Source organism: Pseudomonas arsenicoxydans (assembly GCF_900103875.1).
Classification (GTDB): domain Bacteria; phylum Pseudomonadota; class Gammaproteobacteria; order Pseudomonadales; family Pseudomonadaceae; genus Aquipseudomonas; species Aquipseudomonas arsenicoxydans.
Genome location: NZ_LT629705.1, coordinates 1 through 230,686, shown reverse-complemented (window position 1 = coordinate 230,686; position 230,686 = coordinate 1). Strand labels below are relative to the sequence as shown.

The 230,686-nt window shown below is 58.3% G+C and carries 202 protein-coding genes, 3 tRNA genes, 1 other RNA gene and 8 pseudogenes (1 of these 214 cut by a window edge); 117 read left to right on the top strand and 97 right to left on the bottom strand.

The features are described 5' to 3' along the window. From BLQ41_RS01065 to BLQ41_RS01055, 3 genes are all read left to right on the top strand, one after another. On the top strand, positions 1-464 hold the 3' portion of the coding sequence (locus tag BLQ41_RS01065; RefSeq protein WP_090175813.1) for a MurR/RpiR family transcriptional regulator. 397 nt of this gene lie to the left of the window's left edge; only the last 464 of its 861 coding nucleotides appear in the window; its start codon lies off the left edge, out of view; its stop codon occupies positions 462-464. 1 nt (position 465) lies between these two features. Continuing rightward, positions 466-1,923, top strand: coding sequence for an N-acyl-D-amino-acid deacylase family protein (locus tag BLQ41_RS01060; RefSeq protein WP_090175810.1), 1,458 nt, complete (start codon positions 466-468; stop codon positions 1,921-1,923). Between the two features lie 108 nt (positions 1,924-2,031). Then, positions 2,032-2,400 (top strand): glyoxalase superfamily protein, encoded by a 369-nt coding sequence (locus tag BLQ41_RS01055; protein ID WP_090175808.1) that lies wholly within the window; start codon positions 2,032-2,034, stop codon positions 2,398-2,400. Between the two features lie 153 nt (positions 2,401-2,553). On the opposite strand, the pseudogene BLQ41_RS31265 reads toward BLQ41_RS01055, so the two are convergent. Continuing rightward, a pseudogene (locus tag BLQ41_RS31265) lies at positions 2,554-3,150 on the bottom strand (methyl-accepting chemotaxis protein); the annotation flags it as partial. Between the two features lie 309 nt (positions 3,151-3,459). Next, positions 3,460-4,440: pseudogene (locus tag BLQ41_RS31260) on the bottom strand (methyl-accepting chemotaxis protein); the annotation flags it as partial. A gap of 289 nt (positions 4,441-4,729) precedes the next feature. Between BLQ41_RS31260 and pmrG the strand changes: the two are divergent. Together pmrG and BLQ41_RS01040 are read left to right on the top strand one after the other, a co-directional pair. Then, on the top strand, positions 4,730-5,401 hold the full coding sequence (gene pmrG / locus BLQ41_RS01045) for a lipopolysaccharide core heptose(II)-phosphate phosphatase PmrG (RefSeq protein WP_090175802.1): 672 nt from the start codon (positions 4,730-4,732) through the stop codon (positions 5,399-5,401). Positions 5,402-5,427: 26 nt separating this feature from the next. Further along, entirely contained in the window at positions 5,428-6,261 is an 834-nt protein-coding gene (locus tag BLQ41_RS01040) for a phosphatase PAP2 family protein (RefSeq protein WP_090175799.1), read from the top strand. A 110-nt stretch (positions 6,262-6,371) separates the two neighbouring features. Here BLQ41_RS01040 and BLQ41_RS01035 read toward each other — a convergent pair whose 3' ends face one another. From BLQ41_RS01035 to BLQ41_RS01020, 4 genes are all read right to left on the bottom strand, one after another. Next, a complete protein-coding gene (locus BLQ41_RS01035) occupies positions 6,372-7,394 on the bottom strand; it encodes a sensor histidine kinase (protein WP_090175796.1) in 1,023 nt (340 codons plus the stop codon). 29 nt (positions 7,395-7,423) lie between these two features. Then, entirely contained in the window at positions 7,424-8,866 is a 1,443-nt protein-coding gene (locus tag BLQ41_RS01030) for an ATPase domain-containing protein (protein ID WP_090175794.1), read from the bottom strand. Then, positions 8,863-9,297: a hypothetical protein gene (locus tag BLQ41_RS01025; protein WP_231997084.1), complete on the bottom strand. Its 435-nt coding sequence runs from the start codon at positions 9,295-9,297 to the stop codon at positions 8,863-8,865. The genes BLQ41_RS01030 and BLQ41_RS01025 overlap by 4 nt, the downstream gene beginning before the upstream one ends. 247 nt (positions 9,298-9,544) lie before the next feature. Next, complete coding sequence (locus tag BLQ41_RS01020) at positions 9,545-10,951, bottom strand: DUF2252 domain-containing protein (protein WP_090175790.1); 1,407 nt, start codon at positions 10,949-10,951, stop codon at positions 9,545-9,547. 169 nt (positions 10,952-11,120) lie between these two features. Here BLQ41_RS01020 and abiEi point away from each other — a divergent pair, with 169 nt between their 5' ends. Beyond that, positions 11,121-11,690, top strand: coding sequence for a type IV toxin-antitoxin system AbiEi family antitoxin (gene abiEi, locus BLQ41_RS01015; RefSeq protein ID WP_090175788.1), 570 nt, complete (start codon positions 11,121-11,123; stop codon positions 11,688-11,690). After that, positions 11,677-12,579: a nucleotidyl transferase AbiEii/AbiGii toxin family protein gene (locus BLQ41_RS01010; protein WP_090175786.1), complete on the top strand. Its 903-nt coding sequence runs from the start codon at positions 11,677-11,679 to the stop codon at positions 12,577-12,579. The genes abiEi and BLQ41_RS01010 overlap by 14 nt, the downstream gene beginning before the upstream one ends. 50 nt (positions 12,580-12,629) lie before the next feature. Here BLQ41_RS01010 and BLQ41_RS01005 read toward each other — a convergent pair whose 3' ends face one another. From BLQ41_RS01005 to BLQ41_RS00995, 4 genes are all read right to left on the bottom strand, one after another. Continuing rightward, positions 12,630-12,884, bottom strand: a complete 255-nt coding sequence (locus BLQ41_RS01005; RefSeq protein ID WP_090175784.1) for a hypothetical protein — start codon at positions 12,882-12,884, stop codon at positions 12,630-12,632. 35 nt (positions 12,885-12,919) lie between these two features. Continuing rightward, on the bottom strand, positions 12,920-13,303 hold the full coding sequence (locus tag BLQ41_RS01000; protein ID WP_090175782.1) for a DUF6124 family protein: 384 nt from the start codon (positions 13,301-13,303) through the stop codon (positions 12,920-12,922). 401 nt (positions 13,304-13,704) lie between these two features. Next, entirely contained in the window at positions 13,705-13,872 is a 168-nt protein-coding gene (locus BLQ41_RS30615) for a hypothetical protein (RefSeq protein ID WP_167360466.1), read from the bottom strand. Then, positions 13,869-14,489, bottom strand: a complete 621-nt coding sequence (locus tag BLQ41_RS00995; RefSeq protein ID WP_231997083.1) for a zeta toxin family protein — start codon at positions 14,487-14,489, stop codon at positions 13,869-13,871. The genes BLQ41_RS30615 and BLQ41_RS00995 overlap by 4 nt, the downstream gene beginning before the upstream one ends. Here BLQ41_RS00995 and BLQ41_RS00990 point away from each other — a divergent pair. Beyond that, positions 14,478-15,640 (top strand): IS3 family transposase gene (locus BLQ41_RS00990; RefSeq protein ID WP_090175779.1). Its coding sequence is split into 2 segments (ribosomal slippage): positions 14,478-14,733 and positions 14,733-15,640, totalling 1,164 coding nucleotides; the frame shifts between segments, so codons are not numbered across the junction. The two genes, BLQ41_RS00995 and BLQ41_RS00990, sit on opposite strands and share 12 nt — an antisense overlap. A gap of 7 nt (positions 15,641-15,647) precedes the next feature. Here the strand turns inward: BLQ41_RS00990 and BLQ41_RS00985 are convergent. The 3 genes and pseudogenes from BLQ41_RS00985 to BLQ41_RS00975 form a co-directional block, all read right to left on the bottom strand. Next, a pseudogene (locus BLQ41_RS00985) lies at positions 15,648-15,833 on the bottom strand (zeta toxin family protein); the annotation flags it as partial. Between the two features lie 176 nt (positions 15,834-16,009). Next, complete coding sequence (locus BLQ41_RS00980; RefSeq protein WP_090175776.1) at positions 16,010-16,933, bottom strand: hypothetical protein; 924 nt, start codon at positions 16,931-16,933, stop codon at positions 16,010-16,012. A 121-nt stretch (positions 16,934-17,054) separates the two neighbouring features. Then, positions 17,055-17,213, bottom strand: a complete 159-nt coding sequence (locus BLQ41_RS00975) for a hypothetical protein (RefSeq protein ID WP_157694992.1) — start codon at positions 17,211-17,213, stop codon at positions 17,055-17,057. Positions 17,214-17,460: 247 nt separating this feature from the next. Between BLQ41_RS00975 and BLQ41_RS00970 the strand changes: the two genes are divergently transcribed. The 10 genes from BLQ41_RS00970 (at position 17,461) to BLQ41_RS00925 (ending at position 32,200) form a co-directional block, all read left to right on the top strand. Then, a complete protein-coding gene (locus tag BLQ41_RS00970) occupies positions 17,461-18,393 on the top strand; it encodes an NAD-dependent epimerase/dehydratase family protein (protein ID WP_090175770.1) in 933 nt (310 codons plus the stop codon). A gap of 62 nt (positions 18,394-18,455) precedes the next feature. Next, on the top strand, positions 18,456-21,269 hold the full coding sequence (locus tag BLQ41_RS00965) for a bifunctional glycoside hydrolase 114/ polysaccharide deacetylase family protein (RefSeq protein ID WP_090175768.1): 2,814 nt from the start codon (positions 18,456-18,458) through the stop codon (positions 21,267-21,269). Further along, positions 21,247-24,840, top strand: a complete 3,594-nt coding sequence (locus BLQ41_RS00960; protein WP_090175765.1) for a tetratricopeptide repeat protein — start codon at positions 21,247-21,249, stop codon at positions 24,838-24,840. The genes BLQ41_RS00965 and BLQ41_RS00960 overlap by 23 nt, the downstream gene beginning before the upstream one ends. A 28-nt stretch (positions 24,841-24,868) precedes the next feature. Further along, complete coding sequence (locus BLQ41_RS00955; protein ID WP_090175763.1) at positions 24,869-25,387, top strand: penicillin-binding protein activator LpoB; 519 nt, start codon at positions 24,869-24,871, stop codon at positions 25,385-25,387. A gap of 5 nt (positions 25,388-25,392) precedes the next feature. After that, complete coding sequence (locus tag BLQ41_RS00950) at positions 25,393-26,760, top strand: PelD GGDEF domain-containing protein (RefSeq protein WP_090175760.1); 1,368 nt, start codon at positions 25,393-25,395, stop codon at positions 26,758-26,760. Next, a complete protein-coding gene (locus tag BLQ41_RS00945) occupies positions 26,738-27,727 on the top strand; it encodes a transporter (protein ID WP_090175758.1) in 990 nt (329 codons plus the stop codon). Before BLQ41_RS00950 ends, BLQ41_RS00945 begins: the two co-directional genes overlap by 23 nt. Further along, positions 27,724-29,238, top strand: coding sequence for a GT4 family glycosyltransferase PelF (gene pelF / locus BLQ41_RS00940; protein WP_090175755.1), 1,515 nt, complete (start codon positions 27,724-27,726; stop codon positions 29,236-29,238). The genes BLQ41_RS00945 and pelF overlap by 4 nt, the downstream gene beginning before the upstream one ends. Continuing rightward, positions 29,239-30,585: an exopolysaccharide Pel transporter PelG gene (pelG, locus tag BLQ41_RS00935; protein WP_090175752.1), complete on the top strand. Its 1,347-nt coding sequence runs from the start codon at positions 29,239-29,241 to the stop codon at positions 30,583-30,585. It begins immediately after the preceding gene. Positions 30,586-30,780: 195 nt separating this feature from the next. After that, positions 30,781-31,740: an enoyl-CoA hydratase/isomerase family protein gene (locus BLQ41_RS00930; protein ID WP_197678909.1), complete on the top strand. Its 960-nt coding sequence runs from the start codon at positions 30,781-30,783 to the stop codon at positions 31,738-31,740. A gap of 37 nt (positions 31,741-31,777) precedes the next feature. Further along, the gene (locus BLQ41_RS00925; RefSeq protein ID WP_090175750.1) at positions 31,778-32,200 is read left to right on the top strand and encodes an organic hydroperoxide resistance protein; all 423 of its coding nucleotides are present in this window, start codon (positions 31,778-31,780) and stop codon (positions 32,198-32,200) included. Between the two features lie 253 nt (positions 32,201-32,453). Here BLQ41_RS00925 and BLQ41_RS00920 read toward each other — a convergent pair whose 3' ends face one another. The 3 genes from BLQ41_RS00920 to BLQ41_RS00910 form a co-directional block, all read right to left on the bottom strand. Beyond that, the gene (locus BLQ41_RS00920) at positions 32,454-32,831 is read right to left on the bottom strand and encodes a DUF6124 family protein (RefSeq protein WP_090175748.1); all 378 of its coding nucleotides are present in this window, start codon (positions 32,829-32,831) and stop codon (positions 32,454-32,456) included. A gap of 236 nt (positions 32,832-33,067) precedes the next feature. Continuing rightward, the gene (locus BLQ41_RS00915) at positions 33,068-33,778 is read right to left on the bottom strand and encodes a PIG-L family deacetylase (protein WP_090175745.1); all 711 of its coding nucleotides are present in this window, start codon (positions 33,776-33,778) and stop codon (positions 33,068-33,070) included. 711 nt (positions 33,779-34,489) lie between these two features. Beyond that, positions 34,490-35,575 (bottom strand): hypothetical protein, encoded by a 1,086-nt coding sequence (locus tag BLQ41_RS00910; protein WP_090175743.1) that lies wholly within the window; start codon positions 35,573-35,575, stop codon positions 34,490-34,492. A gap of 174 nt (positions 35,576-35,749) precedes the next feature. On the opposite strand from BLQ41_RS00910, the gene BLQ41_RS00905 reads away from it, so the two are divergent. The 8 genes from BLQ41_RS00905 (at position 35,750) to BLQ41_RS00870 (ending at position 46,463) form a co-directional block, all read left to right on the top strand. Continuing rightward, positions 35,750-37,120, top strand: coding sequence for a hypothetical protein (locus BLQ41_RS00905; protein ID WP_090175740.1), 1,371 nt, complete (start codon positions 35,750-35,752; stop codon positions 37,118-37,120). Between the two features lie 54 nt (positions 37,121-37,174). Beyond that, positions 37,175-37,366 carry a helix-turn-helix transcriptional regulator gene (locus BLQ41_RS00900; RefSeq protein ID WP_090175737.1) on the top strand — a complete coding sequence of 64 codons (192 nt, stop codon included), beginning with the start codon at positions 37,175-37,177 and terminating at the stop codon, positions 37,364-37,366. Between the two features lie 364 nt (positions 37,367-37,730). After that, on the top strand, positions 37,731-38,696 hold the full coding sequence (locus tag BLQ41_RS00895) for a YagK/YfjJ domain-containing protein (RefSeq protein WP_090175734.1): 966 nt from the start codon (positions 37,731-37,733) through the stop codon (positions 38,694-38,696). 104 nt (positions 38,697-38,800) lie between these two features. After that, entirely contained in the window at positions 38,801-39,121 is a 321-nt protein-coding gene (locus BLQ41_RS00890) for a hypothetical protein (protein ID WP_090175731.1), read from the top strand. Between the two features lie 18 nt (positions 39,122-39,139). Further along, on the top strand, positions 39,140-39,625 hold the full coding sequence (locus BLQ41_RS00885) for a hypothetical protein (RefSeq protein ID WP_090175729.1): 486 nt from the start codon (positions 39,140-39,142) through the stop codon (positions 39,623-39,625). A gap of 469 nt (positions 39,626-40,094) precedes the next feature. Continuing rightward, a complete protein-coding gene (locus BLQ41_RS00880; RefSeq protein ID WP_090175727.1) occupies positions 40,095-42,014 on the top strand; it encodes a type I restriction-modification system subunit M in 1,920 nt (639 codons plus the stop codon). Next, positions 42,011-43,180 carry a restriction endonuclease subunit S gene (locus BLQ41_RS00875; RefSeq protein WP_090175725.1) on the top strand — a complete coding sequence of 390 codons (1,170 nt, stop codon included), beginning with the start codon at positions 42,011-42,013 and terminating at the stop codon, positions 43,178-43,180. Before BLQ41_RS00880 ends, BLQ41_RS00875 begins: the two co-directional genes overlap by 4 nt. Positions 43,181-43,280: 100 nt before the next feature. Beyond that, entirely contained in the window at positions 43,281-46,463 is a 3,183-nt protein-coding gene (locus tag BLQ41_RS00870; protein WP_090175722.1) for a type I restriction endonuclease subunit R, read from the top strand. Between the two features lie 83 nt (positions 46,464-46,546). Here the strand turns inward: BLQ41_RS00870 and BLQ41_RS30610 are convergent, their stop codons facing one another. The 6 genes from BLQ41_RS30610 to BLQ41_RS00845 form a co-directional block, all read right to left on the bottom strand. After that, complete coding sequence (locus tag BLQ41_RS30610; protein ID WP_167360465.1) at positions 46,547-46,723, bottom strand: hypothetical protein; 177 nt, start codon at positions 46,721-46,723, stop codon at positions 46,547-46,549. A 101-nt stretch (positions 46,724-46,824) separates the two neighbouring features. Further along, positions 46,825-47,331: a JAB domain-containing protein gene (locus BLQ41_RS00865; protein WP_090175720.1), complete on the bottom strand. Its 507-nt coding sequence runs from the start codon at positions 47,329-47,331 to the stop codon at positions 46,825-46,827. A gap of 50 nt (positions 47,332-47,381) precedes the next feature. Further along, a complete protein-coding gene (locus BLQ41_RS00860; RefSeq protein WP_090175717.1) occupies positions 47,382-48,302 on the bottom strand; it encodes a recombination directionality factor in 921 nt (306 codons plus the stop codon). 78 nt (positions 48,303-48,380) lie between these two features. Next, positions 48,381-49,385: a YqaJ viral recombinase family nuclease gene (locus tag BLQ41_RS00855; protein ID WP_090175715.1), complete on the bottom strand. Its 1,005-nt coding sequence runs from the start codon at positions 49,383-49,385 to the stop codon at positions 48,381-48,383. An 81-nt stretch (positions 49,386-49,466) separates the two neighbouring features. Then, positions 49,467-50,435, bottom strand: a complete 969-nt coding sequence (locus tag BLQ41_RS00850) for a DUF932 domain-containing protein (protein ID WP_090175712.1) — start codon at positions 50,433-50,435, stop codon at positions 49,467-49,469. Between the two features lie 77 nt (positions 50,436-50,512). Beyond that, positions 50,513-50,842, bottom strand: a complete 330-nt coding sequence (locus BLQ41_RS00845) for a hypothetical protein (protein ID WP_090175709.1) — start codon at positions 50,840-50,842, stop codon at positions 50,513-50,515. Positions 50,843-51,040: 198 nt separating this feature from the next. On the opposite strand from BLQ41_RS00845, the gene BLQ41_RS00840 reads away from it, so the two are divergent. Continuing rightward, positions 51,041-51,958: a hypothetical protein gene (locus BLQ41_RS00840; protein WP_090175706.1), complete on the top strand. Its 918-nt coding sequence runs from the start codon at positions 51,041-51,043 to the stop codon at positions 51,956-51,958. Further along, positions 51,958-55,521, top strand: coding sequence for a DEAD/DEAH box helicase (locus BLQ41_RS00835; protein ID WP_090175703.1), 3,564 nt, complete (start codon positions 51,958-51,960; stop codon positions 55,519-55,521). Before BLQ41_RS00840 ends, BLQ41_RS00835 begins: the two co-directional genes overlap by 1 nt. Positions 55,522-55,843: 322 nt before the next feature. On the opposite strand, the gene BLQ41_RS00830 is transcribed toward BLQ41_RS00835, so the two are convergent. From BLQ41_RS00830 to BLQ41_RS00790, 9 genes are all read right to left on the bottom strand, one after another. Beyond that, entirely contained in the window at positions 55,844-57,100 is a 1,257-nt protein-coding gene (locus tag BLQ41_RS00830; RefSeq protein WP_090175700.1) for an integrase domain-containing protein, read from the bottom strand. Between the two features lie 184 nt (positions 57,101-57,284). Beyond that, positions 57,285-57,682: a transfer-messenger RNA gene (gene ssrA, locus BLQ41_RS00825) on the bottom strand. Positions 57,683-57,777: 95 nt separating this feature from the next. Then, positions 57,778-58,044, bottom strand: a complete 267-nt coding sequence (locus BLQ41_RS00820; protein WP_090175698.1) for a hypothetical protein — start codon at positions 58,042-58,044, stop codon at positions 57,778-57,780. Positions 58,045-58,338: 294 nt separating this feature from the next. Continuing rightward, entirely contained in the window at positions 58,339-58,614 is a 276-nt protein-coding gene (locus tag BLQ41_RS00815; RefSeq protein WP_090175696.1) for a hypothetical protein, read from the bottom strand. Between the two features lie 119 nt (positions 58,615-58,733). After that, a complete protein-coding gene (locus BLQ41_RS00810; protein ID WP_090175694.1) occupies positions 58,734-61,553 on the bottom strand; it encodes an FAD-binding and (Fe-S)-binding domain-containing protein in 2,820 nt (939 codons plus the stop codon). Then, positions 61,550-62,221, bottom strand: a complete 672-nt coding sequence (locus BLQ41_RS00805) for a LutC/YkgG family protein (protein ID WP_090175692.1) — start codon at positions 62,219-62,221, stop codon at positions 61,550-61,552. Before BLQ41_RS00805 ends, BLQ41_RS00810 begins: the two co-directional genes overlap by 4 nt. Continuing rightward, a complete protein-coding gene (locus BLQ41_RS00800) occupies positions 62,221-63,675 on the bottom strand; it encodes a LutB/LldF family L-lactate oxidation iron-sulfur protein (RefSeq protein WP_090175690.1) in 1,455 nt (484 codons plus the stop codon). Before BLQ41_RS00800 ends, BLQ41_RS00805 begins: the two co-directional genes overlap by 1 nt. Continuing rightward, positions 63,672-64,496: a (Fe-S)-binding protein gene (locus BLQ41_RS00795; protein ID WP_090175688.1), complete on the bottom strand. Its 825-nt coding sequence runs from the start codon at positions 64,494-64,496 to the stop codon at positions 63,672-63,674. Before BLQ41_RS00795 ends, BLQ41_RS00800 begins: the two co-directional genes overlap by 4 nt. Before the next feature lie 151 nt (positions 64,497-64,647). After that, positions 64,648-66,342, bottom strand: coding sequence for a lactate permease LctP family transporter (locus BLQ41_RS00790; protein ID WP_090175686.1), 1,695 nt, complete (start codon positions 66,340-66,342; stop codon positions 64,648-64,650). Positions 66,343-66,604: 262 nt separating this feature from the next. Between BLQ41_RS00790 and BLQ41_RS00785 the strand changes: the two genes are divergently transcribed. Beyond that, on the top strand, positions 66,605-67,372 hold the full coding sequence (locus BLQ41_RS00785; RefSeq protein ID WP_010463546.1) for a GntR family transcriptional regulator: 768 nt from the start codon (positions 66,605-66,607) through the stop codon (positions 67,370-67,372). 151 nt (positions 67,373-67,523) lie between these two features. On the opposite strand, the gene smpB is transcribed toward BLQ41_RS00785, so the two are convergent. After that, complete coding sequence (smpB, locus tag BLQ41_RS00780) at positions 67,524-68,006, bottom strand: SsrA-binding protein SmpB (protein WP_007900551.1); 483 nt, start codon at positions 68,004-68,006, stop codon at positions 67,524-67,526. A 118-nt stretch (positions 68,007-68,124) separates the two neighbouring features. On the opposite strand from smpB, the gene BLQ41_RS00775 reads away from it, so the two are divergent. From BLQ41_RS00775 to BLQ41_RS00765, 3 genes are read left to right on the top strand one after another with little or no spacing between them, the layout of a single operon-like run. Next, a complete protein-coding gene (locus BLQ41_RS00775) occupies positions 68,125-69,528 on the top strand; it encodes a sodium-dependent transporter (protein ID WP_090175684.1) in 1,404 nt (467 codons plus the stop codon). Between the two features lie 7 nt (positions 69,529-69,535). Next, positions 69,536-69,970: a type II toxin-antitoxin system RatA family toxin gene (locus BLQ41_RS00770; protein ID WP_090175682.1), complete on the top strand. Its 435-nt coding sequence runs from the start codon at positions 69,536-69,538 to the stop codon at positions 69,968-69,970. After that, positions 69,963-70,277, top strand: a complete 315-nt coding sequence (locus BLQ41_RS00765) for an RnfH family protein (RefSeq protein ID WP_090175680.1) — start codon at positions 69,963-69,965, stop codon at positions 70,275-70,277. The genes BLQ41_RS00770 and BLQ41_RS00765 overlap by 8 nt, the downstream gene beginning before the upstream one ends. A gap of 60 nt (positions 70,278-70,337) precedes the next feature. Here the strand turns inward: BLQ41_RS00765 and BLQ41_RS00760 are convergent, their stop codons facing one another. Then, on the bottom strand, positions 70,338-70,865 hold the full coding sequence (locus BLQ41_RS00760) for an outer membrane protein assembly factor BamE (protein ID WP_090175677.1): 528 nt from the start codon (positions 70,863-70,865) through the stop codon (positions 70,338-70,340). Positions 70,866-70,962: 97 nt separating this feature from the next. Between BLQ41_RS00760 and fur the strand changes: the two genes are divergently transcribed. Then, positions 70,963-71,367 carry a ferric iron uptake transcriptional regulator gene (gene fur, locus BLQ41_RS00755; protein ID WP_003197684.1) on the top strand — a complete coding sequence of 135 codons (405 nt, stop codon included), beginning with the start codon at positions 70,963-70,965 and terminating at the stop codon, positions 71,365-71,367. A gap of 75 nt (positions 71,368-71,442) precedes the next feature. On the opposite strand, the gene recN is transcribed toward fur, so the two are convergent. Then, positions 71,443-73,116 carry a DNA repair protein RecN gene (gene recN, locus BLQ41_RS00750; protein ID WP_090175675.1) on the bottom strand — a complete coding sequence of 558 codons (1,674 nt, stop codon included), beginning with the start codon at positions 73,114-73,116 and terminating at the stop codon, positions 71,443-71,445. 240 nt (positions 73,117-73,356) lie between these two features. On the opposite strand from recN, the gene grpE reads away from it, so the two are divergent. The 8 genes from grpE (at position 73,357) to BLQ41_RS00705 (ending at position 83,830) form a co-directional block, all read left to right on the top strand. Beyond that, the gene (gene grpE, locus BLQ41_RS00740) at positions 73,357-73,923 is read left to right on the top strand and encodes a nucleotide exchange factor GrpE (RefSeq protein ID WP_090175671.1); all 567 of its coding nucleotides are present in this window, start codon (positions 73,357-73,359) and stop codon (positions 73,921-73,923) included. A 102-nt stretch (positions 73,924-74,025) separates the two neighbouring features. Continuing rightward, on the top strand, positions 74,026-75,942 hold the full coding sequence (gene dnaK, locus BLQ41_RS00735; RefSeq protein WP_090175669.1) for a molecular chaperone DnaK: 1,917 nt from the start codon (positions 74,026-74,028) through the stop codon (positions 75,940-75,942). Positions 75,943-76,239: 297 nt separating this feature from the next. Next, positions 76,240-77,364: a molecular chaperone DnaJ gene (gene dnaJ / locus BLQ41_RS00730; protein WP_090175666.1), complete on the top strand. Its 1,125-nt coding sequence runs from the start codon at positions 76,240-76,242 to the stop codon at positions 77,362-77,364. Positions 77,365-77,373: 9 nt separating this feature from the next. Continuing rightward, a complete protein-coding gene (dapB, locus tag BLQ41_RS00725; protein WP_090175663.1) occupies positions 77,374-78,180 on the top strand; it encodes a 4-hydroxy-tetrahydrodipicolinate reductase in 807 nt (268 codons plus the stop codon). Between the two features lie 259 nt (positions 78,181-78,439). Then, positions 78,440-79,576 carry a glutamine-hydrolyzing carbamoyl-phosphate synthase small subunit gene (gene carA, locus BLQ41_RS00720; protein WP_090175660.1) on the top strand — a complete coding sequence of 379 codons (1,137 nt, stop codon included), beginning with the start codon at positions 78,440-78,442 and terminating at the stop codon, positions 79,574-79,576. A 120-nt stretch (positions 79,577-79,696) separates the two neighbouring features. Beyond that, positions 79,697-82,918, top strand: coding sequence for a carbamoyl-phosphate synthase large subunit (gene carB, locus BLQ41_RS00715; protein WP_090175657.1), 3,222 nt, complete (start codon positions 79,697-79,699; stop codon positions 82,916-82,918). 2 nt (positions 82,919-82,920) lie between these two features. Next, positions 82,921-83,397 (top strand): transcription elongation factor GreA, encoded by a 477-nt coding sequence (greA, locus tag BLQ41_RS00710; RefSeq protein ID WP_033058235.1) that lies wholly within the window; start codon positions 82,921-82,923, stop codon positions 83,395-83,397. Positions 83,398-83,425: 28 nt separating this feature from the next. Then, the gene (locus BLQ41_RS00705; RefSeq protein ID WP_090175653.1) at positions 83,426-83,830 is read left to right on the top strand and encodes an MFS transporter; all 405 of its coding nucleotides are present in this window, start codon (positions 83,426-83,428) and stop codon (positions 83,828-83,830) included. 9 nt (positions 83,831-83,839) lie between these two features. Here BLQ41_RS00705 and BLQ41_RS00700 read toward each other — a convergent pair whose 3' ends face one another. Continuing rightward, positions 83,840-84,148 carry a YhbY family RNA-binding protein gene (locus BLQ41_RS00700; RefSeq protein ID WP_007942889.1) on the bottom strand — a complete coding sequence of 103 codons (309 nt, stop codon included), beginning with the start codon at positions 84,146-84,148 and terminating at the stop codon, positions 83,840-83,842. A gap of 105 nt (positions 84,149-84,253) precedes the next feature. On the opposite strand from BLQ41_RS00700, the gene rlmE reads away from it, so the two are divergent. The 16 genes from rlmE (at position 84,254) to BLQ41_RS00620 (ending at position 99,763) form a co-directional block, all read left to right on the top strand. After that, positions 84,254-84,883, top strand: coding sequence for a 23S rRNA (uridine(2552)-2'-O)-methyltransferase RlmE (rlmE, locus tag BLQ41_RS00695; protein WP_090175651.1), 630 nt, complete (start codon positions 84,254-84,256; stop codon positions 84,881-84,883). A 203-nt stretch (positions 84,884-85,086) separates the two neighbouring features. Next, positions 85,087-86,997 (top strand): ATP-dependent zinc metalloprotease FtsH, encoded by a 1,911-nt coding sequence (gene ftsH / locus BLQ41_RS00690; protein ID WP_017336469.1) that lies wholly within the window; start codon positions 85,087-85,089, stop codon positions 86,995-86,997. Between the two features lie 8 nt (positions 86,998-87,005). Next, on the top strand, positions 87,006-87,857 hold the full coding sequence (gene folP / locus BLQ41_RS00685; RefSeq protein ID WP_090175648.1) for a dihydropteroate synthase: 852 nt from the start codon (positions 87,006-87,008) through the stop codon (positions 87,855-87,857). A 16-nt stretch (positions 87,858-87,873) separates the two neighbouring features. Continuing rightward, on the top strand, positions 87,874-89,211 hold the full coding sequence (gene glmM, locus BLQ41_RS00680) for a phosphoglucosamine mutase (protein WP_090175645.1): 1,338 nt from the start codon (positions 87,874-87,876) through the stop codon (positions 89,209-89,211). 66 nt (positions 89,212-89,277) lie between these two features. Beyond that, a complete protein-coding gene (gene tpiA / locus BLQ41_RS00675) occupies positions 89,278-90,033 on the top strand; it encodes a triose-phosphate isomerase (RefSeq protein WP_090175642.1) in 756 nt (251 codons plus the stop codon). Positions 90,034-90,037: 4 nt separating this feature from the next. Continuing rightward, positions 90,038-90,424, top strand: a complete 387-nt coding sequence (secG, locus tag BLQ41_RS00670; RefSeq protein ID WP_090175639.1) for a preprotein translocase subunit SecG — start codon at positions 90,038-90,040, stop codon at positions 90,422-90,424. A 23-nt stretch (positions 90,425-90,447) separates the two neighbouring features. Next, positions 90,448-90,533 (top strand) — tRNA-Leu (locus tag BLQ41_RS00665). A 96-nt stretch (positions 90,534-90,629) separates the two neighbouring features. After that, positions 90,630-90,706: transfer RNA gene (locus tag BLQ41_RS00660), tRNA-Met, on the top strand. Positions 90,707-90,844: 138 nt separating this feature from the next. Further along, positions 90,845-91,303 carry a ribosome maturation factor RimP gene (gene rimP / locus BLQ41_RS00655; protein ID WP_010463487.1) on the top strand — a complete coding sequence of 153 codons (459 nt, stop codon included), beginning with the start codon at positions 90,845-90,847 and terminating at the stop codon, positions 91,301-91,303. A 47-nt stretch (positions 91,304-91,350) separates the two neighbouring features. Then, positions 91,351-92,832, top strand: a complete 1,482-nt coding sequence (gene nusA / locus BLQ41_RS00650; protein ID WP_007900474.1) for a transcription termination factor NusA — start codon at positions 91,351-91,353, stop codon at positions 92,830-92,832. A gap of 27 nt (positions 92,833-92,859) precedes the next feature. Beyond that, complete coding sequence (gene infB, locus BLQ41_RS00645; RefSeq protein ID WP_090175636.1) at positions 92,860-95,388, top strand: translation initiation factor IF-2; 2,529 nt, start codon at positions 92,860-92,862, stop codon at positions 95,386-95,388. 159 nt (positions 95,389-95,547) lie between these two features. Then, complete coding sequence (rbfA, locus tag BLQ41_RS00640; protein WP_008149016.1) at positions 95,548-95,949, top strand: 30S ribosome-binding factor RbfA; 402 nt, start codon at positions 95,548-95,550, stop codon at positions 95,947-95,949. 3 nt (positions 95,950-95,952) lie between these two features. Then, positions 95,953-96,870 (top strand): tRNA pseudouridine(55) synthase TruB, encoded by a 918-nt coding sequence (gene truB / locus BLQ41_RS00635; RefSeq protein WP_090175633.1) that lies wholly within the window; start codon positions 95,953-95,955, stop codon positions 96,868-96,870. A gap of 115 nt (positions 96,871-96,985) precedes the next feature. After that, entirely contained in the window at positions 96,986-97,255 is a 270-nt protein-coding gene (gene rpsO, locus BLQ41_RS00630; protein ID WP_003197723.1) for a 30S ribosomal protein S15, read from the top strand. Positions 97,256-97,450: 195 nt separating this feature from the next. After that, a complete protein-coding gene (gene pnp, locus BLQ41_RS00625) occupies positions 97,451-99,556 on the top strand; it encodes a polyribonucleotide nucleotidyltransferase (RefSeq protein ID WP_046045794.1) in 2,106 nt (701 codons plus the stop codon). Positions 99,557-99,687: 131 nt separating this feature from the next. Further along, a tRNA-Thr gene (locus BLQ41_RS00620) sits at positions 99,688-99,763 on the top strand. Between the two features lie 7 nt (positions 99,764-99,770). Here the strand turns inward: BLQ41_RS00620 and BLQ41_RS00615 are convergent. Then, a complete protein-coding gene (locus BLQ41_RS00615) occupies positions 99,771-100,322 on the bottom strand; it encodes a hypothetical protein (protein WP_090175631.1) in 552 nt (183 codons plus the stop codon). Positions 100,323-100,637: 315 nt separating this feature from the next. Between BLQ41_RS00615 and BLQ41_RS00610 the strand changes: the two genes are divergently transcribed. Next, entirely contained in the window at positions 100,638-100,943 is a 306-nt protein-coding gene (locus BLQ41_RS00610; protein WP_090188316.1) for a DUF6388 family protein, read from the top strand. An 80-nt stretch (positions 100,944-101,023) separates the two neighbouring features. Here BLQ41_RS00610 and nadC read toward each other — a convergent pair whose 3' ends face one another. Then, positions 101,024-101,872 (bottom strand): carboxylating nicotinate-nucleotide diphosphorylase, encoded by an 849-nt coding sequence (gene nadC / locus BLQ41_RS00605; protein WP_090175630.1) that lies wholly within the window; start codon positions 101,870-101,872, stop codon positions 101,024-101,026. Positions 101,873-102,156: 284 nt separating this feature from the next. On the opposite strand from nadC, the gene BLQ41_RS00600 reads away from it, so the two are divergent. The 6 genes and pseudogenes from BLQ41_RS00600 to BLQ41_RS00580 all read left to right on the top strand — a co-directional run bounded on the left by BLQ41_RS00600 (position 102,157) and on the right by BLQ41_RS00580 (position 108,603). Then, positions 102,157-104,364, top strand: coding sequence for a DUF1631 domain-containing protein (locus tag BLQ41_RS00600; protein ID WP_090175629.1), 2,208 nt, complete (start codon positions 102,157-102,159; stop codon positions 104,362-104,364). Between the two features lie 63 nt (positions 104,365-104,427). After that, entirely contained in the window at positions 104,428-104,988 is a 561-nt protein-coding gene (gene ampD, locus BLQ41_RS00595) for a 1,6-anhydro-N-acetylmuramyl-L-alanine amidase AmpD (protein ID WP_090175627.1), read from the top strand. Next, positions 104,985-105,821 (top strand): regulatory signaling modulator protein AmpE, encoded by an 837-nt coding sequence (gene ampE, locus BLQ41_RS00590; protein WP_090175624.1) that lies wholly within the window; start codon positions 104,985-104,987, stop codon positions 105,819-105,821. The genes ampD and ampE overlap by 4 nt, the downstream gene beginning before the upstream one ends. 218 nt (positions 105,822-106,039) lie before the next feature. Then, positions 106,040-107,131: pseudogene (locus tag BLQ41_RS31255) on the top strand (methyl-accepting chemotaxis protein); the annotation flags it as partial. Next, positions 107,108-108,037: a methyl-accepting chemotaxis protein gene (locus BLQ41_RS31250; RefSeq protein WP_408003528.1), complete on the top strand. Its 930-nt coding sequence runs from the start codon at positions 107,108-107,110 to the stop codon at positions 108,035-108,037. The pseudogene BLQ41_RS31255 and the gene BLQ41_RS31250, both read left to right, overlap by 24 nt. Positions 108,038-108,213: 176 nt before the next feature. Next, positions 108,214-108,603 carry a hypothetical protein gene (locus BLQ41_RS00580; protein ID WP_090175620.1) on the top strand — a complete coding sequence of 130 codons (390 nt, stop codon included), beginning with the start codon at positions 108,214-108,216 and terminating at the stop codon, positions 108,601-108,603. Here the strand turns inward: BLQ41_RS00580 and BLQ41_RS00575 are convergent, their stop codons facing one another. Both BLQ41_RS00575 and cra read right to left on the bottom strand, forming a co-directional pair. Next, a complete protein-coding gene (locus BLQ41_RS00575) occupies positions 108,604-109,380 on the bottom strand; it encodes a TatD family hydrolase (RefSeq protein WP_090175617.1) in 777 nt (258 codons plus the stop codon). 3 nt (positions 109,381-109,383) lie between these two features. Further along, positions 109,384-110,379 carry a catabolite repressor/activator gene (gene cra, locus BLQ41_RS00570; protein WP_090175615.1) on the bottom strand — a complete coding sequence of 332 codons (996 nt, stop codon included), beginning with the start codon at positions 110,377-110,379 and terminating at the stop codon, positions 109,384-109,386. 283 nt (positions 110,380-110,662) lie between these two features. Between cra and ptsP the strand changes: the two genes are divergently transcribed. The 4 genes from ptsP (at position 110,663) to BLQ41_RS00550 (ending at position 117,860) form a co-directional block, all read left to right on the top strand. Next, on the top strand, positions 110,663-113,524 hold the full coding sequence (gene ptsP / locus BLQ41_RS00565; RefSeq protein ID WP_090175612.1) for a phosphoenolpyruvate--protein phosphotransferase: 2,862 nt from the start codon (positions 110,663-110,665) through the stop codon (positions 113,522-113,524). After that, a complete protein-coding gene (pfkB, locus tag BLQ41_RS00560) occupies positions 113,524-114,465 on the top strand; it encodes a 1-phosphofructokinase (protein WP_090175609.1) in 942 nt (313 codons plus the stop codon). Before ptsP ends, pfkB begins: the two co-directional genes overlap by 1 nt. Before the next feature lie 11 nt (positions 114,466-114,476). Next, complete coding sequence (locus BLQ41_RS00555; protein WP_090175605.1) at positions 114,477-116,216, top strand: PTS fructose-like transporter subunit IIB; 1,740 nt, start codon at positions 114,477-114,479, stop codon at positions 116,214-116,216. A gap of 102 nt (positions 116,217-116,318) precedes the next feature. Then, complete coding sequence (locus BLQ41_RS00550) at positions 116,319-117,860, top strand: alkaline phosphatase D family protein (RefSeq protein ID WP_090175603.1); 1,542 nt, start codon at positions 116,319-116,321, stop codon at positions 117,858-117,860. A gap of 73 nt (positions 117,861-117,933) precedes the next feature. Here BLQ41_RS00550 and BLQ41_RS00545 read toward each other — a convergent pair whose 3' ends face one another. After that, positions 117,934-120,462: a PepSY domain-containing protein gene (locus tag BLQ41_RS00545; RefSeq protein WP_090188313.1), complete on the bottom strand. Its 2,529-nt coding sequence runs from the start codon at positions 120,460-120,462 to the stop codon at positions 117,934-117,936. A gap of 132 nt (positions 120,463-120,594) precedes the next feature. Then, positions 120,595-122,910: a TonB-dependent receptor gene (locus tag BLQ41_RS00540; protein WP_090175600.1), complete on the bottom strand. Its 2,316-nt coding sequence runs from the start codon at positions 122,908-122,910 to the stop codon at positions 120,595-120,597. 206 nt (positions 122,911-123,116) lie between these two features. Between BLQ41_RS00540 and BLQ41_RS00535 the strand changes: the two genes are divergently transcribed. Next, positions 123,117-123,797, top strand: a complete 681-nt coding sequence (locus BLQ41_RS00535; protein WP_090175597.1) for a Fe2+-dependent dioxygenase — start codon at positions 123,117-123,119, stop codon at positions 123,795-123,797. After that, the gene (locus tag BLQ41_RS00530) at positions 123,794-124,555 is read left to right on the top strand and encodes a tetratricopeptide repeat protein (RefSeq protein ID WP_090175595.1); all 762 of its coding nucleotides are present in this window, start codon (positions 123,794-123,796) and stop codon (positions 124,553-124,555) included. The genes BLQ41_RS00535 and BLQ41_RS00530 overlap by 4 nt, the downstream gene beginning before the upstream one ends. Here BLQ41_RS00530 and BLQ41_RS00525 read toward each other — a convergent pair. From BLQ41_RS00525 to BLQ41_RS00495, 7 genes are all read right to left on the bottom strand, one after another. Then, a complete protein-coding gene (locus BLQ41_RS00525; protein WP_157694991.1) occupies positions 124,552-125,553 on the bottom strand; it encodes an alpha-xenorhabdolysin family binary toxin subunit B in 1,002 nt (333 codons plus the stop codon). The two genes, BLQ41_RS00530 and BLQ41_RS00525, sit on opposite strands and share 4 nt — an antisense overlap. A gap of 37 nt (positions 125,554-125,590) precedes the next feature. Continuing rightward, on the bottom strand, positions 125,591-126,670 hold the full coding sequence (locus BLQ41_RS00520; RefSeq protein ID WP_090175591.1) for an alpha-xenorhabdolysin family binary toxin subunit A: 1,080 nt from the start codon (positions 126,668-126,670) through the stop codon (positions 125,591-125,593). 166 nt (positions 126,671-126,836) lie between these two features. Then, positions 126,837-128,000, bottom strand: coding sequence for a type III PLP-dependent enzyme (locus tag BLQ41_RS00515; protein ID WP_027924486.1), 1,164 nt, complete (start codon positions 127,998-128,000; stop codon positions 126,837-126,839). 467 nt (positions 128,001-128,467) lie between these two features. Beyond that, on the bottom strand, positions 128,468-129,625 hold the full coding sequence (locus BLQ41_RS00510; RefSeq protein ID WP_090175589.1) for an osmoprotectant ABC transporter ATP-binding protein OsmV: 1,158 nt from the start codon (positions 129,623-129,625) through the stop codon (positions 128,468-128,470). Further along, positions 129,622-130,275: an ABC transporter permease gene (locus BLQ41_RS00505; protein WP_090175586.1), complete on the bottom strand. Its 654-nt coding sequence runs from the start codon at positions 130,273-130,275 to the stop codon at positions 129,622-129,624. Before BLQ41_RS00505 ends, BLQ41_RS00510 begins: the two co-directional genes overlap by 4 nt. Positions 130,276-130,287: 12 nt before the next feature. After that, positions 130,288-131,181, bottom strand: a complete 894-nt coding sequence (locus BLQ41_RS00500) for a glycine betaine ABC transporter substrate-binding protein (RefSeq protein ID WP_090175584.1) — start codon at positions 131,179-131,181, stop codon at positions 130,288-130,290. A 20-nt stretch (positions 131,182-131,201) separates the two neighbouring features. Continuing rightward, positions 131,202-131,918 (bottom strand): ABC transporter permease, encoded by a 717-nt coding sequence (locus BLQ41_RS00495; RefSeq protein WP_090175580.1) that lies wholly within the window; start codon positions 131,916-131,918, stop codon positions 131,202-131,204. A 365-nt stretch (positions 131,919-132,283) separates the two neighbouring features. Between BLQ41_RS00495 and BLQ41_RS00490 the strand changes: the two genes are divergently transcribed. The 3 genes and pseudogenes from BLQ41_RS00490 to BLQ41_RS00480 all read left to right on the top strand — a co-directional run bounded on the left by BLQ41_RS00490 (position 132,284) and on the right by BLQ41_RS00480 (position 135,748). After that, positions 132,284-133,867 carry a peptide chain release factor 3 gene (locus BLQ41_RS00490; protein ID WP_090175577.1) on the top strand — a complete coding sequence of 528 codons (1,584 nt, stop codon included), beginning with the start codon at positions 132,284-132,286 and terminating at the stop codon, positions 133,865-133,867. Positions 133,868-133,982: 115 nt separating this feature from the next. Next, positions 133,983-135,236 (top strand): annotated as a pseudogene (locus BLQ41_RS00485) (IS3 family transposase). Positions 135,237-135,496: 260 nt separating this feature from the next. Further along, complete coding sequence (locus BLQ41_RS00480) at positions 135,497-135,748, top strand: hypothetical protein (RefSeq protein ID WP_090175575.1); 252 nt, start codon at positions 135,497-135,499, stop codon at positions 135,746-135,748. Positions 135,749-135,865: 117 nt separating this feature from the next. Here BLQ41_RS00480 and BLQ41_RS00475 read toward each other — a convergent pair whose 3' ends face one another. The 8 genes from BLQ41_RS00475 to BLQ41_RS00440 all read right to left on the bottom strand — a co-directional run bounded on the left by BLQ41_RS00475 (position 135,866) and on the right by BLQ41_RS00440 (position 146,621). After that, a complete protein-coding gene (locus tag BLQ41_RS00475) occupies positions 135,866-136,846 on the bottom strand; it encodes a peptide ABC transporter ATP-binding protein (RefSeq protein WP_046045819.1) in 981 nt (326 codons plus the stop codon). Continuing rightward, the gene (locus BLQ41_RS00470; RefSeq protein ID WP_090175571.1) at positions 136,846-137,814 is read right to left on the bottom strand and encodes an ABC transporter ATP-binding protein; all 969 of its coding nucleotides are present in this window, start codon (positions 137,812-137,814) and stop codon (positions 136,846-136,848) included. The genes BLQ41_RS00475 and BLQ41_RS00470 overlap by 1 nt, the downstream gene beginning before the upstream one ends. Before the next feature lie 10 nt (positions 137,815-137,824). Further along, a complete protein-coding gene (locus BLQ41_RS00465; protein WP_090188310.1) occupies positions 137,825-138,736 on the bottom strand; it encodes an ABC transporter permease subunit in 912 nt (303 codons plus the stop codon). Positions 138,737-138,749: 13 nt separating this feature from the next. Next, the gene (locus BLQ41_RS00460) at positions 138,750-139,760 is read right to left on the bottom strand and encodes an ABC transporter permease subunit (RefSeq protein ID WP_090175568.1); all 1,011 of its coding nucleotides are present in this window, start codon (positions 139,758-139,760) and stop codon (positions 138,750-138,752) included. A gap of 72 nt (positions 139,761-139,832) precedes the next feature. Further along, positions 139,833-141,428, bottom strand: a complete 1,596-nt coding sequence (locus BLQ41_RS00455; RefSeq protein ID WP_090175565.1) for an ABC transporter substrate-binding protein — start codon at positions 141,426-141,428, stop codon at positions 139,833-139,835. A 77-nt stretch (positions 141,429-141,505) separates the two neighbouring features. Next, positions 141,506-142,918 (bottom strand): OprD family porin, encoded by a 1,413-nt coding sequence (locus tag BLQ41_RS00450; RefSeq protein WP_090175562.1) that lies wholly within the window; start codon positions 142,916-142,918, stop codon positions 141,506-141,508. A 172-nt stretch (positions 142,919-143,090) separates the two neighbouring features. Continuing rightward, entirely contained in the window at positions 143,091-144,692 is a 1,602-nt protein-coding gene (locus BLQ41_RS00445; RefSeq protein WP_090175560.1) for an ABC transporter substrate-binding protein, read from the bottom strand. A gap of 303 nt (positions 144,693-144,995) precedes the next feature. After that, positions 144,996-146,621: an ABC transporter substrate-binding protein gene (locus BLQ41_RS00440; RefSeq protein ID WP_090175557.1), complete on the bottom strand. Its 1,626-nt coding sequence runs from the start codon at positions 146,619-146,621 to the stop codon at positions 144,996-144,998. A gap of 1,137 nt (positions 146,622-147,758) precedes the next feature. Here BLQ41_RS00440 and BLQ41_RS00430 point away from each other — a divergent pair. Then, entirely contained in the window at positions 147,759-148,130 is a 372-nt protein-coding gene (locus BLQ41_RS00430; protein ID WP_090175554.1) for a DUF6124 family protein, read from the top strand. 131 nt (positions 148,131-148,261) lie between these two features. Here the strand turns inward: BLQ41_RS00430 and BLQ41_RS00425 are convergent, their stop codons facing one another. Beyond that, positions 148,262-148,978: an SIMPL domain-containing protein gene (locus BLQ41_RS00425; RefSeq protein ID WP_090175552.1), complete on the bottom strand. Its 717-nt coding sequence runs from the start codon at positions 148,976-148,978 to the stop codon at positions 148,262-148,264. Between the two features lie 319 nt (positions 148,979-149,297). Between BLQ41_RS00425 and BLQ41_RS00420 the strand changes: the two genes are divergently transcribed. The 4 genes from BLQ41_RS00420 to BLQ41_RS00405 all read left to right on the top strand — a co-directional run bounded on the left by BLQ41_RS00420 (position 149,298) and on the right by BLQ41_RS00405 (position 153,900). Continuing rightward, the gene (locus BLQ41_RS00420) at positions 149,298-150,560 is read left to right on the top strand and encodes an ATP-binding protein (protein ID WP_090175549.1); all 1,263 of its coding nucleotides are present in this window, start codon (positions 149,298-149,300) and stop codon (positions 150,558-150,560) included. Then, positions 150,553-151,113: a response regulator transcription factor gene (locus BLQ41_RS00415; protein ID WP_007901386.1), complete on the top strand. Its 561-nt coding sequence runs from the start codon at positions 150,553-150,555 to the stop codon at positions 151,111-151,113. The genes BLQ41_RS00420 and BLQ41_RS00415 overlap by 8 nt, the downstream gene beginning before the upstream one ends. A 96-nt stretch (positions 151,114-151,209) precedes the next feature. Further along, on the top strand, positions 151,210-152,937 hold the full coding sequence (locus tag BLQ41_RS00410) for an ABC transporter ATP-binding protein/permease (protein WP_090175546.1): 1,728 nt from the start codon (positions 151,210-151,212) through the stop codon (positions 152,935-152,937). Positions 152,938-153,150: 213 nt separating this feature from the next. Further along, positions 153,151-153,900 (top strand): FadR/GntR family transcriptional regulator, encoded by a 750-nt coding sequence (locus BLQ41_RS00405; RefSeq protein WP_197678908.1) that lies wholly within the window; start codon positions 153,151-153,153, stop codon positions 153,898-153,900. A 138-nt stretch (positions 153,901-154,038) separates the two neighbouring features. On the opposite strand, the gene BLQ41_RS00400 is transcribed toward BLQ41_RS00405, so the two are convergent. Continuing rightward, a complete protein-coding gene (locus BLQ41_RS00400) occupies positions 154,039-154,230 on the bottom strand; it encodes a hypothetical protein (RefSeq protein ID WP_090175540.1) in 192 nt (63 codons plus the stop codon). 14 nt (positions 154,231-154,244) lie between these two features. Continuing rightward, positions 154,245-155,546, bottom strand: a complete 1,302-nt coding sequence (locus tag BLQ41_RS00395) for a phospholipase (protein WP_090175538.1) — start codon at positions 155,544-155,546, stop codon at positions 154,245-154,247. Positions 155,547-155,784: 238 nt separating this feature from the next. On the opposite strand from BLQ41_RS00395, the gene kdgD reads away from it, so the two are divergent. From kdgD to BLQ41_RS00370, 5 genes are all read left to right on the top strand, one after another. Continuing rightward, a complete protein-coding gene (gene kdgD, locus BLQ41_RS00390) occupies positions 155,785-156,696 on the top strand; it encodes a 5-dehydro-4-deoxyglucarate dehydratase (RefSeq protein WP_090175535.1) in 912 nt (303 codons plus the stop codon). Between the two features lie 61 nt (positions 156,697-156,757). After that, positions 156,758-158,203: an aldehyde dehydrogenase family protein gene (locus BLQ41_RS00385; RefSeq protein ID WP_090175532.1), complete on the top strand. Its 1,446-nt coding sequence runs from the start codon at positions 156,758-156,760 to the stop codon at positions 158,201-158,203. A gap of 171 nt (positions 158,204-158,374) precedes the next feature. Further along, positions 158,375-159,742 carry an MFS transporter gene (locus tag BLQ41_RS00380; protein ID WP_090175529.1) on the top strand — a complete coding sequence of 456 codons (1,368 nt, stop codon included), beginning with the start codon at positions 158,375-158,377 and terminating at the stop codon, positions 159,740-159,742. An 11-nt stretch (positions 159,743-159,753) separates the two neighbouring features. Continuing rightward, positions 159,754-161,307: a galactarate dehydratase gene (gene garD, locus BLQ41_RS00375; RefSeq protein ID WP_090175526.1), complete on the top strand. Its 1,554-nt coding sequence runs from the start codon at positions 159,754-159,756 to the stop codon at positions 161,305-161,307. Between the two features lie 168 nt (positions 161,308-161,475). Next, the gene (locus BLQ41_RS00370; protein WP_090175523.1) at positions 161,476-162,417 is read left to right on the top strand and encodes an AEC family transporter; all 942 of its coding nucleotides are present in this window, start codon (positions 161,476-161,478) and stop codon (positions 162,415-162,417) included. 156 nt (positions 162,418-162,573) lie between these two features. On the opposite strand, the gene BLQ41_RS00365 is transcribed toward BLQ41_RS00370, so the two are convergent. The 6 genes from BLQ41_RS00365 to gatC all read right to left on the bottom strand — a co-directional run bounded on the left by BLQ41_RS00365 (position 162,574) and on the right by gatC (position 167,797). Continuing rightward, complete coding sequence (locus tag BLQ41_RS00365) at positions 162,574-162,909, bottom strand: carboxymuconolactone decarboxylase family protein (RefSeq protein ID WP_408003527.1); 336 nt, start codon at positions 162,907-162,909, stop codon at positions 162,574-162,576. 41 nt (positions 162,910-162,950) lie between these two features. Then, positions 162,951-164,012 carry a calcium/sodium antiporter gene (locus BLQ41_RS00360; protein ID WP_090175519.1) on the bottom strand — a complete coding sequence of 354 codons (1,062 nt, stop codon included), beginning with the start codon at positions 164,010-164,012 and terminating at the stop codon, positions 162,951-162,953. Positions 164,013-164,062: 50 nt separating this feature from the next. Continuing rightward, positions 164,063-164,437, bottom strand: coding sequence for a septal ring lytic transglycosylase RlpA family protein (locus BLQ41_RS00355; RefSeq protein WP_090175517.1), 375 nt, complete (start codon positions 164,435-164,437; stop codon positions 164,063-164,065). 148 nt (positions 164,438-164,585) lie between these two features. Further along, positions 164,586-166,031 carry an Asp-tRNA(Asn)/Glu-tRNA(Gln) amidotransferase subunit GatB gene (gene gatB / locus BLQ41_RS00350; protein WP_090175515.1) on the bottom strand — a complete coding sequence of 482 codons (1,446 nt, stop codon included), beginning with the start codon at positions 166,029-166,031 and terminating at the stop codon, positions 164,586-164,588. A 10-nt stretch (positions 166,032-166,041) separates the two neighbouring features. Then, positions 166,042-167,493 (bottom strand): Asp-tRNA(Asn)/Glu-tRNA(Gln) amidotransferase subunit GatA, encoded by a 1,452-nt coding sequence (gene gatA / locus BLQ41_RS00345; protein ID WP_090175512.1) that lies wholly within the window; start codon positions 167,491-167,493, stop codon positions 166,042-166,044. Between the two features lie 16 nt (positions 167,494-167,509). Further along, positions 167,510-167,797, bottom strand: coding sequence for an Asp-tRNA(Asn)/Glu-tRNA(Gln) amidotransferase subunit GatC (gene gatC / locus BLQ41_RS00340; protein WP_007901429.1), 288 nt, complete (start codon positions 167,795-167,797; stop codon positions 167,510-167,512). A gap of 210 nt (positions 167,798-168,007) precedes the next feature. Between gatC and mreB the strand changes: the two genes are divergently transcribed. The 8 genes from mreB to tldD all read left to right on the top strand — a co-directional run bounded on the left by mreB (position 168,008) and on the right by tldD (position 179,351). Further along, positions 168,008-169,045 (top strand): rod shape-determining protein MreB, encoded by a 1,038-nt coding sequence (gene mreB / locus BLQ41_RS00335; RefSeq protein ID WP_002555108.1) that lies wholly within the window; start codon positions 168,008-168,010, stop codon positions 169,043-169,045. A 143-nt stretch (positions 169,046-169,188) separates the two neighbouring features. Continuing rightward, positions 169,189-170,334, top strand: a complete 1,146-nt coding sequence (gene mreC / locus BLQ41_RS00330; RefSeq protein WP_090175510.1) for a rod shape-determining protein MreC — start codon at positions 169,189-169,191, stop codon at positions 170,332-170,334. Further along, positions 170,334-170,825 carry a rod shape-determining protein MreD gene (gene mreD, locus BLQ41_RS00325; RefSeq protein WP_090175508.1) on the top strand — a complete coding sequence of 164 codons (492 nt, stop codon included), beginning with the start codon at positions 170,334-170,336 and terminating at the stop codon, positions 170,823-170,825. Before mreC ends, mreD begins: the two co-directional genes overlap by 1 nt. Before the next feature lie 46 nt (positions 170,826-170,871). Beyond that, a complete protein-coding gene (locus BLQ41_RS00320) occupies positions 170,872-171,468 on the top strand; it encodes a Maf family protein (RefSeq protein WP_090175505.1) in 597 nt (198 codons plus the stop codon). A 57-nt stretch (positions 171,469-171,525) separates the two neighbouring features. Then, positions 171,526-172,983, top strand: coding sequence for a ribonuclease G (rng, locus tag BLQ41_RS00315; protein ID WP_090175503.1), 1,458 nt, complete (start codon positions 171,526-171,528; stop codon positions 172,981-172,983). Between the two features lie 75 nt (positions 172,984-173,058). Next, complete coding sequence (locus tag BLQ41_RS00310; protein ID WP_090175500.1) at positions 173,059-176,862, top strand: YhdP family protein; 3,804 nt, start codon at positions 173,059-173,061, stop codon at positions 176,860-176,862. A 179-nt stretch (positions 176,863-177,041) separates the two neighbouring features. Next, positions 177,042-177,890: a carbon-nitrogen hydrolase family protein gene (locus tag BLQ41_RS00305; RefSeq protein ID WP_090175498.1), complete on the top strand. Its 849-nt coding sequence runs from the start codon at positions 177,042-177,044 to the stop codon at positions 177,888-177,890. Between the two features lie 18 nt (positions 177,891-177,908). Further along, a complete protein-coding gene (gene tldD, locus BLQ41_RS00300) occupies positions 177,909-179,351 on the top strand; it encodes a metalloprotease TldD (RefSeq protein ID WP_090175495.1) in 1,443 nt (480 codons plus the stop codon). A gap of 50 nt (positions 179,352-179,401) precedes the next feature. Here the strand turns inward: tldD and yjgA are convergent, their stop codons facing one another. After that, positions 179,402-179,926: a ribosome biogenesis factor YjgA gene (gene yjgA / locus BLQ41_RS00295; RefSeq protein WP_090175492.1), complete on the bottom strand. Its 525-nt coding sequence runs from the start codon at positions 179,924-179,926 to the stop codon at positions 179,402-179,404. A gap of 108 nt (positions 179,927-180,034) precedes the next feature. Between yjgA and pmbA the strand changes: the two genes are divergently transcribed. Then, the gene (gene pmbA / locus BLQ41_RS00290; protein WP_090175489.1) at positions 180,035-181,381 is read left to right on the top strand and encodes a metalloprotease PmbA; all 1,347 of its coding nucleotides are present in this window, start codon (positions 180,035-180,037) and stop codon (positions 181,379-181,381) included. Positions 181,382-181,490: 109 nt separating this feature from the next. Here pmbA and BLQ41_RS00285 read toward each other — a convergent pair whose 3' ends face one another. The 10 genes from BLQ41_RS00285 to BLQ41_RS00240 form a co-directional block, all read right to left on the bottom strand. Next, positions 181,491-181,766 (bottom strand): HPr family phosphocarrier protein, encoded by a 276-nt coding sequence (locus BLQ41_RS00285; RefSeq protein WP_090175486.1) that lies wholly within the window; start codon positions 181,764-181,766, stop codon positions 181,491-181,493. Positions 181,767-181,781: 15 nt separating this feature from the next. Next, positions 181,782-182,639: an RNase adapter RapZ gene (gene rapZ / locus BLQ41_RS00280; RefSeq protein ID WP_090175484.1), complete on the bottom strand. Its 858-nt coding sequence runs from the start codon at positions 182,637-182,639 to the stop codon at positions 181,782-181,784. A gap of 2 nt (positions 182,640-182,641) precedes the next feature. Further along, positions 182,642-183,106 (bottom strand): PTS IIA-like nitrogen regulatory protein PtsN, encoded by a 465-nt coding sequence (gene ptsN / locus BLQ41_RS00275; protein ID WP_090175482.1) that lies wholly within the window; start codon positions 183,104-183,106, stop codon positions 182,642-182,644. 12 nt (positions 183,107-183,118) lie between these two features. Beyond that, positions 183,119-183,427: a ribosome hibernation-promoting factor, HPF/YfiA family gene (gene hpf, locus BLQ41_RS00270; RefSeq protein WP_090175479.1), complete on the bottom strand. Its 309-nt coding sequence runs from the start codon at positions 183,425-183,427 to the stop codon at positions 183,119-183,121. Positions 183,428-183,501: 74 nt separating this feature from the next. Next, a complete protein-coding gene (locus tag BLQ41_RS00265) occupies positions 183,502-184,995 on the bottom strand; it encodes an RNA polymerase factor sigma-54 (RefSeq protein ID WP_090175476.1) in 1,494 nt (497 codons plus the stop codon). Positions 184,996-185,179: 184 nt separating this feature from the next. After that, positions 185,180-185,905, bottom strand: a complete 726-nt coding sequence (gene lptB, locus BLQ41_RS00260) for an LPS export ABC transporter ATP-binding protein (RefSeq protein WP_090175473.1) — start codon at positions 185,903-185,905, stop codon at positions 185,180-185,182. Then, positions 185,905-186,453, bottom strand: a complete 549-nt coding sequence (gene lptA, locus BLQ41_RS00255; RefSeq protein ID WP_090175471.1) for a lipopolysaccharide transport periplasmic protein LptA — start codon at positions 186,451-186,453, stop codon at positions 185,905-185,907. Before lptA ends, lptB begins: the two co-directional genes overlap by 1 nt. Next, the gene (gene lptC / locus BLQ41_RS00250) at positions 186,440-187,012 is read right to left on the bottom strand and encodes an LPS export ABC transporter periplasmic protein LptC (RefSeq protein ID WP_090175468.1); all 573 of its coding nucleotides are present in this window, start codon (positions 187,010-187,012) and stop codon (positions 186,440-186,442) included. The genes lptA and lptC overlap by 14 nt, the downstream gene beginning before the upstream one ends. A 7-nt stretch (positions 187,013-187,019) precedes the next feature. Then, complete coding sequence (locus BLQ41_RS00245; protein ID WP_090175466.1) at positions 187,020-187,544, bottom strand: KdsC family phosphatase; 525 nt, start codon at positions 187,542-187,544, stop codon at positions 187,020-187,022. Next, a complete protein-coding gene (locus BLQ41_RS00240; protein WP_090175464.1) occupies positions 187,544-188,518 on the bottom strand; it encodes a KpsF/GutQ family sugar-phosphate isomerase in 975 nt (324 codons plus the stop codon). The genes BLQ41_RS00245 and BLQ41_RS00240 overlap by 1 nt, the downstream gene beginning before the upstream one ends. A gap of 277 nt (positions 188,519-188,795) precedes the next feature. On the opposite strand from BLQ41_RS00240, the gene BLQ41_RS00235 reads away from it, so the two are divergent. From BLQ41_RS00235 to hisC, 10 genes are all read left to right on the top strand, one after another. After that, positions 188,796-189,605, top strand: a complete 810-nt coding sequence (locus BLQ41_RS00235) for an ATP-binding cassette domain-containing protein (protein ID WP_090175462.1) — start codon at positions 188,796-188,798, stop codon at positions 189,603-189,605. Further along, on the top strand, positions 189,605-190,402 hold the full coding sequence (gene mlaE / locus BLQ41_RS00230) for a lipid asymmetry maintenance ABC transporter permease subunit MlaE (protein ID WP_090175460.1): 798 nt from the start codon (positions 189,605-189,607) through the stop codon (positions 190,400-190,402). The genes BLQ41_RS00235 and mlaE overlap by 1 nt, the downstream gene beginning before the upstream one ends. After that, the gene (mlaD, locus tag BLQ41_RS00225) at positions 190,402-190,869 is read left to right on the top strand and encodes an outer membrane lipid asymmetry maintenance protein MlaD (RefSeq protein WP_090175458.1); all 468 of its coding nucleotides are present in this window, start codon (positions 190,402-190,404) and stop codon (positions 190,867-190,869) included. The genes mlaE and mlaD overlap by 1 nt, the downstream gene beginning before the upstream one ends. A gap of 11 nt (positions 190,870-190,880) precedes the next feature. After that, positions 190,881-191,534: an MlaC/ttg2D family ABC transporter substrate-binding protein gene (locus BLQ41_RS00220; RefSeq protein WP_090175454.1), complete on the top strand. Its 654-nt coding sequence runs from the start codon at positions 190,881-190,883 to the stop codon at positions 191,532-191,534. Beyond that, positions 191,531-191,836, top strand: a complete 306-nt coding sequence (locus BLQ41_RS00215) for an STAS domain-containing protein (protein WP_090175451.1) — start codon at positions 191,531-191,533, stop codon at positions 191,834-191,836. Before BLQ41_RS00220 ends, BLQ41_RS00215 begins: the two co-directional genes overlap by 4 nt. 114 nt (positions 191,837-191,950) lie before the next feature. Further along, positions 191,951-192,190: a BolA family protein gene (locus tag BLQ41_RS00210; RefSeq protein WP_090175448.1), complete on the top strand. Its 240-nt coding sequence runs from the start codon at positions 191,951-191,953 to the stop codon at positions 192,188-192,190. 22 nt (positions 192,191-192,212) lie between these two features. Next, positions 192,213-193,478: a UDP-N-acetylglucosamine 1-carboxyvinyltransferase gene (murA, locus tag BLQ41_RS00205; RefSeq protein WP_090175445.1), complete on the top strand. Its 1,266-nt coding sequence runs from the start codon at positions 192,213-192,215 to the stop codon at positions 193,476-193,478. Between the two features lie 143 nt (positions 193,479-193,621). Next, entirely contained in the window at positions 193,622-194,257 is a 636-nt protein-coding gene (hisG, locus tag BLQ41_RS00200; RefSeq protein ID WP_007901570.1) for an ATP phosphoribosyltransferase, read from the top strand. A 124-nt stretch (positions 194,258-194,381) separates the two neighbouring features. Further along, entirely contained in the window at positions 194,382-195,707 is a 1,326-nt protein-coding gene (gene hisD / locus BLQ41_RS00195) for a histidinol dehydrogenase (RefSeq protein WP_090175443.1), read from the top strand. Between the two features lies 1 nt (position 195,708). Next, complete coding sequence (hisC, locus tag BLQ41_RS00190; RefSeq protein WP_090175441.1) at positions 195,709-196,761, top strand: histidinol-phosphate transaminase; 1,053 nt, start codon at positions 195,709-195,711, stop codon at positions 196,759-196,761. Positions 196,762-196,901: 140 nt separating this feature from the next. Here the strand turns inward: hisC and algW are convergent, their stop codons facing one another. Next, positions 196,902-198,062 carry a Do family serine endopeptidase AlgW gene (gene algW, locus BLQ41_RS00185; RefSeq protein ID WP_090175439.1) on the bottom strand — a complete coding sequence of 387 codons (1,161 nt, stop codon included), beginning with the start codon at positions 198,060-198,062 and terminating at the stop codon, positions 196,902-196,904. A 102-nt stretch (positions 198,063-198,164) separates the two neighbouring features. Here algW and BLQ41_RS00180 point away from each other — a divergent pair, with 102 nt between their 5' ends. The 4 genes from BLQ41_RS00180 to cysN all read left to right on the top strand — a co-directional run bounded on the left by BLQ41_RS00180 (position 198,165) and on the right by cysN (position 202,417). Beyond that, entirely contained in the window at positions 198,165-198,923 is a 759-nt protein-coding gene (locus BLQ41_RS00180) for a Nif3-like dinuclear metal center hexameric protein (RefSeq protein ID WP_090175437.1), read from the top strand. Positions 198,924-199,101: 178 nt separating this feature from the next. Beyond that, positions 199,102-200,019 carry a sulfate adenylyltransferase subunit CysD gene (gene cysD, locus BLQ41_RS00175; protein ID WP_090175435.1) on the top strand — a complete coding sequence of 306 codons (918 nt, stop codon included), beginning with the start codon at positions 199,102-199,104 and terminating at the stop codon, positions 200,017-200,019. A gap of 104 nt (positions 200,020-200,123) precedes the next feature. Further along, entirely contained in the window at positions 200,124-200,465 is a 342-nt protein-coding gene (locus BLQ41_RS00170) for a four helix bundle protein (RefSeq protein WP_090175433.1), read from the top strand. A 53-nt stretch (positions 200,466-200,518) separates the two neighbouring features. Continuing rightward, on the top strand, positions 200,519-202,417 hold the full coding sequence (gene cysN / locus BLQ41_RS00165) for a sulfate adenylyltransferase subunit CysN (protein WP_090175431.1): 1,899 nt from the start codon (positions 200,519-200,521) through the stop codon (positions 202,415-202,417). Positions 202,418-202,597: 180 nt separating this feature from the next. On the opposite strand, the gene BLQ41_RS00160 is transcribed toward cysN, so the two are convergent. Genes BLQ41_RS00160 through BLQ41_RS00150 form a run of 3 tightly spaced genes read right to left on the bottom strand, consistent with a single transcriptional unit; the run spans position 202,598 to position 206,002 of the window. Beyond that, positions 202,598-203,503 (bottom strand): acyltransferase, encoded by a 906-nt coding sequence (locus tag BLQ41_RS00160; protein WP_090175430.1) that lies wholly within the window; start codon positions 203,501-203,503, stop codon positions 202,598-202,600. After that, complete coding sequence (pta, locus tag BLQ41_RS00155) at positions 203,504-205,603, bottom strand: phosphate acetyltransferase (RefSeq protein ID WP_090175429.1); 2,100 nt, start codon at positions 205,601-205,603, stop codon at positions 203,504-203,506. 60 nt (positions 205,604-205,663) lie between these two features. Continuing rightward, entirely contained in the window at positions 205,664-206,002 is a 339-nt protein-coding gene (locus BLQ41_RS00150; RefSeq protein ID WP_090188307.1) for a DUF3565 domain-containing protein, read from the bottom strand. Between BLQ41_RS00150 and BLQ41_RS00145 the strand changes: the two genes are divergently transcribed. The 3 genes from BLQ41_RS00145 to BLQ41_RS00135 all read left to right on the top strand — a co-directional run bounded on the left by BLQ41_RS00145 (position 205,971) and on the right by BLQ41_RS00135 (position 208,326). Further along, positions 205,971-206,456: an FKBP-type peptidyl-prolyl cis-trans isomerase gene (locus BLQ41_RS00145; RefSeq protein WP_090175428.1), complete on the top strand. Its 486-nt coding sequence runs from the start codon at positions 205,971-205,973 to the stop codon at positions 206,454-206,456. The two genes, BLQ41_RS00150 and BLQ41_RS00145, sit on opposite strands and share 32 nt — an antisense overlap. A gap of 122 nt (positions 206,457-206,578) precedes the next feature. Next, the gene (locus BLQ41_RS00140; RefSeq protein ID WP_090175427.1) at positions 206,579-207,061 is read left to right on the top strand and encodes a glutathione peroxidase; all 483 of its coding nucleotides are present in this window, start codon (positions 206,579-206,581) and stop codon (positions 207,059-207,061) included. 161 nt (positions 207,062-207,222) lie between these two features. Beyond that, entirely contained in the window at positions 207,223-208,326 is a 1,104-nt protein-coding gene (locus tag BLQ41_RS00135; RefSeq protein WP_090175425.1) for an NADH:flavin oxidoreductase, read from the top strand. A gap of 118 nt (positions 208,327-208,444) precedes the next feature. Here the strand turns inward: BLQ41_RS00135 and BLQ41_RS00130 are convergent, their stop codons facing one another. The 3 genes from BLQ41_RS00130 to cysZ form a co-directional block, all read right to left on the bottom strand. After that, entirely contained in the window at positions 208,445-209,644 is a 1,200-nt protein-coding gene (locus BLQ41_RS00130) for a glycosyltransferase family 4 protein (RefSeq protein ID WP_090175423.1), read from the bottom strand. A gap of 72 nt (positions 209,645-209,716) precedes the next feature. Continuing rightward, positions 209,717-211,357 (bottom strand): beta-N-acetylhexosaminidase, encoded by a 1,641-nt coding sequence (locus BLQ41_RS00125; protein WP_231997081.1) that lies wholly within the window; start codon positions 211,355-211,357, stop codon positions 209,717-209,719. A 105-nt stretch (positions 211,358-211,462) separates the two neighbouring features. After that, positions 211,463-212,218: a sulfate transporter CysZ gene (cysZ, locus tag BLQ41_RS00120; RefSeq protein WP_090175420.1), complete on the bottom strand. Its 756-nt coding sequence runs from the start codon at positions 212,216-212,218 to the stop codon at positions 211,463-211,465. Between the two features lie 315 nt (positions 212,219-212,533). Between cysZ and trxB the strand changes: the two genes are divergently transcribed. After that, complete coding sequence (gene trxB / locus BLQ41_RS00110; RefSeq protein WP_090175418.1) at positions 212,534-213,496, top strand: thioredoxin-disulfide reductase; 963 nt, start codon at positions 212,534-212,536, stop codon at positions 213,494-213,496. A gap of 129 nt (positions 213,497-213,625) precedes the next feature. Here the strand turns inward: trxB and BLQ41_RS00105 are convergent, their stop codons facing one another. From BLQ41_RS00105 to BLQ41_RS00055, 11 genes are all read right to left on the bottom strand, one after another. After that, a complete protein-coding gene (locus BLQ41_RS00105; protein WP_090175417.1) occupies positions 213,626-214,909 on the bottom strand; it encodes an NAD(P)/FAD-dependent oxidoreductase in 1,284 nt (427 codons plus the stop codon). Positions 214,910-214,997: 88 nt separating this feature from the next. Continuing rightward, positions 214,998-215,831: a transporter substrate-binding domain-containing protein gene (locus BLQ41_RS00100; protein ID WP_090188305.1), complete on the bottom strand. Its 834-nt coding sequence runs from the start codon at positions 215,829-215,831 to the stop codon at positions 214,998-215,000. A 45-nt stretch (positions 215,832-215,876) separates the two neighbouring features. After that, entirely contained in the window at positions 215,877-216,605 is a 729-nt protein-coding gene (locus tag BLQ41_RS00095; RefSeq protein ID WP_090188302.1) for an amino acid ABC transporter ATP-binding protein, read from the bottom strand. A 69-nt stretch (positions 216,606-216,674) separates the two neighbouring features. Continuing rightward, positions 216,675-217,649: an amino acid ABC transporter permease gene (locus BLQ41_RS00090; protein WP_090175416.1), complete on the bottom strand. Its 975-nt coding sequence runs from the start codon at positions 217,647-217,649 to the stop codon at positions 216,675-216,677. A 181-nt stretch (positions 217,650-217,830) separates the two neighbouring features. Further along, positions 217,831-219,081: a 2-aminoadipate transaminase gene (locus BLQ41_RS00085; RefSeq protein ID WP_090175415.1), complete on the bottom strand. Its 1,251-nt coding sequence runs from the start codon at positions 219,079-219,081 to the stop codon at positions 217,831-217,833. A gap of 221 nt (positions 219,082-219,302) precedes the next feature. Then, positions 219,303-219,641, bottom strand: coding sequence for a HopJ type III effector protein (locus BLQ41_RS00080; RefSeq protein ID WP_090175414.1), 339 nt, complete (start codon positions 219,639-219,641; stop codon positions 219,303-219,305). After that, positions 219,634-219,930: a DUF1244 domain-containing protein gene (locus BLQ41_RS00075; protein WP_090175413.1), complete on the bottom strand. Its 297-nt coding sequence runs from the start codon at positions 219,928-219,930 to the stop codon at positions 219,634-219,636. The genes BLQ41_RS00080 and BLQ41_RS00075 overlap by 8 nt, the downstream gene beginning before the upstream one ends. A 96-nt stretch (positions 219,931-220,026) precedes the next feature. Beyond that, positions 220,027-220,398 (bottom strand): dihydroneopterin triphosphate 2'-epimerase, encoded by a 372-nt coding sequence (gene folX / locus BLQ41_RS00070; RefSeq protein WP_090175411.1) that lies wholly within the window; start codon positions 220,396-220,398, stop codon positions 220,027-220,029. Positions 220,399-220,400: 2 nt separating this feature from the next. Continuing rightward, positions 220,401-220,976, bottom strand: a complete 576-nt coding sequence (folE, locus tag BLQ41_RS00065; RefSeq protein ID WP_090175408.1) for a GTP cyclohydrolase I FolE — start codon at positions 220,974-220,976, stop codon at positions 220,401-220,403. A 21-nt stretch (positions 220,977-220,997) separates the two neighbouring features. Further along, positions 220,998-221,708, bottom strand: coding sequence for a dihydromonapterin reductase (folM, locus tag BLQ41_RS00060; RefSeq protein ID WP_090175406.1), 711 nt, complete (start codon positions 221,706-221,708; stop codon positions 220,998-221,000). An 81-nt stretch (positions 221,709-221,789) separates the two neighbouring features. Further along, positions 221,790-222,362 (bottom strand): antibiotic biosynthesis monooxygenase, encoded by a 573-nt coding sequence (locus BLQ41_RS00055; RefSeq protein ID WP_090175404.1) that lies wholly within the window; start codon positions 222,360-222,362, stop codon positions 221,790-221,792. 210 nt (positions 222,363-222,572) lie between these two features. On the opposite strand from BLQ41_RS00055, the gene BLQ41_RS00050 reads away from it, so the two are divergent. Next, entirely contained in the window at positions 222,573-223,532 is a 960-nt protein-coding gene (locus tag BLQ41_RS00050) for a MerR family transcriptional regulator (RefSeq protein ID WP_090175402.1), read from the top strand. Between the two features lie 3 nt (positions 223,533-223,535). On the opposite strand, the gene BLQ41_RS00045 is transcribed toward BLQ41_RS00050, so the two are convergent. Beyond that, on the bottom strand, positions 223,536-224,141 hold the full coding sequence (locus tag BLQ41_RS00045) for a hypothetical protein (RefSeq protein ID WP_090175400.1): 606 nt from the start codon (positions 224,139-224,141) through the stop codon (positions 223,536-223,538). A gap of 54 nt (positions 224,142-224,195) precedes the next feature. Next, positions 224,196-224,673: pseudogene (locus BLQ41_RS00040) on the bottom strand (PAS domain-containing protein). 100 nt (positions 224,674-224,773) lie between these two features. Between BLQ41_RS00040 and BLQ41_RS00035 the strand changes: the two are divergent. Continuing rightward, positions 224,774-225,229 carry a flavodoxin gene (locus tag BLQ41_RS00035; protein WP_090175399.1) on the top strand — a complete coding sequence of 152 codons (456 nt, stop codon included), beginning with the start codon at positions 224,774-224,776 and terminating at the stop codon, positions 225,227-225,229. Here BLQ41_RS00035 and BLQ41_RS00030 read toward each other — a convergent pair. Next, positions 225,210-226,106: a LysR family transcriptional regulator gene (locus BLQ41_RS00030; RefSeq protein WP_090175398.1), complete on the bottom strand. Its 897-nt coding sequence runs from the start codon at positions 226,104-226,106 to the stop codon at positions 225,210-225,212. The genes BLQ41_RS00035 and BLQ41_RS00030 overlap by 20 nt on opposite strands. Before the next feature lie 103 nt (positions 226,107-226,209). Between BLQ41_RS00030 and BLQ41_RS00025 the strand changes: the two genes are divergently transcribed. The 5 genes and pseudogenes from BLQ41_RS00025 to BLQ41_RS00005 all read left to right on the top strand — a co-directional run bounded on the left by BLQ41_RS00025 (position 226,210) and on the right by BLQ41_RS00005 (position 230,102). Next, positions 226,210-226,596, top strand: a complete 387-nt coding sequence (locus tag BLQ41_RS00025) for a CidA/LrgA family protein (protein WP_090175393.1) — start codon at positions 226,210-226,212, stop codon at positions 226,594-226,596. Next, positions 226,586-227,272, top strand: coding sequence for an LrgB family protein (locus BLQ41_RS00020; RefSeq protein ID WP_090175391.1), 687 nt, complete (start codon positions 226,586-226,588; stop codon positions 227,270-227,272). Before BLQ41_RS00025 ends, BLQ41_RS00020 begins: the two co-directional genes overlap by 11 nt. Before the next feature lie 132 nt (positions 227,273-227,404). Then, positions 227,405-228,187, top strand: a complete 783-nt coding sequence (locus BLQ41_RS00015) for a class II aldolase/adducin family protein (RefSeq protein WP_090175389.1) — start codon at positions 227,405-227,407, stop codon at positions 228,185-228,187. After that, positions 228,187-229,086, top strand: a pseudogene (locus tag BLQ41_RS00010) (alpha/beta fold hydrolase). The gene BLQ41_RS00015 and the pseudogene BLQ41_RS00010 overlap by 1 nt, the downstream one beginning before the upstream one ends. Positions 229,087-229,196: 110 nt before the next feature. Next, positions 229,197-230,102: pseudogene (locus BLQ41_RS00005) on the top strand (SDR family oxidoreductase). The last annotated feature ends 584 nt before the right edge of the window (positions 230,103-230,686 follow it).

Here is a 230,686-nt window from a genome sequence, read left to right as displayed (position 1 = left end):
GCATGGGCGGTTGCTCGACCTTGTGCAGCGACGAACTGCAGGTGCGGCTGGTGCGATTCGGCTACCCGATTGCGGTGTGCCACGACCCGGTGATGATGCGCGTCACCGCCGCCAGCCTCGATGCCGAACGCGCGGTGATTGCCTGCTCGCTGACCGGCATCACCCCCGAACTGATCGAGGCCGTCGAACTGGCCCGCAACTATGGCGCCCGCATTGTCGCCATCACCCGCGCCGATTCGCCACTGGCGCAATTGGCCGATGTGCTGCTGCCACTGCAAGGCGTTGAAACCTCGTTTATCTACAAACCCACGGCGGCGCGCTACGGCATGCTGCTGGCTATCGACGTGCTCGCCACCGAGCTGGCGCTGGCCAATCCTGAAGACAATCAAGAACGTCTGCGGCGGATAAAACTCGCCCTGGACGATTACCGCGGCGGCGACGATCACTTGCCGTTGGGAGACTGACATGATGTACGACACGCTGATTCGCAACGCCCTGATCATCGACGGCAGCAACGCCCCCGGATATCCCGCCGACGTGGCGATTCTGAACGGTCGCATCGAGCGCATCGGCGACTTGCACAAGGCTACCGCCACCGAAGAGATCGATGCCGCCGGCCGGGTGCTGGCGCCGGGTTTCATTGATGTGCACACCCACGACGACACCGTGGTGATCCGCCAGCCACAGATGTTGCCCAAGCTCAGCCAGGGCGTGACGACGGTGATCGTCGGCAACTGCGGGATCAGCGCCTCGCCGGTGAGTTTACGCGGTGATCCGCCGGACCCGATGAACTTGCTGGGCACCTCGGCGGCCTTTGTTTATCCGAGGTTCAGCGACTACCGCGCGGCAGTCGAGGCGGCGAACACCACGCTGAACGTCGCCGCACTGGTGGGGCACACGGCGCTTCGCAGCAATCATCTTGACGATCTGATGCGCACCGCCACGCCGGATGAAATTGCTGCGATGCGCGAGCAACTGCGCGAAAGCCTCGAAGCCGGTGCGCTGGGCTTGTCCACCGGCCTGGCTTATGCCAATGCTTTTTCGGCGTCCACCGATGAAGTGATGCAACTGACCGAAGAGCTGAGCGCATTCGGTGCGGTCTACACCACCCATTTGCGCAGCGAATTCGAACCGGTGCTGGAAGCCATGGACGAGGCGTTCCAGATTGGCCGTCATGCCAAATCCCCGGTGATCATTTCCCACCTCAAATGCGCGGGCGCCGGCAACTGGGGGCGCAGCCCGCAACTGTTGGCGTCCCTTGAGCACGCCGCGAAAACCCACCCGGTGGGCTGCGATTGCTACCCCTACGCGGCAAGTTCTTCGACCCTGGACCTCAAGCAAGTCACCGACGCCCATCGCATCACCATCACCTGGTCCACGCCACACCCGGAACTGGGCGGCCGCGACTTGATGGACATCGCCGCCGAATGGGGCGTGCCGTTGCTCGAAGCCGCTCGCCGACTGCAACCGGCCGGTGCGGTGTATTACGGCATGGACGAGTCCGATGTACGAAAAATCCTCGCGCATCCGCTGTCGATGGTCGGGTCTGACGGATTGCCGGAGGACCCGTTTCCGCATCCACGCTTATGGGGCGCATTCCCACGCGTCCTCGGACATTTCAGTCGCGATGTCGGGCTGTTTCCGCTGCACACCGCCGTGCACAAAATGACCGGATTGTCGGCGGCACGATTTGGCCTGAAGGAGCGGGGCGAAATTCGTGAAGGGCATTGGGCCGACCTGGTGTTGTTTGACCCAGTGACCATTCGTGATGTGGCGGACTTCAATGATCCGCAACGGGCGGCCGAAGGGATTGATGGCGTGTGGATCAACGGCGTGTTGAGTTACAGCGAAGGGCAGGCAAACGGTAGAAGGGAAGGGCGGTTTCTGGCGCGGGAAGGGGATTTGCGCACAGGGTTTCTTTGAAATGCATCACAGTGATGGCACATTGCAATTAAAGAAAGCCATCGCCAAGCCGAAGCGCTGACACTAGCCCAGCTACACTCTGGGCCTTTCCAGTCTGGGAGCAACTTCATGAGCTTCGGCAAAACCACCCCGATCCTGCGAATTTTCGATGAATCCAAGGCATTGGAGTTCTACGTCGACTTCCTGGGGTTCAGGGTTGACTGGCAGCACCGTTTTGAGCCGAATTTGCCGCTGTACCTGCAAGTCTCCCGTGGCGAATGCGTGTTGCACTTGTCGGAGCATCACGGCGACGGCACGCCAGGCTCGGCGCTGCGTATTGAGACGGATGAACTGGAAGCGTTCCAGCAGCAACTGCTGGCCAAGGAATACACGTTTTCGCGCCCGCAGATTCAGGCCATGCCGTGGGGTAGCCAGGACATGACCATCGCCGACCCGTTCGGCAATCGGTTGGTGTTTACCACTGCGATCAGTGTTTAGGAGGGGTGGCGAATGCGCGACCATGGCTGACCCGAAGTTGCAGTTGTTCGTCCGATAGCCATCGCGGGCAAGCCCGCTCCCACAGGTTACTCATTGAACTTGTGGGAGCGGGCTTGCCCGCGAATGGATCTATCGTTCACCGCAGAGTGAACATCAAACCCGGAAGTGACTCACCATCTGCTGCAACTGGCTACCCAACCGCGCCAGTTCAACACTGGACGCAGCGGTTTCGTCGCTGGCGGCGGCAGTCTGTTCCGACACGTCGCGCACGTTGATGATGCTGCGGCTGATTTCTTCAGCCACGGCGCTTTGCTGCTCGGCAGCGGCGGCGATCTGCTGGTTCATCGACTGGATGTTGGACACCGTGCGGGTGATGTTTTCCAGTGACACACCGGCCTTGCGGGTCAGGGCGACGCTGCTGTCGGTGAGGGCGCGGCTGTTGTTCATCACCGCCGACACTTGTTGAGTGCCGTTCTGCAGACCGGCCACCAGACCTTCGATTTCTTCAGTGGATTTTTGGGTGCGCTGAGCCAGGCCCCGGACTTCGTCAGCCACCACCGCAAAACCACGACCGGCTTCACCGGCACGCGCCGCTTCGATCGCGGCGTTGAGTGCCAGCAGGTTGGTTTGTTCGGCCACGGCTTTGATCACGTCCATCACGCTGCCGATCTTGTCGCTTTCCTGTTGCAGCACGCTCATGGCTTCGGTCGAACGCGCCACTTCAGTGGCCAGACGTTCGATCTGGGCAATGGCTTCGTTGACCACTTTGTCGCCTTCGCGAGCTTCACCGTCAGCAGCGGCTGCGGCTTGGGACGCTTGCTCGGCGTTACGCGCGACTTCCTGCACGGTGGCGGTCATCTCGTGCATGGCCGTGGCCACCTGATCGGTCTCGATCTTCTGGCTGTTGACTCCGGCGCTGGTTTGCTCAGTCACGGCAGACAATTCTTCAGCGGCGCTGGCGATCTGGGTGACGCCGTCGCGGATACCGCTGATCAAGTCACGCAGGGTTACGCCCATGCGCGCGATACCTTGCTGCAACACGCCGAGTTCGTCGCGGCGAGTCACTTTGACGTCTTGGGAGAGATCGCCACTGGCGATGCGTTCGACCACGGCCAGGGTGTCGCGCAGGGGGCCGGTGATCTGACGCGTAATGATCACCGCCGCAATGATGCCCACCAACAGCGCCAGCAACGTGCTGATCAGTTGCAACGTGCGCGCCTGGGCGCTTTCGGCATCGCGGCGATCAAGTTGGATCTGATACAGCTGATCGCTCAGGGTCACGATAGCGGCGCCCTGATCGGTCATTTCCTTGCGTGCCTGCACGGCGTCGGAGTTGGCCGCTTTATAAGCCTGCAACGCGCTGCGGTAGTTGCTCAGCGCGGTTTCCAGCTGACGCAGGGCGTCTTGCTGGGTGTCGGCAAAATGCACGTTGAGCTGTTTGAGACTGGCAATGGCCGCGTCCAGCTGGCTGATGGCTTTTTGTTCGGTCTCGGCGTTGGAGCTCGCGGTGTAACCGCGTACTTCGTAGCGGGCCAGGATGAACGCTTCCTTGGCGGCGGTGATGGCCTGGAATTGTTCGAAGCGCTGATCACTCAGGGGCATCTGCTGCACAGCCGTGTTGATGGATTCGATCAGCGTGCCGGCGGTTGCAGCGTTGGCTCCCATCGCGTCGCGTGCGCTGTTGCCGGTGCGGTAGGCGCTGCGCATTTTGTTCAGCGACGTTTTGTAGGCGTCGATGTAAGTGCCTTGCTCTTTGAGCAGCTTGAGGTTTTCCGGGCTCTTGAAGGTCGACAGCAGCGATTGTTGCTGAGCGGAAAAGGCGTCAAGGGTGGTCTGAACGGTCTGAGCGGCGGTTTCATCGCCGTTGGTCAGCATGTATTGCAGGCGAACCACCCGAAGCTTGGTCAGGCCGGCGTTGAGCTGGGTGATGTCGCTCATCCAGTTGCTGCGGTCAATCAGCCCGCCCAGGCTCGTCCAGCCGGTCAGGGCCAGCACGCAGGTCAATGCCAGGACCAGGCCGAATCCCAGGCCCAGTTTCATGTTCACGCTGATGTTGCCGAACCAGCTATTCATCAAATTCCTCCAGGAACGTTGCGCTGTCGATCGTCGGTTGGCTGGAAGATTGTTGTTTTTAGGCGCCAGCAAGGGGTGTAGCAGGACTGTATCGGCAGCAATTGCGAGAGCTGAAAGGTTTTTGTGGGCGGATTCGGTAACAAGTTTTTTTGAGACTTAAGCTTTTTTTCACAAAGGTTTCACTGTTCACCGACGCGCCTCTATTTAGCTTTGTTGCTTTTAATGACAGTGATGCATGCCGTCGAGGCGGCCCGATGTGGAATTGAGACTGAGTCTGGCCGGGATAAAACGCTCAATTAAACTGGGCCGTTTTAGCCGTTATCGAAATGCCATCGTGGTGCTGGCCTCCGCGCTGCTGGTGATTCCATTGACGATCTGGCTGTTGCAGCCTGCCGCTGTGCCGGATCTGGCGCACGGTAATGTCGTGGGCGCGCGAGCGTTGGCCGCCGAATGGGCCAAAGGTGATGTGATCGTGCTGGTGCGCCACGTCGAGCGCTGCGATCATTCGACAGCCGCGTGCCTGAGCGGAGACGATGGCATCACCGAGCGCTCGCGCAGCGTCGCGGTGAGTGTCGGTGCACAGTTCCAAAAGATGGGGCTGAGCAAGGCTGATATTTACAACAGCCCCATGATTCGTACCGCACAGACGGCCACCTTCATGTTCAACAAGGTCGGTGTGGGCGAAGACTGGTTGATCAGTTGCAAGGGCACAATGTTGCGTGATGCCCTTTCCCACAAAGTGGCGGGCCGCAATCTGATTCTTGTGACTCATAGCGAATGCATGGATCAGCTCGAAAAAGACCTCAAGTTGCCGACATCTACGTTAGGCTATGGCGCTTCTTTGTTTATCTCCACCCAATCACAGCAAGCACCACGCATGTTGGGTTTCATTGAAGCCTCCGATTGGCACTCGGTGACGACCGAGTGAGTTTTTCCTCTGAACCAGGACACACAATGCTGACATCTTCCCGCTCTCGCTTTTACTGGGCGAACTTCGGTATCCCGTTGCTCTGCGCGGCCGTGGTTTTCCTGATGTTCGACATGACCACAATTGACATCGCTTTCAGCAACCTTCTGTTTGATCCGGTCACCCAGACCTTCCCGTTGGACCAGGTTCACTTTTTCGAAAAGCTGACCCATAAATGGGCGCGGATCATTCCGAACTGGACTGCCGAGATTGCCTTGATCGGCGCGATCCTGTCGTTTGTCTGGCCGCTGATCAACACGCAAAAACATCCCCGCCTCGGCAGCTTCCTGGAACGCTGCAAAGCGGCCCCTGTGCTGCGGTTTGCGTACGATCATCGTCGCGACTTCCTGTTTGTGGTCTTTGCGTTTGCCATCTGCACCGGCGTGATCCACTTCCTCAAGTCGCACACCAGCGTGTACTGCCCGATTGAAACGACTATCTACGGTGGGAAAATTGCCCACATGGAGTGGTACAACAACTTCCAGCTGTTCAGGGAAGCTGGTGATGGTCGTTGCTGGCCGGGCGGCCATGCTTCAGGTGGCTTCACCATGCTCGCGCTGTACTTCGTTGCGCGCCGCTACCGCTGGCGCTATTCCAAAGCGCTGATGTACGGCGCATTGCTGCTTGGATTCGTCTACGGCACAACGCGGGTCCTGCAAGGCTGGCACTACATGTCCCACACCTTCTGGGCCGGAATCTTCGTGTGGCTGGCGTGTTTGCTGACGGCGCTGGCGTTCTACGGGCGAGCGCGGCTGGAGATGCCGGTGCTGCAAAAGCATGAGCAGCTCGCGCAGCGTGCACAGCCGCAAGTCGTAACGTAAACAGCTCCACCCAGTGTGAAAAAACCGCCAATCCTGCGAAGGAATGGCGGTTTTTTTATGGCCCGACGAATGAGTAAACCTGATGCCGCACCTTCAGCGTGGGGGCACACTCAAACCGCGAGCGGCAACGTCACGATGAACGTACTGCCCTTGCCATCACCATCGCTCATGCCGATGACAGTGCCACCGTGGGCTTCGACCAGCTCACGCACCACCGTCAGGCCAATGCCCAGACCGGCACCGTTGAATCCGATCGCATGCACGTCCTGAACGAACGGCTCGAAAATAAACGGTAGTGCCTTGGCGGAAATACCGATGCCGGTATCGTGGATGCTGATTTCCAGCAGATCGGCCTCGGTGGTGACCGACAGCGTGACCGTGCCATCGGCCGGTGTGTACTTGGCCGCATTGCCCAGCAGATTGCCGAGAATCTGTGTGAGTCGAACCGGGTCGCCGTTTACCGCCAGAGCACGTTCCGGCAACTGCGCGGTGAAATGCAGCTTTTGAGCAATCATCACCGGACTGCACACAGCGATGGCGTCCTGAATGATCTGCACCATGTCGACGATGCGGCAATCCAGGCGCAGCTTGCCAGTGCTGGCGCGGGAGACATCGAGCAAGTCGTCCACCAGGCGCGACATATGTTGCACCTGACCTTCGATCAGGGCCTGCATGCGTGGCAGCTCTTCGCTCGGCACCCTGACCAGTCGGCTGGCGATCATACTGATCGGCGTCAACGGGTTACGCAGTTCGTGGGCCACCAGCGTGAGGATGTTCCGTTGCTGCGCAAGGCTGTGTTCGGCCGAGGCCTGCAAGTGTTGTGCACTGAGGACGGCCAGTACCAACTGTTCGTTGGCTTCGCGCATCTCGAGGTAACGTTGCTGCTCATCGGCTGAGCGCTGGGGCTTATCCGCATCTGACTGGGCCAACAGAATCGCCAGGACCAATTGTTGATTTGCCTCGATCAGTTGTTCGATCTGCTGACTTTCGGAGCGCTGGACGTTCGCCTCGCTCAGCTCCTTGTTCAGGGCTGTCAGCGCCGCGCGTGCCTCACCGTTTCTCTGGCCGAGCAGAAACAGTTCGCGAGCGGCCGTGGCCATCGCTTGCTCGTTTTTGCCATTGGCCTCAGTCATGGTTTTTTGCTTACTCCCTGTCTTTTGCTCTACCGCCGCCGGGTAGGCCTGCCGCCTAGCAAGCCTTCCTGTTCCGGCAGCATTTCGCCGATATGCAGGCCCTTATCGTCGATGTGGTACTGACGCAGCTCATCGGAGTGGGCACTGGCCCGAACCTTGACGACTGCCATGATACGCAACAAGCGGCTCTGCACTTCAATGTAGCGCTGGACGATGATTGCGTCAGTGAGAAACGCGGTGCCGTAAGGACTGAAACGCAGGTCAGTGTAGCGGTCCTCCAGCTCCGAGGTCAGCAATACACTGACGCCGATGCTGGTCAGGGCCGAGACCATGCGCGACAACGACTCGCGGAAGTCTTCGCGAAAGGTCGGGGCCAGCGCCAGTTCAAAGCCGGACAGCGAATCGATGACCACGCGGGTCGCTTTCAGGCGGTCGATCTCGCTCAGTAGCAACTGCACGATTTCGTCGATGGACAGATCTGGCCTGCGGCTGTCCACCAGACCGACCTGATCGCTTTGAATCAGGCCTGCAAGGGTGGCGTTCTGGGAGTGATTGGGCCGCTGTTCGAAAACCGCGATCACACCGGTTTCGCCATTGCGCGCGCCTTCGGCCAGGAACGTGGCTGCCAGAATGCTTTTGCCCGAGCCCGAGGGTCCGGCCACCAGCAAGGAGTAGCCGCGGGGCAAACCGCCGCCGAGCATCTCGTCGAGCTGCGGCACGCCCATTTTCAGGCGTTTGATCGGGAACTCCAGCGGCGCCTCAATCGGATTGATGGCGGCAGGTGCAAAGACCTTGATCCCCGACGTGGCGATGCGGAAGGTGTGCAGGCCTGGCAGCGTTGGCTGGCCGCGCATCTTCATGATTTCCATCTTGCGCACCATGGAGTTGCGCTGAACGCTTTGGCGCAGCCAGATCAGGCCATCGGCGACGGTGAAAATCGGGTTGGTGTCGGTTTCAGTGAAATATTCGCCGATCAGGAAGGTCGTCGCTTGCCAGGTAGTCATCAACATACCCAGCTGCTGAACGAACTGCGGCAGGTTGTTGTTGGGGTTGTCCTGGGTCTCGCTGGCCAGCACCACGGAACGGAAAGAGTCGACGAATACCAGCGCCGGTGAGTGAGTCTCCACCTCGCTGACAATGCGCCGCAGCACCTCGTCCAGATTTCCCGCCAGGGTGTCGGAGGCCAGATTGATATAGCGGATCGAATGGTTGATCGCTTCGCTGTCGAAAAAATCGAATTGCTGCTGGTAGCGCAGCATTTTCAACGGCGGCTCGCCCAGCACGGTAAAGAACAGCGCCGGACGCTCAGGCGTCGCCAGGGCAAACATCATTTGATGCGCCAAGGTAGTTTTGCCGCAGCCTGGGGGGCCGGCGATCAAGTTGAACGAAAACTCCGGCAATCCTCCGCCGAGCACCTCGTCCAGTCCTGGCACGCCGGTGGCCAGGCGGTTGATAGTCACTTTGGTGCTCATGGCGAATTTTCCTGCGAAGGGGTGTCGCTCAAAGAAGGCTCCCACACGCCACGAAGTAAACGTGCGGTGAGCGAAGGCCCGATCAGCGTGGTCAGCAACTCGTAGAAAGTGGTCAATAACACTTCACCGAAAAACAAGGCATTGGTTTCGCTTTGCTCGACGAGTACAGACGGGAGGGCGGTCAGATCCATGCCGGCCGGCATCTTGTCGCAAGAGCGAGCCAGAGACGGATGAGTAGACGCGCACAGGTGGAGGCTGCGGCGATAGAGCGCGACAACCCCTTGCTGGCCAATGATGGGCGTAAGGGCTGTGTCCATATCCTGAAAGGTTGAAACGATCGCCTGAGCGGTCTTTGCAGTGTCAGCGTTGGGACCAGCACGGTGCGCCAGAGAAGCTACGATCTGACGGCTCTCTTCGCTTAGCGTGGACATGGCTAACTGATATCTGATGGACAGGCATCGATGGTACACCCAATGGCATGCCAGCAAGTGATTTGCGACAGCTTAATGGGCGGCATTGGATGACAAACAACAGCTTAACAATCAAAAGGCAAAAAAAAGCCCGCGGGAGGGCGGGCAAACCGTAGTTTCTTGAATGAGCGAGGGCAATGTACCGGTTGAAGAGGCGCGCGGGGGTGAAGAAAAATTTATGCACATGAACGTCCCCGCGCCAGCACCTCTAAGGCAAATGGTCGGCTGCAAAATCGGCCTCCGAGCGGGCCTGCAACCGGCCCTTGCGGCAGGCCTGCTGGAATCGCTCAAAGTCTTTTTCGTTCTGCTTGGCGTAGCTTTTGGCGTACTTGAGCAGCGCGTCGGCCAACGCATCGCTCTTGCCGATGTATCCGCTGATCTGTGCGGCCTGCCCTGACGCTTTGGCATGCGCGCGGGCGAGGGCGCGGCCACAGACGCGACCGTAGGCGGCAAAGGTTTGTGCATCGAAGGTCTCCAGCTCGGCCGAAATTTTCATATCGCGCAACTGGCGCACATAGAAATGCCGGCCGCTGGGGCCGGTCGTCCAGCCCAGGAACAGATCGCTGGCCGATTGCATCAACCGTTGACCATCGACCACGCGCTGACCGTTATGCCGCACCTTTGAACGGGTTTTCACGTAATCGGCCAGCACCGAGCGCCGCGCTTCCTTGAATTGCAGAAATAGTGGGAACTCCTGTTCATCGGTCAGCAACGCCACCAGGCAACGAGTGCCGACGCTGCCTACACCGACCACTTTGAACGCCACGTCATGAACATGGAAACGTGACAGCAAGGCGCGACGGTCGGCCTGCAACGTGCCTGGATAGTCGCGCATAAAAGTGTCATAGAGCGGTCGCCAGTCCGAGAGGCGCAGCCAGTCATCGTCGGCGTCCAGCAGCGTGGTGTTGTTGTGCAGGTGGAAAATTTCCGGCAAGTCATCGCGAATGATCAGGCGACCATGGGCGTCACGCTCACTGATTTTCGGCAGCAGTTCGGCATGCGTCCGCCGTTCGGCTTTTTCGATGGCGCGCTCGACATGTTCCAGCGTGGCTTTATTCGCCTGTTTGAGCAGATCGTCATAACTGATGGACTCGTACCAGGTGTCCAGTGCGCTTTGTTCGGCGCATTCGAGCATGGTTCTCTGGTAGGAGACGACCACTTCGCGGCAGACACTTTCTTCGATTGATTCGCCATGACGCAGGTCGCGCGCGGCCACGACAAAACTCGCCACCAGACGTTTGAGGTCCCATTCCCAAGGGCCGGGATGCACCTCGTCGAAGTCGTTGAGGCTGAACAACAGATTGCGTTCGGGCGTGGCAAAGCCGCCGAAGTTCATCAGGTGGCTATCGCCGCAGATCGGCGATACGAGGCCCATGTTCAAAGTCCCGGCCAAATCGTGGGCTTGCAGCAACGCATTGCCGCGATAGAAAGTGAACGGCGAGACCAGCATGCGGCCGTAGCGCAATTCGACCAGGGAGTTGATCCGTCCGACGCTGGATGCCTTGATCAGCGGGAGTGGGTCGCGCTTGATTTTCCCGGTCTCGGCCTGAGCATTGCGTGGGCATTTCTTGCGAGCATCCTTGCCTTGCTTCAAGCGGTCATTGAGGGTGGTCATGGGGGCTCTTTGGTGGGTTTTGGGGCTTGTGGGGATTGAGTGTAGAAGGGCGAGGAGAATTCAACCGATGGTTTTCAGTGTGCTTGAATCATGCAGATAGAAATGGTTTGCCAATCCAATGACTCAACAGTAAGTTACATAAAGTGAAACCTTCTGTAGAGTCTTGGGTATGTATCCACACTCAAAATCCAACCAGCCAATGGGCCGGCTTCTCCAACAACTGACCCGTTTGGCCAGCGAAGAGCGCTACCTGTTCACTCCCGATGATCTCAGGGCGTTGGTGCCTGATATTTCCGAAGGTGCCTACAAAACCCTGTTGAGCCGCGCAGCTTCGGATGGCCATCTGACGCGTGTGTGTCGAGGACTTTATCTGTTCGAAGCGGCCAAGCCATCCAGCGGATTGGTACTGTTTCATGCGGCCGCCCGACTACGTGCCATGCAGTTCAACTACATCAGCCTTGAAACGGTATTGAGCGATTGCGGCGTGATCTCTCAGATCCCCATCAACTGGATCAGCCTGATGTCTTCCGGTCGCAGCAGCACAATTTCATGCGGACGCTGGGGCACCATAGAGTTCGTGCACACCCGCCAGAAACCCCAGGACCTGGTTGACCAGGTTCACTACGACGCACGTTGTCGCCTATGGCGGGCAACACCGCAACAGGCTTTGCGAGACATGAAGGCCGCTAAACGAAACATGGACTTGATCGACTGGAGCGTCGCCAATGAGTTTGTTTGATGAACTGGTAGATGAGGCACTTAAAAACAAACAGGATCTGGCGCCGTTGCGGGTCGTGGTGGAAAAGGAATTGCTGCACCACGACATCATGCTGGCGCTGAGTTCTGCTGGCATGCTTGCCAAACTGACCTTCATCGGCGGTACGTGCTTGCGTGCTTGCTACGGCTCAAATCGCTTGAGCGAAGATCTGGATTTCACGGGTGGCGCTGACTTCAATCGCGAGAGCCTGACTGAACTCGCTCTCGTTCTTGTCTCAACGCTGAAAGCCAAATATGGCCTTGAGGTTGAAGTCGCAGAGCCCGTCCGCGAGGAGGGAAATGTCGATACGTGGAAGCTGAAGGTTCAAACCCGACCAGGGCGCAAGGATCTGCCGGCACAGCGCATCAACATCGATGTGTGTTCCATCCCCAGTTATCAGCCACAACCCATGCTGTTGTTGAACCCGTATGGCGTCGACATGGGCACTAGTGGCCTGATTTTACAGGCAGAATCGCGCGAAGAAATTTACGCCGACAAAATTGTGGCTTTTGCGCTGCGTCCTAACCGAATCAAGAACCGGGATCTCTGGGATATGGTTTGGCTGCGTCAGCAAGGTGTAACGCCGCAACTGGATCTGATCGGGAAGAAACTGAGTGATCATCACTGTAAGCAGGATGAGTTCTTGACGCTGTTCAAGTCGCGCTCGGAACTGCTCGATACTGATCCGAAAATAGTGCTCGAGTTTCGCAAGGAAATGAGTCGGTTCCTGCCGGGTGAGTTAGTCGCACAAACCGTCAATGAACCAGCTTTTTGGACGTTTTTAGTCGGGCATATACGTGAGTTGTATGTGATAACAGAGAAAGCATTAACTGGAACTGAGAGCGTTCAGGGCGTTGGCTTCAAGATGTAAAGCCCTGTAGGCATGAAAAATGGGCGGCCTCTGAGGTCGCCCATTTTTTTCTATGCCGAAACCTGCGCCTGCAATCGTCGCCCGACAACATCCATCAAATCGCAACCATCGCGCAGTGAAGTCACTAACACCCGCGCCAGTTCACTGTGCACGCCCTCGCTGACGGCGAAGCTTTCCAGCAATTGCGTCGCGGTGCGGATGCGGTACGCCGCAGTTTCGTGCAATACGTCCAGCGGTGCTTCGGTGTCGATCAGCAACGACGCGATGGTGCAGTCGATGCCGGTGACGGGCATGTATCGATCCATGACAAAACCTCCATTGGGTAAAAGAGTGCGACCACTTAACTGTGGCTGGCGGACTGTGCCTCGGACGAACCGTCAGGCGGATCGAGGTTGTCCAGCGCTCGGTTTACCAATAACTCCGCCACCACGGCCAATTGCTGCATCGCCAATGCCACGTTGCGACGTGAACCTTCGAGATCACAGGCCAGGTCCGTGGTCATGACGTTGAGCGAGGCGAGGGTTTCGCAAGCGTGGGCGAGCAGGGTAGGTGTGTCGACGTCGGGGAGGATGGTGAAGACGTGGCTGATGGGGCTGGGGTGAGTCGGGTTGCGGAGGCGGGTGCTGATGGTGCGTTCGGTTGTTTCGGAGAGTCGGCTTAAATCGGGTGCGTCTGCTTCTGAATGTGCCGCAGATTCGGGGGGATTTGGGGTGACTTTCTTCATGGTGGAGCTCCTTGCGTTAGTTGGAAGCTGCCAATCCCCTGCTGTCAAACAGGATTGGGTGGCAGCTGTACGCGGGTTGACAGACCGGAAACGCAAGCATCCAGTGCATCCGAAGATGCCCCACGCACAGCCACCAGAACGAAACTGCACGCGTGAAAGCATGCCGTTTTATACGGAGGAGTGAAAGCTTGCGGTTCTTCAGCCTGTCAAAGCCGTTCGCTGATTTGCAGCGACACCTGAAGGCTATCGTCGATGAGCAGCGCCCGCCAGTTCATGAAAGGCGATACGAGTTGCGGGAAATGTCCTAGGACGGATTACACGCCTCTCAGACCTATGTTCAAGAGAATGAAAAAAAGCCCAGCACTTGGCCGGGCTTCTTTATCAGAACCGTCTGTTAACCTCTAACCTCGTTTGGCTTCTGCTTCCATCATCACGAGGTTTTGCTGCTTGGTAGCTTCCGTCAGCACTTCGCTGTAAATACGTTTTTTCTGCTCTGACTTGGCGTTACGAATAAAGTCAGCAAAGGGACTCTTGGTGCCCTTAGTAAAACCTAGCTTGATCGACATCATGAATGTGCTCCTGATCCTAACCCGAGCTGCGCCATTAAATCGGTTCGCGTGTGTCGCTCAGGGATATGGTAGTCAATTTTATCGACCCCAGCCTTGTACAGACGTCCAGAGTTGTCGATGTGCTTGAGTAGCAAATCCACGTGAACGTCGCTTCCGTACTCTAGCTTAAGAGCATTTACGACGTCACGTGCGGCAAAATATTGATCGACGAAATGCTCTGGCCGAATTCTTCTTCCTTCGGCTTCTTCACGGGCTTTGACGAACTCCCATGCCAAGAGCGGATTTTGGTAGACGTAAAGGATTTGCACGAATCTACCCTTTCCCAAGGATCGCTCCACGTTCCTTCTCGCCACATCAATGTTGGAAAGTGTTCCGTCCAGCACAAAAGACTGTCTTTGATCGAAAGCACAATCAAGAATTTTCTCGACCAAAATCGACACTCCGCTTTGGAAGATCCAGGCGTTTCCTCCCGCATACTCAGTAAATTCGAAGCGTAGCTCGTCAGGATCAATCCTTAGGATTGCTGTATCGGCAAAGAGATTGTAGTGGTCTAATGAAACCGGACACCCATTTAGGCGAGAATGCTCGCCAGATCGAGGTGTCAGATGACCAAACAACGCCGCTCCTTTACTCCTGAATTCAAGCGCGAGGCTGCCGACCTTGTGCTCAAACAAAACTACAGCTACATCGAAGCCAGCCGTTCACTCGGCATTGGTGAATCGGCATTGCGCCGCTGGGTTGACCAGATTCAGAAAGAACATAAAGGCGTCACCCCGCAGAGCAAGGCACTGACTCCGGAACAGCAAAAAATTCAGGAGCTGGAAGCCCGGATTGCTCGGCTTGAGCGAGAGAAATCAATACTAAAAAAGGCTACTGCGCTCTTGATGTCGGAAGATCACGAGCGTTCGCGCTGATTGACCAGTTGAGCGCCCATGAGCCGGTTGATTGGCTGTGCAAGGTGTTTGACGTCACTCGCTCGTGTTACTACGCCCAGCGCCTGCGGCGCCGCACGCCGGATGTTGAACGGCTTCGATTGCGTAGTCGCGTCAGTGAGCTGTTCTCGCAAAGTCGCAGCTCTGCGGGCAGTCGCAGCATCCTGTCACTGATGCGTGAAGACGGTGAGCAACTCGGTCGATTCAAAGTGCGTAGCTTGATGCGCGAGCTTGATTTAGTCAGCAAACAACCCGGCTCCCATGCCTACAAACGAGCAACAGTAGAAAGACTGGATATCCCGAACACATTGAACCGCGAGTTCGACGTGCCAGCGCCCAATCAAGTCTGGTGCGGCGATATCACCTACATTTGGGCACAAGGAAAGTGGCATTACCTGGCTGTCGTCCTGGATCTTTGTACGCGTCGGATCGTGGGCTGGGCGCTGTCGGAAAAGCCAGACGCTGAGCTGGTGATCAAAGCGCTGGATATGGCTTACGAGCAGCGTGGCAGGCCTTCGGATCTGCTATTCCACTCAGACCAGGGATCGCAATATGCAAGCCGACTCTTTCGCCAGCGGTTGTGGCGATACCGCATGCGCCAAAGCATGAGTCGACGAGGAAACTGCTGGGATAACGCACCGATGGAGCGCGTATTTCGCAGCTTGAAAACAGAATGGATACCGACCGTGGGCTATCGAACTGCGCAGGAAGCACAGCGCGATATCAGCCATTTTTTGATGCATCGCTACAACTGGATTCGGCCTCACCAATTCAACGATGGGTTGGCGCCAGCGCGGGCCGAGGAAAAACTTAACGTCGTGTCCGGGATTAGTTGACCACTACAAGATTCACTAATGCAATGGATGCTTCTGTCTTCCCTGCTCCCGGCGAGCCAGCCATAAATACTGACACGGGATCTTGCTCTGGGGGGTACAACGCTCTGTCGGTCCGGCGCTTGGCAATGGCCTTCTTATTCGATCGCGCAAAGTAGATAGCTTCGTCTCGCATGAGCTGTTCGGCAGGAGTCATTTGTTAATTCCTGTGCTAAGAAAAATGTCAGAGGGACAGAAAACGACAAAAAATCTGTTTGGACGCGAGAATAACGAATTGCTGACAACGCTCCAGTTCATGGCAATCGCCACACCTTGAGGGAAATTTCCTAGGACCGTATGCCGACGTCGTATGAGCTTCTGGTTGCCGAATGCTCAATACTCCATAACCCCATCCTCCCGCAAAATCCACCCTGCCTCCCCAGCCACCAACCGATACCGAACCTCCCGCATCTTCCCCGTCCTTCCCGCCCCAACATCCGCACTCTCGTAAACCGGAAACCGCCGCACCAACGCATTTTCCACCACCGCAAACTCATCCTCGCCCTGATAGCCCTCCGCTGCTTTCGCATTCTCACCAACAGGGGGAAGATAAATCTCGCTAAGCGATTTTTTGTGATTTGCCGAATAGGCGACGAGCTCACCCGGCAGCCTGCGTCCCGGTGATCTGGCAAAGACGTAAATCTCTGGTGAGCCATCCCGATCAAGGTCTGCAATCTCTGCCCGGACGATGTTTCCCTTCAATGGCCGTGCAATGTCTGAATTATCGATCTCCAGCCCTTGAGGTGAAATGCGCAGCACGCGATTGTCGTCTCTCCCCTGCGTCGTCATATGAAACCGAATCCCCTGCAACTCCAGGGTCTGGTCGAATGGCCGAGTCCTGTCTGAGGCATCAGCGAGGCTGAGGTTTAATGAAAGGCTGTAGTTCGCTACCTCATTGCGCCGTGCGGCGTTGCGCATGAGGTACACCTGAACCGTGTATTCACCGTCATCGGGCAATGGCCCCATGAAGTGATTGCCCATGATCGAGCCGTTAAACAACGCGTAGTCCGCGCCCTTGGCGGTGATGTTGAAGTAGGCGGACGTGTTGGAAGGCTTGAGGTCGACGGTCAATATCTGGCCTGCCTTCGCGCTCACGCGGTATTGCGCAGTGAGCCGGCCCCGGATGGACTGTTTGAATTCGGCAGCCTCGATGCCCTGGCCAAAGGGGACTTGCACGACTCGAGGTGCGACCTCGTTGGCAGCCAGTGCAGGCAGTGAAACCAAAGCGGCCAGGGCGGCGGTGATCCAGATGTTCATGTTTGATTGTCCTTCGAGCAAAACTCCAGGTTGATTGCAGCACATCCGACGTCAGCCCGTATCCGTGTTTAATGAAGACGCGATCTGCCGGGATCAGGCCGTGATCGTCCGAAAAGGGGTGTCATCCCAGTAGTTTTTCAAAAAGCGTCATGTATTTGTCGTGACGCTCGCGGGCGACGACGCTCATCAGGCAACCGATAATTCTCTCAATGCCATCGACGAGCCATTGCGACGGGTCGAAGCTGTGCTGGCCATCGATAATAAAAAGGGCCAGATGCACGGCGTATGCTCCGCGCCAGACGAGTCTGTGGTACTCGCGTGGCAATTGCATGACACCGTGTAGCTAATAAATGCCGCCAAATAAATGACTGAAAATTGACAGTGATTACCGTTCGGCGACAAGTCAGACAAAGTATTGACACTCTGTTTCTGATCTCCCATTATCGGCGGCGTTTTGATGGCCTTGCGCCATAAAGTCGGCGGAATTCAAGCACTCGTATCCGCTCTAATGTTCAGGGAGAGATTTCATGTTTGTTGAGCGAATACTGGTGACTGGCGGTGCTGGGTTTATTGGATCGCACCTCGTAGAAGCGTTGCTGGGCAAGGGCTACAAGGTTCGCGTGCTGGATAATTTGTCGACCGGCAAGGTCAGCAATCTGCCGATGGATAATGCCAATCTGAACCTGGTTATCGGTGATGTCGCGGACGGTGCTGTAGTGGCACAAGCCATGCGCGATTGCGGCGCTGTGGTTCACTTGGCGGCGGTCGCCTCGGTGCAAGCGTCGGTGGATGATCCAGTCAGCACCCATCAAAGCAACTTCGTCGGCACCCTCAACGTGTGCGAAAGCATGGTGAAGGCCGGGATCAAGCGCGTGGTATTCGCTTCCAGCGCTGCCATCTACGGCAACAATGGCGAAGGCACGGCGATTCACGAAGACACGCCAAAATCCCCACTCACGCCGTATGCCAGCGACAAACTGGCGAGTGAGTATTACCTGGATTTCTATCGCCGCGAGCATGGCCTGGAACCGATGATTTTTCGGTTCTTCAACATCTTCGGCCCACGCCAGGATCCGTCATCGCCGTACTCCGGGGTCATCAGCATTTTTACCAAGCTGGCCTTGGCAGAGCAGTCGGTGGCTATTTTTGGCGACGGTGGGCAAACCCGCGATTTCGTCTATGTCCAGGACCTGGTGAGCATTCTCGTGCAATCGCTGGAAGTCAGCGAACCAAGCCCGGGCCCGGTCAATGTCGGCCTCAGCCGTTCCACTAGCCTCAACGACCTGATCACTGAATTGGGCGCCGCCACCGGCAACCCGTTGAAGGTGATTCATCACGCACCACGTCAAGGCGATATTCGCCATTCGCGCGCCAACAACAGCCGCCTGCTCGAGCGTTTCAAGCTCCCGGAACCGACCACCATCGGCAAAGGGCTGGTGCAGCTTATCCGCAGCCTGTAAGCCGGTCGGTTTCGCTGTCCGACATCCAAGCAGTATCGGTTCAGTCCATTCAAGAGTGAGTTATGGAAATCGTTTTTCGCAGGACGCGTGTCCGCGCGGCCGCTAAACGGCTGCTAGCCGCATTAGCATTGTTCGTGAGCGGGCCCGCCGTGCAGGCCGCCGCATTACCGCAACCCGCCAGCGTCGCTTTTTGGTACGCCGATCAACCGCCGATTTCCGAGCTGGCTCAGTTCGACTGGTCTGTGGTTGAGCCGGGGCATATGACCGTGGGCGACGTCAAAACCCTGCGCAAACTGGGCAGCCAGCCATTCGCCTATCTGTCGGTGGGCGAGTTCAGCGGCAGCAAGGCCGACATCGAAAAAGCACACCTCGGCGGCGCAGTCGGTCCTGTGCGCAACGGCGCGTGGGACAGTCAGGTCATGGACTTGTCAGCGGCGGCCTGGCGGGAGCATTTGTTCGCTCGCGCCAAGTCTTTGCAGACTGAAGGCTACGCCGGGTTGTTCCTCGACACCCTCGACAGCTTCCAGTTGATGCCCGAGTCGTCGCGAGAAAAACAGCGTTTGGCACTCGCCAGTTTCCTGCGCGAACTGCACCAGCGTCAGCCGAGCCTGAAGCTGTTTTTCAATCGTGGATTTGAAGTATTGCCGGACCTGGACGGTGTGGCGTCTGCGGTGGCAATCGAGTCCATTCATGCCGGTTGGGACGCTGGCGCCAAGCGCTATCGCCCGGTGCCTGAAGCCGATCGCCAGTGGCTGGAAACCCAGATTCAACCGTTGCGCGCCAAAGGCATCCCGCTGGTCGCCATCGACTACCTGCCGCCAGAGCGCCGCGACGAAGCGCGCAAACTGGCCAAGCGTCTGCGCGACGAGGGTTTCATTCCCTACATCGGCACGCCTGAGCTGGACTCGATGGGCATCAGCAGCATCGAAGTCCAGCCGCGCCGGATCGCGCTGCTTTACGATCCGCGCGAAGGCGACCTGATCCGCAACGCCGGGCACACGTTGCTCGGCGGTCTACTCGAATACCTCGGCTACCGGGTCGATTACCTGCCGGTGGACAACACGCTGCCAGCGTATCGCTTCAGTGGTTTGTACGCCGGTGTCATCACCTGGATGACCAGCGGCCCGCCGCAGGACGCATCGGCTTTTAACAGCTGGATCGGCAAGCGTCTGGACGAACAGGTTCCGGTGGTGTTCTTTTCCGGCCTGCCGATTCAAGACACGCTGCTGCTCAAGCGCCTGGGCCTGAATCGCGCGGCGCCGATTGGCACTCAAACGTTGAGCATTACTTATCAGGACAAGGCGCTGATCGGCGCCTTCGAAGCACCGGTGCAGCCCAGATCCCGTGACTTGACCGCGATCTCCTTGCTGCCCAAAGGCCCGAAAGCCGCGTTGTCGCTGACCGCGGCAGACGGCCAGACATTCGTCCCGGTGGCGGTCGCTGAGTGGGGCGGTATCGCCCTCGCGCCGTACATTCTGGAAACCAACAACGAACGCAGCCGCTGGATTCTCGACCCTTTCGCTTTCCTCCAGGCCAGCTTGCGTTTGCCAGTACAGCCGCGTCCGGACACCACTACTGAAAACGGTCGCCGCATCGCCACCGTGCACATCGATGGCGATGGCTTCCCGTCGCGCGCCGAAGTGCGCGGCACGCCCTATGCCGGCAAACAGGTGCTGGACGATTTCATCCGGCCTAACCCGTTTCTGACGTCGGTGTCGGTAATCGAAGGCGAGATTTCGCCGCGCGGAATGTTCCCGTTCCTCGCCCGCGAGCTGGAACCGATTGCCCGCGAATTGTTCGCCGACCCGAAAGTCGAGGTCGCCACCCACACCTTCAGCCATCCGTTTTTCATGCAGCCGGAACAGGCCAAGAAACGCGAAAACTTCAATCCGGAATACGGTTTGAAAATGGCAATTCCGGGTTACGACAAAATCGATTTTCGCCGCGAGATTTTTGGCTCGCGCGACTACATCAACCAGCAGCTCACCACCCCGGAAAAACCGGTGAAGATGGTGTTCTGGCCGGGCGATGCGTTGCCGTCGGCGGCCACCATCAAGCTGGCCTACGACGCGGGACTGAAAAACGTCAACGGCGCCGAAACCATGCTGACCAAGGCCAACCCGTCGCTGACCGGTTTGAACCCGCTGCTGCGCCCCACTGAAGGTGGCTTGCAGTATTACGCGCCGATCATCAACGAGAACCTCTACACCAACTTGTGGAAAGGCCCGTACTACGGCTTTCGCGATGTAATCGACACCTTCGAACTCACCGACAGCCCACGACGCTTGCGCGGCTTGCACCTGTATTACCACTTCTATTCGAGCACCAAGCAGGCCTCGATCAAGGCCATGGGCGATATCTACGGCTACATGAAAACCCAGCAACCGATGTCGCTGTGGATGAGCGATTACCTCGATCGTCTGCACGGTTTGTATCAATCCAGTCTGGCCCGTACCGCCGATGGCGACTGGCAGGTTCGCGGCATGGACGCACTGCGTACCCTGCGCCTCGACCCGCAAATGGGCTGGCCGGACCTGTTGCGTTCGCAAGGCGTTGCCGGTGTTCGTGACTTGCCGCAAGGCCGCTATGTGGCGTTGAGCAGCGACCACGCATTGCTGGTATTGCGTCCCGACCGGGATGACAGACCGGCGCTGGAGGAGGCCAATCTGCCGTTGCTGGACTGGACGTATGTGGATGCAAAGCAAGTGAACTTCTCGTTTGCCGGGCAGGTCGATCTGGCCTTCTCAGTGCGTGCGTCGAGCACCTGCCGGGTTGAAGTAGATGGGCAACATTTTGCAGGCAAGGCATCCGCCGGCCTGTGGACTTTTCAATTACCAATGAAGCAGGTGAGTCATGGTCAGCTCTTCTGCATCTAACTCCTCAGTAACCAAAAGCAGGCGCCTGCTCAATCCTTGGGCATTGGCGGTGGTGGCGGTGGCCGTGGGCGGCTTGCTGTGGCTGACGTTCCAGCGCGAAGAAGTGTTCCAGCCGGACGGCCGCGAGCCGGATGCGGTCTCGGCCAACTACGCCGAACTGCTGCTGGCGGCGCACCCGGACGACGACCGCCTGCGCTTGCAACTGGTCGATCTGTTGATTCGTCTTGGCGACTACGCCAAGGCGCGCCAGCACCTTGAGAGCTGGCCGAAACCGGCACCTGAGTTGCAGGCTTATTACCGGCTGGAGCTGGATGCGCTGGAGGCGGCGAAAGCCAATGATCCGGTCGCGCAGAAAGCCTTGGTCGAACGCCTGCAAAGCTTTGATCACCGGATGTTGGCACTCCCGCAATTGCAGAGTCTGGCCAAGTTGGCCCTGACGCTACAGGCCCCGGCGTTCGCTGCCAGCGTCTACGAAGAAATTGCCGATCGCGATCCGGCCCAGCGTACTGATTCGCTCAAGTCTGCTGCGCAGTGGTATCTGGCCGGTGAGCAACCGGGTCGCGCCGCCGACATTTACCTGCTGCTCAAGCAAGACAGCCAGGCGCCGTCCGAACGTCGTGAATACGCCCAACTGGCGTTCAACAGCTTGTTGGCGGCCGGTCGTGGTGACCAAGCCTCGCGCGTACTGGCTGAGGAGCTGGACCAGCTCAAGGATCCGCAAACTGATTCGGCATGGCTGGAGCAGGGCGTCGACGTTGCCGTCGGCAGCAAACGCTTCGATCTGGCCCAGCGTTTTCTAGATCAGTGGCGCGTTCTGCAACCGGATAACCCGCAAATCCTGCGCAAGGAATTCAGCATGCGCCTGGCCCTCGGCGATTTGCCCGGTGCCTGGGAAAGTGGTCAGCAGCTGGTAGCTGAGCATCCGGATGACCAGGCGTTGCTTGAGCAAATGGCGCACCTGGGCGAATGGCGCGGCGACACCCCAGCCGCCCTGGACTACTGGACTCGTTTGCTGAAGCTGCACGAAGATCCGCAAACCCGCGAGCACGCCTGGCGATTGGCGAGCCAGCAGTACGACTTCGATCATGCGATCCCCTTACTCGCCGAGATCATGGAGCAGCGTGCGCTGACCGACGTCGAGCTCGATGCGCTGATCTACGGCCACGAATCGCGCGGCACACCGGCCCAGGCCGAAGCCTGGTTGCACGCTTACCTGCGCAAATACCCAGCCCATCGCCTGGCCTGGACGCGGTTGCTGCAAAACCTCGAAAGCACCGGGCAATTCGCCGCAAAGGTCGAGGTCTACAAGAACTACTCGAAACGTTTTGCACTGACCACGACCGAGCGCGTCGATTGGGCCAACACCGACCTGAAGCTGTTTGATAATCAGGCGGCGTGGGACGTGTTGCAGGTCGATAACCGCAAGATCACCGATGACAGTTACTGGCGCTTGCGCGCAGCCCTGGCCTGGGACCTGGAACTCGACAATGAGCTGCAGGACTCCCTGGAAAGATTGCTCGCGATCAAGGGTTCGCTCAACAGTGGCGACGAGAGTCAGCTGATCACGCGGTATCGCACCAGCGATCCGAAACGCGCCCTGACCATGATGGTCGGCAGCTGGAACCGTGCGCATGATCCGCTGCGTCTGGTCGAAGCCTTGCAGCAAGCGCAAGAAATGCAGGACTGGCCGCAAGTGGTCGCCTTGCTCAAAGACGCCGAGCAATACCCCGAAGCCAACGATCAAGCGCAAGTGCTGGCGGTACGCGGTGCGTTGGCGGTGCAGCAGGGCAACGTCGATGAGGCGCAGCGTTTGTACCTCTCGGGCTTGTCACGTTTCCCGGAGGAAAACCTGTTCCGCGAACGCCTGATGTGGCTGTACATCGATCAGGGCAACACCACCGCGCTCAAGCCGTTGCTGACTGAATGGAAGCCGCAGGCACGTCAGGATCGAATCCTCTGGCTGCCGTTCGCCAGTGCCAGTCAAATGCTCGGTCGCGATACCGAAGCCTTGGCCTGGTATCGCATGTACCTCAAGACCGCCCCGCAGGATTGGCTGGTCCGCGCGGCCTATGCCGATGCGCTGGAAAACGCCGGCTATCAGGATGCCGCACAACGGTTGCGCCTCAAGCTGCTGCGCAGTCCCGAGGGCGAAAACATTCAACCTTCGTCCCAACGCTATGCGATCTGGTTGCGCTTGATGGCCAGCAGTTATTCGCCGGGCAAGGCGCAGCAGGAAGTGGCGAAGTGGAAAGACGGCTCGCCGGCGATGCTGCAATTGTGGTTCGAGCGGTTGCTGGCGCGTCTCGATGCGACCAACCAGGAATCGCAGAAAGACCAATGGCTGGAGTGGGCGCGTAGCCAGGGCTTGAAAGTCCAGCGTTACGAAGAGATTCAGCAAGCCCTGCGCAGCCGCAACAAGGCACAGGTCGAAACGCTGCTGGCCAGCAGCGACCTGAACCCGGCGCAACGCGCTCAGGCACTGAGTCGCCTCGGTCGGTTCGACGAAGCCCTCGACCTCAGTCAGTCCGCGCTGGGTGACGATCAGCCGGCGGCTGTGCGTGACCAACTGCGCCGTCAGGCTGTTGAGCTTCAGGAACTGACACCACAAGGCGCGCAACTGTCCTGGCATCAACAGGATTTCGGTGGCCTGGAATACAGCGCGCCGCGTCTGCAGATTGCGCACAACCTGGGTGCTCAGTGGTACGCCAATCTTGAGCTGGAGAACGGCACTTACAACAGCAACCAGTTGATCGAAACGCGCATGGGCGATGAGCACAACGCTGCGCTGACCCTGCAACGTTCGGTCGAGGATGGCAGCTACAAACTGTTCGCCGACACCAGTCAGCGCAAGGACGACGACCGCAATGGCCTGGGCCTGTCCCGGACCTGGCAGTTGAGCGTCAGTGACCAGGTCGAGACCGGTCTGGACTGGCATCGAAAAAGCGAAGACAGCGGCCTGATGCGCGCTTTCGGCCAGCACGACAGCGTGTGGGTCGGCGGCCGTCACGGGCTCTCGGCGCGGGATCAGATCAGTTGGGAAGTGGCACAGAAATCGTTCTCCACCCGTGCGGGCGATTCCCTGGGCAACGGCCAGGAACTGAAGATGGAATACAACCACACGCTGGAATTCGCCGGGCCCAGCTGGACCGTGCGCAGCGGTATCGATTATCAGCACAACAACGTCAAGGACCGCACCCTGGATTACCTGTCCAGTGACAACGGCGGCCCGGTGAAAAACGTTGATAACTCGGACGATCCCTCCGTCGTGACGGCTGACGATCTGCTGCAAAGCCGTTACGGCCAGCTGTACGTCGGCAGCTCATGGCGTCGCGGTTTGCCGGGCGCCCTGGTGCGCACTCGCCCGCAATACACCTGGCTGGTGGACGTGACGGCAGGCTGGCAATGGCTGGATCAAACCTTCAACTACGGCATCAACACCGGGCTCGGCGTCGAAGTACTGGGCGGTGACGAATTGGCCCTTACCGTCGGCTACCAATCCGCGCCACAAGGCGGGAACGGTCAGGCGGGCGGAACACTGGGTGTGAGCTACGGCGTGCGATTCGGACGCTGATCATGAAATGTTTACAGGAGAAAAACTGATGCAAGCGATTCGTAATCTGAGCCTGGCTCTGGCAGTTCTGTTTGTCGCCGGTTGCGCCAGCTTCACCGGCGACACCAGCCCTAACCTTGCGCGTAATGCGAAGTGGGGCACCGTGCCGATGATCAACTATTCGCAAACCCCGCAAGCTGGCGAGCGCGCCGAGCAAATCCTGCTCAGCGTACTCAGCAGCCACGGTCTGCAACCACGGGTTTACCCGGTCAGCACTCAAGGCGAACAAGCGCTGATGGACGACAACGAACGTCTGGCCGGCGCGCTCGATTGGGCACGCGACCAGAAGCTTGATTATGTCGTCGCCGGCAGCGTCGAAGAGTGGCAATACAAGAACGGCCTGGACGGCGAACCGGCAGTGGGCATCAGCCTGCGCGTGCTCGAAGCCAGCAGCGGTCGTGTGCTCTGGAGCAAAAGTGGCGCACGTGCGGGCTGGTCCCGTGAAAGCCTCGCCGGCACCGCGCAAACGGTGCTCGACAAACTTGTTGGCGCCCTTCGGTTCGAGTGAATGCAATGAATTCTCCCCACATGGATTACAGCCTCGCGCCGCGTGCCAGCGGCCCGGTGTCTTGGCTGGAAACGCTTTTGGTGACGGGCGCGGCCATCGGCCTGGGCTTGTGGCTGACCCCGCAAGACCCGCTGCAGATGCACAGCGGTTTCCCTTGGCCGGTGCTGGCGCCGCTGCTGTTGGGCGTGCGTTATGGATTTGTTCGCGGCCTGCTCAGCGCCAGCCTGCTGGTGATGGCGTTGTTCGCACTGCGCTACATCGGGCATGAAGCCTACGCACAACTTGATCCGTCCTTCATTGTCGGCGTACTGGTCAGCGGCATGCTGGTGGGCGAGGTTCGCGATCTGTGGGAACGGCGCTTGCAGCGCCTGCAGATGGCCAACGATTACCGCCAATATCGTCTCGACGAGTTCACTCGCGCGCACCAGATTTTGCGGGTCTCCCACGATCTGCTGGAACAGCGTGTGGCGGGCAGCGATCAAAGCTTGCGCAGCTCCTTGCTGGGTTTGCGCGACAAGCTGCGAGTGATGCCGGACGAAGGTGATGCACTGGCCGCGCTGGCCGATCCGATCGTCGCCATGCTGGGCCAATACGGCGCGCTGCGCGTGGCCGGGTTGTATCGCGTGGACGAGCGCGAAGAAAACGTATTGCCCGAGGCGCTGGCGACGATTGGCATCATGGGCCCGTTGGGCACCGAAGACGGTCTGGTCAAGCTGTGCCTGGAACGTGGCGAACTGGTCAGCGTGCGTCAGGAACTGATTGATGCCGGCAGCTCGGCACAGTTCTCGTCGTTGCAGGCCTGCATTCCGCTGATCGATGCCGAAGGTCGTTTGCTGGCGATCCTGGCGGTTCGGCAGATGCCGTTCTTCGCCTTCCAGGATCGCACGCTGAGCCTGTTGGCGTTGCTCGCCGGACACATCGCCGACCTGCTGCGCCGCGACCCGCAAGTGCTGCAACTGGCCGACGCCGATGCACAGCAGTTCACGTTGCAGCTCAAGCGTTCGCTGGTCGATGTCGAGCAGCACAAATTGGCGGCAGGTTTGTTTGCCTTCGAAATGACCCGTCCCAATGACGAGCTGTCGCGTCTGTTCGAACGCAGCCAGCGTGGCCTCGATCTGCAATTGCCGCTGCGTAACAACCGCGATCATCAGCTGTTGCTGGTGCTGCTGCCGTTGACCAGTCCGCAAGGCACCGAAGGCTATCTGGCGCGGATGAACCTGATGCTGCACGAACACTTTGGCATTGAAAGCAGCCTGGAAAGCCTTGGCGTACGCGTGCTGCCGTTCAACCTGGAGCCTGGCTGTGAACGCAACGGGCTGCGTAATTTCCTGTTCAACGAGTGTGGCTTGAATGATCAGCAAGTGGCTGTTTAGCGGAGCCTTGTTGTTAGAGGCGGGCAGTTGGGCCAGTTTGTGGGTCGCGGCGCCCGAGTTACAACAATTGCTGGTGTTCACCCTCAGTCATGGCCTGGCGTGCGTAATGTTGTGCGCGGCCGTGTGGCTGTTGCTGCCGGCGCGCTACCGTTCGCCGCTGCCGTGGAGCCCGCTGTTTATCTTCAGCCTGGCGTTCTTCGTGCCGGTGCTCGGTGCGGTCGGCGTGGTAGCGGCGATCTTCCCGGCGCTGTACCTGCCGCGCAAACGCGACAAGCAAGCGTGGCAAGCGGTGGGCATCCCGAAACTGCCGTACCGGGCTAAGTTGCAACTGCACTCGCCGATTTTTGCCGACGGCGGTTTGCAGGACGTTCTGCGTCATGCGCCCGATCCGGATCAGCGTCTTGCCGCCCTGTTGGCGACTCGTCGCATGCCTGGCAAAGAAGCCGTGCCGATTCTCAAACTGGCTCTGGCTGACCCGAGCGACGATGTGCGGCTGCTGGCTTATTCGATGCTCGACAAACAGGAAAGCGACATCAACCTGCACATCCAGATCGCCCTCGGCGAACTGGTCGACGCCACTGCCAAAGCGGCGGGTGCGCTGCACGGCAGGCTGGCGCGCTGGTATTGGGAGCTGGCGTATCTGGGCCTGGCGCAAGGCAGCGTGCTTGACCACGTACTCGCCCAGGCCAGCGAACATGCCGAGCTTGGCCTGGCAGCGGGCGAGGGCGGCGAGCTGTTCTTGCTGGCCGGTCGCATCGCGCTTGAGCGCGGCGATGTCGAGCGCGCCGAAGTGCTGTTGAGTCTGGCCCAGGAAAACGGTCTGGGCGCGGCACAAGTACTGCCGTTTCGTGCCGAGCTGGCGTTCGAGTCCGGTCGTTACCACGAAATTCCCGGCTTGCTCGCACGCCTTCCCGAGGAAACCCGTCAGCGGCCACCGTTCGCCGCATTGGTCAGGAGCTGGACATGATGCACAAGGAACAGGCACCGGTTGCCGACATCTGTCTGCTGCTCGAAGGCACCTGGCCTTACGTGCGCGGCGGCGTTTCCAGCTGGATTCACCAGATGATTCTCGGCCTGCCGGAACTGACCTTTTCGGTGATGTTCATCGGCGGCCAGCGTCACGCGTATCCGTCCCGGCGCTACGAAGTGCCGGCCAACGTGCTGCACATCGAAGAAGTGTTCCTCGAAGACGCGACGCATCCGACCAACACGCTGGGCGATCCGCGTGAGGCTGACTCGCAGCAATTGCAGGATTTGTATCGCTTCCTGCATCACCCGGACGCGCCAGACCCGGCGCTGGGCGAACGCTTGCTCGATTGCATCGCCCAGGGCCGCATGACCCTCGACGACGTGCTGCGCAGCCGTGCCAGTTGGGAGTCGCTGAGCGAAGGCTATCGCCAGCATTGCGCCGACCCTTCGTTCGTCAATTATTTCTGGACCCTGCGCGCGATGCAGTCGCCGTTGCTGATGCTCGCCGAAGCCGCGCAACGGATGCCGAAAGCGCGGGTGCTGCACTCGATTTCCACCGGGTATGCGGGCTTCCTCGGCTGCATTCTCAAGCAGCGCTGGAACTGCACCTATTTGCTCAGCGAGCACGGGATCTACACCAAGGAACGCAAGATCGACCTGGCCCAGGCCAGCTGGATCGCCGAGAGTTCCGGCCAGGCGCTGAACCGCAGCCTCGATGCCGGCTCGGGTTACATCCGAACCTTGTGGGTGCGTTTCTTCGAACGCATTGGCCAGCTGACGTACAACAGCGCCGACAACATCATCGCGCTCTACGACGGCAACCGTCAGCGGCAAATCAAGGACGGCGCCATCCCCGCCCGCACCCAAGTCATTCCGAACGGCATCGACCTGCCGGTATGGACTGCAGCGCTGGAATCACGCGCCCACGGCATTGCGCCTGTGGTCGGCCTGATTGGCCGTGTGGTGCCGATCAAGGACGTCAAAACCTTTCTGCGGGCGATGCGCGGCGTGATCAGCGCCATGCCGCACGCCGAAGGCTGGATCGTCGGCCCGGAAGAAGAAGACCCGGAATACGTCAGCGAATGCCGCAGCCTGATGGCCAGTCTGGGCCTGGAGGGCAAGGTGCATTTCCTTGGCTTCCAGCGCATCCAGGACATCCTGCCCAAACTCGGGCTGATGGTGCTGACTTCGATCAGTGAAGCGCAGCCGCTGGTGATCCTCGAAGCCTGGGCCGCCGGTACGCCGGTGGTCAGCAGCGACGTCGGTTCGTGCCGCGAGCTGATCGAAGGCGGCAGCGCCGAAGACCGTGACCTGGGGCACGCCGGCAAAGTAGTGGCGATTGCCGATCCACAAGCCACCAGCACCGCGATCCTTGAACTGTTGCGCAGCCCGCGACGCTGGCAGGCCGCCCAGGCCAGCGGCTTGTTGCGGGTTACCCGTTATTACACCGAAGCCTTGATGCTGCAGCGTTACCGCGATCTGTATCAAGCCGCCATGGAGAACAGCTAAATGGCCGGTATTGGCTTTGAACTGCGAAAAATCCTTTCGCGCGATTCCTACACCGCAACGTTGCACGCCTACGTCTACGCCGGGCTGATCAGTTCCGGCCCTTGGGTGTTGTCGATCATCAGCATCGGCTTGCTGCTGCCGAATGCGCTGGTCGGGCAATTCCTGGTGACGGTGACGTACTTGATGGCCACCTCGTTGATCCTGACGGGTGGCTTGCAGTTGTTCTTCACCCGCTTCGTGTCCGACCGCTTGTTCGAGCACAAGTACGACCAGATCCTGCCCAACCTGTTGGGCGTGTTGTTGCTGGTCACCTTGGGCGCCGGGGTTCTGGGAATTATCGTGCTGGGCCTGTTGTTCGATCAGCCGCTGATCTACCGCGTGCTGGTGCTGGCCAACTTCGTGGTGCTGTGCAACTTGTGGCTGGTGATCATCTTCCTCTCGGGGATGAAGGCCTATAACCGCATCCTGCTGGTGATGCTGGTGGGTTACACGCTGATGGTCGCAAGCGCCTACCTGCTGAGCTTCCTGCAGATGCCGGGTTTGCTGCTGGCGTTGTTGATCGGGCACAGCACGCTGCTGTTCCTGTTCCTCTACGACATCCTGCGCGAGTACCGCGCCGAAAAACTGATCGCCTTTGATTTCCTCGACCGGCGCAACGTTTTCCTCAGCCTGTTGGCCACTGGTTTCTTCTACAACCTGGGCATCTGGATCGACAAATTCCTGTTCTGGTTCAACCCCGGCACCTCCAACGAAATCGTCGGCCCGCTGCGCGCCTCGATCCTTTACGACCTGCCGATCTTCCTCGCGTACCTGGCGATCATCCCCGGCATGGCGGTGTTCCTGGTGCGCATCGAGACCGATTTTGCCGAATGGTATGACCGTCTGTTCCGGGCGATCCGCGAAGGCGAAACCCTGCAACACATCGGCCAGCTGAAAACCGAAATGACCTTGTCGATCCGTCAGGGCTTGCTGGAAATCTGCAAGGTGCAAGGGCTGACAGCGGTGCTGTTGTTCCTGTTCGCTCCACGCCTTCTGGAATGGCTGGGCATCTCCAGTTATTACCTGCCGCTGTTTTATATCGACCTGATCGGTGTGAGCATCCAGGTGGTGTTCATGGCCTTGCTCAACGTGTTCTTCTACCTCGACAAACGCACCGTGGTGCTCGAACTGTGCGTGCTGTTTGCGGTGTTGAACGCAATGTTGACGCTGTTCAGCATGTACCTGGGGCCAAGCTTCTTCGGGTACGGGTTTACGCTGTCGTTGCTGATTTGTGTATTGCTGGGTTTACACAGGCTTTCAACGGCGCTGGAGGATCTGGAGTACGACACGTTTATGCTGTCTCGCTGACGTTACAGTTAGACAAAAAAGGCACTGGCGATCATCGCCAGTGCCTTTTTTTTCGTCCGACTGACGTCACTTGTGAGTCGGAGTTACGCTGCTAGGCTTGTTCAGTCGGGCCTTTCCAGCCTGCCCAATACCTGTTTCAAACTGTAGAGCGTTGTACGCGGGAACCCACATGTTTTTCTACCTGGAGGTTTTCCCATGAGACTGCAGCTATTCAATGCTGCGATCATCGTCGCCAGCATGGCGGCCACCGGCTCCTCTCTCGCCGGTGAGGCATCCGCAGCATCCGCATCGCAATCCGACAAGACTCAATCAACCCACGCGGCAAAACAGGAGATCAAGCTCACCCGCGTCACCCCCGAGTATTGGCGCGTCACCTTCCACAACCCGCCGTATAACATCTACGGCCCCGAAACCATGCCGCAGCTGAACGAGGTCGTCACGGCCATCGAGACCGATCCGAAAGTGGTGGTCGTGGTTTTCGACAGTGACGTGCCGGACTTCTTCCTCACTCACTACGACTTCGTCCCACCGCTGACTGACACCACCAGCCTGCCAAACGGCCCCACCGGCCTACCGCCGCTGCCCGACATGCTGGTTCGGTTGAGCAAGGCGCCGGTGGTTTCGATTGTGTCGATTCGCGGTCGCGCCACCGGCGTTGGCAGCGAACTGGCACTGGCCAGCGACATGCGCTTCGCCAGCCGGGAAAAAGCCATCCTCTCGCAATGGGAAATCGGCGCCGCGCTGGTGCCCGGCGGCGGTCCGATGGCGCGTCTGCCACGACTGATGGGCCGTGGTCGTGCACTCGAAGTGCTGCTCACCGGCAATGACATCAACGGCGAACTCGCCGAGCGTTACGGCTACGTCAATCGTGCGTTGCCCGACGCCGAGCTCGACAGCTTCGTCGACACCATGGCTCGACGCATCGCCCGGTTCGACAAACAGTCGATCACCGACATCAAACACCTGGTCGACGCCGCCAGCCTGCCACCGAACGACGCCATCGCCGCCGAATGGGACGGTTTCATCGGCTCGGTAAAACGCCCGGCGGCTCAGCAACGCATCACCCAGCTGATGGAGCTTGGCCTGCAGAAAAAAGCCGACGTCGAAAAACGCCTGGCGCACTACACCGGCACCTTGGGCGAGGCCTCGAAATGACCTCGCGTTTGTTCAACCCTTATCAGGAGTCACTGTTATGAGTGCTGCATTGGAAACGGTTTTATACACCGCGAAAACCCATGCCGTCGGCGGCCGCACGGGCACTGGCAGGTCCAGCGACGGCGAGTTGGACGTTAAATTCAGCTCACCCGGTTCGGGCAAACCCGGCACCAATCCGGAGCAACTGTTTGCGCTGGGTTATTCGGCCTGCTTCATCGGCGCGATACAGGTCGCAGCAGGCAAAATGAAAATCAAATTGCCGGAAGACACGTCGGTGGATGCCGAGGTGGATCTGGGTAAAACCGGCAGCGGGGACTTTCAGCTGGCGGTCCGGTTGAACGTCAACTTTCCCGGGTTGGAAGTGGGGGTGAAGCGGGAATTGGCTGACGCGGCGCATCAGCTCTGCCCCTATTCGCGGATGATACGCGGGCATGTGTCGGTGGATTTGAAAGTGCTGTAAATCCCGGCCGTGTACTGGACTAATGCGGGAGCGAGCCTGCTCGCGATAGCGGTGGGTCAGTCGATGTAAATGTTCTCTGACCCACCGCCATCGCGGGCAAGCCCGCTCCCACAGGGGATCTCCAGTGAATGCAAAATCTGTGTACGACAAAGATCGAGTGTGGGAGCGGGCTTGCCCGCGATAGCGGTGGGTCAGTCAATACATAAGGTGACTGTCAGGCCGCCATCGCGAGCAGGCTCGCTCCCACAGGGGATTAGCGGTGTGGCGCGGGTTTTGGCAATTCGACGTTATCGAGCATTCGGTTCACCGCCAGCTCGGCCAGCATCACTATTTGCTGAATCGCCATTGCCGTGTGTCGGTGCGGGCCTTCCAGATATCCGGCGAAGTCACTGGCCATGACACTGGCCTGAGCCAATGACTCGCAGGTGTGGGCCAGCAGGTCTTCGTCTTTGATATCCGGCGCAATGAGAAACATCGTGCTGGCTTTGCGGTTAACCGGTGATTTGAGGGCGGCGGGGTTGAGGTAGTGATCCAGCGCTCGTTCAGCGGCGTCGTTGAATTTTTTGGAGTCGGCGGATTCGTAGGGGGAGACGTCGTCGGCAGGCGGCGAAGGTGGTTTTTCTTTCGACATTGGGAAGCTCCGTATCTCGTATGAACTACTGAATAGCTCCTACCTCGGGTTTCCAGGCCCGGTCGCTGATGCGCAGCGACCGACAAAGCCTATCGACTCCGCTTCCTACCCAACAACCGCCGCGACTTGTCGGAAACATCTCCGAAAACCGGAGCGTCTGTAGGATCAATGCGAGAATTCTTGTTTAAAAGACGCTTCAAACAGCATCAGATGCGGCCATGGCCACCCTGCAACGGCTACTCAGTATCAAGCTGCCAATAGCGTTCAGGAGAGCCCATATCGGCGCGTTTAGCGGCTCCGAATAGCGGAAGTTGACTCTTATATGCGCCTACAGCGTAGGCTTTCTTTTTTGCGCTTGAGGTGGGAAAACGAACGGCACACATTTTTAGTCCAGCCTCCTTCCAGGCTGTGAGTCGAGTCAGGACCAGCCCCGGAAGTTGCCGATAGATAGCCTCTTCATAGACGAACCAGTTCATTGGGCGGTCAGTGGCTCCATCCTCTTTGTTCTGTTGCGCAAGAAGAAAAGCTTCGCGCACCGCCAGGCAAGCGTTGCTCGTCAGCAGATGGTCCGGGTGGAAAAGTCCCATAGGCATGAGAACGGTTCCGCCCCTTTGCTCAAGGATTGTTTTTAGCGCCGGTACGAGGTCAGTCGTTTGATAACCGCGACCGTACTGACGATCCCAGAAGCTGAGCCATGTGCCTTTAGCACCCAGTCTGCGCATCGACTCCGTATCTTCATCACGTCGCGCAAGCACGGCCTGATACCCACTACTAAAACCTGTTGCTCTGTCCCATGCAGGCGTCGCGACTTCAGGATCAGGCACGCCAGCGAATACTGTAATGACAAGAGCGTCCCGACTCTCAGCCAACAGGCAGCCGCAACTGAAGACAGCATCATCCAAATGTGGAGAAATTACTGTGATGTGTTGCGGGATTGGCAAAAGCATGGGATTCCATTTCCTGAGAGTAAAGGTGTCAGCGCTTGCCACGTCATTAATTCAGGGAAATCGGGGCGTCTCCTCAGTTATAGCCAAGTTTAAAAATCAGGCGCGCAAGGGGAGACGAAAGAGCTTCGGCTTCAGAAAAAAAATTATGTTTTTAAGAGTGCGTATTATTAGCGGCCGACGGTTTTGGGTTTACCTAAGAACCTTGAGGATGCTGATAACGCTTCGAAGGCGATCATAGGCCTTCATGATGACGACCCTGGGAGCGCATCCCATTCCAGATGCAAGACGGTCTTGAAAAATAGTGATTTGGGTTTTGGCAGAAAGCCGGAGAGGTGTATCGCTGAAAAATTGCTGAAGCGGACATGAACGCCACAACGATCCTCAGCAGCATCGGGTAGCCCAGATGCAACAAAACCCGCACTTGGCGGGTTTTGTTTTGCTTCGTATTTGGTGGGCCGGGGTAATCTGAACTGATTATGCAAGATATTGATTTATAATAAAAAATACTGGTTAAATTATTCCTTGGAATACCATTTGGAATACCGTCAGCTGAGATTCGTCAGTAAGGGCTTTATATGGATGGCGCTGGCAGCGACCACGGCAATTTTTGAGCTGAGGTATCAAGGGAGAATAGGCGCTTGCGGATGCCCCTGCCGTTTTCGTGTCTATACCGCACTAAGGTCGCCCTATGCCTGTCTCAAGGTGAAAAGCTTAGTCCTTTTCGAGAATTCCCTGGGGGCCTCGGATAACGGAGTGCTTCTTTCTTTGAAGAGTGATTTTGCTAGATCTACTGGCTACATCAGTGGTGGCACTGTCTGGCAGGCGTTGTGGTGCTGATCGAGACTCAAGGCCGGTCGCATTTTTTTCAAGGGAGACAGAGTTCTTCTCTTCCGGAAGCTCCTTTGTGCGTAGACCAGTGTGATTATTCGTTCCCGGACCATGAGGCTCAGCTACGGGCACAAGGCTGGGTTCCGAATGATCTTCTGGCAGCGGCAGGCGCTCCGAGTCAATCCTAAACGTATCTTCAGTTGAGCTTGATTGATTGCCTACCGGAGAATTATTCGAGCAAGACGGGCTCTCCGTTGCTGCCTCTTTTAGTGCCTGAGTGGAATCGCTTCCTGATCTGACGTGATGAAAGAGTTCTCCGGGGAGCAGGGCGCTCTGACCTTTTACGACTGCTTCGGCATCGACCATTATCTGCTTGCACCGTTTGTCGATCCTGCGCTGCTGATCCTCTGTGATGCTCTCTGTCGAGAGCGCGGCATCTTCCAGCAGGATCTCCGATCGACACAGTCGTGCAATGCTGACGTCCAGCAGCTCCCTCAGGATTCTGTTGGTCTCTCTGTGTTGGGCAGTGTTATTTCTTGAGTTTCTCAGCAGCTCTTTATGCGTCTTTTTTTCCTCATTGAGTTCCGTCTCAAATCTGACATGAGCATCCAGCTCTCCAGAGATCAGCCTGCTGAGCAGGGCGGCTGCAGTGACATTTTTTTTCTTGGCTAGCCACGTCAGATCTTTTTTTACCTCGATGTTGAGCTTGAACGCATAGGTCTTCCGGCCCTTGTCTTTGTCTGATGCGTTGCATTTAGCCTGCCTCCATGTCTCCCTCATCCGGCCGAGGATTAATATGCCCTCTCTCGTGCTCTCTAGCACCTCGCCGATCCGAAGGAGCTCATCGAGGCTTGAGGAATCATATTTCTGATCTATCTCGCCTTTCTTTTGCAGATATTTGTGAGCCCATTTCTGCTGCTTGTGATCATTGCGATCTAGCCATGTAAGTCCAGGCGACCTCTGATTCATACCCCTTCCTCCCCCCAAATTGTTGATGCCAGTTTGCAGAATTATACCTTGTGATTGGTCACGTTTTACATCACGTGAACACATCACGTGACTGCATCACGATTAAGTATAAAAACAGACTGTAAATATTGCGATATAATAGTCGCCTATTGCCAGGGCTATGGTGGTATCAGCGTGTTTTTATCCGCATTATTTTGTGAAGTGAAAGGGCTCAAACCAGAGGGGAAATATTTCCTGGTGCGCTTCATTCAGCGCTTCGGAATAGCTGAGCCGGTCGACCTTGGTGTGAAGGCTTTGGCAAAGCAGTTTGGGCTCTCAGATCGCCAGGTGTCAGAAGCACTGACCACTTTGGTGGCGCTCGATGTAATGACCTTTTCGTCCACTCCCGAGGGCAAAGGGCGACCAAAAAGGTGCTACCAACTCAAAGAGGATTTTTACAAGACGCTCGAAAGCATTACCGCGTTTACAGAAACGCAGCATGAGGTAGCTGTCGGCAGTTTGCTGAGGCACGAAAGCAAGAAGGTCTGCCGAGCAAGCGAAAAACATGAAGAGCAGAGCGAGGAGATGGGTCTGCTGACCGACCTACGGAGTAAAAAGCAGCCTGGTCGGCTCACTGTCGTGAATCGACTGTTGCTGAGTTTGTTGTTGTGCCGCGCTGACCGTTTCGGGGTGATCAACGATCTGGGCTTCGCGACGCTCTGTAAGCTCACGGGGCTCAATAAGGAACAATTGAAGCACAGAGTTGGGCGGTTGATCGATCAGGGGTTGATAAGAGCCTACGTGCCAGGCGCAACCAGTGCGGTTTTTTTTTCAAAAATTAAAGGTATCTATTTCCTCAATCTGAACCACGCTGAGCTATCACAAGAAGTAATTCCCACGTCAGTTCTGGCCTGCCCGAAGGGCATCACGTCTTGCTCCAAGGTTTTGCATGCTTTTGCCGTCTATGAGGATGTTTGGAAGGGAGCGGTCGATGATCCACGATATATGCAGGTCATCAGGTTTTTGAAGGGGCAGCGTCGTGCTTTCTTTCAGCTGTTACAGTCCATGTTAGAGACCTGCGCCGCCTACCTGCTTTCCACGTTTTGGTCTGAACTAGTTCGTCTCCCTAAAAATGAGCCCGTTGGCGTCCAGCTTCAAGATCAAGATCCACGATTACATGAGCTGATCAGTGAGAATTTACGTCCTTTATCTCTGCCAATAGGCTCGGAAGGTAGTCCTGCCGACATTCTGCTCGGTGGGCTATTTCGCGGCGCGTATGACTTGGCCGCAGCGATCAAAGAACAGCTTGTCCATGCCCCCGGCGTTCCATTTGAGTCAATGGATTACGTAATTATTCCAAGGCCGTTGAGCTCTTGCTATGCCCCTATCGCGCTCCTTTCCATGCCCAAATTTCCAGAGGGCGGGCGTAGCAACATAATCATTGAGCCGGGTGCTGACGAAAAGATGACACCCCTGTACTTCTCATACGAGGCTGAGATTCTTCTTGAGGAGCGATACCGCTGCGGTTTGCTGACCCGGCCAAGCAGTGAGGTCACCATCTCATAGGTACTTTTTTACATTCCATCCCAATCCTCTGAACGATACGAGAGGAGCCCGTTCATGAGGATCATCCGCTTGAAAGAAGTCATCAACTCGACCGGTCTGGCACGGTCGACCATCTACAAGTATATCGGGGAAGGCAGCTTTCCCAAGCCGGTCTCACTGGGGGATCGGTGCGTTGCATGGGTGGAAAGTGAAGTTCACGACTGGATTCTGGCTAGGATTGAGGCACGCGACTTGGCCGAGGAATAGCCGTGACTCGTAGGCATCAGGTGAGCTATAGATGCCTGTTCCAAACACTCTCAATACGCCATGGCAGGGGCTTCCCCAGCCATGGCGCTTTATGCCGCGTCAGCCGGTTGTCGTGGCGACACCTCAGACAACTCCCGCAGTAGGCTCATAGCAAAAAGTATCGATAGGCGGGGCAATGTCGCCTTTTATTGCCCCGCTTCGCTGGGCAGTGTCTTCCTTGATGAAGCTGGTTTTATTGATATAGCCATATAGCTATATCCAATCAACTACTACTTTCCAATAGTCTCAAGCAGAGAGCGTCTCAGCTGTAAAAAATTACTCAGTGAGTACTTGGTGTGTTCATCACCCAACCAGGTACTCAACCATGCACTCACTCAACCCTACCTCCTACACTCGCGTATCCCAGTCTCAAGCCTCGATCCTGATCGAGCGACTCGTTCAGTCCATTGAGCGTACTGACAGACCTGCCTTCGAGATCATCCAGTCTCCATCGGGATACGAGCGGGTGCAGGAGACCTGGCTCTCCAAATATTTCGACTCCATGCAGCAGATGCTTGATCTCTTCTATGATGATGAAGCCTACGTCTACAGCGAGCACCTGCGAGCCTTCTGGCAAGCCTGTCAGGACATTGGCCTAGAGCGTAGTTCTGCAAGCCTGATCTGCCTGAATGAGCAAGGGACGGGATACTTGGATTACCATCACGCCATGAACGTGCTGGTCGCTCGGATTCGTCAGATAGTCCGAAGCAAGAAGTTCAAGCGTAAGGAGAATGACCGTCTCTATGAGGCCAGCCAGAAGCGGGCCAAGCTTACTGAGTACGTGGGGCGGGTGCTGGATCGCTATTCCCGCACGGTTGTGGTGCGGGTGGATCTGCACTACCGAGCAATAGCACGGGCACGTCTGCTTATCGAGCATGTGTTTGAGGACCTGGATATGCTGGTCCGAGCGAGGGAGCGTAATTCAATCTTCAAGCACGAGACGGGCTATATCTGTTCAGTCGAGCAAGGAGAGGACAAGGGGTTCCACATCCATGCAGCCTTCTTCTTCAATGGTGCTGAGGTACGTAGCGACTTTAATAAAGCGAGGGACATTGGTGAGCTGTGGGAGCGGATCAGCCGTGGGCATGGGTACTGCTACAGCTGCAACGATGACAAGGACCGTTACGGTGAAGAGGTCGGTATCGGGACTATCAGGCGTGCTGACACTCAGGCGTGCGGCAAGGTAATCAAGGCCATGCACTACCTCACCAAAGACACTCAACATCTACGTATCAAGCCGGCAGGGGCACGTACCTTACGTACAGGTCGCGTTCGACGGACAACTGCTTGATTGTTATCGATCAGTCGATAGCTATTCCCCACTTCTGAGCGAATGTCCTATTTCCTGACCGGCTGATTGCCACTACAGTGGTGCCCTTTTACTAGGAGGGCACCATGGCATCAGTGATTGAAGTGACTCGGGATGTGATTTACGAGCTTTCAGGCGAGAAGGTAACCATCTCTGGAGATTCGATTGTTCAGTCCTCACTTAACCTGGCGGAGGCTCCCGGATTCAATGGGGATGGTGAAACCTATGCGACCTTGTTTACAGGGACTACCCCGGCTGGACCTCTCGTATGGCGTGTCACGGCGGATTACGGCTTCACAACTCCAGTCGACGCGGTCGAGTTGGTAGAGTGCCCTGAAGGTATCGATATTATCCAGAGCTTGGCGGTTGCGATCGTTGAAGTTGATTACGAAGACGATGTGTGTTGAGCCGGACTGGTGGCTTCAATGAGCAACATCAAAATCCACATACCCGCCGATGACTCCTGGATCATTCAGTGGCTCGCGAAAATGCTAACCCGCAGATTGGCGCGTGGCCAAGATGACGCTCAAGTCCGCCAAAGCCTGATAAGACTATTGTTCGGCTTACAGCGGATCCCGGTTGTGCTCCCGAATTTCAGTCTTTCAGTGGGAAACGGTCATGTGCACATAAAGCTCGACAGTGAATCTTTTGACTTGGCGAGTTTTACCGATGATGGCCATACCGAGTTCCTATTGCAGTACTTCTCGGAAAGCAGCCACTGCTTGCAGGGGTATGAGCATCTGACAGGCGAAGCGAGACGCCTCGCAATTGAAGATCGTCTGGAAAAGCTGGACAGCTCAATGGCAGAGGACGACGGCCTGTACATTGAAGATTGCTCGGGCGGTGAGTACGTCGACATTGCCCCCATGGAGGTTTTCATGGGCCATTCAATGATCCCAACAAAGACCTGATCAGGCGCTGAATCACACGGGGTTTTGTAGACACCTCCAAGCAATCAAGCGAACAGACAGGCTTGCCTTCGATATCACCCAGTTCTGGTCTGGATACGAACTGGTATAGCTAACTACTACAGTTGCAACGATGACAAGGCGAAATACGGTGACGAAGCCGGGTTTAGGGTGATCCTTCGTAAGGATATCCAAGCTCCGAAAGAGTTCATCAAGGCCATGAGCTACCTAGCCTGGGACAGCCAGCATCTGCGCATGAGGCCTACTGGGGCGAGAACCTTTCACGCTGGCTGATTTCACAGAGCAACTGTTTGAAAAGTCTGCAGGTCAGAACCATCTTGCTGGCTCTGATTTGCCCAAGCGGTTAAGGTTCGGCTATTCGTAATCAACGCATCGCAGAGAAGCCATTGGCAGTCATTCGTTTATTTGCTGAGCCTTCTCTGCGATACACCCTAGACAAGGATTCCCTCGAGTGGACCAGCAAAACCTAGCCGAATTCATCTGGAGCGTGGCCGACGTGCTGCGCGGCGATTTCAAGCAGTCGGAGTTCGGTCGCATCATCTTGCCGTTCACCGTCCTGCGTCGTTTGGAGTGTGTGCTAGAACCGACCCGCGACAAGGTACGCAGCCAATATCAGTCCATGCAGGCCAGTGGTGTGGACATGGACCTGATTCTGCCGGCCACCGCTAGTGCCACCTTTTATAACGTCTCGCAGTTCGCTCTAGGCAGTGTTGGCTCCACCAGCACCCGCGCCAACCTAGAGGACTACATCGCTAAGTTTTCCGCCAACGCCCGTCAAGTGTTCGAGCGCTTTGCCTTCGATGGCTGGCTGGAAAAACTGGAGAAAGCAAACCTGCTGTACCTGGTGACGCAGAAGTTCGCTAGCATCGACCTGCACCCGAATGTCATTAGCAACCATGAAATGGGGCTGGTGTTTGAGCACCTGATCCGCAAGTTCGCTGAGTCGGCAAACGACACCGCAGGTGAGTTTTTTACTCCACGTGACGTGGTTCGCCTTGCCACCACGCTGATTTTTGCGCCGGATCATCAAGCCCTGAATGGCGATGGCGTTGTGCGTACTGTGTATGACTGCGCCGCCGGCACCGGCGGCTTCCTGTCGTCAGCCATCGAGCAGGTGGCAGAATGGAACCCCAATGCCCGCTTGGTTCCCTACGCTCAGGAATTGAATCCGGAAACCTACGCCATCTCGGTGGCGGACAAGTTGATTCAGGGTTATGACACCAAAAATATCAAGCTTGGCAACACCCTATCCAACGACTTGCTGCTCCATGAGCAGTTCGACTACTGCCTGGCCAACCCTCCGTTCGGGGTGAAGTGGGAGAAGGTGCAGAAGCAGGTACAGGACGAGCAAACCAGCCTCGGTTTCGCCGGGCGCTTCGGTGCTGGCTTGCCACGGGTGGGCGATGGTTCGCTGCTGTTCTTGATGCACCTGCTGTCCAAGCGAAAGCCGGTGGAGCTGGGTGGCAGTCGCATCGGAATCGTGTTGTCCGGTTCACCACTTTTCAACGGTGGCGCGGGCTCGGGCGAGTCGGAAATCCGCCGCTGGATTTTGGAGAACGATTGGCTGGAGGCGATCATTGCTCTGCCCAACGACTTGTTCTACAACACCGGCATCGGCACCTACATCTGGGTGCTGTCCAACCACAAGGACGCCTTGCGCAAAGGTCAAGTGCAACTGATCGACGCCACAGCCATGCACGCGCCCATGCGTAAAAGCCTGGGTAGCAAACGTAAGTTTCTCTCTGAACAGCAGATTGCCGAAATCGCCAAGCTGCACGAAACCGGTGAAAACTCGCCGAATAGCAAGGTGTTTGCCACTACCGACTTCGGCTACCGTCGTATTACCGTTGAGCGTCCGTTGCGCCTGCGTTTCTCGGTTACATCGGACAAGCTCGCGACTTATCAAAATACTAGGGGGGCTGATCAAGCCGAAGCTTTCGCCACGGTCGAAGGTAGCTTCGACAACCTGCCAGCCTTTCTTAAGGCAGCGGGAATCAAGAAACTCGGCAAGGCCGCACTGAAAGCCGCGCTGAGTTGCTTCGGCGAGCGTGATGGCGGCGCCCAGCCGGTTCTGGACGACAAAGGCAACGTCCAGGCCGACAGCGACCTGCGTGAGAACGAGAACGTGCCGCTGAACCAGTCCATCGACGATTACTTCGCTCGCGAAGTGCTGCCCCATGTGCCGGATGCCTGGATCGATACCAGCAAGACCGACGCGAAGGATGGGCTGGTCGGCATCGTCGGTTACGAGATCAACTTCAACCGTTACTTTTACGTTTACCAGCCGCCGCGTGCGTTGGCTGAGATTGATGCTGAGCTCAAGGCCGTTGAAGCCGAGATTGCAGCGCTATTGGGTGAGGTGACGGCGTGAGTAATTACAATCCGTACCCGGCTTACAAGGATTCCGGGGTGGAGTGGTTAGGGCGGGTACCGGAGCATTGGACTATTGGTCCGTACAAGGCAACCATTCAGATTGAAAATGGCTCGGATTACAAAGAAGTCGAGGCAGATGACGGCTATCCAGTGATCGGCTCGGGCGGCCCTTTCGCGTTTTCTTCGAGCCGAATGTACGAAGGGGAGTCGGTTCTTCTTGGCCGAAAGGGGACAATTGATAAACCGCTATATGTTAATGGCGCTTTCTGGGCTGTAGACACCATGTACTGGTCGATAATAAAACCGGGAGCACATGGGCGGTTTTCGTACTACATCGCAACAACTATTCCCTTTGACATGTACTCAACAAACACCGCTTTGCCGAGCATGACTAAAAGTGTGCTGGGCTCTCACATTGTTGCTTTCCCACGATTTGAGGAGCAGCAAGCCATTGCCACTCATCTCGACCGCGAAACCGCCCGGATCGACGCGTTGGTGGAAAAGAAAGTCCGCTTTATCGAACTGCTGCGTGAAAAAATACTGTCGTCTGTTGGCAAGGCTTTTGAGTGTGAAGAGAGCCGGTGGATTAGGTTGCAGCATATCTGCGATGTGATGTCTCGCCCGACAGAGCAAGAGGAAGAGAAAAGCTATGTTCGCCTTGGTCTTTATAACCGTGGACGCGGCATATTTAAGAAAGAAGAAGCCGATGCTGAAGATATGGGGGACTCAGATTTTTTCTGGGTTGAGTGCGGGGATCTAATTCTAAGCGGGCAATTTGCATGGGAAGGTTCAGTTGCACTGGCTGGTGCTGAACATGATGCTTGTGTAGTTTCTCATCGCTACCCAATTATTCGAGGGCGTAGTGGCGAAGTCTTGACAGAGTATCTCTTGGCATTTTTTCTGAGTCATTATGGGGATTTTTTGCTGAATGATTGCTCAAGAGGGTCGGCTGGACGAAATCGACCTCTGAATTTAGGCAGTTTGTTGAAGTGGAAGATTCCTGTGCCTCCAATGGAGCAGCAAGAAAAAGTGGCATCGCTTGTGCGCTACAGGCGTGAGCTTTTGCGGAAAGTTGAGATCAGCATAACCCTTCTCAAAGAACGCCGCTCCGCTCTGATCACCGCAGCCGTCACCGGCCAGATCGACCTGCGGGAGACGGTATGAGCCAAGGTCGTAGCATCCGCCTTTATCTGGATTTTCCAAAACACGACGCATCGCGTCGCGAATTGAGCTGGACGCATTTTTTGATCAAGAGGGACTTTAGATGAGCCACATCCACCACGAATGCGAACTCGAACGCCACATCGTCGAACAACTGACTGCCAGCGGCTGGTTGGTCGGCAAGTCCGCCGATTATGACGCGGGGCGAGCGCTGTTCGCGGAGGATGTACTCGGCTGGTTAGAAGACAGCCAGCCCGATGCGATGGCCAAGCTGCGTGCCATGAATGGAGCTGGTACACGCGATGTGGTTCTGGATCGGTTGGTCAAGCAACTGGAAAACAAAGTCGAGGGCGGCACAGTCAACGTGCTGCGTTATGGCTTTGCTGTTGCCGGTGGAGGCACGCTGGCGATGAGCCAAGGCCTGCCCGAGGACGATCGCAACAAGACGGTGATCCAGCGCTATGAAGCCAACCGCCTGCGCGTGTTGCCGCAGCTGCGTTACTCGCTGGACAAGGCTGATGAGATTGACCTGGCCTTCTTTATTAACGGTATTCCCGTGGCCACAGTGGAGCTGAAGACTGACTTCACTCAATCGGTCGAGGCTGCCATGCAGCAGTACCGCATGGATCGCAAGCCCGAGCGCAAGAGCGGTGGTCTTGAGCCGCTACTGACCTTCAGGCGTGGTGCAGTAGTGCATTTCGCCATGAGCGATAGCGACATCCGCATGACCACTAAACTGGCGGGTGATTCTACTTTCTTCCTGCCGTTCAACAGGAGCAACGATGGCGCTGCAGGCAACCCGCCCGGCGACAACAACAGCTATCCAGTGAGCTATTTCTGGGAGCGGGTGCTACAGAAAGACAACTGGCTGCACATCTTCCATCGCTTTGTGCTGCAGGATCGTAAGGAGGCCCAGGATGTAAACGGCAAGACATACTTCAAGGAAGGTCTGATTTTCCCGCGTTTCCATCAGTGGGAAAGCGTAACCAAAATGATCGACGCCGTTCGCATCGAGGGTGCTGGGCAGCCTTATCTGATCCAGCACAGCGCCGGCTCTGGCAAGACCAACACCATTGCCTGGACAGCGCATTCACTGATTCGCGTACGCCGGCCAGATGGCGAACCCTACTTTCACAGCGTCATCGTGGTCACCGATCGCCAGGTGCTGGATCAGCAGCTGCAGGAGGCCATTCAACAAATCGAGCACCAGGCAGGAGTGGTGTGCGCCATCGATCGTCAGCAATCCAGTTTGCCGAAGAGCCAGCAGTTGGCCAAAGCGATGCTCGATGGCGTGCCGATCATCGTCTGCACACTGCAGACCTTTCCCTACGCACAGAAAGTGATCCTTGGCGAGACCAGCCTGCGCAACCGTCGATTTGCCATCATTATTGACGAAGCGCACAGCTCCATGGGTGGTAGCACCGCCGATGACCTGCGCTATGTGTTGACCGGCCAAAGTGAGGAAGAGTGGGACAAGCTGAGCAAGGAGCAGCGTCTGTCGGTCTGGCAGTCTTCACGCAGCAGACCAGGGAATGCCAGCTACTTTGCCTTCACCGCCACGCCCAAGCATTCAACCCTGAGTCTTTTTGGCCGCCCACGTAATAGGGCGCTGCCGGTGAGCCAGGAAAATCCACCGGCACCGTTTCACCTCTACACCATGCAGCAGGCCATCGAGGAGGGTTTTATCCTAGATGTGTTGAAGAACTACACCAGTTACAACGTGGCGTTCAAAATCGGTAGCGAGTTCGTTGATGACAAGCGTGTAGATGAGAAGAACGCCAAGCGTTCGCTGGCCAGGTGGCTGTCACTCAACCCGGTGAACGTGGGTCAGAAGGTCGAGTTGATCGTCGAGCACTTTCGCAAAAACGTGGCACACCTGCTGGGTGGCCAGGCCAAGGCTATGCTGGTGACCAGTTCCCGTGCGGCAGCGGTGAAGTACCACCTAGCGCTGCAGGACTATTGCCAGCGCAAGGGCTACGACAATGTGCTGGCGATGGTGGCTTTCTCCGGCGAGGTGCCAAATACAGATGTTCAGGAAGGTAGCCTGCCCAGTGATCACCATTTCAGCGAAACCAGCTTGAACCCTGGTCTGCATGGTCGCGACATGCGCAAAGTGTTCGATACCCCGGACTACCGGGTGATGATCGTTGCCAACAAATACCAGACTGGGTTCGACCAGCCCAAGCTGCTGGCGATGTACCTGGACAAAAAAATCTCTGGCGTGGAAGCGGTGCAGACCCTATCGCGGTTGAATCGCACCTTCCCAGGCAAAGACAAAACCTACGTCATTGACTTCGCTAACGAGGCAGAAGAGATACTGGCGGCCTTCAAGACCTTCTACCGCGATGCTCAAGTGGCCGATATTCAGGACCCAAATATCGTCTATGACATCAAGCAGCGCTTGGATGGCATGTTCATCTATGAGGCTGCAGAGGTGGATGCTTTTGGCGAGGCCATCGTGGACCGTAACGTCACTCATCAGAAGCTTTACTCGCTGACTCAATCCGCCACTGACCGTTTCAACGGCAAGTTGAAAACGCTCAACGATGCTATCGATCAGTGGGAAAAGGCCTGGGAGGCCGCCCATGACAACGGTGATGAAAAGGGGATGGAGTACGCCGACGTGCAACGGGCGGAGTACTGCATGGCTCGTGATGAGTTGATGATATTCAGCGAGAGCCTGACTAAGTTCGTCCGCACTTATGAGTACATTGCTCAGTTGGTGGAATTTGGTGACCCCGCACTGGAGTCGTTCGCCAGCTACGCGCGGCTGCTGCGTAAACGTTTGAAGGGTATCAGTGCCGAACAGGTGGACCTGGGTGATCTCAAACTCAGTCACTACAAAATCAAGAACGGTGAAGGTCTGACCGGACTTTCAGCCGTGGGCGAAACCCCCGAGCTGTATGGCATCACCGATAACGGCCTGCGCGACGCGCGTGACCGCGAGAAAAAATACCTCGCCGACCTGATCGAAAAGCTCAACAACGCCTTCGGCAAGGACATCACCGACACGGATCAGGTGGCTTTCGCTGTGCATGTCTCCGAAAAGCTTCGTGACGATGTAGTGGTCATGGCTCAGGTGCAGAACAACACCATGGATCAGGCCATGAGGGCCGACCTGCCGACGAAAGCCATCCAAGCGATTGCCGGTGCCATGAGCAGCCATGCCAGCATGGCAACCAAGCTACTGAGCGACGAGGCGACGCGGGATGTGTTCCTGACGGTGGTGTATGAGTTGCTGAAGAAGGATGCAGGGGCAGACCTGCTGAGTTCGACCAGGGCTTAAGCTTTCAACAGTCCGGACCAAAAAAAGAAAATAGCATTCAGGCAGACAGGAGGCACTTCAGCTTCCTGTTTGCCTTATGTTGTTTATCCGATTGTTGGGACGCGTTTGAGCACCCAGTGAAAGAGCAGGCAGGCAAGGCCTACTGCGATCAAAATCGGCGGAAATCGCAGCATCAGGATCACCGCCAGCACTACTGCGGAAGCGCTTACCAGTACGCCGATGAAGATGAGAAGTACGATCAGGAGGCTTATCGATACCATGGGAGTCTCCTGGAGTTGAGGTGATGTTGGTCCGGCCCCGGACGTATCGGTTGCCATCTGCAGGAGCGGCTTGCCTAGCAAATGCTAAGGGCAAAGCGCCCCTACAGAATCCCCCGTTCTGCCAGCGATACGCCGCCTTCATAACCTACGACGACATGATCCAATAATTGGGTGCCAATCATGCTGAGGGCATTTTTGAGGGTCGCGGTCAGTGCGCGATTGGTTTGACTGAGCTCCGGGTCACCGGAGGGATTGTTATGTACCTTATGAACAAGGATCGCCGCGGCAGCGTTGTGTTCCAGGGCGATTTTGACCACTTCCCTTGCGTGCACGCTGGCTCCGTCAAGGGTGCCTCTGAATAGCTCTCGGAAACCGATCACCTGGTGCTTGGTATCGAGCAGCAATAACGCAAAGACTTCATGCTCGTGGTACTGCAGCAGTGTTTGTAGGTGGCTGAAGACGTGCTTAGGCTCAGTCAATGCCCGACCTTTCGACAAGCGACTCATTGCGAGTTGTTGAGCCATCTGCAGGATGTCAGCTTCGGTGATTGGTGATTCCAAGATATAAGTGCCGGTCGTTTCACCGGCGATGAGCTTGTGATATTTCATGCTGGTATTCCTGTACGAATGGGAGAGTTCTGAGGAGGTCGAGGAGGGCGTTACTGGGCCGAAGGCCTGCCGTTATATCGGGTCGCCTGGTACTCCAGCTTTTGGGCCAGTGAAGGCTTTGCAGACGCAGTCGGTTGAGGTGGGGCATCTTCGTTGCGGGGGAAGTCTTCAATGGCAGGGAAAAGTTCCTCGACGATGGCTCCGGTGTCCTCTTCACTGTCTTCAAAGGCGCCGTTGTTAAAGCCTTGTCGTGCCGCGCGATCCAAGGCGGTCTGGTCAAAGCCAGAGACTTGTCGGGTTTCATCAAGCTGCTTGGCTTCCAGCAAAACGTCTTCCATGCTCAAGCCACTGCGTACCGTGATGTCCACGTAGAAAATCGGCGTGCCATGGCTCTGCCGGGTGGACTTACCGCGCAGGCGTAGCTCCAGTGGCAGGCAGGCCAGGCGGTTGCCGGAGATGGCTTGGAAATACTGCAGGCGTGCCGCCAGAGTGCGAATGCTGTTAAAACCGGTGGTACGAAAGACAAAGCTACCCAGCGGATCGTCATCGCCAATCACCACATTCAGCCGGCCGTAAGGCTTGCAGGCATTGCCTTGGGCCAGTGAGCAGCCATCTGGTGAAGGGCAGGGCAACGACTGGATGCCGTCCTTGGTCAAACGCTTGCAGGTCTCACCATTGCCGACGCACACCGGCCGGCCGGTGTTACGGTCGAACAGGTTGTAGTCAGCCCGAAAGTTGAGCTCCGGCTCGTTGAACAATAAACGGATCGGAATGCTGCGCAGTTTTCCATCCTGGCCATTACGCAGTTCCTCATTGAGTGGGTGCAGCAGCCAGCCGTCGCGGCTTTGTACCTGTGAGGTGATGGTGAATTGATCGTCTTTCTCCGGCAGACGTTTGCCATTTTTCTCGACGACCTTGCCGATGGAAATACGCCCGAGTACTGGAGGGGTGATCGCTAAACCTTTGAGCATGATGGATCTCCTGCATCTGGAAATAAAAAAGCCACCGGGACCTGCTCGGTCCGGGTGGCTTGAGTGAGGAGGAATGATTCAGCCGATCAAGAAGCGGCGGCTGCCTTCCTTAAGCTTGGGGTAGCGGGCTTGCAGGTAGGGTTTGTCCTTGAGCATCTGCTCGACATCCAGCCCGGTGCTGTCCTTGGACTTCTTCCAACTGATATAGCCCTCGGCAAACTCCGCACGAGTGGCAGCGCCCATGGCCTGTTGCAGGACTTGCTTGAGCTGCGCCTCACGTGTTTCCTGTTGAGCAATACTCTGGCGAACAGCCTTGAACTCCAGGTAAGTGCTGGTCAGCTCCATGTGCTGGCTGAAATCCAGGGTCTGACCGTTGTCCTCGGGGTAGAGGCAGCGCAACGCCGCTTCGGCTGAAGCCGACCCATCGGCCGGTGGTGGGGTGTCACTGACCACGTAATCCCAGAACAGCCGCTCCAGGTCGATCAGCCGAGCAATCATCGATTCGTCCCGCTCGATGCGATGGATCTCAAGATGTTGGCCACCCAGCAGTACCGCGACATCCGCTGCTTGTTTGCCAGTCACGACCAATTGGTGCATGACCTGCAACTGAACATACTCCGGCACGCCCTCTTTCCAGAGGCGGGCCCCGTTTATGCCGGCGGTTTTGCATTCAAGGATTTGTACATCGTCGGTACCGATGACCTCACGGTCGATGTTGGCCAGCATCCACGGTAGTTTAGGATCCGGATGCTGCAGCACTGCATTGATACGTCGTACTCGGTTACCGCTACGCTTGCTGTAATGCCAGGCGACGATGGGCTCCAGCACATTGCCCCAGTAGGCTGGACTCTCTTCATCCTGCGGATCGAGCTTGGGCAGTGATTCGTCACGGCCAGTTTTCTCCAGCCACAGCTCCAACTGGGATTTGTAAGGGTTAAGACCTACAGCAGCGGCGGCATCCGAGCTGCCGATGCCTTGTTTACGCACAGCCAGCCAGTCTTCTCGGGGAAGTTGTTTGGTCCCCACCAGGCGCAAGGCGGGGCGGGGTTTACTGCAGGATTGTTGCAGCGATTGCGTTTCCATGATGTTTTCCTATCCGGCATAAAAAACGCCCGGCCAGCAGAAACTGGCCAGGCGCTGTAATCGTTGAGTTGGTGAGTGGGGCTAAGCGGCGAGTTGCAGCGCTGCATTCAGTGCGCGCTCTTTGAGGCTTGCACCGGCTCCGAACCACGCAGAGTCCATTCGGTATTCGGTACTCCTGGCGCGCCGCTCATGATCGACATACTCCGTCACGGCGTTGAGTAAGCCCCACGCAGTTCCTTGAGCAGATTCAAGAGTCGCTCCACGACCTTGGCCTTCGTACAGTCCTTGGACTTTGCGTAGTGCTCGCTCATTCGGAAGCACTTCCGGCAGCTTGCTATTGGGGGCCACATCACACAGCACATTCATGAAAAAGCCCATCGCCTCATGCCACTGCACCTTGCGCTCCGCCAGTGCGCGCATGCGATACATAAATTCATCCCAGTGCGAAACGGCGATGCCGAGTTGTTTCTTCATGGCCTGCGGATCAAAGCGCGTGTTGTGCGGCACCTTGATTGCGCGGGTAGCGCCGTTCAGGGAGATGGTCAGGGTGTTGTTGCAAACTACACGCACGGTGGTCGGGGTCGCGGTGGTGGCCAGCGTGCCGTCACAGGAGGTGGCTAACAGAAGATAGCCATTCACCTGATCGCTCCCCTTCAGCACGGTTGTCTGCCCCGTCCTGGCCAGAGCCCAGAACTTGCGGCCACCTTTGAGTATCCCAGCTGTTTCCAGCTCGTAGCCGGAGACCTCAGTCAGATCCCGGTAGAACTCCAGCACCTCACGAGGCTGCACAACCTGGTAGCGGTTGGAAACCACGGACAAGGGGACCTTGGTGTCGGAGCGATAGAGAACCTTCTGTTCCGGAAAGGAATGAATCGTGCCTAGGTTGCCGACAGTGTCGGCCTTGAAGTGAACAGGACTTTCCTGAATCTGCCAGTTCATGCCAGCTTCGCGCTGCCAGACTTCCAGCGGTTGCTTTTGCGTCAGGCGGTTACCCAGACCATGCCAAGGGGTAGCGCCAACGTATGCCATTTGTTCGACGAGATGAGCCATGGGAGTTATTCCTTTGGGTGCGTGCCGGCATAAATGCTGCGCTCGCGCAGCACTGGCCGAAGAATGTTGTAAGAGGATTAGGCTGGTAGGTTGAAGCGATGATTGCAGGCGAGACAGAGGTTGTTGGCGAACACATGGCGATCAAGTTTTTCGCCGAGCTGAGCACCGAGGGTGCAGCCGCCTGCACCTCCAGCGAGCCCGCCGAGGATGGCACCAGAGACTGTGCCGAAGGTGATGCCAAGCGGGCCGGCAATAGCGCCGACAGCAGCGCCCACCTGGCCTGCTGCCAGTGCGGCGCTTGCGCCACGAGCGGCTCCGCCGACGGTCCCAACAGCTGCGCCAATCTTCATAGCCGTTTGTAAAGATGCGACCTTGGGGGAGTTACACAGAGGACATTGCAATGACATGATTCTTAGTTCCATGGGGTAGATGTCATGGCAGTGATGTAGGACTGAAATTTTTTTAGTCATTCACTACATCGGAATATTGATACGTAATACGTCCCCCCCCCACCGACTACGGGCTGCCGAGTCTTATTCAGCTATCAATATTTGTGAGAATCATTCGATAATCTCACTCTCAAATTGCATCCGGAATTCAGGGACTTGATACGTAAGAAGCGATTTCAGCTGACCCCGTTAAACAATTGGCTCGTAAGCGTTCCGTTGCCTGTTGGCGATCCTCAATACAGCCTCAGACTTTGGCGAGAAGATCGCAGCGCCTTGGCGGCGCCATTCAAAGATGAGGTCTTAGCCTACTTTGACGAAGCCTTTGAAGATGCGAGGAAGTGTCTCAGGGAAGGGTTTGAGGACGATCTCTGCTCATTTGCCGATCCAGCCGTGGATCCTGCTGCCAACTTTCCTGGTCTCCTTCACCGTGTCACTCAGCAGGGATATCTTGGTGAGGCTTTGGGAGCCCTTGCCGTTGAGCATTGGGGAGCTGGCGGCCACAACGACTGGCAGGTTCCCGCAATGCTCTTCCGGTTTCACTCAGCTGAGCTCCAGCATCTTGCATCTATCAATGATCGCATCGCGAGAGGCGTACCGTTCAATCAGGATGCTACCCCAGAGATGCGGCCAGGCCGTACAGGCGACGATGCCCTCGCGTTCCGCATGGATGATGAAGGTGTGATAAGCGACGTGCTTGTTATCGAGGCAAAGTGCCTAGGAGCCAACAACAACGGGACAATTGCCGAGGCTCATGAAAAGCTTTCGACGCCGCTGCTTAAAAACAGTGGATTTCGTGAGCTCATCAATATTTTAGACAAGTACGATACAGGCGAAGCTCAAAAGTGGCGGGCCGCACTCCTTGAACTCTGGCGCAGCGGGCACATGACCGTGTCTCGATACGATTGCGTTTCGTACGGCGTAGGTGCGCAACCCAAAAGGCCGAAGACACGAGAGTCATGGATGGATCCGCTTAAAAGCCATTCCAGCTATACGCTTAAGTATCCGCTGGTTGGGTTGGAATACCAGTTTCTCGATCTCGCTGGCGTGGTTGACAGCATCTTTAGGGGCAAGTGATGACCGACGAGGTAATTCTTAGCATTGTCCAACGTGTCCGGTCGGAAAAGGCAGGTGCGGCACTTTTGGGGATACATGCCAAGCTCTACAGTCAACAGTTGCGGCTTGATATGTCTCGACCGGGCTTGACGAGCTTCTCGCAGGCTGACGTGTACTCACTTCTTGATCAAGCGATGCTGCTAGTTGAGTGTGGCCTCATTGAGCGTGAAGAGGCTCCTAACTCAAGCTGGCGTGCTTCACTGCAGCGAGCGGCTCAGATTGTCGAGTGGCTTTCACAAGAGGGCATTAGACCGCCAGGATCACCCCTTCACTTGATCGCCGCGGCAATATATCAAGTGGCCGATCTACCAGCGATGGCACTTGGGCATCTGCGCAGAATGCCCCCCGGCGAGCAAGGTTCCGAAATTCTGCGAGATTTCCTCCGTGGTGACTTCCCAGGTGCTCTGAATTCGGTTGGTCGTTATTGGCAAAACGAGCATGTAGCTAATCCGCCATCGCCTGATAGTTTGAATGAGGATGCCGATCTTGAGCTAAGCAGGCTTTCCGAGCAGCATTTCGTGAAATGCATTGGCACAGTCTGCGCGTACCTGCGAACAGGTGATTCCCTATCCATTGAGCGCGCTCTAGTGAAGTTAGAGCGCCTCGCTCACGTATTTCTGCATAGTCGTGACCCTTACTCTTTTTTATTGGCGCGCCTAGTCGCGGCCACTGCTCGGAAATTCGTGCAGAACTGCCTCTGGCCTCACGTCAGAAATCTATGCACTGGAACTTCAGAGAGAGCCGGTGAAGCGCTAGTACAGTTCGCTCGTGCAGCCTTTATGAACAGGCGCGCCTTGGTGTGGCCCGCTCAGGCGAAGGGTATTAAACGACTTAATGAGCAAGGGTCTTTCGTTCTCTGTACGCCTACAGGCTCGGGCAAGACTACGATTGCCACGCTTGGCATTGTCCAAAGCCTTTTTACAGAACGGGACGATCTGCCCTCGGTCACGGGTATCGGTCCAGGCAATCTGATGCTGTATATAGTCCCATCTCGCGCTTTAGCAGCCGAAGTCGAGCAACGGTTATCGGAAGATCTCAAAGGCGTAGATGCGAAACCGGTGGTTGTCACTGGTTTGTACGGTGGTGTGGACTGGGGGCCGACTGATGCGTGGACACAGTCCGATGACCCGGCTGTAGTAATTTGTACCTTCGAGAAGGCTGACGCCCTAATTCGCTACCTAGGCATTCTCTTCTTGGATCGTGTTCGGCTAGTTGTGATCGACGAGGCGCACATGGTAGAACTCGACCCGACAAGAGCCGCTGAGCTCGCTGGCGGCAATTCTCGAGCCCTTCGCCTAGAACAGTTGGGAATGCGTTTACTCCGGGCACAAGACACTCACGGCTTCAGGATTATTGCGCTATCGGCGGTTGCGGCGCATGCCGGTCCTGCGATAGCGAAGTGGCTTGGTGGTGGCCCGGACGCTCTTCCTGTCAAGTCTAGCCATCGAAGCACAAGGCAGATGGTTGGCAAGCTCGAAGTCTCGACGCGAGCTGCATTCTCCATACACTACGATCTAATCGACGGACAAAGCCTGCTTTTTGATGATGGGGCCAATGAGGAGACTCCGTACGTTCCAGCACCATTCAGCCCCGTTCCCGGGAGTAAGCTAGCAGGCGGTCCTGATTTACGTATGAGGGGGCCGACACTTTGGGCAGCGCTCAACCTAGCTAGAGAGCGTCCCGACGGACTACGCCCTGCGGTGCTTATTTCCATCACTCAGCAAATTAGTGGGTTCGCCAAGACCTGCGCTGATCTCATGGACGAGTGGAGAGACGTGGAACTGCCCGTGTACTGCGCAATTGATGAGGCGGATGAGGCTTGGACTAGGTGCCTTGCCAGCGCGGCTGACTACTTTACCGAGCAGTCGGTCGAGTATCGGCTACTTCAATACGGAATCGCGGTCCATCACGGACAGCTTCCACCGCTGTTGGCGCGTAGGCTCAAGACGGTAATTGACCGAGGTCTCGTCCGGGTCATCATCGCCACGTCGACGCTGTCCGAAGGCGTCAATATTCCAGTGAACACTGTTTTGATCCCGAGCCTTTATCGAGGTACTCAACGCATGTCACTTCAGGAGTTCATGAACCTGATTGGACGTGCCGGTCGACCAGGCGTCTCCACCGAGGGGGCTGCATTAATGATACTTCCGGACGCAGAGTCGTGGAGCCGCCAGAAACGTGCCTATGACGAGCTGATTGGCGAAATGCTCGACTCGAGCAAGGCCGTCACTGGCGCCAATGCTGAAGAGGTGAGTGCCAACAGTCCGCTTCAAAACCTTTTAGATGTCCTGCACGATATATGGTCCCGGCTTGACGGAGACGGAACCTTCGATGGGTGGCTTGCCCGTACGGCGCTGATCGAAAATGAAGATGAGGACACCCCTGAGGAGCTTCTTGAACTTCTCGATCCTCTAGATGCCATCTTGATCTCTGCACTAGAAGAAGCCGCACAGTTGAAAGCGGCGGAGCTAGAACCTGCGGAGATTGAAGGCGAGCTAGCCCGTATTTGGGGGTACTCGTACGCAGCAGCGGCTTCAGCCAATGAGTATATTCTCAAGCAGCGCTGGCTGACACGAGGGCTCGCCATCGGCAATCTTTATCCAGACGCTGTGCAACGTCGAAGGATATATAAGACCAGTCTCCCCCCGCGTTCGGCGACAGTGCTGCTGAAGATTTCGGATAGGCTCCGGGAGTTTCTGCAGTCAGGCGCCGATTACGCTCAACGCAGCCAAAAGGACCAGTTCGACTTTATCGCGGAAGTTCTTGAGTCGTTATCTGCAGTGCCGGCATTCGAGATTGAACCTCAATTGAAAAAGGGGGTAGGTTGGCGAGTTGTCCTTCAATGGTGGCTCACACCTGGAACGCTTCTACGCAAGCAACTACCACCTCCGGACAGCATCACGAAGTGGTTCAAATTTACAAACAACAACTTCATCTATCGCAGTAACTGGGGGTTGGGAGGGTTAATCAGCGTCCTGATGGAGGATACAGTTGACGGAAAACCCGTACGCGCACTCGAGATCGATGACTGGCCAAACAGTGGCCTCCCATGGATCGCTTTTTGGTTAAAAGAGTTGTTGAGTTGGGGCACTCTGGACCCGGTCGCAGCCTTTTTATTGGCGCGGGGGAACGCCTTGAACCGCCAAGAAGCGGAAACTGACGCTAAGCTTTACTATAAAGAGGCGTCATTAATTGCGGATGGTAACGACCTTCTAGACCCACGGAAGATTCGGGATTGGTTGAAACGTCGTAGCGGTACAAAGGAAACTGCTCCTACAAGGGTTGACGTCAAAATTCCCGTTGAGCTTGAATGTTTAGCTAACAAGTTCGTAGTTAAGCACGTAGCAGTCTCACCGTTACTTTCCGACGGCGCAGTCATCTGGATCGATCCGGCTGGATATGTAGTCGCTAGATCTCCCAAATTAGAAGGTTGGTTTGACGGTTCTGAGCATTACTACTTCGAGCTTCAAGTGGAGTCCGCCACTATCTTGGGATCGGCCTACCAGCGCCACCGTCTTTCATAAGTTAGCTTCAAATTAACCCACCTCCGTTTTTTAGGAGGTGGGAGCAGTTTTTACTGCTAGTTCATGTTGCTTTTGGCTTTTTGAGTGTTTTTTTTGAGTTTGGCAATGGCCACTATTGACCGATTATCTCCGGTCATGAAAAGCCGGCTCCTACCGATTCTCTTGAAATGTCGATTTCAAAATTGCACTGCCGCAGCAGTGAACAGTCGACCTATTAGGGGGGCGTATACGCGGCGATCTCGCGTTGGGTAAGGGATTAAGTACCCCGCTAAAAGCCCTCTTTGTCTGTAAAAGTTGCGGCCAGTGACTAAATATTGATTGGCTAGCGTATCGATACGACTTTCAAGGCTCGGCTTGCTTGAACCGCCGAGATGGAAAGGCTGCCAGTGGCGGCTTCTTGAATGTGTTCGCTCCACCAATTCATCATTGGGCGTCTGCGCTCGATGTAGTCTGCTCGGTTGTAGGCGCTGCGTACCTCATCTTTATCGACGTGGGCTAGCGCAACCTCGATTAACTCAGGATCCCAACCGTGCTCATTAAGGATGGTACTCGCCATTGAGCGCATGCCGTGACTTACTAGACGCCCCTCGAACCCCATACGCTTCAGTGCCATGTTGGCGGTTTGGCTATTGCAGTGTGTGCGAGGTTCCCGGTCGGCGGGGAAAACGTACTCTCGAGGTCCACTGTAGGGCTTGACTGCTTCCAAGAGCGCCAAAGCTTGTTGCGTAAGCGGAATGATGTGTATCCGACGTTTCTTCATGCGCTCCGCCGGTATAGTCCAGATTTTCTTTTCGAAGTCGATATCAGCCCAGCGGGAAGTGGCAGCCTCGGCTGGCCGAGTCATGGTGTGAAGTTGCCACTCAATTAGGCAGCGCGTGGTTCTTTTTATGCTGGCATTGGCAATTGCCACCATGAGCTCTTTCAGCTCATCGGGCGCAAGGGCCGCCATGTTTTTCTTTTTGGGCTTTTTGAAGACGGAGCGGATTCCACTGAGTGGATTCGCGTGAAGCAATCCCGAATTGACCCCATAGGTCATGATCTCATTGAGGCGTTGGGTTAGGCGTTTAACGGTTTCGAGGCTGCCCTTCGTCTCGAGGGGGCGAAGCAAACTTATGACTTTAGGGGCAGTGATAGCAGAGATTGGGGTGGTCGCCAGATCAGGGAAGACATGCAGCGTGAGAGAGCGCCAAATATCCTCGGCGTACGCTGGGGTGACTGAATCCTTTTTGAGTTCGAACCACGCTGCCGAGATATTTCCGAAAGTGTGTTCCGTGGCTGCTTTTTTCGCGTGCCGCTCGGCGTCGCGTTTCTCTTTAGGGTCCAGCCCCTGGGCGACGAGCTCTCTCGCTTCCACAGTTCTCTTGCGTGCTTGAGCCAGGCTTACTTCAGGAAAGGTGCCCAATCCCATGTTTATCCGCTTTTTCGTCACGGGTTGGATGTAGTTGAAATTCCATAGCTTTGACCCATTGATTCTCACTCGCATCTGAAGGCCGTTGCCATCGGTGAGTATGTAGTCCTTTTCTTTTGGCTTCGCGGCTTTGACTTTTACGTCTGAAAGGCGCGTGGCTTGGGCCCCCATGGTGTATTCCAGTGCTGTTTATGTATTCCAAAAAATAGCAGGTGATGGCTTGGAATACCACTTGGAATACACGAAATCGTAGATGGTCACGGATGCTGGTGGACGCTCATGGACTCTAAACCCCTGTATTCACTGGGTTTAAGGCACAAAAAAAGACGTCCGTGGACGTCTTTAGATGTGTATTTGGTGGAGCCGGGGGGATTTGAACCCCCGTCCGCCAGTACTCCGCTGTCGGTACTACATGCGTAGCCGTTTCTATTAAGTTAACCCTCAGCGACCCGAAGGGCAGGGTGCTTTGGGCGAGTTGTGTAAGTTTTAGCCGCTTCGTCCACAACGTACTGCACGGCGATTCTGTTCTATATGACAATCACTTTGGGTTTACAGACATCCCCTGGTGATTGCTGGACCCGAAGGTACCAGAAGCTCAGGATCTAAAGCTGCTTACGCAGCGAGAGAGAATTCCTGGCCGTAGGTTTCGTCATTGGCAACTATAAGTAGTTGCAACAGTGGATTTACGAGTTCTGTTACCAACTCGGCATGCACCTAAAGTTTCGCAACCGGCGTCGAATCCTAAACGGCCCCGAGCCTGTTGCTCTGTGAATCAAAGTGAGCAACAAGCACGCACAGTGTACGCCAACGCGGCTCAGAAGGCCAACCCGAAGGTTGTCCATCGCACGTTACGGGGTGACCTGGTTGGCGAGTGACAATCCTTGAGTGGCCTCGGTGACGCATTTTTTGTCGTCCTTGGAGGCTTGTGAAGCTTTGGCACTGGCCAGCAGCCTTTTGACCTCCACTATGGTGTTTGTGGCGGTCGGCGGCAGTGTGCCGACTTTATTTTCGAGCTCCTGCACCTTGCTCGTACACTGGCTGTTGTCCGCAGCAAATACGGGAGAGGCCAACATTGCAGCAGAAATCAACAGGCCAGCGAGTGCGGTACGTTTCATGGATATCTCCTTTACCTGATGGTCTCGGTGCTGCCGGGTGAACAAGCGGCTCGGCCGAGGTCGGAAAAAATTAGTCACGATTGATGGGGCCTACATAAAAGACTACGGCGGGGCGCAGTAATTCGGTTTTAGCAGAATGGCTATGAAAAAATTGTTTGATAGAAGCAAAGGGGGGCTCCGCGGATTCCAAACCCCAGATGCAACAAAACCCGCAAATGGCGGGTTTTGTTTTGCTTCGTACTGGATGGTGCCGGGGCCCCAGCCAGCCAACCCGAAGGTTGGCGTCGTGCCGGGTTACTTCCCGCCTTTGTTCGCGTTCTTAAGGTCCTGGATGGTCTGGTTGGTCTCGGCGACGCAATCATCAATCCCTTTCTTGGTGCCTTTTGCATGATCGGCTTTGGCTTGCTTGACGCTATCCGCTACCTGATCAGCCATCTCTTGAGGAATCTGCGCCTGGGCATCTTCGATGGTTTGCAAGTTGACCGCACATTGGTCTTTTTCAGCGGCAAACGAGGTGGACGCCATCAGTGAGACAGTAACGAACAGACCTAACAGTACAGAACGTTTCATGTGTATCTCCTTGAACTGAGGGTCCAGGCATCGCTGGCCATCAGGTCGGGCTGCCGAGTTTAAGTAAGGCCCGGTAACGTCCGGGCTTATTGGGTGGACTACGGCAGCGCATCAGGGTTCTATCTTTCTTGCATGACCCTGGCCTGCGTTACCCGATCCACCAGATAGACTAGCCCGTGGTAATCAATTCCGCCGTGTTGCGTCAGACCAATCTCACAGGTACGACTGGTCGAGATCCCCTCGCTGCACTCCTGCACCGCATCCTTGAGCGTGCGCAACGAGTGTGCGTTCAGTTCCGGCGTCGTAAAGCCTTTATCCCCCGCAAAACCGCAGCAGTGAATGCCCTCCGGAATGACCACGTTCTTGCTGCATTTACGCGCCAGATCGATCAGCGCCTGGCTCTCGCCAAGGTGCTGAGTGCTGCATGTGACGTGCACCGCAATCGGCGCTTCCTGAGGCGTGAAATCGAGTCGATCCATCAAGTGCGTACGGATGAAGCGCACCGGGTCGTACAGGTCCAGGCGCACATCGCCCAGGTCCTGAACCAGCCGTAACGTACACGGACTGGTGTCGCAATAGATCGGATCGAGCCCGCCGCGACTGGCATGCAGCAACGCGCCGATCAGTTCCTGGCGTTTGTGTTCGGCCTGTTCGGCATAACCCTTGGAGGCAAACGGCTGACCGCAGCAGAGGCTGTCCTGATTGTCCGGGAAGACCACTTGATAGCCGGCCTTTTCCAGCAACCCACGGGTTTTGTCGTACAGCGACATCTGTTCTTTATCACCCGCCGCCGGGCCCATGATCCGCGAGACACAGGCTGCGAGATAGACCACACGAGGACGCTCATCCGACACGATCGGGCTGAAGCGAATGGCTTTTTCCGGTTGCGGCATCGCGTTGGTCCATTGCGGGACCTGGCCCTTGGACAACTTCGTCAACGTCGCCGACAGCTTAGCCAGACGTGGTGCGCCCAGCAGCATCCGCGCGCCGTTGGCCACGTGCAGGGTGAAGCGCGCACCTTGCAGTGCGGTGGCGAAATTTCCCTCAAGCCAGTTGGCGGTTTTCGTATGTGTTGCGTTACGGGCGCGAAGCTTTTTCACCAGCTCGCCGGTATTGATGCCTACAGGGCAGCGTTGCGCACACAGGCCGGTGGCGGCGCAGGTGTCGATGCCTTGGTATTCGTAGGCGGCTTCAAGCTCGGAGGTGTCGACGCCTGCACGTTTCTTCGCCTGGATATCCCGCCAGATCACGATGCGCTGGCGCGGGCTCAGTGTCAGGCCTTTCGACGGGCACACCGGTTCGCAGAAGCCACACTCGATGCACTTATCCACAATCTCATCGGCGGCCGGCAGCGGTTTCAGGTGTTTGAGGTGGATCTGCGGATCTTCGCTGAGCACCACATCCGGGTTGAGGATGCCGTTGGGGTCGAGCAGGCGTTTGAGCTGCCACATCAGTTGATAGGCATCGCTGCCCCATTCCAGCTCAACGAACGGCGCCATGTTGCGACCGGTGCCGTGTTCGGCCTTCAGCGAGCCGCCGAATTCCACCGCCACCAACTGCGCCACGTCGTCCATGAACGCCTGGTAGCGTGCGACTTCTTCCGGGTTGTTGAAGCCTTGGGTGAAGACGAAGTGCAGATTGCCTTCCAGCGCGTGTCCGAAAAGGATCGCTTCGTCGTAGTGATGTTTATCGAACAACTCGATCAGGCGGTTCACGCCGATCGCCAGTTGTTCCACCGGAAAGGTCACGTCTTCGATGATCACCGTGGTGCCGGTTTTGCGCACCGCGCCGACGGCGGGGAAGGTGTCCTTGCGAATCGCCCAGAGCCGGGCGTTCTCGACCGGGTCTTCGGTGAAGTCGACCTGTTTTTCCACGGGGAAAGAAGCCAGCGACGCCATGATCTGCGCCAATTGTTCCTGCAGCAAAGTGGACGATGCCGCGCGGGATTCAATCAGCAACGCGCAGGCATTGTTCGACAGCTGTTGTACGAAAGCCGGCATGCCGGGTTTGTCCTGCACCGAGCGCAGGCTGCGACGATCGAGCAGCTCCACGGCGGACACGGGTTGGCTTTTCAGCACGGTGACGGCGTTGCAGCAGGTTTCCACATCCGGGAACACGATCAGCGCCGACGCTTTGTTCGGATGGTCGATGACCGTGTCGTAGGTCACTGCGCTGATGAAACCAAGCGTGCCTTCGGAACCGACCAGCAAGTGGCTCAAGATATCCACAGGCTCGTCGAAATCCACCAGCGCATTGAGCGACAGCCCGGTGGTATTTTTCAGACGGTATTTGTGGCGGATTCTCGCAGCCAGCACGGCATTGGCGCGGGTCTCGCGGCCCAAGGTCGCCAGACGTTCCAGCAGGGCGGCATGACTCTGGCGAAACGCGGCAACACTCGCCGCATCTTCGGTATCGAGACGGCTGCCATCGGCCAGCACCAGACGAATACCGGCCAGCGTGTGGTAGGTGTTCTGCGCTGTGCCGCAGCACATGCCGCTGGCGTTGTTGGCGACGATGCCGCCGATTTTGCAGGCGTTGATCGACGCCGGATCCGGGCCGATCTTGCGGCCGAACGGAGCCAGCCACGCGTTGGCCTGCGCGCCGATCACGCCCGGTTGCAGGCGGATTTGCATGCCCTGGCCGCGAATCTCGCGACCGTTCCAGTTATCCCCCAGTACGATCAACACTGAATCGCTGATGGCCTGGCCGGACAGGCTGGTACCGGCGGCGCGGAAGGTCACGGGGACATGATCGCGCTGGGCCAGTTTCAACAGCGCCACCACTTCGTCTTCGGACTCGACGCGAATCACCAGTTTCGGAATCAGCCGATAGAAACTGGCGTCGGTGCCGAAGGCCAATGTCGACAGCGGGTCGTCGAAACGCCGCACCTCAGGGATCAGTTGCTGCGCATCTCGCAGGAAAGCCGCCGGTAGACTCATTGGTCCTCCAAAATCAAAACCACCAGGTCTTTGGGACCATGTGCGCCATAGGCCAGGACTTGCTCGATGTCCGCGGTTTTCGACGGGCCAGACACCAGCAACGCATTGGTCGGCATGCCTTGGGCCCATTCGAATTCCTGCTGCACCTGATAGAAGTTATCGCGGATTTCGCTGGCCTTGAGCAGGGCGAAATGCACCGGTGGCACCAGGCTCATCAGGCGTGGCTCTTCGCGCGTCGGCCAGAGAATCAGGCTGCCCGTGGCGGCGATGGCGCCGAGGGTGGTGGTCAGGCTGGCCGGTGTGTCGTTGAACAGTTCGGCTTTCCATTCTTCAACCGGGCGGTTGTAGGACTTGAGTGTCGGCAGTCCCGGATTTTTCGCCCAGTGCTGAGTGACACGTTGGCCGTGAGGCGTAGTCGGTGCAATCAACAGGCTTGGCAACTGACGATCCCGCAGCAACTGAGCAAGCAACGTCGGCCAACCTTCGCCGGACGTCAGGTGGATTTCGGTGTGCACCGCTTCCATCAGTTTGCGCAGTTGCGGGATGCGTTGCTCGGCGGTGTAGGTGTAGGGCGCTGTCACCAGTTCAACGTCGAAATCGTCGGGCACGGGCGTGGTGCCGGTCAGACTATTGCGCAACTTGGCGAGGATGTTTTGCTTGGCGCTCATCAACGATCTCCCTGTTTGGCCAAATGCTCGCGGGCCATGTCATGCAGTGAGCGGGCGGCGGGCTTCGGTGCACTGTGGTTTTGCGTCCACGGGCCAACGTTGCTCGGCGCGAGCGCACGCAGGCGCGTGGCAAAGAAGCCAAACAAACGATACAGCGTTGGCGAACTGTTGAGTTTGGCCCAGGCGTTCCAGATAAAGCGCTCCTTGCGTGAATACTTGCTGCCCTGGCCGCGCATGACTTGATGCGGGCTGTCCGGGGCTTTGACGTTCTCTTCCCGTAGGCGCCGCAGCAATGCAGGGATAGGGATTTTTACCGGGCAGACTTCGCCGCAAGCGCCACACAGCGACGACGCACTTGGATGGTCCGGGACTTTCGCCAGGCCGACCATGTGCGGAGTGATGATTTTTCCGATAGGTCCCGGGTAAACCTCTCCATAGGCGTGGCCGCCGATTCGAGTGTAGACCGGGCAATGATTCATACACGCGCCGCAGCGGATGCAGTTCAAGGTCTGGCGCAATTCGCTGTCGGCGAAGGCCTGGCTGCGACCGTTGTCGAGCAGCACCAGATGCACTTCCTGGGGGCCGTCGAGTTCATGTTCCTTGCGCGGGCCGGAGATCATGTTGACGTAGGTGGTGATCGGCTGGCCGAGCGCCGAGCGGGTCAGCAGCGACAACAGCGGCACCACATCGCGCAGGTTTTCCACGACTTTTTCGATGCCGGTGACGGCGATGTGCACCGGCGGCACCGTGGTGGTCATGCGGCCGTTGCCTTCGTTTTCCACCAGCAGCAGGGTGCCGGTTTCGGCCACGGCGAAGTTGACGCCGGAGACGCCGATGTCCGCTTCGAAGAATTTCTGCCGCAAGACTTTGCGACCGATCTGAATGAGTTGGTCAACGTCCTTGGTGTATTCCACGCCAAGTTTGTCGTGGAACAAGGACGCGACCTGACCGGCATTCTTGTGGATCGCCGGCATAATAATGTGTGAAGGCTTCTCGTGGTCGAGCTGGACGATGTACTCGCCCATGTCCGATTCCAGGCATTCAATGCCCTGTTCAGCGAGGACGTGGTTCATCTCCATCTCTTCGCTGACCATCGATTTGCCCTTGATCACTTGCCGCCCCTCGTGAGCGCGGATGATCGAGAGGACGATGCCATTGGCTTCGTCCACCGTTTCCGCCCAGTGCACTGTCACACCGTTGCGGGTCAGGTTCTGTTCAAGTTGCTCGAGCAGGTCGGGCAACTTGGATAACGCTCGGGCGCGGACAGCATTGCCCAGCGCGCGCAAATGTTCTCTTTCGTGGGCATCGCTGAAGGACGCTGCCCGCTTGCTCATCAGGGAATCCATCGCAGTGCGAAAGTTGTTTCGCAATTGCTTGTCGTCCAAAGCCTTGTGAGCCCGGACGCGAAAATCTTCTTCCACGGCAACCGTAGGAATAATCGCAGAGGCGTTCATTGAGCACCTCCGGTTCGCTGCCAGAGGAAGCTGGCCAGGTGTTGGCCGCGCAACGCTTCCTGCTGTTTCTCCAGCGAGCCGTTGATGTTCATCAGGCAACCGCAATCGGCACTCAGTACCTTGTGCGCGCCGGATTCCTTCAACGACCGGGTCTTGTCAGCCACCATCGCGCCGGAAATGTCTGGCATACGGACGCTGAACGTCCCGCCGAAGCCACAACATTCACTTTCGTGATCGTGATTGACCCGCTCCACGTTGCTCAATTGCGCCAACAACTCGCGACCGTGCAGGTGGGTGTTCATTTCGCGGCGTGCCGAGCACGATGTGTGCAACGCCACTTTTACCGGCTTGCCGCTGTCCTTGAGCTGCACCTTGCAGACAAACAACAGGAACTCAGCCAGCTCGTAAGTCCGGGCGGCCAGCGCCTGAACCTGTTTCAACGTTTGCGGCTCGTCCTTGAACAAGTCGGCGTAGTGTTCGCGCAACATCCCGGCACAAGAACCTGAAGGCACCACCACCGGATAATCCCCGGCGAACAACGCCAGTTGCGAGCGCGCCACGGTCCGTGCCTGCTCGGTGTAGCCGGAGGTGTAGGCCGGTTGCCCGCAGCAGCTTTGACCTTGCGGATACTCGACCCGAATGCCTTCGCGTTCCAGCAAGTGAATCGCGTCCATCCCGGCTTCGGGGTAGAACAAATCCACCACGCAAGTCCCGAACAGGTAGACCCGGGACGGTTTTTCGCTGGGGTATTGCCGAGGCTCGGGCAGTGGCGGGGCGACACGGGTCGCGTTCGGCACGGCGTTGTAAAAAAGCTCGCTCATCAGGCGTGTCTCCGGGTGGGCCCGGTTATCCGTCCGCTGAGGCTGCTGAATATAGAGAGGCAAGCTTTCAGTAGCCTTACGGACCGGGTGGTGAATTGCTGACGCCGGAGTCGTGGTCCGGCGTCGGTTTTTGCGTTTTGCCGTGTAGGTCTTAGTGCACCAGCATGCCGGTGAACCAGTAGGCCTGAGCCAGGGTGATCAAGCCGACGATGGTCGCGAAGAACAGGCTGTGCTTGAGGGTGAAGCGGAACAGGTCCGATTCCTTGCCCACCAGACCGGTCGCGGCGCAGGCCACGGCGATCGATTGCGGCGAGATCATCTTGCCGGTCACGCCACCACTGGTGTTGGCCGCCACCAGCAGCACATCGTTGACGCCGATCTGGTGTGCGGTGGTCGCTTGCAACGAACTGAACAGCGCGTTGGACGAGGTATCGGAACCGGTCAGGAACACGCCCAGCCAGCCGAGGAACGGCGAGAAGAACGGGAACGCGGCGCCGGTGCCGGCCAGTACCAGGGCCATGGTCGACGACATGCCCGAGTAGTTGGTGACGAAGGCAAATGCCAGCACCATACCGATCGACAGAATCGGCCAGCGCAGCTCGTAGAAGGTCTCTCTCAAAGTGGTCAGACCAGTTTTGATATTGATCTTCAGCACCAGCATCGAGATCAGCGCGGAGAAGAAAATCGCCGTGCCGGTCGCGGAAATCGGATCAAGTTTGAACACCGCTGGAACGGCGATCGGTGCCGTCACGATCGGCGCGACCTTGATCACCATTTGATCCAGATGCGGGATGGCGAAGTTGAACACCCAGCTGTACATCGAGCCGCCGGCGGCAAACATTGCCTTGAACGGTTTGAGGGTCCAGATAGTGACCAGGACGGTGAGGATCAGGAACGGCGACCAGGCTTTGAAAATTTCGCCGAAGCTGAAAGGCGAAGCCACGGTGGTGCGTGGCTGGCCGAAACCGCCGGCGCTGGCCGTCACCACGGAGGCCGAGACGGCACCGGCGATGTGTTGGCCTGCGGCACGTTTTGGCTGCCAGACTTTCAGGAACAGCGTCAGGGAAATCAGGCTGACCAGCGCCGAGGTGATGTCCGGCAACTCGGGACCGATGAAGTTCGACGTGAAGTATTGGGTGATGGCAAAGCTCAAACCGGCCACCAGCGCAGCCGGCCAGGTTTCCCGCACGCCGCGCATGCCGTCCATCATGAACACCAGCCAGAACGGCACGAACAACGACAACAGCGGCAGTTGGCGGCCGGTCATGGCGCCGATCTTGAACGCGTCGATGCCGGTCACTTGGCCGGCGACGATGATCGGAATGCCCAAGGCACCGAAAGCGACTGGCGCGGTGTTGGCGATCAGGCACAGGCCGGCGGCGTACAGCGGGTTGAAGCCCAAGCCTACCAACAGGGCGGCGGTAATCGCGACCGGTGCACCGAAACCGGCGGCCCCTTCCAGGAACGCGCCGAAGCAGAAGCCGATCAATAGAACCTGCAGGCGCTGGTCATCGGTGATCGACAGCACGGAGCTGCGGATCACTTCGAACTGGCCACTCTTGACCGTCAGTTTGTAGAGGAACACTGCCGCGACGATGATCCACGCAATGGGCCACAGTCCGTAGGCAAAGCCATAGCCTGCGGCGGCGAAGGCCATATCGACCGGCATCTTGAAAGCGAAGATGGCGACGGCGATGGACAAGGCCAGCGTGATGCTGCCCGCCACGTGCCCTTTGAGCCGGAACACGGCCAATGCCAAAAAGAAAAACACGATGGGAATAACGGCCGCGAGCGCAGAGACGCCGAGGCTGCCGAGCGGGGTATAGAGCTGTTGCCAGGTTTGCATATGGGGTGGCCCCTAATTGTTGTTGGTCAGGCACTGGTCAGCGTTCTTGGATAATTGGTAATACCAATTTACAATCGCTGTTGGCTAGGGTAAAAGTGTTGGAGGTGGTGTGTCAATTTGCCGCCCTAAAACTTTTGTCGAATAAGCCCATGGCCGTGTGCTTGATCCGTCTTAACAAATGCCGTCTGGTAGGTGCTGGCACAGCGCCGATAGGCCAGAATAGAGAGCCCGGCGAGCCGTCGGGACCGTGGAGAATTGAGTTATGGGGTTTGATCAGATTCGTCAGCGCCGTTTGTCTGACGATATTGTCGAGCAGCTCGAGGGGATGATTCTCGAAGGCACGTTGAAGTCCGGTGAGCGCTTGCCGGCCGAACGCGCGTTGGCCGAGCAGTTCGGCGTGTCACGCCCTTCGTTGCGCGAGGCGATTCAGAAACTGGCGGCCAAGGGCTTGCTGGTCAGTCGTCAGGGTGGCGGCAACTATGTGGTGGAATCGCTAGGGTCGACCTTCAGCGATCCGCTGCTGCACCTGCTGGAAAGCAATCCCGAAGCTCAGCGCGATCTTCTGGAATTTCGCCATACGCTGGAAGCGTCCTGCGCCTATTACGCGGCACTGCGCGCCACTGATGTGGATCGTGAGCGATTGACGGCGGCCTTCAACGAATTGCAGGACTGCTACACGCGTCACGACGAGGTGAGCCGGGCGGAGGAGGGCGCGGCGGACGCAAAATTTCACCTGGCCATTGCCGAAGCCAGCCATAACGCGGTGCTGCTGCACACCATTCGCGGGTTGTTCGATCTGCTCAAGCGCAACGTCGTGACCAACATCGGTGGCATGTACAAACAGCGTACGGAAACCCGCGACATGCTGATCACACAGCACCGGGAGTTGTACCTGGCGATCATCGAAGGAAGGGCGGAGCAGGCGCGGGAAGTCTCCAGCCGACACATCCTGTATGTGCAGGAGGTGCTGGAAGAGGTGCGTCAGGAAGTGCAGCGCATGGCTCGGGCGGAGCGGCGCAAAGGGATGTAGTCAGTGGAGTGATCGTTCCCACGCTCTGCGTGGTAATGCAGCAATGGACGCTCTGCGTCCGCTTTGTGACGCGGAGCGTCACGGGATGCATGCCCACGCGGAGCGTGGGAACGATCAGGTATCCGACGAAAGCGTTCTCAAGGCGAAAGAATCAGTCTTCCTTGCCCTTGTTGCGCACCGCACGCTGCAATTCACGACCAGCGTCGCGCTCGCGTTCGGTATCACGCTTGTCGTATTCCTTCTTGCCCTTGCCCAGTGCGATCTCGCACTTGACCATGTGCTTGCTCCAGTACCAGGACAGGCACACGCAGGCATAACCTTTTTGCTGCACGGCGGCGGCCAGCTTTTCCAGCTCGCGGCGGTTGAGCAGCAATTTTCGGGTGCGGGTCGGGTCGGCGATGACGTGGGTGCTGGCGGTCATCAACGGCGTGATGTGACTGCCGAGCAACCAGGCTTCGCCATCCTTGAGCAGCACGTAACTGTCGACCAGTTGCAGCTTGCTTGCCCGCAGACTCTTTACTTCCCAGCCGGCCAGGACCAGACCAGCCTCGAACTTGTGCTCGATGAAGTAATCGTGTCGCGCCTTTTTGTTTTGCGCGATGGTCCCTGTTGGGTGTTTCTTCTGTTTAGCCATAGGGGCGGCATTATAGGGAGTTGCACGCGAGTCGGCTACGGTATCGCTACGTGCTTGAGCAGGTTGATTGAATCCCGGACAATGCGGCCTCTTTTTTGAACGCTTGGGCGTGATAACGATGTCGACAGACAAGGTTTCTGTCCACGGCAGTTGGGCTAGCCGCTGGGTCTTCATACTCGCCGCGACCGGTTCGGCCGTGGGCCTGGGTAGTATCTGGAAATTCCCGTACATGGTTGGCGTCTACGGCGGCGGTGCCTTCGTGCTCATGTTCCTGGCCTGTATCGCGCTGATCGGTGTGCCGGTCATGCTCGCCGAAACCCTGATCGGCCGCCGCGCGCGGCAGAGTCCGGCCAATGCCTTGAAGGTTCTGGCGCAGGAAGCCGGGCATTCGGGCAAGTGGTCGTGGGGTGCGTTCGCCGGGATGGTCACGGCGTTGCTGATCCTGTCTTTCTATAGCGTGGTTGGCGGCTGGTCACTGGATTACATCATCGACATGGGCCGTGGCGACTTCCAGGGGGTTACGCCTGATCAGGTCGGCGCGTACTTTGGCGGGGTGATCGCCGACCCTTGGCGCCTGACCCTTTGGCACACGATATTCATGTTGCTGTCGGCGGTCGTCATCGCCAAAGGCGTGGTTGCGGGGCTCGAGCGCAGTCTGCGGATCATGATGCCGCTTCTTTTTGTAATGATCCTGGTGCTGCTGGGCTACAGCATGACCACAGGCCATTTCATGGAAGGCGTGCATTTCATGTTCGACTTCCACCCGGAAAAAGTGCTCGACGGCTTGTTGCCCGCCATGGGACACGCCTTCTTCTCCCTGAGCGTGGGCGTCGGTTCGATCATGATCTACGGGGCCTACATGCCCAAGGATTCGTCGATCTCCGGCACCGTGGTCGGCGTGGCATTGCTCGACACCTTTGTTTCTCTGGTGGCTGGCCTGGCATTGTTTCCGATTGTGTTTGCCGCGGGCCTGAACCCGAGTGAAGGCCCTGGCCTGATGTTCGTCAGCCTGCCGTTTGCGTTCGGTAACGTAGCGTTCGGCCAGTTGATGGGCGTAGTGTTCTTCGTACTGGTCGCTGTGGCGGCCTGGAGTTCGGCGATCTCCCTGCTTGAACCGATGGTGGCCTATCTGGTTGAACGCACGAAGGTCAGTCGTGCCTGGGTGACCTTTTGGCTGGCATTTACCTGCTGGTTTGTCGGCCTGGGTACGGTGTTTTCCTTCAATATCTGGAAAGAAGCCAAGTTTTTCGTGAACGAAGGGGGGATGTTCCACCTCTATCAATGGGGAGCGGCCGGCGGCCTGGACTTCTTTGGCGTGATCGATTTCTTCACTTCGCGGATCATGTTGCCACTCGGTGGTTTGTGTTTCGTGGTGTTCGCAGGCTGGGTGATGGGGCGTGAAGCGGTACGCGACGAATTGTCGATCCGCAGCCCGGCGTTGTTCGCCCTGTCCTTGTTCTTGATGCGCTATGTGGCGCCCATCGGCATTCTCGTAGTGTTTGCCGCACAGCTGTGGAAGTGACGCTGACATGACGACACACATTCAACGTTCGGCGCTGCTGCCCTATCCGGCACAAGCGCTTTATGACCTGGTCAACGACGTAGCGCGTTACCCGGAATTTCTGCCGTGGTGCTCGACCGCCGAGGTGCTGGAAAGCAGCCTTGAACACATGCGCGCCAGCGTAGGCGTGGCCAAGGGTGGCTTGAGTCAGCATTTCGTTACTCGAAACATTCTGGTCCCCGGCCATTCCATCGAAATGAACCTCGAAGAAGGTCCTTTCACCCAGTTGCACGGTATCTGGGTGTTCAAGCCCTTGGGCGAAAAGGCCTGCAAGATCAGCCTGGACCTGTCGTTCGATTACGCCGGGCCGATCGTGCGCGCGACGTTGGGGCCATTATTCAATCAGGCCGCGAATACGCTGGTGGACGCGTTCTGTCAGCGCGCCAAACAAATGCATGGTTGAGTCGATGGTTGATGTCGAGGTGGTTTATGCCGCCGTTGATCGACAGGCGCTCCTCTCGGTGGCGGTGCCTGCCGGAACGACAGTGCGCGCGGCGTTGCTCAAGTCAGGCATCGGTGAAGCGTTTGCCGAGTTGAACCTGACCGATTGCCCGGTGGGAATCTTCGGCAAAGTGATCGCTGATCCGGACACTCGGCCAGTTCAGGCTGGGGATCGCATCGAGATCTACCGGCCCTTGCTAGCTGATCCGAAGGAAGTTCGCCGGTTGCGCGCCGCCAAGGCTGCTGAGGCTAAGGCCCGGAATCAGTAAATCACTGAACGCTGGACAATAAAAAACCCGGAATTTCCGGGTTTTTTATTGCGTCGCAAATTATTGCGGCGTGGTTTCCAGCGGTTCTGGCGTCGGGACTGGAACGGTTTCTACGCCGTCGACATCCTTCTGAATCTGATCCAGCAACGAACCTGGCTTGACCGGTTTTTCCGGTTTCGGCTTCTCGGTATTTTCTACAGGAGCAGCCACGTTAGTGGTGCTGTCCTTGCCGAGAATGGCTTCGTCGCGGCTCACGCCCGGCATGAAGTCGCCGGAGAGGCTGACAAGCTGGTCATTTGGGTTGAAGATAACGCTAATGCGTTCCTGTTGGCGTTCACCGCCACCGGGTTGCAGGCTGTACAGGTAATCCCAGCGATCGGCATGGAACGTGTCGGTCAGCAGAGGGTTGCCCATGATAAACCGTACTTGCTTACGGGTCATTCCCGGGCGTAACTGGTCTATCATGTCCTGCGTGACGACATTGCCCTGCTGGATGTCGATTTTGTAAACCCCGGGGAATGAACAACCGGCGAGTGCGAGCAGTCCCACAAAGGTGAAACTGGTTAGCAAGAGCTTGGTGTTTTGCATCGGTGGGCGACTTCCACTATCTTGGCTGGGACAACGTAAACGCCGATCATACCCGCATTAAGAGAAGCTGCGAAGCAGCATCGCGAGAAAGCTGACCATGGTTGAAAATAGCGAACTACGCAAAGCCGGCCTCAAAGTGACCCTGCCAAGGGTCAAGATTCTGCAAATGCTCGATTCCGCCGAGCAACGCCACATGAGTGCCGAAGATGTTTACAAGGCGCTGATGGAGGCTGGTGAGGACGTCGGTCTGGCCACGGTTTACCGTGTATTGACTCAGTTCGAGGCAGCTGGCCTTGTGGTGCGACACAACTTCGACGGGGGCCATGCGGTCTTCGAGCTGGATGACGGCAAGCATCACGACCATATGGTCAACGTCGAAACCAGCGAAGTGATCGAATTCTTCGACGAAGAAATCGAGCGTCTGCAGAAAGCCATCGTCGACAAGTATGGCTTCGAGATGGTTGACCACAATCTGGTGCTGTACGTACGTAAGAAAAAGTAAGCAAGTCGCGCGAATTTCACGTTCGCGAAACGAGCGAAGGCGACCCCAGGGTCGCCTTCGTGCTTTCTGCCGTTCTTAAATTTTTGCAGTAACGACCATTTTCTTCGCGTGGGCCAGGGATTCCTTGGTCAGATCGATGCCCCCCAGCATCCGCGCCACTTCTTCGACTCGGTCATTTTTGCTCAGCTTGGAAACCGCTGTGTGGGTGGCATCTTCGCCGCGCACCTTGTGCACGAATAGATGTTGATGACCCTGAGCAGCCACTTGTGGCAAGTGAGTCACGGTCAACACTTGTCCGCTCTCCCCGAGCCGGCGCAGCAGCTGGCCGACGATTTCGGCAGTCGGGCCGCCGATGCCCACGTCCACTTCGTCGAACACCAGCGTCGGTACTCGCGAGGTCTGAGCGGTGATCACTTGAATCGCGAGGCTGATCCGCGACAGCTCGCCGCCCGAAGCTACTTTGGCCAAGGCTTTTAATGGCTGGCCGGGGTTGGCGCTGACGAGCAGTTCGACCTGCTCAAGCCCGTTGGGTAACAGTTCATCGCTGCTGTTGGGGCGAAGCTCAATGGTGAAACGTCCGCCGGGCATGCCCAGTCGCTGGATTTCCTGCTCGACGGCGCTGGCCAGGCTGTTCGACGCCTGATGACGCAAGTCGCTCAGTTCCCGGGCCTTCTCCTGATAATGGCGGGCAAAAGACGCCAGTTCATCGCTCAGGCGTTCGATGGACTCGTCATTGGCGTTCAGAGTTTCGATTTCATCCAGCAAGCGTTGCTGCATCTCCGCGACTTCGGTCGGCTGGATGCGGTGCTTGCGCGCCATGGTGTAGATCGCGTCGAGACGTTCTTCCAGGTATTGAAGGCGGGCAGGGTCGGCGTCGAAGTTATCAAGGAAGCGGTTCAGCTCGCCGACGGCTTCTTCTACCTGAATCTGTGCGCTGGTCAGCAGGCTGCTGGCTTCGCCCAGTGCGCCGATCGAGTTGTTGACGCTCGACAGGCGATTGAGGCTGGCGGTCAGCGCGTTCAGGACATTCCCGGAATCACTTTCGCTGCATTGTTCGACCACTTGCCGACAGATGCCCAGCAGGGTTTCTGCGTTGGTGAGGTTCTTGTGTTCCTGTTCCAGTTGCTCCAGCTCGTTTTCACCGAGGCCCAGGTTCTCCAGCTCTTCGAGTTGATAGCTGAGCAATTGATGGCGAGCGCGCTGCTCGTCACCGGAATTGGAGAGACGCTCCAGTTCCTGGCGGGTCTGGCGCCAGCGTTGAGCAGCCAGTTGCACCTGGCGGGCAAGGTCGGTGGCTCCCGCGTACTCGTCCAGCAAGCGGCGGTGAGTGTCAGTCTTGAGCAGTGACTGGTGTTCGTGCTGGCTGTGGATGTCGATCAGCAATTCGCCCAGGGCTTTGAGATCGCCGAGCGGGCAGGGCGTGCCGTTGATGTAGCCCCGCGAGCGTCCTTCGGCGGTGATCACCCGGCGCAGGATGCACGGGCCGTCGCTTTCGAGGTCGCGTTCGGCGAGCCAGGCGCTGGCTTCGGGGATGTCAACCAGGTCAAAGGTTGCCAGGATGTCGGCCTTGTCGGCACCGGGACGAACCACGCCGCTGTCGGCACGGTCGCCCAGCGTCAGGCCCAGGGCGTCGAGCATGATCGACTTGCCGGCGCCGGTTTCCCCGGTGATCACGCTCATCCCGCGATCGAGTTCGAGATCGAGGTGTTCGACGATGGCGTAGTTATGTACGGACAGGTGCACCAGCATAAAGGCCGCTCCCAGGCTTTAGGTCTGGTTATTTATACAGTGTTTTATTTGTGGCTGACAATGCCCTCTCTTGGCTCGATTTGCTTGATCTGACGAAATGCTTGGCGCATCGGGTAATCACAATGCAGCGTTTTTTGTAGGGTTAATCACAACCCACCCCTTGAAGCTGATTTTTGCGGCCCCATATACCGGGACAGAAGTGTGAGTTGAGCTCGCGGACGATATTGAAAGGAGAATTCTATGGCTGACGAACAGACAGTGGATACGCAAAATCTAGACGCCGATCAGGCTGCCCAGGATTCGGGTGATGAACTGGCGGCTCGTGTACAAGTGCTCGAAGAGCAATTGGCGGGTGCTCATGATCAGGCTTTGCGTGTAGCGGCTGATCTGCAGAACGTCCGCCGTCGCGCCGAGCAGGATGTAGAAAAGGCTCACAAGTTCGCCTTGGAGAAATTCGCCAGCGACTTGTTGCCGATCGTTGACAGCCTGGAGCGTGGTCTGGAGTTGTCCAGCCCGGACGACGAAAGCATCCGTCCGATGCGCGAAGGGATCGAGCTGACGCTGAAAATGTTTCAGGACACCCTGAAGCGTTATCACCTGGAAGCGATCGATCCGCATGGCGAACCGTTCAATGCCGTTCAGCATCAGGCAATGGCCATGCAGGAAAGCGCCGACGTCGAGCCGAACAGCGTGCTCAAAGTCTTCCAGAAGGGTTACCAGCTCAATGGTCGCCTGCTGCGCCCGGCCATGGTCGTGGTGAGCAAGGCGCCTGCGCCAGTTTCGCCTTCTATTGATGAGCAGGCTTGAAATTAGCCGCAAGGCCCCCATTTAGAAGTCAAGCGTTTAAGTGCTACCGCAGTTAGCCACCACTGCTGCGGCAACCAAATCCAAAGTTTCGGGAGAGTTAACATGGGCAAAATTATCGGTATCGACCTGGGGACTACCAACTCCTGCGTCTCCGTCATGGAAAACGGCAAAGCAAAAGTTATTGAAAACGCTGAAGGCGCGCGTACCACGCCGTCGATCATTGCGTACGCCAACGATGGCGAAATCCTCGTTGGCCAGTCGGCCAAGCGTCAGGCTGTGACCAATCCGCACAACACCCTGTATGCGGTGAAGCGTCTGATCGGTCGTAAGTTCGACGAAGAAGTCGTACAGAAAGACATCAAGATGGTCCCGTACAAAATCGCCAAGGCTGACAACGGTGACGCCTGGGTTGAAGTGAACGGCCAGAAAATGTCGCCGCCGCAAATCTCGGCTGAAATTCTGAAGAAAATGAAGAAGACCGCCGAAGACTACCTCGGCGAGCCAGTGACCGAAGCGGTGATCACCGTTCCGGCCTACTTCAACGACAGCCAGCGTCAAGCCACCAAAGACGCCGGCCGCATCGCGGGTCTGGACGTTAAACGTATCATCAACGAACCTACCGCTGCTGCTCTGGCTTACGGTATGGACAAGGCTAAAGGCGATCACACCGTGATCGTTTACGACTTGGGCGGCGGTACTTTCGACGTTTCCGTGATCGAGATTGCTGAAGTTGATGGCGAGCACCAGTTCGAAGTATTGGCCACCAACGGCGATACGTTCCTGGGCGGTGAAGACTTTGACATTCGTCTGATCGACTACCTCGTTGACGAATTCAAGAAAGAAAGCGGCATGAACCTCAAAGGTGACCCGCTGGCCATGCAGCGCCTGAAAGAAGCCGCTGAAAAAGCCAAGATCGAACTGTCCTCGAGCATGTCGACCGACGTGAACCTGCCGTACATCACTGCAGACGCCACCGGTCCTAAGCACTTGAACGTGAAAATCTCCCGCGCCAAGCTCGAAGCGCTGGTAGAAGACCTGGTTCAACGCACCATCGAACCTTGCCGTATCGCTCTGAAAGACTCCGGTATCGACGTTGGCGCCATCAACGACGTGATCCTGGTAGGCGGTCAGACCCGTATGCCACTGGTTCAGAAGCTGGTGACCGAATTCTTCGGTAAAGAAGCACGTAAAGACGTGAACCCGGATGAAGCTGTTGCCATGGGTGCTGCTATCCAGGGCGCGGTATTGGCCGGCGACGTGAAAGACGTTCTGCTGCTCGACGTCAGCCCGCTGACCCTGGGTATCGAAACCATGGGTGGCGTGATGACCGCGCTGATCGAGAAAAACACCACGATTCCTACCAAGAAATCGCAAGTGTTCTCGACTGCCGACGACAACCAGGGCGCTGTGACCATTCACGTGCTGCAAGGCGAGCGTAAGCAAGCTGCTCAGAACAAGTCCCTGGGCAAGTTCGACCTGGCCGAGATTCCACCAGCGCCACGCGGTGTGCCACAAATTGAAGTGACCTTCGACATCGATGCCAACGGCATCCTGCACGTAGGCGCCAAAGACAAGGCTACCGGCAAGACCCAGTCGATCGTGATCAAGGCCAACTCCGGTCTGTCCGAGGAAGAAATTCAGCAGATGATTCGCGACGCTGAAGCCAACGTCGATGCCGACCGTCAGTTCGAAGAGCTGGCAAGCGCCCGCAACCAGGGTGATGCACTGGTTCACTCGACACGCAAAATGGTCGCTGATGCTGGCGACAAAGTGAGCGCTGAAGAGAAGACTGCAATCGAAGCGGCAGTGGTTGCCCTGGAAGCCGCCATTAAAGGCGACGACAAGGCTGCCATCGACGCCAAGGTTGAAGAGCTGTCGAAAGTCTCCGCTCCAGTGGCGCAGAAGATGTATGCCGAACAGGCCCAGCCTGCTGAAGGCGCTGCACCGCACGACGAAAAAGCTCAAAAAGCCGACGACGTCGTTGATGCCGAGTTCGAAGAAGTAAAAGACCACAAGTAAGTTGTTGGTCGCCCGGTTGACTGCCTTCTGGCGGTGACTGGTAGGATGTCGCCGCGCGGGAGCTTGCTCCCGCGTTGGCGTGTCTGGAGTTAGCGAATTTTTACAGCATGCGACAACGTTCGGATGCTGGCGGTAGGGTTGGGAATGCTCCTGCTTCTCGAGCCGAAAGTGCCGCATTGAATCAAAGACCAGGATCGTTGAATTGACGTGAGTTGGGTCCGGGCCTGTATTGGGGCTCAACGAGTTTGGCGAGGCTCAGGAGAGGTTTGCCGAACGTCCTTAAGAGTGCAAAGACTTATGGCAAAGCGTGACTATTACGAAGTATTGGGTGTTGAGCGTGGCTCAAGCGAAGCAGACCTGAAAAAGGCCTACCGCCGCCTGGCAATGAAGCACCACCCGGACCGTAATCCCGATGACAAAGCGTCGGAAGATATGTTCAAAGAGGCCAACGAGGCCTATGAAGTGCTGTCCGATTCGAGCAAGCGCGCGGCATACGACCAATACGGTCATGCCGGCGTCGACCCAAGCATGGGTGGCGGCGGTGCCGGGTTTGGCGGTCAGAACTTCTCCGACATCTTTGGCGATGTCTTCAGTGACTTCTTCGGTGGCGGTCGTGGCGGAGCCCGTGGCGGCGCCCAGCGCGGCAGCGACTTGCGCTACACCCTGGAGCTGAACCTGGAAGAGGCGGTGCGCGGCACGACCGTGAATATCCGCGTTCCAACACTGGTCAACTGCAAGCCGTGCGATGGCTCGGGCGCCAAGAAAGGCTCTTCGCCTGTCACTTGCCCGACCTGTGGCGGCATTGGTCAGGTGCGCATGCAGCAAGGCTTCTTCTCGGTGCAGCAAACCTGCCCGCGTTGCCATGGCCAAGGCAAGATCATTTCCGATCCGTGCAACTCGTGCAACGGCGAAGGCCGTGTCGAAGAGTACAAAACCCTCTCGGTAAAAGTGCCGGCGGGCGTCGATACCGGTGATCGCATTCGTCTGTCCGGCGAAGGCGAGGCGGGTGCGCAGGGTGGTCCGACTGGCGATCTGTACGTGGTGATCAATGTGCGCGAGCACGCGATCTTCCAGCGTGATGGCAAGCACCTGTTCTGCGAAGTGCCGATCAGCTTTGTCGATGCGGCGTTGGGCGGCGAGTTGGAGATTCCGACCCTTGATGGTCGCGTCAAACTGAAAATCCCTGAGGGGACTCAGACCGGCAAGCAGTTCCGTGTTCGCGGTAAAGGCGTTGCGCCGGTGCGTGGCGGCGGTGCTGGCGACTTGATGTGCCGTGTGGCGGTCGAAACCCCGGTCAACCTGGGTCGTCGTCAGCGCGAGTTGCTGGAAGAGTTCCGCAGTTCGCTGGCGGACGACAACAGTCATTCGCCGAAAACCACTGGTTGGTTTGAAGGCGTGAAGCGCTTCTTCGGCGATTTGTAAGAGGTGAGCATGCGACGTATTGCTGTGATGGGTGCGGCTGGCCGCATGGGCAAGATTCTGGTCGAGGCGGTGCAGCAACGGGCACCGCTGACCGGCCTGACGGCGGCCATCGTGCGCCCTGGCAGCACGCTGATTGGTGTGGATGCCGGTGAGCTGGCCTCATTGGGGCGTATCGGCGTGCCGCTGTCCGGTCATGTGGAATCCGTGGCTGAAGAATTCGATGTGTTGATCGACTTCACGCTTCCGGAAGTCATGCTGAAAAACCTGGCGTTCTGCCGCAAGGCAGGCAAAGCCATGGTGATCGGCACGACCGGTCTGGACGCTGCGCAAAAGCAGTTGCTGGTCGACGCGGGCAAGGACATTCCGATCGTCTTCGCGGCCAATTTCAGCGTCGGGGTAAACCTGTCGCTGAAGCTGCTCGACATGGCTGCTCGTGTGTTGGGCGATGATGCCGATATCGAAATCATCGAGGCTCATCACCGGCACAAGATCGATGCGCCGTCGGGCACGGCCTTGCGCATGGGGGAGGTGATTGCCAGCGCGCTGGATCGTGATCTGCAGAAGGTCGCGGTCTACGGGCGTGAAGGCCACACCGGTGCGCGTGAGCGCGAGACCATCGGTTTCGCCACGGTGCGCGGCGGTGATGTGGTTGGCGATCATACGGTGCTGTTCGCCTGTGAAGGCGAGCGCCTCGAGATCACCCACAAGGCATCCAGTCGCATGACCTTCGCCAAGGGCGCAGTGCGTGCTGCGTTGTGGCTGGACGGTCGTGAGCCGGGTCTTTATGACATGCAAGACGTGCTCGACCTGCGTTAAGATGCGCCCGAAATCGGGTTCAAACCCAGCGTTTGAGCCCGGTTTTATCCCGCCAAGCGACGTCCTGTCGCATTCTCCGGCCTTTAAGGCTCATTGGCGGTAGACCAAAAAAGCCTTTTTCTGTAAGCTACAGCTTTAGTGTGTCCACTAAAAGCGCGCAGAATTATTCAGTGAAGAAGCGGGGTGACGTGTCCATACGTCACTCCGCTTTTTTGCAACCTGCGATCGCCCTTTCAGGCTTTATTTACGGGAGGTCTTCTTGACTAAGCCAGCCATACTCGCCCTTGCTGATGGCAGCATTTTTCGCGGCGAAGCCATTGGAGCCGACGGTCAAACCGTTGGTGAGGTGGTGTTCAACACCGCCATGACCGGCTATCAGGAAATCCTTACCGATCCTTCCTACGCCCAACAAATCGTTACCCTGACTTACCCGCACATCGGCAACACCGGCACCACGCCGGAAGATGCCGAGTCCGACCGCGTCTGGTCTGCTGGTCTGGTCATCCGTGACCTGCCACTGGTTGCGAGCAACTGGCGTAACACGATGTCCCTGTCCGACTACCTGAAAGCCAACAACGTTGTGGCAATCGCCGGTATCGACACCCGCCGCCTGACGCGCATCCTGCGTGAGAAAGGCGCGCAGAACGGCTGCATCATGGCCGGTGACAACATCTCCGAAGAAGCCGCCATCGCCGCAGCTCAGGGCTTCCCTGGCCTGAAGGGCATGGACCTGGCGAAAGTCGTCAGCACCAAAGAGAAATACGAGTGGCGCTCGACTGTCTGGGACTTGAAGACCGACAGCCACGCGACCATCGAAGCCTCCGAGCTGCCGTACCACGTGGTTGCCTACGACTACGGCGTCAAGCTGAACATCCTGCGCATGCTGGTCGAGCGCGGTTGCCGCGTGACCGTAGTGCCGGCTCAGACGCCAGCCGCCGACGTTCTGGCGATGAAGCCGGACGGCGTGTTCCTGTCCAACGGTCCTGGTGATCCGGAGCCTTGCGACTACGCGATCCAGGCGATCAAGGATGTGCTGGAAACCGAGATTCCGGTGTTCGGCATCTGCCTCGGTCACCAGCTGCTGGCTCTGGCCTCCGGCGCCAAGACCCTGAAAATGGGTCACGGCCACCACGGTGCCAACCACCCGGTCCAGGATCTGGACACCGGCGTTGTGATGATCACCAGCCAGAACCACGGTTTTGCGGTAGACGAAACGACCCTGCCAGCCAACGTTCGCGCGATCCACAAATCGCTGTTCGACGGTACCCTGCAAGGCATCGAGCGTACCGACAAGAGCGCTTTCAGCTTCCAGGGTCACCCTGAAGCCAGCCCTGGCCCGAACGACGTAGCGCCACTGTTTGATCGCTTCATCAACGAAATGGCCAAGCGACGCTAATCGCTCGCCTTGATGAGCAAAGCTTGAGGGGCGGTCCCGAGAACCGGTGGCCCCCCTCAAGGCTTCAAAGATTGAACAAGACGGCTTGCCGACTGACCTGCGGATTTGAGTGACAAACCCATGCCAAAACGTACAGACATTAAAAGCATCCTGATTCTCGGCGCTGGCCCGATCGTGATCGGCCAGGCTTGCGAATTCGACTACTCCGGCGCCCAGGCCTGTAAAGCCCTGCGCGAGGAGGGGTACCGCGTCATCCTGGTGAACTCCAACCCGGCGACCATCATGACCGACCCGGACATGGCTGACGCCACGTACATCGAGCCGATCAAATGGCAGACCGTTGCCAAGATCATTGAGAAAGAGCGTCCGGACGCGCTGCTGCCAACCATGGGCGGCCAGACCGCACTGAACTGCGCACTGGACCTGGAGCGCGAAGGCGTTCTGGAGAAGTTCGGCGTAGAGATGATCGGCGCCAACGCTGACACCATCGACAAGGCTGAAGACCGTTCGCGTTTCGACAAGGCGATGAAATCCATCGGTCTGGACTGCCCGCGTTCGGGTATCGCCCACAGCATGGAAGAGGCCAACGCGGTCCTCGAGAAGCTCGGTTTCCCGTGCATCATCCGTCCGTCCTTCACCATGGGCGGCACCGGTGGCGGTATCGCTTACAACCGTGAAGAGTTCGAAGAAATCTGCGCCCGTGGTCTCGACTTGTCGCCGACCAAAGAGCTGCTGATCGACGAATCCCTGATCGGCTGGAAAGAATACGAGATGGAGGTTGTCCGCGATAAGAAGGACAACTGCATCATCGTCTGCTCCATCGAAAACTTTGACCCGATGGGCGTGCACACCGGTGACTCGATCACCGTTGCGCCAGCGCAGACCCTGACGGACAAGGAATACCAGATCATGCGTAACGCCTCCCTGGCGGTACTGCGTGAAATCGGCGTGGAAACCGGTGGTTCCAACGTCCAGTTCGGCATCTGCCCGGACACTGGCCGTATGGTAGTCATCGAGATGAACCCGCGGGTATCCCGCTCCTCGGCCCTGGCGTCGAAAGCCACTGGTTTCCCGATTGCGCGCATCGCTGCCAAGCTGGCGATCGGCTACACCCTGGACGAATTGCAGAACGAAATCACCGGCGGCGCTACTCCTGCGTCCTTCGAGCCGTCCATCGACTACGTCGTGACCAAGCTGCCACGCTTCGCCTTCGAGAAATTCCCGAAAGCCGACGCGCGCCTGACCACTCAAATGAAGTCGGTCGGTGAAGTCATGGCCATCGGCCGGACCTTCCAGGAATCCCTGCAGAAAGCTTTACGCGGTCTGGAAGTGGGTGTTTGCGGTCTGGACGAGAAGCTCGACCTGAGTAATCCGGAAAGCATGAGCATCCTCAAGCGCGAACTGACCGTGCCGGGCGCCGAGCGTATCTGGTACGTGGCTGACGCCTTCCGCGCCGGCCTGTCGGTCGAAGACATCTTCGGCATGAACATGATCGACCCGTGGTTCCTGGTGCAGATCGAAGATCTGATCAAGGAAGAAGAGAAGGTCAAGACCCTGGGTCTGGCCAGCATCGACCGCGACTTGATGTTCCGCCTCAAGCGCAAAGGCTTCTCCGACATGCGTCTGGCCAAGCTGCTGGGCGTGACCGAGAAGGCTCTGCGTCGCCACCGCCACAAGCTGGAAATCTTCCCGGTCTACAAGCGCGTTGACACCTGCGCGGCCGAGTTCGCTACCGACACCGCCTACATGTACTCGACTTACGAGGAAGAGTGCGAAGCCGCACCATCAGGCCGTGACAAGATCATGATCCTCGGCGGCGGTCCTAACCGTATCGGCCAGGGCATCGAGTTCGACTATTGCTGCGTACACGCGGCACTGGCCCTGCGCGAAGACGGGTACGAGACCATCATGGTCAACTGCAACCCGGAAACCGTTTCCACCGACTACGACACCTCCGATCGCCTGTACTTCGAACCAGTTACTCTGGAAGACGTGCTGGAAATCTGCCGGGTCGAGAAACCAAAAGGCGTGATCGTCCAGTACGGCGGCCAGACCCCGCTGAAACTGGCGCGTGCCCTGGAAGAAGCCGGCGTACCGATCATCGGCACCAGCCCTGATGCCATCGATCGTGCCGAAGACCGTGAGCGCTTCCAGCAGATGGTTGAGCGTCTGAACCTGCGTCAGCCGCCAAACGCCACCGTGCGCAGCGAAGACGAAGCGATTCGTGCCGCCGCCAAGATCGGTTACCCGCTGGTGGTTCGTCCGTCCTATGTTCTGGGCGGCCGCGCGATGGAAATCGTCTACGAAGAAGAAGAGCTCAAGCGCTACCTGCGTGACGCGGTGAAAGTGTCCAACGACAGCCCGGTGCTGCTCGACCACTTCCTCAACTGCGCCATCGAAATGGACGTGGATGCGGTCTGCGACGGCACCGACGTGGTGATCGGCGCGATCATGCAGCACATCGAGCAAGCCGGCGTTCACTCCGGTGACTCCGCGTGCTCCCTGCCGCCGTACTCGCTGCCTGCCCACATCCAGGACGAGATGCGCGAACAGGTCAAGAAAATGGCCCTGGAACTGGGCGTGGTCGGCCTGATGAACGTACAGTTGGCGCTGCAAGGCGAAGACATTTACGTCATCGAAGTCAACCCGCGCGCTTCCCGTACCGTGCCGTTCGTCTCCAAGTGCATCGGTGTTTCCCTGGCGATGATCGCGGCGCGCGTCATGGCCGGTAAAACCCTGAAGGAAATCGGCTTCACCAAGGAAATCATTCCGAACTTCTACAGCGTGAAAGAGGCGGTGTTCCCATTCGCCAAATTCCCTGGCGTGGACCCGATCCTGGGCCCAGAGATGAAGTCCACCGGTGAAGTGATGGGCGTGGGCGACACCTTCGGTGAGGCGTTTGCCAAAGCTCAAATGGGCGCCAGCGAAGTGCTGCCGACCGGCGGTACCGCGTTCATCAGCGTGCGTGACGACGACAAGCCACTGGTTGCAGGCGTAGCCCGTGATCTGATCAACTTGGGCTTCGAAGTGGTTGCCACTGCCGGGACTGCCAAGCTGATCGAAGCTGCAGGCCTGAAGGTGCGTCGTGTGAACAAGGTGACCGAAGGTCGTCCGCACGTGGTGGACATGATCAAGAATGACGAAGTCACCTTGATCATCAACACTACCGAAGGCCGTCAGTCGATCGCTGATTCGTACTCCATTCGTCGTAATGCCTTGCAGCACAAGATTTATTGCACCACTACCATTGCTGCTGGCGAAGCTATCTGTGAAGCGCTGAAGTTCGGTCCCGAGAAGACTGTGCGCCGCTTGCAGGATCTACACGCAGGATTGAAGGCATGAGCATAACCAAGTACCCAATGACCGTTCAGGGCGCCAAAGCCCTGGAAGAAGAGCACGCTCACCTGACCAAGGTCGTCCGTCCGAAGCTTAGCCAGGACATCGGTACGGCCCGCGAGTTGGGTGACTTGAAGGAAAACGCCGAATACCATGCTGCCCGCGAGCAGCAGGGTATGGTCGAGGCGCGGATCCGTGACATCGAAGGTCGCATGCAGAACGCAGTGATCATTGATGTCACGACCATTCCTCACACCGGCAAGGTGATTTTCGGCACCACCGTAGAAATCGCCAATGTCGAGACTGATGAAAGCGTCACTTACCACATCGTGGGTGAGGATGAGGCTGACTTCAAACTGGGCAAGATTTCTGTAGGTTCGCCATTGGCCCGCGCCTTGATTGCAAAGGAAGAGGGTGATGTGGTTGCCGTGAAAACGCCTGGTGGCGTTATCGAGTACGAGATTGTCGAAGTCCGCCACATCTGAACGCAGGCGCCCGCTCCGTGCAGGCGCCATGCTTTGGCAACTGGCTCAGATGTTGTGGGTCGGTGGCCTGTGGCTGTTACACATCGGTCTGCTGCCGGTGCTGGGCCAGATTGGCCTGGCGCCGCTGCTGATCGACGAAATTGCAGGCATGCTGAATGCGCTGGTGGTGGGATTCGCCGCAGCGTGTGTGGTTTTTCAGGCTTTGGTGCTGGTTCAGGCCGAGGGCCTTGACAGTCTATGGCGCGATATTCGCGGGCAACTGCTGCTGATGGCGCTGTTGGCGTGTGCGATGTTCGTCGCAGTGCGTATTGGCTGGCCGGACGCCATGCGCTGGCAGGTGTTCAGCTATCTTGCTCTGGGTTTTTCCGGGCTTGTACTGGTGTTGCAACCGGTGCCTGGATGGAGTGGCAGGGTGCGCGAAGCACACCCTTGACCCTTGCCATCATTTGAAGCGATGGACGTTCGACAGCTGCTTGTTGACGCTGAAGTTCTTGCGGTAAATCAGTGCCATCTTGCCGATGACCTGAACCAGATCCGCTTTGCCGACCTTGCAGAGTTCTGCAATGGACGCCAGGCGCGATTCGCGATCGAGGATGTTGAGCTTGATTTTGATCAGCTCGTGATCCGCCAGCGCGCGTTCAAGTTCGGCTAACACACCTTCAGTCAAACCGTTGTCAGCCACAATCAAAACTGGTTTCAGATGGTGGCCGATGGATTTGTACTGTTTCTTCTGCTCTTGAGTGAGCGGCATAATCTGACCCCTGCGTCTGATCTTGTAAAAAGCGGCGGCCAGTTTACCCGAGCGAGTCCGGGACCGCCCAGTTAATCACGACCCGTTTTATTTTCGAGGTGGCCCGTGGCCCGTTCCAAGACAAGCCTTAAGTGGTTGCAAAGACATGTCAATGATCCCTATGTGAAGCAGGCGCAGAAGGATGGCTACCGCTCGCGTGCGAGTTACAAGCTTCTGGAGGTCCAGGAGAAATACAAGTTGATCCGTCCCGGCATGAGCGTTGTCGACCTGGGTGCGGCGCCTGGGGGGTGGTCGCAGGTGACTAGCCGTCTGATCGGTGGTGAGGGGCGTCTGATCGCCTCGGACATTCTGGAAATGGACAGCATTCCAGACGTGACCTTCATCCAGGGTGACTTCACCGAGGACAAAGTGCTCGCGCAGATCCTTGAAGCCGTGGGTAATTCGCAGGTGGACCTTGTGATTTCCGATATGGCCCCCAATATGAGTGGTACGCCTGAAGTAGATATGCCAAAAGCCATGTTTCTTTGCGAGCTGGCGCTTGATTTGGCGGAACGGATACTCAAGCCGGGTGGTAATTTCGTGATCAAGATTTTTCAGGGCGAAGGGTTTGATGTTTACCTGAAGGATGCTCGTCGGAAATTCGACAAGATCCAGATGATCAAGCCAGATTCTTCTCGTGGCAGTTCCCGTGAGCAATACATGCTGGCTTGGGGTTACCGCGGGCGTAGTGAGTAAAACGAGGTTTTTTTGGCGGGGCGATAGGTTTTTCGTATTTCGCCCCGTGAGCTTTAACGAATATTGTGTAGAAAGTGTTTCACAAAGGGTTACAGACGGCGCCTGCCAGAGCCGTAGGTAATGTAGTAAGTTAGGCCGGTGAATATCATGCGAAGCACGCGCCATTAGCGGAGCTTGCTTCAGAGGGTAGTTAATTGAACGATATGGCAAAGAATCTGATCCTGTGGTTGATCATCGCGGCTGTCCTGGTGACGGTGATGAACAACTTCTCCAGCCCTAACGAGCCGCAGACCCTCAACTATTCCGACTTCATCCAGCAGGTCAAGGATGGCAAGGTCGAGCGCGTAGCCGTTGACGGCTATGTGATTACCGGTAAACGCAACGACGGCGACAGCTTCAAGACCATTCGTCCTGCTATCCAGGACAACGGCCTGATCGGCGACCTCGTGGATAACCACGTCGTGGTCGAAGGTAAGCAGCCTGAGCAGCAAAGCATCTGGACTCAACTCCTGGTCGCGAGCTTCCCGATCCTGGTGATCATCGCCGTCTTCATGTTCTTCATGAGGCAGATGCAGGGTGGTGCCGGTGGCAAGGGCGGGCCGATGAGCTTCGGCAAGAGCAAGGCGCGTCTGCTCTCTGAAGATCAGGTGAAGACCACCCTGGCTGACGTTGCCGGTTGCGATGAAGCCAAGGAAGAAGTCGGCGAGCTGGTTGAGTTCCTGCGTGATCCGGGCAAGTTCCAGCGTCTGGGCGGCCGCATTCCGCGTGGCGTACTGATGGTTGGCCCACCAGGTACCGGTAAGACCTTGCTCGCCAAGGCGATTGCCGGCGAAGCCAAAGTGCCTTTCTTCACCATTTCCGGTTCCGATTTCGTCGAAATGTTCGTCGGTGTTGGTGCCAGCCGCGTTCGCGATATGTTCGAGCAAGCCAAGAAGCACGCACCGTGCATCATCTTCATCGATGAAATCGACGCCGTTGGTCGCCATCGTGGTGCCGGCATGGGTGGTGGTCACGACGAGCGCGAGCAGACTCTCAACCAGTTGCTGGTAGAGATGGACGGCTTTGAAATGAATGACGGCATCATCGTCATCGCCGCAACCAACCGTCCGGACGTACTGGACCCTGCGTTGCTGCGTCCGGGTCGTTTCGACCGTCAGGTTGTGGTCGGTCTGCCGGATATTCGTGGTCGTGAGCAGATTCTCAAGGTTCACATGCGCAAAGTGCCAATGGGTGACGACGTCGCTCCGGCCGTGATCGCTCGTGGTACGCCTGGCTTCTCCGGCGCCGACCTGGCTAACCTGGTGAACGAGGCTTCGTTGTTCGCGGCCCGTACCGGCAAGCGCATCGTCGAAATGAAAGAGTTCGAACTGGCCAAGGACAAGATCATGATGGGCGCCGAGCGCAAATCCATGGTCATGTCCGAGAAAGAAAAACAGAACACCGCCTATCACGAAGCAGGCCATGCCATTGTGGGCCGTGTCGTGCCTGAGCACGATCCGGTTTACAAGGTCTCGATCATCCCGCGCGGTCGTGCGCTGGGTGTGACCATGTTCCTGCCGGAAGAGGATCGCTACAGCCTGTCCAAGCGCGCGCTGATCAGCCAGATCTGCTCGCTGTACGGTGGCCGTATCGCTGAAGAAATGACCTTGGGCTTCGACGGTGTGACCACCGGCGCGTCCAACGACATCATGCGAGCCAGCCAGATTGCCCGGAACATGGTCACCAAGTGGGGCCTGTCGGAAAAACTCGGTCCTTTGATGTACGCCGAAGAAGAGGGCGAAGTGTTCCTCGGTCGCGGCGGCGGTGGTCAGAGTGCAAGCTTCTCTGGTGAGACGGCCAAGCTGATCGACTCCGAAGTGCGCAGCATCATTGACCAGTGCTACGGCACGGCCAAGCAGATCCTCACGGACAACCGCGACAAGCTCGATGCGATGGCCGATGCCCTGATGAAGTACGAAACGATCGATGCTGATCAAATCGACGACATCATGGCTGGTCGTACGCCGCGTGAGCCTCGTGACTGGTCGGGTGGAACCGGTACTTCCGGAACACCTCCGGCAGTGCAGGATCCGCGTCCGGAAACACCGATCGGCGGCCCGGCTGCTGACGTATAAGGTTTGAAATGACTTCTGTTCAGTCCTCGACCCGGTTGCCTTGCGGCAACCGGGTTCTTGATTTGGCCCAGACGCATGTCATGGGCATTCTCAATGTCACCCCCGATTCCTTTTCCGATGGCGGCCGATACAGTCAGCTCGATACGGCCCTGCGTCATGCCGAAGCGATGGTGGCGGCCGGCGCGACGTTGATTGATGTGGGTGGCGAATCTACACGGCCTGGCGCAAGGGCTGTTTCACCGCTTGAGGAGTTGGAGCGCGTAGCGCCTGTCGTTGAGCGCATCAGTCGTGAACTGGACGTGATTATTTCGGTCGATACGTCCACGCCAGCGGTCATGCGCGAAACGGCGCGGCTGGGAGCGGGCTTGATCAATGACGTGCGGTCGCTGCGTCGAGACGGCGCCCTGGATGCGGCCGCCGCCACCGGGCTACCAGTCTGCCTGATGCATATGCTCGGTGAGCCTGGCGACATGCAGAACGATCCGCACTACCTGGATGTCACCCGGGAGGTCGGCGAGTTTCTCGCTGAACGCATGGCCCAGTGCGCTGCAGTGGGCATTCCGGCCGAGCGGATTATTCTTGATCCAGGTTTTGGGTTCGCGAAAACGTTGCAGCACAATCTGAGTTTGTTCAAACATATGGAAGCCCTGCATGCCTTGGGGCGGCCCCTGTTGGTCGGGGTTTCGCGAAAGAGCATGATAGGCCTGGCCTTGAATCGCCCGGTTGGAGAACGCCTGTATGGTGGTCTGGCGCTCGCGGCGCTGGCTTCGGCCAAGGGTGCGCGTATATTGCGCGTCCATGATGTAGCCGAAACAGTGGACGTGGTCCGGATGATCGCCGCAGTGGAATCAGCCGAATAAGAATGATGGAGCACTTATGAGCAAAAAATACTTTGGCACCGACGGTATCCGTGGTCGGGTCGGCGAATACCCGATTACTCCTGACTTCATGCTCAAGCTCGGCTGGGCTGCGGGCATGGCGTTCCGCAAGATGGGTGCCTGCAAGGTGCTTGTCGGCAAGGACACCCGGATTTCCGGTTATATGTTTGAGTCCGCGCTCGAGGCCGGTCTGACTTCGGCAGGTGCTGATGTGATGTTGCTGGGTCCGATGCCGACTCCGGCGATCGCATACCTGACACGTACCTTCCATGCTGAAGCCGGTATCGTGATCAGTGCCTCGCACAATCCTCATGATGACAACGGTATCAAGTTCTTCTCTGGCAAAGGCACCAAGCTGCCGGATGAAGTCGAGTTGATGATCGAAGAATTGCTCGATACCCCGATGACCGTGGTTGAGTCGAGCAAGATCGGTAAAGTGTCGCGAATCAACGATGCCTCTGGTCGCTACATCGAGTTCTGCAAAAGCAGCGTCCCGACCGGCACCAGCTTCGCTGGCCTGAAAATCGTGGTCGACTGCGCCCACGGTGCGACCTACAAGGTTGCACCGAGTGTGTTCCGTGAGTTGGGTGCCGAAGTCGTTGTGCTGTCCGCTCAGCCTAATGGCCTGAACATCAATGAAAATTGCGGCTCGACCCATATGGGCCAATTGCAGGCTGCCGTATTGGCCGAGCATGCCGATCTGGGTATCGCCTTCGACGGTGATGGTGATCGTGTCTTGATGGTCGATCACACGGGTGCCGTTGTTGATGGTGATGAGTTGCTGTACATCATCGCCCGCGATCTGCATGAACGTAACAAGCTGCAAGGCGGCGTAGTCGGTACGTTGATGAGTAACCTGGGGCTGGAGCTTGCCCTGGCTGACCTGTCGATTCCTTTTGTGCGCGCCAACGTCGGCGACCGTTATGTAATCGCTGACTTGCTGGAGCGTAATTGGCTGGTCGGCGGTGAGAACTCGGGTCATATCGTCTGCTTCAATCACACCACGACGGGTGATGCGATCATCGCTGCATTGCAAGTTCTGATGGCGCTGAAGTCTCGTGCAGAAGGTCTCGCTCAGTCTCGTCAAGCGCTGCGTAAGTGCCCTCAGGTGCTGATCAATGTCCGGTTCGGCGGGGGTGCGAGCCCGCTCGACCATCCTGCGGTCAAGGAAGCCAGTGATCGTGTCACCCAGGCGATGGCGGGTCGCGGGCGTGTGCTGTTGCGCAAGTCCGGGACGGAGCCACTGGTGCGGGTGATGGTCGAAGGCGAGGACGAAACACTGGTTCGTGGTTACGCCGAAGAGCTGGCAAAACTGGTTACTGAAGTTTCTGCCTGAATTCGGCTTGCCAGCCATGATTGTGTTGGGTAACATCTGCGCCCACTTTGACCGACGAGGTACAGCATGCGTCGCCCTATGGTAGCTGGTAACTGGAAGATGCACGGTACCCGCGCCAGCGTCGCTGAGCTGATCAATGGCCTTCGTCATCTGGCCTTGCCGAGCGGTGTTGATGTAGCGGTATTCCCGCCTTGCTTGCATATCAATCAAGTGATTGATGGTTTGAAAGGTCAGTCGATTTCGGTCGGCGCGCAGAACTCTGCGGTGGAATCCATGCAAGGTGCGTTGACCGGTGAAGTTGCACCGAGTCAGTTGGTGGATGCAGGGTGTTCCCTGGTACTTGTTGGGCATTCCGAGCGCCGCCAGATTATGGGCGAGCAGGACGGCATGCTGAATCGCAAGTTCGCAGCGGCACAGGCATGTGGCTTGATTCCGGTGTTGTGCATAGGGGAAACCCTTGAGCAGCGTGAAGCCGGGAAAACTCTTGAGGTTGTCGGGCGTCAGCTTGGCAGTATCATAGAGGAGCTGGGTGTAGGTGCCTTTGCCAATGCAGTAATTGCTTACGAGCCGGTCTGGGCCATTGGCACCGGGCTGACTGCTTCGCCGCAACAGGCGCAGGATGTGCACGCAGCCATTCGCGCTCAGTTGGCGGCAGAGAATTCTGAAATCGCACAAGGTGTGCGACTTCTATACGGCGGCAGCGTGAAGGCGGCCAATGCGGTCGAACTGTTCGGCATGCCGGATATCGATGGGGGGCTCATTGGTGGAGCTTCCCTGAATGCAGATGAGTTCGGTGCGATTTGTCGCGCCGCGGGAAACTGAAAAAATGCTGGAAACAGTCGTAGTCGTTTTTCATCTGCTGGGTGCATTGGGCGTAGTTGCTCTGGTATTGCTGCAGCAGGGTAAAGGTGCGGATGCTGGCGCGTCTTTCGGAGCAGGTGCTTCAAATACTGTGTTCGGAAGCCAAGGTTCCTCTACCTTTCTTAGTAAGTTTACTGCTATACTTGCCGCCGGTTTCTTCATAACCAGCTTAGGGTTAGGTTACTTTGCTAAAGAGAAAGCTCACCAGCTGACTCAAGTAGGTTTGCCAAACCCAGCAGTGTTGGAAGTTCCAAAGCAGCAACAACCGGCTTCTGATGATGTCCCGGTGCTTCAAGAGCAAAAGTCGGCTACTCCAGCGACTGACGTGCCTCCAGCTCAAGAGCAGAAGTAAGAAGAGTTTCAAAACGTAGTATTGCCGAGGTGGTGGAATTGGTAGACACGCAACCTTGAGGTGGTTGTGCCCATAGGGTGTAGGGGTTCGAGTCCCCTTCTCGGTACCAATTATCAGGAGAGCCCGCTGTTGCGGGCTTTCTTGTAGGTGGAAGGTTACATTGACCCTGTCAGGGATCGGTCGTATACTTCCGCCCCAGCTTTGTCGCGGGGTGGAGCAGTCTGGTAGCTCGTCGGGCTCATAACCCGAAGGTCGTCGGTTCAAATCCGGCCCCCGCAACCAGTTTAAGGAGCCCCTTTTAAGGGGCTTTTTGTTAGCTGGACACTTTCTACGCCGCTGTTCGACGGCGTTTCAAGGATGGGCGTTTCGCCCATTTTTTTATTTTGCATAGCATGCACATACATGCACGAGGGGGTTCAGGTGTCGAGCAAGCTAGAAGAGTTGCAGGCCTTGTTGGCCCCGGTGGTCGTGGCCCTAGGCTATGAATGCTGGGGTATTGAGTTTTCGGCTCAAGGTCGCCACTCAATGTTGCGCGTTTATATTGATAAAGAAGGCGGCGTGCTGGTGGACGATTGTGCCATCGTCAGCCGTCAGATCAGCGGTGTCCTGGATGTTGAAGATCCAATCGCCGTTGAATACACCCTTGAAGTTTCCTCGCCTGGCATGGAACGCCCGCTGTTCACTATTGAGCAGTTTGCAAAATTTGCCGGTGAACAAGTGAAGATCAAGCTGCGCTCGCCCTTTGAAGGACGACGCAACTTTCAGGGCCTTCTGCGCGGTGTAGAAGAGCAGGACGTCGTGGTGCAGGTAGAAGACCACGAGTTCCTGTTGCCGATCGATATGATCGACAAGGCCAACATTATTCCCAGTTTTGACTGAGACGCGGATCCCGCGGATCCAATGGCTTGCGAAAGGCGAGGCGTACGATGAGCAAAGAAGTACTGCTGGTTGTTGAGTCGGTATCCAATGAAAAGGGCGTACCGGCAAACGTAATTTTTGAAGCGCTGGAGCTGGCTCTGGCCACTGCTACCAAAAAGCGTTTTGAGGACGAAGTCGATCTGCGTGTGGAAATCAATCGCCACACCGGCGCTTACGAGACTTTCCGTCGCTGGACGGTCGTCGAAGAAGCAGACCTGGACGATCCGGCCATCGAAACCTGGCCGAGCAAGGTTGCAGAAACGCATCCTGGTGCCAAGGTTGGTGATGTAGTCGAAGAAAAAATCGAATCCATCGAGTTCGGTCGCATCGCTGCACAGACTGCCAAGCAAGTTATCGTGCAGAAAGTGCGCGAAGCCGAGCGCGCTCAAGTCGTTGATGCCTATCGCGAGCGCCTGGGGGAAATCATCTCCGGCACCGTGAAAAAAGTCACCCGCGACAACGTGATCGTCGATCTGGGCAACAACGCTGAAGCGTTGCTGGCTCGTGAAGACATCATCTCTCGCGAAACTTTCCGGGTTGGCGTGCGTTTGCGTGCGCTGCTCAAGGAAATCCGCACCGAGAACCGCGGCCCGCAGCTGATCCTGTCGCGTACCGCGCCGGAAATGCTGATCGAGTTGTTCCGCATCGAAGTGCCGGAAATTGCTGAAGGCCTGATCGAAGTAATGGCTGCGTCCCGTGATCCGGGTTCGCGCGCCAAGATCGCGGTCCGCTCCAAGGACAAACGCATTGACCCGCAAGGCGCTTGCATCGGTATGCGCGGTTCGCGCGTCCAGGCAGTGTCGGGTGAGTTGGGCGGTGAGCGTGTGGACATCGTCCTGTGGGACGACAACCCTGCTCAGTTCGTGATCAATGCAATGTCGCCGGCTGAAGTGGCGGCAATTATCGTTGACGAAGATGCCCATGCAATGGACATCGCCGTTGGCGCAGACAATCTGGCTCAGGCCATTGGTCGTGGTGGTCAGAACGTGCGTCTGGCTAGCCAATTGACTGGCTGGACCCTGAACGTGATGACCGAATCGGACATCCAGGCTAAGCAGCAAGCAGAAACCGGCGACATCCTGCGCAATTTCATTGACGAGCTGGAAGTCGATGAAGACCTGGCACAGGTGCTGGTAGATGAAGGCTTCACCAGCCTGGAAGAGATTGCCTACGTACCGTTGGAAGAAATGCTCAACATCGACGGCTTTGACGAAGAAACCGTCAACGAGCTTCGCGCTCGCGCCAAGGATCGTTTGTTGACCAAAGCCATCGCTACTGAGGAAAAGCTGGCAGACGCCCATCCGGCCGAAGACCTGCTCTCGCTTGAGGGTATGGACAAGGATTTGGCGATGGAACTGGCGGTGCGCGGCGTAATTACCCGCGAAGACCTGGCCGAGCAGTCTATTGACGATCTGCTCGACATCGACGGCATTGACGATGATCGTGCCGGCAAGTTGATCATGGCCGCCCGAGCCCACTGGTTCGAGTAATTAGGCGCGGCCTGAGGAGAGAAGTGCATGACGCAAGTCACGGTGAAACAACTGGCCGATGAGGTCAAAACACCGGTAGAGCGCCTGTTGCAGCAGATGCGTGAGGCAGGTCTGCCGCACACCGCCGCCGAAGAACATGTGACTGACAGTGAGAAGCAATCTTTGCTGACTCACTTGAAAAGCAGCCACAAGGCGAAAGTGGAAGAACCACGCAAGATTACACTGCAGCGTAAAACCACCAGCACCCTGCGTGTTGCTGGCAGCAAAAGCATCAGTGTTGAAGTGCGTAAAAAGAAAGTTTTCGTACAGCGCAGCCCGGAAGAAATCGAAGCCGAGCGCAAACGCGAACTGGAAGAACGTCGCGCAGTAGAAAATGCTGCACGTCAGAAGGCTGAAGAAGAAGCCAAGCGTCGCGCCGAAGAAGAAGCGCGTCGCCAGCCTGCTGCTGCGCAATCCGCTACTAATGACGCTGTTGCAGCTCCTGCTGCAGTGGCTGAACCAGTACGTGAAAGCGCTCCGGTTGTGGCTGCTGCTCCAGCGCCGTCTGCCGACGTTCGCAACAAGCAGAACGAACAGCGCCGTCCGGACAAACCACGTGCCGACGATAACAATCGTCGTGGCAGTGGCGATGGTGAGCGCAAAAACGCTCCGCATCGTGCTTCGGTCAAGGAAAAAGCGCCTGCTCCGCGTGTTGCTCCACGTACCACCGACGAAGAAAGCGATGGCTTCCGTCGTGGTGGTCGCGGCAAGGCCAAGCTGAAGAAACGCAACGCCCACGGTTTCCAGAGCCCAACCGGCCCTGTCGTGCGTGATGTGCAGATCGGCGAGACCATCACTGTTGGCGATCTCGCCAATCAGATGTCGGTCAAGGCTGCTGAAATCATCAAGTTCATGTTCAAACTGGGTACTCCAGCGACCATCAACCAGGTGCTTGATCAGGAAACTGCTCAACTGGTAGCCGAAGAACTGGGCCACAAAGTGACCCTGGTCAGCGACACCGCCCTGGAAGATTCCCTGGCCGAGTCCCTGAAGTTTGAAGGTGAGACGTTCTCCCGTGCGCCAGTCGTGACCGTAATGGGCCACGTTGACCACGGTAAGACGTCGCTGCTCGACTATATCCGTCGTGCCAAGGTAGCTGCTGGCGAAGCCGGCGGTATCACCCAGCACATCGGTGCGTACCACGTTGAAACCGAACGCGGCATGGTCACCTTCCTCGACACCCCTGGTCACGCCGCGTTTACCGCAATGCGTGCCCGTGGTGCCAAGGCGACTGACATCGTGATCCTGGTCGTTGCAGCGGACGACGGCGTAATGCCGCAGACCATTGAAGCGGTCCAGCACGCCAAGGCTGCCGGTGTTCCACTGGTTGTTGCAGTGAACAAAATCGACAAGCCGGGCGCTGATCTCGATCGCATCCGTAGCGAGCTGTCGGTTCACGGCGTGACTTCGGAAGAGTGGGGCGGCGACACCCCGTTCGTATCGGTTTCGGCGAAAGTCGGTACTGGCGTGGACGAGTTGCTCGAAGCTGTCCTGCTGCAAGCTGAAGTTCTGGAACTGAAAGCGACACCTTCGGCTCCTGGCCGTGGCGTCGTGGTTGAATCGCGTCTCGACAAAGGTCGTGGCCCGGTTGCAACCGTTCTGGTTCAAGACGGTACCCTGCGCCAAGGCGACATGGTGCTGGTCGGTTCGAACTATGGCCGTGTACGTGCCATGCTCGACGAGAACGGCAAGCCAATCAAGGAAGCCGGTCCTTCCATCCCTGTCGAGATCCTCGGCCTGGACGGTACCCCGGACGCTGGCGACGAGATGAGCGTGCTGTCGGACGAGAAGAAAGCCCGTGAAGTGGCTCTGTTCCGTCAAGGCAAGTTCCGCGAAGTCAAACTGGCTCGCGCTCACGCCGGCAAGCTGGAAAACATCTTCGAAAACATGGGTCAGGCAGAGAAGAAGACGCTCAACATCGTCCTCAAATCCGACGTCCGTGGTTCGCTGGAAGCGTTGAACGGTGCCTTGAACGGCCTGGGTAACGACGAAGTGCAAGTGCGTGTTGTCGGTGGCGGTGTCGGTGGTATCACCGAGTCCGACGCCAACCTGGCACTGGCCTCCAACGCTGTACTGTTTGGCTTCAACGTGCGTGCCGATGCTGGCGCTCGCAAGATCGTCGAGCAGGAAGGTCTGGATATGCGTTACTACAACGTGATCTACGACATCATCGAAGACGTCAAGAAAGCCCTCACCGGTATGCTGGGCAGTGATGTTCGCGAGAACATCCTGGGTACCGCTGAAGTGCGTGACGTGTTCCGTTCGCCGAAGTTTGGCGCGATCGCCGGTTGCATGGTTATTGAAGGTGTTGTTCACCGTAACCGTCCAATCCGTGTACTGCGTGAAGACATCGTTATCTTCGAAGGCGAGCTGGAATCCCTGCGCCGCTTCAAGGATGACGCTTCCGAAGTGCGTGCCGGCATGGAATGCGGTATCGGCGTGAAGAGCTACAACGACGTCAAAGTCGGTGACAAGATCGAAGTCTTCGAGAAGGTTCAGGTTGCTCGCAGCCTCTAACTCGCGCACTTCAAGGGCCACGATGAGCCGCTGCATGCAGATGCGCGGCACAGCGTCAGGACTCTAAACGCAACGCCCGGTCTGGCTTTTGTCAGGCCGGGCGTTTGCCGCTTTCAGACCCTTCGGGTTTCGCCGTGGGGCAGTAACAGGTAACAAGACATGGCAAAAGAATACAGCCGTACCCAACGTATCGGCGATCAGATGCAGCGTGAGCTGGCACAGCTGATCCGTCGTGAAGTCAAAGACCCGCGCGTCGGCCTGGTCACCATTACCGCTGTTGAAGTCAGCCGTGACGTCGGTCACGCCAAGATCTTCATCACTGTGATGGGGCAGGACAACGCCGAAGACATCGCGCAAAGCATCAAGGTGCTCAACTCCGCCGCCGGTTTCCTGCGTATGCAGTTGGCCCGCGAAATGAAGTTGCGCAGCGTTCCTCAGTTGCACTTCCACTACGACGAAAGCGTCGTGCGTGGTGCGCACCTGTCGGCCCTGATCGAGCGTGCGGTGGCTGAAGACAATCAGCACCCGGTTGCGGCTGAAGCCGAAGACACCAAGGAGTAATCGGTGGCTCAGGTCAAACGTATCCGTCGTAATGTCAGCGGTATCATTCTGCTCGACAAGCCGCTGGGGTTTACCTCCAACGCCGCGTTGCAGAAGGTCCGCTGGTTGCTGAACGCCGAGAAGGCCGGACATACCGGCAGTCTCGATCCGCTGGCCACCGGCGTGTTGCCGTTGTGCTTCGGAGAGGCCACCAAGTTTTCGCAATACCTGCTCGATTCGGACAAGGGTTACGAAACCCTGGCGCAACTGGGCAAGACCACCACCACGGCGGATGCCGAGGGTGAAGTTTTGCAGGAACGTCCGGTGACCGTTGGTCGCGCCGATGTCGAAGCTGTGCTGCCGAAATTTCGTGGGCAAATCAGTCAGATACCGCCGATGTACTCGGCACTCAAGCGTGATGGCCAGCCTTTGTACAAACTGGCCCGTGCAGGCGAAGTAGTGGAGCGCGAACCGCGTTCTGTTACTATTGCGCGCTTGGAATTGCTGGCCTTTGAGGGTGATACTGCGCGGCTTGCGGTGGATTGCAGCAAAGGCACCTATATTCGCACCCTGGTGGAGGATATCGGTGAGCAACTCGGTTGTGGCGCTTACGTGGCTGAATTGCGACGTACCCAGGCCGGGCCTTTCACGCTGGCACAGACAGTCACGCTTGAAGAGTTGGAAGCCGTACACACCGAAGGCGGCAACGAAGCGGTCGACCGCTTCCTGATGCCATCGGACAGCGGCCTGCTGGATTGGCCGCTATTGCAGTTCTCGGAGCACAGCACGTTCTACTGGCTCAACGGCCAACCGGTACGTGCCCCCGATGCACCGAAGTTCGGCATGGTACGGGTACAGGATCACAATGGTCGCTTCATCGGTATCGGTGAAGTGAGCGAAGACGGGCGCATCGCGCCACGTCGACTGATTCGGTCAGAATGACCGGACGAGGGTGGCTGTCAACAGGCACGGTCACTACTCATTTTTAGATACAGGGATTTGTCCCTGGCCTGTTGAAACCGTCCCCTGGATGGTTTCCTGATAAAAGGATTGCCTCATGGCTCTCGACGTTCAAGAAAAAGCTCAAATCGTAGCTGACTACCAGCAAGCTGTTGGTGACACTGGTTCGCCAGAAGTGCAAGTTGCACTGCTGACCCACAACATCAACAAACTGCAAGGTCACTTCAAGGCCAACGGTAAAGATCACCACTCCCGTCGTGGTCTGATCCGCATGGTTAACCAGCGTCGTAAGCTGCTGGACTACCTGAAAGGCAAGGACGTGAGCCGTTACAGCGCTCTGATCGCTCGCCTGGGTCTGCGTCGCTAATAAGCGATTGCGCTAGAGGTTGGTTGTCTGTCGTACATCAGTGGGATTCCCGCTGGCGTATGGCAGGCTTCCAGCCTCAAGTTTTATCTGGATAGTCGTTTTACCCTGGACAGGCGTTGGGCCGATTCCCGACATTGCCCAAGAATTTCGCAAGAAGACAAGTTCCCCAAGAGCCACAAAAGAAGGTAGGACACCGTGAACCCGGTAATCAAAAAATTCCAGTTCGGTCAGTCGACCGTTACCCTCGAGACTGGCCGCATCGCCCGTCAGGCCTCCGGCGCAGTATTGGTCACCGTTGACGACGACGTCAGCGTATTGGTGACTGTGGTCGGCGCCAAACAAGCCGATCCAGGCAAGGGCTTCTTCCCTCTGTCCGTTCACTACCAGGAAAAGACTTACGCTGCCGGTAAGATCCCTGGCGGTTTCTTCAAGCGCGAAGGCCGTCCTTCCGAGAAAGAAACCCTGACTTCCCGACTGATCGACCGTCCGATCCGTCCGCTGTTCCCAGAAGGCTTCATGAACGAAGTGCAGGTTGTCTGCACCGTCGTTTCCACCAGCAAGAAAACCGATCCGGACATCGCTGCGATGATCGGTACCTCGGCGGCCCTGGCCATCTCCGGCATTCCTTTCGATGGCCCTATCGGCTGTGCACGCGTTGCGTTCCACGAAAGCACCGGCTACCTGCTGAACCCGACTTACGAACAACAGAAAGCTTCGAGCCTGGACATGGTCGTTGCCGGTACTTCGGAAGCCGTGTTGATGGTTGAATCGGAAGCCAAAGAGCTGACCGAAGACCAGATGCTGGGCGCGGTACTGTTTGCTCACGACGAGTTCCAGGTTGTGATCAACGCCGTTAAAGAACTGGCTGCCGAAGCGGCCAAGCCAACCTGGACCTGGACTCCACAGCCAGAAGCCACCGCTCTGCTGGGCGCCATCCGTGCCGAGTTCGGCGACGCGATTTCCCAGGCTTACACCATCACCATCAAGGCCGACCGTTACGCTCGCCTGGGTGAGCTGAAAGACCAGGTTGTTGCCAAGCTGTCCGGTGAAGAAGGCCAGCCTTCTTCCAGCGAAGTCAAAGCGGCTTTCGGCGAAATCGAATACCGCACCGTTCGCGAAAACATCGTAAACGGCAAGCCACGTATCGACGGCCGCGACACCAAGACCGTACGTCCTCTGAACATCGAAGTCGGTGTTCTGCCAAAGACCCACGGTTCGGCTCTGTTCACCCGTGGCGAAACCCAGGCTCTGGTTGTTGCAACACTGGGCACCGCCCGTGATGCACAACTGCTGGACACCCTGGAAGGCGAGAAAAAAGACCCGTTCATGCTGCACTACAACTTCCCTCCGTTCTCGGTAGGTGAGTGTGGTCGCATGGGTGGCGCTGGTCGTCGCGAAATCGGTCACGGCCGTCTGGCCCGTCGTTCGATTGCAGCCATGCTGCCTGCTGCCGACGTGTTCCCGTACACCATCCGTGTTGTGTCGGAAATCACCGAATCCAACGGTTCGAGCTCCATGGCTTCGGTCTGCGGCGCCTCCCTGGCCCTGATGGATGCCGGCGTTCCGATGAAGGCGCCGGTTGCCGGTATCGCCATGGGTCTGGTTAAAGAAGGCGAGAAATTTGCCATCCTGACCGACATCCTGGGTGACGAAGACCACTTGGGCGACATGGACTTCAAAGTAGCCGGTACCGCCAAAGGTGTGACCGCGCTGCAGATGGACATCAAGATCAAAGGCATCACCGAAGAAATCATGGAAATCGCTCTGGGCCAAGCCCTGGAAGCGCGCCTGAACATCCTCGGTCAGATGAACCAGATCATTGGCCAGTCGCGTACCGAACTGTCGGAAAACGCTCCGACCATGATCGCGATGAAAATCGACACCGACAAAATCCGTGATGTTATCGGTAAAGGCGGCGCGACCATTCGTGCGATCTGTGAAGAGACCAAGGCTTCGATCGACATCGAAGACGACGGCTCGATCAAGATCTTCGGCGAAACCAAGGAAGCTGCTGAAGCTGCACGTCAGCGCGTTCTGGGCATCACCGCAGAAGCTGAAATCGGCAAGATCTACGTTGGTAAGGTTGAGCGCATCGTCGACTTCGGCGCATTCGTCAACATCCTGCCAGGCAAGGACGGTCTGGTTCACATCTCGATGCTGAGCGATGCTCGCGTAGAGAAAGTGACCGACATCCTGAAAGAAGGCCAGGAAGTGGAAGTACTGGTACTGGACGTGGACAACCGCGGCCGTATCAAGCTGTCCATCAAAGACGTAGCAGCAGCCAAGGCATCGGGCGTTTAATCAACTCCCAGGCTTGACCGCTTCAACGTTATGAAAAATGCCCCGCAGTGAAAGCTGCGGGGCATTTTTTTGTCTGCGAAACGGCGCATGAAGTTGCTGACGCTTAAACCCGGTGCTAGGTTTAGCCCACCGCCCGTGTAGCTCAGCCGGTAGAGCAGCGCACTCGTAACGCGAAGGTCGCAGGTTCGATTCCTGTCTCGGGCACCATCCCCTTTTATTTCACCTTTCTGCTCAAATCATCCACGGCCCGTTTGAGCTGATCCATCTGACTGTTCTGGGCACTGACGTCTCGCTTCAGACTGGACAGGTCACTGGAGCTTGAACTGGAACTCGATCCGGCGCTGCGCTTGAGGTCTTCCACCTGACTGGCAAGCCTTTTCAAGTCGTTTTGCTGTTCGTTGACCGTGCGCTTGAGTTTGTCCACTTCGCTGGCGTTGGTGTTGGAACTCGATCCGTTGTTGCGCTTGAGTTCTTCAATGAGGCGCGCTTGATCACTGACGGTTTTTTTCAGCGCTTCCATATCAGCCGTATTGGTTTTGACGACGCGTTGCAGACCTTCCACGTCATCGGTACTGACGTTGGATTTGACCATCACGTATGTGCCGTAATTGTTGTGATAGGCGAGGAATTTGTCGGCAGAAGAAGCGCTGTCGGATTTGTATTCCAGACCGGCCTGAGCTGTATTGGGCAGTGTCAGGCTGCCAAGAAGAAGGGCGGCCATGCCGGTTGCCAACAGGGTGGACGGAAGCTTTGGAAAATTACGCATCACCGGGTTCCTTGTGAAGTGCCAAGATGGCACATCGCTACGACTTTACCTTTTGAATCTTGTTCCTGGGTAACGCGGGAAAATTTACAGAAAGTCTGCTCGACGGTTTTTTTGTTGATTTGATGTAAAAGTCCGTATAAATCGTCGAACAAACGTCCTATATTCGGACCCTGCACACGCACCACCTTGCAGTTTTCAGATGATCCCCGAATGGTTCTGAAGGCCAGACAAACCGGGCTTCAAACGGTTTTTTGCGTCAGAGAGATCCTTGATGATCCAGATCCATCTTCCATTCCCCAGATCAGCGAGAACGACATGACCGTTAAAGAATTGACCCAAGAAGCCAGACACGAAGAAGCACTGAAAAAGTACTTGCTGGAATCGCCCCAGCTAGCCGAAGAGATCAAGGACCTGCCAGCCGACGATCAGAAAGACCAGATCCAGTGGGCGTTCGAGGATGAGGCGGAAGCCCAGGGCTTGCAGCCGTGGGAGCTGACGCTCAAGTACACGTCGACCCCGGAAGAGTTCGAGGCTGCGCGCCTTGTACTGCACAAAGAGGCGGCCGAGGTCCTGGGCGTCGAATGGGAAGAGTACTGCGAGATGAACAATCTGGTGGTTTAAGGGCAGCTTCAAGTTTCAAGCGGCAAGCTTCAAGTCAAAGCAGAACTGCTTGAAGCTTGAAGCTTGTCGCCCGTAGCTGCTCAGAGGCTGAGCCGCATCGACAGATCGACAGCCTTCACATCCTTGGTCATCGCACCGATCGAAATGTAATCCACCCCGGTCTCGGCAATCGGCAGCAACGTGCTTTCGTTGATACCGCCGCTGGCCTCCAGCTTCGCCTTGCCGCCGTTCAGGCGCACCGCCTCGCGCATGTCGTCCAGGCTCAGCTCGTCAAGCATGATGATGTCAGCGCCTGCTGCCAGGGCTTCTTTCAATTCTTCCAGGCTTTCTACTTCAATCTCGACCGGCTTGCCGGGGGCGATTTTGTGGGCGGCATTGATGGCTTCGGGGATGCCTCCACTGGCGGCGATATGGTTTTCCTTGATCAGGAAGGCGTCGTAGAGGCCGATGCGGTGGTTGTGGCAACCGCCGCAGGTCACGGCGTACTTTTGCGCCAGGCGCAGGCCAGGCAGGGTTTTGCGGGTGTCGAGCAACTTAACCTGAGTATTGGCAACAAAATCCGCCAGGTACTGCGCACGCGTGGCCACGCCCGAAAGCAATTGCAGGAAGTTCAGCGCACAGCGTTCACCGGTCAGCAGCGAGCGTGCTGGGCCTTCCAGATGAAACAGCGCTTGATTGGGTTTGACCCGCTCGCCGTCGCGCACCTGCCAGTGCACCGCAACCCGAGGGTCCAGTTGCCGGAAAACCGCATCGACCCAGGCCGTGCCGGCGATGACAGCAGCGTCACGGGTGATGATGGTCGCTTTCGCCAAGCGTTCGGCGGGGATCAGCTGCGCGGTGATGTCGCCGCTGCCGATGTCTTCGAGCAACGCACGGCGCACGTTGGCTTCGATTTCGGCGGTCAAGTCGGCGAGACGTAGATTCGGCATAACGGGCTCCACAAACAAAGTGGCCCGATTATAGGGCTATGGCGTGAAGCAACCCAAGGCATCAGAGGCGTCTCGTCGCTTGCAAACCTGCATTTGGTCGATTCATTTGAGTCATCCGCACAATGGCGGCGTCTTCCAGAAGCGTCTAATTCAATAGCAAGGACAGAGTCTGCTGGTATACCGGACATCTTTTGCAAGATAATCCGCCTTGCTTTTGACGTCATGGCTTTGACGTGCTGTCGGGTTTACGACTATTCGAAGAATTACCGTTTCTGGAGGCTTGGATGCACAACGACGGGAATGTAGTGCCTTTGCGCAAGGCGGCTACCGATCAGGCGACACAATCGCCACTCGCCCGCCTACCTGTGGTTCTGCTTCAGGTTCGCGACAAGGCCACTCAACAGCTGCGGCATGGTTTACAGGACCTGTTCGATAACGCCGACGATACGCTATTCGAAATGGCCGATCGGGCGCGCAACGATGTTGAGCAGAACCTCTTTTTCGAAGCCATGCGCGATTTGCGACTCAAGCGAAAAAGCATTGAGCGCGGCTTTCTCGAGCAATTCTTTGCGGCATTCGTCAGCCTCTCTCAGTACGACGGCACTCAGTCGGCCCTGCCTCCGGTGTTGGCGCTCGACACCGATGCATTACCCTGTGACGATCTCGAGCGCAGCATCGCGGTAGAGGCTATGGTCGGCAAAGTGCTGAACCGCGACGGTTTCGCCCTCGACCAACTGACGGCCCGGCTCAGCGCGTTGCTCGGCAAAGACCTGGACGATCAGCACAACCCGTTGGGGCCGGCGATGCTCTGTGAGTATTTCTTGCAGGCCTGGCGCAACCTCGGGGCGGAGATCAAGGTCAAGCTGATCATCCTCAAACTGTTCGATCGCTATGTGCTCAGCAGCGCTGATCAGCTGTATGCCGAAGCGAATCAGTTGCTCGTCGCGACCGGTGTTTTGCCTGACCTCAAGCCCGCCCCCATGCGTCGTTTCACCGATCATGCGACGGCCAGTGCCTATGCCGAGCCGGTGGAGGCCATCGAGCATCCAGGCAATACGCTGATCGAGGAGGGCGTGCAGGAGGTCTTCGCCGCGCTGCAGGCGTTGCTGCTGCACGTGCGCGGCAGTGTGGCGCCGACCCTGGAAGTCAGTGCCCAGACACAACCCATTTCCACCCGCGACCTGTTGCGCCTGCTCTCGCACTTGCAGCAATACGTGCCGGCGCTGACGACGCAGGACGATTTCGATTTGCGTAACCAGCTCGAGCAACTGCTGACCCGGGTCAGCGTCAAGAGTGGCAAGTCGCGCGTGGTCGACGGTGCCGACGAAGACGTGATCAACCTGATCGCCATGCTCTTTGAATGCATCCTTGATGACCGCAACCTGCCGGATACCCTCAAAGCGTTGATTGGCCGTCTACAAATCCCGATGCTCAAAGTCGCGATGCTCGACAAGAGCTTCTTCAGCCGCACCAGTCATCCGGCCCGGCGTCTGCTCAACGAAATCGCAGCCGCCGCCATGGGCTGGGGCGAGTGCGATGACCATGAACGTGACAGCCTGTACCTGCGCATCGAGCAGGTCGTGCAGCGCTTGTTGAACGATTTTGTCGACGACCCGGCCATTTTTTCCGAACTACTGGCCGATTTTCTCGCCTTTACCAGCGACGAGCGCCGGCGCAGTGAACTGCTGGAGCAGCGCACCCGTGACGCCGAAGAAGGCCGCGCCAGGACTGAACTGGCGCGTCAGCATGTCGAGCAGGCGCTCAATCAGGCGTTATTGGGCAAAGTATTGCCCCAAGCCGTGGTGGCTTTCGTCCAGCAAGCCTGGAGCAAAGTGCTGTTGTTGACCTGCCTCAAGCATGGCGAACACTCTGCAGAGTGGCGCGCAGATGTGCAGACCATGGAGCAACTGATCTGGAGTGTGCAGCGTCATGTCGACCCGGATGCGGGTATGCGTTTGTTGGCATTGGTACCTGGATTGCTGAAGTCCCTGCGCGACGGGTTGAGCGGCTCCGCATTCGATCCGTTCGCCACCAGTGAGTTTTTCAGTGAGCTGGAAACCTTGCATCTTCAGTTGTTTGAAAATCCGGGGCACGCCGTCGAGCAGCCCGTCGTGGCGCCGGTGATGGTCCAGGTGCTGGAGGAAATCGTGCTGCGCAGCGCTGACGAAGGACCGGTCGATAGCGTGTCGGTGCGCTTGCCGGCGGACGATCCCGGCTTGCTTCAGGTCGATCAATTGCGTTTGGGCGCCTGGGTCGAGTTTCAGGAGGACGACGAAAACACCCTGCGTTGTAAGCTGGCGGCGATTATCGAAGCCACCGCAAAGTATATTTTCGTCGATCGCACCGGGATGAAGGTGCTGGAACGCAGTCGCATCGGTCTGGCCCTGGAATTTCGTCGCGGCGTGGTCCGGGCGCTGGACGACACCTTGCTGTTCGACCGGGCTCTTGAGTCTGTGCTTGGCAATCTGCGGCGCCTCAATCGCGGCAAGTGATCGCGCCCCGAGGGTCTATCGCGGCATACTGGGGGCCACACAGTCGTCGTTGAAGGAACCTGTATGCAGTTGGACCCCGCGAGCGGTTGGTGTCAGGGCGTGCGCTTGTGCCCCTCGCCCAATTTCAATGCGCGCCCCACGGGCGAAATTTCCCTGCTGGTGATCCACAACATCAGCCTGCCGCCTGCGCAGTTTCTGACTGGCAAGGTCCAGGAATTTTTCCAGAATCGCCTGGATGTCACGGAGCACCCATACTTTGAAGGGATTGCCGACCTGCGGGTGTCTGCGCACTTTCTGATTGAACGTGACGGCACTGTCACTCAGTTTGTCTCCTGTCTTGAGCGCGCCTGGCATGCCGGTGTGTCGATTTTCGAGGGGCGGGAAACCTGTAATGATTTTTCCCTGGGGATTGAGCTGGAAGGCACGGATGATCTGCCGTTCACCGATGCTCAGTATCAAGCGTTGACGGCGCTGACCCGCCAGCTGCAAAGCGCTTTCCCGGCCATCACTGCACAGCGCATCTGTGGCCATAGTGACATCGCACCGGGCCGCAAAACGGATCCGGGACCAGCGTTCGACTGGGCACGCTATCGCGCCGCCCTGGCAAAAGAGGAACAACAATGAGTTTTCTGGTGCTGCTGCTGGCCGTCTGGATCGAGAAATTCTCGGCCCTGCGCCATCGGGTTCAACGTGATGGCGGCTGGATACATGAACTGAACAAGCTTGAAGTCAGCCCGCGACTGATTGATCGGCCATGGCTGATCCTGATAGTGCTGGTGCTGCTACCCGTGGCGCTGTTGGGTTTGGTGTTGGTGGTGCTGGATCCGGTGGCTTACGGGTTGCTGGCCTTGCCGGTGCACCTGCTGGTGGTGATTTACAGTCTGGGGCGTGGCGATTTGCTGGCCGGCCTCGGGCCGTTTCGCGATGCCTGGCGCCGGGAAGACCTGCAAGCGGCGGCCCATGTGGCGAAACGCGACCTGGATATTTGCGCCGACAGCGGCGAGCAACTGCTTGAACGGGTCCAGGGCCATTTGCTGTGGGAGGCTTATCAAAGCTTTTTCGCCGTGATCTTTTGGTACTTCTTGCTCGGACCGGTTGCCGCCCTCAGCTATCGACTGCTGGCGCTGGCCGAAGAGCACGGACAGAACCCGGCCGTGGTCGAGCGCGCGGGCCAGTTGCGCCACGCGTTTGACTGGGTGCCTGTGCGCCTGCTGGCGGCCAGTTTCGCGCTGGTCGGCAACTTTGTGGCCGTCAGCCGGGTGATGTTGCACGAACTGCTGAACTGGAACATCAGCGCTGCCCAGTTGATTGAAAAAGTCGGACTGGTCGCCGGTGAAATCCCTGCGCCAGTCGTCGGACCGGACGGCATCAACAGCCTGGACCGGATCTGGGAATTGCTGCTGCGTGCGGCGGTGCTCTGGTACGCCGGTTTTGCACTGTGGACTGTCCTTCCCTGACACACCGATACCCGTAATCGTTGGCGCAAACTGCGTCAACGGCTACGGGTACGCCCGCCCCCCGTTAACCTTAAGTTACAAAACCTCTCTCCGATTTGAGCTATACAGGCATAGCGCTCAATAGTGGCTATCTGCCGTAGCGCTGCGCCTGCCAATAAAAATAAGAATTCAAAGGGAGACTTCCAGTGAAGAGCTTGCTCTATCCCGCCGTCGCGCTGATGAATCGCCTGAGCTTCGGTATGAAGTTCAGCCTGATCAGTGTGCTATTCCTCGTGCCGATGCTGGTGACCAACTTCTATCTGGTGCGCGATTCCTATCGTGAGTTCCAGGGCACACAGGTGGAACTGCAGAGCCTCGATCTGCTGGGCAGCAGCCTGACCCTGCGACGGGACCTGGAAACCCTGAACAACCTGGTGCAGATCAACGTCACCCTTGGCCAGTCCGGCAAGGCCGGCAACGTCGAATCGCAGATCAGTACCGTGGGACAAAGCGTGCTGACCCGTTTGCAGGGCATGACGGCGATGACCACCGATGCGGAGCAGATCGCGATTTTCGATGCCAAGCGCGACGAAATGATTGCTGCGTTCAAGGCCCAGCAAGCGGAAAGCTCCCTGCAAAGCAAAAGCGGAATGATCGGAAAGTTGTTGGGCAGCGCGCAGATTTTCAGTCAGATCATTGCCAGTCAGGCCGGCCTGAGCCGCGACACCCAGAGCGACATGCGGCAACTGAGCGAACTCATTACCAACGTCACCCCACCCGTTACCCAGATCCTCGGCGACGGCCGCGCGATGGGTTCCTATTCGCTGGGGCAGGGCTTCCTCAATTCGTCGTCGAGCACCCGATTTGATGAGTTGCTGGCGCAGATCGAAAAGCTCCAGGGCGAATACGGTCTGAAGTTGCAGGATGCCTTGGGCTCCAGCAAGGCCGCCCACGAAACCCTGGCGACCTTGGCCGATAGCAGCAAGGCATCGCTGAAAAAGGCCAGCGAACTGTTCGAAGAACAGGTGGTAATGGCCGACACCCTCGATGCGCCGTGGCAGGGCTTTTACGATCAGGTCACAGGCCTGATGGACAAGACCTATCAACTCAATGAAGCCACCCTGAAGTTTCTCGGCGCTCAGTTGCAGCAGCGACTGGAGCAGAACCGTACCCACATGGTTATGCAGGCCGTGGCGTTGACGGTGGTGTTCGTGCTGATTTTTTACCTGTACGGCGGCTTCTACGCGTCGACCCGCACCACCCTCAAACGGCTTGGGGCGACGCTGGACAAAGTGGCGGCGGGCGATATGACCGTCACGTTCCGCGCAGAAAGCCGCGATGAACTCGGCGAATTGGGCGAGGTGTTTAACGGCACGGTGAAAAAAATTCATGACCTGATCGAGCGCGTGGGGCAGACCGTCAATGAAGTCGAGCGCCAGGCCGGGCAGGTCGAAAGTGTCTCTGCCCGAAGCAACCAGGCCGTGGCGGGGCAGCGCTCGCAGATCGAGCAGGTCGCTACCGCCATGAACCAGATGTCGGCGACCTCGCTTGAGGTGGCGCGCAGTGCCGCTGCGGCGGTCAGCAGTGCCCACAGCGTCAACGACGAGACCATCAGCGGGCGCGGGCTGGTGGAGTCCCAGCAGGGCAGCATCGCGCAGCTGGCCAGCGAGATCGTCCAGTCGGTGCAGGTGGTCAATCAACTGGCCAGCGACAGCCAGTCCATCAGTCGCGTGCTGGAAGTGATCAAGAGCATTGCCGAACAGACCAATCTTCTGGCCCTCAATGCCGCCATCGAAGCCGCACGCGCCGGCGAGCAGGGCCGTGGCTTTGCGGTGGTGGCCGATGAGGTGCGAACCCTGGCCAAGCGAACCCAGCAATCGACCGAGGAAATCGAGCAGATGATCGCCAAGCTGCACAGCGGTGTCGGCGCTGCGGTGAAAGCGATGGGCATCAGCCACCAAATGGCCGATGGCACCGTCGGGCAGTCGGAAAAAGTCCAGCAGGCGCTGGAAAACATTCTTGGCGCCGTCGGCATGATCGTCGACCAGAACCAGCAGATCGCCGCGGCGGTAGAGCAGCAGACAGCCGTTGCCCATGATATTGACCAGAACATCGTCGAGATCAACCGGGCCGGTGAGCGCACCGCTGAAGGCGCGCACCAGACGGAGGATGCCAGTCGCGCGTTGTCGGCTCAGGTCGTGGAACTCAAGCAATTGATCAGCGCGTTCCGGGTGTAATGCCACACGGTAAATCAACGGTGGGAGCGAGTTCACTTCCACCGTTTTTTGTGCCGTGTCTGTAGTATTTTTTCCCTAATCAGGTCGGCAACTTCCTGATTTCATGCGAGTTCTCTTTTTTTAGTCTTCAATGAAGGAAGATCAACCACTCTGACCCGCCCTGAGGAGGCTCGGTGATGTCATCTGCAACAATTGGAGTCCAGGGGCGCTGCGCCCACTGTGAAACCACGCTTGTGCTCGAACCCTGGCAACTCAACGCTATCGCCATCAACGAATCGTTCGCCTGTTCCCACTGCCATAAAGCGTTGAAATTGAGCGACCCGCACCAGATCAAGCGCTTGAAGTCCATCGACTCCCTGGCCATGTTGCGGGCAAGCACATTGGTGACCGTGTGCACCGCGTTGCTGGTGGCATTGGTGATGGAGTGGATCAGGTTAATCAGCGTGGTCGAACAGCTGAATTTTTCACTGATTGCGATACTGATCTATTTCGGTGTCGTGCAATTCGCTCGGCACAAGCAACACATGACGCTGATTCTGGAAGCCGCCAAGGCTCACGCCGACTGATTACCAGTTGAACAGCGCACAGGCATTGGCTGTGCTCGTCTCGGCCAATTGCTCGGGACTGATCGCCATGATGTGCGCCAGTGCCGAGCAGATCGCCGGCAGGTGCGCGGGGGTGTTGCGCTGACCGGGAAACATGACGGGCGCCATGTCCGGCGAATCGGTTTCCAGAACCACCGAATCCAGCGGCAACTCGGCGAGCACACGGTGCATGCGCAACGCTTGAGGCCAGGTGGCCGCGCCACCGAGGCCAAGTTTGAACCCTAGCTTGATGTATTCGCGGGCTTCTTCCCGGCTACCGGCGAAGGCATGAATGATCCCTGCGCGTTTCAGCTTGAATCGCTTGAGCGTGGCAATCACTGTCGCATGGCTGCGTCGCACATGAATCAGCGCCGGAAGATTGAAGTCCGCCGCCAGTTGCAACTGCGCCTCGAACAACGCCTGCTGGCGCTCGCGATCCAGGGTTTCGATGAAGTAGTCCAGGCCGATCTCGCCCACAGCGCACAATTGCCGATGACCGGCGAGTCGAGTCAGCCAATCACCGAGGGCAGTTAAATCTTCTGGGCGATGATCGTCCAGATACACCGGGTGCAAGCCGAACGCCGCATACAGGTCAGGATCGCTTTGCACCAGGTCCCAGACCCGTTGCCAGTTACCCTGGAACACCCCCAGCACCACCATCCGCCGCACCCCGAGGGCGCGGCTTTCGGTCAGCAGCGCCGCGCGATCTTCGTCGAAGTCCGGAAAATCCAGATGAGTGTGGCTGTCGATCAGCTCCACGGTTCAGTCCTGGCGAATACGTTGCTTGAAGGTCCGCGCAATGGCCTGCACGCCGGGTTGGTAATCGGACTGTTCGATGGCGGCCAGCGCCAGCGCCAGGGCTTTGTCGGCGATCAGTTGGTGCTGCTGGGCCATGGCGTTGACCGGCAGTGGCAGGAAGTCCAGCAGCTGCGTGTCGCCGAAGGTGCCCAGGCGCAGCGGGCGGGTCTTGAGCGGGAAATCGTGCAAGGCATCGAACACGCCTTGGAGCAGCACGTAGGACGTGGTCACCAACGCATCCGGCAAATGCCCCAGGCGCTGCAGCAGCTCTTCCATCAACTGTTTACCGCATTCACGGCTGAACGACTCGCCGTGTTCGATCAGCACATCGCCCTTGAATCCGGCCAACGCCTCTTTGAACCCGGCAGCCCGTTCCTGACTGATGCTCAGCTCGGGACGCGCGCCAATCAACGCAATTTGCTTGGGCAGCGGATCGAGCAGGCTGCGGGTCAATTGCAGGCTGGCCTCACGGTCATCGCTGATCACCGAACAGAAATGCTCGGGTTCCATCACCCGGTCGATGGCAATGATCGGAATGCCTTTCGCTTGCAACTGACGGTAGCTGTCGTCACCGGCCGGCAGGCAGCTGGCGACGATCAGTGCATCACAGCGTCGCGCGCGGAACAGTTTGAGCAATTGACGCTCGCTGTCCGGCGCATCGTCCGAACTGGCGATCAGCAACTGATAGCCGCGAGCCCGGGCGCCTTGCTCGAGCAATTTGGCAATTCGTGCGTAACTGGGGTTTTCCAGATCCGGCAGAATGAAGCCCAGGGTGCGGGTGTGCCGGCTGCGCAGTCCGGCCGCCTGGGGATTAGGTGTAAAACCATGTTGTTCAACGACGGCACGCACGCGCTCGACGGTGGCGCTGCTGATGCGTTGCTGTTCGGCCTTGCCATTGATGACGTAACTGGCGGTGGTAACGGACACACCGGCCAATTGTGCGATATCACTGAGTTTCAACTCGGGGGTTTCCTTGTTTTTCGCCCGACATTTTTGACAATCCTACCCGATTCGGACAGGTGACCATTGTCGCAACGTATCCGACAAGTTGGGCTTCAAGGATGAGACATTATCGAGTAACGTGCCAATCATTCTAGATTAAACGATTCAGCAAGCGTATTTTCTACGTTATAGGTGCATTTGGACGGTTCTGCCGCGAAACCGCCAAAAGTCATGACCAAGCGCCTAAGCTGAATCATTCAAAACAATACCTGGCGCCCACAGACGCCAAAAAGGAGAAAGCATGCTCGAGCTCACCATAGAGCAGATATCCATGGGCCAATCGGCTGTGGATAAGTCCGCAGCGTTGCACTTGCTGGCCCAACATCTGGTCGCCGATGGTTTGGTTGCCGAGGGTTACCTCGCCGGTTTGCAGGCGCGCGAAGCCCAGGGCTCGACCTTTCTCGGTCAAGGTATTGCCATCCCCCACGGTACCCCGGATACCCGCGATCAGGTGTTTTCCACTGGCGTGCGCCTGATGCAGTTCCCTGAAGGCGTGGATTGGGGCGATGGCCAGATTGTTTACCTGGCGATTGGTATTGCCGCCAAGTCCGACGAGCACCTGCGTTTGCTGCAACTGCTGACCCGTGCCCTCGGCGAGACCGATCTGGGTCAGGCCCTGCGTCGCGCCAGCACCGCCGAAGCCTTGCTGAAACTGTTGCAAGGCGCGCCGCAGGAGCTGGCGCTGGATGCGCAGATGATCGGCCTCGGAGTTTCCGCCGATGATTTCGAAGAGTTGGTCTGGCGTGGTGCGCGTTTGCTGCGTCAGGCGGATTGTGTGAGCAACGGATTCTCCGCGGTCTTGCAACAAGTCGAAGCGCTGCCCCTGGGCGATGGTTTGTGGTGGTTGCACAGCGAACAGACTGTGAAACGCCCCGGGCTCGCCTTCGTCACCCCGGACAAGCCGATACGTTACCTCGGCCAGCCGCTCAGCGGCTTGTTTTGCCTCGCCAGTCTCGGCGAGGCGCATCAAGCCCTGCTCGAACGCCTGTGTGCATTGCTGATCGAAGGTCGCGGCCACGAATTGGGTCGTGCCACCAGCAGCCGCGCGGTGCTTGAAGTCCTGGGCGGTGAGTTGCCGGCGGATTGGCCAAGTGCTCGTATCGCCCTGGCCAACGCCCACGGCTTGCATGCGCGCCCGGCGAAGATCCTTGCGCAACTGGCGAAAAGTTTTGAAGGTGAAATCCGCGTACGCATCGTCGAGGGGCAGGACAGCGCCGTGTCGGTGAAGAGCTTGAGCAAGCTGCTCAGCCTCGGCGCCCGCCGTGGTCAGGTGCTGGAATTCGTCGCCGAACCGAGCATCGCCGCCGACGCATTGCCAGCCCTGTTGGCGGCCATCGAAGAAGGTCTCGGGGAAGAAGTCGAGCCGTTGCCGGCGGTCAGTCAGCAGCGTGAAGTATTCGCCGATGTCGCCGAAGTGATGCTCGCACCGAAATCCGGCAGTCTGATTCAGGCCATCGCCGCTGCGCCGGGAATCGCCATCGGCCCGGCACATATCCAAGTGCTGCAAACCATCGAATACCCGCTGCGCGGTGAGTCTGCCGCAATCGAGCGCGAGCGTCTCAAACAGGCGCTGGCCGACGTGCGTCGCGACATCGAAGGGCTGATCGAACGCAGCAAGTCCAAGGCCATTCGCGAGATTTTCATCACCCATCAGGAAATGCTCGACGATCCGGAATTGACCGATGAAGTCGACACGCGCCTCAAGCAAGGCGAAAGCGCTGAAGCGGCGTGGATGGCGGTGATTGAAGCGGCGGCCAAACAACAGGAATCGTTGCAGGACGCGCTGCTCGCCGAACGCGCAGCGGACTTGCGCGACATCGGCCGTCGTGTGCTGGCGCAACTGAGTGGCATCGAAACCCCGAGCGAGCCCGAGCAGCCGTACATCCTGGTGATGGATGAAGTCGGCCCGTCCGACGTGGCGCGTCTCGATCCGCTGCGGGTCGCCGGCATTCTTACTGCCCGTGGCGGCGCCACTGCGCACAGTGCGATCGTTGCCCGGGCGCTGGGTATTCCGGCGTTGGTCGGTGCCGGTGCGGCGGTGTTGCTGCTGGCACCGGGCACGCCATTGCTGATCGATGGCCAGCGCGGTCGCTTGCACGTCGATGCCGACGCCGCCACCTTGCAGCGCGCCACGCAAGAGCGCGACACCCGCGAACAACGTCTCAAGGCCGCCGCCGAGCAACGCCATCAACCGGCGTTGACCACCGATGGCCACGCGGTCGAAGTGTTCGCCAACATCGGCGAAAGCGCAGGCGTCACCAGCGCGGTGGAGCAGGGCGCCGAAGGCATTGGCTTGCTGCGCACCGAACTGATTTTCATGGCCCACTCGCAAGCCCCGGACGAAGCCACTCAGGAAGTCGAATACCGGCGCGTCCTCGATGGCCTGGCCGGTCGTCCGCTGGTGGTGCGCACCCTTGATGTCGGTGGCGACAAACCGCTGCCGTATTGGCCGATCGCCAAAGAAGAAAACCCGTTCCTCGGCGTGCGCGGCATTCGCCTTACCCTGCAGCGCCCGCAGATCATGGAAGCGCAATTGCGCGCCTTGTTGCGTGCCGCCGACAACCGTCCGCTGCGGATCATGTTCCCGATGGTCGGCAGCGTCGATGAGTGGCGCCAGGCTCGGGACATGACTGAACGCCTGCGTCTGGAAATTCCGGTTGCAGACCTGCAATTGGGGATCATGATTGAAGTGCCGTCGGCTGCATTGCTGGCGCCGGTGCTGGCCAAAGAGGTCGACTTTTTCAGCGTCGGCACCAATGACCTGACCCAATACACCCTGGCCATCGACCGTGGTCATCCAACCTTGTCGGCCCAGGCTGACGGGTTGCATCCAGCGGTGCTGCAACTGATCGACATCACCGTGCGCGCCGCCCATGCCCACGGCAAATGGGTCGGCGTGTGCGGCGAGTTGGCGGCTGATCCGCTGGCTGTGCCGGTGCTGGTCGGGCTGGGTGTGGATGAACTCAGCGTGTCAGGCCGCAGCATCGCCGAGGTCAAGGCGCGCGTGCGCGAGCTCAGCCTGGCCCAGACCCGAATTCTCGCCCAGCAGGCATTGGCCGTGGGCAGCGCGAATGAAGTGCGCGCATTAGTGGAGGCCCTGTAATGGCCAAGATTCTAACCCTGACCCTCAATCCGGCGCTGGACCTCACCGTTCAACTGCCGCTGCTGGCCCCAGGTCAAGTCAATCGCAGCGACGAGATGCACACCCACGCCGCTGGCAAAGGCGTGAACGTGGCGCAGGTGCTGGCGGACCTTGGGCATCAGCTCACCGTCAGCGGTTTCCTCGGTGAAGACAACCTGCAAGCGTTCGAAACCCTGTTCGCCAAACGTGGTTTTGTCGACGCGTTTATCCGCGTGCCCGGCGAGACGCGCAGCAATATCAAACTGGCGGAAAGCGATGGGCGCATCACCGATATCAACGGTCCTGGACCGATGGTGGATGAGGCCGCGCAACAAGCATTGCTCGATCGACTCGACCAGATTGCGTCGGGCCATGAAGCCGTTGTCGTCGCTGGCAGCCTGCCTCAAGGCATCAGCCCTGCGTGGTTGCAGGCGTTGATTTCACGGTTGAAAAACCTTGGCTTGAAAGTCGCCCTCGACACCAGTGGCGAAGCCTTGCGTGCCGCGCTCAAGGCCGGTCCCTGGCTGATCAAGCCAAACAGCGAAGAGCTTGCCGAGGTGCTGGGTAGCGAGGTGATTTCGGTCGCCGCCCAGGCTGAAGCAGCGAGCCGTTTGCACGCTCAAGGCATCGAGCATGTGGTGATCTCCCACGGCGCCGATGGCGTGAACTGGTTCAGTGTCGGTTCGGCGATGCACGCCACGCCGCCCAAGGTCAGCGTCGCCAGTACGGTGGGCGCGGGTGATTCGTTGTTGGCCGGCATGCTCCACGGTTTGCTCAGCGCCGATACGCCCGAACAGACCCTGCGCACGGCCACGGCGATTGCCGCGATGGCGGTCACCCAGATCGGTTTCGGCATCAACGACGCCGCGCAACTGGCGCAGCTCGAACAGGGTGTGCGCGTGCGCCCCCTGACAGAACAATAAGAGGGTTTGTCATGAAGTTAGCCATTGTTACGGCCTGTCCGAACGGCATGGTCACCAGTGTGCTGTGCGCCCGCTTGCTCGATGCGGCGGCCCAGCGTCAGGGCTGGAGCACCTGCGTTGAAGTCAACGATGCGGCGCACCCGGAACGCCAATTGTCGGCGGCCACGATCGAGGGTGCCGAGTGGGTGTTGCTGGTCACCAGCGCCCCGGTCGACATGTCCCGATTCGTCGGCAAGCGTGTATTCCAGAGCACGCCAGCCCAGGCTCTGCAGGACGTCGAAGCGGTGCTGCGCCGAGGTGCCGAAGAGGCTCAGGTTTACGTCGCCCCCGAAGCCATCGCCGAGCCGGTTGCCGTCGTGCAAAACGTGCCACGACTGGTGGCAATCACGGCCTGCCCGACTGGTGTCGCGCATACGTTCATGGCTGCCGAAGCCTTGCAGCAAGCGGCCAAACGCCTGGGCTACGAGCTGCAAATCGAAACCCAGGGCTCGGTCGGTGCGCGCAATCCATTGAGTGCTGCCGCGATCGCCGATGCCGATGTGGTGTTGCTGGCCTGCGACATCGAAGTCGCCACCGAGCGTTTCGCCGGCAAGAAGATTTACCGCTGCGGCACTGGTATTGCCCTCAAGCAAGCTGAAGCGACACTGAAAAAAGCCTTGGCCGAAGGCAAGCAGGAAACTGCTGCAACCGGCGCCCAAGGCCCAGCCAAGCAAGAGAAGTCCGGCGTCTACAAACACCTGCTGACCGGTGTGTCGTTCATGTTGCCGATGGTGGTGGCGGGCGGCTTGATGATCGCCTTGTCCTTCGTGTTCGGTATCACCGCATTCAAGGAACCGGGCACGTTGGCGGCGGCGCTGATGCAGATCGGCGGCGAGACCGCGTTTAAGCTGATGGTGCCGCTGCTGGCGGGTTATATCGCCTACTCGATCGCCGACCGTCCGGGCCTGGCGCCGGGGATGATTGGCGGTTTGCTGGCGAGCACCCTCGGTGCCGGTTTCATAGGCGGAATCATTGCCGGTTTCATCGCCGGTTACGCGGCGCAGGCGATCAATCGTTATGCGCGTTTGCCGCAAAGTCTTGAGGCGCTGAAACCGATCCTGATCATCCCGTTGCTGGCGAGCCTGTTCACCGGCCTGGTGATGATCTACGTGGTCGGCAAACCGGTGGCCGGCATGCTCGAAGCGCTCACGCACTTCCTCGACAGCATGGGCACCACCAACGCGATTCTGCTGGGTGTGTTGCTGGGCGGCATGATGTGCGTCGACCTGGGCGGGCCGATCAACAAGGCGGCTTACGCGTTCTCGGTCGGGCTTCTGGCGTCCCAGAGTTATGCACCGATGGCTGCGACCATGGCCGCCGGTATGGTGCCGCCGATTGGCCTCGGCATCGCCACGTTCATTGCGCGTCGCAAGTTCGCCCAGACCGAGCGCGAGGCAGGTAAGGCGGCGCTGGTATTGGGGCTGTGCTTTATCTCCGAAGGGGCAATTCCGTTTGCCGCCAAAGACCCGCTGCGGGTGATTCCGGCGAGCATTGCCGGTGGTGCGCTGACCGGTGCGTTGTCGATGTATTTCGGCTGCAAACTGATGGCGCCGCACGGCGGCTTGTTTGTGTTGGCGATCCCGAATGCGATCAACCATGCGCTGCTGTATTTGCTGGCGATTGTGGCCGGCAGTCTGCTGACAGCGGTGGTTTACGCGGTGGTCAAGCGGCCGGAATCAGTTGAGTTGGCACTGGAGCCGGCCAAGGCCTGATGCAAGATCCTGTGGGAGCGAGGCCCCTCGCTCCCACAGGATCGCGTTTTCACATCAGCGTCACGCGCGCGTGTTTAAGTTTTCCTTTTCAGGGAGAACACCATGAGCGAATTCGATCTCGGCCGCCGCCGTGTCATCCAGGCCGTCGGCGCCGGCCTGTTGCTTCCTGGGCTGGCGCCGGCAGTGATTGCGTCAGTCCAGGATCGTCCGCAACTGACCGACGGTGTGCAGTCCGGCGACTTGCTGGGCGACCGGGCGATGATCTGGAGTCGCAGCGACCGTCCGGCGCGGATGGTGGTGGAATGGGACACCCGCAGCCTGTTCGGCAACCCCCGCCGACTCGTCTCGCCAGTGGCCGATGCGCGCAGCGATTTCACCGCGCGCGTGGAGCTCACCGGGCTGCCCGCCGACCAGGCGATTTTCTACCGTGTGTCCTTCGAAGATGCCCAGAGTGGTGCCGTCAGCGAGCCCTGGTTCGGCCACTTGCGCAGCGTGCCGCAAGCCCGTCGCGACATCCGTTTCGTCTGGAGCGGCGATACCGTCGGCCAGGGCTTCGGCATCAACCCCGACATTGGCGGCATGCGCATCTACGAAGCCATGCGCCTGCGCCTGCCGGACTTCTTTATCCACAGCGGCGACACCATCTACGCCGACGGCCCGGTGCCGGCTCAGCTCACGACTGAGAGTGGTCGTGTGTGGCGCAACATCACCAGTGAAGCCAAGAGCAAGGTCGCCGAAACCCTCGACGACTATCGCGGCAATTACCGCTACAACCTGATGGACGAAAACATTCGTCGTTTCAACGCCGAGGTCCCACAGATCTGGCAGTGGGACGACCACGAAGTGGTGAACAATTGGTCGCCGGGTAAACAACTCGACGGGCGCTACAAAAGCAAAGATATCCACAGCCTGGTGGGCCGTGCGCGGCAAGCCTGGCTGGAATATGCACCGATGCGCCTGCAGAGCGCCGACGGTGGCGGACGTATTTATCGCAAGCTCAGCTATGGGCCCTTGCTGGATGTGTTCGTGTTGGACATGCGCAGCTATCGCGGGGCCAATGACGACAATCTTGGCGGTGAAAAACCCTTTCTCGGTCGCGAGCAACTGGACTGGTTGAAGGCTTCGTTGAAAGGCTCCAGCGCGCAATGGAAAGTGATCGCGGCCGACATGCCGATCGGCCTCGGCGTGCCGGACGGCGAAGTCAGCCCCGGTGTGACGCGCTGGGAAGCGGTGGCCAACGGCGATCCCGGTCCAGCCCAGGGACGTGAGCTGGAAATCGCCGAGTTGCTGGGTTTCTTGCGGGCGCAACAGGTGCGCAATTTTGTGTTCCTGACCGCGGATGTGCATTACTGCGCCGCGCATCATTACCACCCGGACCGTGCTGCTTTTCAGGACTTCGAACCGTTCTGGGAGTTTGTCGCCGGGCCGTTGAATGCGGGGAGTTTCGGGCCCAATCCGCTGGATAAAACCTTTGGCCCCGAGGTGGTCTTCGAGAAAGCCCCACCCGCGCAGAACACTTCGCCGTTTGCCGGGTTTCAGTTTTTTGGCGAGGTGAATATCGACGGTCAGACGGGGGAGATGAGTGTGGTGTTGCGGGATCTGGATGGTGTGGGGGTGTTTGAGCAAAAACTGCAGCCGGTGTGAAAAAGAAGTCGATAGCTGTACACCTTGGCCCTGTGGGAGCGAGCAAGCTCGTTCCCACAGGGACTATGGGGGGTCAGTAGACGTCGCGGCGGTAGCGGCCTTGCTCGATCAGCCGGTCGACTTCTTCAATGCCGAGCGTTTCGTTGAGCACGTGATCCACCCCTGAAGCCATGCCTTGCAAGCTTCCGCAGATGTAGATCACAGCACCTTCAGCCAGCCATTGCTTTAACGTTTCGGCGGACTCGCGCAGTCGATCCTGCACGTAGATCTTTTCGGCCTGATCCCGCGAAAAAGCAAGGTCCAGTCGCTCGATGTCCCCCGAGATCAGCCACTCTTCGAGTTCGTCGCGACACAGGTAGTCGTGTTCGCGGTTGCGCTCGCCAAACAACAGCCAATGGCGTGTTTGTCCATCGGCAATCCGCGCTTTCAACAAGCTGCGCAGCCCGGCGAGACCGGTGCCGTTGCCCAGCAAAATCATCGGCACCGGCTCGGTCGGCAAATGGAAACCGCTGTTACGTCGCACCCGCATACTGACGGTGCTGCCCACTGGCGCATGCTCGGTCAGCCAGCCGGAAGCGACGCCCAGGCTGCCGTCGGGATGCACTTCCTGACGCACGATCAGTTCCAGCACGCCGTCTGCCGCTATCGAGGCGATGGAGTATTCGCGCATGGCCAATGGCACCAGGGCGTCCAACAGCGCCTGGGCGTGCAGGCCGACCAGATGCGCTCGATTCTCGGGCAATTGGCGACTCGCCAGGGACTGCTCCAGAGGTTGGGTCAGGCCATCGTAGGTCACCGTGGCCCGGCCTTCGATGCCCAGGCCATCGAGGAAATGCTCGATCGCCCATGAACTATTGCGTGGCAGCATTTCCAGCAAGTCACCGGCCAGCCAGCTGCTGGTCGTCGGGGCTGCAAGTCCGAGCAAATACACCGGCGCACCGCTGCTGTCCGGGTTCATCAACTCGCGGCGGGTCAGGGTCCAGTTGTCGTAGCTCGGTGCCTGCCAGGTGTCGGCCGGCGTTTGTCCGGTCAGTAGCCCCAACTGTTGTTGCCAGTGACGCAGGGCATACGGATCGCCGCTGTCGACTTCCACCGGCGCGAACAAGGTCTTGCCGCCATGTTCGCCCAGCCAGGTGTGCAGGCGTCGGGCGAAACCGCAGAAGTGTTGATATTGGCGATCACCCAGGCCCAATACCGCGTAGTTCAGGCTCGCCAGGCTCGGCGCCCGGCCCAGCACTTTGCGTTCGAAACCGCGGGCACTGTCCGGTGCTTCGCCGTCGCCGAAGGTGCTGACCACGAACAATGCGTTGCTGGACTCACGCAAATCCTGTTCGCTGACATTCGCCAGCGGCTGAACCTTTACCGGCACGCCGGCCGCCTGCAACTGCCCGGCAGTCTGCCACGCCAGTTGCTCGGCAAAGCCGCTTTGGCTGGCGAAGCCGATCAACCAGGCCGGCGTGTTGCTGCCGGTTTGCGCGAAGCCTTTGCGGGCATCGTTGATCTGTTTTTTCTTGCGCCGACGGTCGAGGTACAGCAGCCAGCCGGTGACGAAAAACAGCGGCATGGTCAGCGCGCTGATCGTCAGGATGATTCGCCCGACAATGCCGAAATAGCTGCCCACGTGCAGCGCGTAAATGCTCGTCAGCAATTGAGCCTTGAGGCTCTTGTCGCTGTATCGCTCAATCCGTTTGACCACGCCAGAGGCCGGATCAAGGGTGATCTGGTTCAACGCGCGATTGTGCGGTGAGGTCTTCAACAGGTAGAACACGGTGGCGGGTTGCCCGGCCACTGGCGGCATGCGGATGTTATAGGCACTGAGTGCCGGTCCGGCAGAGCTGTAGATGCTGCTCCACATCAACGCGTAATCGGCAGTCGGCGCCGGACCGCTTGGCGCAGGGCCACGCCCGCCGCGCATGCGCTCGTTTTGCGGGGCGTCGGAAAGCAGTCGAGTCAAGCCTTTGTTGTACCACTCATAGGACCACGACAATCCGGTCAGCGCCGCCAACAGGTAAAACACCAGGCACCACGTACCGGCCACCGAGTGCAGGTCCCAGTTGAAGCTGCGGCCCTTTTTCTTCCAGTCGAGGGTCAGCCAGGTACGCCAGTTTTTCCACTGGCGTGGCCAGCGCAGGTAGAGACCCGAGAGGCAGAAGAAAACCAGGATCAGCGTGCACGCGCCGGTGATTTGTCGACCGGTATCGCCCATGGCGAGGAAGCGGTGCAGTTGCAGCATGAAGCCGAAGAAGTCCTGCCCGGTGGCATCGCCCATGAAATCCGCGGTATACGGGTCGAAGTAACGCATCTCGCCCCGGCGCTGGCCGGGTGGCGGCGTGAAGAACACCTTGGCCGCAGCGCCGCTGTCGGTCTCGACACTGAGCATGGAGACTTTTTTACCGGAAGCGGCTTCGATGCGCTCGACCAGTTCGACAGGAGGCAGCACGCCTGCCACCTGCTTCTCGACCTGCAACACAGAAGGGTTCAGCACGCTCAGGATTTCATCCTGAAACGATACCGTCGCCCCGGTGATGCCCATCAGGGCCAGGACCAGCCCGGCACTGATGCCGAAAAACCAGTGCAACTGGAACAGGGTTTTCTTCAACACATCGCTCGCCTTGTTCGTCCGAAAATTGTCATCACGGCGCGCATTATGCCGTGGGTGGTCGAGAAGCATTCTTTTTTACGCACAAAAGCCCCGCTCATATAGATGAACGGGGCCTTCGTCTTCTCGCTTCTATCAGAAGTGGAAGTTAGTGCTCAGCAATGCCGTACGGCCCGCCGCCTGATTGGCGAAGTGGGTCGAGAAGGCTTTGTCGTAATAGGTTTCGTTGGTCAGGTTTTGCACGTTCAGTTGCAGGTCGATGTTTTTGCTCAGCTTGTAGGCGGCCATCGCGTCGTAACGAACGTAGGAATCAACCATGGTGGTGTTGGCCACGCTGCCGAATACATCGTCGACGTAGAACGCACCGCCGCCGATGGTCAGCTTCGGTGTGACCTGATAGGTGGTCCACAGGCTGGCGCTGTTTTTCGGCGTGTTAGGCAGTTCGTTGCCATCGTTGGCCGCGCCCAGCGGGCCGCCATCGACTTGCTCGCTGTCCATGTAGGCGTAACCGGCGAACACTTGCCATTTGTCGGTGAGCTTGCCGCTGGCCGACAGTTCGACGCCCTGAACGCGGGTTTTGCCGGCGTTTTCATAGGACGTGGTGTCGACTTGAACGCGGGCGTTTTCTTTCTCGGTGCGGAAGATATCGGCGGTCAGCGACAGACGATCATTCAACAGATCCCACTTGGTACCGATTTCGTAGTTCTTGGTGGTTTCCGGCTCCATGTCGCTTTTCAGCAAGTTGCCGTTGCGGTCCGGCGTGCCACCCAGCGGATTGCCTTCCTGACCTTCGCCCAGGGTGTTGCCCGGTGGCGTGGCGGAGGTGGCATAGGACGCATAGATGCTGCCGTTTTCTGCGGGCTTGTAGACCACGCCGAACTGCCCGGTGACGAACTCGCTGGTGTCATCGCCCTTGGACGTGGTCACGCTGGAGCCGTTGAAGGTTTTGTAGTCGGTGTCGAAATGGTCGTAACGCAGCCCCATGTTCACCAGCCACTGCTCGGACAGTTCCAGGGTATCGAACGCATACAGCGCATAGGTGTTGGCTTTGGTGTCCGTACCGGCGTAGTTGCGTGAGATTGCACCGTTCCATGGATCGTTCGGAGTCGGGTTGGACAGCGACGTGCAGTTGTAGCCGCTCCGTGCGCCGATGATCGCCGGATTGCAGTTGGTTGTCACAGCCGCCGTCGTCGGCGTGGTGTCGGTGTTGACGTTGTACGAGGACTTCTGGCTTTCCTCGTGGCTCAACTCGATACCGGTGGCGAAGCTGTTCTTGAACCCGGCGATGTAGACGTCACCGAACAGATCCGTCTGGTTGGTGGTGGTCTCGGTGTTGCTGACGCGGGTGTTGGCCCGACGCCAGACGCTGCCGTTGTTGACGTTGCCCTTGCTGTCGTCTGGCTGGGTCAGGATGTAATCCTGCATGCTGGTGCCATGGCGCAAGGTGTTTTTGACAGTCAGCGCGTCGTTCAGGTCGTGCTCGATGGCGAAGGTCGCCGTGTCGGTGCGGCCCTTGCGGAAATCGCGGTCCAGGCCATAGAAATTGCTGTCGTCACCGCCGGCAAAAGGCTTGTCCGGGTTCGATTTGGCGCGGGCGGCCGAACCTGCGACAGGAATGGTGTACGGAATGCCCGAGTCTGGCGTGTCGTTGCTTTCCAGATGGTAGTAATCGAGGTTGACCCGGGTGTCGGTGCCCAGGCCGAACGCCAGCGACGGTGCGACGCCCCAGCGGTCGTAATCGACTTTGTCACGGCCGGCGACGTTGCTTTCGTGGCTCATCAGGTTCAGACGGCCAGCGGCGCTATCGCTGAACTGGTAGTTGCCGTCCATGGTGTAACGCTGGGTCTGGTCCGAACCCCAGGTAAATCCGCCGTCGAACGAGTCGCCCAGGTGCGCCTTCTTGCTCACCAGGTTGATGCTGCCACCCGCCGCGCCACGGCCGCCAATGGCCGAGTTCGGGCCTTTGCTGACTTCGATCGACTCGACCGCGAAGATCTCGCGGCTTTGCGAGCCGGTGTCGCGCACGCCATCAAGGTAAGTATCGCCCTGGGCGTCGAAACCGCGAATGAACGGACGGTCGCCTTGTGGGTTGCCACCTTCACCGGCACCGAAGGTGATGCCCGGAACGGTGCGCAGCGCGTCCTGCATATTGAGCGCGCCGGTGTCCTTGAGGACTTGTTGCGGGATAACGGTGACCGAACGCGGCGTGTCCACCAGCGGTGCGGTGTACTTGGGCGAGGAGGCTTTTTCGACGTTGTAGGAAGTCGCATCCTGGGCTTCGCCAGTGATGGCGGTGGCGCCAAGGGAAATCGAATTGCCCGGTGCTTTTTCGTCGGCTTTTTCAGCCGCGAAAACCATATGGCCGGCAGAGCTGGCAGTGATCGCCACGCCAATTGCAGACGCGAGCAAACGCGGTGAACTGACCGGTGATTGTGATTGTTGGCGTGACATGTGAATTCCCCTCCCCAAGGATTTGAGGCCGCGGAATATAGGGTAAACAAGTATTTGTATCAATTGCGAAACGTTACTATTCGCACTGAATTTACATTCTTTACACTTTGACCTTACGGTTTTTGCGGGCTCGTTCGTCAGGGGGTTTTACACGGGCAATAAGAATCAATACCATTGCCGCCTCTTTGTTCTTAGGTGTTATCCCCATGCTGTTGCACATTCCCGGCGTGTTCGCGAAAGAAGAAGTGCAGCGCATCCGCGAGGCTCTGGAGCAGGCTGATTGGGCCGACGGCAAAATCACCGCCGGCTACCAGTCGGCCAAGGCCAAGCACAATCTGCAGTTGCCCGAAGGTCATCCACTGGCCAAGGAGGTGGGCGCGGCACTGCTTGAGCGGCTGTGGAAGAATCCGCTGTTCATGTCCGCCGCGTTACCGCACAAAGTCTTCCCACCATTGCTGAACTGTTACACGGCCGGTGGCAGTTTCGACTTCCATATCGACAACGCCGTGCGCCAGCCGAAAAACAGCATCGAGCGCGTGCGCACCGATCTCTCGGCAACATTGTTCTTCAGTGACCCTGAGGATTACGACGGCGGTGAACTGGAAATCCAGGACACCTTCGGCACCCAGCGCGTGAAGTTGCCGGCCGGTGACATGGTCCTGTATCCCGGCACCAGCCTGCACAAGGTCAACGCCGTGACGCGCGGCACGCGCTATGCCTCTTTCTTCTGGACCCAAAGCCTGGTGCGGGAAGACAGCCAGCGCGCCTTGTTGTTCGAGATGGATGGCGCGATCCAGCAACTGACGCAGGACATGCCGGATCACCCTTCACTGATTCGCCTCACCGGCACTTATCACAACTTGTTACGCCGCTGGGTCGACGTATGAGTTTCCAATTGCGCCGCGAAGAAGTCCTCGACGGCGATCGCCTCAAAGCCATGCTCGAGGAAAGCCATGCACGCGCAGCCCAGGCCATTCTGATCGCCGCCCGTGAAAACGTACTCGAAGCTCAGGCGCTGCTTGGACAGATCCTGCTGGACGGGCAGGGCATTGCGCAGGATCAACCGCTGGCGTTGCGCTGGTTCGAGATTGCCGCCCAGCGCGGCCACTTGATGGCGCGCAACATGCTCGGTCGTTGTCATGAGCATGGCTGGGGTTGTGCCGCTGATGCGGCGGTTGCCGCGGGGCATTATCGAATGGCCGCCGAAGCCGGGCTGGATTGGGCGATGTACAACTACGCCAATCTGCTGGCCACCGGGCGAGGGGTGATGGTCGATCAGTCGCAAGCCCTGGATCTTTATCGACGGGCCGCGGAACTGGGCCATGCCAAGTCGATGAATCTATTGGGGCGGTATCTGGAAGAGGGACGGGTTTGCCCTGCAGATCCATTGGCGGCGCGACTTTGGTACCAACGATCTGCCGAAGGCGGGGATTTTCGCGGTCAGTTCAGTTATGCGGCGCTGTTGGCAGATGACGGGCAGGTTGACGAAGCCATGTCCTGGTTACGCCGGGCATTGACCGGCGGTAACCAGAACTTTCTTCGGGTGAGTGGGGATGCATTACTCAACGCCCCGCACCCTGCGATCCGTGCGATGGCCCAGGAATACCGGCAACGGGCGTCCGAACTCGCTCAGCAGCAACATTAGTCGCGTAGCCACTGACCTTTGAGGTTGGCCAGGTAGGACGCCAACGGCTTGGCCTGCGAGATCAGATGTCGGCCCTTTTTGACAAGGTCGTCCCCGGTATCCTCGTTGATGGCTTCAAGAAACAACGACAACGCTTCGACAATGTTGCTCGTTTCATTGACATACGAATCGCGCGGCTCAATCACTTTTTTAGTGTCGTTCAGTTGTTTGGCTTTCTTGTCGTTATCACTGATTTGGCTGACAAGAGAACTCAGGCGACCCTGTCGTTCTACTAGACGAACCCGAAGCGTGGTGCGCGCCGTGATCAGGCCCTGGTATTTGATCAGTTCGTTTGCCTCATCAAGAAACTTGTTCGCGACCAATACGCCGGCTTTCATTGCAGCCGTTTGGGGTGTTTCAGGTTGAGTGCCGATCATCCCGGTCAATTGCTCGAGAAGAGGTTTCACGCGATCAATGAAACTGAGGCTTTGAAATAGACGGATCGCTTCATTCAAGACCTTTTCATCATCCAAGAGCTTTTCCACAGGTGGGATTTCCTTGTCCCGTTCGGTGGCCAGAACCTCGCGTACCTGCGCCAGTTCAGCAATTTTGAATTGGTTGTCACTGATGGGGGAATACCTGACATCGTAGAGCGCGTGGCTGAGGTCGGTCTGAGCTGTGCCCAGGTTATCAGTGCATTGCGAGATCAATTGCCTGGCTATTTTGGTATAGACCTCAATGGCGTTTCTGGTTGGCGGATTCATGTCCCCCGTAGACAGCGCGGTCAACGCCTCCAGTGTCTCATTGAGTGTCGCGGTATCCAGGTTGATGATCGCGGTAGTTATGGTCTTGTGCGCAATCAAGTCTGTATCCGTGATGGCTGCATTCAGCTTGACCAGTTCATTTCGTAAAGCCTCTATATACAAGTCAGCAGAACCGGTGAGGGCCTGGTAGCGAATGGTTATTCGACTGTTGCGAATAACGGACATGTTCGGTGCGGTATACGATAGTGTTGTCATAAATATCCTTATTTATAGTTGTTGGATGGTTTTTGTATCAGTCGAATGCTTGGGTCAACGCCTTGGCATTGGATTCGATGTTTTTCCAGTTGCTGAGCACGACTTTCAGGCTCGAAACAAACGCCCTGAGTGTGAGGAATTCGTGAATGCCATCAATTTTGTTTTTTGACGAGTTGATGTATTCCGAAATGGTGATCCATAAGGTTTCAAGCAACGCAGTGCTTTGTGTTGCACCGACGATATAAGAGTCAACGCTGTACAAGCGGGCATGAAGGGCCAACAGCGTTCCCGTCAGAACGTTTGTCTTACGAACTTGCTCAGTGAGTTCATCCCGCCGACAAACCAGCGGCGCAACATGTGCAGTCTGCAGGTTGGCTTTGAGCTGTAGAACTTTGTAGCCCAACGGATCGATAAACGACAGGAAGGATTCAAAGAAGTTGGGCTCGTACTCTTTGGTTTTTTCATTAACCAGGCGTTGAGCATCATCAATTTCAACGTTGAGTCGGGTGATCTCGGCATTCAACTCGTGATTGCCGGCCAGTTTCAGCTTTTCTCCAATCAATACCGCGACCACATCGGTCAGCTCGGTCTTGAAGTCTTTCAGCCGGAGCTGGATGTCAGTGCTGTTGGTTTTCTTTTGATCAATGGAACTTGCAATAAACTGAATAGAGTCCTTGATGGATGGAAATCTGTTTTTCTCATCTGAGCCAATTTTCAACTCGGGAAGTTTGGAAATTTCTTCGTCCGTCAGCCCTTCAATTGTGCCAATGTAATTTTTATATCCCGGCATGGTTTCGATGGCTGCGATAATGTCGTCTCCGAAATAGCGCAAGTCTTCGGAGAATGTCTTGAGGCTGCCAGCCACTTTTTTCATCGAAAGTTCTATGTCGTTCCAGCTATGGGCGTTGGTAACGATTTTGGCGCAGGTATTTGCAATGTCATAAGGCTCCAGCCCGGCGATGCCGGTATTTTCGCTTTTTAGCAGTGCTTTAACATCGTCGATGTTGGTTGGGAGTTTCTTGGCTTCGGAAATGTATTCTTTGATTCGTACAATATCGCCTTTGGTAATAATCGGTGGCGAGGTCGCGTTTAATACAGGCGATGTATTAAGTGGCATGGTTGAAATCCCTTTCAAGTAAGTGAGCGCGTAGCATAACTTCAGATGGGTGCAAGTTTGTGGTTTGGTCTGTAACTATTTATGGTGCTTGGAAGTGTGTTTTTCAGGAGAGCGGAAATAAAAAAACCCGTGAAAAGTCACGGGTTTTTGTGTGGCTGTTTACGAGTTAGACGTAAAACGACTTCAGCGGCGGGAAGCCATTGAATTCAACCGCGCTGTAGCTGGTGGTGTAGGCACCGGTCGACAACCAGTACAAACGATCACCGATCGCCAGGTTCAGCGGCAAACCGTACTTGTAGTTTTCGTACATGATGTCGGCGCTGTCGCAGGTCGGGCCGGCGATGACCACTTCTTCCATCTCGCCTTTCTTCTCGGTCCAGATCGGGAACTTGATGGCTTCGTCCATGGTTTCGATCAGGCCGGAGAACTTGCCCACATCCGTGTACACCCATCGCTCTACAGCGGTACGGGATTTACGGGCGACCAACACCACTTCACTGACCAGGATGCCAGCGTTGGCAATCAGCGAACGGCCTGGTTCCAGGATGATTTCCGGCAGGTCATCACCGAAGTCTTCCTTGAGGAAACGGATGATTTCTTCAGCGTAGGTTTCCAGGCTGTTGGTGCGGGTGATGTAGTTGGCCGGGAAGCCGCCGCCCATGTTGATCAGCTTCAGGTGGATGCCGTCTTCTTCTTTCAGGCGCTCGAAGATCACTTTGACCTTGGCGATCGCTGCGTCCCAGACGCTGATGTCGCGCTGTTGCGAGCCGACGTGGAACGAGATGCCGTAAGGCACCAGGCCTAGGTCGCGAGCGAGGATCAGCAGGTCCATGGCCATGTCGGTCTGGCAGCCGAATTTGCGCGACAGAGGCCAGTCAGCGGTGGTCGAACCTTCTGTGAGGATGCGCACGTAGACTTTCGAACCCGGTGCAGCCTTGGCGATGTTGCGCAGGTCGGCTTCGGAGTCGGTGGCATACAGACGCACGCCCTTCTCATAGAAGTAGCGGATGTCCTTGGATTTCTTGATGGTGTTGCCGTAGCTGATGCGATCCGGGCCAACGCCCTGGTTCATCACTTTGTCGAGCTCGTAGATAGACGCGATGTCGAAGTTCGAGCCTTTCTCTTTGAGCAGGTCGATGATTTCGACGGCCGGGTTGGCCTTGACCGCGTAATAGACCTTGGCGAATTCGAAACCGGCGCGCAGGTCGTCATAGGCCTGGCTGATCATCGCGGTGTCGATCACCACGAACGGGGTTTCTTGTTTGTCGGCGAACGCCTTCATTTTGTTGAAGGTATCGCGCGCGAAATAGTCTTCGACGTTGATCGACATGCTTGGGGCTCCTACTGGCAAACGTTAGTAATCAATGGGTGCAAATGAACGTCCTCCGTATCCCCACTTTGGTTCGCCTACTTCCCAAGGCATGTCGCCGAAAGCAAAAAGGCCATGGGAGGCGGTGCTTCCCTTGGCCTTGCTGTCTCGTCGTCAGTACTTGAGCCGGATGGATCGTTTCCAGCATGGACGTTCGGCGCGAACTTTAGGGCGTGAGGGGCTTGAGATCAACTAAAAATGTCGCGTTTTTGCACGCTTCCGTCGTGCGGTCCCCGACAGTTACTGATGTAACCGACCTGCATGACAGTGTGATGTTCCCCTGGCAGGGAGATTTGCGGCGCATCAGGAGGATTTGTGGTGCCCCCAATCGCGGGCAAGCCCGCTCCCACATTGGATCTCTGTCAGCTCACAATTTTGTGGATGACCGCGGACCAGTGTGGGAGCGGGCTTGCCCGCGATGGCGTCTGTCAGGCCAACGCAGTCTCGGCCGGCGAAACAATGCTGGTCTTGCCGCCACGGGACTTGCCGGAGCTCAGATACTCGGCAATCGATTCCTGCGTCACTTCACCAAGGAACACCCGCTCGGCATCCATCACCGGCAGCCACGAACGGTTGAACTCGTACATGCGCGACAGCAGGATGCGCAAATGTTCGTCGAACGCCGCCGTGGCATTGAACTCGCGCAAGTATTGCGCACATGTCCCGGTCTGACGGTGCAGGTCGCGACGTCGTACATAACCGAGCGCCTTGTTCTCACCATCGGTGACCACTACATAACGACGGTCCAGTTCATCCATCAACTCCAGGGCCTCGGCCACAGGCGTTTGCGGGCTGACCGACGGTGCGTTGTCCGCCGCGTCTTCGGCTTTCACCAGCAACAGGCGCTTGAGGGTGCTGTCCTGGCCAACGAAGTTGCTGACAAAGTCATCCGCCGGGTGGGCGAGCAGGGTGTCCGGGTGATCGATCTGCAACAGCTTGCCGGCGCGGAAGATCGCAATCTTGTCGCCCAGCTTGATCGCTTCATCGATGTCGTGGCTGACCATGATCACGGTCTTGTTCAGCGCTCGTTGCATCTCGAAGAACTCGTTCTGGATCATCTCGCGGTTGATCGGGTCGACCGCGCCAAACGGTTCGTCCATCAACAACAACGGAGCATCTGCCGCCAGCGCACGAATCACGCCGATCCGCTGCTGCTGGCCACCCGACAACTCACGCGGGTAGCGATTCAGATACTGCTTGGGTTCCAGCTTGATCATGCTCATCAACTCGCGAGCGCGGTCGTGGCATTTCTGTTTGTCCCAGCCGAGAAGACGAGGAACGATGGTGATGTTTTCTTCGATGGTCATGTTCGGGAACAGACCGATCTGCTGGATCACATAGCCGATGTTGCGGCGCAGGGTCACCGCGTCGAGATCGGTGGTGTCTTCGCCGTTGATCAGGATCTTGCCGGAGGTCGGCTTGATCAGTCGGTTGATCATCTTCAGCGTGGTGCTTTTGCCGCAACCCGATGGCCCGAGGAACACGCAGATTTCGCCTTCATTGACGGTCAGGCTTACCGAGTCCACGGCTTTTACGTCTTTGCCGTTGCTTTGGAAGGTCTTGCTGAGGTTTTGAAGTTCGATCATTTGAGCAGTCCTTTTGGAGTCAGCGTGCGTTGCAGCCATTGCAGAAGCAGGTCGGCGAAGATGGCCAGGAGACTGACCAGCACGGCGCCGACGATCAGCATCGACATGTCGCTGCGGCTGATTGAAGCGAGAATGAGTACACCGAGGCCACCGGCGCCGATGGTCGCAGCGATGGTCATGACACCAATGTTCATGACCACGGCGGTGCGCACGCCAGCGAGGATCACCGGCACCGCGATTGGCAGTTCGACCATGCGCAGGCGCTGGCCGAAGGTCATGCCGATGCCACGGGCGGCTTCGCGAATGCCAGGGTCGACGCCGGTCAGCGCCAGGTAGGTGTTACGCATGATCGGCAGCAGTGAATACAAAAACACCGCGGTGATCGCTGGCATCGGGCCCAGGCCCTGGCCGAATTTTGAGTAGAACGGCAGCAGCAGGCCGAACAGGGCAATCGACGGCACCGTCAGCAACACCGTGGCGCTGGCTTGCAAGGGGCCAGCGAGCGTTGGGAAACGCGTCATCAGGACACCCAGCGGTACGCCCACGAGGATCGCCAGTGTCACCGCTATGCCGACCAGGGTGATGTGCTGCCAGGTCAGGTGCAGCACCAGCGGCCAGTCGAGATGGGAAAAGGCGTTCAGAAATTCCATGGCTTTTCCTCCTCAGTTGATAGGGTGCTGGCGCAGGAAATCTGCGGCAACGGATGAAGGGCTTTCGTGATCGACATCGACCCGCGCGTTGAGCTGGCGCATGGTGGCGTCATCGAACAGTTCAGCCAGAGGCTTGATCTCCTCCGCCAGTTGCGGATGGGCGTCGAGGTAGTCCTGACGCACCACGGGAGCGGCGGTGTAATCCGGGAAATAGTGCTTGTCGTCTTCGAGCAGCTTGAGCTTGAAGGCGTTCAAACGACCGTCGGTGGTGTAGACCAGGCCGGCAAACACTTGGCTGTTGCGCAACGCGGTGTAGACCAGCCCGGCGTCCATCTGGCGGATGTTCTTGCGGGTCAGGTTCATGCCGTACAGCTCAACCATGCCGTCCAGCCCGTCGGAACGGTTGGCGAACTCGGTGTCCAGGGCGACGAGGTGATCTGACTTCGCCTCAGCCTGCAACACCGTGTTCAGCTCGCTGATGGTGTTGATCTGCGGATAAGCCTTTGCGGTTTTTTCCGGCAGCGCCAGGGCGTAGGTGTTACTGAACTTCGACGGCGTGAGCCAGACCAGGCCTTTTTTCGCGTCGAGTTCTTTCACCTTGGCGTAGGACTGGGCGCTGTCGAGCTTGTCCGTGATGTGGTTGTACGCCACCAGCGAGACGCCGGTGTATTCCCACATCAAATCCAGCTGACCACTTTCGTGGGCGCTGCGGGCCAGGTTGCTGCCCAGACCGCCGGTGACTTGAGTGTCATACCCCTTGGTGCGCAGGTATTGAGACGTGATTTCAGCCAGCAAGGTCTGTTCGGTGAACACCCGGGCGCCGATGCGGATTACCGGTTTTTCAGCGGCTTGGGCGAAACCTGCGAACAGCAGGGCGCAGCCCAATATAAAGGTCAGTCTTTTCATGATTATTCCTTTGCCGAGGCTTAAGACGGGCGTAGGCCGCGTTCGAGCCAGAGGCGGCTGGCGAGTGTCACCAGGCCGTCGAGCAGCAAGGCCAGCAAGGCGGTGCAGGCCGCGCCGAGCAGCAGTTGCGGCTGATTGTTCAGGGCGATGCCAGGGAAAATCAGGCTGCCCAGGCTGTTGGCGCCAATCAGGAACGCCAGTGGTGCCGTCCCGACGTTGATCGCCAGGGCCACGCGCACGCCACCAATGATGATCGGCACGGCGTTGGGCAATTCGACCCGCCACAGCACCTGAGTCGGTGTCATGCCGATACCGACCGCCGCTTCTTTGAGCGAACCCTGGACGTTTTTCAGGCCTTCATAGGTGTTGCGCACGATCGGCAACAGCGAGGCGAGGAACAGGGCGAAGATCGCGGGGCCGCTGCCGATGCCCAGAATCCCCAGGGCGATAGCGAGTACGGCGAGAGGCGGCACGGTGTTGCCGATGTTGAAGATCTGCATGAAGCGTTCAGCACGGTCAACCATGGTTGGGCGGCTGAGGAAGATACCGGCGGGTATGCCCACGACAAGGGCGGCCAGCATGGAGACAAGGACAAGAATCAGATGAGCTTGCAGGTAAAACAATAAATCGTCGCGGTAATGTTCGATCGTGTTGATGCCAATCCAGTGGACCAGCAGGGCCAGGAGAGCGACGACAACCGCACCTCCAATAAGCCCCTTGCCATAGCGAATAGCCACAGGCGGACTCCTTTTTTTCTTGGTCGGCGAACGCAGTCCCGTGTGGCATGCCATTCCTGGCTGCCGGGAAAAACAACGTTCGCGAGAAGCAGCGCGTTCTATGTCCGCAAAGGGACATGAATCGAGCCATAAGCGCAGCCTCGTCAGGCTAACTTGCAGATTTTTCAAACCCTGCTACGAGTGCTGTAACAGGGGAGTGGACGCCTCCACCTTTTAAAAGGTTCCATATTTAACAGCATTTAGCCACCGTTGATCCTCCAGGGGGCCGTCAATCGCCATTGGCGACAGGGCGAACGGTGGTCCGTCGATGCCGGTTTGCGCTATACTCGCCGCCCTTTTTTGAATCACCTGCCAGGCGATTTCCCATGACCAAACAGGCCGCCGAAGTCGCGAAACGCCGCACTTTCGCCATTATTTCCCACCCCGATGCCGGTAAAACCACCATCACCGAGAAGCTCTTGCTTATGGGCAAGGCGATTGCAATTGCTGGCACGGTGAAGTCTCGCAAGTCCGACCGCCATGCCACCTCCGACTGGATGGAAATGGAAAAGCAACGGGGTATTTCCATTACCACGTCGGTCATGCAGTTCCCGTATCGTGACCACATGATCAACCTGCTCGACACCCCGGGCCACGAAGACTTCTCCGAAGATACCTACCGCACCCTGACGGCGGTGGACTCGGCCTTGATGGTTCTCGACGGCGGTAAGGGTGTAGAGCCGCGGACCATCGCGTTGATGGACGTTTGCCGTCTGCGTGACACGCCGATCGTCAGCTTCATCAACAAACTCGACCGCGACATCCGCGACCCGATCGAGCTGCTCGACGAGATCGAAGCGGTCCTGAAGATCAAGGCTGCGCCGATCACCTGGCCGATCGGTTGCTACCGCGACTTCAAGGGCGTGTATCACCTCGCCGACGACTACATCATCGTGTACACCGCCGGTCACGGCCACGAGCGCACCGATGTGAAAATCATCGAAAAGCTCGACTCCGATGAAGCTCGCGCGCATTTGGGCGATGAATACGATCGTTTCGTCGATCAGCTGGAACTGGTACAGGGCGCCTGCCACGAGTTCAACCAGCAGGAATTCCTCGACGGCCAACTGACCCCGGTGTTCTTCGGTACGGCCCTGGGCAACTTCGGTGTCGATCACGTGCTCGACGCCGTGGTCAACTGGGCGCCGAAACCGCTGGCCCGTGTCGCCAACGAGCGCACCGTGGAGCCGATTGAAGAAAAATTCACCGGCTTCGTGTTCAAGATCCAGGCGAACATGGACCCCAAACACCGCGACCGTATCGCCTTCATGCGTATCTGCTCTGGCAAGTACGAAAAGGGCATGAAGATGCGCCACGTGCGCACCGGCAAGGACGTGCGGATCGGCGACGCCCTGACCTTCTTCTCCTCCGAGCGTGAGCAACTGGAAGAGGCGTTTGCCGGCGACATCATCGGTTTGCACAACCACGGCACCATCCAGATCGGCGACACCTTCACCGAAGGCGAGGTCCTGGGCTTCACCGGCATCCCGCACTTCGCCCCAGAACTGTTCCGTCGTGTGCGTCTGCGAGACCCGCTGAAATCCAAGCAACTGCGCCAAGGCTTGCAGCAATTGGCGGAAGAGGGCGCAACCCAGGTGTTCTTCCCCGAGCGCAGCAACGACATCATCCTCGGCGCCGTTGGTGTGCTGCAGTTCGATGTGGTCGCCAGCCGCTTGAAAGAGGAATACAAGGTCGAGTGCTCCTATGAGCCGATCACCGTGTATTCCGCGCGCTGGATCGATTGCGACGACAAGAAGAAGTTTGAGGAATTCCGGGTCAAGGCCGTGGAAAACCTGGCGGTCGACGGCGGTGGTCACCTGACCTACCTTGCGCCGACACGGGTCAACCTGGCGCTGATGGAAGAGCGCTGGCCGGACGTGAAATTCCGTGCGACGCGCGAGCATCACTAAGCGTTAGATGGTCGGTCAGAGCAAAGGCGAAGCTTTCGGGCTTCGCCTTTTTTTATGGGGCTGTCCCGTCCTGAATAAGGTTTACACCTTCTGATCTGTTTTTCAGGAGGACGTAATGGAATCCGCAAAAAGGCGTAGTCAGCGAGACTACACGCTGACCTTTAAATTGTCGGTCGTCGACCAGGTCGAAAAAGGCGAGCTGAGTTATAAAGAGGCTCAGGAGCGCTACGGGATTCAAGGCAAAACGACCGTTCTGACATGGTTACGCAAGCACGGTCGTCAAGATTGGAGCCCCGGCACCTACATTGGCTCGCCGAGGATGGGGTCTATGCCCGACAAAAACCGACCATTAACGCCAGAGCAGCGCATCAAAGAGCTTGAAGAGCAGTTGGCGCTGTCCAATCAGAAAGCGCAGTTTTTCGAGGCCGTCGTGGACGTCTTGAAAAATGACTACGGTCTCTCTGTCGTAAAAAAGCGTCCCGGCAAGTCCTCGCGCAAAAACGAATCCAAAACCTGAGCATCAGCAGGGCTTGCCAGTTCATGGGGATAAGCCGACAGGCTTACTACAAACGCAATCGCGCCGATGCTGCTCGTCTGATTCTGGATCAGAAAGTTGCCGATTTCGTTCAGCAAAAGCGCCTGCGGCAGCCGCGGTTGGGCACTAGAAAGCTGCATTACCTGCTGCAATGTCAGCCGCTGCTTGAGCTGCAAGTAGGGCGAGATCGCCTGTTTTCGATTCTGCGCGAACGGCGTTTATTGGTAGCGCGAAAGCGGGCGTATCACAAGACAACCGACAGTCATCATCGCTTTCGACGCCATCCGAACCTGCTCAAACCGGGGCCTGAACAGGTTGTTCCCAGCGGCCCGGAACAGGTTTGGGTGGCTGACATCACCTATCTGCCCACTCAGGAAGGCGTGGCCTATCTGAGCCTTGTGACGGATGCTTTTTCGCGAAAGATCGTGGGCTATCACGTCCATGAAAGCCTGCACACCGAGTCGGTCGCGCAAGCGCTGCGCCGGGCGGTGAAGCACCGTCGAACGGAGCAGCCACTGGTTCATCACTCGGACAGAGGCAGCCAGTATTGCTCGGGAATGTACCAGGAACTGCACGCGAAACACGGCATCAGGTGTTCGATGACGGACGGCTATGACTGCTACCAAAATGCCTTGGCAGAGCGGGTCAACGGGATATTGAAGACGGAGCTTTTGCTCCAGCGACCACAGGATTTAACGCAGGCGAAGAAGATGGTGAGCGAGTCGGTATCGATCTACAACCGCGAGCGTCCGCACCTGTCGTTGAAATACAAAACGCCCGAGGCGATGCATCGGGCGTTAGGGTGAAACAGGTGTAAACCTATTTCAGGACTAGACAGGCAAAAGATCGCAGCCTCGTTTCACTCGACAGCTCCTACATTGGAATGCGCCGCCCTGTAGGAGCTGTCGAGTGAAACGAGGCTGCGATCTTTTGATCTTTTCGGCATTACCTTTATTCAAAACCAATCTTCCCACCAGCGGCATTCCGTCTATTCATTAGCGTCCTATCTGGAGAACCGCGCCGATCAGAACTAGATTTCAATCAGCGCTCCGACAGGCAACCATGCTTCACCTCAAGAAAGGATGGATTCGGCTATGAGCATTTTTCAACGCATTGTGTTGTTGCTAAAGGTTTTGGTGATGCTGTCCGTGGGCATGTCTGCAGCTTGGGCGCAGTGCACGGATCAGGGAGAACACGCTTCCAGCGGGCAGGCGATGCACACGGGCCAGATGATTGCCAAGTCCGACTCGGAACCGGGCGATGAGGATCAAGGCGGAACCAAAGGCGATGACGATTCGACCACGGACGAGCCTGACACTGACGAAGAGGACGACAGTCAGACCTAGAAGGTAAATCACGGGCAAAAGAAAACCCCTTCTGCCCCGATTGATGCGCAATCGAAATAGAAGGGGCTGTTGAGGCAGGTCAGGTATCACTGTGGGAGCAAACTCGCTCCCACATGTTTATGCCGCACCGTCGAGGAATTGCTCGGCGTAGTGGCAAGCAACCTGGCGGCTGTCGAGCAGGCGCAGGGCCGGCTCTTCAGTGCTGCAGCGCTCGGTCGCGTACGGGCAGCGCTTGTGGAAAGCGCAACCCGACGGCGGGTTCAACGGGTTGGGCAACTCGCCGACGATCTTGATTTTCGGCTTGTTCGGGTCCGGGTGAATGGTCGGGGTAGCCGACAGCAACGCCTGGGTGTACGGGTGCAGAGGACGCTCGTAGATGTCGTTCTTCGGACCCATTTCCACCGGGCGACCGAGGTACATCACCATCACGTCATCGGCAACGTGTTGCACCACCGCCAGGTTGTGCGAGATGAACACGTAGGCGGTGTTGAACTCTTGCTGCAAATCCATGAACAGGTTCAGCACCTGGGCCTGGATCGACACGTCCAGCGCCGACGTCGGCTCATCCGCCACCAGCACTTTGGGCTGCAACATCATCGCCCGGGCCAGCGCGATCCGCTGACGCTGACCGCCAGAGAACATGTGCGGATAACGCTGGTAGTGCTCAGGACGCAAGCCCACCTGCTTCATCATCGCCTGCACTTTCTCGCGACGCTCGGCGGCGGAGAGGTTGGTGTTGATCAGCAGCGGCTCGCCGAGCTGATCTCCGACTTTCTGCCGTGGGTTCAACGAGGCGTATGGGCTCTGGAACACCATCTGCACGTCTTTGCGCAGTTGCTTGCGTTGAGCCTTGTCGGCACCGGTGACTTCTTGCCCGGCGATTTTCAGGGAGCCGGAGGACGGCTCCTCGATCAGCGTCAGGGCACGGGCCAGGGTGGATTTGCCGCAGCCCGATTCGCCAACCACAGCGAGGGTTTTGCCGGCTTCGAGTTCAAACGACACACCGTTCAGGGCGCGTACGGTCGCATGGCCCTTGAACAGGCCACGGGACACTTCGTAGTGACGGGTCAGGTCGCGGGCGGTAAGTACGACGGCCATTACGCCACCTCCTGATTCAGCGGGTAGAAGCAGCGGGCAAGGCTGTTGCTTTTCGGGTCAAGGGTTGGGCGTTGCTGACGGCAGGATTCCTGCACGTACGGGCAACGCGGCGACAGCAGGCAACCCTGTGGACGGTCATAACGACCGGGAACGATGCCCGGCAGCGTGGCCAGGCGTGTGGCGCCCAGGCTGTGTTCCGGAATCGCCTTGAGCAGCGCTTCGCTGTACGGGTGCGCCGGAATGTCGAACAACTGAGGCACCTGACCGACTTCCACTGCTTGGCCGGCGTACATCACGCACACGCGCTGGGCAGTTTCGGCCACGACCGCGAGGTCGTGAGTGATCAGCACCAGGCCCATGTTCTGCTCTTTCTGCAACGCCAGCAGCAGGTCCATGATTTGGGCCTGAATGGTCACGTCGAGCGCGGTGGTTGGTTCGTCGGCGATCAGCAGTTTCGGCTCGCCGGCAATCGCCATGGCAATCGCGACGCGCTGGCTCATACCGCCGGACAGTTGGTGCGGGTAGGCGTCCATACGGCTGGCAGCACCCGGGATTTCAACTTTTTCCAGCAGTTCGATGGCCCGTGCGCGGGCTTGCTTGCCGGACATTTTCAGGTGCAGGCGCAGCACTTCTTCGATCTGGAAACCGACGGTGTAGCTTGGGTTCAGCGCGGTCATCGGGTCCTGGAAGACCATGGCCAGGTCTTTGCCGACAATTTGCCGACGCTGACGGTTGCTGAGCTTGAGCATGTCCTTGCCGTCGAAATTCAGCGCGTCGGCGGTGACGATCCCCGGATGCTCGATCAGGCCCATCAGCGCCATCATGGTCACGGATTTACCGGAACCCGACTCGCCAACGATGGCCAGGACTTCGCCCTTGTCCACGGTAATGTCGAGCCCGTCGACTACCGGAACGGCGTTCTTGTCGCCAAAGCGAACGTTGAGATTCTTGATTTCTAACAGTGACATTTGAATCTCCTCAGGCGGCGTTCTTGAGTTTCGGGTCCAGCGCATCGCGCAGACCGTCGCCCATCAAGTTGATTGCCAGCACGCTGAGCAAAATGGTCAGACCCGGCAGGCTTACCACCCACCAGGCGCGTTCGATGTAGTCGCGAGCCGAAGCCAGCATGGTGCCCCACTCAGGGGTTGGCGGTTGTACGCCAAGGCCGAGGAAGCCCAGTGCGGCGGCGTCGAGAATCGCCGAAGAAAAGCTCAAGGTGGCCTGAACGATCAGCGGTGCCATGCAGTTGGGCAGCACGGTGACGAACATCAGGCGTGGCAGACCGGCACCAGCCAGGCGCGCGGCGGTCACGTAGTCGCGGTTCAATTCGCCCATCACCGCGGCGCGGGTCAGACGAACGTAGGACGGCAACGAAACCACGGCGATGGCAATGATGGTGTTGATCAGGCCAGGGCCGAGGATGGCGACAATCGCCACGGCCAGCAGCAGCGATGGCAGGGCCAGCATGATGTCCATCAGGCGCATGATGGTCGGGCCGAGCACGCGCGGGAAGAACCCGGCGAACAGACCCAGCAGGATGCCCGGAATCAGCGACATCACCACCGACGACAAGCCGATCAGCAGGGACAGACGCGAACCGTTGATCAGCCGCGACAGCAGGTCGCGACCCAGTTCATCGGTGCCGAGCAGGAACTGGATCTGCCCACCTTCCAGCCAGGCCGGCGGGGTCAGCAGGAAGTCGCGGTACTGCTCACTCGGGTTATGCGGGGAAACCCAAGGCGCGAAGATCGCGCAGAAAATCACCAGCAGCATGAACAGCAGGCCGGCGACGGCGCCTTTGTTCTTGGAAAACGCTTGCCAGAATTCTTTGTACGGGGACGGATACAGCAGGCTTTGATCGACTGCTACCGCTGGAATTGAAGTGGTCATGGTCATAATGATCTCAGCGCTGGTGACGAATGCGTGGGTTGGCAAAGCCGTAGAGGATGTCCACCACGAAGTTGACCAGAATCACCAGGCAGGCGATTAACAGGATGCCGTTCTGCACGACTGGGTAGTCCCGTGCGCCAATGGCTTCGATCAGCCATTTGCCGATGCCGGGCCACGAGAAGATGGTTTCGGTCAGGACCGCACCGGCCAGCAACGTGCCGACTTGCAGGCCGACCACGGTGAGTACCGGGATCAGCGCGTTGCGCAGGCCATGAACGAACACCACGCGCGCTGGCGACAGGCCTTTGGCGCGGGCAGTACGGATGTAGTCTTCGCGCAGCACTTCGAGCATCGAAGAACGGGTCATCCGCGCGATAACGGCCAGCGGGATGGTGCCGAGCACGATGGCTGGCAGGATCAGGTGATGCAGGGCATCGAAGAAGGCACCGATGTCATCGGCCAGCAACGTGTCGATGAGCATGAAGCCGGTGCGCGGCTCGATGTCGTAGAGCAGGTCGATCCGCCCGGACACCGGGGTCCAGCCCAGGGACACCGAGAAGAACATGATCAGGATCAGGCCCCACCAGAAGATCGGCATCGAATATCCCGCCAGGGAGATGCCCATCACCCCATGGTCGAACAGGGATCCTCGCTTGAGTGCCGCGATCACCCCGGCCAACAGGCCCAGGACGCCGGCGAACAACAGGGCGGCCATGGACAGTTCCAGGGTCGCGGGGAAGAGAGAGGTGAACTCGGTCCAGACGCTTTCACGGGTACGCAGGGACTCGCCGAGATCGCCGTGGGCCAGTTTGCCGATGTAATCCAGGTACTGGGCATACAGCGGTTTGTTCAGACCTAGGCGTTCCATTGCCTGAGCATGCATTTCGGGGTCGACTCGACGTTCGCCCATCATTACTTCCACGGGGTCGCCTGGAATCATGCGAATCAACGCGAAAGTCAGCAAGGTGATGCCGAAGAACGTGGGGATCAATAACCCCAATCGGCGGGCAATAAAACTAAACATCGTGTGGTGTACCTCATCAGCCGGTTAGGCGTGCCCGGCATTCCTGGGTCAGGAATGCCGGTAGTTTCTTATCTACTTCACCTGGGTGGTGGCGAAGTTATTAGTGGTGAGGGGGCTAATGTGATAGCCCTCTACGTTGTTGCGCATTGCGGTGAACATACGGGTGTGCGCCATGCTGATCCATGGCTGGTCCTGGTTGAAAACGACCTGGGCCTGTTCGTAGAGCGCTGCACGTTCCGTCGGGTTCACTTTAGCCCTTGCCTGATCAATCAGCGTCTGGAATTTCTCGTTGCACCAGCGAGCATAGTTTTCGCCGTTCTTGGCGGCTTCGCAACTGAGCATAGGCGTCAGGAAGTTATCCGGGTCGCCGTTGTCGCCCGCCCATCCGGCGGAAACCATGTCGTGCTCACCGTTTTTGGCGCGCTTGAGCATTTCGCCCCATTCCATGACGCGAATATCGATCTTGATCCCGACCTTGGCCAGGTCGGCCTGCATCATCTGCGCGCCGAGCATCGGGTTAGGGTTGGTAGGGCCGCCACCGTTACGGGTGAACAGGGTGAACGTGGTGCCTTCCGGTACACCGGCTTCCTTGAGCAAGGCGCGAGCCTTGTCCAGGTCACGAGGCGGGTTCTTCAGGTCGTGGTTGTAGCCCAGCAACGTGTCCGGGTACGGGTTAACCGCGACCGTGGCGTTGCCTTTGCCGAACAGCGCATTGACATAAGCGGCCTTGTCGAAGGCGATGTCGATGGCTTTACGCACGCGCACATCACTCATGTACTTGTGCGTGGTGTTCATGGCGATGTACGAAACGGTCATCGCGTTCATTTCATCGACTTTGAGTTTTTCGTCTTTCTTGATGCTCGGGATGTCATCCGGTTTCGGATACAGCGCGACCTGGCACTCGTTGGCCTTGAGCTTTTGCAGGCGCACGTTGTTGTCGGTGGCGATCGCCAGGATCAACGCTTCGGCTGGCGGCTTGCCACGGAAGTAGTCCGGGTTGGCCTTGAAGCGAACCTGGGCATCTTTGTTGTAGCGCTGGAACACGAACGGGCCGGTGCCGACGGGCTTGTTGTTCAGGTCGCCGGTCTTGTTGGCCTTGAGCAACTGGTCGGCGTACTCGGCGGAGTAGATCGAGGAGAAGGCCATGGCGATGTCGGCCAGGAATGGCGCTTCACGACGGGTCAGCGTGAACTTGACGGTGTTGTCGTCCACTTTCTCGACGCTTTTGAGCAGTTCCTTGAAGCCCATGCTTTCAAAGTACGGGAAGCCCACGCTCGACAGTTTGTGCCACGGGTGATTCGGGTCCAGCTGACGCTGGAAGCTCCAGACCACATCGTCGGCATTCATGTCGCGGGTCGGCTTGAAGTAATCGGTGGTGTGGAACTTGACGCCTTTGCGCAGGTGGAACGTATAGCTCAGACCGTCCTCGCTGATGTCCCAGGAGTCGGCCAGCGCCGGAATCACTTCAGTGGTGCCGGGCTTGAAGTCCGCCAGGCGATTGAAGATGGTCTCGGCCACCGCATCGGCGGTGACTGCAGTCGTGTACTGGACCATATCGAAGCCTTCCGGGCTGGCTTCGGTGCAGACCACCAGGGGTTTGGCCGAGACGCCAACAGCGACACTCAGCAACGCGGCGGCGATGGCCGCACGTAGGGGAAGCATTTTCATCAAGAACCCTCTGCAATCGGTTAAAGGACAAAAGCCGAACGGCCGACTCATCACTGGATCAGCCGTTCGGCAGTGCATTACAGAATGTTGAACGGGATGGTGGTCACGAGACGGAACTCGTTGATGCTGCCATCACCCTGGTTTTGGCTGGCACGGTGTGCGGTATAGGTCGCGCGAACAGTGGTGGCTTTGAGTGGGCCGCTCTGAATGGCGTACGTAGAGCCGATGCCGTATTCGTAGTGGGTTTCGCCGTCCATGTTCTTAACGTCGTAGGCAGTACCGGTGTAGTGAGTACCGTCGATACCCCAGCCGCGAGCCTGGTAGATGTTGAACTTCAGGCCTGGAACGCCGTATTCAGCCATGTTCAGGCCGTAGGCGATCTGGAAGGATTTCTCGTTCGGGCCGTTGAAGTCAGACAACAGGGAGTTGGCCAGGTAGATGCCGTTGGTTTCGTGCAGGTAGTCGAAGTACTCGTTACCGTTAATTTCCTGGTACGAGAAAGTCAGGCTGTGAGCCTGGTGAGTCAGGCCGAACGACAGGGAGCCGGCTTGGTTGTCGATTTCGCCCAGCAGCTTTTTACCCTGGTCGACGGTTTTGTAGTAGTTCAGGCCGGTGGTCAGGCTCAGTACCGAACTGTCACCCAACACGTGGCTGGCGCCGAAGTAGTACTGGTTCCAGTAGTCTTCGGCCTGGGTCGCCCACAGGCTGGTGGTCAGGCTGGCGAAAGGGGTATAGGTGAGGCCTGCGGTATTAACGTGATCGGTTTCAGCAGTATTGTTTTGGTATTCGGAGCGGAACTTGCTCAGGCTTTCTTCGGTACGCGGTGAAACGCGGTCAAAGGTCCCGAGGTCGAAAGCCAGGTTGTTCAGCTCTTCGCTGTGGATCGCCACACCTTCAAAGCTCGAAGGCAGCGCACGGTTGCCGATGACGTCGACCTGCGGGCTGCTGAAGTTCATGCGGCCGGCGGTCAGGGTGGTGTTGGAGACGCGGGCCTTGACGTTGGCCAGGCCGATTTTGCTCCATTGACCTTGGGCGTCGCCGCCTTCTGTGGTCAGGGTACGGTTGTTGCCCGCGCCTGGACGCGAGCCCGGTGCGCCACCGTTGTTGGACGCCAGGTCCTTGCGATCGCGTTCCAGCGCGACAGCGTTGTAGGCCGCCACTTCAGTGCTGAAACCCACGGTGCCTTCGGTGAAGCCCGAGTTGTATTTGACGATGGTGCCCTGGAGCCAGTTGATACGACGATCAGTCGGGGTCGCTACACCGTCTTTGCGGTAAGTGAACTTGCCACCACGTTTCAATTGTTCGTTGGCGTACCAGTTACGCGTGGTGCCAGTAACCGTGCTGCCTTCGACAAAGCCGGTTGCATCGGCTTGAGCACTTTTGGTGTTGACCGTAACCGGGGTGAATTCCTGGCTTTGGGTTTCTGCGTAAGCCGTGGCGGTTACGCTGCTGATGGCCAGGGCCAATAACGCGGTGCTGCTCAGTTTCATGGGTGAAGCTCCTTTCTTTCTTTTTTTAATGCCGGTCTTTTTGGGTGATCCGGCTATTTGGTTTAGAACTCAATCAAGGCATGGCAAACGTTTGCTGTAGGCCGGATTGGCGAATTACGGCAATACGCTTGCTTGAGGGCGCAAAGCACCCCCAGCGTTTCTGGCTAATCGGTTATTGGTCGATACTGACACCCGAGAACACGTTGCGACCGAAAGGACTCACCTTGAATCCTTCGATTTTGGCGCTCAACGGCTGGTTGACCGTCGAATGGGCGATAGGCGTGATCGGCACTTGCTGCTTGAGATAGTGCTGCGCCTGTTTGTAAAGCACGGTGCGCTGGTCGCGGTCGGTGACGACCTTGGCCTGCTTGATGAACTTGTCGTAAGTGGGGTCACACCACATCGAGTAGTTGTTGCCGCCAATGGCGTCGCAGCTGTAAAGCGTGCCCAGCCAGTTGTCCGGGTCCCCATTGTCGCCGGTCCAGCCGATCAGGCTGATGTCGTGTTCGCCATTCTTGGTGCGCTTGATGTACTCGCCCCATTCGTAGCTGACGATCTTCACCTTGAGACCGATTTTCGCCCAGTCAGCCTGGAGCATCTCGGCCATCAACTTGGCGTTGGGGTTGTAAGGGCGCTGAACCGGCATCGCCCAGAGGGTGATTTCGGTGCCTTCCTTCACGCCGGCAGCCCTGAGCAGTTCCTTGGCTTTTTCCGGGTTGTAGGCAACGTCTTTGATCGTGTCGTCGTAAGACCATTGGGTCGGCGGCATGGCGTTGACCGCCAGCTGGCCGGCGCCCTGGTACACGGCGTTGAGAATGCTTTGTTTGTTCACGGCCATGTCCAGTGCCTGGCGCACTTCGAGCTGGTCGAAAGGCTTGTGGCGGACGTTGTAGGCGATGTAGCCGAGGTTGAAACCGGGCTTCTCGATGAGCTTGAGTTTCGGGTCGTTCTTCAGTGCTGCCACGTCGGCGGGGCGCGGGCTCAGGGTAATCTGGCACTCATTGGCCTTGAGCTTCTGCACGCGCACCGAGGCGTCGGTGTTGATGGCGAAAATCAGGTTGTCGAGCTTGACCCGGCTCGGGTCCCAGTACTGCTTGTTACCGGTGTAACGAATGTTGGAATCTTTCTGGTAGCTCTTGAAGGCGAACGGGCCGGTGCCGATCGGCTTCTGGTTGATGTCGCTGGGCTTGCCTTCGGCCAGCAGCTTGTCGGCGTATTCGGCGGACAGAATGGCGGCGAAGCTCATGGCGATGTTCTGGATGAACGCGGCGTCGACGCTGTTGAGCGTCATGACCACGGTCAGCGGCCCGGTCTTCTCGACCTTGGCGATGTTCTTGTTCAGGCTCATCCCGTTGAAGTACGGGAACTCGGTCGGATAAGCCTTACGGAAAGGTTGCTGTGGATCCAGCATGCGATTAAACGTGAACAGCACGTCATCGGCGTTGAAATCACGGGTTGGCGTGAAGTATTGGGTGGTGTGGAACTTCACCCCTTCGCGCAGGTGAAAGGTGTACTTGAGGCCGTCCTCGGAAATATCCCAGCTCGTTGCCAGGCCTGGCACGACGTTGGTGGCGCCTTTTTCAAACTCTGCCAATCGGTTGTACAGCGGCTCGGCGGCATCGTTATCCGTCGAGGTCGTGTACTGCGCGGTATCGAAGCCAGCAGGGCTGCCTTCGGAGCAGAACACCAGGCTGTTGTTGGCGGCCTGGCTGATGGAAGTGGCGGCCAACAGGCCGGTGCACAGCAATGCGGATAAAACCAAGGTATGGCGCATGACGCTCCCTCTTGTTTAGTGTTTTGACAATGAGCCGCCGTCCCGTCCTGGGACGTGGAGGCATCATTGATCTCAAACCATCATGTGCAGCAAGAACCGAGAGTCCACACATGAACTGGTCGGATCCCGACGGTATGTACCGTGGGTCCGGCAGTAAATGCGTAGAGTCCTAAAGACTCGTGGGAAAAGGCGACGCGTCCTGAACCTCTGCTGTACGACGCAGCGGATTTGGACGTAGGCGGATTCCTGCTTTCTCGGCAGATAAAGCAGCGGCGACGTTAAAAACGTCGCCGCTGCAAAACCTTACTTGCTGACGCTGACGCCGTAGAAGGAGTTCAAGCCAAACGGGCTGATCTTGAAGTCCTGCACGTTGTCGCGCATGGGTTGGAACACCGTCGAGTGAGCGATAGGTGTCATTGGCACAGCATCCTTGAGGACGTGTTGCGCCTGTTTGTACAGTTCGGTGCGCTTGGCCTGGTCGGTTGTGCGCTTGGCTTCTTTAACGATGCCGTCGAACTTCTTGTCGCACCACTTGGAGAAGTTGTTGCCTTGCAGCGAATCACAGCCGAACAGCACGTTCAGCCAGTTGTCCGGGTCACCGTTGTCGCCGCTCCAGCCAATCAGCATCGCGCCGTTTTCGCCGCCTTTGGAGCGCTTGATGTACTCGCCCCACTCGTAAGTCACGATCTTGGCCTTGATACCGATCTTGGCCCAGTCGGACTGCAGCATTTCAGCCATCAGCTTGGCGTTCGGGTTGTACGGACGCTGAACCGGCATCGCCCACAGGTTGATCTCGGTGCCTTCCTTGATGCCGGCTTCCTTGAGCAGCTCTTTGGCTTTCTCAGGGTTGTACGGCGCGTCCTTGATAGTGGTGTCGTAGGACCACTGGGTCGGCGGCATGGCGTTGACGGCCAGTTGGCCAGCGCCCTGGTAAACGGAATCGATGATCTGCTGCTTATTGACGGCCATGTCCAGTGCCTGACGCACTTTCAGTTGGGCCATCGGGTTTGGCTGATCGCTGCCCTTGATCTTGTCCATCACGTTGTAGGCGATGTAACCCAGGTTGAAACCAGCCTGGTTAGGCACTTTCAGGGTCTTGTCTTCTTGCAGCGCCTTCAGGTCGGCTGGACGTGGGAACAGAGTGATCTGGCACTCGTTCTTCTTCAGCTTCTGGATACGCACCGACGGGTCGGTGGTGATGGCGAAGATCAGGTTGTCGATCTTGACGTCGTCAGGCTTCCAGTAGTCCTTGTTCCCGGTGTAGCGGATGTTGGAGTCTTTCTGGTAGCTCTTGAACACGAACGGACCAGTGCCGACCGGCTTCTGGTTGATGTCGGCGGCTTTGCCTTCTTTCAACAACTGGGCAGCGTATTCAGCGGACTGCACGGAAGCGAAGCTCATGGCCATGTTCTGGATGAACGCGGCGTCAACTTCTTTCAGGGTGAACTTGACAGTTTTGTCGTCGACTTTATCGATCTTGGTGATGTTGGTATCCATCCCCATGTCGGTGAAGTACGGGAATTCGGTCGGGTACGCCTTACGGAACGGGTCATCCTTGTTAATCATTCGATTAAAGGTGAACAGCACGTCGTCGGCGTTGAACTCACGAGTAGGCTTGAAGTACGGGGTGGTGTGGAACTTGACGCCTTGACGCAGGTGGAAAGTGTACGTCAGGCCATCCGGGGAAATGTCCCAGCTGGTCGCCAGACCAGGAATGACAGCGGTGCCGCCACGTTCGAACTGGGTCAAACGGTTGAACATGGTTTCTGCAGAGGCGTCGAAGTCGGTTCCGGTGGTGTACTGACCTGGATCGAAACCGGCCGGGCTCCCTTCGGAGCAGAACACCAGGTTAGTCGCTGCTTGGGCGAATGGTGCGCTAGCTAACAAGCTTGCGCCGACTAAAAACGGAATGACCGCGTGTTTAAGCATGTTGGCCTCATGATTTGTTGTCATTTTTGGAATTAGAGGACGACCTCGTGAGTCGTGCCTGCGGATACTAATGCAGGGGCCGTACCCATTGCAAGATCCCGGGCGACCACAGGCGTTAAACAGTGGCACGAACGTACCTTAATGTCGCATATGTATAAATTCATGTTCATTTGACCGTTTGCGCGGGTTTTTTTCGGTGCATTGGGCGCACCCCGGCGGGGCGATCTGGAGGTTTTGCGCACTCAGTTGGGGCGCGGTGTTACTTATTTATACCCGTCATTGTGGGGATCGCGGGGGGGAATGAGATTGAGTTCTTGTTTGGTGGGTAGGTGTTTGTTGTTTAAGGGGTTGTTGTGTCTGGGCGGGCAGATTGTTTCGTTACTGTTGGTCAGTGGGCATCTGGTTTGGATTTCGGGTTTGGTTGTGGGGCTTGGGTGTTTAGGTAGTACCGCCGGGTGCAACCTTTGGTGATTGTGGTGTTTTGTGTACATATCCGTTGCTGCGGTAACGGCGGCTTATGGTTTCGCCCTTACGGCGACTCCCTTTGGCAGACGCCCCAAAGGAAGCAAAGGTCTTCGCCCCGGCGTCCGGCCCCTCGCTAAGGCTCGGTGTTCCTTCGTTCCGGCATTCATCTGGGGGCATCGCCTCCGGTCTGCTTCGCGACGACCTCCTCTCGATGTGTGCGGCTCCGCCGCACGGCGCTGCGCGCCTGCCCCCCAGATGAACGCCTCCACTCAGCCTTCCGAAGGGGCGGGTGGATCAAGATCAAAAGCTGCAGGCGAGCTACCGCTCGGCCTGTTGAGTGGTGAGGAGCGGGCGGTACGCCTCGATTTTTACTGTAGGAGCTGTCGAGTGCAACGAGGCTGCGATCTTTTGATCTTGATCTTGATCTTGACCTCGGCAGCCTAAAATCGACCAACTTCTTTCCGTTGGCCCGATTTCTTGTGTTGAACGATGTGTAAAAAACACAGAGCTTTCCCACGCTTTTTTCAGGTTGCCGGGTAGGACGCGATGTCTCTAATCTCTGGCTGTCGCTGCGATTTCAGCGACCAGGAGTGGAAACCTGAATTCGGTAGGGCGAAGGCCCTCACGACCATAACGGCAAGTGATGGCTCCAATTAAGATCAGGAGCTGCAAATGGACAACGATAATTCCGATTCAAACCTCAATAAAACCAACCCGAATGCCGACGCCACCGAAGCTGAAGCGCTCATCAAAGACCGCGAAGCCATAAAACGCGCCCTCGACTACTACCTCGATCCCCCGAATCAATACACGGCCACCCCCCGTCGTCCCAGCACCATGTTCCTGGTCGCGCCGAACATGGACACCGAAAGCCTGTTGGCCCAAGCCTGCGAGTCCCTGGCTTCCGCGAGTGTCATGGCCAGTGATTTCGCGACTAGCCTGATCGGCCCGCAACGCAATACGGTGTTGGCGATTCAGCAGATCATCATGCTCGCGGAGTTGGCGGTGAATCGGGCGCTGGATAACGTCGATCCGCAGAGCTGATCAAAGACCACGTTATCGTTCATCGATGGCGTCGGACTCAACAGCACTTGCTGCTTCAGTCGGGCTTTTGGCAGGCAATAAAAAACGGCGATCACTTCGGTGATCGCCGTTTTTGTAGACGGATCAGCCAATCAAGGCATCAACACTTCAATCGCGCCGTCCGCCGTCATGCTGACCTGACTCGTGCCCGCCTCAACTTCTGGCGTCACTGGCGCGCTGTCCATGCTCGCCGCTTTCATCATCATCGGGCCGCGCATGTAGGGCTGTGGATAGCCGTTGCTGTTGAGGTTCAGGTTGACGATTTTGTAACTCTTGCCGCCCAGCGCGTCAGTCGCCAGTTGGGCGCGGGCCTTGAAGGCGGTGACGGCGTCTTTGAGCAGCGCGTCTTCGCTGGCTTTGCGTGTTGGTGTGGCGATGGCGAAGTCCATGCCGCCCATTTTCAGGTCGGTCAGCAGTTCGCCGGTCAGCTTGGACAGGGCGGCGAAGTCCGAGCTTTCCAGGCGCAGTTCGGCGCGTTCACGCCAGCCGGTGATTTTCTGGCCCTTGGTGTCGTAGATCGGGTAGCTGTTGCGGCTGCCCTGGCGCAGGGTGATTTCCTTGACCTCTTTGGCCTGGGCCAGCGCCTTGTTCATGGTGGTGCTGACGTCGGCGGCGAGTTTGGCCGGGTCGGTGTTTTGTTCTTCGGTGTAGAGCGTCACGATCATCAGGTCGCGGGGCACTTCCTGACTGACTTCGGCGCGCAGGGAAATCTGGTTGTAATGAAGCTCGTCGGCGGCCAGGGCCGGGAGGCTGGCGACGGTGCCGGCACTGAGGGCAAGAAGGGCGGCGCTGCGGCGGAAACTGTGCATGAAAACTCCTTGGGCGATGCGCAGGGGTTAAAGTCCGAGCCTGCGTGAAACCATCTGACTCTAGCGGTAATGATCCGGTTCGCACAGTTACAACTTCTATACAGATGAAAGGCAGGTGGGCGCTTCGCGACCCATCGCGGGCAAGCCCGCTCCCACAAGTACGGCGGTGAACCTGTGGGAGCGGGCTTGCCCGCGATGGGGGCCTTATAGACGCCACAACCCTTTTTGCCATGTGGCTGTTTGCCGCACTTTTGCCTGCCAGCCCCCGTGCTTGGTTATACTCCGTGCGATCCGCCTGGAGCGCTCATCAGGAGAGCTCATGCTCGCCCCCGTACAAATCACTTCCGCAACTCGCCAGAACCTCTGGCGGCTGACGATCATCCGCACATTGGTGCTCGCCGCTCAAGCCGGCTCCGTGGGCCTGGCCTACTGGTTCGATCTGCTGCCGTTGCCGTGGGTGCAATTGGCGATGACCCTCGGCTGCTCGATGCTGCTGTGCGCATTCACGGCTGTTCGCCTGCGCACTTCGTGGCCGGTGACCGAGCTTGAATATGCCCTGCAACTGGCCTGCGATCTGTTTATCCACAGCGCCTTGCTGTATTTCTCCGGTGGCTCGACCAACCCGTTCGTCTCTTATTACCTGGTGCCGCTGACCATCGCCGCCGTGACGTTGCCGTGGCGCTATTCGGTGATTCTGTCCGGTATCGCCCTGGCGCTTTATACCTTGCTGCTGGCGCGGTTCTATCCGCTGGAAACGTTCCCTATCGCCCGGGAAAACCTGCAGATCTACGGCATGTGGCTGAGCTTTGCCCTTGCGGCAGCCGTCATCACCTTCTTTGCCGCGCGCATGGCCGAAGAGCTGCGTCGTCAGGAAGAGCTGCGCGCCATTCGTCGTGAAGAAGGCCTGCGCGACCAACAGTTGCTGGCCGTTGCGACCCAGGCTGCCGGCGCCGCCCATGAACTGGGCACGCCGCTGGCGACCATGAGCGTGCTGCTCAAGGAAATGCGTCAGGACCATCCAGACCCGCTATTGCAGGACGATTTGAGTGTGCTGCAGGATCAGGTCAAGTTGTGCAAAGAGACTTTGCAACAACTGGTCCGAGCCGCCGAAGCCAATCGCCGCCTGGCGGTGGAAATGCAGGATGTCACCGACTGGCTAGATGAGGCGCTGAACCGCTGGCACCTGATGCGCCCGGAAGCCAGCTACCGCTTCCAGCGCCTGGGCCAGGGCGCCGTGCCGCGCATGGCTCCGCCGCCAGACCTGACGCAAGCTCTGCTGAATTTGCTCAACAACGCCGCCGATGCATGCCCCGAAGGGCTGCAAGTGACGCTGGACTGGAATGCCGAAGACTTGACCATCAGCATTCGGGACCACGGCGCTGGTGTGCCGCTGGCCATTGCCGAACAGATCGGCAAACCGTTTTTTACCACCAAGGGCAAAGGTTTCGGCCTGGGCCTGTTTTTGAGCAAGGCCAGCGTGACACGCGCCGGCGGCTCAGTGAAACTCTACAGTCATGAGGAAGGCGGCACGCTCACCGAGCTGCGCCTGCCCCGTGTCGCCCGAGGAGACGAACATGAGTGACGAGATCCAAGTTGAAGGCGAAGAACTGCCGCATTTGCTGCTGGTGGACGACGATGCAACCTTCACCCGCGTAATGGCCCGCGCCATGGCCCGTCGTGGTTTTCGCGTCAGCACCGCCGGTTCCGCCGAAGAAGGCCTGACCATTGCCCAGGCCGACATCCCGGATTATGCCGCGCTGGACCTGAAAATGGACGGCGACTCGGGTCTGGTGCTGCTGCCCAAACTGCTCGAACTCGACCCGGAAATGCGCGTGGTGATCCTCACCGGTTACTCCAGCATCGCCACCGCCGTCGAGGCAATCAAGCGCGGCGCCTGCAATTACCTGTGCAAACCGGCAGACGCCGACGACGTGCTGGCTGCGCTGCTCTCCGAGCATGCCGACCTCGACACCCTGGTGCCGGAAAACCCGATGTCCGTGGACCGCCTGCAGTGGGAACACATCCAGCGCGTGTTGACCGAGCACGAAGGCAACATCTCCGCCACTGCCCGCGCCTTGGGCATGCATCGCCGCACGCTGCAGCGCAAACTGCAAAAGCGTCCGGTGCGCCGCTGAACGGGCGCTGAACGATCATCGCCTGCGCTCGCAGTAACCCGAACCGATCATTTATGATCGGTTCGTGTGTGTTCTTTTCTTTATTGAGCCTTATCCATGAATCAGAACGCTGAATATTCCGCGGTCAACGATGCTGTGCGCGGGCAGTTTTTTCGCAAAGTCTGGGCGATGACCACGCCTTACTGGCGCAGCGAAGAGAAGGGCAAGGCCTGGACGTTGCTCATTGCCGTGATTGCGCTGTCGCTGTTCAGCGTGGCGATTTCGGTGTGGATCAACAGTTGGTACAAAGACTTCTATAACGCCCTGCAAAAGAAGGACGAAGCCGCCTTCTGGCAGTTGATTCTGTATTTCTGCGGCATTGCGGCGGTGGCGATCCTGGGGGCGGTGTACCGGCTCTATCTGACTCAGATGCTGACCATTCGCTGGCGAGCCTGGCTCACCGAAAAACACTTTGCCCGTTGGCTGGGCAGCAAGAATTATTACCAGCTGGAGCAGGGCGGCTATACCGATAACCCGGACCAGCGGATTTCCGAAGACCTCAATAAATTCACCACCAACACCTTGGGCCTGGGCCTTGGGCTGATACGGAACATCGTCAGCCTGGTGTCGTTTTCGATCATTTTGTGGGGCGTATCAGGCAGCATCGAAGTGTTTGGCTTCACGATCCCCGGCTACATGTTTTGGTGCGCACTGGTTTACGCCGCCGTCGGCAGCTGGCTGACGCATGTGATCGGTCGTCGTTTGATCGGCCTCAACAACAACCAACAACGTTTCGAAGCCGACCTGCGTTTCTCCATGGTGCGGGTCCGCGAGAATGCCGAGAGCATCGCGTTGTACAACGGCGAGCCCAACGAGAACCGCCGACTGAGCAGTCGCTTCGGTCTGGTCTGGCATAACTTCTGGGACATCATGAAAGTGTCCAAGCGCCTGACTTTCTTCACGTCCGGTTATGCTCAGATCGCAATCATCTTCCCGTTCATGGTCGCGGCGCCGCGTTACTTTGCCGGCAAGATCGAGCTCGGTGAGCTGATGCAAATCAACTCCGCGTTCGGCAATGTGCAAGAGAACTTCAGCTGGTTCATCAGTGCGTACCAGGACCTCGCCGAGTGGCGCGCCACCTGTGATCGTCTGCTGAGCTTCCGCCAGGCCATGACTGACAACGAAGAGCGTGCGCCAGCCATCGACGTGCAGAACGTGGGTACGGCATTGCGCGTGCACAACCTCGGTCTTGATCTGGCTGACGGTCGTCACCTGCTGACCAACGCCGAGATGACGGTGGAGGAGGGCGAGCGCGTCATGCTCAGCGGCCGTTCCGGCAGCGGCAAATCGACCTTGCTCCGGGCGATGGGGCATCTGTGGCCCGCCGGTCACGGCAGTATTCGTCTGCCGACCTCGCGTTATCTGTTCCTGCCGCAAAAGCCCTATCTGCCCATTGGTACGCTCCGCGAAGCGCTGAGTTATCCACAGGCCGGCGATACGTATCCGCATGAGCGTTACGTGCATGTGCTGGAAACCTGCCGTTTGCCGCACCTCGTCGCGCGTCTGGACGAAGCCAATCACTGGCAGCGCATGTTGTCGCCGGGCGAGCAGCAACGGTTGGCCTTCGCCCGCGCGCTGCTGTTTGCACCGAAGTGGCTGTACATGGACGAAGCCACCTCGGCGATGGACGAAGAGGATGAAGGGTCGCTGTATCAAGCCTTGATCGATGAGATTCCGGGGCTGAGTATCGTCAGCGTCGGGCATCGCAGCAGTCTGAAACGCTTCCACCCACGGCATGTGCGCATTGAAAACGGGCATTTGGTGGACCAGGCCGTGACCGCATAAACACCACCGCCAAAGTAGGAGCGGTCGAGTGAAACGAGGCTGCGATCTTTTGATGTTGTTTTTCAACAGAGCAAGATCAAAAGATCGCAGCCTCGTTTCACTCGACAGCTCCTACAAGGTTTCAGTGATCAGGCGATTTGATCGCGGGTGATCGTACAACCGTGTTGAGCTATGATGCGGTTTCAGCCGAATTTTTCGAGAAAGACGTTCACCATGGAAAACCCGATCGACGCACCTCGCCTCCCTCGCAAGCGCCGCAGCCTCGCACAGGAATTGGTGACGGTGCTGTCCGAGCAGATCCGCGACGGCCACCTCAAACGTGGCGATAAATTGCCCACCGAGTCGGCAATCATGGATGCCCATGGCGTCAGCCGCACCGTGGTTCGCGAGGCGATTTCCCGCTTGCAGGCCGCCGGACAGGTGGAAACCCGCCACGGCATCGGCACCTTCGTGCTCGACACACCGAGCCCGAGCGGTTTTCGTATCGACCCGGCCACCGTGGTCACGCTGCGTGACGTGCTGGCGATTCTGGAGCTGCGCATCAGCCTGGAAGTGGAATCCGCCGGCCTTGCCGCACAACGTCGCAGCCCCGAGCAGTTGGCATTGATGCGAGCGGCTCTGGACGCATTGAACGAAAGCGTTTCCCATGCCAGTGATGCCGTGGCGTCGGATTTCCAGTTTCACCTGCAAATCGCCCTGTCGACCGGTAATCGCTACTTCACCGACATCATGACCCACTTGGGCACCAGCATTATTCCGCGCACCCGCCTCAATTCCGCGCGCCTGGCCCATGATGACCAGCAGCACTACATGAATCGCCTGAGCCGTGAGCACGAAGAGATTTACGACGCCATTGCGCGCCAGGATTCGGATGCGGCGCGAGCGGCGATGCGTTTGCACCTGACCAACAGCCGCGAACGACTGCGCCATGCGCATGAAGAGGCTGAGGCGCAGCGCGGGTAATTGCCTGCCTGACAGGTGAGATCGTTCCCACGCTCTGCGTGGGAATGCCTCTTGTGACGCTCCGCGTCACGCTTTAGGACGCAGAGCGTCCCTGGCTGCATTCCCACGCAGAGCGTGGGAACGATCAGGTGCGGCGGATCAGCTGGTACTGAGAATCGAACGATCCACCCTCACGGCCCACTCGGAAGCCCCGGCCTTGGCATCGAATGCCACCTGCCCATGCTCATCAACCACCGCCCGGGCAATCGCCACTCCCTTGGCCAACAACTCCAACGGCGCCCCCTTCATCGATTGCCCCGAAGCCAATTCCAGTTTCAATTTAATTGTCATCATTGATCTCCTTATCAGGCCACATTGCCCGTTGGTTTGTAGTCCTTGAGCAGCAAGTAAGTGCTCCAGCCCCACCAGTCATCGACGGTAGCGGTGTCGTTCAAGTTGTTGACGTCCTTTCTGCGCAACACCTTGTTGCCCTCCATCCTGAACAGCGGTGAAAAATTGCCCGCCAGGTTCAGCACTGCCTGCAAATCCGGCAGATGCTTCAGCGCGCCGAAACTGCCGGGCGACGGTGCAACGCCGCTGAGATATGCCGCAAACACTTCATCCGCCGACACCTGAACCGCTTGATTCACCTGGATGCGATTGGCGTTGGAGAGGTCGTCGAAGTAGCGTTTGTCGCCATACGCGCGCCATTGCGCACCGTTGCCGTTGCGCACATTGAGGCCGAACTTGCTGTCTTCGTCGTGCATGAAGCGGGTAATCAACGAGCCCAGGTCACTCGGTGTGACCACCGCTGCCAGCTGCTTGCGGGGCACGCGTAAGTGACCGGCGGAAAACAGGTCGGTCAGGTAGTGGTCGGCAAACGCGTTCATCGCGTAGGCCAGTTCCAGTTGCTTTTCATCGCCGCTGTTGTGCGCTTTCACCGCTTGTTGCAGGGCTGCCGCATGACCGGCGATATAGGCCAAAAGCGCCCATTCGCCAAAGTGGTCGGCGTTGTTGGCGGCCAGTTTCAGGTAACGCCCCAACGGAAACAGTGCCGAGACGAAACTGCCACCGCCAGTGATCCGGTTCCACTCTTCGGACAACGTATCACCAAGCGCGTCGTAGGCTTCGTGAGGTTGTTTGCCGTCCTTGATCGCCTGTTTAACCGCGGCGATTTCCTTCTGCATGACGCCAAGAATCAACTTGGCCTCGGCATTGGATGCAGGCAGCACGGCCAGCGAGTTGAAGGCGTTGTTGAATCGCTGGATACGCTCGGCAGCACTGACGCCTTCGCTGACGGGTTGATCGGGAATGCCATAAAAATCAGCGCTCAGTGCAACGATCTGGCCGTAGGTCAGCGCCAGCCCATTCGGTAAATGCAGTTCAACCTGAGAAGCGGGGACAGCAGGCGCGTCCTTGATGAAACGCAGCAGGGTGCTGTCACCGATGGCCGTGTGTTCGCCGCCCTCGAACCGCAATTGCGGCCTGTTTTTCAAGGCCTTGCCGGGTGGCGTGCTGGAAGTCTGAGGTGCGTCGTTGTGTTCACCGAGATGCAAAACCAGCGAATCGCCATCGGCGATGGCGACGCCCTGTTCGGTAAAAAGATCATCCAGGTTCACGATGACCTGCTTGGGATTTTCCTGCGGTTGTGTGTGTAGACCTGACATTTCTAGCTCCTTGATATGTCGTAGGTATAGATTCAATTTAGCTGTATGTATATACAGTTATTCGAATCATAGAAGAGAAATTTCCTACGTCAAGAAAATACCTTTCCGACTCAAAATGTGAGGTTCGCGATGAAATGCAGTTGACGGTTATTATTTAAGTTGTACGATGACCTACAACTCGGCGAAAGCTGAACGGTTTCTCACACAAACATACGTCGCTACCTAGGGTGTTCGAATAATGAATCCACAAGAACTGAAGTCCATCCTCTCTTCCGGCCTGCTGTCTTTCCCGGTCACCGATTTCAATGCCCAGGGCGATTTCCATCGCGCTGGTTACATCAAGCGTCTCGAATGGCTGGCCCCATACGGCGCCACGGCGTTGTTCGCCGCGGGCGGCACCGGTGAGTTCTTCTCTCTGGCGGCCAGCGAATATTCGGAAATCATCAAGACTGCGGTCGACACCTGCGAAACCAGCGTGCCGATCCTGGCCGGTGTAGGTGGTTCGACACGTCAAGCCATCGAATACGCCCAGGAAGCCGAGCGTCTGGGCGCCAAAGGCCTGTTGTTGCTGCCGCACTACCTGACCGAAGCCAGCCAGGATGGCGTTGCCGCCCACGTTGAAGCCGTGTGCAAATCGGTAAAAATCGGCGTGGTGGTTTACAACCGCAACGTCTGCCGCCTGACTGCTCCGCTGCTGGAACGTCTGGCTGAGCGCTGCCCGAACCTGATCGGTTACAAGGATGGCCTGGGTGATATCGAGTTGATGGTTTCGATCCGTCGCCGCCTCGGTGATCGCTTCAGCTACCTGGGTGGTCTGCCGACCGCTGAAGTGTACGCCGCTGCCTACAAGGCCCTGGGCGTGCCGGTTTACTCCTCGGCGGTGTTCAACTTCATCCCGAAAACCGCGATGGATTTCTACCACGCGATTGCTCGCGACGATCACGCCACCGTTGGCAAGATCATCGACGACTTCTTCCTGCCGTACCTGGACATCCGTAACCGCAAGGCCGGTTACGCAGTGAGCATCGTCAAGGCCGGGGCAAAAATTGCTGGCTATGACGCAGGCCCTGTGCGTGCGCCGCTGACCGACCTGACCGGCGAAGAGTACGAAATGCTCGCCGCGCTGATCGACAAGCAAGGTGCGCAGTAACACACCCGATTAAACAAGGCCGCTGAGTGATCAGCGGCTTTTTGCGTGAGGAGAACATTCCGTGGCAGATTCAAAGCGTTTTGATAACTACATCAACGGTGAGTGGGTGGCAGGCAGCGATTACTGCGCCAACATCAACCCGTCCGAACTGACCGACACCATCGGCAACTACGCCAAGGCCGATCTGGCCCAGGTCCATGCGGCCATCGACGCCGCTCGCGCCGCGTTCCCGGCCTGGTCGACTTCGGGTATTCAGGCTCGCCATGACTCGCTGGATAAAGTCGGCACTGAAATCCTCGCCCGTCGTGAAGAGCTCGGCACGCTACTGGCCCGGGAAGAGGGCAAGACCCTGCCGGAAGCCATTGGCGAAGTGACCCGCGCCGGCAACATTTTCAAATTCTTCGCCGGTGAAACCCTGCGTCTGTCCGGTGATTACCTGCCGTCGGTGCGCCCGGGCGTTAACGTTGAAGTCACCCGCGAAGCGCTGGGTGTGGTCGGTCTGATCACGCCTTGGAACTTCCCGATTGCGATCCCAGCGTGGAAAATCGCTCCAGCCCTGGCCTACGGTAACTGCGTCGTGCTCAAACCGGCCGATCTGGTGCCAGGTTGCGCGTGGGCACTGGCCGAAATCATCTCCCGCGCAGGCTTCCCGGCCGGCGTGTTCAACCTGGTGATGGGCAGCGGTCGAGTGGTTGGCGATGCGCTGGTGCAAAGCCCGAAAGTCGATGGCATCAGCTTCACCGGTTCCGTCGGTGTCGGACGTCAGATCGCGGTCAGTTGCGTCTCGCGCCAGGCCAAGGTTCAGCTGGAAATGGGGGGCAAGAATCCGCAGATCGTTCTCGACGACGCCGACCTCAAACAAGCGGTCGAGTTGTCGGTGCAGAGTGCGTTCTACTCCACCGGTCAGCGCTGCACGGCTTCGAGTCGTTTTATCGTCACCGCCGGCATCCACGACAAATTCGTCGAAGCCATGGCCGAGCGCATGAAGTCGATCAAGGTCGGCCACGCCCTGAAATCCGGCACCGACATCGGTCCGGTGGTTTCCCAGGCTCAGCTTGAACAAGACATGAAGTACATCGACATCGGCCAGTCCGAAGGTGCGCGTCTGGTCAGCGGCGGTGGTCTGGTGACGTGCGACACCGAAGGCTACTACCTCGCGCCGACGCTGTTTGCCGACAGCGAAGCCGCGATGCGCATCAGCCGCGAAGAGATCTTCGGCCCGGTGGCCAACGTGGTTCGCGTGGCGGATTACGACGCTGCACTGGCCATGGCCAACGACACCGAATTCGGTTTGTCGGCGGGTATCGCCACCACGTCGCTGAAGTACGCCAACCACTTCAAACGCCACTCCCAGGCCGGGATGGTGATGGTCAATCTGCCGACGGCGGGCGTGGATTACCACGTTCCATTCGGTGGGCGTAAAGGTTCATCCTATGGCTCCCGTGAGCAAGGTCGCTATGCGCAAGAGTTCTACACGGTCGTGAAGACCAGCTACATCGGCTCCTGACACATCGCGGTATCCCCCGATACCGTCCCCCTGTAGGAGCTGACGAGTGAAACGAGGCTGCGATCTTTGCTTTTAAAGATCAAAGGATCGCAGCCTCGTTTCACTCGTCAGCTCCTACAGGAAACACCCGTTTCACCCGCGCATAAAAATAATCAGTGGGAGTACACCTACATGCAAGCGACCAAGCCGACCCACGTCCGCTATTTGATTCTGCTCATGCTTTTCCTGGTGACCACGATCAACTACGCCGACCGGGCCACCATCGCCATCGCGGGCTCCAGCCTGCAAAAAGACCTCGGCATCGACGCGGTCACTCTCGGTTATATCTTCTCTGCATTCGGTTGGGCCTACGTGGCCGGGCAAATTCCCGGTGGCTGGCTGCTGGACCGATTCGGTTCGAAAAAAGTCTACGCACTGAGCATCTTCACCTGGTCGCTGTTTACCGTGCTGCAGGGTTATGTCGGTGAGTTCGGCATGTCCACGGCAATCGTTGCGCTGTTCATGCTGCGCTTCCTGGTGGGCCTGGCCGAAGCGCCATCCTTTCCCGGTAACGCGCGCATCGTGGCAGCCTGGTTCCCGACGGCTGAACGCGGCACTGCGTCGGCGATCTTCAACTCGGCACAATACTTTGCCACCGTACTGTTCGCGCCGCTGATGGGCTGGATCGTCTACAGCTTCGGCTGGCAGCACGTGTTTGTGGTGATGGGCGGGATTGGCATCGTGTTCTCGCTGATCTGGCTGAAAGTTATCCACAGCCCGCGTCAGCACCCGATGATCAACGAAGCCGAGTTCAAGCACATCGCCGACAACGGCGGCATGGTCGACATGGACCAGGACAAAGGCAAAGGCAAGAAAGTCGACGGGCCGAAATGGGACTACATCCGCCAGTTGCTGACCAACCGCATGATGCTCGGCGTTTACCTGGGCCAATACTGCATCAACGGCATCACCTACTTCTTCCTGACCTGGTTCCCGGTGTACCTGGTGCAGGAACGCGGCATGACCATCCTCAAGGCAGGTTTCATCGCTTCGTTGCCGGCCATCTGCGGCTTTATCGGTGGCGTGCTCGGCGGGGTGATTTCCGACTACCTCCTGCGCAAGGGCCATTCCCTGACCTTCGCCCGCAAGGCGCCGATCATTGCCGGTTTGCTGGTTTCCAGCAGCATCGTGGCCTGCAACTATGTCGATATCGAATGGATGGTGGTCGGCTTCATGGCCCTGGCCTTCTTCGGTAAAGGCGTTGGCGCACTGGGCTGGGCCGTGGTGTCCGACACCTCGCCAAAACAGATTGCCGGTTTGAGTGGCGGCCTGTTCAACATGTTCGGCAACATCGCGTCCATCACCACGCCGATCGTGATCGGCTACATCATCAGCTCCACCGGTTCGTTCAAATGGGCCTTGGTGTTTGTCGGTTGCAACGCACTGGTCGCAGTGTTCAGCTACCTGGTGATCGTCGGTCCGATCAAACGTGTGGTGCTCAAAGAGCCGCCAGTCAGCGGCCCTGAAACCAACAACAAATTATCTCAAGCGCATTCCTGAGGAGCGGCGTCATGCAGTTGATTGAACATTCCGACTCGCCGCGCTACATCCGCCTGCACGAGCGGGACAATGTCGTGATCGTGGTCAATGACCAGGGCGTGCCGGCCGGCACCGAGTTTCCCGATGGCCTGGTGACGGTGGACTTCGTGCCGCAGAGCCACAAAGTCACCCTGGAAGACATTCCGGAGGGTGGCCAGGTCATTCGTTACGGGCAGACCATCGGCTATGCGTTGCAGCCGATTCCACGCGGCAGCTGGGTCAAGGAAGATCAACTGCGCATGCCCACCGCGCCACCGCTGGACAGCCTGCCGCTGTCCACCGATGTACCGAACGCGCAGGAACCGCTGGAAGGCTTCACGTTCGAGGGTTATCGCAATGCTGACGGCACCGTCGGCACACGCAACATTCTGGGGATCACCACGACCGTTCAGTGCGTGACCGGTGTGCTCGACCATGCGGTCAAGCGCATCAAGGACGAGTTGTTGCCGCTTTATCCGAACGTCGATGACGTGGTGGCGCTGACCCACAGTTACGGTTGTGGCGTGGCCATCACCGCCACCGACGCCTACATCCCGATCCGTACCGTGCGCAACCTGGCGCGCAACCCGAACCTGGGTGGCGAAGCGTTGGTCATCAGCCTTGGTTGCGAGAAATTGCAGGCCGGGCAGGTGATGCACGAGAACGACAGCTCGGTGGACCTGAGCGATCCGTGGTTGTATCGCTTGCAGGATTCCAGTCACGGTTTCACCGAAATGATCGAGCAGATCATGGCGTTGGCCGAGGTCCGTTTGAAGAAACTCGATCAACGTCGCCGGGAAACCGTGCCGGCGTCCGAGTTGATTCTGGGCATGCAGTGCGGCGGCAGCGATGCTTTCTCAGGCATCACCGCCAACCCGGCGTTGGGCTATGCCTCGGACTTGCTGCTGCGGGCCGGTGCGACGGTGATGTTTTCCGAAGTCACCGAAGTGCGTGACGCGATTTACCTGCTGACGTCCCGCGCCGAAACCAAGGAAGTCGCCGAGGAACTGGTGCGGGAAATGGACTGGTACGACCGTTACCTGGCCAAGGGCGAAGCGGATCGCAGCGCCAACACCACGCCGGGGAACAAGAAAGGCGGGTTGTCGAACATTGTCGAGAAGTCCTTGGGCTCGATCGTCAAATCCGGCAGCAGCGCGATCAACGGCGTGCTTGGCCCTGGCGAACGCTTCAAGCGCAAAGGGCTGATTTTCTGCGCGACCCCGGCCAGTGATTTTGTCTGCGGAACGTTGCAACTGGCGGCCGGGATGAACCTGCATGTGTTCACTACCGGGCGCGGCACGCCGTATGGCCTGGCGATGGCACCGGTGGTGAAGGTGTCGACGCGCACAGAACTGGCGCAGCGCTGGCCGGACCTGATCGACATCGATGCCGGGCGGATTGCCACCGGACGGGCGTCGATTGAAGACCTCGGCTGGGAGTTGTTCCACTACTACCTGGACGTGGCGAGCGGGAAAAAGCAGACGTGGGCCGAGCATCACAAACTGCATAACGACATCACCTTGTTCAACCCGGCGCCGATCACCTAAGAACGAGTCGCCTGCATCGCGGGCAAGCCCGCTCCCACACTGATCACGTGAGCACTGGAGATCAAGTGTGGGAGCGGGCTTGCCCGCGATGACGGTCTACCAGACGCCGATGTCTCAGGTGGCTTATCATTAGCCCCCTAACGACGCCCACCCAAGGTTCCCCCCGGCATGCTGGCAATTTTCCTCGAAACCCTGAACATCACCGCGCCGGTGTTTGCCATGCTGTTTTTGGGTGTGCTGCTCAAGCGCATCAACTGGATCAACGACAACTTCATCCACACTGCGTCGGCCTTGGTGTTCAACGTCACCATGCCGGCGTTGCTGTTTCTGGGCATCCTGCATGCCGACCTGCACGCCGCGCTGCAACCGGCGCTGCTGATCTACTTCGCGCTCGCAACGCTGGTGTGTTTTGCCATCGCCTGGGGCTGGGCGATCTGGAAGTGCCCGCGCGAAGACCGCGGGATCTACACCCAAGGCGCGTTTCGCGGCAACAACGGCGTCATCGGCCTCGCACTGGCGGCGAGCATGTACGGCGATTACGGCATTTCCCTCGGGGCGATTCTCGCGGCGCTGGTGATCCTGTTTTACAACACGCTCTCAACCATCGTGCTGGCGGTCTACAGCCCGGTGATCAAGTCCGACCCGTGGAGCATCTTTAAAAGCGTGATGGTCAATCCGCTGATCATCAGCGTGTTTGCGGCGGCGCCGTTTGCTTATTTCAAGATCGGTTTGCCGGGGTGGCTGGAAACCTCCGGTCAGTACCTGGCGCAAACCACCTTGCCATTGGCGCTGATCTGCATCGGTGGCACGTTATCGCTGGCAGCGATGCGCAAGAGCGGCACGATGGCGCTCAGCTCCAGCCTGGTGAAGATGATCGGCTTGCCGGTGCTGGCGACGCTGGGAGCGTGGTTGTGGGGTTTTCGCGGTGCAGAGTTGGGGATTCTGTTTCTGTACTTCGGCAGCCCGACCGCGGCGGCCAGTTTTGTCATGGCCCGTCAGGCCAATGGCAATCATGAGTTGGCGGCGGCGATCATTGTCATTACGACGTTGATGGCGGCGATTACCACCAACCTCGGGATCTTTTTGTTGCAGTGGGGCGGGTGGATCTAGCTTCGGAATTTGTGGTGTTCTCCAGGGCCTAATCGCGGGCAAGCCCGCTCCCACAGGGTTCCGTTTTGTTGCACACATTGCATGTACACCAAAGTCCACTGTGGGAGCGGGCTTGCCCGCGATAGCGATCTCACTGTCACTGCAAAAGCCAGGTTGTTACTCCGGCTTCTGATAGCTATCGATCACTTCCTGCGCCGCCCGAAATGCGTCAATCGCCGCCGGCACACCGGCATACACCGCGCAATGCAGCAACGCCTCGCGAATCTCTTCCACGGTGCAACCGTTATTCAATGCACCGCGCACGTGACCTTTCAATTCCTGCGGGCACTTCAACGCGGTCAGCGCGGCGAGGGTGATCAGGCTGCGGGTTTTCAGCGGCAGGCCTTCGCGATTCCACACGCTGCCCCAGGCGTGTTCATTAACGAAATCCTGCAGCGGCTGGGAGAACTCGGTGGCATTGCCCAGTGCGCGGTCGACGAAGGCGTCGCCCATGACTTGGCGGCGGACTTCAACGCCAGGCTTTTTGTTGTCGGTCACGGCATTTCCCTCTTGTGGTGTTGGCGACGCCAGGCGCGCAGCGACGTAAACAGCAGGTACGCCACCAGCGCCGGCAGGACGAAAAACAGCATCAGGTGTTCAAGTTTGCCGGCCAGCGGCATGCCGGTGGTGAATGACACCACGTGCAAGCCGTAAGCGAGGTACAGCCCCAGAAACAGCAAGCCTTCGGCTCGGGTCACCCGGTAGCCGGTGTAGAACAGCGGCAGACACAGAACGGCGACGCCGAGCATCACCGGCAAGTCAAAATCCAGGGCGTTGGGCGAAACAGACAGCGGCGAAGGTGCGACGAGTGCCGTCAGGCCCAGCACGCCGAGAAGGTTGAACAGATTGCTGCCGATGACGTTGCCCACGGCAATATCGCGCTGACCACGCAACGCGGCGATCAATGAGGTGGCCAGCTCTGGAAGTGAAGTGCTGATGGCGACGATGGTCAGCCCGATGATGCGCTCCGACAGCCCCAGATCGGTGGCAACCGCCACGGCGGCACCCAGCAACAAGTGAGCGGCATACACCAGCATGGCCAGTCCGGCGACGATCATCAGCACGCTGCTGACCCACGGCGCCTTCGGTGTTTCGTCCTGGTGGGAGGGCGGGCGAGCCGAATGCCTCGACTGGCGCAGCAACAAGCCCAGGTACAACACCAGCGCGGCCAACAGAATCAAGCCGTCCACGCGATCCAGCTCTTTGTTCCAGGCCAGTACGAACACCAGCAGGCTGGCGCCGATCATCAGCGGAATATCCAGACGCACCAGCTGCCGCGAAACCCGTAGCGGAATGATCAGCGCCGAAAGGCCCAGGGTGACCAGGATGTTGAAGATGCTGCTGCCAATCACGCTGCCGACGGCGATGTCGGCGTTTTGCGCCAGGGTGGCTTGCAGGCTGACCGCCATTTGCGGCGCGCTGCTGCCAAGGGCGACGATGGTCAGCCCGATGATCAGCGGCCGCACATGCAGGCGCGCAGCCAGACGCACGGCGCCGCGCACCATCAGTTCGGCGCCCGCGATCAGCAACAGCAGGCCAACGAACAATTCAATCAGGCTGATCAGGGGTAAATCATCAAGTCCGAAAATGGTTTGGGCTCCAGCTGCTAATCGTCGAGGGCTTGCACGCGAACGCGCGCGGTGCCACTACCGAGCATGCCCAACCGCTCGGCCGCTTCATGTGACACGTCAATCAGGCGCCCACGGGCATGCGGCCCGCGATCGTTGATGCGGACCACGCAGGACTTGTCGTTATTCAGATTGGTGACCTTCACCCGCGTGCCGAACGGTAACTGGCGATGGGCGGCGGTCAGGGAATTCTTGTTGAAACGCTCGCCACTGGCAGTGCGTTTACCTTGGTGTTTGGCGCCGTAATATGAAGCCACGCCGGTTTTGTCGTAGCCGTGCGGATCGATGATGTCGTTGCTGGCGCAACCGGCCAGCAGGGAGAGCAGGGCGCAGGCACTGAGCAGACGCTTCATTCAAAAGCTCCCAAAAACAAATGTGGGAGCGAGCTTGCTCGCGATGGCGCCCCGACAGTCAACTCAGTGTTGAATGCCGATCCGCTATCGCGAGCAAGCCCGCTCCCACAGAGGGTAGAGCCAGGTATGAATGCTGGCTCCATTTTCATCAGCCTTCGAGCTTGCTTTTGAGCAGTTCGTTGACCTGTTGCGGGTTGGCCTTGCCTTTGGAGGCTTTCATGGCCTGGCCGACGAAGAAACCGAACATTTTGCCGCGTTTGGCTTCGTCTGCCGCGCGGTATTGCTCGACCTGCTCGGCGTTGGCCGCGAGCATTTCGTCCAGTACCGCCGAGATCGCGCCACTGTCGGTCACTTGCTTCAAGCCACGCTTGTCGATGATCTCGTCCGCGTTGCCTTCGCCGTTGGCCATCGCTTCAAACACCACTTTGGCGATTTTGCCGGAGATGGTGTTGTCCTTGATGCGCAGCAGCATGCCGCCCAGTTGCTCGGCCGAGACCGGCGACTGGTCGATTTCCACGCCTTGCTTGTTCAGCAGGCTGCCCAGTTCAACCATGACCCAGTTGGCGGCCAGCTTGGCGTCGCCGCTGATGCCCACGACTTTCTCGAAGTAATCGGCTTGCTCGCGGCTGGTGGCCAGGACGCTGGCGTCGTAGACCGACAGGCCGAACTGCGCCTGGAAGCGCTCGCGTTTCTGCGGTGGCAATTCCGGCAGGGTGGCGCGCACTTCATTGAGGAACGAGTCTTCGATGACCACGGGCAGCAGGTCCGGATCGGGGAAGTAACGGTAGTCGTTGGCTTCCTCTTTGCTGCGCATCGGACGGGTTTCGTCCTTGTTCGGATCGTACAGGCGGGTCTGCTGGATCACTTTGCCGCCATCTTCGATCAGCTCGATCTGACGGCGAACTTCACTGTTGATCGCCTTCTCGATGAAGCGGAACGAGTTGACGTTCTTGATCTCGCAGCGTGTGCCGAACTCAACCTGGCCTTTGGGACGGATCGACACGTTGCAGTCGCAACGCAGCGAACCTTCGGCCATGTTGCCGTCGCAGATGCCCAGGTAACGCACCAGCGCGTGGATCGTCTTGACGTAAGCCACGGCTTCCTTGGCGCTGCGCATGTCCGGCTCGGAAACGATTTCCAGCAGCGGCGTGCCGGCACGGTTCAGGTCGATGCCGGTGGCACCGTTGAATTCTTCGTGCAGGCTTTTACCGGCGTCCTCTTCCAAGTGCGCACGGGTAACGCCGACACGCTTGATCGTGCCGTCTTCCATGGCGATGTCCAGGTGGCCCTTGCCGACGATCGGCAACTCCATCTGGCTGATCTGGTAGCCCTTGGGCAGGTCCGGGTAGAAATAGTTTTTACGGGCGAACACGTTGTGCTGGCCGATTTCGGCATCGATAGCCAGGCCGAACATCACCGCCATGCGCACCGCTTCCTGGTTCAGCACCGGCAGAACGCCGGGCATGCCCAGGTCTACCAGGCTGGCCTGGGTGTTCGGCTCGGAACCGAAAGTGGTGGAACTACCGGAAAAGATTTTCGACCGGGTGGTGAGCTGGGTATGAATCTCCAGCCCGATCACGACTTCCCATTGCATGTGTTTCTCCTCAGAAGCCGGTTGGGGTGCGAGTGTGCCAGTCAGTGTTCAACTGGTACTGATGCGCAACGTTGAGCAAGCGGCCTTCCTGGAAATACGGGGCGAGCAATTGCACGCCGACCGGCAGGCCATCGACAAAACCGGCGGGCATAGACAAGCCCGGCAGGCCGGCGAGGTTGGCGGTGATGGTGTAGACGTCTTCCAGGTACGCAGCGACCGGGTCGCTGTTCTTGGCGCCAAGCTTCCAGGCCGGGTTCGGCGTGGTTGGGCCGAGGATGATGTCGACCTCATTGAAGGCGGCCATGAAGTCGTTCTTGATCAGGCGACGAATCTTCTGGGCCTTAAGGTAGTAGGCGTCGTAGTAACCGGCCGACAGCGCGTAGGCGCCGACCATGATCCGGCGCTGCACTTCCGGGCCGAACCCTTCGCCACGGGAGCGTTTGTACAGGTCGATCAGGTCTTTCGGGTTTTCGCAGCGATGGCCGAAACGCACGCCGTCGAAACGCGACAGGTTGGAAGAAGCTTCTGCCGGAGCGATCACGTAGTACGCGGGAATCGCGTGCTGCATGTTCGGCAGGCTGATTTCCTTGACCACGGCACCGAGCTTTTTCAGTGCTTCGACGCTGGCCATGACCAGGTCGGCGATGCGTGGGTCGAGACCGGCGCCGAAATATTCCTTCGGCACGCCGATGCGCAGGCCTTGCAGCGAACCGTTGAGGCTGGCGCTGTAATCAGGCACGGGCTCGTCGATGCTGGTGGAGTCCTGCGGGTCGAAACCGGCCATGCCTTGCAACAGGATCGCGCAGTCTTCGGCGGTGCGGGCCAGAGGGCCACCCTGATCGAGGCTGGACGCGTAGGCGATCATGCCCCAGCGCGAAACGCGACCGTACGTCGGTTTCAGGCCGGTGAGGTTGGTCAGTGCAGCCGGTTGGCGGATCGAGCCGCCGGTATCGGTGCCGGTGGCCGCTGGCAGCAGGCGCGCGGCAACCGCTGCCGCCGAACCGCCGGACGAACCGCCCGGAACGTGTTCCAGGTTCCACGGGTTTTTCACCGGGCCGTAGTAGCTCGACTCGTTGGCTGAACCCATGGCGAATTCGTCCATGTTGGTCTTGCCCAGGGTCACGGCCCCGGCAGCGGCCAGCTTGGCGACGACGGTGGCGTCGTACGGCGCCTTGAAATTGTCGAGCATCTTCGAGCCGCAGCTGGTGCGGATGCCCTGGGTGCAGAACAGGTCTTTGTGCGCGATCGGCGCGCCGAGCAGGGCGCCGCTCTCACCGTTGGCGCGGCGTGCGTCAGCGGCTTTCGCCTGCTGGAGCGCCAGGTCTTCGGTGAGGGTGATGAAGCTGTTGAGCTGAGGATCGAGCTGGGCGATACGCGCCAGCAGGGTTTTTGTCAGCTCTTCGGAAGAAAACTTTTTATCGGCGAGACCGCGGGCGATCTCGGCCAGAGTCATTTGATGCATTGCAGGCTCTTTCCCTTTAGTCGATGACTTTCGGAACCAGGTACAGGCCGTTTTCGACCGCTGGTGCGATGGACTGGTAGGCCTCGCGATGATTGGTCTCGGTCACGACGTCTGCACGCAGGCGCTGGCTGGCTTCCAGTGGGTGGGCGAGCGGCTCGATACCGTCGGTATTGACCGCCTGCATTTCGTCGACCAGCCCGAGAATGCTGTTCAGGGCCGAAGTAATATGTGGAAGATCGGCATCATTAAGGCCAAGGCAGGCCAGATGAGCGATTTTTTCCACGTCGGAGCGTTCAAGCGCCATGGGAATCTCCAGTGGAAAACAGAACGGACGTCGTCCGTGTGTTAGATTGTCGGAACACTACCGCATTTCTACGGTCATAAGGCCGCGATTGTGGGGGTTGGTGCACAGAAAAGCGGCCAATTTAACATATTGGCGCCTTGCCCAAAATCCCTGTCGTTGTTAGAGTTTGCCGCACTTTTTTACCCACGCGTTGCCTAGGGTCCCTTTCCCATGTTCAAGAAACTGCGTGGCATGTTTTCCAGCGATCTTTCCATTGACCTGGGCACTGCCAACACCCTTATTTACGTGCGCGAGCGCGGTATCGTCCTGAATGAGCCATCGGTTGTGGCTATTCGGACACACGGTAACCAGAAAAGTGTCGTTGCTGTCGGCACCGAAGCCAAGCGCATGCTCGGCCGAACGCCGGGCAACATTGCTGCCATTCGTCCGATGAAGGATGGCGTGATTGCCGACTTCAGCGTCTGCGAAAAGATGCTGCAATACTTTATCAACAAGGTTCACGAAAACAGCTTTCTGCAGCCAAGCCCTCGTGTGCTGATCTGCGTTCCGTGCAAATCCACTCAGGTTGAGCGTCGTGCCATCCGTGAATCGGCCCTTGGCGCCGGTGCGCGTGAAGTGTTCCTGATCGAAGAGCCAATGGCTGCTGCGATCGGTGCCGGCCTGCCGGTTGAAGAAGCACGCGGTTCGATGGTCGTCGACATCGGTGGTGGTACCACTGAAATCGCACTGATCTCCCTGAACGGTGTGGTCTACGCCGAATCCGTCCGGGTTGGCGGCGATCGCTTCGACGAAGCGATCATCACCTACGTGCGCCGTAACTACGGCAGCCTGATCGGCGAATCCACTGCCGAGCGCATCAAGCAGGAAATCGGTACGGCCTACCCGGGCGGCGAAGTGCGTGAAGTCGACGTTCGTGGCCGTAACCTGGCCGAAGGCGTTCCACGCGCTTTCACCCTGAACTCCAATGAAGTGCTGGAAGCTCTGCAAGAGTCTCTGGCGACCATCGTTCAGGCGGTCAAAAGTGCCCTGGAGCAATCGCCTCCGGAACTGGCTTCCGATATCGCCGAGCGTGGCCTGGTACTGACCGGTGGTGGCGCCTTGCTGCGTGACCTCGACAAGTTGCTGGCCCAGGAAACAGGTCTGCCGGTGATCGTCGCCGAAGACCCGCTGACCTGTGTGGCTCGCGGCGGTGGTCGTGCGTTGGAGATGATGGACAAGCACACCATGGACCTGCTTTCCAGCGAGTAAGTCGCCGGATCGCATCTATGCTGTTGAGCGCGCAGGCGGCACTTTGCAGTGCTGCCTGTTGGCGTTTATCTTCTGTCACTCTGCATCCAGGCCGGTTTGATGCCGTATGAATAAAGAAAACATTTGCCTGGGAGGAGCGGCTTATTAAACCGCTTTTCACCAAAGGCCCCTCACTGGGCGTGCGCGTATTAGTGCTGGTCGTGCTGTCGGTCGCTCTGATGGTGGTCGATGCCCGATTCACACTGCTCAAGCCAGTGCGTAGCCAAATGTCGCTGGTGCTGATGCAGTCTTACTGGATCACCGACCTGCCGCAGCGGCTATGGCAGGGTGTGGCCAGCCAATTTGGCAGCCGTACCGAGCTCGTCGCCGAAAACGAAAAACTCAAGACCGAAAACCTGTTGTTGCAGGGGCGCATGCAAAAGCTGGCGGCCCTCACCGAGCAGAACGTTCGGCTGCGCGAGTTGCTCAACTCCTCCGCACTGGTCAACGAGAAGGTCGAAGTGGCCGAGTTGATCGGCATGGACCCCAATCCCTTCACTCATCGCATCATCATCAATAAAGGTGAGCGCGACGGTGTGATCCTCGGTCAGCCCGTGCTTGATGCGCGTGGCTTGATGGGGCAGGTGGTTGAACTGATGCCGTACACCTCTCGGGTGCTGCTGCTGACCGACACGACTCACAGCATTCCGGTGCAGGTAAACCGCAACGGGCTGCGCGCGATTGCCAGCGGCACCGGTAACCCGGAACGCCTCGAACTTCGCCACGTGGCCGACACGGCGGACATCAAGGAAGGCGATCTGCTGGTCAGCTCAGGCTTGGGTCAACGTTTCCCGGCCGGTTACCCGGTGGCAACGGTCAAGGAAGTGATCCACGATTCCGGCCAGCCCTTTGCCATCGTGCGCGCCGTGCCGACCGCAGCCTTGAACCGCAGCCGTTACCTGCTGCTGGTGTTCAGCGACGGTCGTACCGCTGAAGAGCGCGCCAATGAAGCCGCCCAGGCTCAGGAAGCCCTGGATCAACACGGCGGCGGGCCGATCATTCCGGCGACCGTACCGAAGCCTGCGCTGGTGCCGACGCCGGCAGCTGCGCCCGTGGCGGCTCCGGCTGTTCCGGCAGCTGCACCGGCTACCGCAACCCCGGCCAAGCCCGCGAACACTCGACACTCGGCCGCCAAGCCTCCCGCCACGCAGCCGGCGGCCACCAAGCCGCCTGCGACTCAACCCGCTGCCGCGAAGCCTGCTGCCAAGCCGCCTGTCTCCGCGCCAGCCTCCACTGGGGGACGAGAATAATGGTCGGTACGACTGCATCGCGAAACGGCTGGATCGTCTGGCTGACCTTCGCCATCGGCATGCTGCTCAGCGTTTCGCCGCTGCCACAGTTCATGGAAATCCTGCGTCCCTTGTGGCTGGCCTTGCTGCTGGCATTCTGGGCGCTGACCATGCCGCAAAAAGTCGGCATGGTCACCGCGTGGTGCCTGGGCCTGGCTGAAGACGTGCTCTACGGTACGTTGCTTGGCCAGAACGCATTGATCCTGACACTGATCACCTTTCTGGTGCTGTCGCTGCAACAGCGCCTGCGCATGTTCCCGATGTGGCAACAAAGCCTGGTGATCCTGGTGATCTTCGGCCTCGCCCAGCTTGTTCAGCTGTGGTTGAGCGCCTTGACCGGCAACCGCCAGCCAACGCTGGCGCTGGTGTTGCCGGCACTGGTCAGTGCCTTGCTCTGGCCTTGGGTCAGCTACGGTTTGCGCGGGTTGCGTCGACGCTACAAAATCACTTGATTCGGTCAGGCATTGGCCCGTATTGGCAGTAGACAAGGGAGATGTCTTGATGAAGTTATACCTCGCCTCAGGCTCGCCGCGTCGGCGTGAGCTGCTCACGCAGATCGGCGTGCCGTTCTCCGTCATCAGTGCGGACATCGATGAAACCCCTTTTAAACATGAATCCCCGTCGGCTTATGTCGAACGCCTCGCGCGTGGCAAGGCCGAAGCAGCGCGCGGCACGGTCGTGTCTGATGAAGAATTTTGCGTACTGGGTGCTGATACCGCTGTGGTGCTCAACGGGAAAATTCTTGGCAAACCGGTGGACGAAGCCGATGCGTGCGCCATGCTTATGTTATTGGCCGGTCAGGAACACGAAGTATTGACCGCCATTGCGGTGCTCGACGGGGAACGTTGTGAGTCTCGGGTAGTGCGCAGTCTGGTGCGCTTTCGCGACATCAGTCGCGAAGAAGCAGCGGCCTACTGGGCCAGCGGCGAACCCCGTGACAAGGCCGGCGGCTATGGGATTCAAGGACTGGGCGCGGTGTTTGTCGCCGGGCTCAATGGCAGCTACTCGGCTGTGGTCGGGTTGCCGCTGTGCGAAACCTGCGAGCTGCTGGGCCATTTCGGCATACCCTGTTGGCAAACCCTTAACGCGCGCTGAGCGTCGTTCTGACAAGATGCGGCCATTATCGTGAACATGCCTGAACGAGACCCTGCCATGAGTGAAGAGATCCTGATCAACATCACGCCGATGGAATCGCGCGTGGCGGTGGTTGAAAACGGTGTTCTGCAAGAGGTCCACGTCGAGCGCACGCAAAAGCGCGGGATCGTCGGCAATATCTATAAAGGCAAGGTCGTGCGGGTGTTGCCGGGCATGCAGGCCGCATTCGTCGATATCGGTCTGGACCGCGCCGCGTTCATTCATGCCTCGGAAATTTCCTTGCGTGAAGGGCCCGCGGTAGAAAGCATCAGCGCGTTGGTCCATGAAGGCCAGAGCCTGGTGGTGCAAGTCACCAAGGACCCGATCGGTTCCAAAGGCGCACGCCTGACCACTCAGTTATCAATTCCATCGCGTTACCTGGTGTACATGCCACGTACGGCCCACGTCGGCATTTCGCTGAAGATCGAGGACGAAGCCGAGCGCGAACGCCTCAAGCAAGTGGTCACCGATTGCGTGGACAAAGAGGGCATCAAGGAAGCGGGCGGTTTCATTTTGCGCACGGCCGCCGAAGGGGCCGGTGCCGATGAAATCCTGATGGACATTCGTTACCTGCGCCGTCTCTGGGATCAGATCAACGAACAGATCAAGACCATCAGTGCACCGAGTGTGATCTACGAAGACCTCGGTCTGGCGCTGCGCACCTTGCGTGACCTGGTGAGCCCGAAGATCGAAAAGATCCGCATCGACTCCCGGGAAACCTTCCAGAAAACCACGCAGTTCGTCGCCGAACTGATGCCGGAGATCGCTGATCGTCTGGAGCATTACCCGGGCGAACGACCGATCTTCGACCTGTACGGCGTTGAAGACGAAATCCAGAAAGCCCTCGAGCGCAAAGTGCCGCTCAAATCCGGCGGTTATCTGGTGGTCGATCCGGCCGAAGCCATGAGCACCATCGACGTCAACACGGGCGCGTTCGTCGGGCATCGCAACCTCGAAGAAACCATCTTCAAGACCAACCTCGAAGCCGCGACCGCCATCGCTCGCCAGCTGCGCCTGCGCAATCTGGGCGGAATCATCATCATCGACTTCATCGACATGGAAGACGAAGAGCACCAGCGTCAGGTCTTGCGTACCCTCGAAAAGCAACTGGAGCGCGATCACGCCAAGACCAACATCATCGGCATCACCGAGTTGGGCCTGGTGCAGATGACCCGCAAGCGCACCCGCGAAAGTCTTGAGCAAGTGCTCTGCGAACCGTGCAGCAGCTGTCAGGGACGCGGCAAATTGAAGACGCCGGAAACCGTCTGCTACGAAATTTTTCGCGAAATCCTCCGCGAGGCGCGCGCCTATCAAGCGGAAGGCTATCGTGTATTGGCGAACCAGAAAGTCGTCGATCGTTTGCTCGACGAGGAGTCGGGCAATGTCGCCGAACTGGAAGGATTTATCGGGCGGACCATCCGGTTTCAGGTGGAAACCATGTATTCCCAGGAACAATACGACGTGGTGCTGCTCTGAATCGTTGTGTTTCAACCTCACTAAAACGGCTGGCCTCAGCTTTTTGCAGTATTTTTGCCATGGGAGCCAACTGACATGGAACGTCTGACACGCATTTTGGCCGCACTGACCCGCTGGGGTCTTGGCCTGTGCGCGTTGGCATTGGTGTTGATGGCGTTATACGTCAGCCTCGGCCGGGAGTTGACGCCCCTGGTGGCCGAATATCGTGCCGACGTCGAAACCAAAGCCAGCGCCGCCCTGGGCATGCCGTTGCAGATCGGTAAGCTGGAAGGCAACTGGAGCGGGTTCGCGCCGATCCTCCTGGCGCACGACGTCACCGTCGGCGAGGGCTCCAATGCCCTGCGTCTGGACCAGGTGCGTGCAGTGCCGGACGTTTGGGAAAGCTTGCTCGCGCGCGAAGTGCGAATCGCTCATCTGGAACTCAATGGCCTGAAGATCAGCCTCAAGGAAGGCCAGGACGGGCAATGGGCGCTTGAAGGACTGCCGGTGCAGCAGGACCAGCCGCTCGACCCGGAGCAGTTGCTCAATCGCATGCAAATGGTCGCGCAGTTGTCAGTGATCGACAGCCAGGTGACCTTGCAGCCACTGGATCAGTCGCCGCTGACGTTGACCTACGTGGGCCTCAACCTGAAAACCGGCGCCTCCCGCCAGCGACTCGATGCCCGTTTGACCCTGCCCGATGGCCAACCGTTGGCCATGAGTGTGCGTACCCGTATTCGCGCAAGCGAATGGAAGGATGGCGAAGCAGAGGCGTACCTGAGCCTGCCGCAAAGCGACTGGTCGAAATGGCTGCCCGGACGCCTGACCCGGCAATGGAATTTCTCCGAGATCAAGGCCGGTGGCGAACTCTGGGTCACCTGGGGCAAGGGCGAGCTGCAAAGCGCTGCCATTCGCTTGAATGCGCCACAGCTCAAGGGCGCTTACGCCGAACGCAAGCCGATCCAGATCAACAACCTGGCGCTCAACGGCTATTTCCAGCGCAGCTCCGAAGGCATGCTGGTGACTTTGGATTCCCTGGCCATGAACATTGGCGAGAGCCGCTGGGAATCGCACCTGCAACTGCGTCAGAGCATCGCCACCGACAAGGCTGACGAAGTCTGGCACTTGCAAGCCGACCGCCTCGATCTCACCCCGCTCACGCCGTTGATGAATGCCTTGGGGCCGCTGCCGGAAGGTGTTGCCACCGCGATCGAGCGACTGAAGGTCACCGGTGGGCTACGTAATGTGTTGATCGACCTGCGGCCCAATGCCACCGACGACAGCAAGTTCAGCTTTGCCGCCAACCTCGACCAAGTCGGCTTCGACGCCTATCACGGAGCTCCGGCGGCGCGAAATGTCAGCGGCAGCATCAGCGGCGACCTCGGTCAGGGCGAACTGCGGATGGACAGCAAGGACTTTGTTCTGCACCTGGACCCGATTTTTGCCAAGCCATGGCAATACATCCAGGCCAATGCCCGGCTGACCTGGAAGCTCGATAAAGAAGGCTTCACCCTGATTGCGCCGTATCTGAAGGTGCTGGGCGAAGAGGGCAAGATTGCTGGTGACTTCCTGATCCGCCTGCATTTCGACCACACCCAGGAAGACTACATGGACCTGCGGGTCGGCCTGGTGGACGGCGACGGTCGCTACACCGCCAAATACCTGCCGACCATGCTCAGCCCGGCATTGGACGAATGGCTGCGCACGGCGATTCTCAAAGGTGCGGTAGACCAGGGCTTCTTCCAGTATCAGGGTTCGCTGAACCATGGCGCCGAAGACTCTGCCCGCAGCATCAGCCTGTATTTCAAGGTGCATGACGCCGAGCTGGCGTTTCAACCAGGTTGGCCACATGTCAGCAAGGTCAGCGGTGATGTGTTTGTCGAAGACAGTGGTGTGCGAATCCTGGCCAGCAAGGGCCAGTTGCTCGACACGCAGGTCAGCGACATCTACGTCAATATTCCCCATGCGCCGGCCGGGGAAAGCGTTCACCTGTTCCTCGACGGCGGGTTCGCCGGCGGATTGGGCGATGGCTTGAAGATTCTTCAGGAAGCACCGATCGGCACGGCTGACACCTTTGCCGGATGGGAAGGCGAGGGCGATCTGCAAGGCAAGTTGAAACTGGATATTCCCTTGGTAAAGGGCGAACAGCCGAAAATTCTCGTCGACTTCAAGACAGCCAAGGCGCGCCTGAAGCTGGCCAACCCTTCGCTTGAATTGACTCAACTCAAAGGTGATTTCCGTTTTGACAGCACCAAGGGGTTGAGTGGACAGAACATCACCGCACGGGCCTTCGACAGGCCGGTTACTGCGCAGATTTTCGCAGATGGCAGCCCGGGTAATATCAAGACCCGTGTCAGCGCTTCCGGTCAGGTAGAGGTCAAGAAACTCACGGATTGGTTGAGCGTGACCCAACCGTTGCCGGTGTCCGGTTTGATCCCGTATCAGTTGCAACTGAACCTCGACGGGCCTGACAGCCAGTTGATGGTCAATTCCAGCCTCAAAGGCGTGGCGATCGATTTGCCTGCACCGTTTGGCATGACTGCCAATGCCGGACGCGACACCACGTTCCGCATGACCCTGCAGGGACCGGAGCGGCGCTATTGGGTCAACTATGGCGAGTTGGCAAACTTCACGTTCGCCGCTCCGCCCGGCAATTTTGCCGATGGTCGCGGTGAGTTGTTCCTCGGCGGCGGCGCTGCTGTCCTGCCTGGCGCCAAAGGCCTTCGGGTGCGCGGCGTGCTGTCGGAACTGGATGTCGGTCCCTGGAAAGATCTGGTGGACAAGTACGCCGGCCAGGATCCGGGCGGCAGTGCCAAGCAGCTGCTCAGCAGCGCGGACTTCAAGGTTGGCAAGCTGAGTGGCATCGGCACCACGCTCGATCAGGCGTCGGTGCAGTTGAACCGTAAACCTGCCGCGTGGGCCCTGCAGCTCGACAGCCAGCAGGTCAAGGGCGGCGCGAGCATCCCGGATGCGAAAGGCGTGCCGATTGCGATCAATCTGCAAACGGTGCGCTTGCCGGCGCCGGATCCTAAAGTGCTGGCCGACGAAAATTCTCCGGATCCCCTGGCCTCCGTAGACCCGACGAAGATCCCGGCGCTGGATATAACCATCAATCAACTGTTTCAGGGGCAAGACCTGGTCGGTGCCTGGTATCTGAAAATCCGTCCGACCGCCAGAGGCATCGCGCTCAATACCCTGGACCTGGGGCTCAAGGGCATTCTGTTGCAAGGCAATGGCGGCTGGGAAGGCATTCCGGGGAGCTCCAGCAGTTGGTTCAAGGGACGAATCAGCGGCAAGAACCTTGCCGATGTACTCAAAGGCTGGGGTTTTGCGCCGAGCGTCACCAGCGAAGAGTTTCGTATGGACGTCGACGGTCGCTGGACGGGCTCCCCGGCCTGGCTGGCGAGCAAGCGTTTCTCCGGCACCCTGGATGCATCGCTGAGCAAAGGCCAGTTCGTTGAGGTCGAGGGCGGTGCCCAGGCCCTGCGGGTTTTCGGCCTGCTCAACTTCAACTCCATCGGTCGCCGTCTGCGCCTGGACTTCTCCGACTTGTTTGGCAAAGGCCTGAGTTATGACCGGGTCAAAGGCCTGCTGGTCGCGACCAACGGCGTTTACGTGACCAAGGAGCCCATCCAGATGACCGGTCCTTCAAGCAATGTTGAGCTCAACGGCACGCTGAACCTTGTCGGTGACCAGATCGATGCCAAGTTGCTGGTGACGTTGCCGGTGACCAACAACCTGCCGATTGCCGCGTTGATCGTCGGCGCACCGGCAATTGGCGGCGCGCTGTTCCTGATCGACAAGTTGATCGGAGACCGTGTGGCACGTTTCGCCAGCGTCAAATACACGGTCAAAGGTCCGTGGAAAGAGCCGAAAATCACCTACGACAAACCTTTTTGACAGCGCCACGCTTCAGGCCGATGGAGTAGCATGGCCGTAAGTTCCTCGTAGGAGCTGTCGAGTGAAACGAGGCTGCGATCTTTTGATTTTGTTTTTTAGGATCGAGATCAAAAGATCGCAGCCTCGTTTCACTCGACAGCTCCTACAGGTATGTGTTGATTCCAGATTAGGAAAAGGCCATGTCTTTTGCGGTGATTCAAATGGTCAGCCAGAGCGATGTGCTGGCCAATCTCGCCCGGGCCCGCCATCTGCTCGAGCAGGCAGCAGCCGGTGGTGCACAGCTTGTGGTGCTGCCAGAAAACTTCGCCGCCATGGGCCGTCGCGACATTGCCGACATCGGTCGCGCCGAGGCCTTGGGTGAAGGCCCGATCCTGCCCTGGTTGAAACAGACCGCCCGCGACCTCAAGTTATGGATAGTGGCCGGCACATTGCCGTTGCCGCCGCTGGATCAACCGACGGCCAAGGTGCATGCCTGCTCGCTGTTGGTGAACGACCAGGGTGAGACCGTGGCGCGTTACGACAAGCTGCACCTGTTCGACGTGGACGTTGCGGACAATCGGGGGCGTTATCGCGAGTCCGATGACTATGCTTATGGCAGCGGCGTGGTGTTAGCCGATACGCCCGTCGGCCGGGTTGGCCTGACGGTGTGTTATGACCTGCGTTTCCCGGAACTGTATAGCGAATTACGGGCTGGCGGCGCGCAGTTGATTACCGCGCCATCGGCTTTTACGGCGGTAACCGGCGCTGCGCATTGGGATGTGCTGATCCGCGCACGGGCCATCGAGACTCAATGTTACATACTCGCGGCCGCTCAGGGTGGGACGCATCCGGGGCCGCGAGAAACCTTTGGCCATGCCGCGATCATCGACCCCTGGGGCCGCGTGCTGGCGCAACAGGATCAAGGCGAGGCCGTGCTGCTGGCCGAACGCGATAGCAGCGAACAGGCGTCCATCAGGGCGCGGATGCCGGTGTCCAGTCACCGGCGCTTTTTCTCGCAGGGCGCCCAGCGACCTGCCTCAGAACGATGAATTTAAGGCGTAAAGCATATGAGCGAGTTGTTGTCCTCAGTCAGTGAACACCTCCTGGCGCCCGGCGGCGTAACCATCGAAAGCCTGCAAGGTGTACTCGGCGATCTGGCCGGCCCGGGCATCGATGCCGCCGACCTGTATTTCCAGGGACAGATCTCCGAGTCCTGGGCGCTGGAAGACGGGATCGTCAAGGAAGGCAGCTTCAACCTCGATCAGGGCGTCGGCGTTCGTGCGCAATCGGGTGAAAAAACCGGATTTGCCTACAGCAATGCGATCACGCTGGAAGCCTTGGGCGCGGCGGCACGTGCTGCGCGCTCGATCTCGCGCGCCGGGCAAAATGGCACGGTGCAGGCGTTCACCACGGCTGATGTCGCCCAGTTATATGGGCCGGACAATCCTTTGGAAGTGATGACGCGCGCCGAGAAAGTCGAGTTGCTTAAACGCATCGACGTCGCGACGCGCGCCCTCGACCCGCGTATTCAGCAAGTGACCGTGAGCATGGCCGGCGTCTGGGAGCGAATCCTCGTGGCCTCGACGGATGGCGGTCTGGCGGCGGATGTACGGCCGTTGGTGCGCTTTAACGTCAGCGTGATCGTCGAGCAGAACGGTCGCCGCGAGCGCGGTGGTCATGGCGGTGGCGGTCGGACCGATTACCGTTATTTCCTCAGCGATGACCGTGCCATGGGGTACGCCCGTGAAGCGTTGCGTCAGGCGCTGGTCAACCTTGAAGCGATTCCGGCGCCGGCCGGTACGTTGCCGGTGGTGTTGGGGTCGGGCTGGTCCGGCGTGCTGCTGCACGAAGCGGTCGGTCACGGCCTGGAAGGCGACTTCAACCGCAAGGGCAGTTCCGCCTACAGCGGGCGCATGGGCGAGATGGTCGCGTCCAAGCTCTGCACCATCGTCGATGACGGTACGTTGGCAGGCCGTCGCGGCTCCCTGAGCGTCGACGACGAGGGCACCCCGACCGAGTGCACCACGCTGATCGAGAACGGCGTACTCAAGGGCTACATGCAGGACAAGCTCAATGCACGTCTGATGGGCGTTGCCCGCACCGGTAACGGCCGCCGTGAATCCTACGCGCACTTGCCGATGCCGCGCATGACCAACACCTACATGCTGGCGGGCGAAAGCGACCCGGCGGAAATCATTGCCTCGGTAAAGCGCGGCATCTATTGCGCTAACCTCGGTGGTGGCCAGGTAGACATCACCAGCGGCAAGTTCGTGTTCTCCACCAGCGAGGCGTACTTGATCGAAGACGGCAAGATTACCGCCCCGGTCAAAGGCGCGACGTTGATCGGCAACGGCCCGGAAGCCATGAGCAAGGTGTCGATGGTCGGCAATGATCTGGCGCTGGACAGCGGTGTGGGGACATGCGGCAAGGATGGGCAGTCGGTGCCGGTGGGTGTCGGCCAGCCAACGCTGAAAATCGATGCGATCACTGTGGGTGGCACAGGATCGTAAACAGGATGGAGCTTCGGGTGAGCCGCTTGGCGACTCACCCGATTCGAGCATCAACGCAGGCCGCGTTGAGTCTCGTCCAGCTCACGGATGTATTTGAAGATTTTACGGCTCGATGCCGGAGGCTTGTTGGTCGCCAGTTCGTGCTGGGCCTGACGGATCAGGGAGCGCAACTGCTGACGATCAGCCTCCGGGTAGTCGAGTACGAACTTCTCCAGGACTGCATCGTCGCCCGCGATCAAACGATCGCGCCAGCGTTCCAGACCGTGGAAACGTTCGTTGTACTGCCGGGTGGAGGCATCGAGTTGATCGAGCAAGGACAGAATGGCGTCAGTGTCCTGATCGCGCATCAGTTTGCCAATGAACATAAGGTGCCGTTTACGCGCGATATTCGCGGTGTGCTTGGGCGCATCGGCCAGTGCCCGGCGCATAGCGTCGGTCAGCGGCAGTTTTGCCAGCAAGTCAGGCTTGAGCGTTGTAAGGCGCTCGCCGAGGTCAACCAGAGCATGAAGCTCGCGTTTGACCTGGGATTTGCTTTTTTCTCCCGTATCGAGGGAGTCGTCGTAAGAATCAACCATGGTGGCCGTCCGCAAAGAAACGCCGCCATGATAACCAGTCGGGGGCCGCTTGTCCGGCCCGGTCGCTCGAAGGCCCTAGCCGAAAGCAGAATTTGAGTGGAGAACAGCATGAGTGCAGTTGAAAGCGTCGGCCCACAAGCGTTGCCGGCACTGCAAGAACAAGTCGAGCAGATCATCGCTGAAGCCAAGCGCCAGGGCGCCAGTGCCTGTGAAGTGGCGGTGTCGCTGGAGCAGGGCCTGTCCACTTCGGTGCGTCAGCGCGAAGTCGAAACCGTCGAATTCAACCGCGATCAGGGCTTTGGCATCACCTTGTACGTTGGTCAGCGCAAAGGCTCGGCCAGTACATCGGCCAGTGGCCCGGAAGCCATTCGCGAAACCGTCGCTGCGGCGCTGGCCATCGCCAAGCACACCTCGGAAGATGAAGCGTCAGGCCTGGCCGATGCCGCGTTGATGGCCCGGGATCTGCCGGATTTCGACCTGTTCCACCAATGGGACATTACCCCGGAGCAGGCCATCGAGCAGGCGCTGACCTGTGAAGCGGCGGCGTTTGCGGCCGACAGCCGGATCAAGAATGCTGATGGTACGACCCTCAGCACCCATCAAGGCTGCCGGGTTTACGGCAACAGCCACGGGTTTATCGGCGGCTATGCGTCGACTCGTCACAGCCTGAGCTGCGTCATGATCGCCGAGGCCGACGGGCAGATGCAGCGCGATTACTGGTATGACGTGAACCGTCAGGGCAATTTGCTGGCCGATCCTGTGAGCATTGGCCAGCGCGCCGCACAACGCGCCGCGAGCCGCCTGGGCGCGCGTCCGGTGCCGACTTGCGAAGTACCGGTGCTGTTTTCGGCGGAGCTGGCCGGTGGTTTGTTCGGCAGTTTCCTGTCGGCGATTTCCGGCGGCAGCCTGTATCGCAAATCGTCGTTCCTTGAAGGCACCCTGGGGCAAAAGCTGTTCCCGGAATGGCTAACCATCGATGAACGTCCGCATTTGATGCGCGCCATGGGCAGTTCGGCGTTCGACGGTGATGGCCTGGCGACCTATGCCAAGCCGTTCGTCGAAAAGGGCGAATTGGTGTCGTACATCCTCGGCACCTATTCCGGCCGTAAGCTCGGCATGCCAAGCACCGCTAACGCAGGCGGCGTGCACAACCTCTTCGTCACCCATGGCGACGAAGATCAGGCGGCATTGCTACGCCGCATGGGGCGCGGCTTGCTGGTCACCGAGTTGATGGGCCAGGGCCTGAACATGGTCACCGGCGATTATTCCCGTGGCGCGGCCGGTTATTGGGTCGAGAACGGCGAAATCCAGTTCGCGGTCCAGGAAGTGACCATTGCCGGCAACATGCGCGACATGTTCAAGCAGATCGTTGCGGTGGGTAATGACCTGGAGCTGCGCAGCAACATTCGTACTGGCTCGGTGTTGATCGAGCGGATGACCGTGGCCGGTAGCTAACGCTTATCGCTGCGCAAAAAAAGGCGCGTCACCCGATTGGGTGACGCGCCTTTTTTATTGCGTCTTGCACAGCGCCTTGTCGGAGCAATGCTGCACAAAGGGGGCGGTGTTACTCGCCTTCGTCGAAGTAGTTGTTGATCAACTTCACCAAGGCATCCAGCGCTTCCTGTTCCTGCTCGCCTTCAGTGCTGAGGTGGATCTTCGTGCCCTTGCCGGCCGCGAGCATCATCATGGCCATGATGCTTTTGCCGTCGACGGTGGATTCTGGCGTGCGTCCCACTCTGATCGTGCAATCCTTGAACTGACCAGCAACGCCAACGAATTTTGCCGACGCGCGGGCATGTAGGCCCAGCTTGTTGATGATTTCGATTTCCAGAGCAGGCATCGCGATGTGAATCCTTTAGCTGAGGTCGCGGTGGCGGACCTGGACGTTCTTCAGGGATTGTTGCAGAACCTGGCCCAGACGTTCGGTCAGGTAGACGGAGCGGTGATGCCCGCCGGTGCAGCCAATGGCAATGGTGACATAAGCACGGTTGCTCGCGGCGAAGCGCGGCAGCCATTTTAGCAGGTAGGAGGAAATGTCCTGGAACATCTCTTCGACGTCCGGTTGCGCCGCCAGGTACTCGGCTACCGGTTGATCAAGCCCGGACAGCTCGCGCAACTCCGGTTTCCAGTAAGGGTTGGGCAGGCAGCGCACGTCGAACACCAGGTCTGCGTCGACCGGCATGCCTCGCTTGAATCCGAACGACTCGACCAGAAATGCAGTGCCGCTGTCCGGCTGGTTCAGCAGGCGCAGCTTGATGGTGTCGCGCAGCTGATACAGGTTCAGGTTGGTGGTGTTGACTTTCAGGTCGGCCAGGTCGGCAATCGGCCCCAGCAAACTGGTTTCGTCCTGAATCGCCTCGGCCAACGAACGGTGGGCGGTACTGAGCGGGTGGCGACGGCGGGTTTCCGAAAACCGTTTGAGCAACGTTTCTTCGTCGGCGTCCAGGTACAGCACATCGCATTTGATGTGCCGGCTGCGGACTTCTTCCAGCAGTTCCGGAAATCGCGACAGATGACTGGGCAGGTTGCGGGCATCGATGGATACGGCAACCAGCGGTTGTGCGAGTTCGGTATGAATCAGTGCGCGCTCGGCGAGTTCCGGCAGCAACCCGGCAGGCAGGTTGTCGATGCAGTAGTAGCCGTTGTCCTCGAGAACATCGAGTGCGGTACTTTTACCTGAGCCGGAGCGGCCACTGACAATGATCAAGCGCATGATTAATGACCGTTTTGCTCGCTCAGGACGACCTGATACAAGGCTTCATTACTCGGGGCGCTGCGCAGTTTTTCGCGCACTTCCTTGCGATCGAGCATGCTGGCGATCTGGCGCAGTAGCTCCAGGTGCGCATCGGTAGCGGCCTGCGGGACCAGCAGTACGAACAGCAGGTCAACCGGGGCGCCGTCGATGGCGTCGAAATCAATGGGTGCGTCGAGGTGCATCAATGCACTGATGGGCGAGGTGCAGCCCTTGAGGCGACAGTGGGGGATGGCGATGCCGTTGCCAAAACCGGTTGAACCGAGTTTTTCACGGGCAATCAAAGCTTCGAAGACATCTTGCATCTCCAGATCCGGCACTTCCCGGGCGATCAGGTTGGCAATTTGCTCGAGGGCTTTCTTTTTACTGCCGCCCGGCACGTTCACGAGAGAACGGCCGGGGGTCAGGATGTTTTCAAGTCGGATCATGGGTTGGGAGTGTTAACGACCGGTAGCGCCCTGGAGCAGGCTTTGGGTCTTTTCCTTATGCTTTTTGAGTTGTTTATCGAGCTTGTCGGTCAGTAAGTCGATCGCCGCGTACATATCGGTATGTTCCGCGTTCGCGACCACTTCGCTGCCGGGAATATGCAACGTGGCTTCGATTTTCTGCTTCAGCTTTTCGACGCACATCGTGACTTGCACGTTGGTGATCTTGTCGAAATGCCTCTCTAATCGTTCGAGTTTTTCGCCGATGTAGGTGCGAAGAGGTTCGGTCACTTCCAGTTGGTGTCCACTGATGTTGACTTGCATACAGCTTCTCCTTCGTTGCCAGTGCATAAAGCGGTAGATCAGATGATCTACCACTGGAACGCTGTGGCGTGGCTCTACATCAACCGCTTGCGTTCGCTCGAAGGCGCGATCCCGAGGGATTCGCGGTACTTGGCGACGGTGCGGCGAGCCACCTGAATGCCTTGTGCCTCCAGTAAACCAGCGATCTTGCTGTCACTCAACGGCTTTTTCTGATTTTCCGCCGCAACCAGTTTTTTGATGATTGCGCGGATCGCCGTGGACGAGCATTCGCCGCCTTCGGAGGTGCTGACGTGGCTGGAAAAAAAGTATTTCAGTTCATATATGCCCCGAGGGGTATGCATGAATTTCTGTGTGGTCACCCGTGAAATCGTCGACTCGTGCATGCCCACCGCTTCGGCGATGTCGTGCAGGACCAGCGGTTTCATCGCTTCGTCACCGTACTCCAGGAAGCCGCGCTGATGCTCGACGATTTGGGTGGCCACTTTCATCAGGGTTTCGTTGCGGCTTTGCAGGCTCTTGATGAACCAGCGTGCTTCTTGCAATTGATTGCGCATGAAGGTGTTGTCGGCGCTGGTGTCGGCACGGCGCACAAACCCGGCATATTGGGCGTTGACCCGCAGCCGTGGCACCGATTCCTGATTCAGCTCGACCAGCCAGCGCTCGTTGTCCTTGCGCACGATCACGTCAGGGACGACGTATTCGGCTTCGCTGGACTCGATTTGTGAGCCCGGGCGCGGATTGAGGCTCTGCACCAGTTCGATCACCTGGCGCAGTTCATCTTCCTTGAGCTTCATGCGGCGCATCAGCTGGCTGTAGTCGCGGCTACCGAGCAGATCGATGTAGTCAGTGACCAGGCGCTTGGCTTCCGCCAGCCAAGGTGTCTTGGCTGGCAGCTGGCGCAGTTGCAGCAGCAGGCATTCGCCCAGGTTGCGGGCGCCGATACCGGCAGGCTCGAACTGCTGGATGCGATGCAGGACGGCTTCGATTTCGTCCAGTTCGATGTCCAGTTCCGGATCGAAGGCTTCGAGGATTTCCTCGAGGGTTTCGTCCAGGTAGCCCTGATTGTTGATGCAATCGATCAGGGTTACGGCGATCAAGCGATCGGTGTCGGACATCGGTGCCAGGTTCAGCTGCCACAGCAAATGGCTTTGCAGGCTTTCACCGGCTGATGTGCGGGTAGTGAAATCCCACTCGTCGTCATCGCTGCTCGGCAGGCTGCTGGCGCTGGTCTGATAAACGTCTTCCCATGCCGTATCGACGGGCAGCTCGTTGGGAATACGCTCATTCCAGTCACCTTCCTCGAGGTTGTCCACCGTCGGGGCGGTTTCCTGGTAGGAGGGCTCTGAAACATCGGCGTTGGGTTGCTGTTCGGCTTTGTCGGCCAAGGGGTCGGCGTTATCGAAGTCGTCGCCTTCTTCCTGGCGTTCGAGCATCGGATTGGACTCCAGGGCCTCCTGGATTTCCTGTTGCAGGTCCAGGGTCGACAATTGGAGCAGGCGGATGGCCTGTTGCAGCTGCGGTGTCATCGTCAGCTGCTGGCCCATTCTCAAGACTAGCGATGGTTTCATGGCAGGGGCTAAACACCTTATTCGCCGGCGCACATGCGCCATCCACTACAGGGCGCCGGAGCGCCAAACATAAGCAAATTATATGCCCGAAACTGCAGCGTTTGCCTAGAGCGCCGTAACAATAAAAAAATGTTGATTTTTTATCGAGACGAGCGCTCGGGCGACCTGCCAGACACCTGAGTGCTTACAGGCGGAACTCATGGCCCAGATAGACTTCTTTCACCAGGTCATTGGCCAGGATGGTGGCGGAGTCGCCTTCGGCAATGAGCTGTCCATCGTTGACGATGTAGGCGGTTTCGCAGATATCCAGGGTTTCACGGACGTTGTGGTCGGTGATCAGCACGCCAATGCCTTTGGCCTTGAGGTGGTAGATGATCTGTTTGATGTCGCCTACCGAAATCGGGTCCACGCCGGCGAACGGTTCGTCGAGCAGGATGAATTTCGGGTTGGTGGCCAGGGCGCGTGCGATTTCCACGCGGCGGCGCTCACCACCGGAGAGGCTCATGCCGAGGTTGTCACGGATGTGGCTGATATGGAATTCCTGTAGCAGGCTTTCCAGTTCCTTGCGACGACCGTCCTTGTCGAGCTCCTTGCGGGTCTCGAGGATGGCCATGATGTTGTCGGCCACCGAGAGTTTGCGAAAAATCGACGCTTCTTGCGGAAGATAGCCGATACCGGCTTTTGCACGACCGTGCATTGGCTGGTGGCTTACGTCCAGGTCATCGATCAGTACGCGACCCTGGTCGGCCTGCACCAGGCCGACAATCATATAGAAGCAGGTGGTCTTGCCGGCGCCGTTAGGACCCAGCAGGCCGACGATCTGACCGCTGTCGATCGACAGGCTGACATCACGCACGACCTGGCGGCTCTTGTAGCTCTTGGCCAGATGCTGAGCTTTCAGAGTTGCCATTATGGAGCCTTTTTCGCGTCGGTTTTCGGCTTGGGCTGGATCACCATGTCGATGCGTGGACGCGCTTCGGTGACTTTGTTGCCTGTGGCGCGACCAGCGCTCGCAAGCTTCTTGACGGTGTCGTAGACGATTTTCTCGCCTTGGGTGGTGTTGTTGTCCTTGTCGATGACTTTTGCCTTGTCGATCAACACGATGCGGTTTTGCGCGGCATGGTACTGGATCGTGACGCCCCAGCCCTGAACAGGCTTGGTGTCGCCGGCGGTCTGCAATTGTTCGAAGTAGGCGAGGTTGCCCACCGAGGTCACCACGTCAATGTCGCCGGTCGGCGTGCGGGTGATGGTCACGGTGTTGCCTTTAACGATCATCGAGCCTTGGGTGATGATCACGTCACCTTTATAGGTGGCAACGCCATTCTTGTCGTCCAGTTGGGCATCGTCGGCCTGAATGCGGATAGGCTGCTCTTGATCGTTCGGCAGAGCCCAGGCGCTCACGCTTCCCAGTGCTGCGCCCAGACTGAGCAAAATAGGGAGAGTTTTAACGAGCCTCATACTGTCCTCTTACGTTCGATAGCAGGTGTATCCTGCTTTCTTTCAAGTACGCTTTCATTCCGTTGCCTGTCGATACACCGCCAGCGCCGTCGATTCTAACGGGTTGATCGGTCTGCGCATATTGCTCCTTGGGGAACACAGTCATACGGGTGGTGGTAATCAGGGTCTTGCGATTTTTCTCGTCGAAACGCGTGATGCGCACCGAATCAATCAGCTCGACCTGAGTGCCGTCGGGATTGACTTCCCCGCGCTCGCTCTGCACGTGCCACGGGAACTGGGTGCCGCGAAACATGTTCAGGTCGGGATTGGTCAGCAACGTCACCTCGGTCGCTTTCAGGTGTTCAACCTTGTCGGACGTCATTTCGTACTGCAATTTGCCGTCCGGCAGGTACTGCACGCTGTGGGCGTTGGTGGCGTAATAGTCAATCGCGCTTTCGTCGACCTTGGCTACCGGTTTATCGAGGAAGCGTTCCGGGCTGATGTTCCAGTAGCCGACCGCGGCGAATAGCGCCGCGATGCAACTGAACAGCACGATGTTACGAATCTTTTTGCTCAACATAATGGGCTCACAGGTACGCGGCGTTGGCCGCATCAAGGCGGCCCTGGGCGAGCAGGATCAATTCGCAGAATTCACGAGCGGCACCCTCGCCACCACGGGCCAGGGTAATGCCATGGGCGTTTTCACGCACGAAGCTGGCAGCATTGGCCACCGCCATGCCCAGGCCAACACGGCGAATCACCGGCAGGTCTGGCAAGTCGTCACCCAAATAGGCAACTTGTTCATAGCTTAGGTTGAGTTGGGCCAGAAGCTCGTCCAGCACCACCAGTTTGTCTTCGCGCCCCTGATAAAGGTGTGGAATGCCGAGGTTCTTCGCCCGACGCTCGACCACGGGAGTCTTGCGGCCGCTGATGATAGCGGTCTGCACGCCGGCTGCCATCAACATCTTGATGCCTTGGCCGTCGAGGGTATTGAACGTCTTGAATTCGCTACCGTCTTCAAGGAAGTACAGCCGTCCGTCGGTCAGCACGCCGTCGACGTCGAACACCGCGAGTTTTATCTGTTTGCCGCGTTGCAGCAGGTCGGTGCTCATTACATTACTCCTGCACGCAGCAAGTCGTGCATGTTCAAGGCGCCGACCGGGCGGTCGTCGCTGTCGACCACGACCAGTGCGTTGATCTTGTGGTCTTCCATGATTTTCAGGGCTTCGGCCGCAAGCATTTCGGCTCGGGCGGTTTTGCCGTGTGCGGTCATGACCTGATCGATGGTGGCGCTGTGGATGTCGATGCTGCGGTCCAGGGTGCGACGCAAGTCACCGTCGGTGAAGATGCCGGCGAGTTTGCCATCGGCTTCCAGGATCACAGTCATGCCCAGGCCCTTTCGGGTCATTTCCATGAGCGCGTCCTTGAGCAGGGTGCCGCGCTGAACCTGCGGCAGCTCTTGTCCGGCGTGCATGACGTTTTCGACTTTCAGCAGCAAGCGTCTGCCCAGCGCGCCACCCGGGTGGGAAAAGGCGAAATCTTCAGCAGTAAAGCCACGGGCTTCCAGCAGTGCGACAGCCAGGGCATCACCCATGACCAGCGCAGCGGTGGTCGAAGAGGTCGGTGCCAGGTTCAGTGGGCAGGCTTCGTGCTCGACGTGAACGTTGAGGTTGACCTCGGCAGCCTTGGCCAGCGGCGAATCGGGGTTGCCAGTGACGCTGATCAATTTGATGCCCAGGCGTTTGATCAAGGGCAGCAGGGTCACGATTTCATTGGTAGAGCCGGAGTTCGACAGGGCCAGGATGATGTCGTCGCGCGTAATCATGCCCATGTCGCCATGGCTGGCTTCGGCCGGGTGCACGAAAAAGGCCGTGGTGCCGGTACTGGCAAGTGTGGCGGCAATCTTGTTGCCGATATGCCCCGACTTGCCCATGCCGACCACGACCACGCGGCCTTTGCTGGCCAGAATCATCTCGCAAGCGCGTACGAAATCTGCGTCGATTTGGGGTAGCAAGCCTTGTACGGCTTCCAGCTCGAGGCGGATGGTGCGTTGGGCGGATTGAATCAGGTCGCTGGATTGGCTCATGTCAGAAATCGTATAGCCTGATGAAAAGGCGGCGATTATAGCGGTAATGATCGAAACCCTCACGCAAGTTCGTCATGCTTTGTCGTTCCCTGTTGCCAAATACCCGCCGAACAAGGTTTTTTCCCTGTCTTGTTGCTGAAGATGGCCCGGCTTGGGCCTTGGGCGCTTGCCCTTTGCAGTGATATAGTTCGCCGCCAGTTCGGCCTGCCCGGGGAGGTATGTGCTTTCGTCAGAGAGCCAGGCGTCCGAGTGAGAGGCTGCATCGCAAGGAGTTTAGATGAGTGCCGATAACGCCTACGCGGTCGAGCTGAAGGGACTGACCTTCAAGCGCGGTGCGCGCAGCATTTTCAATAACGTCGATATCCGTATCCCGCGCGGCAAGGTCACCGGCATCATGGGGCCTTCCGGGTGTGGCAAGACCACGCTTTTGCGCTTGATGGGCGCACAGTTGCGGCCCACCAAGGGCGAAGTCTGGGTCAACGGCCAGAACCTGCCAAAGCTGTCGCGCAGCGATTTGTTCGATGCGCGTAAACACATGGGTGTGCTGTTTCAGAGCGGCGCGCTGTTCACCGACCTCGATGTGTTCGAGAACGTCGCCTTTCCGCTGCGCGTCCACACCGAGCTGCCGGAAGAGATGATCCGCGACATCGTCCTGCTCAAATTGCAGGCCGTGGGCTTGCGTGGCGCCATCGAGCTGATGCCTGACGAGTTGTCCGGCGGCATGAAGCGTCGTGTCGCGCTGGCGCGGGCGATTGCCCTCGATCCGCAGATTCTCATGTATGACGAGCCTTTTGTCGGCCAGGACCCTATCGCCATGGGCGTGCTGGTGCGCCTGATCCGCTTGCTCAACGATGCGCTGGGCATCACCAGTATCGTGGTGTCCCACGATCTGGCCGAGACCGCGAGCATCGCCGATTACATATATGTAGTGGGTGACGGGCAGGTATTGGGGCAGGGCACTCCCGAGGAGTTGATGAACTCGCAGGAACCGCGCATTCGTCAATTCATGACAGGTGATCCCGACGGTCCGGTCGCATACCACTTTCCAGCGACGGATTACCGCGCAGATCTTCTGGGGAAGCGTTGATGCGCAAGATTTCACTGATAGAACGCGTTCGCCGGTTCGGCCATTCCGCCATTGATGCACTGGCGGTGTTCGGCCGTTCGGCGATATTCCTGTTTCATGCCTTGCTCGGTCGCGGTGGCATCGGCGGCGGTTTTGGCCTGCTGATCAAGCAACTGCATTCGGTAGGCGTGATGTCCCTGGTGATCATCGTGGTCTCCGGGGTATTCATCGGCATGGTGCTGGCGCTGCAAGGCTTCAACATCCTGTCCAGTTATGGTTCCGAGCAGGCGGTCGGCCAGATGGTTGCGCTGACGCTGTTGCGTGAACTGGGCCCCGTGGTCACGGCATTGTTGTTCGCCGGGCGCGCCGGTTCCGCGTTGACCGCCGAAATCGGCAACATGAAATCCACCGAACAGTTGTCCAGTCTGGAAATGATTGGTGTCGACCCGCTCAAATACATCGTTGCCCCGCGCCTGTGGGCCGGCTTCATTTCCCTGCCGGTGCTGGCGATGATTTTCAGCGTGGTGGGTATCTGGGGCGGTTCCTGGGTGGCAGTCGACTGGCTGGGTGTCTATGAGGGTTCCTACTGGTCCAACATGCAAAACAGCGTGACGTTCACTGACGATGTGCTCAACGGCATCATCAAAAGCATCGTCTTCGCCTTTGTCGTGACCTGGATTGCCGTATTCCAAGGCTATGACTGCGAGCCCACTTCCGAGGGGATCAGTCGTGCCACTACCAAGACCGTGGTGTATGCCTCTTTGGCTGTACTCGGCCTGGACTTTATTCTGACCGCCTTGATGTTTGGAGATTTCTGATGCAAAACCGCACCCTGGAAATCGGTGTCGGCCTTTTCTTGCTGGCTGGCATCCTGGCTTTGCTGTTGCTGGCGTTGCGGGTAAGTGGCCTGTCCCCGAGCGCAACAACAGACACGTATAAACTTTATGCATATTTCGACAATATCGCCGGTTTGACGGTCAGAGCTAAAGTGACCATGGCCGGTGTAACCATCGGCAAGGTCACGGCTATCGATCTGGATCGCGACAGTTTCACCGGTCGAGTGACCATGCAGGTGGAAAAGCGTGTAGATAATCTGCCGACTGACTCCACTGCATCTATCCTGACTGCTGGCCTGTTGGGCGAAAAATACATCGGTATCAGCGTGGGCGGCGAATCCAGCTTGCTCAAGGACGGTGGGATCATTCACGACACCCAGTCGTCGCTGGTACTCGAGGACCTGATCGGTAAATTCCTGCTCAATACCGTTAGCAAAGACGCCAAATGAGGAGCTTTTGAATGATCTCTACCTTGCGACGTGGCCTGTTGGTAATACTGGCGGCCCTGCCGTTGATGGCTAACGCCGTGGCGGCGCCTTCCGCGCACGAACTGGTTCAGGACACCACGAACCGGATGCTGGCCGACCTGTCGGCCAACAAAGAGAAGTATAAAAAGGATCCGCAGGATTTCTACACGGCGTTGAACACCATCGTCGGACCTGTGGTGGATGCCGAAGGCATCTCCAAAAGCATCATGACGGTCAAGTACTCGCGCAAAGCCACACCGGCGCAGATGAAGACCTTTGAAGAAAACTTCAAGCGGGGCCTGTTCCAGTTCTACGGCAATGCCCTGCTCGAATACAACAACCAGGGCATCACCGTCGATCCTGCCAAGGATGAGTCGGGCGACCGCACCAGCGTTGGCATGACCGTAAAAGGTAACAACGGGGCGATCTATCCCGTGTCTTACACACTCGAGAAGATCAATGGCGAGTGGAAGCTGCGTAACGTGATCATCAACGGTATCAACATTGGCAAGCTGTTCCGCGATCAATTCGCGGATGCGATGCAGCGCAATGGCAACGACCTGGACAAGACCATCAATGGTTGGGCCGGGGAAGTCGCCAAGGCCAAGGAAAAAACCGCCGATGCCACCGAGAAGTCTGCCCAATGAGTGTGTCGGCCATTCGCATGAGCGAAACCGGCGAGCTGCGGCTTAGCGGGATGCTGGATTACCGGACCGGCCCCGGCCTGCGCAAGCAGGGGGAGGCGCTGATCAAGGCCAGCAAGGCCGACACCCTGGTGGTCGATTGTTCGGCAGTATTGAAGTCCAGCAGCGTGGGCTTGTCCCTGCTGCTGTGCTTCATGCGCGATGCAGAGGCGGCCGGCAAGAAGCTGAGCATCCGCGGGATGCCTGAAGACATGCGCGAAATCGCTCAGGTCAGCGAATTGACCGAGCTGTTGGCGCATCCCTAATCCACATCTATAAAGAAGCCCCCCGTCAGAGTCCTGCTTAGCGGGGTTCGCAGGCGCGGGGCTTTTTTGTATGATGTCCGACCCGCGCGCACAGGGCGCCGATTGAGGTTGAGCATGCAGGCCGTAGAAGTTAAGAGCTTCCTTGAAGGAAAGCTGCCAGGAATCCGGGTGGAAGTTGAAGGCGAAGGCTGCAACTTTCAGCTGAACGTGATTAGCGATGAACTGGCGGCACTGAGCCCGGTCAAGCGTCAGCAAAGCATCTATGCCCATTTGAACCCATGGATCGCCGATGGCAGCATCCATGCGGTTACTATGAAATTTTTCAGCAGCGCGGCCTGGGCCGAGCGCACCTGAGCCCAAGGGCGTCGAGATTCTTATGGATAAATTGATTATTACCGGTGGCGTTCGTCTTGATGGCGAAATCCGCATCTCCGGGGCAAAGAACTCTGCCCTGCCGATCCTGGCTGCCACGCTGCTGTGCGATGGCCCGGTGACCGTGGCCAACCTGCCGCACCTGCACGACATCACCACCATGATCGAGCTGTTCGGTCGCATGGGCATTGAGCCGGTGATCGACGAGAAGCTCAGCGTCGAAATCGACCCGCGCACCATCAAGACCCTGATCGCTCCGTACGAACTGGTGAAAACCATGCGTGCGTCGATCCTGGTGCTGGGCCCGATGGTTGCGCGTTTCGGTGAAGCCGAAGTCGCACTGCCTGGCGGTTGCGCCATCGGCTCGCGTCCGGTTGACCTGCACATTCGCGGTCTTGAAGCGATGGGCGCGGTCATCGACGTCGAAGGCGGCTACATCAAGGCCAAGGCGCCTGAAGGCGGCTTGCGCGGCGCGCACTTCTTCTTCGATACCGTGAGCGTGACCGGTACCGAAAACATCATGATGGCGGCCGCTCTGGCCAAGGGCCGCAGCGTGTTGCAGAACGCCGCTCGCGAACCTGAAGTCATCGATCTGGCGAACTTCCTGATCGCCATGGGTGCCAAGATCACTGGCGCCGGCACCGACACCATCACCATCGATGGCGTCGAGCGTCTGCACCCGACCACTTACAAAGTGATGCCTGACCGTATCGAAACCGGCACCTACCTGGTGGCGGCCGCTGTCACCGGCGGTCGTGTGAAGGTCAAGGACACCGATCCGACCATCCTTGAAGCCGTTCTGGAAAAACTTCGCGAATCGGGTGCCGAAATCACCTGCGGCGAAGACTGGATCGAGCTGAACATGCACGGCAAGCGGCCAAAGGCTGTCAACGTGCGTACCGCTCCATACCCGGCATTCCCGACCGACATGCAGGCGCAGTTCATCTCCCTCAACGCCATTGCCGAAGGCACCGGTGCCGTGATCGAGACGATCTTCGAAAACCGCTTCATGCACGTGTACGAACTGCATCGCATGGGCGCCAAGATCCAGGTCGAAGGCAACACTGCCATCGTTACCGGTACCGAGAAGCTCAAAGGCGCGCCAGTAATGGCCACCGACCTGCGTGCATCGGCCAGCCTGGTGATCTCGGCCCTGATCGCCGAAGGTGACACCCTGATCGACCGCATCTACCACATCGACCGTGGTTACGAGTGCATCGAAGAGAAACTGCAAATGCTCGGCGCCAAGATTCGCCGCGTACCGGGCTAGTTTCTGCTGCATGGGCGCAGGGACGCGCCCGTTGGTTTCGTTTCAAGTCGAGGGTGTCTTTTCATTATTGAGAAAGCCCTCGAAGTGTGTCCGGCGCCATTTGCGACCGGGCATCAGTAGCCTGATAAGGACTGACGTTTCCCATGTTGACCATCGCACTGTCCAAGGGCCGCATCCTTGACGACACCCTGCCGCTTCTGGCTGAAGCGGGCATCGTGCCGACCGAGAATCCGGACAAGAGCCGCAAGCTGATCATTCCCACGACTCAGGCCGATGTGCGCCTGCTGATCGTGCGCGCCACCGATGTGCCGACGTATGTCGAGCACGGTGCCGCGGACCTGGGCGTCGCCGGTAAAGATGTGCTGATGGAATATGGCGGCCAGGGTTTGTACGAGCCTCTGGACCTGCGAATTGCCCTCTGCAAGCTGATGACTGCCGGCCGTGTCGGTGATGTCGAGCCCAAGGGCCGTCTGCGAGTGGCGACCAAGTTCGTCAACGTTGCCAAGCGCTACTACGCCGAACAGGGTCGTCAGGTCGATATCATCAAGCTCTACGGCTCGATGGAACTGGCACCGCTGATCGGTCTGGCCGACAAGATCATCGACGTGGTCGACACCGGCAACACGCTTCGGGCCAACGGCCTGGAGCCCCAGGATTTCATTGCCGACATCAGCTCCCGGCTGATCGTCAACAAAGCTTCGATGAAGATGCAACACGCCCGTATCCAGGCGTTGATCGACACCCTGCGCAAGGCAGTGGAGTCTCGACACCGCGGCTGATTCACCTGCGCGACGTTAAGTCGCGCCCGTCTATCCGCCTCATAGCCAGAATTCTCAGGTGCCCAAGCGGATCGATGGTAGCTTCGGGCGCCTGAGTTTTTGCCAATCCTATGAGGCTCTCGCTATGACCGCACCGACTGCAATTCGCCGACTCAACGCTGCTGACCCGGATTTCGCACATCATCTGGATCATCTGCTGAGCTGGGAAAGTGTGTCTGACGACTCGGTCAATCAGCGAGTGCTGGACATCATCAAAGCTGTGCGTTTGCGTGGCGATGCGGCGCTGGTGGACTTCACCCGGCAGTTCGACGGCCTTGACGTTGCCTCCATGGCGGACCTGATCCTGCCGCGCGAGCGTCTGGAACTGGCGCTGACACGGATTACCGTGCCCCAGCGCGAAGCCCTGGAAAAAGCCGCGGCCCGCGTACGCAGCTACCACGAAAAACAAAAGCAGGAATCCTGGACTTACACCGAAGCCGACGGCACGGTGCTGGGCCAGAAGGTTACGCCACTGGACCGCGCCGGCCTGTACGTGCCGGGCGGCAAGGCGTCGTACCCGTCCTCCGTGCTGATGAACGCGATTCCAGCCAAAGTGGCCGGCGTGACCGAAGTGGTCATGGTGGTGCCGACCCCGCGCGGTGAAATCAACGAACTGGTGCTGGCGGCAGCTTGCATCGCCGGCGTCGACCGCGTGTTCACCATCGGCGGCGCGCAAGCGGTTGCCGCGCTGGCCTACGGCACCGAAAGCGTGCCGAAAGTCGACAAAGTGGTCGGCCCGGGCAACATCTATGTCGCCACCGCCAAACGCCACGTGTTCGGCCAGGTCGGCATCGACATGATCGCCGGGCCGTCGGAAATCCTCGTGGTGTGCGACGGTCACACCGATCCAGACTGGATCGCCATGGACCTGTTCTCCCAGGCCGAGCACGACGAAGATGCCCAGGCGATTCTGGTCAGCCCAGACGCCGAGTTCCTCGACAAGGTCGCCGCCAGCATCGCCAAGCTGCTGCCAACCATGGAGCGCGCCGAGATCATCGAAACCTCGATCAATGGCCGTGGGGCATTGATCAAGGTTCGAGACATGGACCAAGCGATTGAAGTGGCTAACCGCATCGCGCCGGAACACCTTGAGTTGTCCGTTGCTGATCCGCAGGCCTGGCTGCCGAAAATTCGCCACGCTGGCGCGATCTTCATGGGCCGTCACACGTCTGAAGCCCTGGGCGATTACTGCGCAGGTCCCAACCACGTGTTGCCGACCTCCGGCACCGCGCGGTTTTCCTCGCCGCTGGGCGTGTACGACTTCCAGAAACGCTCGTCGATCATCTTCTGCTCCGAGCAGGGCGCATCCGAACTGGGCAAGACCGCTTCGGTGCTGGCCCGTGGCGAATCGCTGACCGCCCACGCGCGCAGCGCCGAATACCGCATCGTTGACGAAAAAAAGGACAACTGAGATGAGTAAATTCTGGAGCCCGTTCGTCAAGGATCTGGTGCCTTACGTGCCGGGCGAGCAGCCGAAGCTGACGAAACTGGTGAAGCTCAACACCAACGAAAACCCGTACGGCCCATCGCCCAAAGCCTTGGCGGCGATGCAGACCGAACTCAATGACAACCTGCGTTTGTACCCGGACCCGAACAGCGACGTGCTCAAGCAAGCCGTTGCCCGGTATTACGGCGTGCAGAGCAATCAGGTGTTCCTCGGCAACGGTTCCGATGAAGTCCTGGCGCACGTTTTCCACGGCTTGCTGCAGCACGAGAAGCCGCTGTTGTTCCCGGACATCAGCTACAGCTTCTACCCGGTTTACTGCGGCTTGTACGGCATCAAGTTCGACGCGGTGCCACTGGATGAGCAGTTTCGGATCAACCCGGCGGACTATGCCAGGCCAAACGGCGGGATCATTTTCCCCAACCCGAATGCGCCAACCGGTTGCCTGCTGGCGCTGGACGCGGTCGAGCAAATCCTCAAGGCCAGCCCGGATTCAGTCGTGGTGGTGGATGAGGCTTACATCGATTTCGGCGGCGAGACGGCGATCAGCCTGGTGGACCGTTATCCGAACCTGTTGGTGACCCAGACCTTGTCCAAGTCCCGTTCACTGGCCGGCCTGCGGGTTGGCCTGGCGGTGGGGCATCCGGACCTGATCGAGGCGCTGGAGCGGATCAAGAACAGCTTCAACTCTTATCCGCTGGATCGCTTGGCGAATGTCGGTGCAGCCGCCGCTTTTGACGACCGCGAGTATTTCGACAAGACCTGCCGGTTGGTCATCGAGAATCGCGAGTGGGTCGTTGCGCAATTGGAAGGGAAGGGCTTTGAAGTGTTGCCGTCGGCAGCGAACTTCATCTTCGCGCGTCATCCGAAGCACGACGCGGCAGGCGTGGCAGCGAAGCTGCGTGAGCAGGGTGTGATCGTTCGGCACTTCAAGCAGGAGCGAATTGCCCAGTTCCTGCGGATTTCGATTGGCACGCCTGAGCAGAACCAGGCACTGATCGACGGCTTAGGCACTCTCTAAACCACCACTAACCCTGTGACTGATCGTTCCCACGCTCTGCGTGGGAATGTATCCCGTGACGCTCCGCGTCACAGTGGACGCAGAGCGTCCATGGCGGCATTCCCACGCAGAGCGTGGGAACGATCAATCACAGTGGTTGTTTACTCTTCTTCTTTCTCTTTGACCGGCGCCGGTGGCGGACGCAAACCGATTTCTGCGGTGAGCTTCAGCTCTTTGCCATTGCGCATCACCTGGATCGTGACCTTGTCAGTCGGCTTGATCCGCGCGACCTGGTTCATCGAACGGCGGCCATCGCCGGCCGGTTCGCCGTCGATGCTGAGGATCACGTCACCCAGTTGCAGGCCGGCCTTCTGCGCCGGACCGTCACGGAAAATCCCCGCCACCACGATGCCCGGGCGTCCCGACAGGCCAAAGGACTCCGCCAGTTCCTGACTCAAAGGTTGCACTTCGATGCCCAGCCAGCCGCGAATCACCTGGCCGTGCTCGATGATCGACTTCATCACTTCCATGGCCAGCTTGACCGGGATCGCAAAACCGATGCCCTGGGAACCGCCAGACTTGGAAAAAATCGCGGTGTTGATACCGGTCAGGTTGCCATTGGCATCGACCAGCGCACCACCGGAGTTGCCGGGGTTGATCGCTGCGTCGGTCTGGATGAAGTCTTCGTAGTTGTTCAGGCCCAACTGATTACGCCCGGTGGCGCTGATGATGCCCATGGTCACGGTCTGGCCGACGCCAAACGGGTTGCCGATGGCCAGCGCCACATCGCCAATGCGGATGTTGTCGGAGCGGCCGACGGTGATCGAGGGCAGATTCTTCAAATCTATTTTCAGGACCGCGAGGTCGGTTTCCGGGTCGCTGCCGATCACTCGGGCCAGGGTTTCACGGCCATCCTTAAGCGCGACCACAATCTGGTCGGCGCCGCTGGTCACGTGGTTGTTGGTCAGCAGGTAACCTTCCGGGCTCATGATCACGCCTGAACCGAGGCTCGACTCCATGCGCTTCTGCTTGGGCGAATTGTCACCGAAGAAACGACGGAACTGCGGATCCTCGAACAGCGGATGGTTGGGTTTGTTGATGACTTTGGTGGTGTACAGGTTGACCACCGACGGCGCGGCGATGGTCACGGCATCGGCATAGGACACCGGCCCCTGTTGCGTCATAGTGGTTTGCGGGGCTTGCTGCAGGTTGACGTCGAGGCTTGGAAGCCCGACCCACTGCGGGTAACGCTGAATTATCAACAGAGCGATAAGCACGCCGGCCAACAGCGGCCAGCCGGAAAAACGCAGCGCCTTGAGCATTAAGCACGTCCTGAGAGGTTGCAGGCGGTATGAGACCGCCCATAATGTTGCGCATTATACGAGGCGCAGCGCGCCTCTGAACGGGATATTTAGGAGTCTTTTATGGCCGTCGCTCTAAGCACCCTGGTCGAAGAAGCCGACCGTTACCTTAACAGTGCCAGGATCGCCGATTACTGCCCCAACGGGTTGCAGGTCGAAGGCCGGCCGCAAGTGATGCGCATTGTCAGTGGCGTCACCGCCAGCCAGGCATTGCTGGATGCTGCCGTCGATGCGCACGCCGATCTGGTGTTGGTGCATCACGGCTATTTCTGGAAAGGCGAGAACCCGTGCATCACCGGGATGAAGCAGCGTCGGTTGAAAACCCTGCTCAAGCACGACATCAGTTTGTTGTCCTATCACTTGCCGCTGGATCTGCACCCCGACGTCGGCAACAACGTGCAACTCGCGCGTCAGCTCGACATCACGGTCGAAGGTCCGCTGGATCCGGACAACCTCAAAGTCGTCGGCCTGGTCGGCTCGTTGAGCGAACCGATGACGCCCCGGGATTTCGCCCGCCGTGTGCAGGAAGTCATGGGTCGCGAGCCGTTGTTGATTGAAGGCAGCGAGATGATCCGTCGGGTGGGATGGTGCACCGGTGGTGGTCAGGGTTACATCGATCAGGCGGTTTTGGCCGGTGTCGATCTGTACCTCAGTGGTGAAGCGTCCGAGCAAACTTTCCACAGCGCCCGGGAAAACGACATCAGCTTCATCGCCGCCGGCCACCATGCGACCGAGCGTTATGGCGTTCAGGCCTTGGGTGAATACCTGGCGCGACGCTTTGCGCTGGAGCACATCTTCATCGATTGCCCGAATCCTATCTGAAGGACAGTCGATATCGTGTGAACACCGCCCCACGCTGTCCATGCGGCCCAAACGAGGGGGTATATTCATATACCCTTTCGATCTAGTTGGCGTCCTGATTAGAAGAGGTCGCTGTGCTAGGATTCTTCGCTCGAACACGGCCCGCTGGCCGTCCATAAGATCGTTTTCGTGAGTAGCCATGGTCGACAAACTGACGCATCTGAAACAGCTGGAGGCCGAAAGCATCCACATCATCCGCGAGGTCGCCGCCGAGTTCGATAACCCGGTGATGCTGTACTCCGTCGGCAAAGACTCCGCCGTGATGCTGCACCTTGCGCGCAAGGCATTTTTCCCGGGCAAACTGCCGTTCCCGGTGATGCACGTCGACACCCGGTGGAAGTTCAAGGAAATGTACGCGTTCCGCGACCGCATGGTCGAAGAACTCGGCCTGGACCTGATCGTGCACGTAAACCCCGATGGCGTCGCGCAGGGCATCAACCCGCTGACCCACGGCAGTGCCAAGCACACCGACATCATGAAAACCGAAGGCCTGAAACAAGCCCTCGACAAGTATGGTTTCGATGCCGCTTTCGGCGGTGCCCGTCGCGACGAAGAGAAGTCCCGTGCCAAAGAGCGCGTGTATTCCTTCCGCGACACCAAGCACCGCTGGGACCCGAAAAACCAGCGCCCGGAGCTGTGGAACGTCTACAACGGCAACGTCAACAAGGGCGAATCCATTCGTGTGTTCCCGTTGTCGAACTGGACCGAACTGGACATCTGGCAGTACATCTACCTCGAAGGCATCCCGATCGTGCCGCTGTATTTCGCCGCCGAGCGCGACGTCATCGAGATGAATGGCACCTGGATCATGATCGACGACGAACGCCTGCTCAATCACCTGAGCGATGAAGACAAGGCGCGCATCGTCAAGAAGAAGGTCCGCTTCCGTACGCTCGGCGACTACCCGCTGACCGGTGCGGTCGAGTCCGAGGCCACCAGCCTGACCGACATCATTCAGGAAATGCTCCTGACGCGAACTTCCGAACGCCAGGGCCGGGTCATCGATCACGATGGCGCAGGCTCGATGGAAGAAAAGAAACGTCAGGGGTATTTCTAAGCTTTGAGTTACAAGCGGCAAGCTGCAAGTTAAGGGCGGTATGCGTAATTTCGTAGTTTGGTGCTTGTGGCCGGTTGCTGCGAGCCGTTATCGGATGACTCGCAATGGATTTCGAGAAGCTGATTGTCTGGCAGAGAAGTAAGTGTTTGGCGGTAAGGATCTACAGAGAGTTTGCGAGATGTGGGGATTTTGGCTTCAAGGATCAAATTACCCGCTCCGCACTATCGGTGCCTTCCAATATTGCTGAAGGGATGGAGCGTTGTGGTGCCAAGGAAAAAGTACATTTTCTTTGGGTGGCAAAAGCTTCGTGTGGTGAGTTGCGCACTCAGATCCTCATCGGCCGTGATATTGCCTACATTGCTGATCCTCTGGCTGACGATTGGATTAAAGAAACCCGCGAGCTTTCAAGAATGCTATGCGGCTTGATCAACAAAATTTCTGAGTAGCTGTACGCCGACAAGCTTGCCGCTTGAAGCTTACAGCTTGGAGCTCGAATGCAATGAGTCACGTATCTGATTTGATCAGCGAGGACATCCTCGCCTACCTGGGCCAGCACGAACGCAAGGAAATGCTGCGCTTTCTGACCTGTGGCAACGTCGACGACGGCAAGAGCACCCTGATCGGGCGCCTGCTGCACGACTCCAAGATGATCTACGAAGATCACCTGGAAGCCATTACCCGCGACTCGAAAAAAGTCGGCACCACTGGCGAAGACATCGACCTGGCGTTGCTGGTCGACGGCCTGCAAGCCGAGCGTGAGCAGGGCATCACCATCGATGTCGCTTACCGCTACTTCTCCACCGCCAAGCGCAAATTCATCATCGCCGACACCCCTGGCCATGAGCAGTACACCCGCAACATGGCCACCGGTGCATCCACCTGTGACCTGGCGATCATCCTGGTCGACGCCCGTTACGGCGTGCAGACCCAGACCCGTCGCCACAGCTTCATTGCCTCGTTGCTGGGCATCAAGCACATCGTGGTCGCCATCAACAAGATGGACCTCAACGGCTTCGACGAAACCGTCTTTGAGTCGATCAAGGCCGATTACCTGAAGTTCGCCGAAGGCATCGCCTTCAAGCCGACCACCATGGCGTTCGTGCCGATGTCCGCTCTCAAGGGCGACAACGTGGTGAACAAATCCGAGCGCTCGCCGTGGTACACCGGCCAGTCGCTGATGGAAATTCTCGAGACCGTCGAGATCGCCAACGACCGCAACTACACCGACCTGCGTTTCCCGGTGCAGTACGTCAACCGTCCGAACCTGAACTTCCGTGGTTTCGCCGGCACCCTGGCCAGCGGCATCGTGCACAAGGGCGACGAAGTCGTTGTGCTGCCATCGGGCAAGAGCAGCCGCGTGAAATCCATCGTCACCTTCGAAGGTGAACTGGAGCACGCCGGTCCTGGCCAAGCGGTAACGCTGACCATGGAAGACGAGATCGACATCTCCCGCGGCGACTTGCTGGTGCATGCCGACAACCTGCCGCAAGTGACTGACGCTTTCGACGCCATGCTGGTGTGGATGGCTGAAGAGCCGATGCTGCCGGGCAAGAAATACGACATCAAGCGCGCCACGTCCTACGTGCCGGGTTCGATCACCAGCATCGTCAACCGCGTTGACGTGAACACGTTGGAAGAAGGTCCGGCCAGTTCGCTGAACCTGAACGAGATCGGCCGGGTCAAGGTCAGCCTCGACGCCGCCATCGCGCTGGACGGTTACGCGAGCAACCGCACCACCGGTTCGTTCATCGTCATCGATCGCTTGACCAATGGCACCGTCGCGGCCGGCATGATCATCGCCCAGCCGTCGGCGCATGGCAGCAGCACGCACCACGGCAAACTGGCCCACGTCGCCACCGAAGAACGCGCCCAGCGCTTCGGCCAGCAACCGGCCACCGTTTTGTTCAGCGGCTTGTCGGGCGCGGGCAAAAGCACCCTGGCCTACGCGGTTGAACGCAAGCTGTTCGACATGGGCCGTGCAGTGTTCGTACTCGATGGCCAGAACCTGCGTCATGACCTGAACAAAGGTCTGCCACAGGATCGCTCCGGTCGTACCGAGAACTGGCGTCGTGCGGCGCACGTTGCGCGTCAGTTCAACGAAGCCGGTCTGCTGACGCTGGCAGCGTTCGTTGCACCGAGTGCCGAAGGTCGTGAGCAAGCCAGGGAGCTGATCGGCAAGGAGCGTCTGCTGACGGTCTACGTCCAGGCCTCGCCAACGGTCTGTGCCGAGCGTGACCCGCAAGGTCTCTACGCGGCAGCGGGGGATAACATCCCGGGCGATTCCTTCCCGTACGACGTGCCGCTGGACGCCGACCTCGTGGTCGACACCCAGTCGCTGTCGGTGGAAGAAAGCGTCAAGCAAGTGCTGGATCTGCTGCGTAAACGCGGCGCGATCTAAGCGTTAGCCGTTAATAAAAAACCCGCCGAAGAGTGATCATCGGCGGGTTTTTTTGTGTCTGGTCGGACGCCATCGCGGGCAAGCCCGCTCCCACAGTGGTTCTGTTTTGTACACAAAAACTGTGACTGACATAAATCCGGTGGGAGCGGGCTTGCCCGCGATAGCGGCAGTACAGACACCTCAAGCCTTGGCTGGGTACTCGCTGTGCATCTGCTTGAGCAACGCATCCTTGTCATCCCACAGCTGATTGATCCAGCCCTGAAACTGCAATCGATACTCCCCATCCTGGTCGTAGTTCTTGCCGATGAACTGCGGCGGAATCTTCAATTCCTGAAAATGCACCACCACATCTTTCACGTTGCCGCAGAGCAAATCCCAATACCCCGGACGCCCGCCCGGATAGTGAATCGTCACGTTGACGATGGATTCCAGTTGCTCGCCCATCGCATCCAGCACAAACGCAATGCCGCCGGCCTTGGGTTTTAGTAGGTACTTGAACGGCGACTTCTGCTGGGCATGTTTGCCCTCGGTGAATCGAGTGCCCTCGACGAAGTTGAAAATCCCCACCGGGTTGCTGCGGAACTTGTCACAGGTCTTGCGGGTGGTTTCCAGGTCTTTGCCTTTCTTCTCCGGGTGCTTTTCCAGGTAGGCCTTGGAGTAGCGCTTCATGAACGGAAAGCCCAGAGTCCACCAGGCGAGGCCAATCACCGGCACCCAGATCAGCTCTTGTTTGAGGAAGAACTTCAGCGGCTGGATGCGCCGGTTGAGCACGTATTGCAGGACCATGATGTCGACCCAGCTCTGGTGGTTGCTGGTGATCAGGTACGAGTGCTGATAGTCCAGGCCTTGCAGGCCGCTGAGGTGCCAGCGGGTGTGGCCGACCAGGTCCATCCAGGCTTTGTTGTTGCTGATCCAGGCTTCATGGGTATGGCTCATCAGCCAGCGGGTGAACCGCTGAGTGAGGGCAAACGGCAGCACTTTGAAAATCGCCACGAGGAACAGAAACGAGCAAAGCAGAATCGTGTTCAGAGCCAACAGCAGCGAGGCAATCACGCCGCGCACGGGTGCAGGTAGAAAATCCAGCATTTAAAGATCCAAAGGTCGGTTGGCAGCTTGAATCGCGGTCAACGCGATGGTGTAGACGATGTCGTCGACTTGCGCGCCGCGCGGCAGATCGTTCACCGGTTTGCGCAGGCCTTGCAGCATCGGCCCGAGGCTCACGCAGTCGGCGCTGCGTTGCACGGCTTTGTGGGTGGTGTTGCCGGTGTTCAGGTCCGGGAACACGAACACCGTAGCGCGACCGGCGACCTGACTGTTTGGTGCCAATTGCCGGGCCACGGTTTCGTTGGCGGCGGCGTCGTATTGCAATGGGCCGTCGATCAGCAGCGAGTTTTGTTGCTCGTGGGCGAGCAGCGTGGCTTCGCGAACTTTCTCGACTTCTTCACCGCTGGCCGATTCACCGCTGGAGTAGCTGATCATCGCCACGCGCGGCGTGATGCCGAACGCGGCCGCCGAGTCGGCGCTTTGCAAGGCAATCTCGGCCAGTTCGCTGGCGCTCGGGTGCGGGTTCATCACGCAGTCGCCGTAGACCAGCACTTCTTCGGGAAACAGCATGAAGAATACTGAGGACACCAGCGTGCAGCCCGGCGCCGTTTTAATCAGCTGCAGGGCCGGGCGGATGGTGTTGGCGGTGGAGTGAATGACCCCGGACACCAGGCCATCGACTTCATCCAGCGCCAGCATCATGGTGCCGATCACCACGGTGTCTTCCAGTTGCTGCTCGGCCATCGGCGCGTTGAGGCTTTTGCTTTTGCGCAGCGCAACCATCGGCTCGACGTAGCGTTCGCGGATCAGGTCCGGGTCGAGAATCTCAAGTCCCGGCGGCAGTTCGATGCCTTGTGCGCGAGCCACGGCCTCGACGTCTTCCGGTTTGGCCAGCAACACACAACGGGCAATGCCGCGCGCCTGACAGATCGCCGCTGCTTGCACGGTCAACGGCTCGCTGCCTTCGGGCAGGACGATGCGTTTGTTGGCGGCCTGAGCGCGCTGGATCAATTGATAACGGAATACTGCGGGCGACAGGCGCATTTCCCGTGGCGTGCCGCAACGCTGGTGCAGCCAGTTGGCGTCGAGGTGGCTGGCGACGAAATCGGTGATGATTTCCGCACGCTCGCGGTCGTCGATCGGGATTTCCTTGTTCAAGCCGTTCAACTGGTTGGCGGTGTCGTAGGAGCCCGTGCTCACCGACAGCACCGGCAGACCAGCCTGCAATGCACCACGGCACAAGTCCATGATGCGCGGGTCGGGCAGGGTGTCGCTGGTCAGCAACAGGCCGGCCAGAGGCACGCCGTTCATCGCCGCGAGGCTGACCGCGAGGATGATGTCGTCACGATCACCAGGCGTCACCACCAGCACGCCGGGCTTGAGCAGCTCCACGGTGTTGCGCATGGTGCGCGCGCAGATAATGATTTTGGTCATGCGCCGGGTTTCGTAATCGCCGGCATTGAGGATCTGCGCGCCCATCAGGTCGGCGACGTCGCGGGTGCGCGGCGCGTTCAGTTCCGGCTGGAACGGGATGCAGCCGAGCAGGCGGAAATCACCGCTGCGCAGCAACGGCGAGTGTTCTTTGAGGCGCGAGGCGAAGGCCTCCATGCTTTCGTCGGTCTTGACCTTGTTGAGGATCACGCCAAGGACTTTCGGGTCTTTCGGCCCGCCAAACAATTGCGCCTGCAACTCCACGCGGCCAGAGAGTTCGGTCAGGGCTTCGCTTTCCGGCGCGGAAACCAGAATCACATCCGCATCCAGACTCTTGGCCAGGTGCAGATTGACCCGCGCGGCATAACTGGCGCTGCGGGTCGGCACCATGCCTTCGACGACCAGCACATCCTTGCCAATGGCCGCTTGCTGATAAAGGGTGATGATTTCTTCGAGCAACTCATCCAGTTGACCGTCGCCCAGCATGCGCTCGACGTGGGCCAGGCCCAGCGGTTGAGGCGGCTTCAAACCGTGAGTGCGCGCCACCAGTTCGGTGGAGCGTTCAGGCCCGGTGTCGCCCGGATGGGGCTGGGCAATCGGTTTGAAAAAGCCGACCTTGAGGCCCGCGCGCTCAAGAGTGCGCACCAGCCCGAGGCTGATGGAGGTCAGACCCACACCAAAATCGGTGGGCGCGATAAAAAAAGTTTGCATGCGAATTCTCTGAGGGAGCATGGCAAAGGCGATCATCTATGGCTGACGATCTACCGAAATTCAGTCGCCAAGGTTATCGCTAACCGAGCCTTGTGCGCACCAACCACAATCAAAGGGCTGGCCTATTTTTTCAATACGTTGCGCGGGGTCCAGGACCCAGGCGCGTGATTGCCACGGTGGCTGGTGACGCAAGTGCTGTGTGTGACCGCAGGAAAGCTCGGCCACCCAATGTCCGTCCTCATCCTGATGAAAACCGGTGACCGTTGAACCTTTCGTCGCCATCCGTTTGTCCGGGTTGTGTTCGCTTTCGGGCGATTGCTTCGCTAAACTTGGTCTTTCTTCATTCTTATGCAAAAGGTCTCGCCCCATGCTGATCGCCGCCAATAAGGCTGTCTCCATCGACTATACCCTGACCAACGACGCTGGTGAGGTCATCGACAGCTCCGCCGGCGGCGCGCCGCTGGTTTACCTGCAAGGCGCAGGTAACATCATTCCAGGCCTGGAAAAGGCACTGGAAGGCAAAGCAGTCGGCGACGAGCTGAAAGTAGCCGTTGAACCTGAAGATGCCTACGGCGAATACGCTGCTGAACTGGTCAGCACCCTGAGCCGCAGCATGTTCGAAGGTGTCGACGAACTGGAAGTGGGCATGCAGTTCCACGCTTCCGCTCCAGATGGCCAGATGCAGATCGTTACCATCCGTGATCTGGACGGCGACGAAGTCACCGTCGACGGCAACCACCCGTTGGCCGGTCAGCGCCTGAATTTCGAAGTCAAGATCATCGACATTCGTGATGCCAGCCAGGAAGAAATCGCTCATGGTCACGTCCATGGCGAAGGTGGCCATCACCACTGATTTTCTGCGCTAAGCTCAGAGAACTGGAGAGGCGCCCGAGGGCGCCTTTTTAGTCCGCGGCTGTCCTTGGTGACATCGCCAAGTGGCTGTTTCGAGTAGAACACGGGAATTTGGAGTTCGTCATGAGTGCTTTTCACGACCTTAAATTGACAGCCCTGGATGGTCAGGAGCTACCTCTGGCGCCTTTCAAGGGGCGTGTCGTGCTGGTGGTCAACGTTGCCTCCAAATGTGGTTTGACCCCACAGTACGCGGCACTGGAAAACCTCTACCAGCAATTCAAGGACAAGGGTTTCAGTGTGCTGGGCCTGCCGTGCAACCAGTTTGCCGGGCAGGAACCGGGCACCGAGCAGGAGATTCAGGAGTTCTGCAGCCTCAACTATGGCGTGACCTTTCCGTTGTCCAGCAAGCTGGAAGTCAACGGGCACGAGCGTCATCAGCTGTACCGTCTGTTGGCGGGCGAGGGCGCGGAGTTTCCGGGAGACATCACCTGGAACTTCGAAAAATTCCTGCTGGGTAAGGACGGGCGTGTGTTGGCCCGCTTCTCGCCACGCACGGCGCCGGATGATCCGACGATCGTTCATGCGATTGAAAAAGCGCTGAGCTGAGTCGCAAAAAGAAATCGCAGCCTTCGAGCTGCGATTTTTTTATGCCTGCCTTTTGACCCTTAATCACCCAGATCAATAGTGCTGTGCATCGTCTGCATCTGCGCATATTATCGCCGTCATAAAATTCATGTCCCGTCGATAGCGTTTTCGTGGAGTGCCCCATGCCAGTCAAAGCCCTGTTCAAACCGTTCCATCTCGGCACCCTCGAATTGCCGACCCGCGTCGTCATGGCGCCGATGACCCGCTCGTTCTCGCCGGGCGGCGTTCCCAACTCCAAAGTGATCGAATACTACCGTCGTCGCGCCGCTGCCGGTGTGGGCCTGATCATCACCGAAGGCACCACCGTCGGTCACAAGGCTTCCAATGGCTACCCGAACGTGCCGCATTTCTATGGTGAAGCTGCACTGGCCGGCTGGAAGAAAGTGGTCGATGCGGTCCACGCCGAGGGCGGCAAGATCGTTCCACAGCTTTGGCATGTCGGCAGCGTGCGTCGCATCGGCACCGAGCCGGATGCCAGCGTGCCGGGTTACGGTCCATCGGAAAAATTGAAGGACGGTCAGGTCGTGGTGCACGGCATGACCAAGCAAGATATCCAGGACGTGATCGCCGCATTCGCCCAAGCCGCCAAGGATGCCCAGAGCATTGGCATGGACGGCGTTGAAATCCACGGTGCCCACGGTTACCTCGTGGACCAGTTCTTCTGGGAAGGCAGCAACCAGCGCACCGACGAATACGGTGGCGACCTGGCTGGCCGTTCGCGATTTGCCATCGAGCTGATCCAGGCCGTGCGTGCCGCAGTCGGCGAAGGCTTCCCGATCATCTTCCGTTTTTCGCAGTGGAAGCAGCAGGATTACACCGCGCGCCTGGTACAAACCCCGGAAGCGTTGGGCGAATTTCTCAAGCCGTTGTCCGACGCCGGCGTGGATATTTTCCACTGCTCGACGCGCCGCTTCTGGGAGCCGGAGTTCGATGGCTCCGAACTGAACCTGGCCGGCTGGACGCGCAAACTCACTGGCAAGCCGACCATCACTGTGGGCAGCGTGGGCCTGGATGGCGAGTTCCTGCAGTTCATGGTCAACACCGACAAGATCGCGCAGCCAGCCAGCCTGGAAAAACTGCTGGAGCGTCTGAACAACGACGAGTTCGATCTGGTGGCGGTAGGGCGTGCGCTGCTGGTGGACCCGGACTGGGCGCAGAAAGTGCGCGACGGGCGTGAGGAAGACATCCTGCCATTCAGCCGAGAGGCGTTGATGACGCTGGTTTAAGCAGCGGCTGTATTGACGCCATCGCGAGCAGGCTCGCTCCCACATTGGCTCTGTGGATGACGCAGAACCACTGTGGGAGCGGGCTTGCCCGCGATGGCTGACTCACGGTCACCAAGACTCAGGGAGTAATCTCGGCCGTCGGCAGCACCTGCTCCCTCACACAAGCCCCCCGCAACTGCCCCTCGAACTGATCGATAATCGCCGCCCAACCCTGCCGACTCGCATGCTGGCGCGCATTCAGTCGCACGCAACGCAAGGTTTCCCTTTCTTCCAGCAACCAGCACAGCGCATCGCAGAACGCTTCCTCATCCCCTGGCATCGCCAGCACGCCGTTGTAGCCATGACGGATATGCTGCGCCGCAGCCGCCTGATCGTAAGCCACCACACCCAATCCCGAGGCCAGCGCCTCAAGCACCACGTTGCCGAAGGTTTCGGTCATGCTCGGAAACAGGAATACGTCCCCCGACGCGTAATGGCTGGCCAACGCTTCGCCGCGTTGTGAGCCGCAGAAAATCGCTTCAGGCAGTTCCTGCTCCAGAATCGCTCGCTGTGGTCCGTCGCCGACCACAATCATTTTCAACGTGCGCTGCGGATAAGTGGCTTTCAGCGCGTCGAAACAGCGCTTGAGCAGGCCAAGGTTTTTCTCCGGGGCCAAACGTCCTACGTGAAGGACGGCAATATCATCCTCGCCCAATCCCCACTGTTCGCGCAGTGACGTCTGTCTTTTGGAGGGATGAAACAGTTGGCTGTCGACCCCTCGAGAGAGCAGCGCCAGACGCTCGAAATGCCGGCGCTCCAGTTCCAGTCGCTGGCTGACACTCGGCACCAGCGTCAGCGTCGAGCGATTGTGAAACCAGCGCAGGTAGTGGGTCAGCAGCCGAGTGAGCAACCCGAGCCCGTACTGGCTGGAGTACTGCTGGAAGTTGGTGTGAAAGCCGCTGACCACGGAGATCCCCAAGCGCCGCGCCGCACGCAACGCCGACAATCCCAGCGGTCCTTCCGTGGCGATGTAGAGCACGTCCGGGCGATGCCGTTTCCAGCGCCTGAGCAATTTGTGCATCGACGACTGACCCCATTGCAAGCCGGGATAACCTGGCAGCGGCCAGCCCCGACACAGCAGCAACCCATCGTCGCTGACCGCCAGCAGGTCGCCGCCCTGACGTGGTCGCACCAGCTCCACTTGATGGCCGCGCGCACGCAAACCATCGCACAAGCGGCCAAGGGTGTTGGCCACGCCGTTGATTTCCGGTGGGAAGGTTTCGGTGATCAGAGTGATATGCAGAGCTGTCGTCATGACCTCAGTGTCGGCTGAGGCCATGTCGTCAATGTGGCGCTTTGATGATGGATTTATGACGATGAGGCCATTAGGGGCGGCAGATAACGTCAGTCATCACCGTTCCGGTGGAGCGAAGGCAACCGAACGGGTGATCAGTTTTACCTCCTTCATCGTGTTGGCCGCGTGCAGTGATCCCCACAAACGCTGCCCCGTCGGTTGCATCCATGGAATCAGATGCGACCAGATTTTCTCAGCTGACAGGTAATCGGGCTCATCGGCCCAGACTTGTATGCCTGCGCCCTTCATCGCAGGGTGACTTGAATCGATGATCGTCACGCTTTGACCGGCATTGTCCATGAAATAGTTGGGGCGCCAGAAATCATAAAGTCCATAAGGCGAGTGCTTGCGATCCACCAGATTGCTCCAGTCGGATCGGATGACAAAGTAAAAGTCGCCATGGGCATTGAGCACGCTGTACCCGGCGTTGATCAGCGCTTGTACGTTTTTCTCACTGCGAACGCTGCCCCAGATACTCCAGCAAAGTATTTCAACGGCGGTATCGACCTTGATCACTTGATTGTCCTGAACGACAGCATCGTTCCACATGCGTGCAGTCTTGCCGTTTTCGCGCACAAAACTTGCCAGCTCATTGACGAATTGTCGGACGCCATCGCGGGAGCTGGCGCCAGGCTTTCCCGAGGACTGTCGTGCGTATTCAGCCTGTTGTGGCGTGTTGTGGGAGGTGATCGGAGCAAGGAAATATTCGTCGGCTTCCAGATTGACATGGGTGCAGTCTGGAAACAGGTCGAACACATCCTTGAGGAGCTCTTTGACAAAGCGGCGTGCGGCCGGAATGCTGAAATCCAGCGCTTTGGGCACAACAGTGCCATCGCTCAGGTGAAGTTGAAATTCGGGCTTGTTGCGCAGAATGAATTTCATATGCCCAGGCGACTCAATCCCGGGAATCACGTTGATGTGGTACGAGGCCGCGGTATCGAGTATCTCTTTGAGCTCCTCTGCGCTCCAGGCATCCGCGCTGGAAAGGCCTGGATGAGAAGGGAAGACAATCCGCACACCTTCATTGTCGGTGAGGTGAAGATACAGCGTGTTGAGCTGGTTCCATGCCATCTCGCGCAGCAGGTTTTTGATCCATTCCGGGCTGTAATACTTGCGCCCGACATCGAGCAGGACGGAGCGCTCGGAATGTGCAGGGGCGTCAATGACCACACCGGGGGCAAGTGTGGCGCAAACCAGGGCTGCTTTATGCAAGGTCGTCAACGCCCGGGCCATGGCTTCCAGGGTTTTTGCGGTGACGCGAATGGCGTCGGTAATGTCGATGCGGTAGGCCTCGTTCAGACCTTTGGCGGGTATCGGCACTTGCGCAGTGTCTGGCGCAGACAGATTCAACACGACATCACCCCGACTCTGTCGCGGACTGCCTGACACGAGCATGACGGCGGGTGGTTGGCTGAGACCGGCGGCAACGGCGAACCCGAATGCCAATCTTGTCGCCAACGGGCGGATGCGCTCATCGTCGATGAGAATACGCGTGCTTTCGCTGAGGGTGCAGGCGGCACCGGTAACAGGCTGGGCATGCCGTACTGCCGGACTCAGGCCGGTCCAGGCAAAGCGTTCGCTGAGCGTGTTTGCGGTCGGGTGGACTGCCTTCGCGGCAGATGAGAGGGGTGGGCTGGCGGGGGATCGCATTGAACAACATCTCCATGAAATGAGGTCACGTCTCTTCCTTGAACGCATGAGAATTCATGCAGGTGGACCTCATCATCTATTGGAGATGTCATTCCTGATATTGGCTACTGTCAGCAATAGCCGGTTATACAAAACGGCGAGAGCTACAGATGTTCAGGCGGCGCTTTTTTCCAGCGCGTCAGCGCCACGCTCACGCACCCAGAACAGGGTCGCTCCTGCCACCGCCGCTGGCATCATCAAAATGTTGACCACCGGAATCAGCAGCACCAGATAAACGATCCCGCCGAAACTCATGCTCTGCCAGCGCTTCTGCCGCAGCCAGGCGAGCATCTCGTTCCAGCCCAGTTTGTGGTTATCCGCCGGGTAGTCGATGTACTGGATTGCCATCATCCATACCCCGAACAGCAGCCACAGCGGCGCGGCGATGATGTTCACCACGGGGATGAAGGAGAGAATGAACAGCCCGATCGCTCGTGGCAGGAAATAGCCGAGCTTGCGCATTTCCCGGGACAGGGTGCGGGGGATCATGGCAATCAGTTCGCCCCAGCTGAAGGTCGGGAAGTCGTCGGTGCCGCGCACCACCACTTCGACTTTTTCCGCCAGGAAGCCGTTGAACGGCGCAGCGATGACGTTGGCGAGCATCGTGAAGGTAAAGAACACCATCAGCACCACCAGCACGACAAAAATCGGCCAGAGGATGTAACTGAGAAAACTCAGCCAGTCGGGCAGCGACGGCATCAGCGTATCGACCCACAGGCTGAATTGATGGCCAGCCAGATAGATCAATCCGACGAACAGCACCAGGTTGATTGCCAGCGGCAACAGGACGAACAAACGCAGGCTGGGGCTCAGGACCAGCTTGAGGCCTTCGCGCAGGTATTGCGGGCCGGACAGAACAGGGGCGGGCATAACGGGCTCCGAGCAAGGGGTAAACGCGCCGACCTTACCGGCTTTGCCTGACGGGCGAAAGCGCGGCAGCGACATCGACATTAACTGTAACAAAGGCGCCTATAAATCCATCGTGACCGGATAGAGACCGCCTATGAGCTGGATTGTTAATCCGTATTTCCTTAATCTTCGCCCCCTCGATACGCTGCACCCATTCTTTTTACAGGACTGTCGAGTTCAAGCCTTCCCCAAGTGCTTTCAACGGTCCTTTTTTATTCCCGCCGGCAACCCGGCGTTCCGCGCCAGGTGTTCCGGGCCGGTCAACAGGAGCAGGTCATGTCTGAAGTCCGTCATTCGCGAGTGATTATTCTCGGTTCCGGCCCTGCCGGTTACAGCGCCGCAGTCTATGCCGCCCGTGCCAACCTCAAGCCATTGCTGATCACTGGCATGCAAGCCGGCGGTCAACTGACCACTACCACCGAAGTCGACAACTGGCCGGGCGATGTCCACGGCCTGACCGGCCCGGCGCTGATGGAACGCATGAAAGAGCACGCCGAGCGCTTTGAAACCGAGATCGTGTTCGATCACATCAATGCCGTGGACTTCGCCTCCAAGCCGTACTCCCTGATCGGCGACAGCGCGACGTACACCTGCGACGCCCTGATCATCGCGACCGGCGCCAGCGCCCGTTACCTGGGCCTGCCGTCGGAAGAAGCGTTCATGGGCAAAGGCGTTTCGGCCTGCGCAACGTGCGACGGTTTCTTCTATCGCAACAAGCCAGTGGCTGTGGTCGGTGGCGGCAATACAGCTGTCGAAGAGGCGCTGTACCTGGCCAACATCGCCAGCACCGTGACCCTGATCCACCGTCGCGAAACCTTCCGCGCCGAGAAGATCCTGATCGACAAGCTGAATGCACGAGTGGCCGAAGGCAAGATCATCCTCAAGCTGAACTCCAACCTCGACGAAGTGCTGGGCGACAACATGGGCGTGACCGGTGCTCGTCTGAAGAACAACGACGGCAGCTTCGACGAGCTGAAAGTCGACGGCGTGTTCATCGCCATCGGCCACACCCCGAACACCTCGTTGTTCGAAGGTCAGCTGACGTTGAAAGACGGCTACCTGGTGGTGCAGGGCGGCCGTGACGGCAACGCTACCGCAACCAACCTCGAAGGCATCTTCGCCGCCGGTGACGTGGCTGACCACGTTTACCGTCAAGCCATCACCTCGGCTGGTGCCGGCTGCATGGCGGCACTGGACGCCGAGCGCTACCTGGACGATCTGCAGAACGCCAAGTTCTGAAATCGTTGAAATGAAAAAACCGGCTTCGGCCGGTTTTTTTGTACCCACAGAAAGAGCGGTCAACATAAACCCTTGTAGGAGCTAGCAGGCTAGCTCCTACAGGGTTAACAGGGTTTGCGGAAATTTCGATCAACCGCGAAACCGTTCCTGAACGAAGTCCATGACCTTCAACGATTGATAGATCGCATTGGCCGCAACCCGCCCGAACGGTCCGCCGTTCCAGTCCAGCAAGTACGGCTTGAACAATTCATGTCGCACGCTTTCCCCGCACACTGCTTCAGCGATCACCCGGCCGCCAATCGAGCCGGTGTTCAGCCCGTGACCACCGAATGAGGTGCAGGCCCACACACCGGGTTCCAGTAGTCCCAGGTTGGGCATTTTGTTGGTGGAGTAACCCATCAGGCCCGACCAGGCCAGTTCGATGTTGACCGCGGCCAGTTGCGGATAAACCGAAACCATGTCCGCTTTCAGCATCGCCGCCAGGGCTTTTTCATTCTGTTCATTGCGGGTGGTGATGCGTCCGCCCCACAGCAGGCGATCGCCTTCGACGATGCGGTAATAATCCGATGCGCGACGGTCATCGGAGAATGCGGCGGCGCAATCGAGCACGTCTTTGATCGAATCGCCCAAGTGCTCAGTCAACACCACGTAAGTGGCGATCGGCAGGTACGCGCGGCTGAGTTTTTGCAGTTCCGGGCCGCCGTAGCCGCCAGCGCAGAACACCAGGTCCTGACAGCGCACGTTGCCGTGGGCGGTCTGGACGATTTTATTGGCCCCTTCGCGATGCCATGCGAGCATTTTTGAATGTTCAAATATACGCCCCCCCGCGGTTTCAATCGCAAGGGCCAGGCCCAGGCAATAATTCAAGGGATGAAAGTGCATGGCGTTGGGGTCTTCGACACCCTGGAAATAGCGCAGTGTGTGCGCCCGTTCCCGAACCTGAGCGGTGTCGAGGAAGTTGAGTTCGTAGCTGAAGTCACGGCGCATCGTGTCGATATGATTTTTCACACCCGCGCTGTCGTCATAGCGCTTGACCCGGATTGTGCCGGCAGAGGGTGCGCAGCCGCTCAGGGACAGTTCGGTAATGTTGCGGCGAACAATCTCCACACCTTCGACCGACATCTGGAACAACGCTTTGGCGTGCGCAAGGCCCAGTTTTTTGCGGATCGCTCCAGACCCTTCGGCCCAACCCGGCGAGACCACGCCGCCATTGCGACCGGACGCACCCCAGGCCACCTGATGGGCTTCGAGAATGATCACGCGCTTGCCGCGCCGGGTCAGTTCAAGGGCCGCGGTAAGGCCGGCGATGCCAGCGCCGATGATGCAGACGTCGCAGGTTTTGTCACTGTTCAACTCGGACCTGACCGCGCGAGGCAGAGAGGTTTGGGAATACCAGGTGTTGGGGAAGGACATGGTCGATCCTTGATAAGTTGCCGATCACGCAAATGGACGCTTGGCCTTTGTGGGAGCGATCTGGTTCGCTCCCACAGGGTTCGGGCGTTTACTTGATAGTCGAGTAGTCGACGCCGTACCACTTGTCCGAAAGCTTGGTCAGCGTGCCGTCCTTGTGCATTTCGCCGATGATTTGACTCAGCTTGGCCTTAAGCTCCGGGTCACCCTTGTCGGTGGCAACGGCCAGTGGTTCGTAGAACACCACGGCGTTGTCGACAGCCCGCAGCGGGTAGCCTTTCTTGACGGCCGCATCCAGTGTGCTGCGTTGCGTGAGGATGGCATCGAGCCGGGCACCGTCACCCAGACGCAGATCGTCCAGCGGTCCGACGGAGCCAGCGTAGGTCTTCATTTTTTCGGTTTTTACGTCGTAAACGACCGGCGGCACGTCGGTGGTTTCGATGGCCAGCGCCTGACTGAAATAGTCCTCGGACGTAGTGCCACCTTCGACGCCGATGGTTTTGCCATTCAGGGCCTTGTGATCGTTGACCGTGGATTTGTTGTGCACCGCAAACACGTAGGGCACGTAGTAATAGGTGCCGGGGAAATCGAGAATCCGCGCACGACTTTTGGTCGCGGTCATCGAGCCGACCGACACGTCCCAGCGACCGTTCCACTTGCCTGCGGTAATCACATCCCAATCGGGCGTGATGAACTTGGCTTCGACGCCGAGACGCTTGGCGATCTCCTTGGACACGTCGATATCAAAACCGTCGATTTCATTCTTGTCGTTGATGAACCCCTGCGGAGGCCAGGTCGCCGAGGTGGCGACGGTCAACGTCTTGGTGCTTTCGATCTTGTCCAGCACGGCTCCGGCGTTCGCGGCGCCGACGAACAACAGTGACAGGGCAGCTGCGAGGGTGATTGCGGGTTTTTTACTGAGCATGTCCATCTCCACTTCTCGTTATTGTTATACGGGGTAAAGCGCTTCTCAGTGACCGATGATCTGCGACAGGAATTTCTGTGCGCGTTCGGTCTGCGGGTTGTTGAAAAACTCGGTCGGGGTGGCTTGTTCGATCACCTGTCCCTGATCCATGAACAGCACGCGGTCAGCAACCTTGCTGGCAAAACCCATCTCGTGGGTCACGCAAATCATGGTCATGCCGTCGGTGGCCAGTTCGCCCATCACGTCCAGCACTTCGTGGACCATCTCCGGGTCCAGCGCGGAGGTCGGCTCATCGAACAGCATCACTTTTGGGTTCATGCACAGCGCCCGGGCAATCGCCACACGCTGCTGCTGACCGCCGGACAGTTGCGACGGATATTTGTGGGCGTGCTCGGCAATCCGCACTCGTTCCAGATAGACCTGCGCACGTTTTTTCGCCTCGACCGAGGACACGCCTTGCACCAGCTGCGGGGCCAACGTCAGGTTGTCCATTACGCTCAAGTGCGGGAACAGATTGAAGCTCTGGAACACCATGCCGATTTCGCTGCGCACGGCGCTGACACTTTCTGCTTCGCTGGTGAGGGTGATGCCGTTGACCTGTATGTGACCTTTCTGGAAATTCTCCAGGTGGTTGATGCAGCGGATCATCGTCGATTTGCCCGAGCCCGACGGCCCGCACACCACCAGGATTTCGCCGGTGGCGACGTTCAGGTCGACGTCGCGCAGGGCGTGAAAGTTGCCGTACCACTTGTTCAGGCCGGTGATGGAAATCATAGAAGGGCTGACCTGAGCAACAGGCGCCAGGTCGAGTTGTTCAGCGGTATTGGTTCGAGTCATCACGCATCAACCCCTTGCCACGGATCGGTTGACCCGTTTTTCGATTCGCGCCTGAACCCGCTCCAGAATGAATGACAGGGCCCAGTAAATCATCGCGGCGGTGATCAGCATTTCCAGGTGACGGAAGTCCGCACGGCCCTGGGTCTTGGCCAGGTACATCAGCTCCCAGACACCGATGACCGACACCAGCGAGCTGTCCTTGAGCATGGCGATGAACTGGTTGCCGGTGGGTGGAATGATCACGCGCAAGGCCTGCGGCATGATGACCCGGCTCAGGGTCTTGAACGGGCTGATGTTCAATGCTCGAGAGGCTTCCCACTGGCCGACCGGGATGCTCTGGATACCGGCACGGAAAATCTCGGTCATGTAGGCGCCGTAGCAAAGGGACAGCGCGAGGATGCCGGCCGGCACCGCGTCGACGACGTAGCCCAGTTGCGGCAGACCGAGATAAATCAGGTAGATCTGGATCAGCAGCGGAACGCCGCGAAAGAACGAGGTGTAGAACGAGGCGAGGGCATTGGCCAGGCCGTTGTTCGACAGCTTGGCCACCGCGCCGATCAGCGCCAGCACAAAGGCCAGCACAATCGCGATGGCGGAAATGTAGAGGGTGGTGGCGGCACCCTGAATGATCAGGAAGCCGATCTTGTCGAGGATGAAACTGTAGGAGAGGTTGAAGGTGTCGAAAAAGGCGAGGAACAGGATCAGCAGCTCAATCCACACCACCGTCGTCTGCACCTTGAACTTCAGGCGTCCGAGGACGTGGAAATTCAGTGTGCCCAGTGCGGCGATGCCCAGCCCGATGGCGATGTTGCGTGCGGTCAGGCTGTCCGGGGCGTTGCCCAGCAGCGGTTGCAGTAAATGGCTAAGGGCGCTGTTGCCCAGGTTCATCAGGTAGGAGCCGAGGAACAGCACCACGGCTACGCCGAGCAGGAATTGAGGATCGTTGGACTTTTTCTTATAAATTATATTGTCGTGATACATGTCTGCCTCAGCTTGTAGGTGGTGATGTTCTCGCTAGGTAAAGGGGGCTTTGGTTAATCCGAATGGTCAGGCGAAGTGCTTTGTTACCGTTCGGATTCAGGTCTTTGCTCAGTATTACGACGCCGATTCCGGGACAACAAGCGAACATAATTCGCTACGTCAGTCCCGGAAATCGCATTGTTCAGGACAGTTTCGCCAGGCAGGCCTCGAGAATATCCAGCCCTTCCTCCAGCACGGCCGCCTCTGTGGTCAACGGCGCCAGCAGGCGAATGATGTGCCGCGACTTGCCGCTCGGCATCAGCAGCAGACCGGCATCGCGCGCCAATGCCAGCAATTGTGTGAGCTGCGCCGATGCCGGTTTGCCGTCGGTGTTGATCAGCTCGATACCGCGCATCGCACCGACGCCGGTCAAGCGGCCCAGGTACGGCGACAGCTTGCTGGCGCGCCAGGCTTCGTAGCGGCTGACAATCGCTTCTTCCTGCTGTGTGCCCCAGGCTTGCAGGTTGTCATCCGTCATTTCATCCAGCGTCGCCAACCCGGCGGCGCAGGCGATGGGATTGCCCGAGTAGGTGCCGCCGAGTCCGCCCTTGGGCAAGGTGTCGAGCAGCGCCTTGCGCCCGACCACGGCACCCAGTGGAACGCCGCCGGCGATGCTTTTGCCCAGCAGGATCAGGTCCGGCTCGATGCCCAATCGCGAAAACGCAAAGCGCTCGCCGGTGCGGCCGAAGCCGGACTGGATTTCATCGGCGATCAGCAGAATGTTCTTTTCATCGCAGAACGCGCGCAGCGCTTGCGCGAATTCCACGTCCATCGCCAGGAAACCCGCTTCGCCCTGCACCGGTTCGACGATGAAGCAGGCCACATCTTCGACATCGATTTCGACGCTGAACAGTCGATCCATGGCCTTCAACGTGTCGGCGCAGGTCACGCCGTTGTCCTTGCTCGGGAAGGGCAGGTGATACACCGGACCCGGCAGCACGCCGACTTTCTGTTTGTACGGTGCGACTTTGCCATTGAGGTTGAGGGTGGCGAGCGTGCGGCCGTGGAAGGCGCCGTCGAAGGCAATGACGGCTGTGCGACCGGTCGCACCGCGGACAATCTTCAGGGCGTTCTCTGCCGCTTCTGCGCCGCTGTTGGTGAGCATGCCACTGACAGCGTAATCCACAGGGATGAACGCCGTCAGACGATCCATCAATTCCAGGTAGGGCACATGGGGGGCAGCATTGAACGCGTAGTGGGTCAGGCGCGTGGCTTGTTCGCGAATGGCCTCGACGATACGCGGGTGGCAATGACCGAGGTTGAGTACGCCGATGCCGCCGACAAAGTCGATGTAGCGTTTGCCATCGGTGTCCCAGACTTCGGCGTTTTTGCCGTGGCTGAGCGTAACGGGGTGAACGACGTTGATCGACTGGCTGATGGTTTCGCTGCTCATGGATACCTGACTCAGAAGAAGGGATGCTTCTTTTTATCTAAGCCGCGAGCAGTGGTGCCCGGCAAACGAAATAAAGTCGCCGGGTCAATATTAAAAGTCGGGATGTACGGTGGAAGATCAAAAGATCGCAGCCTCGTTTCACTCGACAGCTCCTACTGAGATCGTGTTTCCGTGTAGGAGCTGTCGAGTGAAACGAGGCTGCGATCTTTTATTTTTTTAAATCAGCGGCGAGTCAGTGGTTGCTGCGAGAACTTCACACCGGCCAATCCATGGGCAATCAATGCGCGGATATTGCCGTGGTCGCTGCCTTCAGGCGTGGCCACCACCGAACGGTAATGCTCGCCAAACGCCAACAACGCTTCTTCATCGCTCAAGCCTTCCAGCAGCGCCAGGCCCAGGGTCTTGCACGAACCTTCGTTCTGCCCGGCGGCGTTTTCCACGCCGCCGTTGTTGAACGCCTGTGGCTGATAATCGTAGCCAGCGGCGATGAACGCCAGGGTGTCGGCGAAAGCGTGATCGCCGCTCTTGAGGCTGGCGCGCAGGGTGTTCAAATCACTCATTGGGTTTTCCTTTGGCAAACGCCGCTTGTTGTTCGGCGCTGGCTTCTTGCTGGTATTTGGCTTTCCACTCGGCGTACGGCATGCCGTAAACGACTTCGCGGGCGTCATCGAGGCTGACCTCGATCTGGCGTTCGTCGGCAGCCGCCTTGTACCACTTGGAGAGGCAGTTGCGGCAAAAACCGGAAAGGTTCATCAGGTCGATGTTCTGTACATCCTTGCGGCTGTCCAGGTGCGCGACCAGCCGGCGAAAGGCGGCGGCTTCAAGTTCCAGGCGTTGTTGATCGTTCATGGGGGTCTCTGCGAGACAGCTTTGAGCGGCAGGCTTCAAGCTGCAAGTGGATTGCGTTGGTTGTTAGCTTACCGCTTGAAGCTTGAAGCTTGAAGCTTAGCGGCCCGCCGCTAACGTGATCGATACCGATTCGGCGAATCGCAAGGCGTGCGGCTTGTCGACTTCCACCTCGGCATACAGCACCGATTCGTTGGCCATGACCAGGTCGAGGATTTCCTGGGTCAGGCGTTCGAGCAGCGCGAAGCGATTGCCCTCCACATGGGCGATGATCGCCTTGGTGATGGTCCGGTAATTGAGCGCGTGATCGATGTCGTTGTCACGCACCGCTTCCTGAGCGGCGTACAGAATGGTCAGGTTGATCAGCACATCCTGCTTGTTGAGGATTTCGTCTTCGTTGATGCCGATGAAGGTCCGCAGGCACAGGTCCTTGACCCGGATGCGTGCCGTTCCTGGTTGAAGTTGTGGCATTGCTACTTGCTCCGTCCAATCAATTGCAGGAACTCCTGGCGGGTGTTGCTCGACTCGCGGAAGGCGCCGAGCATCACCGAGGTGTTCATGGTCGAATTCTGCTTCTCGACGCCGCGCATCATCATGCACATGTGCTTGGCTTCGATGACCACCGCGACACCTGCCGCGCCGGTCACTTGCTGCACTGCATCGGCGATTTGCCGGGTGAGGTTTTCCTGGATTTGCAGGCGACGGGCGAACATGTCCACCAACCGCGCAATCTTCGACAGGCCCAGCACCTTGCCGGTCGGAATATAAGCCACATGCGCCTTGCCGATGAAGGGCAACATATGATGTTCGCAGAGTGAGTACAGCTCGATGTTGTCGACGATGATCATTTCATCGTTGTCGGACGCGAACAACGCGCCGTTGACGATCTCTTCGACACTTTGCTCATAGCCATGGCAGAGGTACTGCATGGCCTTGGCCGCGCGAGTCGGGGTGTCTTGCAGTCCTTCGCGGTCGGGGTTTTCACCGAGGCCGATGAGGATCTCGCGATAGCTCTGGGACAGGGCATTCTGGTGCAGGGATAACGTCATGGAACATCCTCGCGGGGCCGCTTATTTGATGTGCCGCCCGCCGTTGACGGTCAGGGTCGTGCCGGTGACATAAGGGTTGTCGAGCAAATATCGCAGGCTCTGGTAGATCACGTCGCCGCCGGGCTCGATGCCCAGCGCGGATTTGGCCAGCGCCTTGGCGCGGTACGCCGCGTCATCGTCGGGATTGAACATTAGCAGGGCCGGCGCAATGCCGTTGACCTTGATTGTCGGCGCGTATTTCGCGGCGAAGGACAAGGTCAGGCTATCGAGCCCGGCTTTGCTGGCGCAGTAGCCGATATGTTTGCTGCTGCCCTTGCGGGTCACGTCATCGCTGATGTGCACGATGTCGGCCGGGCTTGAGCGTTGAAGCAAGTCAGCACAGTGCAGATTGATCAGGTAAGGCGCCAGCATGTGCACGCTGAACATGCGGGTAAATGCTTCGGCATCGGTGTCAGGGGTTTCAGCCAGCCATTCGGAAGCGTTATGAACGATCGCGCGAAGGACGTCGGTGTGGGTTTTCAGTTCGCTGATGAACGCGAGGATTCCCGCGGTGCTGGAGAAGTCGGCAAACACCGCGATCGCGCCCAGGTCGCGTAATGCCTGCACGCCGGGGCGTTCGCTGCGGTAGCTGAAGATCACCGGATGGCCATCTTCGAGCAACCGCTGTGCGCAGTGCAGGCCGATACGCTGGCCGGCACCGGTGATGAGGATCGGAGCTGCGGAAGAGGTCATGAACGGCTCGCGTCGCGGTGAGAGCAAAACTATACCAGCGACGGGAGTCGTACACCTACGTGCCTTTGCAGGAGCGGGCGGTCAGGGGTTTTGAGTGGCGGGCAACTTGGCCGGCAGTGGACGTGCCGGTGTGCTGTTCAGCCAGTTGGCCAGCAGTCGGGTCGACAGTGGAATAAAGAAGTAGACCATCAGTGGCGTAAGGCACAAGGTGCTGATGAGCACCCGAGGCAGCAGGCTCAGTTCGCCAAGCAATGGCCCCAGCACAAAGTTGAACAGCAATGACACCGGGAAAAACGCCAGCCAGATCGCCACCGCCTGTTTCCAGCGAGGCGGGCGTTGGCCGACTGCGCCGAACCAGCCTTCGATGCCGCTGACGCGATGCTCTTTAGGGTGCGCAAACAAATCGCTGCCACGTGCCAGCCATGCCGTGCGCGAAGCAGAATGCTCCCAGGCGTGCAGGGTGTGCTCGTTGGCAAAGCGGAAAATGATCTGGAATTCGTTATCGTCGGGTGGCGGAGCGAGCACGCCAGAGCCGAGGTAACCGGGAAAGTCAGTCGCCAGTTGTTCGCCTTCGCGCAACCAGACCATCAGGTCCTGATAACGTCCATCGGCGACGCGGCGTGCAACCATCAAGGTGACGGGGGAAGTAGACATTGTGTATCTCCGTATAACGATCGCGGCCCTCCGGATAGGAGTTTCGCCAGGCGCAGCGCCGGGGTGATGGGCTGCGTCTTGAGACAAGCAAGGATTATTCCTGATTGTGTGGATGACACCAATGACATTCGTCGTTTATTAATGAGTTGAATAGTGACAGGGCAGGAGAGTTAGAATGGGATCCAATTTTAACGCGGACGTCGACTATCAATGCCTGTACTGACTGACGTTGGCTCTGCCTCACAGGCGGATCTTTCCCTTCAGCGGGAGGATCTCTTTCCTATTCGTGAGGTGGCGCGCCTGACGGGGATAAACCCGGTCACGTTGCGCGCTTGGGAGCGACGGTACGGGTTGATCCAGCCCACGCGCACCGAAAGCGGGCATCGGCTGTACTCGATGGCCGATATCGAGAAAGTTCGCAGCATCCTGGACTGGATCGATCGCGGCGTCGCCGTCAGCAAGGTCGGCAAGATACTGGCCAAGAGCGAGCCTCTTCAGGTCTTGTCGCATCTAATCCCCAAGGATCTTGTTCAGGCCGACTACATCCAGTGGCAGCAGCAAGTCCAGGCGGCGGTCACGGCCTTTGACGAGGTGCAACTGGAGCACGTCTATGGGCAGATTTTTTCCAGCTATCCCCTGACGGTCGTATTCCAGGACATTTTGCTGGTGGTCTGGAAACATTTGCTTCAACGCCATGAAACGTTCGGGCAAGCCAGTGAATGGCTTTTTCTCGACGGTTTTCTGCGCTCCAGGGTGTTGCAACGATTGCTGTTGGTGCGTGTCATGCAACCGCGACAGATCATCGTCTGTGCCTTGGCCGATCAAGCCCGTGAGCTGGAAATACTGATCACGGCCCTGTACCTGTGCAGCGTCGATTCGGCGATTCAGTTGTTGGCTATCGGCCAGCCATTCGACGAGTTGGCCCTGGTTTGCCAGCGGATCAAGCCCAAGGCACTGGTGCTGGTGTCCAATCATGCGCCGGCAGCCGAGTTGCCTCGACGTTTGAATCGGCTGGCTATGAGTCTGGACTGTCAGCTATTGCTGGCTGGCGACGCGTCGGACCTGGCACAGGAAAGCCTGGCCGGATCGTCGATCGGATGTCTGGGTAATGAGGGGACGGTGATGCGCCAGCGCATGAAACAGTTCCTGGCAGGAAACCTGGATACCTGAGTTTCAGATGTGCAGCGCAGGGTGTGTCAGACGATGCTGTTGAAGGATGTACTGGCGCAGGCGCTCGGTCTCGTCCTTGTCGGTCTGGCTTAGTTCGTAGGCGTAAAACCCTTGTTCTGTTTCACGCTCGAAGGTGCCGCGCAACGCAATGCGTTCATAGCCTGAAGGGCTGAACCACAACGCAAAGTGCTTGGGCGGTTTGGTCTTGTTACGGACCTCCAGCAACACCCCTTTGAACGATATTTCGTGCACCCACATCGTACCGGGTTGGCCCTTGGCATTCTCAAGCGCAACCGGCTCTTCGAGCGTCAGGCGCCACGGACGGATCATCGGCCCGTCTTCGTAAATACTCGGCACCCCCAGGCGTAAATGCAGCGCATGAAACTCGTCTTCCACCAGGTGCAGCGGAAAGGTCATTTGCTGGTTTTCGAAGTTGGCCTGGATGGTGACCTGCTCATGTGCCGCGAGGCGCGTGAGCAAATCACGGATTTGCGAACCACCGTTAACGAGCAGGCTCGACGTCGCATCCCGCACATTGAGCTGCGGGTTGTGTTGCATGGTCTGGATAAAATCCAGCTCATCCTGGGTCAGGAGTGCGTCGCGATGCATGGCTTGCTCGAAAGAAAAAGATACAAATTCATCGGTGATTGTAGTTAATGACACTTAATTCGCCGTTTTGTTTTTACCGTTCGTCGCTTTTTAACGCGGCTAGTTCGGCCTGCAACTGCGCCACTTGCGCTTCCAATTGCGTAACTCGCTGCTGTGCCTTGACCTGAACGGTGACATCTTTCTGTACGCCGACAAAGTAAGTCTGTCCGTCGCTCGGATTTTTCATTGTAGAAAGGGACAGTTCGTTCCAGAACGGCGTGCCGTCCTTGCGGTAGTTCCTCAGAATCTCCCGGCAGGATCCGCCGCTGCTCACTGCCTCGCGAATCGTCGCCAAGGCGTCTTGATCCCGGTCACCTGACTGCAGAAAGCGGCAATCCTGGTAGAGGATTTCTTCGCTCGTGTAACCCGTGAGGCGTTCGAATGCAGGATTCACGTAAATCAGGATGGTGTCCTGGTCGCCCTCTTTTTCGGCAATCACGATGCCGTCATTGGAAGCGTTGATCACCATTTGCAGCAGTTGAGCGTTGATCATCGGAGAATCCTTTCCGTATTGATATGGATTTGCATTCTAAAAGATCAAACGAGCCTGTGCTGTTAATATCTGTGTTTTTACTCTGCTTCAGGATCGATTGATGAAAGTTGCCATCATTTCCGGCTCGGTGTACGGCACGGCTGAAGAAGTTGCCCGCCACGCCGCGGCTATTTTGAATGCCGCGGGTTTTGAGACCTGGCACAACCCGCGCGCGACGATCGCCGAAGTCCAGGCTTTCGGCCCGCAAGCGTTTTTGGCGGTGACCTCAACCACCGGCATGGGCGAGTTGCCGGACAACCTGCAACCCTTGTATTCAACGATCCGTGACCAGTTGCCTGCCGCCTGGCGCGGTTTGCCCGGCGCAGTCATCGGCCTGGGCGATGCGAGTTATGGCGATACCTTCTGCGGTGGCGGCGAGCAGATGCGTGAATTGTTCAGTGAACTTGGCGTGCGCGAAGTGCTGCCCATGCTGCGTCTGGACGCCAGTGAAAGCGTCACCCCGGAAACCGACGCCGAACCTTGGCTGGCTGAGTTCGTCAGCGCGCTGCGGAGCTGACTGGCCGCTCGCGCAACAGGGCGAGCCAGGCTTGCGCGGCTTTGGACAAGTACGCACCCTCACGCCAGATAAAGGCGATGTCCCAGCGCAAATAGCTCGGGGCCTTCAAGGTCAGGCGCACCACGCCTGGCCGCACCAGCCCGCGCGCCACCACGCTGGGCAACAACACCACGCCTTGACCTGCGGCCACCAATGCCGCCAAAAAATCCGCCTGACCGCTGCGCCCGCCTTCCTTGGGGGTAAATCCCAGTTGATGGCAGGCCTGGAGCAATCGGTCGTTGAGCACGAAGCTGCGCTGATACAGCAGAAACGGGGTGTCGGCCAATTCCTCCAATCCGATCACGGTCTTTGTCGCTAGCGGATGATCGGCCGGTAGCAATGCGTCCAGCGGTTCATCGCAGAAGGGTTGAAAGGCAAACTGCGGATCCTTGGGCAAAAGACTGCCGCCGAGCTCCAGCTCACCGCTCAGTACCGCCTGTTCGATGTTCAGGCTGCCGCCCTCAAGCAACTGAATGCTGATGTTCGGATAGCGACGCCGGTACTCGGCAAACAACTCGGCAAACAGCGCATCGCTGCCCAGTAGCGGCAGCCCCAGACGCAGTTCCCCACGTGCCAGTTGGCTTAAGTCATCCAGTTCGCTGAGCAACTCGTTGCGCAGCCGAAGCATGCCTTCAGCCCGTTGCAGGACCACGCTGCCAGCGGCGGTCAGGCGCAACTGCGATCCCAGGCGCTCGAGCAGCGGGGTGCCCAGGCTCTGTTCCAGTTGCGCGACTTGCTTGCTCACCGCGGATTGGCTGAGGTGCAGGGTTTTGGCGGCTTGAGTGAACCCCCCTTGATGCATCACTTCGACGAAGCTGCGTAGCTGTTTGAATTCCATGGGCCTGATTCCTGATTCCAGATTGGAATGGTATCGAGTCTAACAATTCGTTTTGGTGATGGGGGTATGCTCCGTAAAATGAGCCCTTGAGAGGACCGACATCATGCATGCATCAACCCTGAAAAAACTGGCTCGACTGGTGACTGAATTGGCCGTGCTGCTTGGCATTTATCTGCTCGGCTGCGCAATCAGCGCATGGTTTTCCTGGCCGATCCCGGGCGGCGTCATTGGCATGGCATTGTTGCTGCTGGCCTTCGCCATAGGCGGGGTCAAACCGGCGATGTTGCAAATGGGTGCAGGTTTGTTGATGGCCGAGATGCTGTTGTTCTTTATTCCAGCGCTGATGAGCCTTCTCGATTATGGCGGCCTGATGCGCAATGACGGCTGGCGGATTCTGCTGGTGATCGGCATGAGTACGCTGATGGTGATGCTCGTGACGGCGTTTACCGTGGAAGCGGTAGTGCGTTTGAGGAGGCCCCATGAAGCTTGAGCTGATGCCGATGTTCTGGCTGGCCTTCACGCTGCTGGCTTATGTGTTCAGTCGCTGGATCTATCGACGCACCGGGCGTTATCTGTTATCGCCGCTGATTCTGGTTCCGGCGCTGCTGATGGCGCTCGCGGTACCGCTGCATACCGCCTATTCCGAATATTCGAGCGACACCCATTGGCTGATGTGGGTGCTGGGCCCGGTGACTGTCGCGTTTGCCGTGCCGATCTGGCAACAGCGGCAAATGCTGATGCGGCATTGGTCGGCGTTGCTGCTTGGCATGCTGGCGGGCAGTGCGGCGTCCATCGGCACTTCATTCGGTCTGGCCAAGGCGCTGGCGCTGGACAGTTCCGTGACCCTGTCACTGGTGCCACGCTCAATCACCACGCCGTTTGCCATGCCCCTGGCTCATGAGCTCGGCGGTGTTCCGGAACTGACGGCGGTGTTCGTGATGTTCACCGGCGTATTCGGGGCGATGCTCGGCGGCATACTGCTCAAGTGGCTGCCGCTGCGCAGCGCCTTGGCACGGGGCGCGCTGTTTGGCGTTGGCGCGCACGGTGCCGGTGTCAGCCGGGCCCATGAAGTCGGCGGTGAAGAAGGTTCGGTGGCGGGACTTGTCATGGTGCTGACGGGCCTGCTGAATTTGTTTTGCGCACCATTACTGGCGGCAATCCTTTGACATGGATCCAGGTCTTGGCCTGAACTGACTCGTTGGGCCATCAAGCTGGCTGCCAATGCAACTACACGAAATCCCGGGGCTGACTAGACTGCTGAGACGACAGTAAAACAATAAGAACAGGAGGTCCTTGCCGTGAATGTTGCCCCCGTCCAATCACCCCACAATGTCAAAAACCAGGTCAGTGCCGCCGAGTGGCAGACCCGCGTCGACCTGGCTGCCTGCTACCGTCTGGTTGCCGCGCATGGCTGGGATGATCTGATCTTTACGCACATCTCGGCCAAGGTGCCGGGCACCGAAGATTTCCTGATCAACCCGTTCGGGTTGATGTTTCACGAGATCACCGCCTCAAGCCTGGTCAAGGTCGATCAGGCCGGCAACAAGCTGATGGACAGCCCTTACGAAATCAACCCGGCCGGTTACACCATTCACAGCGCCGTGCATGAAGTGCGTCACGATGTGGTCTGTGTACTGCACACCCACACGGCGTCGGGCGTCGCGGTATCGGCGCAAAAACAGGGCATTCTGCCGATCAGTCAGCAGTCGTTGTTTGTGCTGTCCAGCCTGGCGTACCACGCGTACGAAGGCGTTGCGCTGAACCACGAAGAGAAGGCGCGCCTGCAAGCCGACCTTGGCCAAAACAACTTCCTGATGTTGCATAACCACGGTCTGCTGACCTGTGGCGGCACCATCGCCGATACGTTCCTGATGATGTTCACCTTCCAGCGCGCCTGCGATATCCAGGTCATGGCGCAGGGTGGTGGCGCTGAACTGATTGCCATCGAACCGCAGATTCTGGCGGGCGCCAAGGCGATGATCGCCGGCGTTACTAAAAGTGCTCAAGGAATGGGTGGCGCGCTGGCCTGGCCTGCGCTGCTGCGCAAACTCGATCAACAAGACCCGGGTTATAAACTCTAATGCAACTCGCCGAGATCCCCCTGTGTGTCTGGCGTAAACGCGGCCAGACGTTTGTATTTCGTGGCCAGACCATTCGTTACTGGACAGCGGGGCAGGGTGAGCCGCTGTTGCTCATTCATGGCTTCCCGACAGCCAGTTGGGACTGGCATTACCTGTGGCAGCCGCTGGCGCAGCGCTATCGAGTGATTGCCTGCGACATGCTTGGCTTTGGCGATTCCGCCAAACCGGCCAACCATGAATACAGCTTGCTGGAGCAGGCCGATCTGCAGCAGGCCTTGCTCGCACACTTGAATGTCGAACGGCCGGTGCACCTGTTGGCCCATGATTATGGCGACAGCGTGGCCCAGGAGTTGTTGGCGCGGCATTACGAGACCCGCGTGGATATCGCCAGTTGTGTGTTCCTCAACGGTGGCCTGTTTCCTGAAACCCATCGTCCGGTGCTGATGCAAAAACTCTTGCTCAGCCCCTTGGGCTGGATGATCGGGCGAGCCTTTACCCGCGACGGGCTGGTAAAGAGTTTCCGGCAGATATTCGGCTCGAAAACACACCCCAGCGAAAGTGAGATGGATGATTTCTGGAGCTTGATCGACAGCAATCACGGCCCACGAATCATGCACAAACTCATCGCCTACATTCCCGAGCGGCGTGTCCAGCGCGAGCGCTGGGTCGGCGCCATGCAGCGTGGTGAAGTGCCGTTGCGAGTGATTGACGGTGAGGTCGATCCCATTTCCGGTGCGCACATGGTCAAGCGCTATCGGGAACTGATCCCGGACCCGGACACGTCCTGTTGCCCGACATCGGTCATTACCCGCAATCGGAGGCCCCGGCCCTGTACTCAAACATTACCTCGAGTTTCGTGATCGGCTGTTTCACCACCGCTCAAAGTGGCCTGTTCCTGATTATCCCCCAGCCTTATCGAGCACCATTCAGCCCCACCCTTGTTCATTGTGAGCCGCAGCGCCGTGCCTGACACTCGGGCTTATTGTCCTTGGCCTGCTGGAGTTTCCCCATGAATGAGTCTGTGCGCTTCGAAGATAAAGTCGTGATCGTCACCGGTGCAGGCGGCGGCCTGGGCCGTGCGCACGCGCTGCTGTTCGCCAAACAGGGCGCCAGAGTGCTGGTCAACGATCTGGGCGGCTCGGCGCAAGGTGAAGGCGCCAACGCTTCGGCGGCAGACCGCGTCGTGGCAGAAATTCGCGAGGCCGGCGGTATCGCCGAGGCCAACCACGACTCCGTCACCGACGGCGACAAGATCGTCCAGCACGCCCTCGATGCCTTCGGCCGCATCGATGTGGTGGTCAACAACGCCGGGATCCTGCGCGACAAGACCTTCCACAAAATGGATGACGCCGATTGGGACCTGGTTTACCGCGTCCACGTCGAAGGTGCCTACAAAGTCACCCGCGCCGCCTGGCCGCACATGCGCGAGCAAAACTATGCCGCGTGATCTTTACCGCCTCGACCTCGGGCATCTATGGCAACTTCGGCCAATCCAACTACGGCATGGCCAAACTCGGCCTCTACGGCCTGACCCGCACACTCGCCATCGAAGGCCGCAAGAACAACATCCTGTCAATGCCATCGCCCCAACCGGCGGCACCCGCATGACCGAAGCCTGATTCCGCCGCAAGTGTTCGAGCAACTCAAGCCAGAACTGGTGAGCCCGTTGGTGGTGTACTTGGCCAGCGAAACCTGCCAGGAGACTTCCGGGCTGTTTGAAGTCGCGGCGCTGGATGGGCAAAGTGCGTTGGGAGCGTAGCCTGGGCGCCGGGTTTGATCCGCGGGAGGGGTTCTCGCCGGAGGATGTGGCGGCGCATTGGCAGCAGATTTGTGATTTCGAAGGCGCAGCGCATCCGAAGGACAACATCGAGGCGCTGAAGGAAATGATGGCGAATTGCAGAAGTATTCGATTTGACGTTGATGTGTTGCGCAGGGATTTTCAGAGCCCTGCCATGCCCCGGATTGTTCCCCTCGCCACAAAACCATCGCCCATAAAAAAGGCCGCTGCAAACGCAGCGGCCAAAGCAAGACGTTGAATCAAGGAGCTACAAATCAACGTCAGTGTACTCAGGGCGATCAATCGATAAGCATCGATTCATCTGGATTCTGTCAGCGATGATGTGGATTGATCACACGTCATCGCTGCGTGCTTTCTGGCGGTTCACCTTCAAAGCCCGGCAAGAATAAGCCGTGAGCCCTAAGGAAATAGCGATTCGCGACATGCAGTGTTGCAGCCTGAGCAACAGTCCAAACTTTCCCCCCTTCTTTGTAGCAGCCTTTGGTAGTGACTACAGATCAGCGTCCGATCCGTTCATGCATCTGGCTGATAACCCTCCATCCAGCCCATCCATACCCGGCGCAAACCCGCGTCCCATCTGGCATTCATACTTAAGAGGTACACCGCGAATACCTCCTTGGTGCGCTTATCGCTCCCAACGTGCGGCAGTAGGGTGGGCCTTCTGTCACTCACCGGGGAAGACGCATGACAAAAACAACAAT

Excerpts from the sequence above, each read along its gene's own strand:
- BLQ41_RS01060 (WP_090175810.1), top strand. The coding sequence starts at position 466 with ATGATGTACGACACGCTGATTCGCAACGCCCTGATCATCGACGGCAGC.
- BLQ41_RS01055 (WP_090175808.1), top strand. The coding sequence starts at position 2,032 with ATGAGCTTCGGCAAAACCACCCCGATCCTGCGAATTTTCGATGAATCC.
- BLQ41_RS01040 (WP_090175799.1), top strand. The coding sequence starts at position 5,428 with ATGCTGACATCTTCCCGCTCTCGCTTTTACTGGGCGAACTTCGGTATC.
- BLQ41_RS01035 (WP_090175796.1), bottom strand. The coding sequence starts at position 7,394 with ATGACTGAGGCCAATGGCAAAAACGAGCAAGCGATGGCCACGGCCGCT.
- BLQ41_RS01030 (WP_090175794.1), bottom strand. The coding sequence starts at position 8,866 with ATGAGCACCAAAGTGACTATCAACCGCCTGGCCACCGGCGTGCCAGGA.
- BLQ41_RS01025 (WP_231997084.1), bottom strand. The coding sequence starts at position 9,297 with ATGTCCACGCTAAGCGAAGAGAGCCGTCAGATCGTAGCTTCTCTGGCG.
- BLQ41_RS01020 (WP_090175790.1), bottom strand. The coding sequence starts at position 10,951 with ATGACCACCCTCAATGACCGCTTGAAGCAAGGCAAGGATGCTCGCAAG.
- abiEi (WP_090175788.1), top strand. The coding sequence starts at position 11,121 with ATGTATCCACACTCAAAATCCAACCAGCCAATGGGCCGGCTTCTCCAA.
- BLQ41_RS01010 (WP_090175786.1), top strand. The coding sequence starts at position 11,677 with ATGAGTTTGTTTGATGAACTGGTAGATGAGGCACTTAAAAACAAACAG.
- BLQ41_RS01005 (WP_090175784.1), bottom strand. The coding sequence starts at position 12,884 with ATGGATCGATACATGCCCGTCACCGGCATCGACTGCACCATCGCGTCG.
- BLQ41_RS01000 (WP_090175782.1), bottom strand. The coding sequence starts at position 13,303 with ATGAAGAAAGTCACCCCAAATCCCCCCGAATCTGCGGCACATTCAGAA.
- BLQ41_RS30615 (WP_167360466.1), bottom strand. The coding sequence starts at position 13,872 with ATGATGTCGATCAAGCTAGGTTTTACTAAGGGCACCAAGAGTCCCTTT.
- BLQ41_RS00980 (WP_090175776.1), bottom strand. The coding sequence starts at position 16,933 with ATGAACATCTGGATCACCGCCGCCCTGGCCGCTTTGGTTTCACTGCCT.
- BLQ41_RS00970 (WP_090175770.1), top strand. The coding sequence starts at position 17,461 with ATGTTTGTTGAGCGAATACTGGTGACTGGCGGTGCTGGGTTTATTGGA.
- BLQ41_RS00965 (WP_090175768.1), top strand. The coding sequence starts at position 18,456 with ATGGAAATCGTTTTTCGCAGGACGCGTGTCCGCGCGGCCGCTAAACGG.
- BLQ41_RS00960 (WP_090175765.1), top strand. The coding sequence starts at position 21,247 with ATGGTCAGCTCTTCTGCATCTAACTCCTCAGTAACCAAAAGCAGGCGC.
- BLQ41_RS00955 (WP_090175763.1), top strand. The coding sequence starts at position 24,869 with ATGCAAGCGATTCGTAATCTGAGCCTGGCTCTGGCAGTTCTGTTTGTC.
- BLQ41_RS00950 (WP_090175760.1), top strand. The coding sequence starts at position 25,393 with ATGAATTCTCCCCACATGGATTACAGCCTCGCGCCGCGTGCCAGCGGC.
- BLQ41_RS00945 (WP_090175758.1), top strand. The coding sequence starts at position 26,738 with ATGATCAGCAAGTGGCTGTTTAGCGGAGCCTTGTTGTTAGAGGCGGGC.
- pelF (WP_090175755.1), top strand. The coding sequence starts at position 27,724 with ATGATGCACAAGGAACAGGCACCGGTTGCCGACATCTGTCTGCTGCTC.
- pelG (WP_090175752.1), top strand. The coding sequence starts at position 29,239 with ATGGCCGGTATTGGCTTTGAACTGCGAAAAATCCTTTCGCGCGATTCC.
- BLQ41_RS00930 (WP_197678909.1), top strand. The coding sequence starts at position 30,781 with ATGAGACTGCAGCTATTCAATGCTGCGATCATCGTCGCCAGCATGGCG.
- BLQ41_RS00925 (WP_090175750.1), top strand. The coding sequence starts at position 31,778 with ATGAGTGCTGCATTGGAAACGGTTTTATACACCGCGAAAACCCATGCC.
- BLQ41_RS00920 (WP_090175748.1), bottom strand. The coding sequence starts at position 32,831 with ATGTCGAAAGAAAAACCACCTTCGCCGCCTGCCGACGACGTCTCCCCC.
- BLQ41_RS00915 (WP_090175745.1), bottom strand. The coding sequence starts at position 33,778 with ATGCTTTTGCCAATCCCGCAACACATCACAGTAATTTCTCCACATTTG.
- BLQ41_RS00910 (WP_090175743.1), bottom strand. The coding sequence starts at position 35,575 with ATGAATCAGAGGTCGCCTGGACTTACATGGCTAGATCGCAATGATCAC.
- BLQ41_RS00900 (WP_090175737.1), top strand. The coding sequence starts at position 37,175 with ATGAGGATCATCCGCTTGAAAGAAGTCATCAACTCGACCGGTCTGGCA.
- BLQ41_RS00895 (WP_090175734.1), top strand. The coding sequence starts at position 37,731 with ATGCACTCACTCAACCCTACCTCCTACACTCGCGTATCCCAGTCTCAA.
- BLQ41_RS00890 (WP_090175731.1), top strand. The coding sequence starts at position 38,801 with ATGGCATCAGTGATTGAAGTGACTCGGGATGTGATTTACGAGCTTTCA.
- BLQ41_RS00885 (WP_090175729.1), top strand. The coding sequence starts at position 39,140 with ATGAGCAACATCAAAATCCACATACCCGCCGATGACTCCTGGATCATT.
- BLQ41_RS00870 (WP_090175722.1), top strand. The coding sequence starts at position 43,281 with ATGAGCCACATCCACCACGAATGCGAACTCGAACGCCACATCGTCGAA.
- BLQ41_RS30610 (WP_167360465.1), bottom strand. The coding sequence starts at position 46,723 with ATGGTATCGATAAGCCTCCTGATCGTACTTCTCATCTTCATCGGCGTA.
- BLQ41_RS00865 (WP_090175720.1), bottom strand. The coding sequence starts at position 47,331 with ATGAAATATCACAAGCTCATCGCCGGTGAAACGACCGGCACTTATATC.
- BLQ41_RS00860 (WP_090175717.1), bottom strand. The coding sequence starts at position 48,302 with ATGCTCAAAGGTTTAGCGATCACCCCTCCAGTACTCGGGCGTATTTCC.
- BLQ41_RS00855 (WP_090175715.1), bottom strand. The coding sequence starts at position 49,385 with ATGGAAACGCAATCGCTGCAACAATCCTGCAGTAAACCCCGCCCCGCC.
- BLQ41_RS00850 (WP_090175712.1), bottom strand. The coding sequence starts at position 50,435 with ATGGCTCATCTCGTCGAACAAATGGCATACGTTGGCGCTACCCCTTGG.
- BLQ41_RS00845 (WP_090175709.1), bottom strand. The coding sequence starts at position 50,842 with ATGTCATTGCAATGTCCTCTGTGTAACTCCCCCAAGGTCGCATCTTTA.
- BLQ41_RS00835 (WP_090175703.1), top strand. The coding sequence starts at position 51,958 with ATGACCGACGAGGTAATTCTTAGCATTGTCCAACGTGTCCGGTCGGAA.
- BLQ41_RS00830 (WP_090175700.1), bottom strand. The coding sequence starts at position 57,100 with ATGGGGGCCCAAGCCACGCGCCTTTCAGACGTAAAAGTCAAAGCCGCG.
- BLQ41_RS00820 (WP_090175698.1), bottom strand. The coding sequence starts at position 58,044 with ATGAAACGTACCGCACTCGCTGGCCTGTTGATTTCTGCTGCAATGTTG.
- BLQ41_RS00815 (WP_090175696.1), bottom strand. The coding sequence starts at position 58,614 with ATGAAACGTTCTGTACTGTTAGGTCTGTTCGTTACTGTCTCACTGATG.
- BLQ41_RS00810 (WP_090175694.1), bottom strand. The coding sequence starts at position 61,553 with ATGAGTCTACCGGCGGCTTTCCTGCGAGATGCGCAGCAACTGATCCCT.
- BLQ41_RS00805 (WP_090175692.1), bottom strand. The coding sequence starts at position 62,221 with ATGAGCGCCAAGCAAAACATCCTCGCCAAGTTGCGCAATAGTCTGACC.
- BLQ41_RS00800 (WP_090175690.1), bottom strand. The coding sequence starts at position 63,675 with ATGAACGCCTCTGCGATTATTCCTACGGTTGCCGTGGAAGAAGATTTT.
- BLQ41_RS00795 (WP_090175688.1), bottom strand. The coding sequence starts at position 64,496 with ATGAGCGAGCTTTTTTACAACGCCGTGCCGAACGCGACCCGTGTCGCC.
- BLQ41_RS00790 (WP_090175686.1), bottom strand. The coding sequence starts at position 66,342 with ATGCAAACCTGGCAACAGCTCTATACCCCGCTCGGCAGCCTCGGCGTC.
- BLQ41_RS00785 (WP_010463546.1), top strand. The coding sequence starts at position 66,605 with ATGGGGTTTGATCAGATTCGTCAGCGCCGTTTGTCTGACGATATTGTC.
- smpB (WP_007900551.1), bottom strand. The coding sequence starts at position 68,006 with ATGGCTAAACAGAAGAAACACCCAACAGGGACCATCGCGCAAAACAAA.
- BLQ41_RS00775 (WP_090175684.1), top strand. The coding sequence starts at position 68,125 with ATGTCGACAGACAAGGTTTCTGTCCACGGCAGTTGGGCTAGCCGCTGG.
- BLQ41_RS00770 (WP_090175682.1), top strand. The coding sequence starts at position 69,536 with ATGACGACACACATTCAACGTTCGGCGCTGCTGCCCTATCCGGCACAA.
- BLQ41_RS00765 (WP_090175680.1), top strand. The coding sequence starts at position 69,963 with ATGGTTGAGTCGATGGTTGATGTCGAGGTGGTTTATGCCGCCGTTGAT.
- BLQ41_RS00760 (WP_090175677.1), bottom strand. The coding sequence starts at position 70,865 with ATGCAAAACACCAAGCTCTTGCTAACCAGTTTCACCTTTGTGGGACTG.
- fur (WP_003197684.1), top strand. The coding sequence starts at position 70,963 with ATGGTTGAAAATAGCGAACTACGCAAAGCCGGCCTCAAAGTGACCCTG.
- recN (WP_090175675.1), bottom strand. The coding sequence starts at position 73,116 with ATGCTGGTGCACCTGTCCGTACATAACTACGCCATCGTCGAACACCTC.
- grpE (WP_090175671.1), top strand. The coding sequence starts at position 73,357 with ATGGCTGACGAACAGACAGTGGATACGCAAAATCTAGACGCCGATCAG.
- dnaK (WP_090175669.1), top strand. The coding sequence starts at position 74,026 with ATGGGCAAAATTATCGGTATCGACCTGGGGACTACCAACTCCTGCGTC.
- dnaJ (WP_090175666.1), top strand. The coding sequence starts at position 76,240 with ATGGCAAAGCGTGACTATTACGAAGTATTGGGTGTTGAGCGTGGCTCA.
- dapB (WP_090175663.1), top strand. The coding sequence starts at position 77,374 with ATGCGACGTATTGCTGTGATGGGTGCGGCTGGCCGCATGGGCAAGATT.
- carB (WP_090175657.1), top strand. The coding sequence starts at position 79,697 with ATGCCAAAACGTACAGACATTAAAAGCATCCTGATTCTCGGCGCTGGC.
- BLQ41_RS00705 (WP_090175653.1), top strand. The coding sequence starts at position 83,426 with ATGCTTTGGCAACTGGCTCAGATGTTGTGGGTCGGTGGCCTGTGGCTG.
- BLQ41_RS00700 (WP_007942889.1), bottom strand. The coding sequence starts at position 84,148 with ATGCCGCTCACTCAAGAGCAGAAGAAACAGTACAAATCCATCGGCCAC.
- ftsH (WP_017336469.1), top strand. The coding sequence starts at position 85,087 with ATGGCAAAGAATCTGATCCTGTGGTTGATCATCGCGGCTGTCCTGGTG.
- folP (WP_090175648.1), top strand. The coding sequence starts at position 87,006 with ATGACTTCTGTTCAGTCCTCGACCCGGTTGCCTTGCGGCAACCGGGTT.
- glmM (WP_090175645.1), top strand. The coding sequence starts at position 87,874 with ATGAGCAAAAAATACTTTGGCACCGACGGTATCCGTGGTCGGGTCGGC.
- tpiA (WP_090175642.1), top strand. The coding sequence starts at position 89,278 with ATGCGTCGCCCTATGGTAGCTGGTAACTGGAAGATGCACGGTACCCGC.
- secG (WP_090175639.1), top strand. The coding sequence starts at position 90,038 with ATGCTGGAAACAGTCGTAGTCGTTTTTCATCTGCTGGGTGCATTGGGC.
- nusA (WP_007900474.1), top strand. The coding sequence starts at position 91,351 with ATGAGCAAAGAAGTACTGCTGGTTGTTGAGTCGGTATCCAATGAAAAG.
- infB (WP_090175636.1), top strand. The coding sequence starts at position 92,860 with ATGACGCAAGTCACGGTGAAACAACTGGCCGATGAGGTCAAAACACCG.
- rbfA (WP_008149016.1), top strand. The coding sequence starts at position 95,548 with ATGGCAAAAGAATACAGCCGTACCCAACGTATCGGCGATCAGATGCAG.
- rpsO (WP_003197723.1), top strand. The coding sequence starts at position 96,986 with ATGGCTCTCGACGTTCAAGAAAAAGCTCAAATCGTAGCTGACTACCAG.
- BLQ41_RS00615 (WP_090175631.1), bottom strand. The coding sequence starts at position 100,322 with ATGCGTAATTTTCCAAAGCTTCCGTCCACCCTGTTGGCAACCGGCATG.
- BLQ41_RS00610 (WP_090188316.1), top strand. The coding sequence starts at position 100,638 with ATGACCGTTAAAGAATTGACCCAAGAAGCCAGACACGAAGAAGCACTG.
- nadC (WP_090175630.1), bottom strand. The coding sequence starts at position 101,872 with ATGCCGAATCTACGTCTCGCCGACTTGACCGCCGAAATCGAAGCCAAC.
- BLQ41_RS00600 (WP_090175629.1), top strand. The coding sequence starts at position 102,157 with ATGCACAACGACGGGAATGTAGTGCCTTTGCGCAAGGCGGCTACCGAT.
- ampD (WP_090175627.1), top strand. The coding sequence starts at position 104,428 with ATGCAGTTGGACCCCGCGAGCGGTTGGTGTCAGGGCGTGCGCTTGTGC.
- ampE (WP_090175624.1), top strand. The coding sequence starts at position 104,985 with ATGAGTTTTCTGGTGCTGCTGCTGGCCGTCTGGATCGAGAAATTCTCG.
- BLQ41_RS31250 (WP_408003528.1), top strand. The coding sequence starts at position 107,108 with ATGACCGTCACGTTCCGCGCAGAAAGCCGCGATGAACTCGGCGAATTG.
- BLQ41_RS00580 (WP_090175620.1), top strand. The coding sequence starts at position 108,214 with ATGTCATCTGCAACAATTGGAGTCCAGGGGCGCTGCGCCCACTGTGAA.
- ptsP (WP_090175612.1), top strand. The coding sequence starts at position 110,663 with ATGCTCGAGCTCACCATAGAGCAGATATCCATGGGCCAATCGGCTGTG.
- pfkB (WP_090175609.1), top strand. The coding sequence starts at position 113,524 with ATGGCCAAGATTCTAACCCTGACCCTCAATCCGGCGCTGGACCTCACC.
- BLQ41_RS00555 (WP_090175605.1), top strand. The coding sequence starts at position 114,477 with ATGAAGTTAGCCATTGTTACGGCCTGTCCGAACGGCATGGTCACCAGT.
- BLQ41_RS00550 (WP_090175603.1), top strand. The coding sequence starts at position 116,319 with ATGAGCGAATTCGATCTCGGCCGCCGCCGTGTCATCCAGGCCGTCGGC.
- BLQ41_RS00540 (WP_090175600.1), bottom strand. The coding sequence starts at position 122,910 with ATGTCACGCCAACAATCACAATCACCGGTCAGTTCACCGCGTTTGCTC.
- BLQ41_RS00535 (WP_090175597.1), top strand. The coding sequence starts at position 123,117 with ATGCTGTTGCACATTCCCGGCGTGTTCGCGAAAGAAGAAGTGCAGCGC.
- BLQ41_RS00530 (WP_090175595.1), top strand. The coding sequence starts at position 123,794 with ATGAGTTTCCAATTGCGCCGCGAAGAAGTCCTCGACGGCGATCGCCTC.
- BLQ41_RS00525 (WP_157694991.1), bottom strand. The coding sequence starts at position 125,553 with ATGACAACACTATCGTATACCGCACCGAACATGTCCGTTATTCGCAAC.
- BLQ41_RS00520 (WP_090175591.1), bottom strand. The coding sequence starts at position 126,670 with ATGCCACTTAATACATCGCCTGTATTAAACGCGACCTCGCCACCGATT.
- BLQ41_RS00515 (WP_027924486.1), bottom strand. The coding sequence starts at position 128,000 with ATGTCGATCAACGTCGAAGACTATTTCGCGCGCGATACCTTCAACAAA.
- BLQ41_RS00510 (WP_090175589.1), bottom strand. The coding sequence starts at position 129,625 with ATGATCGAACTTCAAAACCTCAGCAAGACCTTCCAAAGCAACGGCAAA.
- BLQ41_RS00505 (WP_090175586.1), bottom strand. The coding sequence starts at position 130,275 with ATGGAATTTCTGAACGCCTTTTCCCATCTCGACTGGCCGCTGGTGCTG.
- BLQ41_RS00500 (WP_090175584.1), bottom strand. The coding sequence starts at position 131,181 with ATGAAAAGACTGACCTTTATATTGGGCTGCGCCCTGCTGTTCGCAGGT.
- BLQ41_RS00490 (WP_090175577.1), top strand. The coding sequence starts at position 132,284 with ATGACCAAACAGGCCGCCGAAGTCGCGAAACGCCGCACTTTCGCCATT.
- BLQ41_RS00480 (WP_090175575.1), top strand. The coding sequence starts at position 135,497 with ATGAGCATTTTTCAACGCATTGTGTTGTTGCTAAAGGTTTTGGTGATG.
- BLQ41_RS00475 (WP_046045819.1), bottom strand. The coding sequence starts at position 136,846 with ATGGCCGTCGTACTTACCGCCCGCGACCTGACCCGTCACTACGAAGTG.
- BLQ41_RS00470 (WP_090175571.1), bottom strand. The coding sequence starts at position 137,814 with ATGTCACTGTTAGAAATCAAGAATCTCAACGTTCGCTTTGGCGACAAG.
- BLQ41_RS00465 (WP_090188310.1), bottom strand. The coding sequence starts at position 138,736 with ATGACCACTTCAATTCCAGCGGTAGCAGTCGATCAAAGCCTGCTGTAT.
- BLQ41_RS00460 (WP_090175568.1), bottom strand. The coding sequence starts at position 139,760 with ATGTTTAGTTTTATTGCCCGCCGATTGGGGTTATTGATCCCCACGTTC.
- BLQ41_RS00455 (WP_090175565.1), bottom strand. The coding sequence starts at position 141,428 with ATGAAAATGCTTCCCCTACGTGCGGCCATCGCCGCCGCGTTGCTGAGT.
- BLQ41_RS00450 (WP_090175562.1), bottom strand. The coding sequence starts at position 142,918 with ATGAAACTGAGCAGCACCGCGTTATTGGCCCTGGCCATCAGCAGCGTA.
- BLQ41_RS00445 (WP_090175560.1), bottom strand. The coding sequence starts at position 144,692 with ATGCGCCATACCTTGGTTTTATCCGCATTGCTGTGCACCGGCCTGTTG.
- BLQ41_RS00440 (WP_090175557.1), bottom strand. The coding sequence starts at position 146,621 with ATGCTTAAACACGCGGTCATTCCGTTTTTAGTCGGCGCAAGCTTGTTA.
- BLQ41_RS00430 (WP_090175554.1), top strand. The coding sequence starts at position 147,759 with ATGGACAACGATAATTCCGATTCAAACCTCAATAAAACCAACCCGAAT.
- BLQ41_RS00425 (WP_090175552.1), bottom strand. The coding sequence starts at position 148,978 with ATGCACAGTTTCCGCCGCAGCGCCGCCCTTCTTGCCCTCAGTGCCGGC.
- BLQ41_RS00420 (WP_090175549.1), top strand. The coding sequence starts at position 149,298 with ATGCTCGCCCCCGTACAAATCACTTCCGCAACTCGCCAGAACCTCTGG.
- BLQ41_RS00415 (WP_007901386.1), top strand. The coding sequence starts at position 150,553 with ATGAGTGACGAGATCCAAGTTGAAGGCGAAGAACTGCCGCATTTGCTG.
- BLQ41_RS00410 (WP_090175546.1), top strand. The coding sequence starts at position 151,210 with ATGAATCAGAACGCTGAATATTCCGCGGTCAACGATGCTGTGCGCGGG.
- BLQ41_RS00405 (WP_197678908.1), top strand. The coding sequence starts at position 153,151 with ATGGAAAACCCGATCGACGCACCTCGCCTCCCTCGCAAGCGCCGCAGC.
- BLQ41_RS00400 (WP_090175540.1), bottom strand. The coding sequence starts at position 154,230 with ATGACAATTAAATTGAAACTGGAATTGGCTTCGGGGCAATCGATGAAG.
- BLQ41_RS00395 (WP_090175538.1), bottom strand. The coding sequence starts at position 155,546 with ATGTCAGGTCTACACACACAACCGCAGGAAAATCCCAAGCAGGTCATC.
- kdgD (WP_090175535.1), top strand. The coding sequence starts at position 155,785 with ATGAATCCACAAGAACTGAAGTCCATCCTCTCTTCCGGCCTGCTGTCT.
- BLQ41_RS00380 (WP_090175529.1), top strand. The coding sequence starts at position 158,375 with ATGCAAGCGACCAAGCCGACCCACGTCCGCTATTTGATTCTGCTCATG.
- garD (WP_090175526.1), top strand. The coding sequence starts at position 159,754 with ATGCAGTTGATTGAACATTCCGACTCGCCGCGCTACATCCGCCTGCAC.
- BLQ41_RS00370 (WP_090175523.1), top strand. The coding sequence starts at position 161,476 with ATGCTGGCAATTTTCCTCGAAACCCTGAACATCACCGCGCCGGTGTTT.
- BLQ41_RS00365 (WP_408003527.1), bottom strand. The coding sequence starts at position 162,909 with ATGGGCGACGCCTTCGTCGACCGCGCACTGGGCAATGCCACCGAGTTC.
- BLQ41_RS00355 (WP_090175517.1), bottom strand. The coding sequence starts at position 164,437 with ATGAAGCGTCTGCTCAGTGCCTGCGCCCTGCTCTCCCTGCTGGCCGGT.
- gatB (WP_090175515.1), bottom strand. The coding sequence starts at position 166,031 with ATGCAATGGGAAGTCGTGATCGGGCTGGAGATTCATACCCAGCTCACC.
- gatA (WP_090175512.1), bottom strand. The coding sequence starts at position 167,493 with ATGCATCAAATGACTCTGGCCGAGATCGCCCGCGGTCTCGCCGATAAA.
- gatC (WP_007901429.1), bottom strand. The coding sequence starts at position 167,797 with ATGGCGCTTGAACGCTCCGACGTGGAAAAAATCGCTCATCTGGCCTGC.
- mreB (WP_002555108.1), top strand. The coding sequence starts at position 168,008 with ATGTTCAAGAAACTGCGTGGCATGTTTTCCAGCGATCTTTCCATTGAC.
- mreD (WP_090175508.1), top strand. The coding sequence starts at position 170,334 with ATGGTCGGTACGACTGCATCGCGAAACGGCTGGATCGTCTGGCTGACC.
- rng (WP_090175503.1), top strand. The coding sequence starts at position 171,526 with ATGAGTGAAGAGATCCTGATCAACATCACGCCGATGGAATCGCGCGTG.
- BLQ41_RS00310 (WP_090175500.1), top strand. The coding sequence starts at position 173,059 with ATGGAACGTCTGACACGCATTTTGGCCGCACTGACCCGCTGGGGTCTT.
- BLQ41_RS00305 (WP_090175498.1), top strand. The coding sequence starts at position 177,042 with ATGTCTTTTGCGGTGATTCAAATGGTCAGCCAGAGCGATGTGCTGGCC.
- tldD (WP_090175495.1), top strand. The coding sequence starts at position 177,909 with ATGAGCGAGTTGTTGTCCTCAGTCAGTGAACACCTCCTGGCGCCCGGC.
- yjgA (WP_090175492.1), bottom strand. The coding sequence starts at position 179,926 with ATGGTTGATTCTTACGACGACTCCCTCGATACGGGAGAAAAAAGCAAA.
- pmbA (WP_090175489.1), top strand. The coding sequence starts at position 180,035 with ATGAGTGCAGTTGAAAGCGTCGGCCCACAAGCGTTGCCGGCACTGCAA.
- BLQ41_RS00285 (WP_090175486.1), bottom strand. The coding sequence starts at position 181,766 with ATGCCTGCTCTGGAAATCGAAATCATCAACAAGCTGGGCCTACATGCC.
- rapZ (WP_090175484.1), bottom strand. The coding sequence starts at position 182,639 with ATGCGCTTGATCATTGTCAGTGGCCGCTCCGGCTCAGGTAAAAGTACC.
- ptsN (WP_090175482.1), bottom strand. The coding sequence starts at position 183,106 with ATGATCCGACTTGAAAACATCCTGACCCCCGGCCGTTCTCTCGTGAAC.
- hpf (WP_090175479.1), bottom strand. The coding sequence starts at position 183,427 with ATGCAAGTCAACATCAGTGGACACCAACTGGAAGTGACCGAACCTCTT.
- BLQ41_RS00265 (WP_090175476.1), bottom strand. The coding sequence starts at position 184,995 with ATGAAACCATCGCTAGTCTTGAGAATGGGCCAGCAGCTGACGATGACA.
- lptB (WP_090175473.1), bottom strand. The coding sequence starts at position 185,905 with ATGGCAACTCTGAAAGCTCAGCATCTGGCCAAGAGCTACAAGAGCCGC.
- lptA (WP_090175471.1), bottom strand. The coding sequence starts at position 186,453 with ATGAGGCTCGTTAAAACTCTCCCTATTTTGCTCAGTCTGGGCGCAGCA.
- lptC (WP_090175468.1), bottom strand. The coding sequence starts at position 187,012 with ATGTTGAGCAAAAAGATTCGTAACATCGTGCTGTTCAGTTGCATCGCG.
- BLQ41_RS00245 (WP_090175466.1), bottom strand. The coding sequence starts at position 187,544 with ATGAGCACCGACCTGCTGCAACGCGGCAAACAGATAAAACTCGCGGTG.
- BLQ41_RS00240 (WP_090175464.1), bottom strand. The coding sequence starts at position 188,518 with ATGAGCCAATCCAGCGACCTGATTCAATCCGCCCAACGCACCATCCGC.
- BLQ41_RS00235 (WP_090175462.1), top strand. The coding sequence starts at position 188,796 with ATGAGTGCCGATAACGCCTACGCGGTCGAGCTGAAGGGACTGACCTTC.
- mlaE (WP_090175460.1), top strand. The coding sequence starts at position 189,605 with ATGCGCAAGATTTCACTGATAGAACGCGTTCGCCGGTTCGGCCATTCC.
- mlaD (WP_090175458.1), top strand. The coding sequence starts at position 190,402 with ATGCAAAACCGCACCCTGGAAATCGGTGTCGGCCTTTTCTTGCTGGCT.
- BLQ41_RS00220 (WP_090175454.1), top strand. The coding sequence starts at position 190,881 with ATGATCTCTACCTTGCGACGTGGCCTGTTGGTAATACTGGCGGCCCTG.
- BLQ41_RS00215 (WP_090175451.1), top strand. The coding sequence starts at position 191,531 with ATGAGTGTGTCGGCCATTCGCATGAGCGAAACCGGCGAGCTGCGGCTT.
- BLQ41_RS00210 (WP_090175448.1), top strand. The coding sequence starts at position 191,951 with ATGCAGGCCGTAGAAGTTAAGAGCTTCCTTGAAGGAAAGCTGCCAGGA.
- murA (WP_090175445.1), top strand. The coding sequence starts at position 192,213 with ATGGATAAATTGATTATTACCGGTGGCGTTCGTCTTGATGGCGAAATC.
- hisG (WP_007901570.1), top strand. The coding sequence starts at position 193,622 with ATGTTGACCATCGCACTGTCCAAGGGCCGCATCCTTGACGACACCCTG.
- hisD (WP_090175443.1), top strand. The coding sequence starts at position 194,382 with ATGACCGCACCGACTGCAATTCGCCGACTCAACGCTGCTGACCCGGAT.
- hisC (WP_090175441.1), top strand. The coding sequence starts at position 195,709 with ATGAGTAAATTCTGGAGCCCGTTCGTCAAGGATCTGGTGCCTTACGTG.
- algW (WP_090175439.1), bottom strand. The coding sequence starts at position 198,062 with ATGCTCAAGGCGCTGCGTTTTTCCGGCTGGCCGCTGTTGGCCGGCGTG.
- BLQ41_RS00180 (WP_090175437.1), top strand. The coding sequence starts at position 198,165 with ATGGCCGTCGCTCTAAGCACCCTGGTCGAAGAAGCCGACCGTTACCTT.
- cysD (WP_090175435.1), top strand. The coding sequence starts at position 199,102 with ATGGTCGACAAACTGACGCATCTGAAACAGCTGGAGGCCGAAAGCATC.
- BLQ41_RS00170 (WP_090175433.1), top strand. The coding sequence starts at position 200,124 with ATGGATTTCGAGAAGCTGATTGTCTGGCAGAGAAGTAAGTGTTTGGCG.
- cysN (WP_090175431.1), top strand. The coding sequence starts at position 200,519 with ATGAGTCACGTATCTGATTTGATCAGCGAGGACATCCTCGCCTACCTG.
- BLQ41_RS00160 (WP_090175430.1), bottom strand. The coding sequence starts at position 203,503 with ATGCTGGATTTTCTACCTGCACCCGTGCGCGGCGTGATTGCCTCGCTG.
- pta (WP_090175429.1), bottom strand. The coding sequence starts at position 205,603 with ATGCAAACTTTTTTTATCGCGCCCACCGATTTTGGTGTGGGTCTGACC.
- BLQ41_RS00145 (WP_090175428.1), top strand. The coding sequence starts at position 205,971 with ATGCTGATCGCCGCCAATAAGGCTGTCTCCATCGACTATACCCTGACC.
- BLQ41_RS00150 (WP_090188307.1), bottom strand. The coding sequence starts at position 206,002 with ATGGAGACAGCCTTATTGGCGGCGATCAGCATGGGGCGAGACCTTTTG.
- BLQ41_RS00140 (WP_090175427.1), top strand. The coding sequence starts at position 206,579 with ATGAGTGCTTTTCACGACCTTAAATTGACAGCCCTGGATGGTCAGGAG.
- BLQ41_RS00135 (WP_090175425.1), top strand. The coding sequence starts at position 207,223 with ATGCCAGTCAAAGCCCTGTTCAAACCGTTCCATCTCGGCACCCTCGAA.
- BLQ41_RS00130 (WP_090175423.1), bottom strand. The coding sequence starts at position 209,644 with ATGGCCTCAGCCGACACTGAGGTCATGACGACAGCTCTGCATATCACT.
- BLQ41_RS00125 (WP_231997081.1), bottom strand. The coding sequence starts at position 211,357 with ATGCGTTCAAGGAAGAGACGTGACCTCATTTCATGGAGATGTTGTTCA.
- cysZ (WP_090175420.1), bottom strand. The coding sequence starts at position 212,218 with ATGCCCGCCCCTGTTCTGTCCGGCCCGCAATACCTGCGCGAAGGCCTC.
- trxB (WP_090175418.1), top strand. The coding sequence starts at position 212,534 with ATGTCTGAAGTCCGTCATTCGCGAGTGATTATTCTCGGTTCCGGCCCT.
- BLQ41_RS00105 (WP_090175417.1), bottom strand. The coding sequence starts at position 214,909 with ATGTCCTTCCCCAACACCTGGTATTCCCAAACCTCTCTGCCTCGCGCG.
- BLQ41_RS00100 (WP_090188305.1), bottom strand. The coding sequence starts at position 215,831 with ATGCTCAGTAAAAAACCCGCAATCACCCTCGCAGCTGCCCTGTCACTG.
- BLQ41_RS00095 (WP_090188302.1), bottom strand. The coding sequence starts at position 216,605 with ATGATTTCCATCACCGGCCTGAACAAGTGGTACGGCAACTTTCACGCC.
- BLQ41_RS00090 (WP_090175416.1), bottom strand. The coding sequence starts at position 217,649 with ATGTATCACGACAATATAATTTATAAGAAAAAGTCCAACGATCCTCAA.
- BLQ41_RS00085 (WP_090175415.1), bottom strand. The coding sequence starts at position 219,081 with ATGAGCAGCGAAACCATCAGCCAGTCGATCAACGTCGTTCACCCCGTT.
- BLQ41_RS00080 (WP_090175414.1), bottom strand. The coding sequence starts at position 219,641 with ATGAGTGATTTGAACACCCTGCGCGCCAGCCTCAAGAGCGGCGATCAC.
- BLQ41_RS00075 (WP_090175413.1), bottom strand. The coding sequence starts at position 219,930 with ATGAACGATCAACAACGCCTGGAACTTGAAGCCGCCGCCTTTCGCCGG.
- folX (WP_090175411.1), bottom strand. The coding sequence starts at position 220,398 with ATGCCACAACTTCAACCAGGAACGGCACGCATCCGGGTCAAGGACCTG.
- folE (WP_090175408.1), bottom strand. The coding sequence starts at position 220,976 with ATGACGTTATCCCTGCACCAGAATGCCCTGTCCCAGAGCTATCGCGAG.
- folM (WP_090175406.1), bottom strand. The coding sequence starts at position 221,708 with ATGACCTCTTCCGCAGCTCCGATCCTCATCACCGGTGCCGGCCAGCGT.
- BLQ41_RS00055 (WP_090175404.1), bottom strand. The coding sequence starts at position 222,362 with ATGTCTACTTCCCCCGTCACCTTGATGGTTGCACGCCGCGTCGCCGAT.
- BLQ41_RS00050 (WP_090175402.1), top strand. The coding sequence starts at position 222,573 with ATGCCTGTACTGACTGACGTTGGCTCTGCCTCACAGGCGGATCTTTCC.
- BLQ41_RS00045 (WP_090175400.1), bottom strand. The coding sequence starts at position 224,141 with ATGCATCGCGACGCACTCCTGACCCAGGATGAGCTGGATTTTATCCAG.
- BLQ41_RS00035 (WP_090175399.1), top strand. The coding sequence starts at position 224,774 with ATGAAAGTTGCCATCATTTCCGGCTCGGTGTACGGCACGGCTGAAGAA.
- BLQ41_RS00030 (WP_090175398.1), bottom strand. The coding sequence starts at position 226,106 with ATGGAATTCAAACAGCTACGCAGCTTCGTCGAAGTGATGCATCAAGGG.
- BLQ41_RS00025 (WP_090175393.1), top strand. The coding sequence starts at position 226,210 with ATGCATGCATCAACCCTGAAAAAACTGGCTCGACTGGTGACTGAATTG.
- BLQ41_RS00020 (WP_090175391.1), top strand. The coding sequence starts at position 226,586 with ATGAAGCTTGAGCTGATGCCGATGTTCTGGCTGGCCTTCACGCTGCTG.